The sequence below is a fragment of the Hymenobacter sp. YC55 genome (assembly GCF_029433095.1).
Lineage (GTDB): Bacteria > Bacteroidota > Bacteroidia > Cytophagales > Hymenobacteraceae > Hymenobacter.
The window spans coordinates 576,716-807,401 of sequence record NZ_JARNTX010000002.1 but is presented as its reverse complement, the minus strand read 5'-3'; the positions used below and the strand labels follow the sequence as shown (position 1 = coordinate 807,401).

Annotated in this window: 177 protein-coding genes, 4 tRNA genes and 1 riboswitch (2 of these 182 cut by a window edge); of the genes, 99 read left to right on the top strand and 82 right to left on the bottom strand. The window is 53.3% G+C overall.

The features are described from left to right. Together P1X16_RS16605 and P1X16_RS16600 are read right to left on the bottom strand one after the other, a co-directional pair. Positions 1-194 carry the start of a hypothetical protein gene (locus P1X16_RS16605; protein ID WP_277231222.1) on the bottom strand. It extends 454 nt beyond the left edge of the window, so the window shows 194 of its 648 coding nt (coding positions 1-194); the start codon lies at positions 192-194; its stop codon lies off the left edge, out of view. Between the two features lie 104 nt (positions 195-298). Next, positions 299-787: a GNAT family N-acetyltransferase gene (locus tag P1X16_RS16600; RefSeq protein ID WP_277231220.1), complete on the bottom strand. Its 489-nt coding sequence runs from the start codon at positions 785-787 to the stop codon at positions 299-301. A gap of 221 nt (positions 788-1,008) precedes the next feature. Here P1X16_RS16600 and P1X16_RS16595 point away from each other — a divergent pair, with 221 nt between their 5' ends. The 4 genes from P1X16_RS16595 (at position 1,009) to P1X16_RS16580 (ending at position 7,701) form a co-directional block, all read left to right on the top strand. After that, entirely contained in the window at positions 1,009-2,418 is a 1,410-nt protein-coding gene (locus P1X16_RS16595; RefSeq protein ID WP_277231217.1) for a PQQ-dependent sugar dehydrogenase, read from the top strand. Between the two features lie 381 nt (positions 2,419-2,799). Beyond that, entirely contained in the window at positions 2,800-4,173 is a 1,374-nt protein-coding gene (locus P1X16_RS16590; protein ID WP_277231215.1) for an Nramp family divalent metal transporter, read from the top strand. A gap of 130 nt (positions 4,174-4,303) precedes the next feature. Further along, positions 4,304-6,787: a TonB-dependent receptor gene (locus tag P1X16_RS16585; protein WP_277231214.1), complete on the top strand. Its 2,484-nt coding sequence runs from the start codon at positions 4,304-4,306 to the stop codon at positions 6,785-6,787. 56 nt (positions 6,788-6,843) lie between these two features. Further along, the gene (locus tag P1X16_RS16580; protein WP_277231212.1) at positions 6,844-7,701 is read left to right on the top strand and encodes a transporter; all 858 of its coding nucleotides are present in this window, start codon (positions 6,844-6,846) and stop codon (positions 7,699-7,701) included. A 114-nt stretch (positions 7,702-7,815) separates the two neighbouring features. Here P1X16_RS16580 and P1X16_RS16575 read toward each other — a convergent pair whose 3' ends face one another. From P1X16_RS16575 to P1X16_RS16560, 4 genes are all read right to left on the bottom strand, one after another. Beyond that, positions 7,816-8,187, bottom strand: coding sequence for a hypothetical protein (locus tag P1X16_RS16575; protein ID WP_277231210.1), 372 nt, complete (start codon positions 8,185-8,187; stop codon positions 7,816-7,818). 147 nt (positions 8,188-8,334) lie between these two features. Further along, positions 8,335-8,724 carry a hypothetical protein gene (locus P1X16_RS16570; RefSeq protein ID WP_277231208.1) on the bottom strand — a complete coding sequence of 130 codons (390 nt, stop codon included), beginning with the start codon at positions 8,722-8,724 and terminating at the stop codon, positions 8,335-8,337. 139 nt (positions 8,725-8,863) lie between these two features. Further along, positions 8,864-10,075, bottom strand: coding sequence for a DUF1501 domain-containing protein (locus tag P1X16_RS16565; RefSeq protein WP_277231206.1), 1,212 nt, complete (start codon positions 10,073-10,075; stop codon positions 8,864-8,866). A 98-nt stretch (positions 10,076-10,173) separates the two neighbouring features. Then, positions 10,174-11,739 (bottom strand): DUF1800 domain-containing protein, encoded by a 1,566-nt coding sequence (locus P1X16_RS16560; RefSeq protein ID WP_277231205.1) that lies wholly within the window; start codon positions 11,737-11,739, stop codon positions 10,174-10,176. 358 nt (positions 11,740-12,097) lie between these two features. On the opposite strand from P1X16_RS16560, the gene P1X16_RS16555 reads away from it, so the two are divergent. Continuing rightward, positions 12,098-12,877 carry a DUF5672 family protein gene (locus tag P1X16_RS16555; protein ID WP_277231203.1) on the top strand — a complete coding sequence of 260 codons (780 nt, stop codon included), beginning with the start codon at positions 12,098-12,100 and terminating at the stop codon, positions 12,875-12,877. An 82-nt stretch (positions 12,878-12,959) separates the two neighbouring features. Here the strand turns inward: P1X16_RS16555 and P1X16_RS16550 are convergent, their stop codons facing one another. Beyond that, positions 12,960-15,566, bottom strand: a complete 2,607-nt coding sequence (locus P1X16_RS16550; RefSeq protein WP_277231201.1) for a lamin tail domain-containing protein — start codon at positions 15,564-15,566, stop codon at positions 12,960-12,962. A 169-nt stretch (positions 15,567-15,735) separates the two neighbouring features. Between P1X16_RS16550 and P1X16_RS16545 the strand changes: the two genes are divergently transcribed. Then, positions 15,736-16,749: an aspartate-semialdehyde dehydrogenase gene (locus P1X16_RS16545; RefSeq protein ID WP_277231199.1), complete on the top strand. Its 1,014-nt coding sequence runs from the start codon at positions 15,736-15,738 to the stop codon at positions 16,747-16,749. A 172-nt stretch (positions 16,750-16,921) separates the two neighbouring features. Then, positions 16,922-18,052: a TonB family protein gene (locus P1X16_RS16540; protein ID WP_277231198.1), complete on the top strand. Its 1,131-nt coding sequence runs from the start codon at positions 16,922-16,924 to the stop codon at positions 18,050-18,052. 45 nt (positions 18,053-18,097) lie between these two features. On the opposite strand, the gene P1X16_RS16535 is transcribed toward P1X16_RS16540, so the two are convergent. Continuing rightward, positions 18,098-18,856, bottom strand: coding sequence for an alpha/beta hydrolase (locus tag P1X16_RS16535; protein ID WP_277231196.1), 759 nt, complete (start codon positions 18,854-18,856; stop codon positions 18,098-18,100). Positions 18,857-18,936: 80 nt separating this feature from the next. Beyond that, positions 18,937-19,716, bottom strand: a complete 780-nt coding sequence (locus P1X16_RS16530) for an alpha/beta hydrolase (RefSeq protein ID WP_277231195.1) — start codon at positions 19,714-19,716, stop codon at positions 18,937-18,939. A gap of 91 nt (positions 19,717-19,807) precedes the next feature. Here P1X16_RS16530 and P1X16_RS16525 point away from each other — a divergent pair, with 91 nt between their 5' ends. Further along, positions 19,808-20,833, top strand: coding sequence for a hypothetical protein (locus P1X16_RS16525; RefSeq protein ID WP_277231193.1), 1,026 nt, complete (start codon positions 19,808-19,810; stop codon positions 20,831-20,833). A 37-nt stretch (positions 20,834-20,870) separates the two neighbouring features. Here the strand turns inward: P1X16_RS16525 and P1X16_RS16520 are convergent, their stop codons facing one another. Both P1X16_RS16520 and dxs read right to left on the bottom strand, forming a co-directional pair. Beyond that, positions 20,871-21,416 (bottom strand): YceI family protein, encoded by a 546-nt coding sequence (locus P1X16_RS16520; protein ID WP_277231191.1) that lies wholly within the window; start codon positions 21,414-21,416, stop codon positions 20,871-20,873. A 224-nt stretch (positions 21,417-21,640) separates the two neighbouring features. Beyond that, positions 21,641-23,584 carry a 1-deoxy-D-xylulose-5-phosphate synthase gene (gene dxs / locus P1X16_RS16515; protein ID WP_277231189.1) on the bottom strand — a complete coding sequence of 648 codons (1,944 nt, stop codon included), beginning with the start codon at positions 23,582-23,584 and terminating at the stop codon, positions 21,641-21,643. Positions 23,585-23,874: 290 nt separating this feature from the next. On the opposite strand from dxs, the gene P1X16_RS16510 reads away from it, so the two are divergent. After that, positions 23,875-24,963: a lysylphosphatidylglycerol synthase transmembrane domain-containing protein gene (locus tag P1X16_RS16510; RefSeq protein WP_277231187.1), complete on the top strand. Its 1,089-nt coding sequence runs from the start codon at positions 23,875-23,877 to the stop codon at positions 24,961-24,963. Between the two features lie 120 nt (positions 24,964-25,083). On the opposite strand, the gene P1X16_RS16505 is transcribed toward P1X16_RS16510, so the two are convergent. After that, positions 25,084-26,541 carry an aldehyde dehydrogenase family protein gene (locus tag P1X16_RS16505; RefSeq protein WP_277231185.1) on the bottom strand — a complete coding sequence of 486 codons (1,458 nt, stop codon included), beginning with the start codon at positions 26,539-26,541 and terminating at the stop codon, positions 25,084-25,086. Positions 26,542-26,731: 190 nt separating this feature from the next. Further along, entirely contained in the window at positions 26,732-27,139 is a 408-nt protein-coding gene (locus tag P1X16_RS16500; protein WP_277231184.1) for a lipocalin family protein, read from the bottom strand. A gap of 239 nt (positions 27,140-27,378) precedes the next feature. Here P1X16_RS16500 and P1X16_RS16495 point away from each other — a divergent pair, with 239 nt between their 5' ends. From P1X16_RS16495 to P1X16_RS16455, 9 genes are all read left to right on the top strand, one after another. Further along, positions 27,379-27,681 (top strand): LysM peptidoglycan-binding domain-containing protein, encoded by a 303-nt coding sequence (locus P1X16_RS16495; RefSeq protein ID WP_277231182.1) that lies wholly within the window; start codon positions 27,379-27,381, stop codon positions 27,679-27,681. A gap of 326 nt (positions 27,682-28,007) precedes the next feature. Beyond that, positions 28,008-28,121: riboswitch (SAM riboswitch) on the top strand. A gap of 377 nt (positions 28,122-28,498) precedes the next feature. Next, the gene (locus P1X16_RS16490; protein ID WP_277231180.1) at positions 28,499-29,893 is read left to right on the top strand and encodes an O-acetylhomoserine aminocarboxypropyltransferase/cysteine synthase; all 1,395 of its coding nucleotides are present in this window, start codon (positions 28,499-28,501) and stop codon (positions 29,891-29,893) included. 276 nt (positions 29,894-30,169) lie between these two features. Continuing rightward, positions 30,170-31,201, top strand: a complete 1,032-nt coding sequence (gene metX / locus P1X16_RS16485; RefSeq protein WP_277231179.1) for a homoserine O-acetyltransferase — start codon at positions 30,170-30,172, stop codon at positions 31,199-31,201. Positions 31,202-31,256: 55 nt separating this feature from the next. Further along, entirely contained in the window at positions 31,257-32,300 is a 1,044-nt protein-coding gene (locus tag P1X16_RS16480) for an aliphatic sulfonate ABC transporter substrate-binding protein (RefSeq protein WP_277231177.1), read from the top strand. A gap of 100 nt (positions 32,301-32,400) precedes the next feature. Further along, a complete protein-coding gene (locus P1X16_RS16475; protein ID WP_277231175.1) occupies positions 32,401-33,264 on the top strand; it encodes an ABC transporter permease in 864 nt (287 codons plus the stop codon). A gap of 112 nt (positions 33,265-33,376) precedes the next feature. Further along, the gene (locus P1X16_RS16470; RefSeq protein ID WP_277231173.1) at positions 33,377-34,120 is read left to right on the top strand and encodes an ABC transporter ATP-binding protein; all 744 of its coding nucleotides are present in this window, start codon (positions 33,377-33,379) and stop codon (positions 34,118-34,120) included. A gap of 35 nt (positions 34,121-34,155) precedes the next feature. Continuing rightward, positions 34,156-35,394 carry a homoserine dehydrogenase gene (locus P1X16_RS16465; protein ID WP_277231170.1) on the top strand — a complete coding sequence of 413 codons (1,239 nt, stop codon included), beginning with the start codon at positions 34,156-34,158 and terminating at the stop codon, positions 35,392-35,394. 295 nt (positions 35,395-35,689) lie between these two features. Beyond that, positions 35,690-36,577, top strand: a complete 888-nt coding sequence (locus tag P1X16_RS16460) for a hypothetical protein (protein ID WP_277231168.1) — start codon at positions 35,690-35,692, stop codon at positions 36,575-36,577. A 182-nt stretch (positions 36,578-36,759) separates the two neighbouring features. After that, positions 36,760-37,665, top strand: a complete 906-nt coding sequence (locus P1X16_RS16455; RefSeq protein ID WP_277231167.1) for an LD-carboxypeptidase — start codon at positions 36,760-36,762, stop codon at positions 37,663-37,665. 66 nt (positions 37,666-37,731) lie between these two features. On the opposite strand, the gene P1X16_RS16450 is transcribed toward P1X16_RS16455, so the two are convergent. The 4 genes from P1X16_RS16450 to P1X16_RS16435 form a co-directional block, all read right to left on the bottom strand. Continuing rightward, positions 37,732-39,021, bottom strand: a complete 1,290-nt coding sequence (locus P1X16_RS16450) for a hypothetical protein (protein WP_277231164.1) — start codon at positions 39,019-39,021, stop codon at positions 37,732-37,734. Positions 39,022-39,110: 89 nt separating this feature from the next. Further along, complete coding sequence (locus P1X16_RS16445; protein WP_277231162.1) at positions 39,111-40,139, bottom strand: M28 family peptidase; 1,029 nt, start codon at positions 40,137-40,139, stop codon at positions 39,111-39,113. A 136-nt stretch (positions 40,140-40,275) separates the two neighbouring features. Beyond that, the gene (gene cysS, locus P1X16_RS16440) at positions 40,276-41,793 is read right to left on the bottom strand and encodes a cysteine--tRNA ligase (RefSeq protein WP_277231160.1); all 1,518 of its coding nucleotides are present in this window, start codon (positions 41,791-41,793) and stop codon (positions 40,276-40,278) included. Between the two features lie 271 nt (positions 41,794-42,064). Further along, positions 42,065-43,180, bottom strand: coding sequence for an endonuclease/exonuclease/phosphatase family protein (locus P1X16_RS16435; protein WP_277231158.1), 1,116 nt, complete (start codon positions 43,178-43,180; stop codon positions 42,065-42,067). Positions 43,181-43,417: 237 nt separating this feature from the next. Here P1X16_RS16435 and P1X16_RS16430 point away from each other — a divergent pair, with 237 nt between their 5' ends. The 5 genes from P1X16_RS16430 (at position 43,418) to infB (ending at position 56,468) form a co-directional block, all read left to right on the top strand. Next, on the top strand, positions 43,418-46,966 hold the full coding sequence (locus tag P1X16_RS16430; protein WP_277231156.1) for a gliding motility-associated C-terminal domain-containing protein: 3,549 nt from the start codon (positions 43,418-43,420) through the stop codon (positions 46,964-46,966). A gap of 327 nt (positions 46,967-47,293) precedes the next feature. Continuing rightward, on the top strand, positions 47,294-50,992 hold the full coding sequence (locus P1X16_RS16425; RefSeq protein ID WP_277231154.1) for a gliding motility-associated C-terminal domain-containing protein: 3,699 nt from the start codon (positions 47,294-47,296) through the stop codon (positions 50,990-50,992). Positions 50,993-51,233: 241 nt separating this feature from the next. Then, positions 51,234-51,704 carry a ribosome maturation factor gene (locus P1X16_RS16420; RefSeq protein WP_277231153.1) on the top strand — a complete coding sequence of 157 codons (471 nt, stop codon included), beginning with the start codon at positions 51,234-51,236 and terminating at the stop codon, positions 51,702-51,704. A gap of 112 nt (positions 51,705-51,816) precedes the next feature. Next, positions 51,817-53,112: a transcription termination factor NusA gene (gene nusA, locus P1X16_RS16415; protein ID WP_277231151.1), complete on the top strand. Its 1,296-nt coding sequence runs from the start codon at positions 51,817-51,819 to the stop codon at positions 53,110-53,112. Between the two features lie 122 nt (positions 53,113-53,234). Next, positions 53,235-56,468, top strand: a complete 3,234-nt coding sequence (gene infB, locus P1X16_RS16410; protein WP_277231149.1) for a translation initiation factor IF-2 — start codon at positions 53,235-53,237, stop codon at positions 56,466-56,468. Between the two features lie 340 nt (positions 56,469-56,808). Here infB and P1X16_RS16405 read toward each other — a convergent pair whose 3' ends face one another. After that, complete coding sequence (locus P1X16_RS16405; protein ID WP_277231148.1) at positions 56,809-57,075, bottom strand: hypothetical protein; 267 nt, start codon at positions 57,073-57,075, stop codon at positions 56,809-56,811. Positions 57,076-57,181: 106 nt separating this feature from the next. Between P1X16_RS16405 and P1X16_RS16400 the strand changes: the two genes are divergently transcribed. Continuing rightward, positions 57,182-57,571 carry a hypothetical protein gene (locus P1X16_RS16400; protein WP_277231146.1) on the top strand — a complete coding sequence of 130 codons (390 nt, stop codon included), beginning with the start codon at positions 57,182-57,184 and terminating at the stop codon, positions 57,569-57,571. A gap of 555 nt (positions 57,572-58,126) precedes the next feature. Here the strand turns inward: P1X16_RS16400 and P1X16_RS16395 are convergent. The 3 genes from P1X16_RS16395 to mscL all read right to left on the bottom strand — a co-directional run bounded on the left by P1X16_RS16395 (position 58,127) and on the right by mscL (position 60,242). Then, on the bottom strand, positions 58,127-58,573 hold the full coding sequence (locus P1X16_RS16395; RefSeq protein ID WP_277231144.1) for a hypothetical protein: 447 nt from the start codon (positions 58,571-58,573) through the stop codon (positions 58,127-58,129). Between the two features lie 95 nt (positions 58,574-58,668). After that, positions 58,669-59,628, bottom strand: a complete 960-nt coding sequence (locus P1X16_RS16390) for a DUF3078 domain-containing protein (protein WP_277231142.1) — start codon at positions 59,626-59,628, stop codon at positions 58,669-58,671. A gap of 164 nt (positions 59,629-59,792) precedes the next feature. Further along, positions 59,793-60,242, bottom strand: a complete 450-nt coding sequence (mscL, locus tag P1X16_RS16385; protein ID WP_277231140.1) for a large conductance mechanosensitive channel protein MscL — start codon at positions 60,240-60,242, stop codon at positions 59,793-59,795. A gap of 211 nt (positions 60,243-60,453) precedes the next feature. On the opposite strand from mscL, the gene P1X16_RS16380 reads away from it, so the two are divergent. The 7 genes from P1X16_RS16380 (at position 60,454) to P1X16_RS16350 (ending at position 68,704) form a co-directional block, all read left to right on the top strand. Continuing rightward, positions 60,454-61,242 (top strand): enoyl-CoA hydratase-related protein, encoded by a 789-nt coding sequence (locus tag P1X16_RS16380; RefSeq protein ID WP_277231138.1) that lies wholly within the window; start codon positions 60,454-60,456, stop codon positions 61,240-61,242. Positions 61,243-61,348: 106 nt separating this feature from the next. Further along, positions 61,349-62,854, top strand: coding sequence for an oligosaccharide flippase family protein (locus P1X16_RS16375; RefSeq protein ID WP_277231136.1), 1,506 nt, complete (start codon positions 61,349-61,351; stop codon positions 62,852-62,854). A 130-nt stretch (positions 62,855-62,984) separates the two neighbouring features. After that, positions 62,985-63,419 (top strand): dUTP diphosphatase, encoded by a 435-nt coding sequence (gene dut, locus P1X16_RS16370; protein WP_277231135.1) that lies wholly within the window; start codon positions 62,985-62,987, stop codon positions 63,417-63,419. A gap of 110 nt (positions 63,420-63,529) precedes the next feature. Then, the gene (locus P1X16_RS16365) at positions 63,530-64,540 is read left to right on the top strand and encodes a sugar phosphate nucleotidyltransferase (protein WP_277231133.1); all 1,011 of its coding nucleotides are present in this window, start codon (positions 63,530-63,532) and stop codon (positions 64,538-64,540) included. A gap of 196 nt (positions 64,541-64,736) precedes the next feature. Then, positions 64,737-66,566, top strand: a complete 1,830-nt coding sequence (locus P1X16_RS16360; RefSeq protein ID WP_277231132.1) for a tetratricopeptide repeat protein — start codon at positions 64,737-64,739, stop codon at positions 66,564-66,566. Continuing rightward, entirely contained in the window at positions 66,559-67,323 is a 765-nt protein-coding gene (locus P1X16_RS16355; protein WP_277231130.1) for a DUF4292 domain-containing protein, read from the top strand. Before P1X16_RS16360 ends, P1X16_RS16355 begins: the two co-directional genes overlap by 8 nt. Continuing rightward, positions 67,307-68,704 carry a peptidoglycan DD-metalloendopeptidase family protein gene (locus tag P1X16_RS16350; RefSeq protein ID WP_277231128.1) on the top strand — a complete coding sequence of 466 codons (1,398 nt, stop codon included), beginning with the start codon at positions 67,307-67,309 and terminating at the stop codon, positions 68,702-68,704. The genes P1X16_RS16355 and P1X16_RS16350 overlap by 17 nt, the downstream gene beginning before the upstream one ends. Before the next feature lie 382 nt (positions 68,705-69,086). Here P1X16_RS16350 and P1X16_RS16345 read toward each other — a convergent pair whose 3' ends face one another. Continuing rightward, the gene (locus tag P1X16_RS16345) at positions 69,087-70,037 is read right to left on the bottom strand and encodes a GAF domain-containing DNA-binding protein (RefSeq protein WP_277231126.1); all 951 of its coding nucleotides are present in this window, start codon (positions 70,035-70,037) and stop codon (positions 69,087-69,089) included. A 346-nt stretch (positions 70,038-70,383) separates the two neighbouring features. Between P1X16_RS16345 and P1X16_RS16340 the strand changes: the two genes are divergently transcribed. From P1X16_RS16340 to P1X16_RS16315, 6 genes are all read left to right on the top strand, one after another. Continuing rightward, positions 70,384-70,611 (top strand): twin-arginine translocase TatA/TatE family subunit, encoded by a 228-nt coding sequence (locus P1X16_RS16340; protein ID WP_277231124.1) that lies wholly within the window; start codon positions 70,384-70,386, stop codon positions 70,609-70,611. A 13-nt stretch (positions 70,612-70,624) separates the two neighbouring features. Beyond that, positions 70,625-71,047, top strand: a complete 423-nt coding sequence (locus P1X16_RS31330) for a twin-arginine translocase TatA/TatE family subunit (RefSeq protein ID WP_346771252.1) — start codon at positions 70,625-70,627, stop codon at positions 71,045-71,047. Positions 71,048-71,061: 14 nt separating this feature from the next. Continuing rightward, a complete protein-coding gene (gene gatA / locus P1X16_RS16330; protein WP_277231122.1) occupies positions 71,062-72,504 on the top strand; it encodes an Asp-tRNA(Asn)/Glu-tRNA(Gln) amidotransferase subunit GatA in 1,443 nt (480 codons plus the stop codon). Positions 72,505-72,575: 71 nt separating this feature from the next. Further along, entirely contained in the window at positions 72,576-74,582 is a 2,007-nt protein-coding gene (locus tag P1X16_RS16325) for a LysM peptidoglycan-binding domain-containing protein (RefSeq protein WP_277231120.1), read from the top strand. 227 nt (positions 74,583-74,809) lie between these two features. Next, a complete protein-coding gene (locus P1X16_RS16320) occupies positions 74,810-75,823 on the top strand; it encodes a fatty acid desaturase (RefSeq protein WP_277231118.1) in 1,014 nt (337 codons plus the stop codon). A gap of 178 nt (positions 75,824-76,001) precedes the next feature. Then, complete coding sequence (locus tag P1X16_RS16315) at positions 76,002-76,709, top strand: DsbA family oxidoreductase (RefSeq protein ID WP_277231116.1); 708 nt, start codon at positions 76,002-76,004, stop codon at positions 76,707-76,709. A gap of 73 nt (positions 76,710-76,782) precedes the next feature. Here P1X16_RS16315 and P1X16_RS16310 read toward each other — a convergent pair whose 3' ends face one another. Further along, complete coding sequence (locus P1X16_RS16310) at positions 76,783-77,229, bottom strand: META domain-containing protein (RefSeq protein WP_277231114.1); 447 nt, start codon at positions 77,227-77,229, stop codon at positions 76,783-76,785. Positions 77,230-77,467: 238 nt separating this feature from the next. On the opposite strand from P1X16_RS16310, the gene P1X16_RS16305 reads away from it, so the two are divergent. After that, on the top strand, positions 77,468-77,947 hold the full coding sequence (locus tag P1X16_RS16305; protein ID WP_277231112.1) for a ferritin-like domain-containing protein: 480 nt from the start codon (positions 77,468-77,470) through the stop codon (positions 77,945-77,947). Positions 77,948-77,974: 27 nt separating this feature from the next. On the opposite strand, the gene P1X16_RS16300 is transcribed toward P1X16_RS16305, so the two are convergent. Then, positions 77,975-79,249 carry a DUF2268 domain-containing putative Zn-dependent protease gene (locus tag P1X16_RS16300; RefSeq protein ID WP_277231110.1) on the bottom strand — a complete coding sequence of 425 codons (1,275 nt, stop codon included), beginning with the start codon at positions 79,247-79,249 and terminating at the stop codon, positions 77,975-77,977. Positions 79,250-79,369: 120 nt separating this feature from the next. Beyond that, the gene (locus P1X16_RS16295; RefSeq protein WP_277231109.1) at positions 79,370-80,368 is read right to left on the bottom strand and encodes an aldo/keto reductase; all 999 of its coding nucleotides are present in this window, start codon (positions 80,366-80,368) and stop codon (positions 79,370-79,372) included. Between the two features lie 330 nt (positions 80,369-80,698). Here P1X16_RS16295 and P1X16_RS16290 point away from each other — a divergent pair, with 330 nt between their 5' ends. Then, entirely contained in the window at positions 80,699-83,161 is a 2,463-nt protein-coding gene (locus tag P1X16_RS16290) for a TonB-dependent receptor plug domain-containing protein (RefSeq protein WP_277231107.1), read from the top strand. Between the two features lie 213 nt (positions 83,162-83,374). Here P1X16_RS16290 and P1X16_RS16285 read toward each other — a convergent pair whose 3' ends face one another. Beyond that, positions 83,375-83,998 carry an HAD family phosphatase gene (locus tag P1X16_RS16285; protein ID WP_277231105.1) on the bottom strand — a complete coding sequence of 208 codons (624 nt, stop codon included), beginning with the start codon at positions 83,996-83,998 and terminating at the stop codon, positions 83,375-83,377. A 141-nt stretch (positions 83,999-84,139) separates the two neighbouring features. On the opposite strand from P1X16_RS16285, the gene P1X16_RS16280 reads away from it, so the two are divergent. Next, positions 84,140-84,589, top strand: coding sequence for a hypothetical protein (locus P1X16_RS16280; protein WP_277231103.1), 450 nt, complete (start codon positions 84,140-84,142; stop codon positions 84,587-84,589). 141 nt (positions 84,590-84,730) lie between these two features. Here the strand turns inward: P1X16_RS16280 and P1X16_RS16275 are convergent, their stop codons facing one another. Continuing rightward, positions 84,731-85,441 (bottom strand): hypothetical protein, encoded by a 711-nt coding sequence (locus P1X16_RS16275; RefSeq protein WP_277231101.1) that lies wholly within the window; start codon positions 85,439-85,441, stop codon positions 84,731-84,733. Between the two features lie 336 nt (positions 85,442-85,777). On the opposite strand from P1X16_RS16275, the gene P1X16_RS16270 reads away from it, so the two are divergent. The 3 genes from P1X16_RS16270 (at position 85,778) to P1X16_RS16260 (ending at position 88,408) form a co-directional block, all read left to right on the top strand. Next, on the top strand, positions 85,778-86,383 hold the full coding sequence (locus tag P1X16_RS16270; RefSeq protein ID WP_277231099.1) for a DUF4136 domain-containing protein: 606 nt from the start codon (positions 85,778-85,780) through the stop codon (positions 86,381-86,383). 245 nt (positions 86,384-86,628) lie between these two features. Next, a complete protein-coding gene (locus tag P1X16_RS16265; protein WP_277231097.1) occupies positions 86,629-87,615 on the top strand; it encodes an ABC transporter ATP-binding protein in 987 nt (328 codons plus the stop codon). A 238-nt stretch (positions 87,616-87,853) separates the two neighbouring features. Next, the gene (locus P1X16_RS16260; protein WP_277231095.1) at positions 87,854-88,408 is read left to right on the top strand and encodes a fasciclin domain-containing protein; all 555 of its coding nucleotides are present in this window, start codon (positions 87,854-87,856) and stop codon (positions 88,406-88,408) included. Between the two features lie 193 nt (positions 88,409-88,601). On the opposite strand, the gene P1X16_RS16255 is transcribed toward P1X16_RS16260, so the two are convergent. After that, a complete protein-coding gene (locus P1X16_RS16255; RefSeq protein WP_277231093.1) occupies positions 88,602-89,162 on the bottom strand; it encodes a dihydrofolate reductase family protein in 561 nt (186 codons plus the stop codon). Between the two features lie 78 nt (positions 89,163-89,240). Next, positions 89,241-89,666, bottom strand: coding sequence for a VOC family protein (locus tag P1X16_RS16250; protein ID WP_277231091.1), 426 nt, complete (start codon positions 89,664-89,666; stop codon positions 89,241-89,243). A gap of 184 nt (positions 89,667-89,850) precedes the next feature. Between P1X16_RS16250 and P1X16_RS16245 the strand changes: the two genes are divergently transcribed. Further along, entirely contained in the window at positions 89,851-90,831 is a 981-nt protein-coding gene (locus tag P1X16_RS16245) for a helix-turn-helix domain-containing protein (RefSeq protein ID WP_277231089.1), read from the top strand. 103 nt (positions 90,832-90,934) lie between these two features. Here P1X16_RS16245 and P1X16_RS16240 read toward each other — a convergent pair whose 3' ends face one another. Then, positions 90,935-91,231, bottom strand: a complete 297-nt coding sequence (locus P1X16_RS16240; RefSeq protein WP_277231087.1) for a hypothetical protein — start codon at positions 91,229-91,231, stop codon at positions 90,935-90,937. 343 nt (positions 91,232-91,574) lie between these two features. Here P1X16_RS16240 and P1X16_RS16235 point away from each other — a divergent pair, with 343 nt between their 5' ends. The 3 genes from P1X16_RS16235 (at position 91,575) to P1X16_RS16225 (ending at position 93,784) form a co-directional block, all read left to right on the top strand. Next, entirely contained in the window at positions 91,575-92,645 is a 1,071-nt protein-coding gene (locus P1X16_RS16235) for a chemotaxis protein CheB (protein ID WP_277231085.1), read from the top strand. A 209-nt stretch (positions 92,646-92,854) separates the two neighbouring features. After that, a complete protein-coding gene (locus tag P1X16_RS16230; RefSeq protein ID WP_277231083.1) occupies positions 92,855-93,268 on the top strand; it encodes a response regulator in 414 nt (137 codons plus the stop codon). A 243-nt stretch (positions 93,269-93,511) separates the two neighbouring features. Beyond that, entirely contained in the window at positions 93,512-93,784 is a 273-nt protein-coding gene (locus P1X16_RS16225; RefSeq protein WP_277231081.1) for a hypothetical protein, read from the top strand. Positions 93,785-93,847: 63 nt separating this feature from the next. On the opposite strand, the gene P1X16_RS16220 is transcribed toward P1X16_RS16225, so the two are convergent. Continuing rightward, positions 93,848-94,324, bottom strand: a complete 477-nt coding sequence (locus P1X16_RS16220) for a hypothetical protein (protein WP_277231079.1) — start codon at positions 94,322-94,324, stop codon at positions 93,848-93,850. 509 nt (positions 94,325-94,833) lie between these two features. Between P1X16_RS16220 and P1X16_RS16215 the strand changes: the two genes are divergently transcribed. Beyond that, positions 94,834-96,237 carry a S8 family peptidase gene (locus P1X16_RS16215; protein WP_277231077.1) on the top strand — a complete coding sequence of 468 codons (1,404 nt, stop codon included), beginning with the start codon at positions 94,834-94,836 and terminating at the stop codon, positions 96,235-96,237. A gap of 183 nt (positions 96,238-96,420) precedes the next feature. On the opposite strand, the gene P1X16_RS16210 is transcribed toward P1X16_RS16215, so the two are convergent. Both P1X16_RS16210 and P1X16_RS16205 read right to left on the bottom strand, forming a co-directional pair. Beyond that, entirely contained in the window at positions 96,421-96,849 is a 429-nt protein-coding gene (locus P1X16_RS16210) for a hypothetical protein (protein WP_277231075.1), read from the bottom strand. A 155-nt stretch (positions 96,850-97,004) separates the two neighbouring features. After that, complete coding sequence (locus P1X16_RS16205) at positions 97,005-97,709, bottom strand: DUF6624 domain-containing protein (RefSeq protein WP_277231073.1); 705 nt, start codon at positions 97,707-97,709, stop codon at positions 97,005-97,007. A 349-nt stretch (positions 97,710-98,058) separates the two neighbouring features. Here P1X16_RS16205 and P1X16_RS16200 point away from each other — a divergent pair, with 349 nt between their 5' ends. Continuing rightward, positions 98,059-99,690, top strand: coding sequence for an amidohydrolase (locus P1X16_RS16200; protein WP_277231071.1), 1,632 nt, complete (start codon positions 98,059-98,061; stop codon positions 99,688-99,690). Positions 99,691-99,795: 105 nt separating this feature from the next. On the opposite strand, the gene P1X16_RS16195 is transcribed toward P1X16_RS16200, so the two are convergent. Continuing rightward, positions 99,796-100,302, bottom strand: a complete 507-nt coding sequence (locus P1X16_RS16195; protein WP_277231069.1) for a hypothetical protein — start codon at positions 100,300-100,302, stop codon at positions 99,796-99,798. A gap of 214 nt (positions 100,303-100,516) precedes the next feature. Between P1X16_RS16195 and P1X16_RS16190 the strand changes: the two genes are divergently transcribed. Both P1X16_RS16190 and P1X16_RS16185 read left to right on the top strand, forming a co-directional pair. Next, positions 100,517-101,350: an alpha/beta fold hydrolase gene (locus P1X16_RS16190; protein WP_277231067.1), complete on the top strand. Its 834-nt coding sequence runs from the start codon at positions 100,517-100,519 to the stop codon at positions 101,348-101,350. 214 nt (positions 101,351-101,564) lie between these two features. After that, complete coding sequence (locus P1X16_RS16185; protein ID WP_277231065.1) at positions 101,565-102,731, top strand: esterase-like activity of phytase family protein; 1,167 nt, start codon at positions 101,565-101,567, stop codon at positions 102,729-102,731. A 136-nt stretch (positions 102,732-102,867) separates the two neighbouring features. On the opposite strand, the gene P1X16_RS16180 is transcribed toward P1X16_RS16185, so the two are convergent. Continuing rightward, positions 102,868-103,389 (bottom strand): GNAT family N-acetyltransferase, encoded by a 522-nt coding sequence (locus P1X16_RS16180; RefSeq protein ID WP_277231063.1) that lies wholly within the window; start codon positions 103,387-103,389, stop codon positions 102,868-102,870. A gap of 241 nt (positions 103,390-103,630) precedes the next feature. Between P1X16_RS16180 and P1X16_RS16175 the strand changes: the two genes are divergently transcribed. Continuing rightward, positions 103,631-104,377: an energy transducer TonB gene (locus P1X16_RS16175; protein ID WP_277231062.1), complete on the top strand. Its 747-nt coding sequence runs from the start codon at positions 103,631-103,633 to the stop codon at positions 104,375-104,377. 54 nt (positions 104,378-104,431) lie between these two features. Here the strand turns inward: P1X16_RS16175 and mfd are convergent, their stop codons facing one another. Beyond that, the gene (mfd, locus tag P1X16_RS16170; protein ID WP_277231060.1) at positions 104,432-107,983 is read right to left on the bottom strand and encodes a transcription-repair coupling factor; all 3,552 of its coding nucleotides are present in this window, start codon (positions 107,981-107,983) and stop codon (positions 104,432-104,434) included. Between the two features lie 197 nt (positions 107,984-108,180). Here mfd and P1X16_RS16165 point away from each other — a divergent pair, with 197 nt between their 5' ends. The 3 genes from P1X16_RS16165 (at position 108,181) to P1X16_RS16155 (ending at position 111,272) form a co-directional block, all read left to right on the top strand. Then, a complete protein-coding gene (locus tag P1X16_RS16165; protein ID WP_277231058.1) occupies positions 108,181-108,399 on the top strand; it encodes a hypothetical protein in 219 nt (72 codons plus the stop codon). Positions 108,400-108,803: 404 nt separating this feature from the next. Then, positions 108,804-109,544 carry a metal-dependent hydrolase gene (locus P1X16_RS16160; RefSeq protein WP_277231056.1) on the top strand — a complete coding sequence of 247 codons (741 nt, stop codon included), beginning with the start codon at positions 108,804-108,806 and terminating at the stop codon, positions 109,542-109,544. Positions 109,545-110,264: 720 nt separating this feature from the next. Beyond that, positions 110,265-111,272 (top strand): NYN domain-containing protein, encoded by a 1,008-nt coding sequence (locus P1X16_RS16155; protein ID WP_277231054.1) that lies wholly within the window; start codon positions 110,265-110,267, stop codon positions 111,270-111,272. Between the two features lie 194 nt (positions 111,273-111,466). Here P1X16_RS16155 and P1X16_RS16150 read toward each other — a convergent pair whose 3' ends face one another. Continuing rightward, on the bottom strand, positions 111,467-111,940 hold the full coding sequence (locus tag P1X16_RS16150; RefSeq protein ID WP_277231053.1) for a PaaI family thioesterase: 474 nt from the start codon (positions 111,938-111,940) through the stop codon (positions 111,467-111,469). Positions 111,941-112,113: 173 nt separating this feature from the next. On the opposite strand from P1X16_RS16150, the gene P1X16_RS16145 reads away from it, so the two are divergent. Beyond that, a complete protein-coding gene (locus P1X16_RS16145; RefSeq protein WP_277231052.1) occupies positions 112,114-112,419 on the top strand; it encodes a DUF962 domain-containing protein in 306 nt (101 codons plus the stop codon). 38 nt (positions 112,420-112,457) lie between these two features. Here the strand turns inward: P1X16_RS16145 and P1X16_RS16140 are convergent, their stop codons facing one another. Beyond that, positions 112,458-112,901 carry a GNAT family N-acetyltransferase gene (locus P1X16_RS16140; RefSeq protein ID WP_277231050.1) on the bottom strand — a complete coding sequence of 148 codons (444 nt, stop codon included), beginning with the start codon at positions 112,899-112,901 and terminating at the stop codon, positions 112,458-112,460. A 309-nt stretch (positions 112,902-113,210) separates the two neighbouring features. On the opposite strand from P1X16_RS16140, the gene P1X16_RS16135 reads away from it, so the two are divergent. Both P1X16_RS16135 and P1X16_RS16130 read left to right on the top strand, forming a co-directional pair. Then, positions 113,211-113,702 (top strand): YajQ family cyclic di-GMP-binding protein, encoded by a 492-nt coding sequence (locus P1X16_RS16135; RefSeq protein ID WP_277231049.1) that lies wholly within the window; start codon positions 113,211-113,213, stop codon positions 113,700-113,702. A gap of 102 nt (positions 113,703-113,804) precedes the next feature. Next, on the top strand, positions 113,805-114,578 hold the full coding sequence (locus tag P1X16_RS16130) for a TerC family protein (RefSeq protein WP_277231047.1): 774 nt from the start codon (positions 113,805-113,807) through the stop codon (positions 114,576-114,578). Between the two features lie 145 nt (positions 114,579-114,723). On the opposite strand, the gene P1X16_RS16125 is transcribed toward P1X16_RS16130, so the two are convergent. From P1X16_RS16125 to P1X16_RS16115, 3 genes are all read right to left on the bottom strand, one after another. After that, entirely contained in the window at positions 114,724-115,506 is a 783-nt protein-coding gene (locus P1X16_RS16125; protein WP_277231045.1) for a J domain-containing protein, read from the bottom strand. After that, a complete protein-coding gene (locus tag P1X16_RS16120) occupies positions 115,503-115,916 on the bottom strand; it encodes a hypothetical protein (RefSeq protein ID WP_277231043.1) in 414 nt (137 codons plus the stop codon). The genes P1X16_RS16125 and P1X16_RS16120 overlap by 4 nt, the downstream gene beginning before the upstream one ends. Positions 115,917-116,186: 270 nt before the next feature. After that, the gene (locus tag P1X16_RS16115) at positions 116,187-116,735 is read right to left on the bottom strand and encodes an RNA methyltransferase (protein ID WP_277231041.1); all 549 of its coding nucleotides are present in this window, start codon (positions 116,733-116,735) and stop codon (positions 116,187-116,189) included. A gap of 212 nt (positions 116,736-116,947) precedes the next feature. Between P1X16_RS16115 and mutS the strand changes: the two genes are divergently transcribed. From mutS to P1X16_RS16100, 3 genes are all read left to right on the top strand, one after another. Next, the gene (gene mutS, locus P1X16_RS16110) at positions 116,948-119,701 is read left to right on the top strand and encodes a DNA mismatch repair protein MutS (protein WP_277232963.1); all 2,754 of its coding nucleotides are present in this window, start codon (positions 116,948-116,950) and stop codon (positions 119,699-119,701) included. 251 nt (positions 119,702-119,952) lie between these two features. Next, positions 119,953-120,025, top strand: a tRNA-Gly gene (locus P1X16_RS16105). Between the two features lie 85 nt (positions 120,026-120,110). Beyond that, positions 120,111-120,194, top strand: a tRNA-Leu gene (locus P1X16_RS16100). 124 nt (positions 120,195-120,318) lie between these two features. On the opposite strand, the gene P1X16_RS16095 is transcribed toward P1X16_RS16100, so the two are convergent. Then, entirely contained in the window at positions 120,319-121,188 is an 870-nt protein-coding gene (locus P1X16_RS16095) for a methylated-DNA--[protein]-cysteine S-methyltransferase (protein ID WP_277231039.1), read from the bottom strand. A gap of 493 nt (positions 121,189-121,681) precedes the next feature. Here P1X16_RS16095 and P1X16_RS16090 point away from each other — a divergent pair, with 493 nt between their 5' ends. Then, positions 121,682-122,407, top strand: a complete 726-nt coding sequence (locus P1X16_RS16090) for a LytTR family DNA-binding domain-containing protein (RefSeq protein ID WP_277231037.1) — start codon at positions 121,682-121,684, stop codon at positions 122,405-122,407. A 55-nt stretch (positions 122,408-122,462) separates the two neighbouring features. Here the strand turns inward: P1X16_RS16090 and P1X16_RS16085 are convergent, their stop codons facing one another. From P1X16_RS16085 to P1X16_RS16075, 3 genes are all read right to left on the bottom strand, one after another. Beyond that, a complete protein-coding gene (locus tag P1X16_RS16085; protein WP_277231035.1) occupies positions 122,463-125,288 on the bottom strand; it encodes a PAS domain-containing hybrid sensor histidine kinase/response regulator in 2,826 nt (941 codons plus the stop codon). Between the two features lie 212 nt (positions 125,289-125,500). Continuing rightward, on the bottom strand, positions 125,501-125,938 hold the full coding sequence (locus P1X16_RS16080; protein ID WP_277231033.1) for a hypothetical protein: 438 nt from the start codon (positions 125,936-125,938) through the stop codon (positions 125,501-125,503). Positions 125,939-126,093: 155 nt separating this feature from the next. Next, positions 126,094-126,585: an archaeosortase/exosortase family protein gene (locus tag P1X16_RS16075; protein WP_277231031.1), complete on the bottom strand. Its 492-nt coding sequence runs from the start codon at positions 126,583-126,585 to the stop codon at positions 126,094-126,096. A gap of 219 nt (positions 126,586-126,804) precedes the next feature. Here P1X16_RS16075 and P1X16_RS16070 point away from each other — a divergent pair, with 219 nt between their 5' ends. Then, positions 126,805-127,788: a MoxR family ATPase gene (locus P1X16_RS16070; RefSeq protein ID WP_277231029.1), complete on the top strand. Its 984-nt coding sequence runs from the start codon at positions 126,805-126,807 to the stop codon at positions 127,786-127,788. A 538-nt stretch (positions 127,789-128,326) separates the two neighbouring features. On the opposite strand, the gene P1X16_RS16065 is transcribed toward P1X16_RS16070, so the two are convergent. The 3 genes from P1X16_RS16065 to P1X16_RS16055 form a co-directional block, all read right to left on the bottom strand. Continuing rightward, on the bottom strand, positions 128,327-129,166 hold the full coding sequence (locus P1X16_RS16065) for a hypothetical protein (protein WP_277231027.1): 840 nt from the start codon (positions 129,164-129,166) through the stop codon (positions 128,327-128,329). Continuing rightward, positions 129,163-129,762, bottom strand: a complete 600-nt coding sequence (locus tag P1X16_RS16060; protein ID WP_277231025.1) for a sigma-70 family RNA polymerase sigma factor — start codon at positions 129,760-129,762, stop codon at positions 129,163-129,165. Before P1X16_RS16060 ends, P1X16_RS16065 begins: the two co-directional genes overlap by 4 nt. Before the next feature lie 258 nt (positions 129,763-130,020). Further along, positions 130,021-132,651, bottom strand: a complete 2,631-nt coding sequence (locus P1X16_RS16055; RefSeq protein WP_277231024.1) for a PA14 domain-containing protein — start codon at positions 132,649-132,651, stop codon at positions 130,021-130,023. A gap of 925 nt (positions 132,652-133,576) precedes the next feature. Between P1X16_RS16055 and P1X16_RS16050 the strand changes: the two genes are divergently transcribed. After that, positions 133,577-134,407 carry a class I SAM-dependent methyltransferase gene (locus P1X16_RS16050; protein ID WP_277231023.1) on the top strand — a complete coding sequence of 277 codons (831 nt, stop codon included), beginning with the start codon at positions 133,577-133,579 and terminating at the stop codon, positions 134,405-134,407. A gap of 57 nt (positions 134,408-134,464) precedes the next feature. Here the strand turns inward: P1X16_RS16050 and P1X16_RS16045 are convergent, their stop codons facing one another. The 4 genes from P1X16_RS16045 to P1X16_RS16030 all read right to left on the bottom strand — a co-directional run bounded on the left by P1X16_RS16045 (position 134,465) and on the right by P1X16_RS16030 (position 141,851). Further along, entirely contained in the window at positions 134,465-135,724 is a 1,260-nt protein-coding gene (locus P1X16_RS16045; RefSeq protein WP_277231021.1) for a polysaccharide biosynthesis C-terminal domain-containing protein, read from the bottom strand. A gap of 131 nt (positions 135,725-135,855) precedes the next feature. After that, the gene (locus P1X16_RS16040; RefSeq protein ID WP_277231019.1) at positions 135,856-137,070 is read right to left on the bottom strand and encodes a glycosyltransferase; all 1,215 of its coding nucleotides are present in this window, start codon (positions 137,068-137,070) and stop codon (positions 135,856-135,858) included. 196 nt (positions 137,071-137,266) lie between these two features. After that, positions 137,267-138,922 (bottom strand): T9SS type A sorting domain-containing protein, encoded by a 1,656-nt coding sequence (locus P1X16_RS16035; protein WP_277231018.1) that lies wholly within the window; start codon positions 138,920-138,922, stop codon positions 137,267-137,269. Positions 138,923-139,037: 115 nt separating this feature from the next. Next, positions 139,038-141,851, bottom strand: a complete 2,814-nt coding sequence (locus P1X16_RS16030; protein WP_277231016.1) for a TonB-dependent receptor — start codon at positions 141,849-141,851, stop codon at positions 139,038-139,040. 146 nt (positions 141,852-141,997) lie between these two features. On the opposite strand from P1X16_RS16030, the gene P1X16_RS16025 reads away from it, so the two are divergent. Then, positions 141,998-142,894: a YicC/YloC family endoribonuclease gene (locus P1X16_RS16025; protein WP_277231015.1), complete on the top strand. Its 897-nt coding sequence runs from the start codon at positions 141,998-142,000 to the stop codon at positions 142,892-142,894. 321 nt (positions 142,895-143,215) lie between these two features. Next, the gene (locus P1X16_RS16020) at positions 143,216-143,761 is read left to right on the top strand and encodes a hypothetical protein (protein ID WP_277231014.1); all 546 of its coding nucleotides are present in this window, start codon (positions 143,216-143,218) and stop codon (positions 143,759-143,761) included. Between the two features lie 135 nt (positions 143,762-143,896). Here P1X16_RS16020 and P1X16_RS16015 read toward each other — a convergent pair whose 3' ends face one another. The 6 genes from P1X16_RS16015 to P1X16_RS15990 form a co-directional block, all read right to left on the bottom strand. After that, positions 143,897-145,237: a M28 family peptidase gene (locus P1X16_RS16015; protein WP_277231012.1), complete on the bottom strand. Its 1,341-nt coding sequence runs from the start codon at positions 145,235-145,237 to the stop codon at positions 143,897-143,899. Between the two features lie 219 nt (positions 145,238-145,456). Then, entirely contained in the window at positions 145,457-145,843 is a 387-nt protein-coding gene (locus P1X16_RS16010) for a VanZ family protein (protein WP_277231010.1), read from the bottom strand. 41 nt (positions 145,844-145,884) lie between these two features. Then, a complete protein-coding gene (gcvH, locus tag P1X16_RS16005) occupies positions 145,885-146,265 on the bottom strand; it encodes a glycine cleavage system protein GcvH (protein WP_277231008.1) in 381 nt (126 codons plus the stop codon). A gap of 176 nt (positions 146,266-146,441) precedes the next feature. Continuing rightward, positions 146,442-153,848 (bottom strand): cell surface protein SprA, encoded by a 7,407-nt coding sequence (gene sprA, locus P1X16_RS16000; protein WP_277231006.1) that lies wholly within the window; start codon positions 153,846-153,848, stop codon positions 146,442-146,444. Between the two features lie 119 nt (positions 153,849-153,967). Continuing rightward, positions 153,968-154,573 carry a Holliday junction branch migration protein RuvA gene (gene ruvA / locus P1X16_RS15995; protein ID WP_277231005.1) on the bottom strand — a complete coding sequence of 202 codons (606 nt, stop codon included), beginning with the start codon at positions 154,571-154,573 and terminating at the stop codon, positions 153,968-153,970. A gap of 546 nt (positions 154,574-155,119) precedes the next feature. Beyond that, on the bottom strand, positions 155,120-157,390 hold the full coding sequence (locus P1X16_RS15990) for an NADP-dependent malic enzyme (RefSeq protein ID WP_277231003.1): 2,271 nt from the start codon (positions 157,388-157,390) through the stop codon (positions 155,120-155,122). 871 nt (positions 157,391-158,261) lie between these two features. On the opposite strand from P1X16_RS15990, the gene P1X16_RS15985 reads away from it, so the two are divergent. The 8 genes from P1X16_RS15985 to P1X16_RS15950 all read left to right on the top strand — a co-directional run bounded on the left by P1X16_RS15985 (position 158,262) and on the right by P1X16_RS15950 (position 169,151). Next, positions 158,262-161,573, top strand: a complete 3,312-nt coding sequence (locus P1X16_RS15985; RefSeq protein WP_277231001.1) for a TonB-dependent receptor — start codon at positions 158,262-158,264, stop codon at positions 161,571-161,573. 20 nt (positions 161,574-161,593) lie between these two features. Next, complete coding sequence (locus P1X16_RS15980) at positions 161,594-163,363, top strand: RagB/SusD family nutrient uptake outer membrane protein (protein ID WP_277230999.1); 1,770 nt, start codon at positions 161,594-161,596, stop codon at positions 163,361-163,363. A gap of 333 nt (positions 163,364-163,696) precedes the next feature. Further along, a complete protein-coding gene (locus P1X16_RS15975) occupies positions 163,697-164,461 on the top strand; it encodes an SDR family oxidoreductase (protein ID WP_277230996.1) in 765 nt (254 codons plus the stop codon). 80 nt (positions 164,462-164,541) lie between these two features. Next, positions 164,542-165,399: a fumarylacetoacetate hydrolase family protein gene (locus tag P1X16_RS15970; RefSeq protein WP_277230994.1), complete on the top strand. Its 858-nt coding sequence runs from the start codon at positions 164,542-164,544 to the stop codon at positions 165,397-165,399. A gap of 256 nt (positions 165,400-165,655) precedes the next feature. Continuing rightward, positions 165,656-166,444: an SDR family oxidoreductase gene (locus P1X16_RS15965; protein WP_277230992.1), complete on the top strand. Its 789-nt coding sequence runs from the start codon at positions 165,656-165,658 to the stop codon at positions 166,442-166,444. Positions 166,445-166,597: 153 nt separating this feature from the next. Then, positions 166,598-167,083: a YdeI/OmpD-associated family protein gene (locus P1X16_RS15960; protein WP_277230990.1), complete on the top strand. Its 486-nt coding sequence runs from the start codon at positions 166,598-166,600 to the stop codon at positions 167,081-167,083. A gap of 179 nt (positions 167,084-167,262) precedes the next feature. Then, complete coding sequence (locus tag P1X16_RS15955) at positions 167,263-168,396, top strand: histidine kinase (protein ID WP_277230988.1); 1,134 nt, start codon at positions 167,263-167,265, stop codon at positions 168,394-168,396. Continuing rightward, the gene (locus P1X16_RS15950) at positions 168,393-169,151 is read left to right on the top strand and encodes a LytTR family DNA-binding domain-containing protein (RefSeq protein WP_277230987.1); all 759 of its coding nucleotides are present in this window, start codon (positions 168,393-168,395) and stop codon (positions 169,149-169,151) included. The genes P1X16_RS15955 and P1X16_RS15950 overlap by 4 nt, the downstream gene beginning before the upstream one ends. Before the next feature lie 113 nt (positions 169,152-169,264). Here P1X16_RS15950 and P1X16_RS15945 read toward each other — a convergent pair whose 3' ends face one another. The 5 genes from P1X16_RS15945 to P1X16_RS15925 all read right to left on the bottom strand — a co-directional run bounded on the left by P1X16_RS15945 (position 169,265) and on the right by P1X16_RS15925 (position 175,423). Further along, positions 169,265-169,999, bottom strand: coding sequence for a hypothetical protein (locus tag P1X16_RS15945; protein ID WP_277230985.1), 735 nt, complete (start codon positions 169,997-169,999; stop codon positions 169,265-169,267). A gap of 274 nt (positions 170,000-170,273) precedes the next feature. Next, the gene (locus tag P1X16_RS15940; protein WP_277230983.1) at positions 170,274-173,174 is read right to left on the bottom strand and encodes a hypothetical protein; all 2,901 of its coding nucleotides are present in this window, start codon (positions 173,172-173,174) and stop codon (positions 170,274-170,276) included. A 189-nt stretch (positions 173,175-173,363) separates the two neighbouring features. Next, the gene (locus P1X16_RS15935) at positions 173,364-173,789 is read right to left on the bottom strand and encodes a DUF2141 domain-containing protein (RefSeq protein ID WP_277230981.1); all 426 of its coding nucleotides are present in this window, start codon (positions 173,787-173,789) and stop codon (positions 173,364-173,366) included. An 881-nt stretch (positions 173,790-174,670) separates the two neighbouring features. Further along, positions 174,671-174,925 carry a hypothetical protein gene (locus tag P1X16_RS15930; RefSeq protein WP_277230979.1) on the bottom strand — a complete coding sequence of 85 codons (255 nt, stop codon included), beginning with the start codon at positions 174,923-174,925 and terminating at the stop codon, positions 174,671-174,673. Between the two features lie 102 nt (positions 174,926-175,027). After that, a complete protein-coding gene (locus P1X16_RS15925; RefSeq protein ID WP_277230977.1) occupies positions 175,028-175,423 on the bottom strand; it encodes a hypothetical protein in 396 nt (131 codons plus the stop codon). A 208-nt stretch (positions 175,424-175,631) separates the two neighbouring features. On the opposite strand from P1X16_RS15925, the gene msrA reads away from it, so the two are divergent. The 4 genes from msrA to P1X16_RS15905 all read left to right on the top strand — a co-directional run bounded on the left by msrA (position 175,632) and on the right by P1X16_RS15905 (position 181,965). Beyond that, positions 175,632-176,312: a peptide-methionine (S)-S-oxide reductase MsrA gene (msrA, locus tag P1X16_RS15920; protein WP_277230975.1), complete on the top strand. Its 681-nt coding sequence runs from the start codon at positions 175,632-175,634 to the stop codon at positions 176,310-176,312. A 299-nt stretch (positions 176,313-176,611) separates the two neighbouring features. Then, on the top strand, positions 176,612-179,710 hold the full coding sequence (locus tag P1X16_RS15915) for a PAS domain-containing protein (protein WP_277230973.1): 3,099 nt from the start codon (positions 176,612-176,614) through the stop codon (positions 179,708-179,710). Between the two features lie 93 nt (positions 179,711-179,803). Next, on the top strand, positions 179,804-180,967 hold the full coding sequence (locus P1X16_RS15910) for a methionine aminotransferase (RefSeq protein WP_277230971.1): 1,164 nt from the start codon (positions 179,804-179,806) through the stop codon (positions 180,965-180,967). A 203-nt stretch (positions 180,968-181,170) separates the two neighbouring features. Continuing rightward, complete coding sequence (locus P1X16_RS15905; protein WP_277230969.1) at positions 181,171-181,965, top strand: amidohydrolase; 795 nt, start codon at positions 181,171-181,173, stop codon at positions 181,963-181,965. Between the two features lie 144 nt (positions 181,966-182,109). Here P1X16_RS15905 and P1X16_RS15900 read toward each other — a convergent pair whose 3' ends face one another. Next, positions 182,110-184,383 carry an FG-GAP-like repeat-containing protein gene (locus tag P1X16_RS15900; RefSeq protein ID WP_277230967.1) on the bottom strand — a complete coding sequence of 758 codons (2,274 nt, stop codon included), beginning with the start codon at positions 184,381-184,383 and terminating at the stop codon, positions 182,110-182,112. A 60-nt stretch (positions 184,384-184,443) separates the two neighbouring features. On the opposite strand from P1X16_RS15900, the gene murF reads away from it, so the two are divergent. Continuing rightward, the gene (gene murF / locus P1X16_RS15895; protein WP_277230965.1) at positions 184,444-185,754 is read left to right on the top strand and encodes a UDP-N-acetylmuramoyl-tripeptide--D-alanyl-D-alanine ligase; all 1,311 of its coding nucleotides are present in this window, start codon (positions 184,444-184,446) and stop codon (positions 185,752-185,754) included. Between the two features lie 110 nt (positions 185,755-185,864). Here murF and rfbC read toward each other — a convergent pair whose 3' ends face one another. After that, positions 185,865-186,407, bottom strand: a complete 543-nt coding sequence (gene rfbC, locus P1X16_RS15890; RefSeq protein WP_277230963.1) for a dTDP-4-dehydrorhamnose 3,5-epimerase — start codon at positions 186,405-186,407, stop codon at positions 185,865-185,867. A 67-nt stretch (positions 186,408-186,474) separates the two neighbouring features. Further along, a complete protein-coding gene (locus P1X16_RS15885) occupies positions 186,475-187,596 on the bottom strand; it encodes a glycosyltransferase family 4 protein (RefSeq protein ID WP_277230961.1) in 1,122 nt (373 codons plus the stop codon). Positions 187,597-187,835: 239 nt separating this feature from the next. Between P1X16_RS15885 and P1X16_RS15880 the strand changes: the two genes are divergently transcribed. The 5 genes from P1X16_RS15880 to ppk1 all read left to right on the top strand — a co-directional run bounded on the left by P1X16_RS15880 (position 187,836) and on the right by ppk1 (position 195,039). Then, positions 187,836-188,630 carry a cytochrome c gene (locus tag P1X16_RS15880; protein ID WP_277230960.1) on the top strand — a complete coding sequence of 265 codons (795 nt, stop codon included), beginning with the start codon at positions 187,836-187,838 and terminating at the stop codon, positions 188,628-188,630. 258 nt (positions 188,631-188,888) lie between these two features. Next, a complete protein-coding gene (hflX, locus tag P1X16_RS15875) occupies positions 188,889-190,220 on the top strand; it encodes a GTPase HflX (protein ID WP_277230959.1) in 1,332 nt (443 codons plus the stop codon). A 309-nt stretch (positions 190,221-190,529) separates the two neighbouring features. Next, on the top strand, positions 190,530-191,801 hold the full coding sequence (locus tag P1X16_RS15870; RefSeq protein WP_277230957.1) for a M43 family zinc metalloprotease: 1,272 nt from the start codon (positions 190,530-190,532) through the stop codon (positions 191,799-191,801). A gap of 393 nt (positions 191,802-192,194) precedes the next feature. Continuing rightward, positions 192,195-192,704 (top strand): histidine phosphatase family protein, encoded by a 510-nt coding sequence (locus tag P1X16_RS15865; protein ID WP_277230955.1) that lies wholly within the window; start codon positions 192,195-192,197, stop codon positions 192,702-192,704. A 205-nt stretch (positions 192,705-192,909) separates the two neighbouring features. Then, positions 192,910-195,039 (top strand): polyphosphate kinase 1, encoded by a 2,130-nt coding sequence (gene ppk1 / locus P1X16_RS15860; protein WP_277230953.1) that lies wholly within the window; start codon positions 192,910-192,912, stop codon positions 195,037-195,039. 183 nt (positions 195,040-195,222) lie between these two features. Here ppk1 and P1X16_RS15855 read toward each other — a convergent pair whose 3' ends face one another. Both P1X16_RS15855 and P1X16_RS15850 read right to left on the bottom strand, forming a co-directional pair. Further along, complete coding sequence (locus tag P1X16_RS15855; protein WP_277230951.1) at positions 195,223-196,389, bottom strand: DUF6268 family outer membrane beta-barrel protein; 1,167 nt, start codon at positions 196,387-196,389, stop codon at positions 195,223-195,225. Between the two features lie 209 nt (positions 196,390-196,598). Beyond that, positions 196,599-200,495, bottom strand: coding sequence for a metallophosphoesterase (locus P1X16_RS15850; RefSeq protein WP_277230949.1), 3,897 nt, complete (start codon positions 200,493-200,495; stop codon positions 196,599-196,601). A 257-nt stretch (positions 200,496-200,752) separates the two neighbouring features. Between P1X16_RS15850 and P1X16_RS15845 the strand changes: the two genes are divergently transcribed. Together P1X16_RS15845 and P1X16_RS15840 are read left to right on the top strand one after the other, a co-directional pair. After that, entirely contained in the window at positions 200,753-202,000 is a 1,248-nt protein-coding gene (locus tag P1X16_RS15845; protein WP_277230947.1) for a Pycsar system effector family protein, read from the top strand. Between the two features lie 160 nt (positions 202,001-202,160). Continuing rightward, positions 202,161-202,232, top strand: a tRNA-Arg gene (locus P1X16_RS15840). Positions 202,233-202,456: 224 nt separating this feature from the next. On the opposite strand, the gene P1X16_RS15835 is transcribed toward P1X16_RS15840, so the two are convergent. Then, positions 202,457-202,792, bottom strand: a complete 336-nt coding sequence (locus tag P1X16_RS15835) for a hypothetical protein (protein ID WP_277230945.1) — start codon at positions 202,790-202,792, stop codon at positions 202,457-202,459. A 143-nt stretch (positions 202,793-202,935) separates the two neighbouring features. On the opposite strand from P1X16_RS15835, the gene P1X16_RS15830 reads away from it, so the two are divergent. Then, a complete protein-coding gene (locus tag P1X16_RS15830; protein ID WP_277230943.1) occupies positions 202,936-203,280 on the top strand; it encodes a hypothetical protein in 345 nt (114 codons plus the stop codon). A gap of 210 nt (positions 203,281-203,490) precedes the next feature. Here P1X16_RS15830 and P1X16_RS15825 read toward each other — a convergent pair whose 3' ends face one another. The 3 genes from P1X16_RS15825 to P1X16_RS15815 form a co-directional block, all read right to left on the bottom strand. Next, positions 203,491-204,426 (bottom strand): hypothetical protein, encoded by a 936-nt coding sequence (locus P1X16_RS15825; RefSeq protein ID WP_277230941.1) that lies wholly within the window; start codon positions 204,424-204,426, stop codon positions 203,491-203,493. A gap of 120 nt (positions 204,427-204,546) precedes the next feature. Next, complete coding sequence (locus P1X16_RS15820; protein WP_277230939.1) at positions 204,547-204,984, bottom strand: hypothetical protein; 438 nt, start codon at positions 204,982-204,984, stop codon at positions 204,547-204,549. Positions 204,985-205,210: 226 nt separating this feature from the next. After that, positions 205,211-205,810, bottom strand: coding sequence for a hypothetical protein (locus P1X16_RS15815; RefSeq protein ID WP_277230937.1), 600 nt, complete (start codon positions 205,808-205,810; stop codon positions 205,211-205,213). A 71-nt stretch (positions 205,811-205,881) separates the two neighbouring features. Here P1X16_RS15815 and P1X16_RS15810 point away from each other — a divergent pair, with 71 nt between their 5' ends. Continuing rightward, the gene (locus tag P1X16_RS15810; protein ID WP_277230935.1) at positions 205,882-206,013 is read left to right on the top strand and encodes a hypothetical protein; all 132 of its coding nucleotides are present in this window, start codon (positions 205,882-205,884) and stop codon (positions 206,011-206,013) included. Between the two features lie 255 nt (positions 206,014-206,268). Here P1X16_RS15810 and P1X16_RS15805 read toward each other — a convergent pair whose 3' ends face one another. Both P1X16_RS15805 and P1X16_RS15800 read right to left on the bottom strand, forming a co-directional pair. Further along, a complete protein-coding gene (locus tag P1X16_RS15805) occupies positions 206,269-206,877 on the bottom strand; it encodes a tyrosine-type recombinase/integrase (protein WP_277230933.1) in 609 nt (202 codons plus the stop codon). 236 nt (positions 206,878-207,113) lie between these two features. Continuing rightward, on the bottom strand, positions 207,114-208,760 hold the full coding sequence (locus tag P1X16_RS15800; protein WP_277230931.1) for a hypothetical protein: 1,647 nt from the start codon (positions 208,758-208,760) through the stop codon (positions 207,114-207,116). Between the two features lie 512 nt (positions 208,761-209,272). Between P1X16_RS15800 and P1X16_RS15795 the strand changes: the two genes are divergently transcribed. Both P1X16_RS15795 and P1X16_RS15790 read left to right on the top strand, forming a co-directional pair. Beyond that, entirely contained in the window at positions 209,273-209,548 is a 276-nt protein-coding gene (locus P1X16_RS15795) for a hypothetical protein (RefSeq protein ID WP_277230929.1), read from the top strand. 136 nt (positions 209,549-209,684) lie between these two features. Next, the gene (locus P1X16_RS15790) at positions 209,685-210,182 is read left to right on the top strand and encodes a hypothetical protein (protein WP_277230927.1); all 498 of its coding nucleotides are present in this window, start codon (positions 209,685-209,687) and stop codon (positions 210,180-210,182) included. A gap of 90 nt (positions 210,183-210,272) precedes the next feature. Here the strand turns inward: P1X16_RS15790 and P1X16_RS15785 are convergent, their stop codons facing one another. Genes P1X16_RS15785 through P1X16_RS15770 form a run of 4 tightly spaced genes read right to left on the bottom strand, consistent with a single transcriptional unit; the run spans position 210,273 to position 216,647 of the window. Next, positions 210,273-212,207, bottom strand: coding sequence for a hypothetical protein (locus P1X16_RS15785; protein ID WP_277230926.1), 1,935 nt, complete (start codon positions 212,205-212,207; stop codon positions 210,273-210,275). Between the two features lie 56 nt (positions 212,208-212,263). Then, positions 212,264-213,829: an ATP-binding protein gene (locus P1X16_RS15780; RefSeq protein WP_277230924.1), complete on the bottom strand. Its 1,566-nt coding sequence runs from the start codon at positions 213,827-213,829 to the stop codon at positions 212,264-212,266. Continuing rightward, entirely contained in the window at positions 213,822-215,474 is a 1,653-nt protein-coding gene (locus tag P1X16_RS15775; protein WP_277230922.1) for an ATP-binding protein, read from the bottom strand. Before P1X16_RS15775 ends, P1X16_RS15780 begins: the two co-directional genes overlap by 8 nt. A 6-nt stretch (positions 215,475-215,480) precedes the next feature. Continuing rightward, on the bottom strand, positions 215,481-216,647 hold the full coding sequence (locus P1X16_RS15770; protein WP_277230920.1) for a hypothetical protein: 1,167 nt from the start codon (positions 216,645-216,647) through the stop codon (positions 215,481-215,483). 394 nt (positions 216,648-217,041) lie between these two features. Between P1X16_RS15770 and P1X16_RS15765 the strand changes: the two genes are divergently transcribed. The 5 genes from P1X16_RS15765 to P1X16_RS15745 all read left to right on the top strand — a co-directional run bounded on the left by P1X16_RS15765 (position 217,042) and on the right by P1X16_RS15745 (position 223,797). Further along, positions 217,042-219,390: an AAA family ATPase gene (locus P1X16_RS15765; RefSeq protein WP_277230918.1), complete on the top strand. Its 2,349-nt coding sequence runs from the start codon at positions 217,042-217,044 to the stop codon at positions 219,388-219,390. Positions 219,391-219,414: 24 nt separating this feature from the next. Then, positions 219,415-220,716 carry a restriction endonuclease gene (locus tag P1X16_RS15760; protein ID WP_277230916.1) on the top strand — a complete coding sequence of 434 codons (1,302 nt, stop codon included), beginning with the start codon at positions 219,415-219,417 and terminating at the stop codon, positions 220,714-220,716. A 396-nt stretch (positions 220,717-221,112) separates the two neighbouring features. Beyond that, a complete protein-coding gene (locus tag P1X16_RS15755; protein ID WP_277230914.1) occupies positions 221,113-221,733 on the top strand; it encodes a cold shock domain-containing protein in 621 nt (206 codons plus the stop codon). A 211-nt stretch (positions 221,734-221,944) separates the two neighbouring features. Continuing rightward, positions 221,945-223,153 (top strand): AAA family ATPase, encoded by a 1,209-nt coding sequence (locus P1X16_RS15750; protein WP_277230912.1) that lies wholly within the window; start codon positions 221,945-221,947, stop codon positions 223,151-223,153. A 20-nt stretch (positions 223,154-223,173) separates the two neighbouring features. Next, a complete protein-coding gene (locus tag P1X16_RS15745) occupies positions 223,174-223,797 on the top strand; it encodes a hypothetical protein (RefSeq protein WP_277230910.1) in 624 nt (207 codons plus the stop codon). A gap of 85 nt (positions 223,798-223,882) precedes the next feature. Here the strand turns inward: P1X16_RS15745 and P1X16_RS15740 are convergent, their stop codons facing one another. After that, a complete protein-coding gene (locus P1X16_RS15740; RefSeq protein ID WP_277230908.1) occupies positions 223,883-225,073 on the bottom strand; it encodes a site-specific integrase in 1,191 nt (396 codons plus the stop codon). Between the two features lie 119 nt (positions 225,074-225,192). Here P1X16_RS15740 and P1X16_RS15735 point away from each other — a divergent pair. Together P1X16_RS15735 and P1X16_RS15730 are read left to right on the top strand one after the other, a co-directional pair. Continuing rightward, positions 225,193-225,265 (top strand) — tRNA-Arg (locus P1X16_RS15735). 193 nt (positions 225,266-225,458) lie between these two features. Further along, a complete protein-coding gene (locus P1X16_RS15730; protein WP_277230906.1) occupies positions 225,459-225,818 on the top strand; it encodes a hypothetical protein in 360 nt (119 codons plus the stop codon). A gap of 11 nt (positions 225,819-225,829) precedes the next feature. Here P1X16_RS15730 and P1X16_RS15725 read toward each other — a convergent pair whose 3' ends face one another. Further along, positions 225,830-226,483: a response regulator transcription factor gene (locus tag P1X16_RS15725; RefSeq protein WP_277230904.1), complete on the bottom strand. Its 654-nt coding sequence runs from the start codon at positions 226,481-226,483 to the stop codon at positions 225,830-225,832. Positions 226,484-226,909: 426 nt separating this feature from the next. Between P1X16_RS15725 and P1X16_RS15720 the strand changes: the two genes are divergently transcribed. After that, a complete protein-coding gene (locus tag P1X16_RS15720; protein WP_277230903.1) occupies positions 226,910-227,281 on the top strand; it encodes a hypothetical protein in 372 nt (123 codons plus the stop codon). Between the two features lie 259 nt (positions 227,282-227,540). Here the strand turns inward: P1X16_RS15720 and P1X16_RS15715 are convergent, their stop codons facing one another. Both P1X16_RS15715 and P1X16_RS15710 read right to left on the bottom strand, forming a co-directional pair. After that, positions 227,541-228,233 (bottom strand): DUF1345 domain-containing protein, encoded by a 693-nt coding sequence (locus P1X16_RS15715; protein WP_277230902.1) that lies wholly within the window; start codon positions 228,231-228,233, stop codon positions 227,541-227,543. A 74-nt stretch (positions 228,234-228,307) separates the two neighbouring features. Continuing rightward, entirely contained in the window at positions 228,308-229,639 is a 1,332-nt protein-coding gene (locus tag P1X16_RS15710; RefSeq protein WP_277230901.1) for a M28 family peptidase, read from the bottom strand. 157 nt (positions 229,640-229,796) lie between these two features. Between P1X16_RS15710 and P1X16_RS15705 the strand changes: the two genes are divergently transcribed. After that, positions 229,797-230,686, top strand: partial view of a nicotinate phosphoribosyltransferase gene (locus tag P1X16_RS15705; protein ID WP_277230899.1) — the 5' portion only. The gene runs 598 nt beyond the window's last position; 890 of the gene's 1,488 nt are visible here — the first part of the coding sequence; it begins with the start codon at positions 229,797-229,799; its stop codon lies off the right edge, out of view.

The window sequence follows — 230,686 nt, the reverse complement described above, 5'->3', positions numbered from 1 at the left end:
GTACTATCGTGAAGCGCGGCAGCCTCGGCTTGCACGGCATCAAGCAGTATTTGCACATGCCGTAGCGTGTGGTAGTGTCTACCGGAGGCGCTGTAGGCCGCAACCAACTGCTCGAAGGTTACTGTCCGCTGTTTTTCGTTGGGGAGTAATGGGGCCGTTAGCTGGTGCCATTGGGTGGCGAGGGCAGTGGTCATCCGAGAGAGTTGACTTACGAGGAGAAGATATCAGTTAGCTAAGGAGGTTAGAGTACACTAACACAGCTCAGAATCATGCGGCTTACTTGGCTTACCTTAGTTTGCTAATTCACAGCGTTACTACTTTCTGTGCTAGCTGTTTCCGCGCCGTAAGGGTTTGGGTGCTTTATTTCCAAGTAAAGCTCGGGAGCGGCCAATGGCTGAAAGTTGAACTGCTGATAGAGGCCGTGCGCATCGCGTGTAGCCAGCAGTTGGCGGCGCAGCCCCTGCAACTCGGGGTGTGCCCACACCACTTGCATCAGCCATTTTGAGAGGCTCTGTCCCCGATAGGCAGGCAACACAAACACGTCGCAGAGCCAGGCGAAGGTGGCCCGGTCCGTCACTACGCGGGCAAAACCAGCCAGCTGACCGTCGGGTGCATACAGTCCGAAGTTCAGGGAATTGGCTATGGCTCGCGTTACGGTTTCGAGGGGTATATTTTTAGCCCAGTACGACTCTTCCGTTAAGTATCGGTGAATAACGGCCATCTCTAAGCGGGCTGGATCGGTGCTGATAGAAAATTGGTCGTCGCGACGGTGCTCGGTGTGTGGCATTCTACTTTTCAGGAAATCCGCAGAAAAAGAAATCGTCAGGTAGTTAGCCAAAATTCTCGAAACACTTCACGTACATATTTGCAGCATTAGGGCGTACAATTCTCGGAATAACTAGCGGATAATTTCTTAGGTGTTACAGGGCATTAGCTCATCCATTCTACACTTTTTTGCGTTGATCAGGTTATTCTATATCCCATTCAACTCTAGTCATTTCACTGCCTATGAAATCTTTCGCTACTCTGCTTTTGCTTGGCACTTTGGCGGTTCCGGCCGTCGCTCAGCAAGGCCCAGTGCTGGCTACCTATACTGTTGGCAGCACCACCGTTTCAGCTTCCGCCCTCACCAGCAATCTTGATACGCCTTGGGAGCTACTCTGGGGGCCCGATAATTTTCTGTGGATGACGGAGCGAGGCGGCCGTATTAGTCGCATCGACCCCAACTCCGGCCAGCTACTTCCGCTGCACACCGTGGCCGACGTAACCGAGACGGGTGAGAGCGGCTTGCTTGGCATGGTGCTGCACCCCGATTTTGCTACTTCGCCCTACGTGTATGTGGTGTACAACTACACCGATGCGGGTACACTCAAGGAAAAGCTGGTGCGCTTCACGTATTCTGCCACGGCCAACACGCTCAGCAGCCCACTGGTGTTGCTCGGCAACATCACGGCCGTTACCACGCACAGCGGTTCGCGCCTCCTTATTCTGCCCGACCGCACGCTGCTCATGACCACCGGCGACGCACAACAGCGTTCTGATGCGCAGACGCCCGCTTCGCTGAACGGCAAAATCTTACGGATGAACCTCGATGGCACCGTCCCGAACGACAACCCCATAGCCGGCAGCATGCTGTATACGCTCGGTCACCGCAACCCCCAAGGCCTGACGCGGGCACCCTCGGGCCGCATCTACAGCTCGGAGCACGGCGAAAACATCGAAGATGAGGTGAACTTAATAGAGGTGAACCGCAACTATGGCTGGCCCACCGTGGAAGGCTTGTGCAGCACGCCTGCCGAGCAAACTTTCTGCACCGCCAACAACGTGCGGGAGCCGCTTGCCACCTACACGCCTACCCTAGCGGTAAGTGGCCTCACTTACTACAATCATCCGGCTATTCCGGGATGGAACAACTCCCTGCTGATGCTGAGCCTGAAAGCGGGCACCTTCAAGCAGTTACAGCTTAATACTGCTGGCGACCGAGTGGACAGCCAAAACGACCTGTGGGTTGGCACCTATGGTCGGCTGCGTGCCGTGTGCGTGTCGCCGCAAGGGCGGGTGTACGTGGGCACCAGCAACCGTGACGGCCGCGGCACCCCAGCGGCCACCGACGACCGAATTTTGGTGCTAGAAAACCGGGCCTATATACCAGCAGCCGTAAAAAACGGTGCGTCAAGCCTGCTACAACTGTGGCCTAATCCCGCTACCCAAACTGTTGCGGTGCGGTTGCCGGCCGCTGCCCGTGCTTCCAACACTATTCAATTGCGCGACGTGCTAGGCCGTACCACGCGTAGTATCCAACTGGCCACCGGTCAACAAGAGGTAAGCCTGGATTTGAACGGTCTGCGAAGCGGCATCTATATGGTACAAGCACAACTAGGCGATACGCGGTACACGCGCCGCTTAGTTGTAGAGTAAGCAGGACCTGTCTACTCGGGTAAGGATTGTCCGGCCTGTTAGCACCGAATCTTGCTAGTCCCCACGAAAAAGGGCCACGTTGAGCGTGGCCCTTTTTCGTGCGTGAGGTAAGGCCGTCAGTGTATTGGTAAGCCGTGATAAGGTCGAAGCTGATCTGGTATCAAGGCAACACTATTGCCCTGTGGCTCCAGTCTAACTCAAGCTTATAGCGTTGCTGGAAGCCTGCTGCAGAACCAATAAAGTAGATTTCAAGGGTTAGCTCTTAAATGAGGCGCGTAAACGAAAACTATTTTGCGAGCTAACAAGTATTTATACTGTCTTAAAAATAATTTTAGACACATCTAAAACTGCTATATTGTGTCTTCTTTAGTGCCTGATTCTATGCCCCTTGTTACTGAAACTCCACCGGCGCCACCACTAGCAGTACCCGCAGCAGAAACGGGATGGCGGCGGGCACGTAGTGGCAACTCCTTAAGCGAAGTATACGCCAGCATCCGAGTACCCGCTCAAAACGCCTCGTTTTGGCGTAAGCTATTAGCCTTCTGGGGGCCGGGCCTCATGGTAGCGGTAGGCTACATGGACCCCGGCAACTGGGCCACCGACCTGGCTGGTGGTTCCCAATTCGGCTATACGCTGCTATCCGTCATCTTGGTTTCCAATTTGTTTGCCATGCTGCTCCAGCACCTGGCGGCCAAGCTAGGCATTGTGACGGGGCGCGACTTGGCACAAGCTTGCCGCGACCATTACTCGAAGCCGGTGGCTATGGTGCTGTGGTTCCTGTGCGAAGTGGCCATTGCCGCCTGCGACTTGGCTGAGGTTATCGGTTCGGCCATTGCCCTGAACCTGCTGTTTGGGCTGCCTCTTACCTGGGGCGTGGTGCTTACCATCCTCGATGTGTTTGTGGTGCTGCTATTTCAGAGCCGCGGGTTCCGCGTGTTAGAAAGCATAGTGGCCGGCTTGATTGTGGTGATTTTCGGCTGTTTTCTCTACGAAATCATTGTGTCGCGACCCGACTGGTTTGGTATTGCGGCCGGACTCGTGCCGCAGCCACAGGTGGTCACCAACCCCAAGATGCTCTACATTGCCATCGGCATTCTGGGTGCTACCGTGATGCCGCACAACCTGTATCTGCACTCCAGCATCGTGCAGACGCGCGCCATTGAACAGACCGAGAGTGGCAAGCGCATGGCCATCAAGTTTGCTACCATTGACTCGACGGTGGCGCTGTTCATGGCCTTCTTTGTGAACGCTGCTATTCTGATTACGGCTGCGGCGGCCTTCCACCGCAATGGCCACCACGACGTAGCCGACATCAGCGACGCGCATAAGCTTCTGGCCCCGGTGCTCGGTGCCGGAGCGGCTAGTGCGGTGTTTGCAATAGCGCTGCTAGCCTCCGGTCAAAACTCAACGCTGACCGGCACGCTGGCTGGCCAAATTGTGATGGAAGGCTTCCTCAACCTTAAGCTGAAGCCTTGGCTGCGCCGCCTCATTACGCGCGGTATTGCAGTACTGCCCGCCCTGATTGTAACCATGAAATACGGCGAAAAAGGTACTGGTCAGTTGCTGGTGCTCAGCCAAGTAATCTTGAGTTTACAGTTAAGCTTCGCGGTGGTGCCGCTGGTACTATTCACGGGCAGCAAAGACAAAATGGGCGTTTTCGTAAACCGGCCGTGGGTCCAGATTACGGCATGGATTGTATCGGGTATCATCATTGCCCTGAACGCATACTTGCTGTACGAAACGTTCTTCGGATAACCTTGCAATGCGTGGAGCCTGACCGGCTACCACGCATTTTTTTGACTTTACTTTTAGGTTAGTCTAAATATTTTTTTCAACCCAGCTCAAAGACTGCATACGTCTGTTTTGCTATCACCCTTCCCTCGCTATGAAGCTTGCTTACTTCGCACAGATTCTTGCTGCTTTGCTGCTACTTAGCGAAGCTGCTTCGGCTCAAACGGCTACGGGCACTATTCAGGGCAGAGTGTTGGCAGGCCGCAAAGGATTGGAGCTAGCCACCGTAGCTATTCCGGGCACTACCCTGGGCACTTCTACCGATGCGCAAGGCCGGTACGAGCTACAGGAGGTGCCTGCCGGCACGCATACGGTGGTTTTTTCTAGCGTAGGCTATCAGCTTCAGCGGCGGCAGCTAACCATCACGGCCGGACAAGCCACCGAGACCACAGTTGAACTCACAGCTGTGCCTGCGGCGCTGGCGGAAGTGGTAGTGACGGGGGTGAGCCGGGCTACTGAAGTCCGCAAAAGCCCGGTGCCTATTGCGGTGCTTAGCAAGCGCGAGGTGAACCTCAACAGCAATGGCAACCTGATTGACGCGGCCGTGAAAGGAGTACCTGGGTTAAGCGCCGTGACAACCGGTCCCAACATCTCCAAGCCTTTCATTCGGGGCTTAGGCTACAACCGGGTGCTTACCCTTTACAATGGTCTGCGCCAAGAAGGCCAGCAGTGGGGCGACGAACACGGCATCGAAATCGACCAGTACGATATCGACCGGATAGAGGTGGTAAAGGGTCCGGCCAGCTTGATATATGGGTCCGATGCAGTGGCCGGCGTCATCAACATGTTGCCGCGTCTGCCCACTGGTTCGGCTGGCCAGCTGCACGGCGACGCCATAACCGAGTATCAAACCAACAACAACCTGCTGGGTACTTCCGTGGGGTTGAACTACAACAAAGACGGCTGGCAATACGCAACACGGGGTTCTTACCGCTTGGCAAAAGCCTACCGCAACGCCCTGGAAGGACGCGTGTATGGCACCGCTTTCCGGGAGCTAAACCTGACGGCCATGGCCGGGGTGGAAAAAACCTGGGGCTCCACGCACCTCTACGCCACGCTCTACGACAACCATCAGGAAATTCCGGATGGCAGCCGTGACTCGCTAAGCCGACAATTTACCCGGCAGGTAGCAGAAGGCGACCAAGACGACATCAAGAACCGACCCCTGGTGCCCACGGCCGACCTAAACACTTACCGCATCAACGCGCTGCACCAGCGCATTCAGCACTATCGGCTCTTGAACCGCACGCGGCTGAAACTAGGAGCCGGCGAACTACAGGCCCTGCTGGGCGCGCAGCAAAACGTGCGCCGCGAGTACAACCACCCAACGGCGCCCACACAAGCGGGTTTGGGCGTAGTCTTGAACACCTACAACTACGACTTGCGCTACGCCGCTCCTGCCTGGCAGGGCCTGGAAACAACCTTGGGCTTAAACGGCATGTACCAAACCAACCGCAACCGCGCCGCCACCGACTTCCCTATTCCCGACTACTCGCTAGCTGATGTCGGTGGCTACGTCTACGTAAAGAAAACCTTCGGTAAGCTCGACCTTTCCGGTGGTATTCGTTACGATACCCGCCTGCTGAAGTGGGCCGACTTTTATGTAGGCACCGACTCTGTTACTGGGTTCAGCCGGCAACTCCCCGCAGCCGAGGCCAACGGTACCGACCCGCAGTTTTCCGCTTTTCGGACGCGTTACCGAGGCATTTCGGCAAGTGTGGGCGCCACTTATACCCTCACCGAGCGGGTGTTGCTGCGGGCCAACGTAGCGCGGGGCTACCGGGCACCCAACATCACGGAAGTGGGCTCCAACGGCCTCGACCCCGGCGCGCACATTGTGTATCTGGGCAACCGCAGCTTTGGACCCGAGTTTAGCTTGCAGCAAGATTTGGGCGTAAGCGCTTACCTACCCGATGCGGAAGTAAGCGCCAGCGTGTTCAATAACGCCATCGACAACTACATCTACCAAGCCCGCCTCAACGACGCTGATGGGCAGCCGGTGGTTATTGTACCCGGCAACGCTACCTACCAATATCAGCAAGGTCGGGCCCGGCTCTACGGAGCTGAAATAACGGTAAATCTGCACCCGAAGGCGCTGCCTGCATTGGCTTTCAACAACAGCTTGGCTTATGTAACCGGGCTCAACAAAGAAGCTAGCTTGCTGGAAACCAACGGCGCAGCGGCCAAGTATCTGCCATTTATTCCGCCACTGCGCACCCGCTCTGAAGTGCGCCTAAGCAGCCAGCAAGCGTGGGGGCACCTGACGAATACCTACGTGCGGGCAGTGCTAGATTACAATGCCACCCAAAACCGCTTTTACGCCGTCGATAATACCGAAACCCGAACGGCTGGCTATGCTTTGGTGGGGCTAGGTGCAGGCACCAGCCTCACGGGTGGCCCCACCAAGCGCGAAATTGTGCAGCTGTTTGTGCAGCTCGACAACGTGTTCGATAAAGTATACCAGTCGCACCTTAACCGACTGAAATACTTCGAGTACTATGCGGCTTCTCCCACGGGTCGGCGGGGCATCTACAACCAAGGGCGCAACCTGAGCTTGAAAGTAATTGTCCCATTTTAATCGGTTTTAATGGTTCTTCGTAGAAGGCGCACTACTCTCTCCTACCACACTTAACCATGTCTTACCGTTACTTACTGTTAGGGCTGCTGCTCTTGGGCTTTCGGGCCGAAGCGCAGGAAGACCCCGAGAAGCCCAGCCCCTACGACTCGGCTCATTTCGACCTGTTTCATCCGGTGCCGCGCAACCGCCTGCGCCCCCTCCGTCCCGACCGACCCGGCGTTACGGAAAGCCCCTTCACCGTAGATGCTGGCCACTTTCAGGTGGAAATGGACGGCTTGCGGCTCATCAACAGCCGCGACGACGACCAGCGCAGCCGCGAATTCAAGGCGGCTTATAGCAATCTTAAGCTTGGCTTGAGCCGTCGCACAGACATTCAACTGGAAGTGCCACTCTACAAAATAAGCAAGGACCGCACCGTCGGCGAGTCGGATTGGGAGCGCCACACCGGCTTTGGCGATATGGCGCTACGCGTGAAGCACAACTTTCTCGGCGACGACCAAGACGGCCCAGTTGCCACGTCGATAGTAGGCTACGTGCGCTTTCCGACCGGTGGCCAAACCGGAAGCGGCGCGGCAGAATACGGCTTAATTGTGCCCGTCAATATCGAGCTGCCGCACAAGTTCAACCTCGACTTCCAGTTGGAATCAGACCTGGAATACGACCGGGAGATAAGCCGCCGTTATGTGCAGCTGATGCCTTCCATTGCCCTCGACCACGAATTCACCGATGTGTTTTCTTTCCTGGTGGAAGGCGTAACGCAGTGGGATACCAAGCACGACGGCTGGCGCACTTCGGTCAACGTGGCCCCCATCTTCACCATCAACGAAAACCTTCAACTCGACTTCGGAGCGCACTTCGCATTAAAACGCGAAACCGACCGGGAATTCTTTATAGGCTTCTCGTTTCGTCGCTGAAGTCAAGTGCCACCAAGTGGTTAGCTGAGGTAGCTACTACTTGCTTATAGCCCAAAAAAAGCCCGCAGTTGCTAGCAGCTGCGGGCTTTTTTTATGTATCTATGTTAGGCTTGGCTACCGGTCTGTCATCAGGGAGCGAGAATGAGCTTTCCAGTCGGTGATAAACCAGGTGATAACCGACACAGCCCCCAAAAGCCAGAACAGACCACGTTCGGCACCTGCCTGCGGAAACTTGAACAAGAACGGCGCTGCCAGCAGGAGTACCCCCGTCATTAAATCAAGCCAGCCATGAATTTGCAGCGGCACTATCCGGATCAGGCCGAGCTTGAAATCGGTTAGTAAGGTTAGAACTAGGTAGCCGCCCGCCATTACAAAACAGGCAGTATCAATGGCGGGCTCTAAATCAAGGACGATGGGCGCCATGGCCAGGACAGTAATAAACATTACATCCACAACGCCGTGGGCGGTAGGTGATAGGATTTTCATCGGGAACAGTGTAGGAAGGTAAAACCATGCTATTTCGTACGGCATGCGCTGCGCAAGGATATTGTCGACCTTCCGCTAAACAGTGCCTACAAAAAAGCCCGGCTGCTAATGAGCGCCAGGCTTTTGGGTGTGCTACTTATTCTAGCACTAGTGGTTCGGCATCATCGAGTTGTGCGCGCTAGCATGCGTGTTAGCCCGCCAGTCGGTAAGCATCCACGAACCTAGGAACAGGATGCCCATACCCATAAAGAAGTTGCGAGCCACTTGGCTATCGTCGCTGAAGCCAAACAGGAAAGGTGCGGCCAGCAACATCAGGCCGCTTACTAGCTCTAGGCCGCCGTGGATTGGGAACGGAATCATGCGGGCCACGCCCATTGGGAAGTCGGTCAGCAGCGTGATTACCAAGTAGCCAGCGGCCAAGATGTAACAGACGGTGGCGTAGGTTCCGTCGAAGTTGAAGATGGTGGGGGCCAGGGCAAACAAGGCAATGGTACCGTAGTCGAGCATGCCGTGCATGCGGGGTGATATTACTTTCATGGCGTAGTTTTAAAGTTAAAGTGGGGAAGGAAATGTTATGCCCTTTCTACGCCCGTCTTACACAAAGGATATTGTTGAGCTACTGATATTTAGGTTTAATTTTATGGTTTTTAAGTGAAACCTTTGCCTACCGTTCTGCTTACACCAAGCCTTGCAGCCGCTGAAATTCCTGGCCCAAAATTGCTTTGTCGTCGGCTTGCAGCCAGTCGTGCAAAATGGTAGCGTAGAGGCTGCGGAAGTCGAGTTGGTGGCGCAGGTCGCCGTCGAGTAGGTTCTCTAGGTCGGGGGCATTGTTGAGGACACCTTTTTGCTGCAAGCCTCCACCGAGCAGCAGCACGTTGTTGGCGGTGCCGTGGTCGGTGCCGTTGCTGGCGTTTTGGGTTACGCGCCGACCGAATTCCGAAAATACCAGTACCAGCGTGTCGTCGAAATTACCAGCCTTTTGTAGGTCTTCGGCAAATGAAGCCAACCCATCCGACAAGTCGCCGAGCAGTTTACCTTGCTGTTCCCGCTGCCGCACGTGCGTATCGAAGCCGGTCAGTGACACATAAAACACGCGCGTGTCAATGCCCGAGTTGATTAGCTCCGCCGTGGTTTTCAGGTTGCGGCCAAACTCGGTAGTAGGGTACGCAACGCTGGACTTATACACCTTGGCGGTCTGGTACAGATAATCGGCCGAGGACGCAGTTTCGGCCAGCGTCTTGTACAAGTAGTCTAGTTCTGACAAGGCCCCGACGGGCTTTTCGCCGCTCAGCTGCGCAATAAATCGGTTCTGCGTTATCTGATGAAATTTTTCGGGGTTCTTTAGCGCCAATCCTTTGCGTAGCTCGCCTTTCATAGCCAAGCTGAGGGTGTCGTCTACTTCCAGGCCGTTGTATGGCACCTGGCAAGCCGAGCAGTTCGAGTCGAGGTAGCGGCCGAGCCAGCCGGTGCTCAGGTACTGGTCGGAGGCCGAACCGCTCTGCCAGATGTCCATGGAGCGGAAGTGCGACCGGTCAGGGTTGGGGTAGCCCACGGAATTCAGCACAGCTACGTGGCCCTGGTCGTAAAGGCTCTTCAGGCGCGTCATGCTGGGGTTCAACCCAAGGTCTCTGTCCAAAGCCAGCACTCCACTCTGCTCCCGGATGCCAAGCGTGGGGCGGGCTTTGTAGTACAGGTCGTTGCGGTACGGGACAATGGTGTTCAGGCCATCATTGCCGCCGCCGAGCTGCACTACTACCAGCCGGCGGCCATTGGCATCGGCCAGTTTCTGCAGGCCCTGGCGGTCCAGTGCGTGCAGAAATTTCGGCACGAACAGCAAGCTGCTGGCCAGCACGGAAGTCTTTAGAAAGTCGCGGCGGGAGGTAAGCATAAAGTAGTTTGTCTTGTCATTCCGACGCAGGAGGAAGCTGAATTAGCTGGTTCAACTGTTTTATTCAGATTCCTTCTGCGTCGGGATGACACGTTGGTTTACATCAACTGATACTCAGGCAAACTCAGCAGGCTGGTAATCATAGCCCGCAAGCGTCCTTCGGCGGGCGCAGTATCAGCCGCTTTCTGAATCAGGACTAGATTATCGGGGCGGATGGGCGCTTGCAGCATAAACTCGCTAAGCTTGGCGGCATGCTGAGCGGGAGTTGTCTTGGCTAGCAGGGCTTGCACCGGGGCTAGCTGCACGGTGGCTTTCACTTGTTGCCGAAACGTGCGGTCTAGCTTGGAAACCTGCGGCGCAATGTCGTTTTCGTCTTCTTTCAGCGCCACATTAAACTCGGCATTGCGGAGCAGCACCGAGGGCAGTTGCAGCCGGTACAGCAACGACGACGAATCTATCCAGTTGCGGCCACCCGCCCAACCTGCCACATTCGGCGGCTCAAACAAGGTCTGGCCCAAAGCCTTTTGAAATACAACAAGCGGCTTGCTATCTACTAGTTGCAACCCCATCGTCCGCTTGATACCAGCCAGCAATTCAATAGGTGACTTGATGCGTGTACCAACGTTAGCTGCCGCGAAAAACCAATCGGCCGAAAACATCTGCTCCACCAAAGCGCTGATGTCGTAGTTGCTCTTGAAAAACGCCTGCGCCAGCGGCTGAATGTGGGCTAGGTTGGGCGTGTCGTTCACGAAGAAGCGGTACATCTTGGTGGCAATGAACTCGGCGGTGCGGGACTGCTCCAGTATGATGCTCAGCACTTGTTCGCCGTTGAAGTTGCCGGTGCGCCCAAGAAAAGTTTTAGCGCCTTCGTCGTGCTGATTTTCCCGAAACACAAATTCGCCGCGGGCATTATATCCCCACCCGGTAAAGGCGCGGGCCGCTTCCTTCACGTCCGTTTCGGTGTAGTTGCCGCGGCCCATGGTAAACAGCTCCATCACTTCGCGGGCGAAGTTTTCGTTGGGGCGCTGTTTGCGGTTTTGCTGGTTGTTAAGGAATTGCAGCATGGCGGGTTCCTTGCTCACGGCCAGCAGCAAATCACCGAACTTGCCAAGCGCCAACTGCCGGATGGTGTTGTTGAGGTGCAGCGCCGCATCGGGTCGGCGCACGCGGCACGCAAAGTGGCCGTGCCAAAAGAAAGTCATCTTCTCCCGCAGCTGCGCCGCCGAAGTAGCCATCTGGTTTATCCAACCCGTGTTCATAGCGTAAAACGACTGCCGGATGCCATCGTTCTGCATTTTGCGCTGCTGAGCCGTCATGTCCTGCCTGCGCAGCAGGGGCGGTTGATTCTTGCCGCGCCGCACCGCCGACCTATCCGCTAATGCCGCCACGGGAGCTGGCTGCTCCGTACCCGAACTTTTCGCTGTCTGATCGGGCGTCGTCACCATGGTAGTTTGGGGAGTACCCGCGCCCGGCGACACGGTCATGAACGAAGTGAAAGGCTCTCGGTAGTGCATTTCAGGGCTATCGAGCAACTCCACTTGCTCGGAGTCGCGCAGCAGCTGACGCAACGCTTTGCGCGGACTCAAGCCGCTGGCCACGTCTTCGGGCCGCGGCCCAAAACCAGCGCGCCAATACAAATGCTGAAGTTGCTGTTGCGTCGTCATGGCGCTTGGACGCCTGCAACAGGTGGGAGTTTAATGGAGTAGCCTACTCCGCAGACTCGCAAGTGCAACCATGCTAAACGATGAAAGCTGCAAAATACTTAACAACGACGTTGTTGCCCCGTTGCCTCTATTTGACTCCCTTAGCAGCAGCAAATTTTTACCTGGAAAAGCTGAACACTTTTCGCTGCATTACGTCTTAGGTCAGTCCTATAATGCATACTGCTACATGCCTCGGCAGTGATTATCATTCACTCTTTGACTGGAACATAAACAGGGCACCACATTAAAATTGAATTAAAGGATGTTGCTATAAATAGATTTATAGTGCATTTTTACAAATCAATCCAGGATTTCTTATATGAACAGACAACTTGTGACTGTTGTAATACCGGCTTATCTGACGGAACCAACTGAATTAGAGAAGGTTTCACTTACGCAGATTCTGGCTGTTCTGCACAAGCATCCTATCACGTTCATGGTACCTACCGACCTTGATACGACGTGGTACGAAGACTTCTGCCGAGGCAAAGCCGACGTTCATTTTGAAAGGTTCAATTGGAAAGGCCACGAAGCGTACGGTGAGCTATTGCTCAGCCCCGAGTATTACCAGCGCTTCGCTAAGTACGAGTACATGCTGGTGCACCACATGGACTCCTTTGTATTCCGGGATGAGTTAGAGAAGTGGTGTCGCATGGGCTACGACTTCCTGAGTGCGGTTATTTTCCATCCTCAATGGACGGCCATTGTGGATCAGCCTTTCCGGAAGGCCATCGGGTTTGGGGCCCCAGAGTACTTCGGCAACGGCGGTTTTGCCCTCAAGAAAATCGACACTTTCTACCGCATCACCTCGAAGTATAAGTTCTATATCAAGCTTTACAACTGGATCAGGAGGAAGCGTAAGAAGCAGTTGCTGGAAGATCTTTTCGTTATGCAGCACTTCCCTAAGCTTTCCAAGTTCAAGGTGCCGGCTAAGGAACTGGCCCAGAAGTTCGGGGCCGAGTATGTGGAGTGGGAAGAGCAAGATCTGCCATTCAGCAACCAAAACCTCAGCAGTCTTCCCTTCGGTGTCCACGGCTGGATTCAGTTCCACCCGGAATTCTGGAAGCCCAGCATCCGGCAGTTCGGCTACAGCGTTTAAGGCGGCAATAAAACTAGCGGCGTAGCATGAGGCCCTGAGCTTCGTGCTACGCCGCTGGTTTTACGCCAACCTCTTCCGCCGTTTAGAAGCGCGCCCCTAGCACTACCGTTTTCCGGTAGTCCCGCTTTTCGCCACTGTTCGGTTTCAGCAACTCAATCTGCAATACATAGTAGCCAATTGCCGCTTTCTGGCCTCGGTCATTGAGTCCATCCCACTGGAAAAAGCCAGTGGTTGCCAGGGTTTCATTACGCACCAAACGGCGCGTTAAACGGCCTTGGGCATCGTAGATGGTCACGCTGGCGGCGTAGCCGGGGCTGTCGAGGGTGTAGTTGAGAGTGGTAAAGTCCTGCTGGCCGTCTTCGTCGGGCGTGAATACTTCGGGCGCTAAACTGAATTGCTGCCCTCCGCTCGGGTCGGCTTGCAGTTGGGAGTTGCGGCGGCCGGGCGTGGCGTAGCCTACAGCACTAGCCGCCGAGTGAAAATTGCTTGCTACGCTCGGGGCATCCGCCCGAATGCGCTCCAACGATACACCGTTTACATCGTCCAGAAGCTTGAGGTGCTGCTCGGTGCTATAGGCGTAGCGGTCCAGGATATGGTTTTGAGCATCCCGAACCACCACAATACCCGCATCATCGGGGTACGTCGGGAAGCCAGCCATTTGTAGAAAGGCGGCCGGCTCGGCACTGGTTGGGTACTGGCTCTGGACGACGTCGGGGCGCGTGGTGAGTAGCAGGAACTGACCGGGTGCCAGCACGTAGGCACTGCCGCTCACGGGCTCCTGATCGATAGTGCCATCTGCTTTTTCGAGGCCTAACTGCCAGCCTTGCACATCGAGGTACTTGGCCGAGCGGTTGAAAAGCTCCACGAAGTCTACCGCATTAGTGCGCGGGTTGAATAGGATTTCATTTATCACTACATCACCAGCGGCTACAGCTGCGGGCAGTGCAAAGGTGGCCGACGTGGCCGGACCGGCCGCATTACCTACGCAGTCGGTGGCGCGCTGTACAGTTATGGATAAGGGCTGATTGGGCTGTAGGGAAGCACCTACTAGTAGGTCCACGGCCCGAAAATCGGGGGCTACGGGCGCTACTCGCGTAATAGCCATAGCGGGCGCAAGCGTATACAGCGCGGGGTTAGCAGCGGTGGTACTGTCTAGCTTTTCTCCAAAGAGCAACCGAACTGTAGTTGAGTTTAAGGCCAGGGCACGCAGCAAGACAGGTGCCGTGCGGTCGGCATTGGCGGCGCGCACAGCGTTAGCCCGGCCTGGCGTGCCACCGCTGGCATCGGTGCTGGCTGTCCAGTTTTCGATAGCGGCGCAAGGGTTGCTGGCATCTACCATTTCTAGGCTCCACCCCCCGTCTTTCTTGCGGCTGTCCTTGTACCAGGTATCGGAATAGTTGATTTCAAACAGCGTCTGACCGTTGCGGCCGCGTAGTAAAAGCTCGTCGCCAGCGTTGGTTAGGCTAGGGAAGTTGGTTAGGCCAAATACTTTTCCGAAAGCAGTGAAATGCGTAGCGCGCGTACTGCTGCATACTACAGCATATTCACCGGGCAGCAGGACCGCGCCGCTCGGAAATACTGCTGTGCTGGTAGTACTGCTTGACTTAAGCAGTCGAACGCCAGCCAAATCTATTACTGCAGTAGCCGAAGGGTTATGAATTTCTAGGTACTCTGACGCGGGCAACCCAACGACTGGAGTTTCGTCGGCAAATATTTCGGTAATAAGCACCTGATTCAGGCTTGGTGCTACCGCAAACCCATTGCTCCGGAAGCTAACGGTAAGGGGCCCAGCGGCAGTGTTGCCATACAAGTCGGCAACGTTGCGGACCTCTAAGGCGTTGGCGCCGGGCGCTAAGTCGGCGGCCATCGTCAAGTACACCAAGGCGGCATCAGCAGCATCGCGCTGCGCGGTGAGTACGGCGGGTGCCCCGGTAGCAGCCAAGCGGTAATTGGCGGCTGCTTGCATAGCTGCCACCGGTTCGTTGAAAGCTACATTAAGCTGCCGAGCGGCTACCACGGCCACGGAAATTGGTGCGGGTGGTGCCGTATCCGACACCCGAAAATCATCGAAGTAGAAGGCCCGACTGTTGGCTGATGAATACGTCAGAGCTACTCCCACATAAGCCCCGTGCCGTAGCGTGGCATCTGTGGCAGTGCCTTCTTTCACGTAAGCAGTACCACCTGTCAAGTCTCGTTCCAGGGTCCAAACATCTTGCGCCGAACGGGTTACCCGAACGCGCACCAAGTTGTTGGTTGCGGAGTTGAGCGTAGCGTCTGCGCCATTTATCACGTTAACCGGGCTTCCGGTGGCATCTTTGCGAAACAGGGATACTTCGTCGGTGGTGCCGCCGAGGCGCACGAAGTAGCCGCGGTTGCCGGTGGCTTTCAAGTCGGCTTGTTCGGAAAGCAGCCATACATCGGCATAGTTGCCGCTGCTGGTAGCCAGTCGCAGGTTCGCCCAGAACTCCCACGTGGTGGCACCAGCCACCTGCACGGGCGTTATGAGTTGCAAACTGGTGCCGGTGACAGCGGGGCCGTTGCTTTGGAGCTGCTGGTTTACTACTTGGAAACTAGCTGCATCACCTGTCCAAGCGGGGTTTTGTGTTAAGTTGCCGTCGGCAAAAGTATCGAGTAGCTGAGCCGCCGCCGTCAGTGGCGCCAGTAGCAATACGAGTAATAGTTTTTTCACGAATACAGATATAATTGCACGCCAAGCAGGCCGGAAATAGTTGCAGCAAATAGCCTTCTAATTTATTGAACAAACCCGGGACTTGCTGCACTTTTTCCCTATAAAGCACGGCCAGAAAGATAAAAGAAATAACTGGCCTTACCTTTACGGAATCCAAACCTTAACAACCATGAAAGTAGCCGTAGTAGGTGCCACCGGTTTGGTCGGTGGTGAGATGCTCAAAGTGTTGGCCGAACGTAACTTCCCGGTCACAGAACTCCTGCCCGTTGCCTCCGAAAAATCGGTGGGTCAGGAAATCGAGTACCAAGGCAAAAAGTACAAAGTGGTAAGCATGGACGACGCTATTGCGGCCCGTCCGGCGGTAGCCATTTTCTCGGCTGGTGGTTCGGTATCGAAAGAGCAGGCTCCGCGTTTCGCTGAAGTCGGCACCGTCGTTATCGACAACTCCTCGGCCTGGCGCATGGACCCTACCAAGAAATTGGTAGTGCCCGAAATCAACGCCAAGGAAATAACGGCCGACGACAAGATTATTGCCAACCCCAACTGCTCGACCATTCAGATGGTGGTAGCCCTCAATAAGTTACACGAGGCCTACAAAGTGCAGCGCATTGTAGTGAGCACCTATCAGAGCGTAACGGGCACCGGCAAAAAAGCTGTGGACCAGCTCATGCAAGAGCGCGCTGGCCAAGCCGCCAGCAACCCCGCCTACCCCCACCCCATCGACTTGAACGTGCTGCCTCACATCGACGTGTTCGAGGACAATGGCTACACCAAAGAGGAAATGAAGATGGTGAAGGAGACCAAGAAAATCATGGGCGACGACAACATCCGCGTAACGGCTACCACCGTGCGCATCCCGGTGATGGGCGGCCACTCCGAATCCGTGAACGTGGAGTTCGAGCAAGAGTTTGAGTTGGAAGACGTGTACCGCATCCTGCGCAACACCGAAGGCGTGGAAGTAGTGGACGACGTAGCCAACAACCGCTACCCCATGCCCAAGGATGCCCACGGCCGCGACGCCGTGCTCGTCGGCCGTTTGCGCCGCGACGAAACGCAGCCGCGCACCCTCAACATGTGGGTGGTAGCTGACAACCTGCGCAAGGGCGCCGCTACAAATGCCGTGCAAATTGCCGAGGCCATGATGAAGATGGGTTTGCTTCAGGAAGTTGCGGCTGCCGTATAATTTCAACTGCTGTTTATAGCTACTCAAAGCCTCTCAAACTATGTTTGGGAGGCTTTTTGCTTTGTACTTCTCACCAGCTCTATACCTCCGGCCCAGACCCACAACAACCGGAACATACTAGGTGAAAACGCCCTACCTTGACCATTCAACTTCCCACCCGTTCATATCCCCAATGAACCTCACCAAGAAAGCCCGCTATTGCAGTGCGCTGACAGGGCTACTGCTCGTTATTGCTACCCACTTGTTTGCTCAAACCACTTTGCCACCTGCCACGCAGGTCTACACGTTTGCAGAGCAAATGCCCAAGTACAATGGGGGCGGCAACGATTCGATTGTGGCGTATTTGCGGCGCAACACCCATTATCCTGCTGAGGCGGTTCAGGCGGGTGCCAGCGGCAAGGTGTTCGTCACCTTTGTGGTTAATGCGCAAGGGCAAGTAGAGCAGGCGCGGGTAGTGAGGTCTGTTCATCCAGCGCTAGACCAGGAAGCTTTACGCGTGGTAACGGCTATGTCGACCTGGCAGCCGGGGCAGCAGCAAGGCAAACCGGTGGCCGTGGCCATGACGGTGCCCATCAGCTTTGCTATTCAGCAGCCGGCCTTAGATCCTACGGCATATGTAGATGCCAAATATCCGGGCGGTCCGGAAGCATTGCTTGCCTACTTGCAGTCTATTCCGTATCCGGAGGCTGCTCAGGCCGCGGCACTGGATGCGCGGGTGTTCATTCAATTCAAGATCAGCAAAGAAGGTAAGGTACTAGAGGCGAAGCCCATAGGGCCCCTCATGCGCAAGCCGCAACAGACTCCGCCACCACGGGAAGTTATCGATGCTGCAAAGTTGGTACTAGAGAAAACCGCAACGCAGTGGATACAAGCCATGCCCGCTTGGACTCCGGCCACCCTGAAAGGTGAGCCCGTGGAAAGCGACGTGTTTGTACTGCCGCTCATCTTCAATCCTGCCCCATCAACTGCTCCAAAAGAAAAGGTTTATCCCTACGCCGACCAAATGCCAACGTTCAACACACCGGCCGACAAATATGACATTCAAACCAGAATTCAGCGTTCCTTGAAATACCCGGCTCAGGCCTTGCGCAACCGCCAGGAGGGCACTGTTTATCTGTACTTTGTAGTCAATGAAGCGGGCGCACTCGAACAAGCTCAAGTGGTCAGGTCAGCTGGCTCGGAGCTGAACCAAGCCGTTTTGGATGCCGCCCTCGCCCAACCAGCTGCCCTAACGCCAGCCCAATTGAAAGGCAAGCCAGTGAAGGTATTCTCCGTGATACCTTTTACGTTCAGAATCAAGTAGAGTGCGCCCTGTTAACTATCTTAAGTTGCACGTTTTATCTTATTGCTATAGCTGAAAGATCAGCTTCGCAAAGCCCTCTATAGCTCGCCGGGTGTCGGCGGGGCGCTCCAAAAATCCGACGTGTCCCACATTGGCCAGCCATACTACTGTGCTGTGGTCAGCCAGCAAGCTTTCTTCGTGCGTCTTCTCCAGGGGAACCGCTTTGTCGTCTTTGCCAGCAATGAAGAGGACGGGGTACGTAGCCTTGCGCAGCACATCATACCGCTCAGGGCGCCGTGACAGGGCATCAAGGCTGCCTAAGGCTATTTCGAGAGGTACGGCAGCGGCTATGTGCTGCAGCAGGGCTACTTGGTTGGTCATTGATTCACGGTGGCTCGGCGAGAACTGCGGCTTCAAAAACTCTTCGGCGTACGCCACCACCCCGTGTTGCTCCAGAAAGTCGCGGTTGCGCTGGTGCCGCTCGTGGTCTTCTTCTTTCTCGGCTGAGGCTGACGAGTGAAACAAGCACAGTCCGGCCACCTGCCCCGGGTACTTCTCGGCAAAGGCCAAAGCTACAAAGCCACCCATGCTGTGCCCTACCAACAGCACACGGTGCGCTTCTCTATCTGCCAAATAGTGTTGCACGTACTCCGCCGCTGCTTCCAGCGAATAGTCGGTGGGTGGAGTGGCATTGGGGCCGTAGCCAGGCAGGTCAGGGCAAAGGGTTCGGTACTCGGCAGGAAAGTCGCGCAGAAAGTCGTTCCAGATTTCGCTGCTTTCCAGGAAGCCATGCAAAAAAACAACGGTGGGTTTAAGATCAGCCATACAGAGCAGGGTCGGTAAAAAAAGCGGCCACTCAGCTAGCTGAGTGGCCGCTTGGGCGTACGCACAACACCTGTTCGGTGTTAACGCCGAGGTACTTCAATGGCTGTCTGGAACACTCTACCCGCAAAGTCTACCACGCTTCGCCGGGTCAACTCTGCCTCCTCGAAATAGCCAAGGTGGCCGACGTCACTGAGGAGTAGGGCATGGCTTTCGGTGGGCAGGGCCAGTTGCGGTAGCAGGCTTTCCACGGTTACGGCTACGTCGTCTTTGCCCCCGATAAAGAGAACTGGAAATTCGGCTTCCTTTAGCACCTTGGTACGGTCGGGGCGGTTGCGCATGGCTTCCAGCGCACCGAGTACGGTGGCTTCGGGGGTGGACCGGCCTATTTCTTCCAAAAACTCGCGCTGCTCGCGCATCTGCTCCCGGTTGGCTGGCGCAAACAGTGGCCTGATAAACGACTCCATAAACTTCTCGACGCCGTGGCGGCGCACGAAATCCATGTTCTTGTCGCGGTTGGCTTTTTTCTCGTCGGTGTCGGGCAGGGCCGTGGAGTGGAACAGCACCAGGCCCGCCACTTTCTCGGGGTAACGCTCGGCAAAGGCCAGCGCCACATAGCCGCCCATACTATGGCAGACTAGCAATGCATTTTCTACCCCTTTCTGGCGCAACTGCTCGGCCACGTAGCGCGCTTGTGCTTCCATGCTATAGTCGCGCACATCGTGTACATTGGTGCCATGCCCGAGCAGATTGAGTGTAAGCAGCCGATACCCAGCTGGAAACTCGCGGGTGAAGTCAGTCCATATCTCTCGGCTTTCGGCAAAGCCATGCAGGAAAAGGATAGTGGGGTGTTGAGAAGCCATAAAAAATGATGCCGCCACGCAAACGGCCGCGCTGATGAACCGCCACAATTACGCACATTTGCTTTGCTTGTTATCACACTATGCTATCCACATGCCTTCTATCGAACGCCATAATCTTCAGTATGTCATTGCTTTTGCAGCTGGTTTACTCGTTGCCTTGGTTGGCCGTTTTGCCTTCGCCAGCCGTTTGTTAAATGATGCGGGCGGGCTGCTCATGCTGTGCTTTCTGGTGCTTATTCCCATGGCTCTTGGCGCTACTACGGCGCATTTCACACCTCCTACAGCCAAATGGATGTGGCGCACGGTGTGGAGCCCGTTCCTAACAGTTGTGCTATTCTTATTCATGTCCTTGCTACTGCATTTAGAAGGCATGATTTGCGTGCTGATTATTTCGCCGCTATTTCTAGTTACCGCCTGCGTGGGTGCCAACCTTTACATACGTTTCACCGAGAACAGACCTGATAGAAAGAAGACTTATACGCTTACTGCTTTTGCCCTCCTGCCCTTCCTGATGGCCCCAGTCGAAAGCCAGTTCGCTGCACCCGACGATTTGCGACGCGTCGAAAACACAGTACTCATTGCCGCGCCTATCGATGTAGTATGGCAAAATATTATTCGTGTGCCACCTATTCCAGCAACCGACTTAGGCCCGAGTGTAATAGACAACATCGGCTTTCCGCGGCCCGTCGAAGCCACCCTCACGCACGAAGGCATTGGCGGTGTCCGTCACGCTACCTTTGAGCGCGGCGTCGAATTCATCGAGACGGTCGACGTTTGGGAGCCGCAACGCCGCTTGTCGTTTAGCATCGTACCCAACACTGCCACCATCCCTCCCACCACCTTTGATGAACACGTAACGGTAGGCGGACGATTCTTTGATGTGCTACGCGGCACCTACGAATTAGAAGCTGCCGGAGCCGGCCACACACAGCTCATTCTATATAGCCAACAGCGCCTGAGCACTCGCCTCAACCCCTACGCCGGACTCTGGACCGATTATGTGATGAGCGAAATTCAACGCCGCATCCTGACCGTTATTCAGAAACGCTGCGAAGCTGAAGGTAGTAAGGTCAGTATTAACAGCCACAAACAGAAAAGAGCAGGCCACTTTAGGTAGCCTGCTCTTTTCACTGCGATACTATTTTGAAACTCGATTAGGCGAGTACTTCTTCTTTTTGCTTAACGAACTGCACGTTGGCGAATAGCTTCACGTCGTCGCCGAGTACGATAGAGCCAGCTTCGGTTACGGCGTGGAAAGTCAAGCCGAACTCTTTGCGGTTGATTTTGCCGGTTACTTCAAAACCCGCTTTTTCGTTGCCATAGAAGTCGGTGGCGGTGCCGCCGAATTCTACGTCCAGCGTTACGGGCTTGGTTACGTCCTTCACGGTCAGGTTGCCAGCCAACTTATACTCGTCGCCGTTTTTGGTGAGCGAAGTTGAGGTGAAGGTGATTTGTGGGTACGTAGTAGCGTCGAAGAAGTCGTTGTTGCGCAGGTGCTCGTCACGCTGCTCCTGGTTGGTATCGATGCTGGCTACATCCAGCGAAAAAGTTACCTGAGCATTTTCGAAGGTGTCGTTTTCTGTTACGGCCTGGCCTTCAAACTTCTTGAAAGAACCAGTTACCGTCGAGATAACGAGGTGCTTGATCTTGAACTGTACTTCGGAGTGCATGGGGTCGAGGACCCACTTAGTAGCTGCCATGAGTGTAGGCGTTGCGAGGATAAGTTATAAAACATCTTATGGGCTTCCTGCCCTCTCAGATGACGTCACAAATGTATGTACATTATTTTAATTGATGTACATACATTAATAAATATTTTTTGATTGAATATTAGTCCCCCGAAAACTATTAGAAACACAAAAACCGAAGCAGCTGATGCTACCTCGGCTTTCAATAAAATACGCTTTGCTGCCGTGAGTTAAGTCTACAGCAACACCGTTTCGATAGCAGCTTTGGCTACTACTTTACCGCTTAATTCACGCATGGCGGCGGCAATACCGTCAGCGTCGAAGCCGCACTCTTTGTAGAGTTCGTCTTGGGTGCCGTGCTCTACTACCCGGTCGGGGATGCCGAGGCGGCGGACTGGGAGGTGGTAGCCATGGTCGGCCATGAACTCCAGCACCGCCGAGCCGAAACCGCCTTGCAGGCAGCCATCTTCTACGGTTACAAGAGCTTGGTATTGCTGGCAGATGGTATGGAGCAGGTCCTCATCCAGCGGCTTGCAGAAGCGCATGTCGTAGTGGCCGGGGTTGAGGCCTTCGGCAACTAACTTTTGAGTGGCCTTGGTGGCATAGTTGCCGATATGGCCAATGCTGAGCACCGCCACGCCTTCACCTGTACGCACTACGCGGCCCTTACCCACCGTGATTTTCTTGAGCGGCTTACGCCATTCCGGCATCACACCCTCGCCCCGTGGGTAGCGAATGCTGAACGGGCCAGCATTTTCGGGCAGGGTGGCCGTGTACATCAGGTTGCGCAATTCCTCCTCGTTCATGGGGGCCGACACTACCATGTTCGGGACGCAACGCATATAGGCTATATCGTAGCATCCGTGGTGGGTAGGGCCGTCAGCACCAGCAAAACCGGCCCGGTCGAGGCAGAAGACTACGTGCAAATTTTGCAAGGCCACGTCGTGCAGCACCTGGTCGTAGGCGCGCTGCATAAACGACGAGTAGATATTGCAGAACGGGATAAGACCCTGCGTAGCCATGCCGGCCGAGAACGTTACGGCATGCTGCTCGGCAATGCCTACGTCGAAGGCACGCTTGGGCATGGCAGCCATCATCAGGTTCAGCGACGAACCAGAAGGCATGGCCGGCGTCACGCCCATGATTTTATCGTTCTGCTCGGCCAGCTCAATCATGGTGTGGCCAAACACATCTTGATACTTGGGCGGCTGCGGCGTCGAGTAAGTTTTCTTGCTGATTTCGCCGGTTACCTTGTCGAACAGGCCTGGGGCGTGCCACAGCGTCTGGTCTTTTTCGGCCAGCGCATAGCCTTTGCCTTTAACCGTTACGCAGTGCAGGATTTTCGGGCCCGGAATGCTTTTCAGGTCGTTGAGGATGGTGGCAAGGTGCTGCACATCGTGCCCATCCACAGGTCCGAAATAACGGAATTTCAACGCCTCAAACAGGTTGCTTTGCTTGAGCAGCGTCGCCTTCATGGCCGACTCTACTTTGCGAGCAATCTGCTGCGGGTTGGGGCCGAATTTCGAGAGCTTGCCCAACACGTTCCATAACTCGTCGCGCACTTTGTTGTAGGTGCGGGAGGTGGTAATGTCGGTGAGGTATTCCTTGAGCGCGCCCACATTGGGGTCAATGCTCATGCAGTTATCGTTGAGAACAACCAGCAAATTGGAATTGGTAACGCCGGCGTGATTCAACGCCTCGAAAGCCATACCGGCCGTCATGGCACCATCGCCGATGACCGCAATGTGCTGCCGGTCGAATTCGCCTTTGTAGTCCGAGGCCACGGCCATGCCGAGCGCAGCGCCAATGCTGGTGCTGCTGTGACCTACCCCAAAGGCATCATACTCACTTTCCTTGCGCTTCGGAAAGCCCGACATGCCATTGTAGCGGCGGTTAGTCGGGAACCGGTCGCGGCGGCCAGTCAGGATTTTGTGGCCGTAGGCTTGGTGGCCCACATCCCATACCAACTGGTCGTAGGGTGTGTTGAACACATAGTGCAAGGCCACCGTCAGTTCCACTACGCCTAGCGAAGCCCCAAAGTGCCCCCCGTATATCGAAACCGTATCAATAATGAACTGACGTAGTTCCTGGCTCAGTTGAACCAACTGGTCTTGGCTGAGCTTTTTCAGGTCGTCGGGCGAGTCTATGGCCGCCAGCAATTCACCGGGTTCGACAATCATGTATAATAGAGGCAGATGGGGATAAGGCAACAGCCGACGTGCCCAAAAGGTTAATAGACTTCTGGCCGCCTGCTGCGTACGACACCCAAAGTTACGGGTTTTCTGTTCGGGCGGTTCAGCCGGAAGCGGTTTATGAGCTGGCGCCTCTCCACAATTAGCAAGCCAAAACAACAGTTATACTGGCGTGGACGACGAAAGCATGAGACTTAAATCGTTCTTAATTAACGCTTCTTTAACTACCTGCCCTGCCAGAATGCCTACTTTTGATTTACGTTACCTGCGCATCCCTCATGCCTCACACCTCAGCCGATCAACAAACTGAAGACCAGCAACTGCTGGACAAGCTCCGCCCCTCGCGCATTGTCTTGCCAGTGCTGATTGGGCTGAGTGTGGTCGGTTTTATGTTTTGGCGCAGCTACAAACCCGGCGACCTAGCCCCCCTAGCCAACGCCAAGCCGATCTGGCTTTTCGTGATGGTGGCCGTACTACTCGCCCGCGACGCTGGCTACGTGTACCGCATCCGCTACCTCACCCAAAAGGTGCTTACTTGGCGCGCTTCACTCGATGTCATCATGATTTGGGAGTTTTCGTCGTGCGTGTTGCCCTCGGCGGTTGGCGGTACGGCGGTAGCGCCGGTGCTCTTGCACAAAGAGGGAATTCCGCTTGGCAAATCAGTGGCGTACATTATGGCTACCGCCATGCTCGACAACCTGTACTATGTGTTGGCGGTACCGCTGGTAGTTCTAATTGGGGGTGATGCGCTGTATCCGCACGAAGCACTGCAAGGCGGCCTGGTAGCTACGTTGCGCATCGGCTTTATTGCTAGCTATGTGTTCGTGACCATCTACGCGCTGCTTATGCTCTACGCCATTTTCATCAACCCCCGGTCGGTGAAGCGGCTCCTGGTGCGGCTTTTCTCGATGCGTGGACTGCGGCGCCTGCGGGGCAAAGCCTACAAGATGGGCAATGAAATGGTGCTAGCTTCCGCCGAGCTGCGTGGCAACGGTTGGGGCTACTGGCTGCGCGCCTCGCTCAGCACCGCCTTCGTCTGGACGGCCCGCTACTTGGTTATCGGCTGCTTAATTTCGGCTTTCATCGACGTGACGTGGCCGGAATTCTGGCTGATTTTCGGCCGCAACCTGACCTATAAGGTCATCTTGCTGATTGCCATTACACCTGGTGGCGCCGGCATTGCGGAAGGCGCTTTCCCGACCTTCTTCGGCAAATTCATTGGCACTCCTACCATGACCAACTTCATGGTACTGCTTTACCGCCTCGTCACGTACTACCTGTACTTGGTGCTAGGGGCCGTATTCCTGCCCCGCTGGATAGCCCGGATTTTCGGCCCGCGCCGGCCCAAAGAAGTTATGGCTTCGTAGTGAACTTCCCTTCTTTATACCCGGCTTACCTCGCTTGATGCGCGACATTCTCTAAGAGAGGGGTGCGTCTATCGTGCGCTAACGTCTGGCACCTATCTACCGAAGGGGACGTGACGTGCATTAAATTGGGTATTCGCGTGGGGTGTGCTGCACGCTCACCCATTGCACGCGGGTCATTTCCTCCATCACCCACTCGCCCCCGAAGCGGCCCATGCCCGACTCTTTTTCGCCGCCGAAGGGCGCGTTGGGCTCGTCGTTTACGCTTTGGTCGTTTACGTGAATCATGCCGGTTTCCACTTCGCGGGCCAGCTGCACACCCCGCTCCACATTACGGGTGTGGAGGGCGCCGCTGAGGCCGAAATCCAGTTCATTGGCGAGTTGCAGCATTTCCGCATCGTCCTTGAAGGGCACCAGACAAGCCACCGGCCCGAAGATTTCGTTGTGAGCAATGGGCATGCTGTTGCGCACATTGGTCATTACCGTGGGGTAGAGCACGGCGCCATCTGCCTGACCACCAAACTCGATTTTGGCGCCTTGGGCTACGCTTTCTTCGATGTCTTTCTGGATGCGTTTCACCTGTTTTTCATCGATGAGCGGGCCGATGTCGGTTTCCCGGTCGAGCGGGTTGCCAACTTTCAGGGCCTTGGTGCGCTCTACCAGCTTGCCGCAAAACTCGTCGTACACCTTTTCGTGCACCAGAAACCGGTTGATGGCCATGCAAATCTGGCCCTGGTGCATAAACTTGCCCATCATGCCAGCGGCCACGGCGCGGTCGATATCGGCGTCTTCCATCACGATAAACACGTTGTTGCCGCCTAGCTCCAACGCCACCTTTTTCAGGTTTTCACCGGCTAGTTTTCCAATGCCTTTGCCCACTGGCGTGGAACCCGTGAAGGAAATCATCTTCGGAACGGGGTGGCTCACGAAAGCATCCCCAATCACCGAAGACTTGCCGATAACTATGTTGAACACGCCGGCCGGTAGCCCTGCTTCCTCGAATAGCTTGGCGAGCAGCGTGCCGCCGGTTGCGGGCGTTTGCGAGGCAGGCTTCACCACAATGGTGTTGCCGCACGCCAGGGCCGGCGCTATGGAGCGCATAGAAAGGTGCACCGGAAAATTCCAGGGGCTGATTATCCCGATAACACCCAAGGGCTTGCGGTACACGCGGCTTTCTTTGCCCGGCGTGCTGGAATTGAGGATGCTGCCGTGTAGCCGGTTAGGAAAAGAGGAGGCTTCCAGCAGCACTTCGTGGGCCAGCATCACTTCCACTTCTCCTTTGGCGTGGGCGCCGCCGGCTTCTTTGGCAATCCACTCGGCAAATTCGTCTTTGCGCTCCAGCAGCAGAGCGGCCGCTTTCAGCAAAATGTCCCGGCGTTCTTGGGGAAGCGTGGTGCCCCAGGTTTTAGCGGCTTGTTGCGCAGCAGCATACGCCTCGTTCAACTCGGCTAAGCCGCCGCACTTGATGTCGAGCAGCACCGAATTATCGAACGGGTTGATGTCCTGAATAGTGTCGTCTTCGCGGCCGTCTTGCCAGCGGCCGTTGATGTATTGTTTGTCGAGGTCTTGGTAGGGTGTCATGGTTGGGGAGGGTGTCAAGAGCAGCAGAACAGTAGCGCGCTAACTGCTTATAGGTGGAAGTATGGCTTCGTTTTACAACCGGTTTTGTTGCAAATCTTCCCTTCCTGCGGAGCTGTTCGGACATCAAAAAAGCCCTTCCACCGCAGTGGAAAGGCTTTTTTATTTTTCTAAAAAAGAGGTGTGCTCAGTGTTATTCTTTTTCGAGGCGCAGCTCAGCACCCTCGGGGCTCTTCAGCGTCAGCTTATCATCGGTCAGGGTTACCACGTCGAAGGTGTTGCTTTGGGGAGCACCGTCGGGGGTCATCGTGATTTTTTTGCCGGCTTGGTCGAAGGTGTATTTACCGTTTACGGCACCAGCGGCGGCCGTCATGTTGTACTGCCCGTTGGCAAAGAAAGTAATGCGCTCATCTTCTTGCGCGTCGGTCTGCTTCACTTTGTCGCCGGTGGAGCTTAGCTCTTTGTCTGTCTTCCAGACCTTGCTTTGAGCGCCGTACAGCATATTGACACCTTCTACTTTGCCTTCTTTGCTGCCACACGCAGCAGTGAATAATACCAGCAACATCAGCAGGCTGGCTACATAGCGAAAGGGAGAGGACATGGTTTTCATACGATGTGCAGATTGGTTGAAAGTGGGAGAGAGTACGTTACCACGAACTAGTAAGCCCAAGTGGTATTGCGCCTCTTACGACGGGCTTCCGCAAGATGTTCAGCTCACCTACTGTTGACTTACACAACCCGAACTTCTTACCTGTGTCAGCGTATGATGCCAAACACCGTGGCCATCAACCGCATGAAGATGAGCTGCGTTCTGCTTTCACCTTAAACCAACGCACGACCATGGGACTATTTGATTTTCTCTCGAACGAAGGCGAAAAAAAGCCAGTACAACCTGCCGCTAAGCCTGCTGCTGCCGGCGGAGCTACCGACTTTTTCGGCAATCCTGCTCAACCAACGCAGCCCGCGGCCGCACAAGGCCAGAGCTACACAGTGGTGAGTGGCGATTCGCTGTCCAAAATTGCCAAGAATCACTACGGCGACGCCTCCAAGTGGCACCAGATTTATGATGCCAACAAAGCCACTATCGGTTCAAACCCCGATCATATCGAAGTAGGTCAGGTCCTGACTTTGCCGACACTGTAAAAAGATTTCTTCTAGGAAATTTTATAAAAGCCACTCTGTTTCAGAGCGGCTTTTTTTATGCGCTAATTCTTTGGCGCTGGGTCAACAAAATAGTCGCTTAGCAGATAGCACAGCCGTTGCAACTACTAATACACACACCTCTTACTGTTTGTTACCTAGCTGATATACAGCCACATTTAGCATCCTCATCTTACAATTCGGACAGTTGAATTGAGGCAATAGAAAAACAAAAAATATTTCTTGCTTGTATTGCGTATATCAAATCCGGCTTTACATTTGCAACACCTAGCACGGTACTCCCCGCTTACGGTGGGACAGTTTTTACAGATTTATACAGAAGTGGCGAGAGAACAGGCTCCGTGACCCACTGGCAACCTTCGTTGACACGAAAGGTGCCAATTCCTGCCCGCTCCGACATTCATCGGCGGGAGAGATAAGTTGAGTACCATGAAAAATAGCCTAAATTCCGCTTTACTTCTCCTGTCCGCTCTAGTCGCTTCGCTGCGCACTGGTTTGCCGATGGGTTTTCGCTTGTCGCCTGTGGTTGCTCCGGCCACTCGAATGCGAATGCGCTGCTGTTGTAGCGCCTGTTGTTGGTGTTGTTAGCCCCTGACGGCTCCGGCACACTTCCCCCTCCCCTTTTTATTGCCTTCTTAACCAGCATCGCTACGCCCTAGGCTCCGGCGTTGAGTTCTGCCACACCTGCGCCGCTGCGTTTTGGGTGGCCAAAGGCAACCTGCCACAGCTTCTTGTGGCCTCGCTTACAGTGAAATACACTCTCTTTCTTCCTACATACATTCCTTAACTCAGCTGAACCATGTCTGCTTCAACCCATCACTTCGAGACGCTTCAACTCCACGCCGGCCAACAGCCTGATCCTACCACCGGCTCGCGTGCCGTCCCGATCCATCAGACCACTTCTTATGTGTTTAAGAATGCAGAGCACGGCGCCAACCTGTTTGCGCTGAAGGAGTTCGGCAACATCTATACTCGTTTGATGAACCCCACCACCGACGTATTCGAGCAGCGCATTGCGGCCCTCGAAGGTGGCGTAGCCGCGCTGGCGGTATCGTCGGGGCAGGCGGCGCAGTTCATTGCGCTCAACAATATTTTGCAGGCCGGCGACAACTTCGTGAGCACCTCGCACTTGTATGGCGGCACCTACAACCAGTTCAAGGTGGCCTTCAAGCGCTTGGGCATAGAAGTACGCTTTGCTGACGGCGATAAGCCCGAGAGCTTTGAGGCCCTCATCGACGATAACACCAAAGCTATTTACCTGGAAACCATTGGTAACCCAAGCTTCAGCATTCCAGATTTCGAGAAGATTGCCGCTATTGCCGATAAGCACGACTTACCGCTTATCGTTGACAACACGTTTGGCGCGGGTGGTTACCTGTTCCGCCCCCTGGAGCATGGCGCGCACATCGTGGTGGAGTCGGCTACCAAGTGGATTGGCGGCCACGGCACCAGCATCGGCGGTGTGATTGTAGACGGCGGCAAGTACGACTTCGGCAACGGCAAGTTCCCGCAGTTTACGGAGCCGAGCGAAGGCTACCACGGCTTGGTTTTCAACGACGTGTTTGGCAAAGGTGGCCCATTCGGCAACATCGCCTTTATCATCCGGGCTCGGGTAGAAGGCCTGCGCGACTTCGGTCCTTCGCAGAGCCCCTTCAACGCCTTCCTGCTGTTGCAGGGCCTCGAAACCTTGAGCTTGCGCGTAGAGCGCACCGTAGAAAATGCCTTGCGCATTGCCACTTGGCTGGAGCAGCACCCGCAGGTGGAAGCCGTAAACTATCCCGGTCTGAAGAGCAGCCCTTACAATGCGCTGGCGCAGAAATACCTGAAGCGCGGCTCGGGCGGCGTGCTCACCTTCGCCATCAAAGGCAGCAAGGACACCGCCACCCAGTTCATCGACAATCTGAAGCTGGTAAGCCACCTGGCCAACGTGGGTGATGCCAAAACGCTCATCATTCAGCCGTCGGCTACTACGCACCAGCAGCTTTCCGAAGAAGAGCAGCGTTCGGCTGGCGTAACGCCTACCCTGCTGCGCTTGTCGGTGGGTATCGAGCATTTCGAAGACATACAGGCCGACTTGCAGCAGGCGTTCGACGCCGTAAGCAACGCCGCGCCTTTGCAATCTGATTCTGAAGCTACGAGCGGCGACGCGCTGCCCGAGCAGGAAGTAGAACACGCTGCTGTGCTGGAAGTCTAGGGAGAGGGTCTGGCCCGGCCGGTCGGTGAGAGGGGCGGCCGGGCTACTTTCAGCAAGTGCAGCACGTGGGTGGGAAGGCGGTTTTTTTGTGAGAGAGGGAGCCGCTTTTCCCATCCCACAACTAGCACGGGTTGGGCTGGTTCGCTGGCTCAGCCCGTTGGCTGTTTGTGACGCAGCCACCAAATACAGAACCCAGAGTAAGTGCCTTAAAAACCGTTGTGCTACCCCAGGCGTCTCGGTTTCCTTCTCTCCTTTATCAATCATTACCCAAACGAAATGCCTGAGAATCAAAGCTTCTTGCTACCCAAACCTTTAGCCCTGGAAAGCGGCGAGGTGCTTACTGGTGTGGAAGTGGCTTACAGCACCTTTGGCACCCTGAATGCCGCCGCCGACAACGTAGTGTGGGTGTGCCATGCCCTCACCGCCAACGCCGATGTGCTTGGTTGGTGGCCGGGCCTGTTTGGGTCAGACTGCTACTTCGATCCGGCTGACTGGTTTATAGTATGCGCCAATGTGCTGGGCTCTTGCTATGGCTCTACCAATCCGCTTTCGCCGGCCCCGGAAACGGGCGCTCCGCGGTATCAGCAGTTTCCTTTGCTTACCATCCGTGACCTAGTGGCGGCGCATGAAGCGCTACGCCAGCACCTCGGGTTAACGCAGATTCACACGCTGATTGGCGGCTCTCTGGGCGGCCAACAGGCGTTGGAATGGGCTGTTCAGCAGCCAACTGTGTTTGAAAACCTGATCTTGTTGGCTACCAATGCCCAACATTCGCCGTGGGGCATTGCCTTCAACGAAGCGCAACGACTAGCCATTTTCGCCGATTCCACTTACCACCAAGCAACGCCTGAAGGTGGCGCAGCCGGTTTGCGGGCCGCCCGGGCCGTGGCGCTGCTGAGCTACCGCAGCTACGGAGCTTACAGCGAAACCCAGGCAGAAGCTACCGACGAAAAGATAGACGATTTCCGAGCCAGCGCTTATCAACAATATCAGGGCGACAAGCTGGTGGCCCGCTTCAACGCGCACACGTACGTGGCGCTATCAAGAGCCATGGACTCGCACAACGTTGGCCGCGGACGCGGGGGCGTAGCGGCGGCTTTGCGGCGGGTGCAGGCGCGGACCCTTATAATAGGTATCACCTCCGATGTGCTGTTTCCGCCGACCGAGCAGCAACTGTTGGCTCGCCACATTCCGGGCGCCATGTATGCCGAAATGGATTCCCGCTTCGGCCACGACGGCTTTCTGATTGAAACAGCACACATCACGCACTTCCTGGAACGCTTTCACGCCCAGGTTTTCGCTCATTAATCTCGCTCCGGTACGGAGGCGAGTAACGGCCCCAATAACCTTTCATCCGATTCTCATGAACTCAACCACTTCACATCCAGCTATATCTGACCGGCAGTTCTCTTTTATGGGGGCCCTGCTGATGACACTTTTGCTGCTGGCCGGATGTGGAGGGGCTGGCACTGCTACCAAAGGCACGCAGCCAGAGGTTGTGCGTCTGGATTATGCCTACTACAATCCGCTGAGCTTGGTGCTAAAGCAGCAGGGCTGGCTGGAGAAAGATTTAGCCAAGCAAAATATCAAGGTGGAATGGGTGCTCAGCCAGGGCAGCAACAAGGCCTTGGAATTCCTAAATGGCAGCAGCATTGATTTCGGCTCTACGGCTGGCGCCGCGGCCCTGATTGGCAAAGCCAACGGCAACCCTTTGAAATCTATTTACATCTACTCGAAGCCGGAGTGGACGGCGCTGTGCACTGGTCCGAAATCCACCATCAAAACGGTGGCCGACCTGAAGGGCAAGCGCGTGGCGGCTACCCGTGGCACTGACCCCTACATCTTTTTGCTGCGCGCCCTCGACCAAGCTGGTCTGAGCGAGAAAGACATCGAGCTAATTCCGTTGCAACACCCCGACGGCCGCGCCGCCCTCGAAAAAGGCGACGTCGATGCGTGGGCTGGCCTAGATCCGCACATGGCCAAAGCCGAACTGGAATCGGGCGCCCGACTGTTTTACCGCAACGCCGACTTCAATAGCTACGGCGTACTGAATGTGCGCGAAGAGTTTGCCAAGCAGAATCCGGCCTTGGTCGACCAAGTATTGGCTGGTTATGAAAAAGCTCGTCAGTGGGCTGTTGAGCACCCCGAAGAACTAAAAAAGACACTAGCTACTGAGGCGAAGCTAAACGAAGCCGTAGCGGCCAAGCAGCTAGAGCGCACCGACTTATCCAACATCACCTTTGGCCCGCAGCAGCGCAGCACCATTTCCGCAGCCGGCGACGTGCTCAAGAAAAGTGGCACCATCGACCAGAATGTGGACATCAACCAAACCGTCAGCAACCTGATTGACACGCAGTTCGCCGAAAAAATCACGCCGGCCAAGGTGAAAGCCACCGCGGCCAAGTAAGCCTTCCTGTCACTGCGGCGCAAGAGGAATCTGAGTGAAGACGCTGAACCGTTTATCCAGATTCCTCCGGCGTCGCAATGACAGTGCCTAACCACTGTTCATGTCCGAATCTTCATCTCTATACGTTTCGCCTGCTCCTGCTACCGCACCGGTTGCGGCTAGCACGCCGGCGGCAGAGCAAGTTGTATTGCGCACGCCGGGCCGATGGGGCTGGCTACGCGGAGCTGTGTTACCGGCGCTACTGCTCGTGGTGTGGGAAGTGCTGGCCCGCGTGGGGGTTTTGCCACCCAACCTGTTGCCCGCCCCTTCGCGCGTACTAGCTACGATTTGGCAGATGGCCTTAACCGGCGAACTGTGGGAGCATCTGGCCATTACGCTGTGGCGCGTGGCACTCGGGTTCTTGTTGGGCAGCGCCTTGGCCACTGTATTTGGGGCACTAACGGGATATTCCCGCACGCTGAATCAATTGCTTGATCCGCTGCTACAAGGTATTCGCAACATTCCGTCGTTGGCGTGGGTGCCGCTGTTCATTCTGTGGATGGGCATTTACGAAACCTCGAAAGTGGTGCTAATTGCGGTGGGTGTGTTTTTCCCGGTGTACCTCAACTTGATGAATGGTATTCAGGGCGTGGACCGCAAGCTGGTGGAAGTGGGCCGGGTGTATCGGCTGTCGGGGTTTCAGCTGGTTCGGCGCATTTTCATGCCGGCCACGCTACCCGCCTACTTTGTTGGTCTTCGGAGCGGATTGGGCCTCGGGTGGATGTTTGTGGTAGCCGCCGAAATCATGGGTGCCAACAAGGGCTTGGGCTTTCTACTGGTTGATGGCCAAATGACCGGCCGCCCCCAGACCATTCTAGCTAGCATCTTGCTCTTCGCCGTGCTCGGCCAGCTCACCGACGCCCTGCTTTCCCAACTCAGCCGCCGCCTGCTCCGCTGGCAAGACACGCATCGGGTGAGCAACTGAGCGGCGGAGTAACTGAGTGATTCAATGACTCTACCAGAACATCTCACTCTGCTGCTCTACCCCATCAGTACTCCCTAGTCCATACTCAGCTACTTAGTTACTCAGTTACTCTATGCTCCGCATCAACCACATCAGCAAGCAGTTTGGGCCCGTAGTGGCGCTCGACGACATCGATGTGCACGTGCGTTCGGGTGAAATCGTGACGCTTGTAGGAACGAGTGGCTGCGGCAAGAGCACGCTGCTGCGCATTGTGGCTGGGCTCGATACGCCTACTAAGGGCCGGGTACTTATTGATGAAGAACCAATTACGGCTCCGCATCCTGCGGTGGGGGTCATTTTCCAAGAGCCACGCCTGATGCCTTGGCTGACGGTGCGCCAAAACGTGCAGTTCGGTATTGCCGGGTTGTCAGCGGCCGAGCAGGCACAACGCACTTCGGCGGTGCTGGAACGGGTAGGCCTTACGGCGTTTGCCGAGGCGCTGCCCCGCCAACTTTCCGGGGGCATGGCGCAGCGGGTGGCTATTGCACGGGCCTTGGTGGCGCAGCCGTCGTTGCTGCTACTCGACGAGCCGTTTAGCGCCCTCGACCCCTTCACCAAAATGAAGCTTCAGGATCATCTGCTCGAAATCTGGTCGTACGATAAACCTACGTTGCTGCTGGTTACGCACGACATCGAGGAAGCCCTCGTGCTTTCCGACCGGGTGGTGGTGCTACGCGGGCACCCCGGCCGCATTCACCAAACGCTGACCGTGGATCTGCCCCGGCCCCGGCGTCGCACCGACCCCGATTTTCAGTTATGGAAACAACGCGTGCTGGACGCCCTCGATGTAACTACCGACGAGCCTCTGCTGGCTTGATTGTACCTCTTTCTTCTCTTGAAATCCTCTCTCAAATGGTAGCTGACAAACAAACCTTGCGCATTGGCCTCATTGGTTTTGGCTGCGTGGGGCAAGGCCTCTACGATATTCTTGAACAGCGGCCCGAAACGGGCTTCGAGGTGGCGCGCATTGCCGTGAAAAACCCCACGAAGTCCCGTAGCCTCCCCTTGAGCCGGTTCGACTTCAACGCCGACGAGTTGTTGCAAGACCCTACGCTTGATGTGCTGGTAGAAGTGATTGATGATGCTGCCGAGGCGTTTCGGTTGGTAAGTGAGGCGTTGCGCCAAGGCCGGCGCGTCGTGACGGCCAACAAGGCCATGCTGGCCCGCCACTTGCCGGAATTGGTGCAGTTGCAGCAGGAGGCGGGCGGAAAGCTGCTGTACGAAGCAGCCGTGTGCGGTAGCATTCCAGTCATCCGGACGCTGGATGCCTATTTCGGTGAGGAGCCACTACGAAGCGTGACGGGCATCCTGAACGGGTCGTCGAACTACGTGCTGACGCGCATGGGCGAAGAAGGCTCCGACTATGCCCCTGCTCTGGCGGAAGCGCAGGCCAAAGGCTTTGCCGAAACCGACCCCACCTTGGATATGGGCGCTTTCGACCCACGCTCTAAAGCAGTGATTCTGGCAGCGCACGCCTACGGGACTTTCCTTCAACCAGATGAAGTACTGAACCTAGGCATCGAAGATATAAACGCCGTTGATATTGCCTTTGCCGCAACATTAGGCCGCAAAATCAAGGTGGTAGCCGGTTTGCAGCGCCTACCCGATGGCCGCGTGACGGCCCTGGTGACGCCGCTGCTGGTTGCTCCGTCATCTCCTCTTTACTCGGTCGACCACGAATTCAACGGCGTCCTGATTGAAGCTGATTTTGCGGGTGAGCAGTTCCTCCGGGGCCGGGGCGCGGGTGGGCACCCTACCGGCTCGGCAGTTCTAGCCGATTTGGCTGCTATCCGGCAGGGCTACTCCTATCAGTATCCTAAGCTTACTGCTTCCTCCCCTACCTACGCCACCGACCTAGAGCTGGAAATCTACTTGCGTACCGATGAGGACCGACTGATTGATGCGCTTGACTTCAGTGAAATTTCGGAAGAAGCCGATGAAGATGGCTACGTAGTGGGTTTCGTGGCCCTTTCCAACTTGCTGCGGGTAAAGGAACTGATCCGCAAATTCGGAGCCTTTGTAGTACGAACCGGCGTGGTGCGCCCTTTGACTTCCACTCCCGCTACCCTGACGCAAGAAGTTAGTTTGTAACACCTCTTGGCTGCACAATAGCCAAGAGCTCATCAATAGAAGCACTACAAGTAAGCCGTTGGGACGATAGAGCATCGTTCCAACGGCTTACTTGTAGTGCTTCTGCTGTTTTACTCAGTGCGAGATGTACTCTATGGCAGAAAGCCAGTAACCCCGGGCCTGGAAGCTCGCAACAACTTGAATATATTCTTTAAGCAAGCCGAAAAGGGATTCACAGTTGAATCGTACGGCTATCCTTTTATGCCACCTGCTTTTTAAGTAATATTCAATCGACTTTCTATTTTCACATTTAACCATGTTGTCTTTTTCACGGTTTTCGCTCGTGTCGTGGTTGTCGGCTGCTTGTGGCATACTGCCGCTGGCCGGCTCCCAAACTGTTGATAAGGAAACCGTAGCAACCGATTATCACGCTCTTATAGAAGCGCAACGCATTTTTGCTGCATATGGCGGCAAGCACAGCGTCAAAGAATCTTTCAGCAAGTACCTAGCGGCTGCGTACCTGTTTCGCGACGACAAGTTCGTGCTAGGCGGCCCATTTTACGCAGCCCAATCTGAACGGCCCGGTCGCCTGACCTGGCGGCCAACCTACGCCCGCATAGCGGCTAGCGGCAGCTGGGGTATTACCACAGGCCCCGTCGAATTTCATCCCAACTCTGCCGCCGAGCCACCAGTGGGTTATGGCAACTTCGTGACGCTGTGGCAAAAGACCACAGCGGGCACTTGGCAAGCAACGTATGACGGGGGAATCAGCTATACTACCCCGGCTGTAGCCGTGGAAATTGTACATCCAAAAACTTTCCCCGCTAAGCTCCAGGCCGCGGCCGATACGGTTGCGCTACGCAACAGCCTGCAAGAAGCTGAAGCCGCTTTTGCAACACGGGCACAAACCAGCTTGCAGCAGGCGTACGTGCCGGTGCTACCCAAGGCAGGCAGTGAGTTGCGGTTGTTGCGCGAAGAGGCTGTTCCGTATGTGGGGGCCGCGGCGCAACGCTTAGCATCCGAATCAAGACAGGCAGTACTCTTCCGCCCTTTCCAGACGTCTGTTGCTCCTTCCGGTGAGCTTGGCTACACGTTGGGATACTTGGACTTTCAGCAGCAGCGGGGGCACTACTTGCGCGTGTGGCAGCGCGAAGGGCAACAGTGGAAACTGGCACTAGAACTGCTGGCAGCCAAGCTGAAGTAAAACCAAGGCTGGTTTTTCAAAGCTCAATTCACTCCTGAAACCGCCATTCTTAGTTGCGCTGGAATGGCGGTTTCAGTACCCACCCAATCTACATCGTACTGCTTGTTGCTTGCCGCGCACGATGCGAAAAGCACATATTGCTGCTACCGCTTAAGTTTGCGGCCTCTCGAACCAACTGTTGTATGCCAACCACTGCTCCCGCTCCGCTTCGTCCTGGCGACCAAGTTGCCATTGTATGCCCTGCCCGCAAAGCCTCGCACGAAGAACTCGCCGCCGCCGTAGCGGTACTCGAAAGCTGGGGCTTGCGCGTAGTGCTAGGTGAGAGCACCAACGTGGAGTACCACCAGTTCGGGGGCAACGATGAAGTGCGTCGCCGCGACGTGCAGCAGCAACTCGATAACCCTGACATACGCGCCATCCTGAGCGCCCGCGGCGGCTACGGCACTACCCGCATCATCGACTCGCTGGATTTCTCTCGCTTTGCGCAGCAACCGAAGTGGGTGGCCGGCTTTTCCGACATTACGGCTCTCAACTGCCATCTGCTAGCGCTTGGCCACCAGAGTATTCATGGCGTCATGCCACTGCTTTTCAACCAGCCGGGCGGGGAAGAGTCGTTGGAAAGTTTGCGCCGGGCGCTGTTCGGAGAGCCTGCTGTCTATACCACGGCCCCGCACCCACTCAACCGCCCCGGCACTGCCACCGGCGAGCTAGTAGGTGGCAATTTAAGCTTGTTGCAAACCCTTACCGGCACCGCTTCCGACGTACCAACCGCTGGCCGTATCCTCTTTATCGAGGACATTGACGAATACCTGTATGCTATCGACCGGATGATGGTGCACCTGGACCGCACCGGCAAATTGCGTCACTTGGCCGGCTTGCTGGTCGGCCATTTCACTAATCCACAGGATAACACAGTACCCTACGGCCAGACACCCAACGAAATCATTCAGCACTACGCCAGCAAGTACGATTTTCCGGTAGCGTACAATTTCCCCGTTGGCCACGAAGCCCAGAACATGGCGCTGATCTGTGGGCGAGAAGCCAGAATGACGGTAAATGAAACAGGGGCACGAGTGGAATATGTGTAGGCGCGGTAAGCTATTCGTCTACTAGCGCTTTTGCCGAATGCTTCAGCATAAGGCATTGGCAACGCCTCATTGCGGCTGTAGCAAGGCATTCAAGCCCTCCTTCTCGAAGAGTAGCTTTCCTATCTTCAAGCTCGACCATCCTCGTTTCAGTCGGTAAGAGAATACGGGGAGACCATCGCGCAGTACGCATTCAATACAATACGTACTGATGCCGGATTCTTTGGGAAGCTGGTTTTTCAGCTCAAGCAGGTGCGTGGATACCAGAAACGAGGAGCGTCGAAAGCTCGTCAGCCCCTGTACCGTGGCATGCGTGATTTCCAAGGCGTCGTCTACGTTGGTACCCCGAAACAACTCGTCGAAAATGGCGAACGTACGGCCGGCGCCGTGGGCAGCATGCAGAACTGATTTCAGGTTCTGAATTTCCGCCATGAAGTGGCTGTACCCGTCCCGCAGACTGTCGCGCAGATTGATGGCAATCAGGATGGACTGAAAATAAGGCAGTTCGCACCGCGCCGCTGGTACACCTATTCCGGCGTGAGCCAGGTATACGCAAACGCCTACGGCCTTCAACAAGGTGGATTTGCCAGACATATTCGGTCCGGTTAGCACTACCACGTTTTCGGCTGGTCCCATTACCAAGGTATTAGTAACCGGCTGCTTCAGTAAAGGATGATAAAACTTTTCTAAGCGCAGGCCTTCTTCTTGAAAAGTGGGAAACACCAACGCTTGGTTTTGCATGCCTTTGGCTATCGACCAATACGCTTCAAACAAATAGAAAGCGCTGAGAAAGGCTGCTACCTCTTCTTCCGTAAGAACTTGAAGCTGTTGGGCAAAGTGCACCATACGACCCACAGAAAACTGGTCTTCTTGGATGGCTTGGCTGTTGCTAACTAAACTGAAACGCTCCATAAACCGCACCAGCGTCAGTAGTTGCGCGCGGTAGCCAACCGGAAAACCTTGCAAGTCGAGGCGGTGTAGGTAGTGCTGCTGAAGCCGGTGCAGAAACTGAATTACCTGCACGTACCGGGAGCGACTTTGGTAGCGGGCTTCCTCGGAAAACAGCAGCTTCACGGATGCCTTAAGTTGGTTGACTTCCAGTGCCAGCCGACGGCTGCTCACATCTGTCAGAAATGCCCGCACTTCCTGAAACTGAAACTTTTGATAGGAAAAGCTTTCCAGCACCGACCAGCTTGCTAAAAAGCCTTGCAGTATGGCCTGCTTCTGAAGCACCTGCTCTAGAGTGGGTGGCAGCTCTTGCAGCAGATTCAGCAAAACTGCCTCCGCTTCTGCGTTGTGGGTGAAGTTGAACAGCGGCAGTAGCTCTGCCTCCACTTGTAAATCTTCGACGTGTAACATAAGCAGGTAGCCTAGCGAAATGCTAGAACGCAAAAAGCCCCGGCAACTTGCGTGGCCGGGGCTTTTTGCGTTTCAAGAGCTAGAAGCAACTACTCGCCGTAGAGGGTCTGCAACACCACTTGGCCCACGGCCTTCAATGTGCGCTTGTCGATGTTGGCTAGGTTGTCCTGCGTGGTGTGGTGGTAGGCGGGGAAGTAGTCGTCGCCGACGGGCAGGTGGTCGATGATGTCGATGGTGCGCACGCCGGCTTGGTTGGTGAAGACGTGGTCGTCGGTGATGCCGGGGCTATCCTGGAACAGGAAGTAGTCGGAGTAGCCAATTTGCGCGGCAATATTCCAGACTTTGTCTACTACGTCGCGGGCCTTTTGGCGGGAAGTGTCTTCGCGGCTGAACTTACCGTTTTTGGCCCCTACCATGTCCAGCAGAATGCCGTACTCAGATTTGTAGTTGGCAGGCATCAGGTTTTTGGCCCAATACTGTGAGCCTAGGCACCAGCTAGAACCGCCTTGCGCTTCTTGGTTGGCTAGCTTGTTGGTGAGCTCACTCTGGGTGCTGGAATCGTAGCCGTAGTCTTCGGAGTCAAACAAGACGAAATCTACGCCCACGGCCGGCGTGAGGCTATCGGGCTGGGCAGCCAGGATACGGGCCATTTCCAAGGCAATACCCACGCCGCTGGCCCCGTCGGAAGCACCGTCAAAAGGAGCGTTCTTTTTTTCCTTGTCTTTATCGGCAAAGGGGCGGGTATCCCAGTGCGTGAAAATCGTGACGCGGCGGGCGGCCTGGGGCTGAAACTGCGCAATGATGTTGCGGCTGCGCAGCATTTTACCGTCAAACGCCATAGCCTCGAAAGGCTGCTCGCGCACCGTCAGGCCATAGCTCTTGAACTTCCCGATAACCCAATCACCGGTCTTGACGTGGGCTGGCGTATTCGGCACCCGCGGCCCGAACGCCACTTGCTTGGCCACGTAGGCATACGCCGAATCGGCGTTGAAGGTGGGCGCCGCGGGTAGTTTCTGCTGCTCCGGGGAGGCCGTTTCGGTGGTGCTTTTCTTGTTGTCGAAGCAGCCGGTTAGCAGAAAGGCCGCCAGCATGACGGGAGCAAATCGGAATAGTTTCATGAGAAGGAAAGACGGGTAAGGCAGTAGCGCGAAGCTCCAGCTTCGCGCCTTTGTTGAACGAATCCGGTTTGCATCGTTGCAACGAAGACGTTCAACGATGCGCGAAGCTGGAGCTTCGCGCTACTGCTCTAACGCTTTACTCTTCACTGTACGCCCACTCGACGCCAGCCTTGGTATCCTTGATGACGATGCCCTGCCCCTTCAAGGCCGCCCGGATTTCGTCTACCTTGTCGTAGGCCTTAGCGGCTTTGGCTTCGGAATAGAAGTTCAAGGTCAGGTTTAGGAGTTGCTCGGCGTTGGCGCGGGGCTCATCTACGAGGCCTAGCACATCAATAACCAGCGTGCGGTAGGCAGTAGTGGCTTCGTTTAACGCGGCTTCACTCACCTGGGCCAGCGTAGCTAGGTTGGCGGTATAGCCATTGAACTTGCGCAACAGATTGAACAAACCAGCAATGGCGCGGGCCGTGTTCAGGTCGTCGTTCAAGCCGATGAATGTATCGGTAACGATTTTCCGCAGTTCCGCATCGGCCTTCTCGGTATCGGGGGCGCGTTCGGTGCCTTCGGGTAGCGTCAGCTTTTCCAGTTGACGCAGCCCGTTCATGAGCTTACGGTAGCCTTTGCGGGCTGCCTGCAGTGCCTCGTCGGTGATGTCGATGGTGCTGCGGTAGTGCGCTTGCAGCAGAAAGAAGCGCACCGTCATGGGTGAGTAGGCTTGCGGCAACGTGGGATTGCGCCCCTCAAACAAATCGGTGATGGTGATGAAGTTGCCGAGCGACTTACTCATCTTGGCTCCGTTCACCGTAATCATGTTGTTGTGCATCCACACCTGGGCCTCGTTGGTAGGATGGGCGCACGCCTGGCTTTGGGCTATTTCGCACTCGTGGTGCGGAAACATCAAATCCAGTCCACCGCCATGAATGTCGAACTCGGCGCCGAGGTACTTGCGGCTCATGGCCGAGCACTCCAGGTGCCAGCCTGGAAATCCTTCGCCGGGTGCTTCGCCGAACGGGGAAGGCCAGCGCATCAGGTGGCGCTCATCGGCGCGCTTCCAGAGGGCAAAATCTAGGGGGCTGCGCTTTTCTTGCTGCCCGGCCAGGTTGTCGCGCGAGCCAGCTAGCAGCTCTTCCACCACGCGGTTGGAAAGCTTGCCGTAGCCGCGGCCGGCGGCGTTGTAGGCGGGCACATCAAAGTACACCGACCCGTTCACCTCGTACGCAAACCCGTTGGCCAGGATTTCCTGAATCATCTGGATTTGCTCGGTGATGTGGCCGCTAGCGCGAGGCTCGATGTCGGGCGGCAAGCAGCCAAGCACCTCCATGTGGCGGTGATAAAGGTTGGCATATTGCTCGGCCACCTGCATAGGCTCCAGCTTCTGGGCGCGGGCTCTTCTCGAGATTTTATCTTCGCCTTCGTCGGCGTCGTTTTCAAGGTGCCCCACATCGGTGATGTTGCGGACGTAGCGCACCGTGTAGCCTAGGTGGCGTAGGTAGCGCGTTAGTACATCGAACACCACCGGGCCACGGGCATTCCCCACGTGCGCCTCACTATACACCGTTGGGCCGCAGAGGTAGACGCCCACGAAAGGTGCGTGCAGGGGTTCGAAAGTGGCTTTGCGACGAGTAAGCGTGTTATAAAGCGAGAGTGAAGGCAGCATTCGGCAAAAGTATCACGGATTTAAACGGATTTATCGGATTATGCGGATTTCGTGCGCTTCCGCATACATCGTTGGCTTTAACAGCCCAAGCTTGAAAAGGGCTCCAACAGCCCGAATTAGAAAGGAAATACCTGTTTTCACACACAACTAAGTCTATAACCCATCCTATAAAGCACAAAACTCTTTGACGAGAGTATATAAAGTTCATTTCACAGTTTAAGAAGCGCGCATTGCAGTATAAAATGTTAGGCAGGATTGGATGGTAAATACATCACTTAGGCAGCAAGCGGTAGGTGGCCGTGGTGGGGTAATGATCGGAATACGGAATCTCGTAGTGGACCCAGAAGTCATCAACTAGCCATTCGGGGCTGGCGAATTGGTTGTCGATGCGGATGAAGGGCAGCTGGCCGTGATAAGTCGGACCGACGCCATTGCCTACGGTAGCCCAGGCATTCTGAAAATGGTCGGCTATCTGATCGTAGCTGTAGCTGTAAGGCAGGTCGTTGAGGTCAGCGCAAAGCAGCAACGGATACGGGCTACGCTCGAAGCGGCGCGTGAGCGTATCGACCTGCCAACTGCGCGACACCATGCCCCGCTTGAAGCGACGCATCAGGCCCAGGGCTTTGTTGCGGAAGCCGGCTTTGCTGGAGTAGCTGTCCACGATGTCGCGCTCATCGAGGCTCATGCTCTGCAAGTGGAAATTGAACACCCGAATGGTGTCCTTGTTTGGCAGGCGCAGGTCGGCCCACATGGCGTGGTTTTGGGTGAGCTTACCGAAGTTGACGGTTCCGCGGCGCAGGATAGGATAACGCGAAAAAATGGCCATTCCGAATTCGGCCCCTACGCGGTTGGTGAGGCTGCGAGACACGAAGCTTTGTCGTCCGCTACGCTCCCCAATCCGCTCCACGCTGTTGAAAACATCCTTCTCCTTGCTGGTAGAACTCCGTGGCTCGTTGTAGAACTCTTGCAGGCAGATGATTTCGGCCGGATTATCGGCTACCCACTGAATCAGTTTTTTCGACGATGCCAGGTCCGGGTCGCGCAGCTGCGGATACACGTTGAAGATGCGCACGTTAGCCGAAAGCACTCGTACCCGTAGCCCAGGCGCATCGGCCGCGGGGGCCACGCGCAACGGGTGCAACGCCACGCCGCGTTGAAAATGCGGCCACGTCAGCACGGCTACTAGTAGCGGCACTGCTGCCACCCGCCAGTTGCGGAGCAGCCAGTAGGGCACAGCCAGCAAGTTCAGCGTTAGCGCAACGGGCAGCGTGAGAGCCGCAAAAGCCGCGGGCCAAAACGTGTAGGCGGGCACCTGCACGCAGGCAATGGCTGCGAGTAGCCACCCAATAACGAGCAAGGTGCAGGTGAAAGCAAACGAACGACGCACAGCAGAAAAACACGGCTCCAAGCCGCAGATGACGAGCAAAGGTAAGAGGTAACCACCCAAGGCACCGGACTTGCTTAGTGCGCAAGAAGTAAGCCCGAATTTCGTTGTACTTTCAGGTCCGTTTTTTCTTTAGGTAGCAAAAAGTGAGGTTGGACTTGTATTTATATCTAATTCTCTGACCTACAGATAGTATTACCCTGCCCTTACAGCTTGCTACGTTGTCTTAGTTTACATCCTATGCCCCTTTTTACAGTACGATTTTTCTTTTCCGGCTTCCTGCTGCTCCTGGCTCCGCGCCTGATAGCGGCAGCCCTTCCTGCTCTAAACGAAGCGCCGCGCGAGGGTGCCTCGCTGGAGTTTATTGAAAACAAGGGCCAATGGGATAATCCAGTGCGCTACGCGGCGGCCTTGCCGGCCGGGCGGTTGTTTGTTGGCACAACAGGTTTCACCTACAGCTTCCTCGACCCGGTAGCGTTACGCAGCCACTCGCACCAAGGCAGCGACGATGCACCTAAAGCGCCTGCTTCCGAAGTATTGCACGGCCATTCGTATTCGGTTACGTTCGAGGGAGCCAACCGCTCCCCGGTGTTGGCTGGGGAAGAAATAACCCCCGCGCCTTACAACTACTTTCGTGGCAATAACCCTAAGCGCTGGGCGAGTAATGCGCGCAGCTTCCGGCGCTTGCGTTACACCAACCTGTACCCGGGTATCGGCGCGGTTCTTTACGAAAACGCCGGCCAGCACCTAGAATACGACTTTCAGGTGAGCCCGGGGGCCAAGCCAGCGGCTATTCAGCTTCGCTACGCCGGCCCCAACCGTCTTACCCTCACACCGGATGGCAACCTACTGATTGAAACTTCGGTGGGAAAGGTCATCGAACAAGCTCCTAAAGCCTGGCAAGACATCAGAGGCATGCGCGTAGCAGTACCCTGTGCTTTCGAACTGAAAGGCAACACGGTTGGCTTCCGGCCCGGCAAATACGACCAGCGGTACGCTCTCACTATCGACCCGACGGTTATCTTCTCGTCGTTTACGGGTTCGGTGGCCGACAACTGGGGCTTTACGGCCACCTACGATGCGCAAGGCAATATGTACTCGGGCGGCATCGTGCTCGACGTAGGCTATCCGACCAGCCCCGGCGCGTTCGATACCTCGTTCAATGGCACCACCGACGTCGGTATTATCAAGTACAATACGGCCGTAACGGGCTCAGCGGCCCGGTTGTATGCCACGTACCTAGGGGGCCGGAGCATGGAGGCACCGCACAGCATGGTCGTGAATCCGCAGGGTGAGCTGGTGATAATGGGCTCTACTGGCTCAAACAACTTTCCTACCACCAACGGAGCGTACGATACGTCGCACAACGGCGGCCCCCGTATCACGCCCGATGATGGCTTCGACCCTTTTCTCTATGATAATGGCGCCGACATATTTATTGCCAAACTCTCGGCCAACGGCAGTACGCTCACGGGTAGCACGCTCGTAGGCGGCTCCGGCACCGACGGCGTAGTGGCCCGGCTCGGCGTTGACAGCAACGGGGCTCCCACCACATTCGATGGCCTGCCCGGCTCCCCCGTTATCAATTACGGTGACCAGTTTCGCGGCGACGTGGTAACCGATGGGGACGGTAACATATACATAGCATCCGTCACCAACAGCACCAACTTCCCCACGCCCAATGGCTTCCGCACTAGGTTTCAGGGTGGCCCCTTCGATGCAGTCGTTTTAAAGTTATCCGCTGACCTGCGCACCCTGCTGTGGTCTACGTATTTGGGTGGCAGTAATGCGGAGGCTGCCTATTCTTTGCAGGTAGATGCTACGCGGGGCATCTACGTGGCGGGGGGCACGCTAAGCAACAACTTCCCTACCACTTCCGGCAGCTTGCAAGCCACCTTCCAGGGTGCTGTAGATGGTTTTATTTCCCACTTAAGCAACACGGGCAGCGCGCTTTTAGAATCATCCTTTATTGGCACTTCAGCTTACGATCAAGCTTTTTTCGTGCAGCTTGATGCGGCCAGCAACGTGTACTTGCTGGGCCAAACGCAAGGTCAAATGCCGATTAGCGCGGGGTGCTACGGCGTGGCAAATGGACGGCAATTCATTCAGAAGCTGAACCCTACGCTCAGCACTCGTTTCTACGGCACTCGCATTGGGAGTGGCAACACGCTCTTCCCCGATATTTCCCTTACGGCCTTCCTCGTCGATGATTGTGAGCGAATCTATATCAGCGGCTGGGGTGGCCAAGTGAACGACCGAGGCCTGCCTCGCAACGGCAGTAGCACCCGGGGCTTGCCTATCACGGCCAATGCCATCCAGTCGGCTACCGACGGCTCCGACTTCTATCTGGCTCAGTTTCGGCCCGGCATGCAATCCTTGGAATACGGTACCTTCTACGGTGAGCAGGGCGGGCGCAGCGGCGAACATGTAGACGGTGGCACGTCGCGCTTCGATAAGAAAGGAGTGGTGTATCAGGCGGTGTGCGGTGGCTGCGGACGCACTTCTGGCTTTCCCGTGCCACCCGGCGCTAACACGTATTCCACCACCAACCGCAGTGACAACTGCAATAATGCCGCGTTCAAGATAGACTTTGGCATCATCACCGCCGACCCAGGCCCGAGTCGTTATGTGTGTATCAACAATGGCCCTATTCAACTAGGCGGCTCTCCAGCTGGTGGTATGTGGTCTGGGCCAGGCGTGTCGGCACTGCCCGGCGGCGGCTATCAGTTCACCCCTTCGCAGGCCCGTCTCGGAGCTAATATTCTTACGTATTCGGTGAATGCCACCGGCACCTGCGTCAGTTCCAGGCCCCTACGCATGACCGTGACGCCGGAAAGGCCGATAACTTTCGCGCCTGTAGCGGCCACTTGCCTGCCGGCCGGCAACGTAACCCTGACGGCAACTCCGGCCGGGGGCACATTTAGCGGTCCTGGCGTATCGGGCAGTACTTTCAGCCCCACCACCGCTGGTCCGGGCACGCACACTATTACGTACACCCTGGCCGACAGCCTGGGCTGCGGCTCTGCTGTCCAGACGGTACGGCTCACTGTAGCACCAACGGTACGAGCCGGCCGCGATACTACTATTTGCGCCGACCAGATTCAGGCGTTTCAAATGCGGGGCATGTCACCGGCTGGGGGCACTTGGAGCGGCACGGGTGTTACGTCGAATGGTATGTTCACCCCGCCCAACACCAACAACCGGGGGGGCATTTATCAACTGAGCTACACCTATACTTTAAACGGCTGCTCTACTACGGCCACCCGCACTGTGGTCGTATCACCCGCTTCGGCGGTCAACGTTGCGCTTAATCTGCCGGAGTGCTCCGCCAATCCGCAATTCACAGGCTTGGCCCCCTTTACTTGCCAGTTCGAGCCCGTATTAGCTGGCGGCACTTACGAATGGGACTTTGGTGACGGCAGCGAGATTTCCAAAGAAGCCAGTCCAACTCACGTGTACGCCAACCCTGGCTCCTACCGGGTGAAACTAGTAGCGCGCTACGCAGGCTGCGTAGTGGAAACGGCTTTTGCGCCGGTGGAAGTTGGCGACATGAAAGTCCCTAATATCATTACCCCCAACGGCGACTCTCTCAACGACGCTTTCAAGCCCCGCTTCAGCTGCAAGCCAACGCTCTTGCAGGTATTCAACCGTTGGGGTACCCTCGTCTTCGAAACGAAAGACTACCACAACGACTGGAGCGGCAAAAGCCTACCCGACGGGGTGTATTACTATCTGCTGCGCGACACCGACGAGCGGCGAGCCAAAGGTTGGCTGGAAATAAAACGTTAGCAGGTTTCTCAGTTAGCGCCCCGCTCCAAGTATTTCAGGAGCGGGGCGCTTTTGTTTTGCCCAAGCGCCTTGTGTTTATCCTATCTTGCGTGCTTATTCCTATCAACTATCTTATTGTGTATGCGGAAAACGCTACTGTTTCTGGCGGCCTTCAGCTGCTTTTTTACTTCTTCAGTTCAAGCCCAATCCCAAAGGTCCGCTTCCTTAAGCTTAGAGTTCATAGAAAACCGAGGTCAATGGCCTGATCCGGTCCGCTACACAGCTGATGTTCCGGGCGGACGGCTGTTTTTGGAGTCCCAAGGCTTGACGTATTCGTTGCTAGCAGGTGTGCCGCACCCCCACGAGGATCTTGAGCATACCACCGCAAACGCCGACATTAAGGCGCATGCCATACGGGTAACATTTGAAGGAGGCGCACCAAATCCGGCCTTGCGAACTGAAAACCAAACCAGTGAAGTTCGCAACTACCTACGCGGCAACGACCCCAAACACTGGGCGCACAACGTACCGGGCTTTCGGGAGTTGCGCTACGCCGAAATATGGCCCGGCATTGGGAGTCACTTCTACGAGAACCACCAGCAACAGCTGGAATACGACTTCGAGCTAGCTGCCAACGCTGATCCTCACGCCATTCAATTGCGCTACGATGGCGCCGAGGCCCTCGCCCTCACTGCCGAAGGCAACCTCGAAATCCGCACGTCGGTGGGTGTGCTACGCGAGCTAGCCCCCAAAGCGTGGCAGACCGATGCCGCTGGCCAGCGCCAGCCCGTAGCCTGCGCCTATGTACTAGAAGGCCACACAGTGCGCTTCCGGCTAGGCGCCTACAACCGGCACCGGCCGCTCACCATCGACCCCACCGTGGTATTCTCCACGTATACCGGCGCCACCTCCGACAACTGGGGTTTCACGGCTACTTATGACGCACAAGGCAATATGTACTCGGGCGGCATTGTATTCGGGGCAGGCTATCCAACCACGATAGGTGCCTTCCGCACTACGTTCAGCGGCATCATCGACATTGGCATTATCAAGTACAACACCGCTACTACCGGCCCCACTGCCCGGGTGTGGGCCACGTATTTGGGTGGCGCGCAAGCCGACTTCCCACACAGCCTAGTCGTGAGTAGCCAGGGCGAAGTAGCTATACTGGGCACCACAGCCTCTGCCGACTACCCTACCTCCACCACGGCCTACGACCGGAATTTCAATGGGGGCTCACCTGTTTCTCCGTCGGGGTTCGGCACTATTTTGGGCGGCTCCGACTTGGTGGTGACGCGCCTCAGTGCCGATGGCAGCACCCTGCGAGGCTCCACCTACCTGGGCGGCGCTGGCAATGATGGGTTGCTGGATATTGCGCTTACTCCGCTGGTACGCAATTATGGCGACTCTTTTCGGGGAGACATTCTACTCGATGCCAACGACAATATGTACCTGGCTTCTAGCACCACTTCCACCAACTTCCCTGTTGCCAATGGCCTGGGCGGCGCACACAGGGGCGGTACTTACGATGCCGTAGTATGCAAACTCGACCCCACGGCTAGCACCTTGCTCTGGAGCAGCTTTGTAGGCGGCGCCGGCACCGATGCGGCTTATTCTTTGCAGCTTGATGCTGCTGGTGGCCTCTATGTAAGCGGAGGAACCACTAGCACCAACTTCCCCACTACCGTCGGCGCGCTCAATCCTACGACCCGCGGCGGCGTGGATGGGTTCGTGGCGCGAATCAGCAGCACTGGCAATTCCATACAACACGCTACGTATCTCGGCACCAGTTCCTACGACCAAAGCTATTTCCTGCAGCTCGATGGCAGTGGCGCGGTGTATGTGTTAGGCCAAACTTTAGGCAGCTACCCCGTTACGAGCGGACGGTATCAGAATGCGGGCGGCAAGCAGTTCATCCACAAGCTTACTCCCGACCTCAGCACCACGGAATTCTCGACTGTGTTTGGGAGCGGACGCCCTACTATCGACATTTCGCCCACCGCTTTTCTGGTCGATCAATGCAACCGCATCTACGTGAGTGGCTGGGGCGGCAGCAACAACCAGAGTCTGCCCTTCGGCAACGGCAACACGTTCAACATGCCCGTCAGCTCTAACGCCGTGCAAAGCGTTACTGACGGCAGCGACTTTTACTTGATGCAGTTGTCCCCCGATGCTACCCGCCTTGACTACGCCACGTATTTCGGGCAGTCGGGTGGCAGCGGCGACCATGTCGACGGCGGCACTTCGCGCTTCGATCCGCGGGGCTTTGTGTACCAAGCGGTCTGCGCCTGCGGAAGAACTGGAGGCTTTCCGGTACCACCTGGGGCAGGTACCTATTCCAGCACTTCGGGTTACTCTAACTGCAACAATGCGGCCTTTAAATTCAACTTCGAGACCGTAAATGTGGTGGCTGGTATTGACCGCGACATATGCGTGGCCTCGGCTCCGCAGCCTTTAATTGGGTCTCCGGCCGGGGGCGTCTGGACGGGGCCCGGCGTGTCGGGCTCGGTGGCGGCCGGCTTTGTGTTCACGCCGACGTCTGCGCTGCTTGGCCAGCAGACTCTCACGTACACAGTTACTGGGTTTGGTCCTTGCGGGGGTGTCTCCACGCTGCGGCTGAGGGTGGTGCCTTCGCCCGTGCCAGCCTTTGCGGCTCCCGCCCAAACCACTTTTTGCCTGGGCTCAGCGGCGCCAGCTCCTACCATAACGCTAATGGCTACCCCACTCGGCGGCACCTTCTCGGGACCGGGCGTAACGGGCAACGTGTTTAACCCCAACATAGCTGGCCCTGGCTCCCACACCCTCATTTACAACGTGAATGCTGGCGGCTGCCTCCTTCAAACCACGCAAACCATGACGGTTATCCAAGCTAGTACCGGCCCGTCCTTCACCGTGTGTTCGAACGGCGGGGCTACGCCACTCGTAGGGTCGCCGGTGGGCGGCACTTGGAGTGGGCCGGGCGTATCAGGCTCTGTAGCGGCGGGTTTTGTGTTCACGCCTACATCAGCACTGGTTGGCTCGCGCGTGCTGACGTACACGGTTACCGGAAACGGGGGCTGCACCAGCACGGCTACCCTCACGGCTACTGTCCAACCATATCCTACTTTCACGCCCCCAACTTTACCCGCTTACTGCACTGCCAGCTCCACGCCTATACCGTTACCAAACGGCGTGTTGTGGAGTGGCCGGGGAGTGCGCGGGCCATCCAGCACTGGCTTCACGTTTACGCCCTCCTTGGCTGGGCCTGGCTCTTTCACCCTAAGCTACACTACCGGCTTTGGCCTTTGCGACATATCGGGCACCGTTCCTGTCACCGTAAGCAGCCCGGTTGCCGTTAGCATGCCGCCAGATACGGTTTTGTGTCCAGGCACTACGCAGCCCTTTAAGCTCAGGGCTATTCCGACCGGCGGCACTTGGTCGGGCACTAACGTAACTAGTGCAGGCATTTTCACTCCCCCAGCGGGTTTCAGTGGCTCTACTACCCTCACCTATACAGTTGCAACGGGTGCTTGCACCAACACGGCTACTCGGCGAGTAAGTGTAGCGGAAGTGCCCACCTACGCGGCTCGTTGGGACGCCGAATTGTGCGCCGAAACGCGTCAGGCCCCGCTAAGTGTGCGTTTCTCAGATCCGGTCAACAACTCGGTTACTGTGCGCTGGGACTTCGGCGACGGTACCCAGGGCACAGGCAATACAACCACGCACGTGTATGCGCAGCCTGGCCGCTACACGCCCCGCATTACCAGGACCTACAACAACGGCCGGTGTACCGTGCAGCTTGATCTACCGGTAATCGAAGTCACGAAGCCACACGAGATTCCCAATATTATCACGCCCAACGACGACGGCAAAAACGAATACTTTGTAGCCACCAATGGCTGTCCGGCTCGCCTGCAGGTTTTCTCGCGTTGGGGCAGTAAAGTGTACGAGACACCTTATTATCGCAACGACTGGAATGGTGGCAAACTTCCCAATGGCGTGTATTACTACCTCATCCAACCAGCCAAGGGAGAATCTGTTAAAGGCTGGGTGGAAATCAGTAGATAAAGTAGATTCATTGGACTCGCAGCACCCTTTATAAATAGATACATCTACTTGTTGCAGGCTTTGCGGCCATATACTCAACCCAGGAACTTAGCCTCTCAGTAGCCGCGCTGGCCACAGCTCCACCCCTGCTAGCTAGCCAACTTGCTTTCGGCGGTTTATCGCCGTATATTTGCACAGTATTCTGATTGTGAAGAGGGGACGTAGCGTCCCCTCTTTCTTTTATCACCCGGTCCAAGCCTAAATGAATTTCGATCAAACCCGCATTGCGGAAATGCTCCAGGATAGCCTCACCGGCAACAAGCTGTTTGTGGTGAACCTAAGTGTGTCCGACGCCGTTCGTCCTAAGATCACCGTCACGCTCGACAGTGAAGAAGGCCTCGGTATCGAAGAATGCGCGCAGGTGAGCCGTCGACTGGCCCGCCGCATCGATGAGGCCTACGGGGAGGATGCTACCTACTCACTGGAAGTAACCTCACCCGGCGCCGACCAGCCTCTTATTGATCCGCGCCAGTACACGCGTCACGTGGGCCGGAGCTTAAGCTTGAAGCTAACCGACGGCACCGAGAAAACTGGCAAACTGGAAGCCACCGAAGCCGAGGGCATACAGCTGGCGGAAGTAGTCAAGGAAAAAAGCAAGCAGAAAACACTACCCGCCGTGCTGGTACCGTTCACCGATATTCAGGAAGCGCGAGTAGTTATTTCGTTTAAGTAAATAGTCGATGGTTGATTGCTGAGTGTTACTTGCTGATTACCAGACCGCTGGTTTTCAACAATTATCAGTTAACAATCAACCGTCAACAACTAACAATTCAACAAGTAATCAGATGAACAGCAACGTTCTGATTGAATCGTTCGCCGAGTTTGCCCGGAGCAAGAACATCGACCGTCCCACGATGATGAGCATCTTGGAGGACGTGTTCCGCACCATGATTCGCAAGAAATACACGGACGACGCCAACTTCGACGTCATCCTGAACGTGGATAAGGGCGACTTGGAAATCTACCGCAACCGTGAGATTGTGGACGACAACTCCGAGGATATCTGGGACAACGACAAAATTCCGCTGGCAGAGGCCCAAAAGATCGAGCCTGATTTCGAGGTTGGCGAACAAGTAACCGAAGAAATCAAGCTGGAAGATTTTGGCCGCCGCGCTGTGCTTATGGCTCGTCAAACGCTGATTCAGCGGGTGAAAGACCTAGAGCGCGACAACCTTTACCAAACCTATAAAGACCAGGTAGGTGAAGTTATTACCGGTGAAGTATACCAGGTGTGGAGCCGCGAAGCCCTGATCCTTGATAAAGAGGAAAACGAGCTGGTACTACCGAAAGCCGAGCAAATCCCAAAGGACCGTTACCGCAAAGGTGACACCGTGCGTGCCGTAGTTCACCGCGTTGAAATCATTAATGGTACGCCCAAAATCATTCTCTCGCGCGCGGCACCCGCTTTCTTGGAGCGCTTGTTTGAGCAGGAAGTGCCGGAAATTTACGATGGCTTGATTACCATCAAAAACATCGTGCGCGAACCCGGTGAGCGGGCCAAGGTAGCCGTAGAAAGCTACGATGACCGTATCGACCCGGTAGGTGCTTGCGTGGGTATGAAAGGCTCCCGCATTCACGCCGTAGTGCGCGAATTGGAAAACGAAAACATCGACGTCATCAACTACACCGACAACCTAGAGCTATACATCGCTCGGGCCTTGTCGCCAGCTAAATTGACTTCGATGAAAATAAACGAACAAACTGGCCGGGTATCGGTGTTCTTAAAACCCGACCAAGTTTCATTGGCTATCGGACGCGGTGGTGCTAACATCAAATTAGCAAGCCGGCTGGTGGGCATGGAAATCGACGTATTCCGGGATGCCGGTGATTACGACGAGGATATTGCACTTGACGAATTCTCTGACGAAATTGAATCCTGGATTATCGCCGAGCTCAAGAAAATCGGCCTGGATACTGGTCGGGCCGTATTAGCTGTAAGTAAAGAAGATATCGTGCGCCGTACCGAATTAGAAGAAGAACACGTAGATGAGCTTTTCCGCGTTATCAAACAGGAATTTAACGAGGAAGAGGAAGAAAACGACCAAGCACATACTCCCACCGCCAGCGACGACGCGCAATGAGCGCGCGGGCTTCGGCCCGGCAAAGGCATTAAATCGGGCCGGTCGGCCGGATTTAACGCCGGCTGGCACCATTTAAAGTAGTACCTTTGCAATCAGATAAGAGTATCGTTCGCGAGCATAGAATGGCGGAAGCAGCAACCAAACGGCTTAGTCAGGCAGCCAAAGACCTGAACGTTGGGATGAACACCTTGGTGGAAACCCTAGCGAAAAAAGGATTTCAAATAGAAAATAAGCCTACGACCAAGCTGAGCTCAGATCAGGTTGCGTTGCTGGACAAGGAATTCGCGTCTTCAGCCCAAGACAAAGCCGAAGCCTTCAAGCTCAGCCAGGCCAAGCGCCAGAGCGAGCTAGATGCTGCTGCTCTTGCCCGGCCTGCCGAGCCGGTAGCGCCTAAGGCACCGGTGGCTCCTGCTCCTGCTCCTGCTCCCAAGCCAGTTGAGGCTCCCAAGCCTGCTCCTGCCCCCGTAGCCGCTCCGGTAGCTACGGCTCCTGTTGTTGCGCCTGCTCCAAGCAGACCAACTCCAGTAGAGGAAGCACCTAAGGTGCCCGGCTTGAAAGTATTGGGCAAAATTGAGTTGGACTCAAAAGGTCGGCCCGTTCCACCCCGGCCCACTCCGGCTCCGGCACCAGCCCCTACTCCTTCACCCGCACCAGCACCCGTTGCGGCGCCAGTGGCAGAAGTGAAAACGCCGCCAGCACCCGTTGTAGAAAGCAAGCCAGCGCCTGCACCAACTCCTGCTCCCGCTCCCACTCCGGCCCCTGCCACACCTGTAGCTTCGGCACCAGTAGCGCCTGCTGCTCCCGCCCCTGTAGCGCCAGTGCCAGCACCAAGCCGTCCGGTTGAGCCAGCTCCGGCAGTTGCACAGGCTCCGACCCCAACTCCACCGCCTGCTCCCGCGCCTAGACCTGCTCCTGCTCCTGCTCCTGCTCCAGTAGCACCCGTAGTGGCTGCTACGCCAGCACCTGCTCCACCTGCAGCTCCCGAAACGTCCGCTACTCCAGCTCCGGCTGAGGAAGCAGGTACTATCACGGCCAGAGCTGATCAGTTGAAAGGTCTGACTGTTTTAGGTAAAATTGAGCTGCCTGTTGACTCTTCACGTCGGGGCGGTGGCAATGCTGGTCGTGGACCACGGCCTGTTGCCTCATCCGACGTGCGTAAGAGTGGGCTGAACGCCGATGCGAAGAAGCGTCAGCGCCAGCGTATTCCGGGTCAGACTGGTGCTCCGCAAACCGGTCAAGGACAGGGCCAAGGTCAGGGACAAGGCGGCCAACGTCCGGAACAAGGGCAAAATCCCGGCTACCAAGGCAACCGGCCTACGGGCACTGGTCCACGTGGCAACAACAGCAACACTTCCAATCAGCGGCCACCTAACACTGCGCCGCGGGTTACGGGTACGGGCCAAGCAGCACAGCGTCAAGCTCCAGCTGTACCACTCACTCCCGAGCAAAACGAAAAGCAGATTCAGGAGCAGATCAAGGCTACGCTGGCTAAGCTCAGCGGCGGCCGTGGTGGCAACCAGAACAATCGGGCTAAGTATCGGCGCGACAAGCGTGCTGGCGTAGCAGAAGACCGCGAAGCGCAACGCGCCCAAAACGAACTCGATGCCAAGACGCTGAAAGTAACCGAGTTCATCTCGGCCAACGACTTGGCTTCGCTGATGGACGTGTCGGTGAACGAGGTTATCAAGGTGTGCTTGAACATGGGCATGTTCGTGTCCATCAACCAGCGCCTCGATGCGGAAGCTATTACGGTCATTGCCGACGAGTTTGGATACGACGTAGAGTTCCTGAGCGCCGAGGAAGAGGACACGGCTATCGAAATCGAAGACAACGACGAAGATCTGCAGCCCCGTGCTCCTATCGTTACCATCATGGGTCACGTTGACCACGGTAAAACATCGTTGCTTGACTACATCCGCAGTGCCAGCGTGGCTAAAGGTGAAGCCGGCGGTATCACGCAGCACATCGGTGCCTACGATGTAATGACCAAATCAGGCAAGCGGGTTACCTTCCTTGATACACCAGGTCACGAAGCGTTTACCGCCATGCGCGCCCGTGGTGCCAAGATTACCGACATTGCTATCATTGTGGTAGCGGCCGACGACTCGGTTATGCCGCAGACGAAGGAAGCTATCAACCACGCGCAGGCTGCTGGTGTACCGATTGTTATTGCTCTGAACAAGATCGATAAGCCGGGCGCTAACCCCGACAAAGTCCGCGAGGAGCTGTCAGCTATCAACGTTCTTGTAGAGGAATGGGGTGGTAAGTACCAGTCGCAGGAAGTATCGGCTAAGACAGGTCTTGGCATTGATGACCTGCTGGAAAAGGTTTTGCTGGAAGCTGAATTACTGGAGCTGAAGGCTAACCCGGATCGTAGCGCAGTGGGTGCCGTCATTGAAGCCTCGCTGGACAAAGGCCGTGGCTACGTAACTACCATTCTGGTGCAGACTGGTACCATGAAAGTGGGTGACGTGGTACTGGCAGGTCCGCACTACGGCCGCGTAAAGGCCATGACTGACCACCGCGGTAAGAAAATGAAGCAGGCCGGTCCGGCTACCCCGGTACAGGTGCTTGGTTTGACGGGCGCTCCTCAGGCAGGTGACAAGATTCAGGTGATGGAAACCGAGCGTGAAGCGCGGGAACTAGCCACCCAGCGTCAGCAACTGTCGCGTGAGCAAACGATGCGCACCAAGAAGCACATCACGCTCGATGAGATTGGTCGTCGTTTGGCACTGGCTTCGTTCAAAGAGCTTAACATCATTGTGAAAGGTGACGTGGACGGTTCGGTGGAAGCACTGGCCGACTCGCTGCTCAAACTGAGCACACCGGAAGTTTCGGTGAACATCCTCAGCAAAGGTGTGGGTGCCATTTCCGAATCCGATGTACTGCTGGCTTCGGCTTCCGACGCCATCATCATTGGTTTCCAGGTTCGTCCTTCACAAAGCGCCCGGAAGCTGGCCGAGCAAGAGCAGATTGACATCCGCCTCTACTCTATCATTTACAACGCTATCAATGAGGTGAAGGATGCTATGGAAGGCATGCTTGCCCCAACGGTGCAGGAAGTGGTAGTGGCCAACGCCGAAGTTCGTCAAGTGTTCAACATCACCAAAGTAGGCTCTATCGGTGGCTGCATGGTGACGGAGGGTACCTTTACTCGCAAAACCAAAGTGCGGCTCGTACGCGACGGTATTGTGGTGTACTCAGGCGAAATTCAAGACCTCAAGCGCTACAAAGACGATGTGTCGGAAGTACGCCAAGGCTACGAGTGCGGTATCTCTTTGAAAGGCTTCAACGACCTGCAAGAGGGAGACAACATCGAAGGCTTCGAAGAAAAAGAAGTGAAGCGTACTCTATAACGCAGACTTCAAGTATAGATAACTTTGTCAAACGCCTCAACTGTCAGCAGTTGAGGCGTTTTTCGTTTGTAAATGATTCTTAAGGTGCATAGTTAAGCTGACTGCTTATCATACCTAGTCATTACACTTGAGCTTTTGCCAGTAATTAGCTAGCGGACTATGTACTCCTACCCATGCTATGAACGTTGTCACATCATCATGTTATTGACACCAGTCGAGCACACGGCTAGTTTTGTATCACTTTAAGAAATAGTAGAATAAAATTCTCCCGGCTCTGCATGCGAAAAACCTTGACACTTCTGCTTCTAACCACAGGGCTGGCTACCACCACAGCCCTAGCTCAAAGCAAGACTCCTACCAAGACAACTACTAAATCCACTACAACTTCGTCAAAGGCCACTGCTACTAAGCCTGCTACTACGACATCTAGCACGGCCAAGCCTACAACACGCACTAGCTCCACCACAGCTCGTCCGGCTTCGAAGCCTGCTACACAGCCAGCTACTCCATCTCCGGCTACTACAGAATCGTCAACTTCGTCTAATTCCACTAATCCAGTGAAGCTAGAAATACCAGGAGTTGAGCCCCAAAAAGCTCCTTCATTCAACAAAGGATCAGTAGCAGTAAACTTAGGCTTAGGGTTAGGTATAGGCTATGGCTACACCAACGCCTTAAATTTTGGCGGAAGCTCTAAGTCTTCACCGGCACTTAGCTTGTCTGTAGAAAAGGGTCTCGTTGATGGAATTGGCCCTGGCGTTATCAGCGTAGGTGGTTTGCTTGGTTACAAGTCGTACTCCTACGAATGGTCTTCTTACAAAACCAAGTGGACCAACATATATGTAGCAGCCCGCGGAGCTTATCACTACAATTTCACGGCTAACCCCAAATTTGATACCTACGCAGGTTTGAGTTTGGCAGCTCGCATCGAGAATTACTCCACCGACTATGACGACGATGCGCTGAAAGATTCTTACGGCGGAGCCGATCTAGAAGTAGGAATTTTTGCGGGAGGGCGCTACCTACTAACCGACAAGGTTGGAGTATTCACTGAGCTAGGTTATGATATGAGTTACATGAAGTTGGGTGTCACTGCGAAGTTCTAACACTGGTCTTTACTCGACCTACTAGACTAGTTATTTGATACAATAGCACCTATACACGCTTACTTATGAAGTAGCCATCGGCTACTCTCCTTCTTAAAAACCAACGGGCACTGCAAGCTTTCCACTTTCTGTCCGTTAAGCGTCACGTCCTTCCACTAGTAACGCCTGTGACCCATGGCTCGCGCAACTGCTTCCACAGCTAAGAATCAAACTGCCTTTTACAATAGCTGCATGCCAGCTCCTGTGTGTTATTTGTCGCTCAGTAGTCCATTGTTGGTACCCGATAAAAGCACTATCGCGGTAGTACGAAGCCATGATGAGCACATGCCCCACAATGGATGGGTAGATGACGCTAACTATGGCAAACAAGAATATGGGGTAGCTTTTGGTTTCAACTAAGCTATCATCTGCGTCTTCTTTAGCTGGGCCGGGGGCGAACGGTGGCCTCGATTTCACTAAAGACGCAAAAAGCCCCGCTGCTGTGCAGTGGGGCTTTTTCCTTTATTGTATTGTAAAACGTTGGTAAGTAGGCGTTACGTATAGCTAAGCGCTACTTTAAAACGACAGGAAGTGTTTTTTCTTTTTGTGCTTTAAAGGCTTGCCTTTCGGATCGATGCCCATGGCTGGACGGCTTTGGCCTTTCTTCATCATGGCGTTTCTGGCATGCTTGCTAGCTTTGAACTTGCGCACCGTAAAGCCGCCTGATCCTTTCTCATACTGCCGGGCAGGCCCCGACGCACGGCCAAAGCTGGTGTTAGAGCTGCCGCCGGCCCGAGCCTGCAACAATTCCATTTGCTGGTCGCGCTTGGCATCCTCGGGGTTCATGTTCATGCGGCGCTGCATGTTGGCAATATCCGAAGAGGTAGCCTTACGCTTGCGCGGGCCTTGCTCACTGGTTTGGCTACCCGGCTCGGCGGGACCGATAATGGAAGACTGGGCGTGTACAGGGCGGCTTAGGAAGCTTGCGGCAACCAGAAGCGCGGCAGCTATAATTTTTTTCATGCTCAGGAAAGGGTAGATAAGCAACTGCTGCCTGCGGCAGGTAGAGTGGGGTTCTGGCGCGGCAACGGGTGGCATGCTAAGTTAGTTCAAATTCTTTAAAACTTGTAAGTCAGCCCGATACCTAGTGTTTCTTTGAACTGAATTCGTCGGCCCTGGGCATTGAAGTCTTTGTTTTGCTTGTCGGCGTTGAGTGGAACCAAGACGTCATCATCATACACCAATGCGGTAGCAACGCTGGCACTAAAGAATTTGTTGACTTTGAAATCCAGCAAATTTTCCCAGTTCACATCTATGTTCTGCGGGTTATGAAAGTAGTTGCTGAATAGCTCTAGCCGCGTCTGGTAAGTGATGTTGCTCATAAGCCCCCGCCGATAGCGCACGTTCAGGTAGGCACCCAACTCTTCACGCATCCGTTCGCCACTGCCAATTATTGGTAGCCCGTCGGCATCGAGCCGGGCTGCTTTCACGCCGAATGCACCTACGTCGGCCAACCGTTGGTCGTTTACTACCGTGAACTTGCCCGTTGCTGGCGACAAAAACAGCGAAAAATCATCGCTGGGTTTATATTCAAAGCCTATGGAAGCCAAAATGTAAGCTGGTGCGAAGAATTTCGACAACAACGAATCTGGTTTCGTGATATCGTTGGTGGGCGTGAGCTGCGTTTTCAGGTTCAACTGCGCAGCATAAGACCACTTATTGGCGTAGTTGCGGGCATAGCGGGCATTTAGCTCCAGCCGGTCATCGTTTTTGCGCACTTTGGATTTACCGGCTTTCAGCAAGCCGTATACCAAGTTGGTTGCCAAAGCAAACGTGTGGTTTTCGCCGCGGAAGTACACGTAGCCATTGCCTAACGCCAGCAACGAGAGGGAGCTTTGGCCGCCCGGTGCCCAGTTGCTTAAACTTACCTGACTGAAATTAAGAGTACCATCTCCCCCACGTCGCCAACCACGGATTGTGTCTTCATCGGCTGCAATTCGGAAAGCGGCTTGGGGAACTGGAGCCCGGTAGGGCGCGTAACTTTGCGCATGCGCACCACCATAAAGCCATAATAGCAAGCTAGTTAATAAGAACTTTCTGGTGACAGAGAGAATAGTTGTTCTCATAAAAGGAGAAAAACCAAACAACTAAAAGGTGAACAAAAAGCCGGTTTTCGCCCAGACTACATGCGGGCAAAAACCGGCTTTACAGACTTTACGGCAACAAATCAACTCTACAACAATTAGGTACGGCTACGCAACGCATCTCGGATTTCCATTAGCAGTACCTGGTCTTTGGTGGCCGCTGGTTCCGTTACCACCACTACTGCTGGCTTCTTGAATCGATTTGCAAGTTTGACCAGCCAAAAAATGGCAAATGCAATGAGAAGAAAATCAATGACAGCTGTCAAAAACAACCCAAAATTTACGGTAGCAGCACCTGCATCCTTCGCCGCCTTCAGCGTGTTATAGTTGCTGCCATCGAGGGCGATAAACCAATCAGTGAAATCTTTTCCGCCAGTTAAGAAGCTTAATATTGGCATCAAGATGTCGTCCGTAAGAGAAGTTACAATCTTACCGAATGACGCTCCAATGATAACACCAACTGCCAGATCGAGCACATTTCCTTTTGAAATAAACTCTTTGAATTCAGTAACAAACCCCATGTGCTTGTAAATTTTATGGTGAGACAAGACAACTGATTTGGGCTAATATACTTTATTCTTAATACCTCGGCCGTAGTTTATACAAAGGTAACGTACTCGCTTAAAGCGAAATTTGCTTTTCGCCGGATCAGACTTTCTTCCCGCTTAACACCTCATTCGAGCTAGCTGAATACCTGCTTCAGCCTCCCGATTTAGGCTATCTTTGCTGGCATCCTGCTACCGCCACCTCACTTTCTGCATGGCTTCTTTCGAAAATTTGCTCTATGACCTTGATGCCGAAAGCGGCATTCTGACCATCACGCTGAATCGGCCAACCAAGCTCAACGCCCTCAACAGTGCCACCATCACCGAAATCGGGAAGGCCATGCAGCAGGCCCTCGACGACCAGCAGGTACGGGGTATTATTTTAACGGGTAGCGGCGAAAAAGCCTTCGTGGCCGGTGCCGATATTGCCGAGCTAGCAGCCTTGAGCGAGCCGCTCGCTCGTCGGGCTTCCGAACATGGGCAAGAGGTATTTTGCATAATAGAGGAAAGTCCTAAGCCTGTGATAGCCGCCGTGAATGGCTTCGCGCTAGGCGGTGGCTGCGAGCTAGCTATGGCCTGCCACATGCGCATTGCCGCCGACAACGCCCGCTTCGGTCAGCCCGAGGTGAATTTGGGATTGATTCCGGGTTACGGTGGCACGCAACGCCTGACGCAGTTGATTGGCAAAGGCAAAGCGCTGGAGCTGATGATGACAGCGGACATGGTGAAGGCCGACGAAGCCTTGCGCCTCGGCTTGGTCAACCACGTGGTGCCCGCCGCCGACCTGCTTACGTTTACGCGTGAACTTCTTGGCCGCATCCTGACGAAAGCACCCCTAGCCATAGGGCTCGTTATCGACAGTGTGAATGCCTATTTCGCCGACGACCGGCACGGCTACCAAACCGAGGCTAATGCCTTTGCCCGCTGCTTTGTGTCGCAAGATTTCAAGGAAGGCACGCAGGCATTTTTGGAGAAGCGCCCAGCTGCTTTTATCGGTAAATAATATTCGCTTTACAGGAGCAATTCTCCTTTCAAGGTAGTAGGCCCCTTCTTTTACCTACTACCGCTCAAGATATTCCTGCTTAAGCAGGAAGACACTGACAGCTACTATGAGTTCAATTGCCAAGCGTCTTGCTTCGCAGACGGCCGTGTACGGCATCAGCAGCATTGTAGGGCGCGTGCTGACTTACTTGCTGGTGCCAGTGTACACTGGGCGGTTCGCCGCGGCCGAGTACGGCATTGTCACGGCCCTGTATGCCTGCGTTTCGTTTCTGAATGTGCTCTTCACGTACGGGCTCGAAACCACCTTTTTCCGCTTTGCCTCGCGGCCTGGTACCGACCGACAATTGCTATACAACCGGGTGCTCAGCTTGCTGATCGTGAGCAGCGTTGTGTTTTCGGGGGTACTGGCGTGGCAGGCAGGCACCTTGCTGCGGCTGCTCAAGTTGTCGTCAGGACAGGAGCGGTATGCGGTTTGGCTAGCACTTATTCTGGGTCTTGATGCAGTAGCAGCTATTCCATTTGCGCGGCTGCGGTTAGAGAACAAGGCCCGAAAGTTTGCGGCTATCCGCATGGCCAACATTGTGCTGAACGTGGCGCTGAACCTGTTCTTTATCATTGTGTGCCCTGATATTATGACGGGTAAGTACCTGACGGTGCTTCAGCCCCTGATAGCGCGCGTTTATGATCCTAGTATCGGGGTGGGCTACGTATTCTTGTCGAACCTGGCCGCTAGTGCTTTCACGCTGCTGCTCTTGGCGCGCGAGTTGGCCACCTTCCGCTTTCATATTGATGTGGCAAGCATCCGGCCGATGCTGGTGTATGCCTATCCTATTATGTTGATGGGACTGGCTGGCATGGTAAACGAAACGCTCGACCGGATCTTGCTGCCGGCCTGGCTACCAGAAGGCTTTTATCCGGGCAAGAGCAGCGAAACTGTGGCGGGCATCTACGGCGCTTGCTACAAGTTGAGCATTTTCATGAGCCTCGTTATCCAGGCCTTCCGATACTCTGCCGAGCCGTTCTTTTTCTCGCAGAGTACCGAAAAGAACTCCCCGGCTACGTTTGCCATGGTGTTGAAGTGGTTCACGCTCTGCTGCGCTTTTATTTTCGTCTTCATCAGCGTCAACCTCGAAGACTTCGCCAAGCAGTTTCTGCGCAGCGCCGAGTACCGCGAGGGCATAGCTGTGGTGCCCGTGCTGCTGCTCGCCAACTTGTTTCTGGGCGTGTACTGGAACCTGTCGGTGTGGTTTAAGCTCACCGACAAAACCTACTACGGCACGTACATTGGCGGGGCCGGCGCCGTACTCACCATCGTGCTTAACATCCTGCTGATTCCGGTGCTAGGCTACATGGGCTGCGCCCTGGCCACGCTAGCTTGCTACTTTATGATGGCAGCTATCTGTTGGTGGCTAGGCGAGCGGCACTTTCCCGTACCTTACCCGGTAGGTCGCCTACTCATGTGGCTGCTGGTAGCATCGGGGGTGGTGGCGCTGGGGTGGTTTGTTTCTTTCGATAATTATTGGGTACGTCACCTCTGGCACTTGGTGCTGTGCGCCGGCTTCCTGGGCTTGGTAGTGCTGGTTGAGAAACCCCAACGCTTGCTGGCCCGCTAAGACACTGAGTGTGCATCGGGAGTTGCTGGTTATCAATGCTGAATATCTTCGGAAAAGCAGTGGGCAACTCGTGATGCACCCCGGATTACTGGCGATCCGAATAATTGAAACCAGAAACTACCTTTGCCGCATGCAGATACCTGTTATCAACCGCTCCCGCCACCCCTTGCCCGAGTACCAGACGGCCCACGCCGCGGGCCTCGACGTTAGGGCCAACCTCCCGGAGCCCATTACGTTGAAGCCATTGCAACGCGCCCTTATTCCAACGGGCTTGTTTCTGGAAATTCCAGTTGGCTATGAGATGCAGGTGCGGCCCCGTAGCGGCTTGGCATACAAGCACGGTATTGGTATCGTGAATAGCCCAGGCACCATCGACGCTGATTATCGTGGCGAATTGAAGGTGCTATTGGTTAATCTGTCCGACACCGAGTTTGTGGTCCAGGATGGGGAGCGTATTGCGCAGCTAGTAGTAGCTCGCCACGAAACTATTGCTTGGCAGCCAACCGAGGCCCTGAGCGAAACTGCCCGCGGTGCGGGCGGTTATGGCAGCACGGGCGTGAGTTAGCAGTAGTATATAGTATAGCTAACTGGTTTTCGCTGGTGCCATTCCTACCTTGACATTCACCACCCTTCAATAAGTCATCCTTCCCCTCCAACCTTTCAACTATTCAACACATGAGAATCATCGTCCCGATGGCCGGCATGGGCAAGCGCATGCGCCCCCACACGCTTACTGTTCCAAAACCTCTTATTCCGGTTGCGGGCAAACCGATTGTGCAGCGTCTGGTAGAAGATATTGCGAAAGTGTGCGGTGAACCGGTGCAGGAAGTGGCCTTCATTATTGGCCGCTTTGGGGCGGAAGTAGAGAAAAGCCTGATAAAAATTGCGGAATCAGTAGGCGCCCAGGGCACCATTCATTACCAAGACGAGCCTCTGGGTACGGCGCACGCCATTCTGTGCGCACAGTCGGCACTGACTGGTCCCGTAGTAGTAGCTTTTGCCGACACCCTGTTCAAAGCCGACTTTACGCTCGACACCAATGTACCCGGTACCATTTGGGTGCAGAAAGTAGAAGACCCTAAGCCGTTTGGCGTAGTGAAGCTCAATGAGCAAGGCCAGATTACGGATTTCGTAGAGAAGCCTACCGAGTTTGTTTCCGACCTCGCCATCATCGGCATCTACTACTTCCAAGACGGCGAATACCTGCGCCAGGAGCTCCAGTATCTGCTCGACAATGACATCAAGGACAAAGGCGAGTTTCAGCTTACCAATGCCCTCGAAAACATGAAAAACAAAGGCACGACCTTCGTGCCTGGCCGCGTAACCGAATGGCTGGACTGCGGCAACAAAGACGCCACCGTCTACACCAACCAGCGGTACCTGGAATATTTGCAGGAGCGCGGCGAACCTTTGGTAGCTGAATCTGCGAAAGTGACAAACTCTGTGCTGATTCCGCCGGTTTATATCGGTGAGGGCGTTGTTATTACCGATTCGGTGGTAGGACCGCACGTATCTCTCGGTAGTCAAAGCAACGTTCGGAGCTCGGTGGTGTCCAATTCTATTGTGCAGCAGTCGGCAACCGTATTGCATGCCAACGTAACCAATTCCATGATTGGCAACTTTGCCACCGTGGCCAGTACCCCCCAAGACCTGAGCTTGGGCGACTACAATACGTTGCGCGTGTGAGGCAACTGCTGAATTGTTGGATGGCTAACTGTTGAGGTGTTTTGTTTTAGATCAGAACAAACAACAAGCAGCCATCCAACAATTCAGCACTCAGCCAATACGTTACGCAGAGGTGCGGGGCTGGCTCCATTGTTTTGGGTATCTTCACCTCGTTCTGTTTTCCTTGACCGGCGGCTTGTCCCGCACTCCTGCATTCATGCGTAGCGTTTTTATTTCTTTATCACTGGCTCTGAGCTTGTTGTTGCTGGCCGAGCCGGGCCAAGCTCAGCAGCGACCGGCTGCCCCTGCTCCCGCCGATAAGGTGCGGGAATCTAAGCCTGGCAAACCTGGTAAGCTCAGCCGCAAAGAGCGGAAAGAGCTGGCTCGCCGTGCGGAGTTAGAAGAGGCCAGCCAACAGCGCCAATTGTCTGACCGCGACAGGGGCATGAGCGAGTCGTTCTTCGTGGACGGCGTAAAATACGTGCTGCTTGAAGACTATAATAAGGCACTGGAGCGGCTGCTGAAAGCGTATGCGCTGAACCCGGCTAATGCTGCCATTAGCTACAAAATAGCAGAAACGAACCTGCTCAGCGGCAACCTCAAGGACGCCACCAATTTTGCGCAGGCAGCCGTAAAGCTCGACCCCAAGAACGCTTACTATTATTTGCTACTGGCCCAGATTTATGCTTCGCAGAAGCAGTACGATCAAGCCACCAAAGTATACGCCCAGCTGATACAAGACGTGCCCGACTCTGGGTACTATCTCTTCAACTTGGCCGACTTGTATTTGGCGCAGGGCAAGCTAACCGACGCCTTGGCAACGCTAGAGCGAGCCGAAAAACAATTTGGTGCGCTTGATGAGGTGTCATTCAAGAAGCAGCAGATCTATCTCAAGCAGAACAACCTAGATAAGGCTCTACAGGAAGGCGAAGTCCTGATTAAAGCCAACCCCGACGAAATTCGCTACGTGCTGGCGCAGGCCGAAATGTATGCCGCCAACAACCGCCTGCCCGATGCTATTCGCGTGGCCGAACAGGCACTACGCACCGACCCCGAAAATCCGCAGGCGCATATGATTATGGCCGACGTGTACCGCCAGCAAGGCAATGCGGCGGAGTCGGAAAAGCAAATCAAGCTCGCCTTTGAAAGCCCAGGCCTCGACATCGACGACAAAGTGCGGGTACTGGTGGATTTCATCAAGCAATTGCCCAACCCCAAGCTAGAGCAAACTGCGTTGGACTTGGCGGCCATTACCATCCGGGTGCATCCGAAAGACGCCAAAGCTTATTCCGTGGCTGGCGACATTCAGACGCTCACAAACCACAAAAAAGACGCTCGGGACAATTACTTAAAGGCTATCAAATACGATAACACTCGCTACCAGATTTGGCAGCAGGTGGTGCTCATTGATGCCGAACTCAACCAAACAGACTCTTTGCTTACTCACTCGGAACGGGCACTGGAGCTGTTTCCCAATCAAGCCCCGCTTTGGTTCTACAACGGCGTAGGCTACATGCTGAAAAAGCAGCCTACCAAAGGTGTAAAATCGCTGGAGTACGGCCGCAAGCTAGCCACCGACAACCCCGAGTTGCTGGCCCAGTTCGATACCCAGCTTGGCGATGCCTACCACGAACTGAAAGACTACAAGAAGTCGGATGCTGCCTACGAGGCGGCGCTGACGTTCGATGCCAACAACGCCCAGGCCCTCAACAACTATAGCTACTTTCTTTCCATAAGGGGTGAGAAGCTGGACCGGGCCAAAGAAATGGCGGGTAAACTAGTAAAGCAATTCCCCGAAAACGACACCTACCTCGACACTTACGCCTGGGTGCTTTACAAGCAAAAAGATTACGCGGGAGCCCGGCAAAGTCTGGAAAAAGCTTTGCAAACCAGTAAGGATGGCACCGTAATCGAGCACTACGGCGACGTGCTCTATCAGCTCGGTGAGAAAGACAAAGCACACGCAGAATGGCTACGCGCCAAGAAAACCGGCGGGACCTCAGAGCTGATTGACCGCAAGATCAAAGACAAGAAACTGTATGAGTAAACGCATTGCCCTAGGCTTGCTGATAGCCGCTACTGCCCTAAGTAGCTGTAACCGCAAAATATTTCCAACTACCTCCAAGCAGCCTTCTTCCGCCCGGCCAGTACCTGAAGCTATACGGGCTAAAAATGTAGACTTTCGTTTCCTGTCGGCGAAAGGCAAAGCCCAGTTCGAGCAGCAGGGTGGCAACCTCAACATCCGCATTCGCAAAGACAGTGTTATCTGGATTTCCGCCTCGCTGATAGGCTTTGAAGGATTTCGGGCCTATATCACCCAGGATTCCGTACAGGTGCTCGACAAACTGCACCGGGAGTATTACGCTGGCGACTACGCCTATCTTAGCAAGCGTCTCAATGTGCCCGTCAACTTCGAGATGCTGCAAGCCCTGCTACTCGGCAACTACTTGGCCCCCATCAGCGAGCAGACGGCGCCGAAGGTAACCACGGAAGGAAGCACCCAGAAAGTAAATTACGAGCAGGCCGGTTTGCTGGTGGAGCAACTGATTGAGCTTGGCCAGGGCCGCGTACAGCAGCTCGCCGTGCGCGATACCACCACAAAAAATACGGTAACTGTAAATTATTCTGACTTTCAGGTCTTGGAGCGCAACCCGAGCCCCTTTGCCCACACAGCCACTGTAACGCTCCAACAAGGACAAACTGCGCCGTCCAAGCTCACCATAACGTACCGCAATGTTGACGTGGATAAGGAACGTTTGTTGTTCCCCTTCTCCATTCCGAAAGGCTATGCCCGCAAAAAGTAAGCACTGGCTGCTGGTGGTGCTGGTCGCCGCTTGGCTTGGCGTGCCCGCGCCCAGCGGCGACGCCCAGGCCCAGCAGCGCCAACGTACCTCTAGCACTCGCCGGCGTGGTACGGCTCCCAAATCGAAGGCTCAGCTCGAGCGGGAACGGCGTGCTACCTTACGCCGCATCCGCGAAACCAGCCGCATTCTAGAGCAGACGCAGCGCCAGAAAGAGGCATCGTTGGGCCAATTGAATGCATTGAAGGAGAAACTGACGGTTCAGCAAGGCGTTATTCGCAATATTTCGTCGGAGCTGCGCTACATCGAAACCGATGTGCAGCAAACCGAGCAACAAGTACAGCAAACGCGCCAGAGCCTGGAGCAGCTCAAGGCAGAATATGGCCGTCTGATTTATTCGGCCTCGAAAACCGCCAACAGCTACAACCGCATCATGTTCTTGTTTGCGGCTAAGTCGTTCAACCAGTTTATGCTGCGGCTCCGCTACATTCGGCAGTATGCCGAAGTGCGCAAGGCGCAGGCCGCCCAGATTGCGGGCACTCAGCAGCGCCTCAGCCAACAGCTAACTGGCCTCCAAACCAAAAAGCAAGAAAAGGGGAGTTTGCTTAACACCCAAGTAGCCGAGAAAAACAACCTGCTGACCATGAAAACCCAGCAGGACCAAGTGGTAACCAAGCTCAGCCAGCAAGAACAAAACCTGCGCGAAGAGCTTGCCAAACGACAACTGGCTGTCAGCCGCCTCGACAACCTGATTGCAGAGCGGGTGCGGGAAGAAATTGCCCGGGCTGCGCGCGTGGCCGCCGCCAGAGCCGCCGCTCGCGCGGCCGCCCGGGAACGGGCCGCACGAGCGGCCGCAGCCGCGGGTCGTGCCTCCGATGCACCCTCGCGCACGTACTCGGACGCTTCTCCTGAAGAAGCGGCTCCCACTCGTACCGACCGGGTTACTTTAACACCCGAAACGGCCGAGTTATCGTCGTCGTTTGCTGATAACCGTGGCCGCCTACTGTGGCCGGTGTCGAAGGGCTTTATTTCCCAACGTTTCGGGCGGCACAACCACCCGGTGCTGAAGAACGTGGTAGTGGAAAACCGCGGCATCGATATCCAAACCAGTGCTGGCGAGCCAGTGCGCGCCATCTTCGATGGCAAGGTGCTCACAGTAGCCAATGTGCCCGGCATGAACAACATTGTCATGATTCAGCACGGCGAGTACTTTACAGTATATGCCAAGCTGCGCGGGGTAAGTGTGAGTGAGGGCCAGATTGTGAAGATGCGCCAGCCAATCGGCACAGTGTACACCGACCCCGATGGCACCTCAGAAGTCCAGTTTCAGGTATGGCGCAATAGCGCTAACCTAAACCCTGAAAACTGGATTGGGCGGCGCTAATCAATTAGAGCTTGCCTATTAGCTTTTTTGTGCTTTTCCAGCTTTTATTTCTATAAGCATTATCCAGTGTTATCGAATTGAATATTGGATAGCTTCAATTACAAGCGTATAGCAGTGAGTGTAAGTGTGTTCAGTAACAAGCAAAAAAAACACCGCACAAAGTGCGGTGTCTTTCTGAGCTATGAAAACAAACTTAGCTACCAGTATCTCCGGGCTGCACTAAACTCTATAACTAGAGGTCGTACAGCGGGGCTACTCCGATAACATGACGAAAGATAGAAGATTGGACGATTTTTATTGTTATGATTTCGCCGAAAGCCCTCTTTTTACCGGCGAATGAAGCGTTTTATTCGACTTTGTTTTCAACCGCTCCGGAAACTCCCTAAATAAGATTTAATCGGCTTAGCAGTGCTGCCTTGTACGAGTTACCAATCGGGACGGTCGTAGGATTGGCTTGGCGGTCGGAGCCACGTCCGTTGTCGACGAGCATGATGTCTCCTTCGATAGAAGTGATACGATCCAAGCAAACAATGTACTTGCGATGCACACGTGCAAACTCGCGAAGAGGAAGCTTAGCCTCCAATTCCTTCATGGTGCTGTATACGGTATACCGTTCCCGCGAAGTATAAATATTTACGTAGTCGCCTAGAGCCTCTACGTACCGGATATCATTGGTATGCACCCGTACCAACTTATGGTCTTGCTTGACAAAGATTTCGTTGCGGCTACCCACGAACATCGTTTCGGCCGCGTTGTTGGCCATGCGTAGTAAGCCTTCGAGCTTTTGCTGCTCCTGCTCGAGTTGCAGACGGGCTCGGCGCAATTCTAGGTGTGCTACTACTTCGCGGGCCAAAATACGCATGGCTTCGCGCTGCTGTTCGTTGAGAGAGCGGGGCTGCGTATCAAGCGCACAGATGGTTCCGAGAGGCAATCCTTCGGGTGAGACCAACGCTGCCCCTGCATAGAAGCGAATATTGGGGTTACTAACAACCAGCGGGTTCTGCTGAAACAGCGGATCCAGTGTAGTGTCGGACACCTCAAACACATCATCAGAAAGCATGGCGTACTGGCAGAAAGCAGCGTCGCGGTGCGTTTCCGAGAAGCGCTCCAGCCCCAAGTTAGCTTTGAACCATTGTCGCTCCGCATCTATTAAAGATACCAAGGAGATAGAAGTGCCACAGATATAAGCAGCTAGCCGAACCAGGTCATCGAAAGCCTTTTCGGGCGGTGAATCTAGAACTTGGTAGTTGCGCAGTACTTCAAGCCGTTCGTTTTCATCAGGTTGCTGCAGTGACGATACAGAGGGGCGGGTAATTTTAGCGGCTGTGTTCATGATGGGCGGCATTCGCGAAAAAGTCGGTCTTTGATTTTATACATCAAGCCGAGCAACATCTGTGGGGAAACAGAATTAGAAATTGTAAATAGAGTATGAAACAGATCAACCTGCAATTCGTGCCTATATACACATGAAATTACCCGATGAACTCTGCTCTTCTTAAGATGAACTGAACTTCATGTACGCATCACAATGATAACTTAGATTGCCTCCTCAATGATATAACGGAGCTACTCGGTGCTGCCCCATTTTAAAATTATGGGGTATCTTTACCAATCCTGCTTGGCATCCGTATGCGTATCTCAGGCTTTCCACTCCAAACCGGCTTATTCAGCCTTTTTCTATGCAGTTTTCCTCGCTTTTCCTGATTGGCAACTTCGGCACAACCGAAATTCTGCTGATCATTTTTGTTATTGTTTTGCTGTTTGGCGCTAAGCGCATTCCGGAGCTGTTCCGTGGTATGGGTCAGGGCATCCGGGAGTTCAAGGACGCTTCGAAAGAGGAAAAGCCAGAGTACCGCGACCAAAACACCACCCGCAACCCCAACGAGCCTAACCAGCCACGTTACTAACTAGCAGACCAGTATGCACACGCCACTATTGTTTCTCGGAGACATCGGGGGCAGCGAGATGCTGCTCATTATGGTTGTCATCCTCGTCTTCTTTGGTGCCAACAAGATACCAGAATTAGCCCGGGGATTAGGCAAAGGCATTCGGGAATTTAAGGATGCCTCGCGTGAAATTCGTAGCGAGTTCGAAAATCACGTGGAGTCGCAGCCGCAGCAGCCGTACCAGCAACAGTTCAATCAGAACTATATTGCGCCGTCAACTCCAACTCCTGCACCCGCCCCGGAGCACCTGCCCGACGACGCGTACACCCAAACGGAGCCGACTTATAGCTCGCCTGGCACCTCCTACACCCCACCCGTGACTCATACTTCGAGTGCGGACCTAACAGCTCCTGCTCCGACGAGCGCCGAACGGCCTCGTCTAGACCAAATGTCCTAACTGATTTCTAGAATTTGAGACGCTTTCATTCTCTCACGGAAGTTCGTAACGAGCTGACGGCAGGCAACACGACCTGCCGTCAGCTCGTGGAGTATTACCTAGATAACATCGAGCGGCGGAATGGCCGCTTGAATGCTTTTCTGGAAGTATGGCCCGAGGAAGCCCGTGCCCAGGCCGAAGCCGTAGACGCTAAGCTGGCGGCCGGAACGGCTGGCAAGTTGGCGGGTATGGTTATAGGCCTGAAAGATGTGCTAGCCTACAAAGACCATTCTTTGCAGAGTAGCAGCCACATCCTCGACGGTTTCAAGTCGTTGTTTACGGCCACAGCAGTCCAGCGGCTGCTCGATGAAGACGCTATTTTCATTGGCCGGCAGAACTGCGACGAGTTTGCTATGGGCGCCTCCAACGAGTCTTCGTACTTCGGGCCGGTGCGCAATGCCATCGACGAGGAGCGGGTTTCGGGTGGCTCTTCGGGTGGCTCGGCCGTAGCCGTGCAAGCCGATATGTGCCTGGCCTCGATTGGCTCCGATACGGGTGGCTCCGTGCGCCAACCCGCAGCTTTCTGCGGGGTTATTGGCCTCAAGCCTACGTACTCGCGCATTTCGCGTTACGGCTTGGTGGCGTATGCTTCCTCGTTCGACCAGATTGGCACGCTTACCCGCTCGGTAGACGACGCGGCCCTTCTTCTAGAAGTAATGGCAGGCGCCGACAATTTCGACAGTACAGCCAGCCAGCGTGAGGTACCTGCTTACAGCCAGTTGCTAGAGCCTGCTCCCCACTACCGCATTGGGTATATCCGCGACGCAGTAGAACGGCCGGGTCTGAACCCTGAGATTAAGGAAGCTCTAGAAGCAAGTCTGGAAGCTTTGCGCGGCCAGGGCCACGTGGTAGACGCGGTAGATTTCCCCTACCTCGACTACATGGTACCCACTTATTACATCCTGACTACGGCCGAAGCCAGCTCCAACCTCAGCCGCTTCGACGGCGTGAAGTATGGCTATCGTGCCCCGGATGCCACCGACCTCGAGTCGCTTTACAAAAAGACCCGCTCTCAGGGCTTTGGCCCGGAGGTACAGCGGCGCATTCTGCTGGGCACTTTTGTGTTGTCGGCAGATTATTACGACGCTTATTATACCAAAGCGCAGCAGGTGCGGCGTTTGATTAAAGAGAAGACCGATGAACTGCTCCGGCAGTACGACTTCCTGATCCTGCCTACCGCGCCGACCACTGCTTTCCGCATCGGCGAGAACACGAAAGATGCCTTGTCTATGTACTTGGCGGATATATTTACTGTACAGGCCTCTCTTGCTGGAGTGCCTGCGGTGTCGGTACCGGCCGGTCAGGATTCGGCAGGCTTGCCGATTGGCTTACAGGTGATAAGCGGCGCGTTCCGCGAAGAGCACCTGTTGGCATTTGCTAAATCGTTGACGGAGACTCTGATTCCTGCCATGCCCTAACCCCTGCTGTATTGATGAAAACGTTGTTGCGGCCGGTTCGCGTTGCCTCTACCCTCCTCTTGCTGACTGCTATGGCCCGCTCTGCTGCGGGTCAGACGCTCCCCCAACGGACGCCAGAAGTACCTCGTACCAGCCTCCCCGACGACACTACGCAGGTTATCGAATTGCCACTGCTGCTCCCCGATTCGCTGGTAGCAGCCCCTACCCCCATTGATTCGGCGCGGCTGGTTTGGCTGCAAACCCCACCCGAGTTGCAGGACCTAGTAGGTGACCGGGTGGGGTGCATTGAAACTGATGCGCCCCACGCCTTCAACCCTTCGGTCATGTCGTTCGTGACCTTGTTTACGGAGCGCAACCGCAAGTACATGCAGCGGGTCTTGGAGCGGGAAAACGTTTATTTCCCGCTCTTCGAAAAGTATTTGGCCAAGTACAACCTACCCGTCGACCTGAAATATTTGGCGGTAGTAGAATCAGCTTTAATTCCAACGGCCAAGTCGCACGTGGGTGCCACTGGCTTGTGGCAGTTCATGGGTCCGACGGCCAATGACTTGCGTCTGCGCCGCGACGAGTGGATAGACGAGCGAATGAATCCGGAAAAGTCGACGGAGGCAGCTTGCAAGCACCTGCGTTACTTGTACGGCGTTTTTCACGATTGGGAGCTGGTACTGGCTGCCTACAACTGGGGCGCAGGCAACATGCAGCGCGTGATGCGGCGCACCGGTAAAAAGAACTTTTGGGACCTGTACCCTAACCTGCCGAGGGAAACGCGCAATTACGTGCCCACCTTCACGGCCATCATGTACTCGATGAAGTACGCGCAGGCCCACCAGCTACATTCGCCGGAGCTGAAATACCGCTATGCCGAAGTGATGGACACGGTGCAAATCAACGGTAGAGCGGTAGACTTGCTACGCCTTAGCCAAGCCTGCGGCCTCGAAGACTCATCGGCTTTGCTGCATTACAACCCCGAGCTACGGCGTAATTTCTTGCCGGCTGGCTACCGCTCGTACGCTGTACAAGTGCCCGCCACGGCCAAGCCACAGCTCGCTGTAGTTGACCGCGCTACACTTTTCGACTACTGCCTGCCCCGCACTGAGCTGCCCCAACCTTTGCCGCCGATGATGGCGCGCCTAAACGGCGTGGAGCCATTCCCAACGCGTACACTGTTGGCAGCAAGCGGAGCCCCGCGCGAGGAAGTGGAGCCCACTCCTCGTTTTCGTCGGGTGCGGCACACGGTACGCCGGGGCGAAACCGTGTCTGCGCTGGCTGACCGGTACGATGTAAGTGTGGCGCAGCTAGCGCGCTGGAACGGCTTGCGCAAGGGCCGCCCCTTGGCGCCCGGTAAGCAACTGGTTGTATTTGTGCCCATGGCTACCCCAGCCTCGCAGCCAGCCCCAAGCACCGGAACCATTGCTAGTGCGCAAAAGTTGACGGTACCCGCTCGCCTGACCTCACCAGTGGCAAAACCTACCGTGAGCAGCCAAGTGGCCAGGGCAACTGCCCAACCCGCCATCGTAGCAGAAGCCGCGCCGGATGTAGCGCTTGCAAGCAAAGAAGTCCGGACCTCAGCCCGCACAAATCGTAATGCCGCTGCTGCTGCCGTGGCGCCGGCTATTGAGGCGGTAGAAGCAGTTGAAACCGCCGTGGCCGACGACAGCCTGCCAACCGAATACGTGGTGCGCAAGGGGGACTACCTCAGCCGCATTGCCGAGATTCGCGGCCTGAGTGTAAAGCAGGTAATGGAGTGGAATAAGCTAACCTCCATAAAAGTATCGCCGGGCCAAAAGCTGGTGTTTACGGCTCCTGCGGAGGAAGTAGACACTACCACGCAAGAGGAAGTAGTTGCGGCGGCACCAGCACCTGTTCAGTTGAAGCCAGCCCGCGCACCTAAAGTTGCAGCCGTTCAGAAGCTGGCCGTAAAGGAGCCCATCCGGAAAGTGCATCTGGTGCAAGCCGGTGATACGCTCTACAATATCTCACGCCGCTATCAGGGCGTGACGGTAGAACAGCTGAAGCGGCTCAACAACTTAACTACCGACGAGGTTAAACCAGGGCAAAAGCTGATTGTAGCCCGTTAGCTTTCCGTTAGCCTTATTGACCTAGTGAATAATTAGGTAAAATAGGATGCTACTGTGGCTAGCCCTCTGGCTATTTTCCGTGCTTGTTGTGGTAGAGGTTGTTATTATAGAGGTACTTTTGTTGAATGCGGGTTTTGTGTTGACCACTGAAAACAAGGTTATCATCTAGTAAACAGTAGCTCAACCCCGCATCTACCACTACAAAGCCTCACTTCTCAACCAACTTCATGCCTTCTACCACTAAGTCCTTTGTCCTGGTTGACACGCCAGAGCCACACCGGGTGCGCACCCGCCAGATTGTGAAAGCGCATCCGGAAGTAAAAGAACTGATGACACGCACGCCCGCTACTGCTCTTATTGGAGTGGCCTGTGTAGCGGCTCAAGTAGTGCTAGCGGCCCTGCTTCGCAACCAGCCTTGGTACGTGGTGGCGTTAGCGGCTTATCTGGTGGGCGCGTTTCTCTCGCATACCTTGTTCGTGGTTATTCACGAAGCCGCGCACAACCTGGTATTCAGTAAGGTGTGGCAGAATGTAGCAGTAGGCATCGTGGCCAACTTTGCTTCTGTTATCCCCACGGCCATTTCCTTTAAGAACTTCCACATCAAGCACCATGTGTTTCAGGGAGTGCACGAGCTGGACGCCGATTTGCCGGACTGGTACGAGGCTAAGCTGATCAAGAATTACTCGGTGGGTAAAGCTATTTGGCTGTTCTTTTTCCCGCTATTCCAGGTTATTCGCACGATTCGCTGCCGCGAGGTGGCGGTGTTCGACCGGTACGTGGTGGCCAATATTGTGGCGCAACTCGTTTTCGATGCGGCTATTGTGTACTTCTTCGGTTGGATGGCGCTAGGCTACCTGTTTCTGAGCTTTTGGTTCTCGGTTGGCCTGCATCCACTGGGCGCCCGCTGGATTCAGGAGCACTACCTTACGCTGGATGAAGGCCAGGAAACCTATAGCTACTACGGCCGCCTGAACGGGGTGAACCTGAACGTAGGCTACCACAACGAGCACCACGACATGCCGTCTATTCCCTGGAACCACTTGCCTCGCCTAAAGGCGCTGGCGCCCGAGTTCTACGAGCCTCTGCTCCACCACCGCTCCTACACCAAGCTGTTCTTCCAGTTCTTGTTCGATCAGGAAATCAGCCTCTTCTCGCGCATCACCCGCCGGAGCCGCGGCCGGGCCACGCTCCAAGACAACTCCATTCCTGATAAGCAGCTTATTGACGGCGTTTCGGCCTAAAGTACTTGCCCTCAGCATTACCGCTGAGGGCTTTTTTGTGCCTCACAATTCAGTTGCGCAGGATGCAACACGTCGGTTATTCAACGTTCTGTGAGGCGCTACTTCGCGTTGCCTTCTTGCAGAGAAACCTTTTCCCGAGTTTGTAGCTTATACTCGCCGAATTCCGACTCTTCGTCCCATGAAAAAGATACAAGTAGAAATCTGGTCTGATATCCTCTGCCCCTTTTGCTACATCGGCAAGCGGCGGCTGGAAAAGGCATTAGCCACCTTCGAGCACGCCAACGACCTAGAAGTGAAATGGCGTAGCTTCGAGCTAGACCCACAGGCCAATCCGACGCCCGGCGTCAACCAATATACCCGCTTGGCAAGCAAGTATGGCAAGTCGGAGGAATGGGCCCGGCAGATGAGCGCCAACATGACTGAAATGGCAGCGCAAGAAGGCTTAGCTTTCGATTTTGACCGGGTAGTACCCGCCAATTCGTTGCGGGCGCACCGTCTCGTGCACTTGGCCGCACAGTACGGCCAGCAGGATGCCGCCAAAGAGCGTTTGTTTAAAGCCTATCTGGAAGAAGGCCTCAATATCAACGATGTGCCTACCCTTGTGCGGCTCGGCGCCGAACTGAGCTTACCTGCCGCAGAAGTAGAGCAGCTTTTAAACTCCAATATTTTCGAGCAGGAAGTACGGCGCGACGAATATGAAGCGCAGCAGATCGGCGTACGCGGGGTACCCTACTTCGTCTTCGATGACAAGTACGCTGTATCGGGGGCACAGCCCACCGAACTGTTCAAGGAAGTACTAGAGAAGGTGTGGGAAGAAGCCCGTCCGCAGCCAGTAAGCATTGGCGGCCTTGAGGGCGCCGCCTGCGACATAGATGGCAATTGCTAATCGTATCTAGTGTACAATAAATCAAAAGGGCCACCTCAGTTGAGGTGGCCCTTTTGATTGGTAGACTGCTTATCTATTCTGCGCTGTCCTCGAAGACGAGCAGAGGGCGCAAGGAATTAGTGGCATCATAGAGGCGTAGTTCCTTGCCGGTAATTTCGTAGCGTACCGTGCGGGGCAAAGCGTCCAGGTACTTGTTTTCCAAATTTATAGCTCCGCAACTAGCTCTGGTTGATGCTTGCTGGCTGATGGTTAGCTGCCCGGCTGTGCTACCCTGTGAGAAGTTACCGCTAAATGTGTTGCAGGGGGCAAGCCCAATGGTAGTGTTCTGCTTAGTGAATTGGATGTAGGACTGGAAGGCAGCGGAGTAACTGGAAACGGCTACAGGCGTTTCTTCTACTTGCACCAGCATCCAGTGGGTGTTCAATAACTGAGATTTGGGAGTGGTTTCTTCTTTCTCTTGGCAGCCGCCTAGCCAAGCTAAGCCCGCAACGCAGAGAGAAAGATTAGCTAAATGACGCATAGTCAGGAATATGAAAAGATGATGGAATAATCATCAGCATGATTCCATCTATTCCTGAAAGGTTGCAGCCATAAAAAAGCCGACAAAGCGCGTGGTAGCTGCGGGTAAAGCAAGCTTGACAGTAGTGTTACGATAGTGTTAAAACTGCAAGCCCGACGATAACAAGCAAGTATTAAGGCCGTAGTACTTGATAACATTTCACCCTCATATTCAAATCCTTATGGCTCAGCTTCAAAGTTTGCAAGACCTTTTTGTCCACGGAATGCAGGCGCTCTACAGCGCCGAAACCTTATTGGTTGAAAGCATGCCCCGCATGGTAGAAAACACCCAAAACGAAGAATTAAGAACTGCCTTTACCGTTCACCTCGAAGAAACGCGTCAGCAGATTCAGCGCTTAGAGCAAGCCGCTCAAATGCTGGGCGTCGACCCAAATGGTGAAGAAAACGTAGCGCTGCAAGGCCTGATTGCCGAAGGCGAAAAGCTGATGCAGAAAGATGCCGCACCCGAGGTGCTGGACGCTGCCTTGATTGCAGCAGCTCAAAAAATCGAGCACTATGAAATTGCCGGCTATGGTACGGCCGTGTACTTAGCCGAAGAGTTAGGCCACAACGAGGTGGCGCAACTTCTACAGCAAACCCTCGACGAAGAAAAGAAAACCGATCAACTGCTCAACCAGATTGCCAAAAACAAGGTGAACCGCCAGGCCGAACAGGTGTAAGGCAACGCCGCGCCGCCAGAATCAGGGCTAGCGCTGCGCCACTATTTTCTCGTATCCACTCTGGGCCAGAAAGGCCTTGGGGTCTTGGATAGAGAGAATAGAGGCCAGCGCTTGCTTTTTGTCGGAGGTGCTGTTGTAATAGGCCTGCACAATGCGGTAGCCTACGTAGTAGCCTAAGTCGCAGGGCTTTTCGGGAGTTTCTTGGCGGCCGTTGGCAATCCAGTTGCGGGAGTCAGTACCAAGCATTTCCTGCTTGAAAGCCTGCCAAAGCTCTTTTTCGTGGGCGTTGCCGTAAGGGTGCAGGCGGGCATTGGTCAGTTGGCCGGTAACAAGTTCGGCCACAAAGTCGGCCATCCCTTCGTTGAGGGCATAGCCAAGCAACGTACCGTCCTGCTGACCTTGGTTGCTGTGTACTAGCTCGTGCACCATCAAAGAAGGCATCACGGTAACGGGCGCGCAGCGGTTGCGTTGCACTAAGCTTAGCTCGGAGGTATTCACGCCGGGCCCATTGGCTACTTGGTCGGCTCCAATCAGCAGGCCCGCTTCCGACACGGTGCCACCCGACACCCAGCCACCAATAACGAAGTAGATATTCTGGTACTTCAAGGCTGGATACAGTTCCTGAAACCGCCGGAATGCCGCCACTATCTTCGGCTTTTGGTCGGCAATGGCCAGCGTAGTGGCTTGGATGGATTGGTAATACTGCGGCCGACGCTGAATCCGCTTCGTGAATTCAACATCATTCTCAATTTTCGAATCGTAGTAGTCCTGCAAGCCTACGGAAGCCTTATCGAAGTACTCGCGCCGAAAAATAGCTTGCGCCTGCGCAGTATCGCGCTGCGCGGCAGCATAGGCCGTCCAGAAATGGTTAATATCCGTGGTGACCAGCTTCACGTCTTCGGGCCGCCGGATCACCTGCTTTTCTTCCAGCTTGCGCGCCTTCGCCAGTAGTTTAGGCCATTGCTTGTCGTTGTGAAGCAGGTTCAGGTCGGAGTCGATGGCAATGTGCTTGGCATCAGCATAGCCGGCATCAATGGCCTTGCTTAAGTAGGTTAGTGCATGCGGCGCGTCGTTGAGAAGCCCATAATAACAGGCCGTGTTGTAAAAGCTTACAGCTTTGTAGCGAGGCTTAGCGGTAGGCTCCTGCACTACCCGTTGGTACGCCTTAATGGCCTCCGGGTACTTTTTTTGTTTGCTGAGTTGCTGCGCCTCCATCATCAACGAGTCGGCACGGGTCATACGCTGGGCCGTGGCAGTGAGCGTTGCGCCCCATAGCAGCAAAAGCAACAGGAAAGCCTTCATGATACGCTTAGGTAAGGATGTAGCCGTAAGAGGCACTCCAGCAGACAGCCGCTGGTCGGCTACAAAAAAAGCACGATCTGGGACAGACCGTGCTTTTTTGTAAGAATAAACTGAAGCTATTTACGCAAGCTCCTGTTGCATTTGCTCGAGCCGTTCGGTGATAAAATCCACCTCGTGCGAAACCAGCTCTATGTCGGTGGTACGGGCATTCTGGATGGCTTGGTCGGCATTACGGGCACCTACTAGCGCTACCGAGAGGCCGGGCTGCGCCAGCGTCCAGCGAAGTACTAATTGGCCTAGCGTAGCATTTTTGCTTTCCGCCAAAGGCCGGAGCTTCTCCAAAAACTCGTTGACGCGGGTTACACTTTCCGGTTTGAAGAGGCGGTTAGTGGAACGCAGGTCGCTGGCATCGAAGTGCTGACCAGGCTTCATCTTGCCCGTTAGCAACCCGAGTTGCATCGGGCTATACGCCAGGATAGACATATCGTGTCGTTGGCAAAACGGCAGCACGTCTTTCTCAATATCACGGCGCAGCATGCTGTAAGGCACTTGGTTGGACACCACATTTACCGTTTTCAAGGCTTCCTCCATTTGCGCTACCGAATAGTTGCTGACCCCTATAGCACGAATTTTTCCTTGCTCAAGTAGGCGGGCGGCAGCGTCCATCGTCTCGTCGATGGGCGTGGTTACGTCGGGCCAGTGCTGCTGATAAAGGTCGATATAGTCGGTGCCGAGGCGGCGCAGGCTGTCTTCGCACTCCTTGATGATGCTGTCACGGCCCGCGTATTTGTACACGTCAAGGTCCTGGCCGTCGTTGTTCTTGGTTTTCATGGCGAAGTCACCTTTCGCCAAATCCCAGCGCATCCCAAATTTGGTTAGGATCTGCACTTTGTCGCGCGGCAAGGACTTGATGGCTTCGCCTACAATTTCCTCGCTCAACCCTTGGCCATAGATAGGCGCCGTGTCGATGCTGGTAACGCCTAAATTGTAGGAGGCATGAATTGCTCCCACGGCGTCGTTCTGCTCGGTTCCGCCCCACATCCAGCCCCCAGCAGCCCAGCTGCCAAACGTGATGCGCGAAACTTCAATGTCGCTGTTACCTAATTTTATGTATTCCATGAGAAGAAATGCTAGCATGAAAATGCCGGCTCCATTGCCGGCAGTCATTTCAATAGATACCCTCTCAGCCGGGCCAAGGTTACGGTGCAGCTTGCATCCTCTTTCGCTCAGGGGGCGCCTGGCGCTTCTTTAACCCCCGGAATTACACTATACTTACCACAATTTAATACTAAGCTTACGTTGCTGCTATAAACGGACTGGCTCTGAATCCAAGCTGGTGTGTTTCCCAACTATACTGTCGCGGTGAATAACCTATGCGTTGTGGGATCGGGCCCTGTCTATGCGAGGCCTGATTAAGCCTATCGTTGCTTGCTATGCTTACTCTTTTCTATGAAGCGTTACCTTTTTTCTATTCTGGTGCTAGTAAGCGCCTGCGTTTTATCAACAGCGTTTCAGGGGCCACCCGATGCTTTTATTGAGCTGATAATAAAGCAGCTCACTCGGTTCTATGCCAGCACCTATCCCGAGAAAAGCTACCTGCAGTTCGACAAAGACACGTACGCCGCCGGCGAGACCGTGTGGTTTAAGGCTTACTTGGTTGAGGGCTCCAGCCACATGCCCGACACGCTTAGCCGGGTGCTATACGTAGACTTGCTGGCGCCCAACCAGAAAGTGGTGCAGCAACGGGTGCTGTCCTTGAAAGGCGGCACGTCGCCGGGTGATTTTCAACTGGCTGATAGTTTGCAGCAGGGCACCTACACGGTGCGGGCCTATACCAGCTGGATGCGCAATGCTGGCACCGGCTACTTTTTCACGCGTCCGCTCACCGTCTGGTCGAACACAACGGAAGTTGCCAGCAGGCCCGGCCGACGACCAGCTACTACTCCAACTACCAACCCGCCTGCTTCTAGGTGGCTGGATGTGCAGTTTTTTCCCGAGGGCGGCCAGTTCGTAGCGGGCCTGACGAGTATAGTGGGAGTCAAAGCCACCGACTCCTACGGCATGGGAGTGGATATACAAGGCGTGATACAGGACGAAGCCGGACAGGTAGTAACCGAGTTTCGCAGCGAGCATCTTGGCATGGGACGATTTCAGCTCAAGCCCGAAGCAGGCAAGCGCTATGTAGCTGTGGTGCGCCAACCCGACGGGCAACGCGTGCGGCATGAGCTACCGGCAGCGCAGCCCACCGGCTTTACCATGCGCGTGCTACAGCTGTCGAGCAGCTACCAAGTGGCTATTCAGTGCAAACTACCACCCAACACCCCAGCCGAGCGTATTACGGTGGTGGGGCATGTGCGGGGCCAAGTGGTGTACGCGGGGCAAGGTGAAATCAGCGACGGCAACACCTTCTCGACCAACATTCCGAAAGACCGGTTTCCGGGCGGAGTGGTGCACTTCACGCTTTTCGACAGCAAGCAAATGGCCCGGTGCGAGCGGCTAGCTTTCACCAACTCTAGCCCTGGCCTGCGCATCAATTTGCAACCCGACAAACCTAGCTACGGCCCGCGCGAAAAGGTGACGGTGAACGTGGCCGTAACCGACGAAGCGGGCCGGCCGGCACCGGGTCAGTTCTCCTTGGCCGTCAACAGCACCGTCCTGGTGCCCCTCGACTCTAGCGCCACCGATATCCGCACGCATTTGCTGCTCACTTCCGACCTGCATGGCACTGTGGAGCAACCCGGCTACTACTTCCGCAATCAGAAGCCCGACACCCGGCAGGCCCTCGACAACCTGCTGCTCACGCAAGGCTGGCGGCGCTTTGTCTGGAAGCCGTTGCTAGCCAATAAACTCGGTTCGTTTCCGTACCCGCTGGAGCAGACGCTGGCCTTGAGTGGCCAAGTTTTTGGCAACAAACAAGTACCCGCAAAGGGCATTAACGTGTCGCTGTTCCGCTTTGGGTCGGCGCAGGACATTACGCAAGCACCGACCGATTCGGCAGGGCGCTTCTTGTTCATGGGCTTCACCGGCCGCGACACGGCCCGGCTGCTCGTGCAAGTGCCCTCGCAAAAAGGGTTGCGCAACCCCAACGTTAAGCTCGACAGACGCATAATAGAGCCCAGCAAAACGCCGACCCGCCCGCTCCCCGATGCCGCGCCGGTCCGGGAGACTTTCCTGACCAGCAGCAAACGGCAGCAAGTGGTAGAGCGGCAATACAGCCCCGATGCCAAAACCATCTTGCTCGGCAACGTGACGGTGAAAGGCAAGAAGCCCGTACAACCCGATTCGCGCCGCATCTATGGGCAGGCCGATGTAGTGCTGAAAACCAAGGATATTCCGGCAGCCAGCAGCTACACCAACGTGTTGCAGCTACTGCAAGGCCGAGTAGCGGGCGTTTCCGTTACGGGCAACCCGATGAATATGAATGTGCAGATCCGCGGGCTGGGCACCCCGCTGTTTCTGATTGACGGTATTCCGGTTGATGTTGACGCACTTAATTCCATCCCGGTAACCGATGTAGAAAGTGTGGAGGTGCTTAAAGGAGCTTCCGCCGCTATTTATGGCTCCCGGGGCGGAGGCGGCGTTATCGCCATCTTCACCAAGCGCGGCAGCCCCGACTACGACTTCTCTAATGATCCGGCCCGGCCGGGGATACAGCCCTATACCATGCCGCGGTTCTACCAGGCCCGCGAGTTCTACGCCCCCACCTACGCCAACACCAAAAACGCCTCCATACCTGACTTTCGCAGCGCCACCCTCTTCTGGAGCCCTACCGTCCGCACCGACGCCAACGGCCAGGCTACCCTCTCCTTCTACACTTCCGAAGAGGCGGGCCCTTTCCGCATGACGCTCGAAGGAATTTCCAATGCGGGCTCACCCGGCCACGGCACCGGTAGCTTCCAGGTAAACAAGTAAGCAGTGAGGCTAGCTGTGTAGTCAGCTAATCTCACTGCTCATTTGCTGGCGAGTGGATGCTTATGTAGAGACGCGACACTTCGTGTCTTGTCGTTGAACAACCAACCATGGGCAGTACCAACAACGTCAGCAACGACAAGACGCGAAGTGTCGCGTCTCTACATTACACGATGCCTTGGCAGCCCATAACACTGTTAAGCAAGTCTGTGTGTGCTACGGCAGCACTTGGTAGGTCTGGAGTTCGGTGCGCAGCTGCTCGGGCGAGTGAAAGTGCACGGTGTGCAGCCCCACGGCTTGCGCGGCCAGAATGTTGCGCTCGTTGTCGTCGATGAACACAGCTTGCTGGGGGTCGATGGCGTAGCGAGTCAGCAAGAGGTGGTAGAAATCGGGGAAGGGCTTGCGCGACTTTTCGGTGCCCGATACCACTATGCCTTCAAACCAATGCAAAAACTCGAACTGCTCTAGCGCAATGGGGAAAGTTTCGGCCGACCAGTTGGTGAGGGCATACAAGCGGTACCGGCCACTCGCCCGCAGCTCGGTCAGGATGTCGACTGTGCCTTGGATGGCGCCACCAAGCATTTCCGACCAGCGGCCGTAGAAGTGCTCGATCATCTCGCGGTGCTCGGGATGCTTGGCTACCAGAAACGCAGTAGCATCGGCCAGGCTGCGGCCGGCGTCTTGCTCCTCGTTCCAGTCGGGAGTGGTGACAGTTTCGAGAAACGTGTTCATTTCCTGCTCGTCGGTGAACAGCTTGCGGTACAGGTAGCGCGGGTTCCAATCGATGAGCACGCCGCCAAGGTCGAAGACGATAGTGGTAATCTGGGGAGAATCAGCCATGGATACAAAGTTTACAAGCAATGATAGGCAAGATTTGTCTACGTATGCCAGCAGAAGCTTACGATACGTTGTACAGTACAGCCGGCTGCTAGTCGTTCTTGTCACCACTATCGTACACAGCTTTTAGTTACTTTGCCCTTTATGAAACTACTCTCCACTGCACTTATCCTGTCCGCATCTGTACTCTTCGTTGGCTGCAAAGACGACGATTCTGAGTCGGGTTCAAGCGTAATACCCAACTACTCCACGGCTATTATGGTGAGTGAGGGAGGGGCGCCGCCTTACACGCTAGGAGAAGTGCAGATTGGAGCAACCCAATATCGAGGTACGCAGGCATCTTTCGATGTTAGTGGCAAGCTTCAGAGCGGGCCTATTATTTCCTTGTCTTTCTCTCAAACGTCGCGCACGACAACCGGCGCCGATATAACAGACGTAGTTTCGGCCCGGATAAATACGATTACCAACGCCACGCAGGCTACCGGCACCACCAAACGCGACCCTAAAACAAACATGGTTTCGGGTACCTTCTCGTGTGTTTTCCCAGATGGTCTAACCGTGGATGGCACTATCGACGGCCTGCAACTGCGCTAACAAAGCCATTCTCCACAACATCTACTTTGTCAGTTGTCAGGCATACCAAATAAAAATCTCGCCTTGCTTAGAGGCGAGTTTTTTATTTGGCAACATCTTTATAATCAAATGTTGAATCAGACGCACTTGCTGTACAACAGCCTACTTGCGACAGTACGGAAAATTAGGCACCGCGGCGCGCACTAAGCTTTGAGTTAGGCGGTCTGGCTTTAAGGCGGCGTTGCCGGTACCCTCAAAGTCGAGGCGCCACGCTAGCTGGTTGGCCCGGCAGTCGTAGAGCATTAGGCTGGTGGTGGCTTGACTGACCGGAATAACCGACTGCTGGTTGCCGATGAGGGGCTCGTTGAGCATCAGGCGCGCCGCCAGCCCTAGCACATTGGGGAGGGGCTGGTAAAGCACGGTTTGCCCCGATAACACTGCATCGACACCTAGCGCCTGCTCCACCTCCTTCAGGGTATGATCGGGAAAGTTCTCGTAGGTGATGCCGGCTTGCTGCAACAGGCGGTTGGTTTCGCGCACATCCTGAAACTGCACCGTATAGCCGCGAGCCGGCTTTTGCGCCTGCAACTGGGTATAGAGCAGCTCTTGTAGTTGAAAGGCCATCTGGCGACTTTCCTGTTGTTGCCGGACGGTCCACTCCTGCTTCATGCGCTGCTGGGTGGCCACGGTCGTGTCGGTGCCAGCATAGCGAATATCACTCAGACGGATCCGGTCCTGCTCTACTTCAAAAGGCAGAATGGCAACGGTGCGGTGCGTAGCCAACGCCACGTCGTTGAGGGTTTGGACGGTGGAGCGCGCAGGAGCGCAAGAGGCCAGCAGCCCGACGAGGAAAATCAGCAGAAAACGTATCATCTGCTCAAAGAGAATGAGGTGCTACAATAGGTTGTATGAAGCCCCAACTAGCAACAAAAATACCAAGCTCTTGGCGTGTGTTCAACGGCTGCGTTTATTGTCGATTTGCCGTGGCGCTTCAGCAAACCGGTGCCACCTAATTCGGCGGGTAAAAGCGCGCCAACGCCCGATGCCGCCGCAGTATGCAGCAGAGCGAAGCTCGACATGACCCATTGACTACAAGCTCATCCTTAGTGTTTTCTCGGAAGGATACAACCTGAACTCGGCTATAACTTCTACCCTCTTCAGCAGGTATAGCCTAAGAATTCACTCCTCATGCCACACTCCACAACCACTATGAAAACAACTTTGCACGCAGCCCTTTTGCTGCTACTTGGGCTGCTGAGCGCCTGTTCGTCGGGCGTCACGGTCCAACAAAAACCGGGCGTCGATTTCAGTCGCTACCGCACTTACGACTTCGCTAAAACCGAGGTGAAATCAGCTAATTCCCAGAACCCGATCTACCAAAGCAGCCTCAACGACGAAACTATCCAGAGTGCTATTAAATCGGAGCTAACCAAGCGCGGTATTCAGCAGGTGCAGGGCCGGGGGCGCCCAGATTTCTACGTGACGTATCACCTCTACATCGAGGAAGCCGAGCGGACGATTCCGAACCCACCAACGCCAGGCTATGCCTATCCTTATTCCATGGCGTATCGGGGCCGGTATTTGCCCATCAACTACGGCTATTTCTACACTTCCCCTTTCTACAACACTGGCTACAGCACCCAAACCTACAACGAAGGCACCCTTATTCTAGACTTCGTTGATGCCCGCACCCACAACATGGTGTGGCGCGGCTCAATGGCCGACCCTATTAGCAACCCTGCTAAAATAGGCCCCGAATTCGCCCGAGCTGCCAAGGAGATTCTAGAGAAATTTCCGGTAGGAGAGAAAAACTAACGCCTCGGAAAAGGTAAGTAGAAGCCCCGCTCAGACACTGAGCGGGGCTTTTAGTTGATATGCCTACCGGCGCCACTGGCTGTGTTCCGAGCCTTATGCCTAGCTTGCTGTCCCGCGCATACGCAAGCTAGGCTTGATTTTACCCGATGCCTCCACGGATTCTTGTCGGGCCCTGGCATTTGGGCTTCCACAATCCAGACTACTTGCGGTTATTCATTTTTGTCTACAGGCTTTCTTCTACCCGCATGAGTTGGTTAAGCGTATCGAATGTTTCATTGCAAGAGAAAGGAAACGTCGCCTTACAGGAAGTCAGCTTCACGCAGCAGCAGTTCCAGAAACTAGCCATTGCCGGGGAAACCGGAGCCGGCAAAAGCACCCTTCTGCAAATCATAGCCGGTCTGATTCAGCCCACCGCCGGTGAGGTTCGCTTCATTGGCGAGCGGGTGCGGGGCCCCGTCGAGAAGCTGGTACCAGGGCATCCGGGCATTGCGTATTTGTCGCAGCATTTCGAGCTGCCGAAGTTTTTGCGGGTCGAGCAAGTCTTGCGCTACGCCAATACGTTTCGGGTGGAAGACGCCAACACGCTGTATGACGTATGCCGCATCAGTCACTTAGCGGGGCGCCAAACCAACCAACTCTCGGGTGGCGAACGGCAGCGCATAGCCCTGGCCCGGCTGCTGCTGACCTCCCCCAAATTGCTGCTCCTCGACGAGCCTTTCTCCAACCTCGACCGGGTGCACAAGCACATCCTGAAATCGGTAATCGAAGACATCGGCAACCAGCTCGGCATTACTTGCCTGCTGATTTCGCACGACCCCACCGATACGTTGTCGTGGGCCGATACGATTTTGGTGCTCAAAGGCGGCCAGCTTGTCCAGCAAGGTTCCCCCGAGCAGATTTACCGCCAGCCCGTCGACGAGTACACGGCCTCCCTTTTCGGCGACTACAACCTGATAACTGGGACGTCGGTAACGGCCTTCGCCAAATTGGCAAACAGCAAGGGTAAGCCCAAAAGCAAGCAGCTACTAGTCCGGCCGGAAGCCTTTCAATTAAACGCCGCAACGGGTGGCCAAACTGGTTCCGTGCAAGCAGTTCGTTTCTACGGCAGTTACTCTGAGCTGGACGTGGACTTGTTGGGTACCAGTGTAACTATAAAGACCAGTGAAACTGGTTTCGAGCCCGGCAATGAGGTGCGCGTTTCACTGCCAACTGCCGGGGTCTGGTTCGTGTAGCCAAATAGGATGCTTCCGTAAGGCCTCTGCAAGTAAGCTGCGCTGCATTTCCCTAGTTCTATCTGTTATTCAACACCTTCTTTCGACTCGGATTCTAGGCGTGCTATCAAATTAATATAAGATTAAAAGGGTAGCCGAGGCCAACAACATTATGGCAATCGTAGAACCTTCTGATAGTCTACTGTTTAGGTTGGGTGTGTTTCGAACACGCGCTATGTTTCACCCCATCCCTACTTACATGAAAAAGCAAACTTTCTTTTCGCTTCTATTAGGTTGCGTTGTGTCCTTGGGCGGTGCCCAACTCGCTACGGCCCAAACCGCCGCTTCAGCGACGGCAGGCACATCAGCTTCGGGTGCCTCTACCGGCAAAGACTTGGCTGGTAGCGCCGCCTTGTCGCCCAATCACACCACGCTCCTGAAAGCCTTGCAAGCTGCTGGCTTGGCAGAGCAAGCAAAAGGCGCCGGCCCGTACACCGTATTCGCCCCCGACAACGCCGCCTTCGAGAAAATACCCGCCGAAACGATGGCCACGCTGCTGAAACCGGCCAGCAAAAAGCAGCTCGCCAAAATCCTGAGCTACCACGTAGTATCCGGCAACGTTATGGCAGCCGATCTGAAAGACGGCCAGGTACTTAAAACTGTACAAGGCGAGTCGTTGACGGTGGGCGTGCAGGGTGGTACGGTAACCATCAAAGATGCCAAAGGCGGCACTGCTACTGTCACCCAACCCGACATCAAAACCACCAACGGCGTGGTGCACTCCATTGACACCGTATTGATGCCTGCCAAGTAAGCGGCAGCCCATCCTAGCTTCCACACAAAAAGGTCGCTCCAAGTTGGAGCGACCTTTTTTACATTAGGTGCAGAAACCACCAATTTCAGCACCTGGCAACACACTACCTGATTAGCCCTCAACCCCTTAGGCAAAAGTGAAGTGCGAATAACTTCTAGCTGAAGGCCCTGCCATTCGCACTAAGCAAAACCCGCTATTCTCCTTGGCTGTCTGCCTCCGCGGGCGCCAACTGATACGTAAGGACCATGACACCTGTGCTGGTGGTTTGGGTGCCGAGCAACTGCATGTTGGCTTGGCTGCCTTCCTCGAAAAGCTTCTTGCCACTGCCCACTACCACCGGATGCACCATAAGCTGATACTCGTCGATGAGGTTGTGCTGCAGCAGGTAGCGCACCAACTCGGCGCTGCCATAGAGCAAGATGTTTGCACCGGGCTGCTGCTTGAGTTGTGCCACTTCCTGCGCCACGTCGCCTGGCAGGATGCTGGCATTCCACTCCGCGGTTTGCAGGGTTCGGGAAGCTACGTACTTGGGAAGGCTGTTCATGCGGTCGGCAAAGCCATCCTCGTCTTTCATACCCGGCCAGGCAGAGGCAAATCCCTCGTAGGTGACGCGGCCTAGCAGCAGGGCGTCGCTAGAGAAATTGAGGTTGCGCTGAAGCTTGGCGAGGTCTTCGTCCCAATAAGGCACCGTCCAAGCGGGGTTTTCCATCACGCCGTCGAGCGACAAGTAGATGGCTGCAATTACTTTTCTCATAAGTTGATGCGTAAGAATACTAGTGGTACAGTAGGCGGGCGCAGCACAGCCTATTGCTTTGCTTTAGTGGCTATTACGTTACTGCCCCGCCTCGTTTTTGTCGTAGTTGAGCATCCAGCTTATGCCGAACTGGTCGGTGAACATGGCAAACTTGGCGCTCCAGAACGTGTCGGCTAGCGGCATCGTCACGTTGCCGCCTTCGGTTAGCCTGGCATAGTAGCTTTCGATTTCCTCGTCGCTGCCACAGTTCAAGCTCAAGGCCACGTTGTTGCCTTCCATGACTGGCTGAGAACCGGCATCAGAGCCAAACAACACTATATTTTCATTTTCCAAGCGGGCGTGCAACACTCCATCTTGCGCATCGGCGGGCACGTGTTCGGCGGCAGGCGTACCGGTAAACGTCTGGATATCCAGCTGGCCGCCAAGGCATTGCTGATAAAACTGCATGGCTGCGCGGCAATTGTCTTTGAAGATGAGGTAAGGGGTTAGTTGAGGCGTTTTCATGGAAAAGGATGAAGTAGTAAAAGGAAAGTGTGGTCGGAATATCAACTAATCTTCTTAGCTTGACCAGCCGTTAACCCGGCCCCGTCTCCAACAAAATTAGCAAAGCCTAGCCCCGCCCGCCGGGGGCAAATGCGACTATCTGCGGGTTGATTACGACACTTCATCATCCTAGCTTTAGCCCACCATGAAGCGCATCTCTATTCTGGTTCCTAAGGGAGCTGTATTGGGCAGCATCGAAGGCCCACGCTTAGTGTTCACGGAGGTAAATGCCTTGCTCAAGCGCATGGGCAAGCAGCCCTTGTTTGAGGTTCAGCTAGTTGGCCTGGCAGTTGAAACGCCCGTGTGCGGCGGCATGTACACCATCAGCACGGCCACCCTAACCGCCGATATCACCAAAACCGACTTGGTGGTTATTCCGGCCCTCGACGGCGACTTGGGGCAGGCGCTAGAAGTCAACAAAGAGTTTATTCCCTGGATTATCAGCCAGTACAAACAGGGCGCGGAAGTAGCTAGCTTGTGCTTGGGCGCGTTTCTGCTGGCGTCCACTGGCCTCATCAAGGGCCGGCAGTGCACCACTCACTGGGCCGCCGTAGCAGATTTTCGGCGCATGTTTCCGGATGTGGAGCTCGTTGAAAACAAGCTTATCACCGACGAGCACGGCATTTATTCTAGCGGCGGAGCTTTCTCCTACCTCAATCTGGTGCTGTATCTGATTGAGAAGTACGCGGGCCGGGAAATGGCAGTCCTGTGCGCTAAGGTTTTCCAGATCGATATCGAGCGGGTCAGCCAGTCGGCCTTTATTGTGTTTCAGGGCCAGAAAGAGCACGGCGACGACCTAGTGAAAAAGGCGCAGACCTACATCGAGGACAACTACCAGGAAAAGATAACCATCGACCAGCTAGCCGATATGCTGGCCTTAGGGCGGCGCAACCTGGAGCGGCGCTTCAAGAAAGCCACCGCCAACTCGGTGGTCGAATACATTCAGCGGGTGAAAATTGAGGCTGCTAAAAACAGCCTGGAATCGTCGCGCGAGAACGTGAATGAGGTGATGTACAACGTGGGCTACACCGACCCCAAAGCCTTCCGCGTAACGTTCAAGCGTATCACGGGCCTTTCGCCCATGCAATACCGCAGCAAATACAACCGCGCGAAAGTGGAAGTCTAAACCAGACTTGACCATTGACCAACGTGCTGCCACTAGCAATGCAAACAAAAAGGCCGCCCTTATCGGGGCGGCCTTCTTAGCAGCTATACAAAGCGGCACTACACTACATCGAGCCACTCGTGGAAGTGGCCGATTTCGTTTTCGACTTCTTAACGCGGGCTTTTTTGGCAGCCTTGGTTTCCGTAGCAGAACCGCTAGTGGTGCTGGCTTCTTTGTCGCTGGCGGGTTGGGTGTTGCTGGAGGGCAGTGTGCCCGTTGAGCCTGGGGGTTGCGCCGGTGGCGACGACTGTGGGCTGGTCGTGCCATTGACAGTAGGCGTAGTGCTCGGTGTGGTAACTTGAGCGGAAGCGGCCGTGACGCTCAGCGCCAAGGCAGCAGCAAAAGCAAATGCAGTTTTCATAGCGGGTTGATTAGCAAGAACAATCCAGCGCCACAAGTTGGCGCTTCCTTAGCATACGGGCCCAAGCGAACCTTGTTTTGCTTTTAGCTTAGCTACCTTTTTCCAGATTCTAAAAGGGGCTTTTTGGTAGTAGAAAATCTACGTTTGGTCTCTTTTCGCTTGGCATACGTAAATAGGTAGTATCACTACCCGTGCTTGTTGACCGCGCCTTCGTCATCTCCGCAGCTTCGGGCAGTATTCCTAGAGCTTTTACCTTGCGCACGCGGTATAGGTATAGGTATAGGTATAGGTATAGGTATAGGTATAAGGTCTTCTTATACAATACGCTTTCAACTACACCCTCATGGCAACAGCGAAAAGGAAGACTCGTTCCCAACCGAAACGAGACATTGTAGTCATTGGTGCCTCCTCGGGCGGGATAACGGCGCTGCTAGAGCTTGTTAAAAACTTGCCTGCTGATTTTCCGGCTTCCGTTTTTGTGGTGCAGCACCTCGCTCCTTACGCGCACAGCGTGTTGCCGCAGCTCATGAGCCACGTATCAGCGCTGCCGGTGAAGCATCCGACCGATGGTGAAAAGGTGCAGCCGGGCACCATCTACGTAGCCCCTCCCGACCACCACCTGCTGATCGAAAACGACAAGGCCTTGGTGAAGCGTGGGCCCAAGGAAAATCGGTTTCGTCCTTCCGTAGATGCACTGTTTCGCTCGGCTGCTTACGGCTATGGTTCCCGCGTTATTGGGGTGGTCCTCACGGGGTACCTCGACGACGGCACTTCGGGTTTGTGGTGCGTGCAGCGCCTAGGCGGCGTAACGGTGGTGCAAGACCCGCAGGATGCCGCCTCTCCCGCCATGCCCACCAATGCCCTAGAATTTGTGGAAGCCGATCATATAGTGCCCTTGGCCGGGTTGGCGGCCTTGTTGGTGGAGCTTACCACTCAGCCCGCTTCGGCTCAACCTCGGGTTACGAAAACCGATTTAGACCGCATCGAAATCGAGCTAACCATTGCCAAGCAAGACGGCGCCTTCGAAATGGGCATCATCGACAAAGGAGAGCTTACGCCTTTCACCTGTCCTGATTGCCACGGCGCCCTCACCAAGCTCATCGAAGGCAAACTGATTCGCTTCCGCTGCCATACCGGGCACGCCTATACCATCAGCGCGTTGCTATCGGAGCTAACCGAGTCGGTGGAAAGCATGCTCTACCAGTCGATGCGGGGTCTGGAGGAAAGCAAAATGTTGTTGCAGAGCTTAGGCGACTATTTTGCCAAGGAAGGCCAGCAACAGGTAGCCAATATATTTCTTACCAAAGCCAAGCAAACGGGCCGCCAAGCCCGCGTCGTGCACGACTCTATTTTCGACCACGATATCCTCAGCGGCGATATAGCCCCTCACACTAAGAAGAGGAAGCAGCCCTAGCCCCCTGTACATTAACTAGTAAAGAGCAACTTTAACTCGCACGGGCCATACCAACTTTGGAAGGTTGGAGTTGAACCATGCTATAAAGAAAAATAGGCTTTAACTCTGTGCTTCGTGTATTTGCACCCTTGATGCCGTATCTCGCGTATCTTCTACCAACCTAAGTAGCCCTCTGCCGCGCCAGATGGTTGTATTCCTGCAGTGCCAGTATGCCTAAGATTTCCTCTGTTCTGTTAGTTGACGACGACTCAACCACGAACTTCTTGAATGAGTTGATGCTGCGCAAAATGGCAGTTGCCGACAAACTACTTATAGCCCGGAACGGGAAAGAGGCTCTGGATGTGCTGCTAGAGCACTGCGAGAACCCCGACTCAAGCTGTCCGATGCTTGTCTTTCTGGACATCAAAATGCCCGTCATGAATGGGTTCGAATTTTTGGAGGTTTATGCGCAGCTACCTTGGGCGCAACAACGGAACACAGTTATTGTGATACTTACCACCTCGCTCCACGACCGTGACACGGAACGGGCCCAACGGCTTCACGTGGCGGACTTTATCAGCAAACCTCTTACCTCCGAGAAGGTCACAACTATTCTGGAAAAGCACTTTTCGCAAATGCATTAGTCCTGCCTGTAGGAGCCCTAGGGCCGCAATAGCTCAACCGGCGGCCATAGAGTTGCCCCTGCTGTAAGCAAGAGCAATACTGCCAAACGTTGAGTTTGGTAGCGGCCGACGAGCTAATAAAGCAACCTAGAAAGCAGGCATTCAAGCTCGTGTGTAGGGATACGGCCTTGGCCTGGCAGCCAACAAGGGCTTTTCTTTCTGCGTAGGACAGGTATTTCACATACTACCCTAGCAAGCTGCACCATGGCCCAAGATCAAAACTCCAACGTTGATAGAAGCTGGGAAACACCCGGTGGCCTCTCGCCCATTCCCAAAGAAGAACTCCACCGCATGCTGGACGAGGAGAACGTCAACAACGATAACCTAGCCGAAAAGACGGCCGGCCTCGCCGACAAGCTCCGCGAAATCTACGAGCAGTCGTCGGGAATTACGCTAAGGCCCGAGGATATGGAAGGCTTTCGGGGTTTGGTAAGCCGCGAGGCCGTTAAATGGATATCAGGTAATCCCCACGTATAATCTAAGCTGCAGGAAGCGGGCCATCTTGGCCCGCTTTTTTAGTGGGCAGCCTCGGTTCTGCCCTTATAGCAAGTGCAATTGATACTCGGTGGCTAGCTCGGCAAAAGGGTCTTGCTGGTGCGGGTCAAGAAAATAAACGGCCACGTTCAAGTCGTAAGCACTTGCGAGCAGCACCCGGAAGCGGCGAAGGTAGAACACGAAATGTCCCTTTTCGCGCAACCCGGTAGTAGTTAGACTAATGAGCTGCCGCCAGCTTTCCAAAGGCAACACCGTAGCGCCAGGAAGCTCCAGATAGAAGGCCTCGCTGTTGCGAAACAGGGCAGCAAACAAGGCCACAAACTTCTCTTCTTCACGAAGGTAAAAACGGTACTCCTGAAGCGAGTTGAAGACACTGAAACTGATGGTATCGGTAGCAGCTTCTTCCACGCTTAACCAGTGGTCGTGGATAGATAGTATCCGTTTCTGAATGCCGTCTTCAGGTGTGAGGTCACCTTCTTCGGCAAGCTTCTCGAATAGCGCTGTTACGGCTGGTTCTAGCATAGGTCGTGATATAGCAAGCAGAAATTAGCTATGGCCATGAGTACGCAGTTACTCTAGTGCAGGCCGTTTAGGCGGGGTTTTCAGGCCGGGGTTTTGTGGCTAATTGCCGCCCCCTGAAGCGGGCCTTTTAAGCGGCTACAATTGCCTAAAAAACAAGTGCAAAAAGCTTTAGAGAAGCCCGCGCCGGGCTTTCTTGAAAGTACCGCATTTACGCTTGAAAAAGAAGGGCTTTTCTCGCCCTACTAAAGCAAAGAATTTTGAGCCCCGAGAAGAGCTCATTTTATATAGAATTATACCTATTTAATTAATATCAGCATAATAAATAACGAAAATATGCAAGTCACAAATACTGCCAATGTTTCTTATCCTTTCTTCATTTATCCTCCTAAACTTACAACCGGGCTAAACGGAAAATCCCTGTAGCATATAGAAATTGTTCTATGTACAGCAGCCTTTCTCCGCTTATCCACGCTTTCCTTTCCGTTCACTAACACCACTACCACTCAATCATGAAGTCAAACAACTCCTCGTTTACGCGCAAGTCTTGGCTGGCTGCCAGCCTCGTATCGGCTCTTGCTTTAGGAAGCTGCGAAACCAATCTGGAAGCTCCTGACTCCGACAGCGTAGCGCAAAGTGATACGTCTAATGCCTATGGCGAGTCGGGGAAAGATTTCGTTGCCAACGAAGTACTGGTTAAGTTCAAGCCGGGCCAGTCGGAAACAGCGAAAAGCAACGCACTGGCGCGCATCAGCGGCCGGGTTTCCGAGAAGATTCTCACTAAAGCCATGGAAAGACATGGCGACAAAGAAGGCTTGTTGGTAGTGCACACGCCTCTGGCGGCTATCGAAGCCCTATCCAAAATCAAAGACGGTGGCTCAGAAGTGGAGTTTGCCGAGCCTAACTACATCTACACCCACACCGCCGCTTCCACCGATCCTTACTTCACCAATGGTTCGCTGTGGGGCCTCGATGCCAAAAACGTGTATGGTAGCCAAGCCTCTACGGCCTGGGCGGCCGGCCACACCGGCTCGGCTGACGTATTCGTAGGCATCATCGACGAGGGAGTGCAGTTCGACCACCCCGATTTGGCCGGCCAGATCTGGACCAACCCCTACGACGCCGCCGACGGCGTCGACAACGATGGCAACGGCTACGTGGACGATATCCACGGCTGGGACTTCGACGGCAACAACAACTCTATCTACGACGGCACCACCCGCGGCTCTGCCGACGACCACGGCACCCACGTGGCTGGCACCATTGGCGCCAAAGCAAACAACGGCCAGGGAGTGGCCGGTGTGAACTGGAGCGTTACCATCATCTCCACCAAGTTCTTGGGCAAGCGGGGCGGCACCACTGCCAATGCCGTGAAAGCGGTTGACTACCTGAACGATCTGAAGTCGCGCCACGGCCTCAACATTATAGCCAGCAACAACTCCTGGGGTGGCGGTGGCTTCTCGCAGGCCCTCTCCGACGCCGTGAGCCGCGCCAACGACCGCAACATCCTGTTCATTGCAGCAGCCGGCAACGGCGGCAGCGACGGCGTAGGCGACGACAACGATGCGGTAGCTAGCTATCCTTCTAACCTGCCCCAGCCCAACGTAATTGCAGTAGCGGCCATCACTTCTTCGGGTGCCAAATCTAGCTTCTCCAACTACGGCGCTACCACGGTTGACATCGGTGCTCCGGGTTCGGGCATCTGGTCGAGCACTGCCTACAATATCTACGAGTCGTATAACGGTACGTCGATGGCTACGCCGCACGTAACGGGTGCCGCTGCACTGTACGCAGCTTCTCACCCCGGCTCGACTGCCGCTGCTATCAAAGCCGCCATTCTGAATAGCGCCACGCCTACGCCTTCTTTGGCTGGCAAATGCACAACTGGGGGCCGCTTGAACGTAAGCAGCTTCTAAACGAAAAAGAAAACGCTTAGCTTCCTGCTCCTCCTAACCGAAAGAGTCCCGACTTTGCAGTCGGGACTCTTTTTCTTGTGACCTCATCAGACTATGTACGCGCTGGTTTTCAAGCTACCCACCGGTCAAGTTGCAGCTTCATGTTGAGCTACAAGCCTGTGCCAACAGTCCAAGAAAGATATTTTAAACCGCTTGGCGCAGGTGCGTATCCAGCCAGAGCGCTCCACCGAGCACGAGCAAAATGATGATAGCAACTAAAAGCTGTGGGGCCACGGGCATAAACGGCGTTTCGCCATCATCCCAGGCCGAGGCACTGCGAAACAGCAGGGAAGGAAAGAAAGATAAGTAGAACAACCCGGGCAGAAAGGCGGCCATCCAGACGGCGAGCTGAGAATCCTGGCCGGGGTAGTGCCCCCACAGCAACCCCAACGATGCCACACACGCCAGTGTGATTGAAAACAACCACAAGGCGCTATGGTAGCGCGCATGCGGCAACCAGTGCGGATTGAACAAGTGGGTGTAGGGTTTCTTAACGGCGTCAAAGAACCACCCGCCAAGCGTGAGGGCGACGCCGGCAAAGGCAATCAAGACTTTTACAGTGAATACAGTCATAGGTACTGCAAGTTCGTCGGGCAAGATAGCTGCTCCGGGTCCTCCTGCTTCCACAACCATTACCTCTGCTATCGGTTCACGGCGCGTTCATATCTACTGCCTCTGCCACGCCGAAATCCATTCTCCAAGCGGTACCAGTCTCCGTGGCACCAACTCTAATGCTGGCGCATGCCCGCTGCCTGTTGTATGCGCTCCACTTCGGCCATTGTAATGGGCTTGTAGGGGATGCCTAAGCGGAGCGCGTTGGCTTCCACCGTGGAATCGAAGCCGGCTTTTTTGCGGCGCTCGTTTACGTGGGCGGCATCCTCGATGGGCCAGATAAACGAAACCTGCTCCATTTTGCCGGTGGCAGCATTGGGCACGTTGAGGCTGCGGCCCTGCGTGCCGTAGAGCTGCGGCTTCCCCTGCTGCATCAGATGCCGGTCGAGCATGCGGCCGTAGAGGGAAAAAGGCACTTCGCCTTGCTCGGCCATGCGCTTGATGAGGGGCAAGTACTGCGGAATGCGCGAGGAATGCTGAATCACGAGCAAGGCCACCTCGTTGGTGGGACTACCAACCAAGGTTTTGCCGGGGTAGCCGTACTGTTTGATGATCTGGTTGATGCGCTTAATGTTCACCGAATCGGATTCTATCATGCGCTTGGCCAAGTAGTCGGTGGCCTGCTCGGGTGGTACGCCTGCCGCCCGCACCAGCGAATCGAGGCGCGGCTTCATGGCGGGCCCACCCACAAACAACAGTCGATACCGCTGGTCTACCACTTCTATGCTGTCTAGCTCCCGTTTCAGGCGCAGGTTCAGTTTGGTTTGGCCGCTGGCCGATAAGGTCAACAGGAACAGGACTAGGAAAAACAGGTAACGCATAGCGTGCATGGTGTTGGACTAAAAAGAGCCACAGCAACTTACAACTAATTTCACCTTGACCACCAGCCGCCTTTCATGCAGCTCAAACGCTTCAGGCCGGCAGGCATTTTAAAATGTAAGGATGCTGCACCCTAAGCCGCTGCCAGGATGCGCTAGGAGAGCCCACACCTTAAGTTCTCAGCTCTGATTACTACTGCGGCCCTATATCTATTATTTACTGGAAACAACCCATGAGTAGGTTTTCAGTCGTGCTTTGACAGCATAACCGAAAGCATACGCTGCTTCATTGCCTTGCTTTACATATATTAATGTAACCTAATATTAAGACAAGGCTGAAAGCACAGGACGTATGAAAAAGTTACTGGTGGGGTTGTACGCTTTAGGACTACTCAGCACGGCGGCCCAGGGCCAACAGAAGCCCGCTGACATCGTTTTGCTGAACGGCAAGCTGTTTACTGCCGATGCCGCTCGGCCAACGGCCCAGGCGTTGGCTATTCAGGGAGACCGAATTGTGGCGGTGGGCAGCACGGCGGAAGTCAGCAAGCTGGCTGGGCCCAAGACCCGCCGCATCGACCTGCAAGGCCGCACGGTGACGCCGGGCTTCAACGATGCACACAACCATTTCTCCCCCCGGCCGCCAGGCCAGATGCTCTCCTTCAAAAGCATGGAGCCCAGTTGGGAAGAAACACGCCAAGCCCTGACCGCCGCGGCGCAACAAGCCCCCGCCGGCACCTGGATATTCGGCTCGGTGGGCGCGACAGTGATTCTCAACGAGCAAGTAAACCGCGCTACCCTCGATCAACTCGCACCGCACCATCCGGTGCTGCTGCAAGCCTACTACGGGCACGGCTACATTGCCAACTCGCTAGGCTTACAAAAGCTTGCCATTCAGGACCAGGAACCCGACCCGTTGGGCGGCTACTTCGAGCGCACCACCACGAGCCCGCACCAAGTCAACGGCCGGTTTTGGGAATACGCGCAGTGGGCACCCAGCCGCGTCCTGATGGCGCAGGTGTCGGACTCGGCGGCGCTGGCGGCGCTGCGGCAACTGTCGGATGAGGCCGTCCGGTTTGGCATCACCTCCATGCAGCTGTTTTCGTTTGTGCCCTTCAAGCGGTTTGTGCGCTTGCTCGGTCAGGCCCAGCTACCAATCCGGGTACGGGCCATTCCGTTTTCTACCACCACGCCCCAGCAGCGTGATCTGACGGAAGCGCGCCAGCTCTCGAAACTGGCTCCGCCCAACGCCAAGGTAAAAGTGAGTGGCATCAAATGGGTGCTCGATGGCACACCTTACGAGCGGGGCGCGGCGTTGCGCCAGCCCTACCAAGACCGTTCTAACTGGACCGGCAAGCTGAACTTCAGCGAAACCGAGGTGGCGCGCATGGTGCAGGAATCGTTGGACCTGAACCAGCAGCTACTCGTGCATTGCGCCGGGGGCCGCAGCGCCGAAGTGGTAATCAAAGCTCTGGAAAGCAACGGCCCGGCCGGGCGTTGGCCGGCCCGGCGCATGCGCATCGAGCACGGCGACGGCGTAGTGGCCGACCTGATACCGCGGGCCCAGGCGCTTGGGGTGATAGTGGTGCAAAACCCGATTCATTTCAGTGAGCCACAATTATTTCACCAACGTTGGGGCACGAGCATGCAGTCGCTTCGCTCGCTGGTAGCCGCCGGCATTCCGGTAGCACTTGGCTCCGATGGGCCGCTCAACCCTTTCCTGAATCTCATGCTGGCCAGCCTCACGCCGAGCAATCCGTCCGAAGCCTTGACCCGTCAGCAAGCGGTGCAGGCCTATACCTACGGTTCGGCCTTTGCCGAATTCGCTGAAACCAACAAAGGCCGGCTTGCCGTGGGCCAGTTGGCCGATGTAGTGGTCCTCTCGCAGGACATTTTCACGGTGCCGCCCCCGGAGCTCCCCAAAACCACTAGCCTCCTGACCTTCGTCGGCGGTCAGCTCGTGTATGATGCCAAGGTGCTGAAGTAGCCGCGCCGGGTTGAAGCCACGCAAGCCATACGCATCAGGCCAACAAAGACGAGCACAGAAACCCCGTGGCAGGCATACGAGCAGAGCAAGTGCTTCAGAACCCACCTATATTACTTGCCGACTAGCAGTAGTGCTAGTATTAACATGCCACCGAAGCTGCCACAGCAGCAAGCTTATTCCTATAGTTGTCAGCGCCGTGCCCACAATACCTAGCCGGACTGGCATCGGCAACGACTCGAAGGGCCACCGCAGGAAAGCCATGACTGTATTCATCAACTTGCTGTTGTAGTAATGAGTCCAGGAGCTGCTAATTGCTACCGCGAACAGCAGCAGAGGAATCAGCCAGCTTTCCCGCCGACGCCATACCACCAGCGCCGACCCGAAACAGGCAACTAGTACGGCCAAGGCCCAGGTGTATAAAGGACCGGTATAAACCCGCGTGATAAGTTCTGGTAATAGAAGTGGGTAATCCGATAAGGCCTTCATACCGCCTTGCTGATACACGTCAACCACGCCGGCCAATTGGACGGCTTGTAGCTGCTGCCCTCCAATAATCAGAAAGGGCACCGCCAACAGGTGCATGGTGAATAAGCGCCAATGGATAGGTTTCACGCGAATTGCTATGAGGTTGGTGTAAAGTAGCCCTAGAGCATGCCGTAGCACGCATCAAGATACAACCCAACACAACAGCTCATGAGTGCAGAGGCCCTGTGTGGCAGCTATTTATCTGGTTACCACGTACTACCAACTCAACCGTTGCCCATTGCCCAGCTGGTAGCAGCTCGCCGGGTGGTGGCAACGGCTCCACCCCTTACGCAACGCCCCTATGCACCTACACCACACCCGACACGGCTCTGGCAAACCACTGCTGCTTATTCACGGCATCGGCGGCAGCAGCCACTCCTGGAATACCATCCTCGACGAGCTGGCAACTCACCGCGAGGTAATCACTATCGACCTGCCCGGCCACGGCCAGACGCCCCCGTTGCCCGGTTCTAATTCCTTCTACGCTCTGGTCGATGCTGTGGCGGATTGGCTGCGCGCTCAGCACCTGGAAGGCATAGCCTGCGTGGGCTCCTCGATGGGCGCGCGGCTGGTGCTGGAACTGGCCCGGCGCGGCGTGGTGGGAGCGGTGGTGGCCCTCGACCCCGGCGGGTTTTGGCGGGGCTGGCAGATACCCGTCTTCTACTACTCGGTGGGCGGTTCGGTGCGCTTGCTACGGGCGGTGGAACCTATATTGCCGGCTCTTACGGCCAGTACCGTCGGGCGGACGCTGCTACTAGCGCAGTTTTCGGCACGGCCGTGGCGGGTGCCCGCTTCGGTGGCGCTGACGGAGCTGCGCAGCTTTGTGCACACTCCCATCTTCGATGAGTTGCTGCACGATCTGGCTTACGGCAAAAAGCAGGAAGGTGCTTCGCGTGGCAGCATCCGGCACCCCTTAGTAATTGGGTGGGGCCGACAAGACCGGGTGTGCTTCCCTAGCCAGGCCCGCCGCGCCGCCGCGGCCTTCCCCGATGCCACCCTGTACTGGTTCGACCATTGCGGCCACTTTCCGCATTGGGACCAACCCACCGAAACCGTGCAATTGATTCTGTCGGTAACCGGCCGCGAAACTGCTACCTCGGCCGCTAGTGTACCGGCTCACCATGCTGCCGAGTAGCCGCCGTTTCACGTAGCATCTAACCACAACGCCCCCGGCTATATAGTTAGGGGCGTTGCGGTCTTACGGTCTTCTGCTACACTGAATGAGCGGGAAAGCACAAGTAATTGTTCTTTTCCTAGTTAAAATATAATGGTAGCTTAACTACGGCGCCTGGAACAATGGCGTTATTTGCTGACTGCTTTTGTGTGTTCCTTCCCTCACCCCTTCCTCTATGAAACAGCACTTCCCACTTGCAACGCTTCTTCTCGCATGTACCGCCGTTCCGCTGCTTACCGGCTGCGCCGACGATGATTCCGACACGCCTACCACCCCTATTAGCGTGTCTTCGCTCCGCTTTATCGGCGAGAAGATTGTGCCCTTCAAACAGGACTACAATGGCACAACGCTCGGCGGCTTCTCGGGCATCGACTACCGCCCCGACAACAACTCGTACTACATCATGTGCGATGATGCGTCGGCGTTTCAGCCGGTGCGCTACTACACCGCCAACCTCGACTTCAACCAGACCACCTTCTCGGGCGTCACGTTTACGGGCGTAACCACCCTCAAGCGGCCCGATGGCACCAACTTCCCCAGCGCCGCCACTGACCCCTACAACACCGTAGACCCGGAAGGCATCCGCTACGACGCCGCCAAGAAACAAATCATCTGGTCGAGTGAGGGCGTGCGCAACGTGGCCCTTACCCCACCCGCGCTAATCAATCCGTTTCTGCGCACGGCCACTCCCGATGGGGCCTATGTTGCCGAATTTGCGCTGCCGCCGCTGTTTCGCGTGCAGGCTACTGAAAACGGCACTCGTTCCAACGGCTCGTTCGAGGGGCTATCCATCACGCCCGATGGCCGCTACCTGTTTACGGCGCAAGAAGAACCGATTTACGAAGACGGCCCCCGCGCCAGTGCGGGCGTGGCTGGCGCGGTTATCCGCATCGTCAAGTACGACAAAGACACGCGGCAGCCGATTGCGCAGTTTGCTTACAAACTGGATGCCGTGCACGCCGCCCCCATACCCGCCAATCAATTTCAGCTGAACGGGGTGGTGGAAGTGCTGGCTTTGTCGGGCAATAAGCTGCTGGCCATGGAACGCTCCTTTGCCGTAGGCGCCACCCCCGACTACGTGGTGAAGATCTATGAAATCGACCTGACGCGGGCCTCCGATGTATCGTCCGTGACTTCGCTGGTTGATGCCAGCTATACCCCCGTCACGAAGCGCTTGGTGCTGGACGTAGCCACTACGGGTATTCAGCGAGTTGACAACCTGGAGGGCATGACCTTTGGGCCCAAGTTGCCCAACGGCCACAATTCCCTGGTTCTGGTAGCCGATGATAACTTCGGTGCCACCCAGATTTCGCAGTTCCTAGCGTTTGAAGTACTACCCTAGCCTACCTAGTTTAAGTAGGCTAGCAGCACAGAAGCGGAAGCTCGGATACTACCGGGCTTCCGCTTCTGTGTTCGGGGTCACCCATAGCAAGGCTGTTTCTGAAGTCCGCTCTTATAATAGTATCCTGCATAGCATTTCAACCTAGCCAGCAGGCTACTGTGTTGGCTTGAGCACCTTTACATACTTGACAATGTCTTCGCCAAAGCCGGCGCGCTCGTACACACACGGTGCGGGCGTGGGTGTTTTGGGCAAACACGCTGAGCGTAAGCCACGCATAGCCACGCTCTAGAGCCCACGCTTCGGCGTAGTTGAGCAAGGCCCGGCCAATGCCCTGGCCTTCAGCTGTGCTAGCCACGGCCAAATCGGCAATGTGGGCATGCTCATGCTGGTAGAAGTCGGTGTTGATGGTAAGATGCAGCAAGCCAACGGGCCGCCCATCCAGTTCGGCTACTACCACGCTGCGCTGCGGCGTGGGCTGATACACTGCCTCCAACAGCACCGCTATATCGGTGGCATTGAGCTGCGCCGGGTCGCGCCAAGCAGGCGGCCCGAAAGCCACGAGCCGTGGCATCAGGCCACGAATAAACGCTTCATCGACCGGGGTAGCCGCACGAATTTGGAGGGAGGCATGAGAAGACGGGGCGAGACGAGAAGACATAACCAGTAGCAGATAAGGTCAGAGGTACGAGCCTATACGTTAGCACTACTATTCCTCGTTAAATTTTCGCTACCAACAACTGCGCGACGTCCCTCAACTGCTCATTCATCACCAAAGCAATAGATACTTACATCTAGCGCTACTTGATTCTACTAGTTAGTTATAGCCAAACGGTCACATCGAAAAAGATTACTCCTAACGTTGTTGACACATCAACCTCCCTCTTGACTATTACATTACTATGCAGAATCAGTTCTTTCTACTGTTCGCCTGTTTACTCGTTGCATTTCCGCTCATTTGCTCAGGCCAGGACACAAAGAAGGTTTTAGTTAAAAGCAAAAACTCTAATTACAGAGAAGAATACTCCGTTTTGAAAACAGCGCCAACCCTCAAACATGGCCGTTATATGAAGTATGAGGGAGGCTTTTTAAGAAAAACTATTGTAAGTGGCTATTACACGAATGGAAAAAAGGACAGCCTCTGGACGGAGTACAGCTGGAACCACAAATCATTGTGGTCTAAAGGCCGTTACCATAATGATCAAAAAGTCGGCATTTGGGAGTACTACAGCTTCACCGGCGAGCTTGAGCAGAAGTATGATTACACTCGCCACCAATTACTATTCAACAAGCCTAGCAGCTTGGAATTGAAAGTAACATTCAAGTCATTGATGGCAGGAGTTGCTTTAGATGCTAATCCAGTATACATCGGCGGCCTTAGTACAGCTTATGCCTTTATTACCAAAAATATCCGTTACCCTGCTATCTATCTACGAAGCCAAGTAGATGGTACCGTACGAATAGCTTTTACAATTACCTCCAACGGTGAAACCACCAATTATCGAGTAGCACGCCCTATTGCTTCAGGTCTAGATGAGGAAGCTATGCGCGTCGTAAAACTACTGCCAGCGACATGGTTACCAGCCTCAATAGGGGGCAAACCAGTTGCCGCCGAATGCGAGCTGCCTGTTACCTTCCGTATCAACTAATAGAGCATAAAAAAGCCTGTCCTTTTATGGAACAGGCTTTTTCTTAACCAACCTTTACACCCCTACCTTTTCCTCACTGCCTAACTCGCTGAGGATGCGCTTGGCGGTTTGCACGTTCTTCACTTCCTCGATGCTGACGATGAGCTGCTCTTTGCGCTCCTTCATGCTGGCCGTGCGGGTGTGGGTTTGCACGTAGCTCAGGATGTTGCCGAAGGTGTCGCTCTGGAAGTAGGGCTCGTTGTTGGTGGCCGAGATGTAGCCTTTGAGCAGGTTCTTCTTCAGCGTCAGCTTCTCGAAGCCCACCTGGCAGGCCTGCCAGCGCAGCCGCACGATGTCGGCCAGTTGCTCCACTTCCTGCGGCAGCGGCCCAAACCGGTCCACAATGCCGGCCACCAGCTTGCGCAGTTCCTCGGGGCTCTTCACCCGATCCAGCTTGCTGTACAGCTGCAAGCGCTCCGACACGTTGCTCACGTAGGAGTCGGGAATCAGGATTTGCAGGTCGGTTTCGATGTTGCACTCCTTGGGGCCGCTGGCTTTGGCGGCTTCCTGGAGGCGCTGCGTGGGGTCGCCGAGGAACAAGTCGCGGAACTCGGTTTCCTTGAGCTCCGTCACCGCCTCGTCCAGAATCTGGTGGTAGGTTTCAAAGCCCAGGTCGTTGATGAAGCCCGACTGCTCGCCGCCCAGCAGGTTGCCCGCCCCCCGGATATCCAGGTCGCGCATGGCCACCTTGAACCCGTCGCCGAGGTCCGAGAATTCTTCGAGCGTGCTCAGGCGTTTGCGGGCATCGGAAGGCAAACCGGCCACCGGCGGCGTGAGCAGGTAGCAGTAGGCTTTCTTGTTGGAGCGGCCCACGCGCCCGCGCATCTGGTGCAGGTCGCTCAACCCGAACAGGTGGGCGCGGTTGATGATGATGGTGTTGGCGTTCGGAATATCTAGGCCCGACTCAATCAGGTTGGTGCTCACCAGCACGTCGTAGTCGCCGTCCACAAACTTCATCATGCGCTTTTCCAGCAGGTCGCCCTCCATCTGCCCGTGGATGTAGGTCACGCGGGCATCGGGCACCAGGCGCAGCACCATGTTGGCTAGTTCCTCGATGTCTTTCACGCGGTTGTGCACGAAAAACACCTGCCCGCCGCGCTTGATTTCACGGGCCACCGCGTCGCGCACCAGCAGCTCGTCAAACACGTGCAGCTCGGTTTGCACCGGCTGGCGGTTGGGTGGCGGCGTGGCAATTACGCTCAGGTCGCGGGCGCCCATCAGCGAGAAGTGCAGCGTCCGCGGTATCGGCGTTGCCGACAGCGTGAGCGTGTCCACGTTCACCTTCAACTCCTTGAGCTTGTCCTTGGTTTTCACCCCGAACTTCTGCTCTTCGTCGATGATGAGCAAGCCCAGGTCCTTGAACTTGATGTCTTTGTTGGTGAGGCGGTGCGTGCCAATCAGAATGTCGGTTTTGCCCTCGGCCACCCGGCCCAGCGTTTCCTTGATCTGCTTGGTGCTCTTGAAGCGGTTCACGTACTCCACCGTCACGGGCAGGGCCGAGAGCCGCTCCCGGAACGTTTTGTAGTGCTGCATGGCCAGGATGGTGGTTGGCACCAGCACGGCCACCTGCTTGCCATCGGCCACCGACTTAAACGCCGCCCGAATAGCCACTTCCGTCTTGCCGAAGCCCACGTCGCCGCACACCAGCCGGTCCATGGGGTGGGGCACCTCCATGTCGCGCTTCACATCTTCGGTAGCCTTGGCCTGGTCGGGGGTGTCTTCGTAGATGAAGCTCGATTCCAGCTCGGCCTGCATAAACGAATCGGGCGCGAAGGGGTGGCCGGGCGCGGTTTTGCGCTTGGCGTACAACCGAATCAGTTCGGCCGCAATGTCCTTCACCTTCTTCTTTACCGACTTCTTCTTGTTTTCCCACTCCGGCGAGCCCAGCTTGCTCATGCTCGGCGGGGTGCCCTCGGCCCCCGAGTACTTGGCAATCTTGTGCAGGGCGTGGATGCTCACCGTCAGCACGTCGTCGTCGCGGTACACCAGCCGGATGGCTTCCTGCACCCGGTCGTTGATTTCCACCTGCGTGAGGCCGGCAAAGCGCGCAATGCCGTAGTCCTGGTGCACCACATAGTCGCCGGGGCTCAGGGTGCGCAGCTCTTTCAGGGTCAGGGCTTTCTTCTTCGAGAACTTGCGCCCTTCCTGTGCCCGATAGAATCGCTCAAACAGCTGGTGGTCGGTGTACACCACCAGTTTCAGCGTCTCGTCCACGTAGCCTTCGCGCAACCCCAGCAGCAGGTGCTGAAACTGCACGTTGTTGTCCAGCTCATCGAAGATGGTCCGCAGCCGGTCCGCCTGCCGCACCGACTCGGCCGCTATGATATTGGTGTAACCTTTCTCCTGGTTTTCGTGCAGGTTCTTCACCAGCCGGTTGAAGTCCTTGTTGAAGCTCGGCTGCGGCTTGGCCGTAAACTGAAACTCCTCGGCTCCCGCCTTGTAGTGAAACCGCTTGCCGAATTCCACTACCGCAAAGCCTTCCAGCAGTTTCTTAAACGACTTGCCCGTCTCAAACAAGTCCTCGGGCTTGCTCACGATTTGAGTGCCACCCGCCGTGAGTAGTAACTCCTGAAAGCCCTGCTCGGCCTTATCGAACGATTCTTCTACCACGTCCAGCGTCTGGCGCATGTCCTTGGCCCACACCGTGGTGTTCTTCGGAATGAAGTCCAGAAATGCCTCGCGGGTTTCTTGCAACAGCTTGGTTTGCACGTTCGGGATGATGCTCACCTGCTCGCGCTTCTCCACCGACAGCTGGCTTTCCGGGTCGAACGTCCGAATAGTCTCTACCTCGTCGCCGAACAACTCGATGCGGTACGGCAGCTCGTTGGCATACGAGAAGATGTCCACGATGCCGCCGCGCACCGCAAACTGCCCCGCCTCGTACACAAAATCGGTCCGCTCGAAGTCGTACTCCGCCAGCATCTCACTGATGAAGTTCACGTCCAGTTTGTCGCCGTTTTTCACAATAAACGTGTTGGCCACCAAGCTTTTCTTGTTGATTACCTTCTCGAACAACGCCTCCGGATAGGTAATGATGATGGCCCCAGCCGTGTCTTTCACGCTGGCCCGTGCGCCCTTCTTGCCCTTGGCTTTCGAGTCGCCTTCCGCAGCGTTATCATCGGCAGCATCTTCGGCGTCTTCCGTAGCTTTTTCGGCGGCGGTTTTGGGTCCACGGTGCGAGTTCAGCTTGTTTAGCACCTCGGCCCGCATCAGCACATTGGCGTTTTCCGTCTCGTCGAAAGCGTAGGGCCGCTTGTACGAGCTTGGAAACAGCAGCGGCTCTTCGTTAGGCAGCAGATGCTGAATATCAGCCAGGAAATACGCCGCTTCCTCCCGGTCGTGCAGAATGAACAGGTGGTGCTGATCCGGAAACGCCGTGTGCAAGGCCGCAGCCAGCACGGCATCTTGGCTCCCGACTAGGCCGCGCAGGTGCAAACGCGGATGCGCCCCGTCCTCGGCCGGCGCGGTCCCCCGTAGCGTGTTGCGCGTCGCCGGATTTAGGCGGGCCCCCACGGTCATCAGGGTGGGATCGAGAGAATAAAGCTGGAGAAAATCAGAAACCTTCAAAGCGGCGGATAGTCTAGAAGAGGAAGCAAAGGTAGAAGCCCGGCCGGAGTCATCTCCGGTCGGGCGAGGCTAAATAGGGCGCGCCAAGGCACACGCTATCCAATACCACAGCCCGCCCCCGAAAGTTTCCGCAACATTTTTGCTATGTGTGTTGTACCTTCCTACTTCACGCGCTAAACTGGCCTCCTGACCTCACTATGACAGAATCAAACAACGAGCCCGTCGGTCAGGATTGGGACCAACTCCTCGACCAGCTCCGTCAACTTCGCCAACAGGTTAAGGAGCACGGCCCCTTACCTCCCGAAGAGCAGGAAGAAGCCACCAACGCCTTTAAACAAGGACTCTCCTTGCTCGAAAATCAGGTGGAAGACATCCGCAACAACAGCAACCTGAAAGGCAGTTCTGGCGAGTGGTAAGGTGCATACTTTGCACGACACCCAAACGGTCACACGGTTTGGATTGCCGTTCAGGTCACTAACTATAACGATAGTTTTATTTTTATTGACTGAAGATCTTTTCTTTGCTCACGGCACTATTGAACTTCGAGCACACTATTTATAGCTAAGTGCCTTTCGTATAAGGGTATAGTCAGGCACCTTATAGCAATCAGTTGCTCGATAGTACTTTTATTATAGAAGCATAAGGATATAAAGTTTTACTGTTCGGCTTAATCGGTTAGATTTGGGCTTCTGTAGATGAAAGTTGCTTATACATCGAAAATCCCCTCTATACTGCACTTAAAAAAGCTATTATTGCACTCTCACTAGCAACACCATCTTTAGTGTTCTATTATTTATTACTCTATAAAGTATAAGTTCTTTTGCGCGGATCATCTCATCTAGCTATTGGTCTTATTACGGGCGTAGCCATTGGCGGCCTTGTCACGGGAGTTAAGTTTTCTCCGGCAGGTATTGCCCTGGCTGGTTTCTCTGCCCTTGCTCCCGACCTCGATCATCCAGAATCTCGTCTTAGCAAACGCCTTGGGTTCGCACAAAACTACGTGCGCTGGGCATTTGTGGTGGTAGCGGCTGGTCTGGCACTCTACACGCATTTTATGGAGCCTCCCGGCCCCGACCGACGCATGGGCTTCACGGCAGCGCTGGCCTTTGGGTTACTCGGGGCTGCCATGCAGGGCGGCTCGGCCCGCAAGCTGGCCCTATTGTTCACCGGGCTCTGCACCGTAGTGGCCGGTCTCTATACTGGCTACGTTTGGCTCAGTATGCTTGGCTTGTTTGTGGCGGTTGCGCCGTTCACCTCGCATCGGTCTTGGACCCACACCATCTGGGCCGCTGGCCTCTGGACCTACATCGGCCACTTAGCCAACCAGGGCCTCGGCTGGCACGGTGTAGCTCTTTTTGCAGGCGGTGGCTACGTCTCTCACCTGCTTGCCGATACCCTCACCAAAGCCGGCGTCAAATGGTTTATGCCCCTCACCGATACTTCATTAAAGATTCCACTTATTCGCACTGGCTCCACTAGTGGCAACTTGCTGGAAGTAGGTATCTGTAGCGGCTACGGCTTGCTAGTTCTAGGACTTGTAATAGGTAAAATGAGCTTTTAACTCTAAAAAGATTGCACACTGAACCCTGTTACTGCCAGACGGTGTTCTTTTTACAACCAACGATTATAGGTGAGACTCCGCAACTATGTAGCTACTTATGTCGTCATTCGTAAATTAGCGCTGGCTTTATGCCAGTGTGCGGGTGGTGCAAATAGGTGGTTGTTGACTTTTAACAGTTTTTGCTGGCATTACTTTGGTAGTAGCAACGCCAGATTGACATTCAAGATTTAGGGATTGTTTGTAGTAACCTTCTTACTCCAATAAATTCGCGTTCCAGCCCAACAACGCACGTAGCTTTCGAAGCTTCGTTTTTGCTCTTTAACCTATTGATTAACTGTATTCATTTGTACTATGTAGAATATATTTTTTATAATATTACACTTACCCCGAATGGCGGTATAACTATCTAGAGTTAGCGGGTCCATCAGTTGTAGGCCCTGGCTTTCAGGCATCGTTTCGCTCTATACTATTATCTCTATTCGGTAACAGCTTGTTTTACTCTTCTACTCCCTTCCGCCCCGATCATCTCCACACAGGATTTCCCTTCGCCTGTTACGCAAAAAGATGGTATTCATTACCTGCAGCCTTATGGGCTGTAAGCTAAGTTACTAAGCTTCGTACCTTTGGCCTGGTTTTGTAGAAATCCTAAATCCTATTGCACCAGATTACCCGCTCTTATATCTCCGCACCTCTTGCTTACTCTCAACCCTTTTTCACAGTATGAACCAGATAAATAGCCCTCTGATTAGGATCGGCGTCTTTTATGACGGCAATTATTTCCTAAAAATCAGTGATTACTACTACTTCCAGCATGACCGCAAGGCCCGCATTAGCTTGGAAGGACTACACGAGTTTATTCGTCATCAAGTTGCCGAAGAAGAAGACGTAGATCTTCGCTTAAGCCGAGTTATAGATGCTCATTTCTTCCGCGGCCGCCTCTCGGCTACGGAAGCCCGTGATAAAGACCGGTTGTTCCACGACCGTTTGCTCGACGATATCCTCATGAATATGGGTATCGCTACGCATTACATGCCCCTCAAAACGCGTGACGGCCGCTTGCAAGAAAAAGGCATCGACGTATGGCTGTCGTTGGAGGCTCTCGAGCTGACCCTGCACAAGAGCTACGACGTAGTAGTGCTCATCGCCGGCGACTCCGATTATGCTCCCCTGATCAAGAAGCTCAACACCATTGGTACCCGGGTGATGCTGCTGAACTGGGACTTCAAATACGTTGATTTCAAAGGCGAAGCCCGCGTGACCCGCGCCTCTCAGCACTTGCTCGAGCAAGCCACGTACCCTGTGCAAATGCACGAAATCATCGACCAGGGCCTCGCCGATGGCGACGAGCTGATCGAAACCATGTTCGTGAACACGCCAGAGCCTGTTGCTTTCCCTGCTCCCGCTAAGCCTGTACGCCCTACCGGCCCCACGGCTGCTGGTCCAGTAGGCACAGTAGGCATCAGCACCATCAAAAACTTGAAGAACGGCTTCGGTTTCGTGGTAATGCCACCAAACAACCTGTTCTTCAGCTACGCCGACATGTCGGAAGGCGACTTCAACGAACTGCGCGAAGGCGACTGGGTTGAGTTCACCGTGGGCCGCAACCACCGCGACGAAGATTGCGCCCGCAACGTACGCAAAGTTGATCCGCCCCATATGGAAGAAGGCGACGAGTACGACGAAGAGCACAGCCAAACCGAGTCAGCCGACTCGTCGGAGCGTCTCTAATCTTCGCCCTCAGTTGAGTTTGTTAAGCAAAAAGCCGCCGGTATCCCCGGCGGCTTTTTGCTTTTCTTTTGAAATAACGAGGCGACCTGTTTAGGCTACTGAAACCTGCTGTTGAAGATTCCAGACACTACTGCAGAGTTCTATACAAACTGCGGCAGATGTATAGAAGGCCAACTAGTTTGTTGTCTTTGCGCTTATTGGTCGCTTTCCGGAAAAAGCAGGCGATGGAAGTCTCGCTTATCGGCAGGGTAGCGGTTGAAGGTGCCCATACCACGCGCTACCACCATGTTGGCACGGGTGGGGCAGCTGATAGAAGCGCTACTCACTACCAGTGTCTTGCCGTGGTGCTCAACTGTAGCGCGAGCCACGAGGTGGTCGTGCAGGCGCACAGGATGTAAGTAGTTGATCTTGAACTCCACGGTCGATACCAACTCCCCGGTAGTGAAAGCTAGCGAAAGGGCAGCCGCTCCTAGTGCCGCATCCATCAAACCTGCTATTACTCCCCCATGGCAAGTCCCCGGCGACGACAAGTGCTCCTCGCCGATGGTCATGGTGTACAACACCTCGCCGGGCTTGGTCACGGTCAGTTCCATGCCGTTGGTGCGGCCGTAGTTGTTGATCTGATTGTAGATGGCCACTAGCGTAGCAACATCAGGAACCTGTTCCATAACACTAGAAAGTGGAAGCAGAGAAGAGAAAATAAAGCGTGGTGCAAAGCAAAGCCTGCACTTGCCCATCTGGTGGGTGCATGAGCCGAAGGTAGCGGCTAGCCACCAAACCCGTATCAACTTTTGCTGGCAATGAAGTATATTCAGCCACTGCCTCTGCTTATCCGTGCTCTATGCCTACCCCACCCCTCACCTTCTCTGAGTTCTACCCCCGCTATCTGCGCGACCACAGCCGCCGCGGCACCCGAATTCTGCATTTCATTGGCACCACGTTGTTTCTGCTCTGCTTGGCAATGGCTGTAGTCTGGCAGCAACCGTTATTGATACTGGCAGGCATAGTGGCGGCCTACGGCTTTGCATGGGTAGGCCACTTTTTCGTGGAGCACAATCGACCAGCCACCTTCCAATACCCCTGGCTTTCCCTCCGCGGCGACTTTCAGCTGTACTGGGATTTGCTCTGTGGCCGAGAATCATTTTAAGTGGCCAGCCGGTTCTCGACGCCGTTGAGTTCTGGCAACTATTCAGCCAGTTCTTTGGTCATCAGGAAGTGCGGAATGCTGCCAAACAACGTATGCGACGGTGCTTCCAGCACGTAGCCGAGCCGGGTGTAAAACGGTACGGCAGCTTCGCGGGCATGTAGCCGGATTTCAGTGTAGCCAAGCCGGCGCCCGGCTTCTTCCAGATACTCCAGCAGTTCGCGTCCAATTCCGTGGCCTTGCCAAGCCGGTGCTACAGCCATAAACCGTACCTGTCCCCGCGCCTGCTCTGCCGATTGCAGCATGGCTACGCCCACGGCCGTACCATCGGGCGTAAGCCGGAGAGCGTGCACGGTGGCTGGGTCTTCGTCCTCAGGCACCCGTTCCGAGCCTGCCGGCTGCTGCCAGGGCTGCCGCAATACCTCGTAGCGTAGCCGGTAATAAGCAGCCCATTCAGCGGGCGTGCGGGGAGAGCGAATCTTCATGAATGACAAAGCTAAACAAACACAAGGGCGGGCAAGCGCACCGCCTTGGCAACGCACTTCCTAGCGAGGTAATACTTATTATAAGAGAGGTTGTTTTCTTATTTTCAGAAAGAAGTACGCCCAATTCACGCGCTTCTGGTGCATCAATACGTGAAGCCCTAGCTTTACGCCGCAAGTCTGGTGGTGTGGCTGGCAAATCATGTGGCAGCCACTTCACGTATTCGCATGTCACCTTCCTACCTTTACCCCGTAGAAAATGGCGGGTTAGTGTACTCTACAGCCCTCCAATTTTCCTAAACTCCCTATTCCATGGCATCTTTTGATATCGTGAGCAAAGTGGACCCGCAAACGCTAGAAAATGCGGTGAACACTGCCAAAAAAGAACTTCAAACCCGCTACGACTTGCGCGACACCAAGGGCGGCATCGACCTCGATAAGAAAGCCAACACCATCTTGCTGAGCTCGGAAAACTCGATGCGCGTTAAGGCTCTGGAAGATATTTTGCTGGCCCGCGTAGTAAAGCAGGGCATTGACGGTACGGCACTGGATTTTACCGCCGAAGAACAGCCAAGCGGTAACTTGGTCAAGAAAACCATTAAAGTGCGGGCAGGCGTTGACAAAGAAGCAGGCCGCAAAATCGTCAAGGCCATCAAAGACGCCAAGCTGAAAGTGGAAGCCCAAATGCAGGATGACCAAGTGCGCGTCACGGCCAAGAAAATCGACGAGCTACAAGCCGTTATTGCGCTGCTGCGCCGCACCGACATCGGCCAGCCCCTGCAATTTGTGAACATGAAGAGTTGAATGGCTGAATTGCTGAATGGTTAAGTGGCTGGTCGTCTGGACAGCCTAGTGATAAACCAACCATTTACCAATCAATTCATTCAACCATTAACCAACCAATCAATGCAATTCGACTTTTCGGTATTCTCCAACCCACAGACCTGGGTGAGCCTGCTCACCCTGACCTTCATGGAAATTGTGTTGGGAATCGACAACATCATCTTCATTTCCATCATCGTCAACCGGCTGCCACGCGAGCGGCAGGGCCGCGGCCGAACCATCGGGCTATTGCTGGCGCTGGTTTTCCGCATCGGGCTGCTGCTCAGTATCTCCTGGATTGTGGGCCTGAAGTCGGCACTCTTTACCCTGAACCTGCCGTGGCTGGAAGAGCCGTTTGGCGTATCGGGCCGCGACTTGATTTTATTTGGCGGCGGCTTGTTCTTGATTGGTAAGAGCACCACCGAAATTCACACCAAGCTCCAAGGCGAGGAGGAAGAAACGCATGAAGACGGCAAAGCCAAGGTGTCGATGGGTGGTATTATCCTCCAGATTATCCTTATCGACATTGTTTTCAGCTTCGACTCCATTCTCACGGCGGTGGGCCTGGTCGATAACGTGCTGATTATGATTATGGCCGTCATCCTGTCAATGGGCGTAATGCTGGTTTTCTCGGGAGTGGTGGCCGATTTTGTGAACCGCAACCCAACCATCAAAATGCTGGCTCTCTCCTTCCTGATTATGATTGGGGTGATGCTGGTAATGGAATCTTTCCACAAGGAAATCGAGAAGGGCTACATCTACTTCGCCATGGCTTTCTCGCTGGTAGTCGAGCTGCTGAACATGCGCTTGCGCAAAAAAAGCCCACCCGTTGAGCTTCGCGAGTCCAAATACGACTAGGTCTAGCACTAGGCTAGTGCTTTATCATCAAAAAGGCCCACAACTTCCGTTGTGGGCCTTTTTGATGATGGTTAAATAGGGTGGTACGACGTAAATGAGTGGATTTCCTCGTGAAGCTTGTTACGCCAAAACCAAGGTATGGGGCCTACGTGCCACTTAGCGCCATTAGCAGCAGAATAATGCCTACTGCAGCACCCACAATTGCCACATTCACTCTGGCTGCATCGGACAGGTGCTTGGCTTGCGTAGCAGCAGCTAAAAGCAGCAGCAGCGTCGTGAAAGCCAGCAGGCTACCATGGGTGGCATGAATCGGCAACCACGTTCCGTCGGGCAGATAGGCTTCGTGAATAAACTTGAAAAGCCAGGAAGTTCGCACCCGGAAACCTGATGTGGAAAGAGGAATTTCTGCAAGTGTGTTGAACTCACCTTGCGAAGTAACCACCCAGTTGTACAGATTGCCGGCTCCGTCGCGCGAAGTACCAATGCTGATGAAATCGGCCGTTGCGTAGTGGCGCAGCACGAAAAAATCGAGCAGGATGAGCGCTGGTAGCACCGCCAGCCACTTTCCCCATCGCTTGGCAGTGCGAGCATACGCCGGGAAGTTCAGCCGCTTTGGCACGTAGCTACGGCGCCGCCAGATAGGCGGGGGCGGCGGCCGACGAGGCGCCCGAGCGGCAACTGGTGGCTGCCCCGGTTGTAACGGTCGCACCCGGTTTCGCATTTCGCGCAACTGCGAATCGTAGAAGTAGCGACGGGTGGGCTCGTTCAGTGCCTCGTACGCCTCGTTCACAGCGATGAAGCGTTGGTGAGCCGCAGGATCAGGCGTACGGTCGGGGTGCGTGAGCAGCGCCAAGCGCCGGTATGCCCGGCGAATATCATCGGGGGTGGCCTGCTCACTCACGCCTAATATGGCGTAGTAAGTCGTCATACCCCACTTGCTTTTACCACTGCTTCCACTTGGTCTTGCACGCGGCGCACGGCCAACTCCAGCAACCGGCGGTTTAGCTCGGAGCGGTGCTGCCGATAGAAATCAAGCTCGGCACTGGTAAAAAAGCCGCTCACCAGCCCTACCACCGTGTAGCGCAGCTTCACGTTGCGGGTCAGCAGTTCGATTAGCAGGCGCTGCTGGTCAGCGGCGGAAGCAGCTGCCAAGGGCACGTGATGGTCGCGCACGAAATCGGCCACTACGGCTAGTAACAAATCATTTTGCAGTTTAAGGATGGGTCGCAGGGTGTGGTGCAGGAAGTCGCCGGACGTAGCATCGCCACTGGCTGGCGCCGTATCCACGACTGGGCGCAGGGCCAGCAGCGCGGCATCGGGTCGGGTAATAGATGACATAAGGAAAGCAATAACGGACGAGCTAATACACTAAGTACGAGAAAACCTACCTAGCTTGGATGCCAGGTACGACCAGACTAGAAAATAAACTTTTAGAAGATAGATTGGAATCTATCCTGGCTGCTCTCCGTCCTTGTTCAGCTTCACCTCACTAGAGATTAGGCGGCATCTCACCTACTGGCGCTGCCACGCAAATCATCATTTAAGCGCAGCATAAGTCTGATACTGTTGACTGGAAAACGGTTATCTTCTGGTGTTATACACTTGTACTTACGCCTCGCGCCCCGTGGTCCAGCCTAGCTTGCTCAGGAAATCCCACAGCACCACCCCAGCCGCCACGCTTACATTCAACGAGTGCTTGGTACCAAACTGCGGTATCTCCACCGCCGCGTCGCAGAAAGCCAGCACCTCGTCTTCTACCCCAAACACCTCGTTGCCCATCACCAAGGCATAAGGTCGCGCTGGGTCCGGCTGAAAGGCGGGCAACAACTGACTACCTGTGGTTTGCTCGACGGCCACCAGCACGTAGCCAGCGGCCTTCAGTTGCTGAAGCGCCTCTAGCGTGGTAGCGGCGTACTCCCACACCACCGACTCGGTGGAACCCAAGGCTGTCTTGGTGATTTCGCGCTGCGGGGGGCGCCCCGTGATACCACAGAGCCAGATTTTTTCGATGGCAAATGCATCGGCGGTCCGAAAGGCGGCACCCACGTTATGTAGGCTACGCACGTTGTCGAGCACTAGGGTGAGGGGGAATTTTCGCGTATTTTTGAAGTCTGCCACCGTCAGTCGGTTCAGCTCTTCCATCGAGAGTTTGCGCATGCCTGCAAAGGTAGGAACGCGCCCGTAGGTGGCTGATGTTAGCCATCTATATTCCGGAATGCAGCGCGAAGCTCCAGCTTCGCGCGTCGTTGAACGTTTTCGTGCAACGATACTCGCCCCGTCTGCTCAACGATGCGCGAAGCTGGAGCTTCGCGCTACATGCTGCCCCAGTGAAAACAAGTACTGCCGCCCCCGACAAGAAGCCCATCCGCATGCACGGCTCGCTCGGCCCCGCTCCCGTGGCCGATACGCCGCTCATGAAGCAATACTACCAGCTCAAGCAGGCTCACCCCGGCGCGGTGCTCTTGTTCCGGGTCGGCGACTTCTACGAAACCTTCGGCGAAGATGCCGTGACGGCTTCCCGCATTCTAGATATTACGCTTACCAAACGAGGCGCGGGCACCTCTTCGGAAGTAGCCCTAGCCGGCTTTCCCCACCACGCCCTCGACAACTACCTGCCCAAGCTAGTGCGGGCGGGGCAGCGCGTTGCCATCTGCGACCAACTCGAAGATCCTAAGCAAGCCAAAGGTCTCGTCAAGCGCGGCATCACGGAGCTGGTTACGCCTGGCCTGAGCCTGCACGACAACGTACTGGAGCGCCGTTCCAACAACTACCTCTGCGCTATTCACTTCGGCAAGCAGGAAGCCGGCATCAGCTTCCTCGACATTAGTACGGGGGAGTTTTTGGTGGCGCAGGGGACGGTGGACTATCTCGGTAAGCTTCTTCAGAACTTCCAGCCCGCCGAGGTGCTGTTTTGCAAGAAAAGTCGGCAGGAATTCGAGGGCCATTTTGGTCCCGACTACTGCCACTACGCGCTGGACGAGTGGGTTTTCGGCTTCGATTACGGCTACGAAACGCTCACGCGCCATTTCAATACCACTTCGCTGAAAGGTTATGGCATCGACACGCTGCGCGAAGGCATTACGGCAGCAGGTTGCATCCTACATTATCTCGCCGAAACCAAACACACCGATGTGGGCCACATCGGCAGTATTGGCCGCCTCGAGGAAGACAAATACGTGTGGCTCGACCGGTTTACGGTGCGCAACTTGGAACTGGTGCAAGCTCAGCACCCCGGCGGCGTGCCCCTGATCGACATTCTCGACCAAACTGTTACGCCCATGGGCGCCCGCCTGCTACGCAAGTGGGTGGTGCTGCCGCTGAAAGAGCCAGCCCAGATTCAACGCCGCCTCGATACGGTAGAAGCGCTGCTTCAGACCCCTGAACTGCTGGAAAGCCTACTGCAGCACCTGCGCCAAATCAACGATTTGGAGCGGCTAATATCCAAAGTGGCCGTGCGCCGCATCAATCCGCGTGAACTGCTGCAACTCGCACGCGCCCTGGAAGCCATTGCGCCCATGCGGGAGCAACTGGCGGCATCTGGCATCAGAGCTTTGCTGAAGCTAGCCGACCAACTCAACCCATGCGCAGCACTCCGCGAAGAAATTCAGTCGAAAATTCGGGTTGATGCCCCCCTGCTCACCAACCAAGGCGGCGTCCTGAACGAAGGCGTCGACAAAGAGCTCGACGAGCTACGGGCCATTGCGTTTTCGGGCAAGGACTACTTGTTTCAGTTGCAGCAGCGCGCTGTGCAGGAAACTGGTATTTCAAGCTTGAAGGTGGCCTATAACAAGGTATTCGGCTACTACCTCGAAGTTACCAACGCTCACAAAGACAAAGTACCCGCCTCCTGGATCCGGAAGCAGACGTTGGTTAATGCCGAGCGCTACATCACGGAAGAGCTGAAAACCTACGAGGAAAAGATTCTGCACGCCGAAGAGCGGTTGTTCGTCATCGAGCAGAACATCTATAATGACCTCGTGCTGTCAGCAGCCGAATACGTCACTCAGATTCAGCAGAACGCCCGCGCTATTGGTATCACCGATTGCTTGGCCTCGTTTGCTGCCACGGCCCGGCAGTATCGCTACGTGAAGCCTACCGTCAACGACAGCACAGTGCTGGAAATTAAGTCTGGCCGCCACCCTGTTATCGAACGGCAACTCCCGCCCGGCGAGCAGTACATTCCCAACGACATCCACCTCGACCAGGAAGAGCAGCAGATTGTGGTAATTACGGGCCCGAATATGGCCGGCAAGTCAGCCTTGCTGCGCCAAACGGCCCTGATTGTGCTGCTGGCTCAAATCGGCTCCTTTGTGCCCGCCGACGCGGCCACCATCGGCATCATCGACAAGATTTTCACCCGCGTAGGCGCTTCCGACAACCTGAGCAAAGGCGAAAGCACGTTCATGGTGGAAATGACCGAAACGGCCAGCATCCTCAACAACCTATCAGACCGCAGTTTGGTGCTGATGGACGAAATCGGGCGCGGCACCAGCACCTACGACGGTATCAGCATAGCGTGGGCACTAGTCGAGCACTTGCACAACAACCCCAAGGCCCGCGCCAAAACTCTGTTTGCCACCCACTACCACGAGCTAAACCAACTAGCCGACGATTGTCCGCGCGTCCGCAACTACAATGTGGCAGTACGCGAAGCCGATGGTCGTATTCTGTTCTTGCGCAAGCTTCAAGAAGGCGGGTCTGAGCACAGCTTTGGCATTCACGTGGCCCGTATGGCCGGTATGCCCACTTCGGTGGTGCTGCGCGCCAACGAAATCATGCACCACTTAGAACAGGAGCGCGCCAGCGCCGGCCTCGATACCGACGCTCCCACCGAGTTCGACGAAGTACTATCCGGCCTTGATAACCAGCAGGAAGCGAAGGTAGTACACCTAAATGGAGCGGCTGGCGCAGCGGCCACTAGCCACCGGGGTCCTGTACTACAGCCCGCAGCGGCCGTTCACAATGCGCCCCGCCCGAGCCTACAGCTTAGTATGTTCGAGCCTGCTGACCCCGCTATCGAACGAGTACGAGAGTTACTTCAGGCCCTAGATGTAAACACGATGAGTCCCATCGAAGCACTCTTAAAACTAAACGAGCTAAAATTGGCGCTTGGCAGCAAATAAGCGCAACAGTGCCACCTTTGATATGAGGTGGCACTGTTGGTTTTTGCCGGTTATGGCCGCTAGTAGAAGCTATACTAATGCAAGGATTGCTACTTAAGCGGTAACTAAATCGAAAAAATTTCCGCCTGAAAATCAGTGAAAAACGCTCAAGCCGCAGTAGAAATCACACTTTTTTTGAGGCATACCCTTGACAAGCCGATTTCCTGTAGTACCTTTGTCACACCAAAACGCCACTACGGTGGCTGACTCAAGCGAGAGTAGCTCAGTTGGTAGAGCGCGACCTTGCCAAGGTCGAGGTCGCGAGTTCGAACCTCGTCTCCCGCTCGAAGAGGATGTTGCCCCGCAACATCCTCTTTTTGTTTTTGGCAGCTTAGGTTGGGTGATATACCTTTGCCGCAGCTACCAAAATGCCGGAGTGGTGGAACTGGTAGACACGAGGGACTTAAAATCCCTTGCTTTCACGAGCGTACGGGTTCGATTCCCGTCTCTGGTACTAAAAAGGGGCTTTCTACAGATGTAGAAAGCCCCTTTTGCTTTTGAAGCCCGTTACACTTCCTCTGCTTACCTGCATACAACTACTACATCCAAGCATAAGCGGAAGCACAATGTCTGCTGCACTAGCTCATTAATTGAAGTTTGGCTTGAGTTGCTTCCCACCCAAGCAAAGCCTGCTTGCGGGCACTTCCCCATCGGTAGCCTCCCGGCCCACCATGCTGTTGAATAACCCGGTGGCAGGGAATCAGGTAGCCAATAGCATTGGCTCCAATGGCCCCACCTACTGCCTGACTCGCATTGGGTTGTCCGAGGGCAACGGCCACGTCCCGGTACGAAACCATAGCTCCAGCCGGAATGCGTAGCAATGCCTCCCAAACCTTAATTTGAAAATTGGTGCCTTTCAGCAATAGGTTGAACGGCTTGGCTGCATCAGCGGCTCCAGCGAACAGCTGCGTAACAATGGCTCCAGTTTTAGTGGCATCGGGCAGTAGCGTTGCACCAGGCCAAGCGGCGCGCAATTGGCTGAGTGCCGGCTCTCGCTCACTAGCATCTTGAAAAGTAAGACCACAGATACCCCGCTCGGTGAGGCTAAGCAGGCATTCACCGAAAGGAGTAGCATGAAAGCCATAAACAAGCTGCATTCCTGCTGCCTGCTCTTTGTATTCAGCTGGTGTCATGGCTTCATATGTAACAAACAAGTCGTGCAGACGGCTCGCGCCCGATAGGCCCGCTTGGTAAGTAGCATCCAATACGCTTCCTGATTCGGCTAGTACCTGCTTGGCGTATTCTTTGGTCAGAAAACGCGTAAACCGCTGCGGGCTAATGCCAGCCCACCGAGTGAACAGCCTGTTAAAATGAAACGGGCTCACATGGACATGCGCCGCAATGTCTTCCAGCGTTGGATGCTGAGTGTAGTTGGCCGCAATAAATGCTATAGCCTGTTCTACTCGAGCGTAATCTAACTCTGCTTGTGAAGTGTGGGTGGATGCCATGGGGTAGTGTGTTTGTATAGCACCAAATGTATCCTCCGCCTTGCTGACCTTCAATCTGAATCTTGCGGTGTTGGCTGCTCTTTTCAGCATGCAGTATTAAAAGCCAGCACCTTCGCAAGGTCTATAAAAAGCGCTTCTGTAATTACTCTATGTTATTCGCAACATGAACTGCACGAAACTTATGCGCTATGCTTATAACATTATAAGTGAAAGTATGGTATCTATAACGTTACTGTAACTTAGTCGAAGCAGTTGGTAAAGTGTGCAGGATGAACATACAAGGCTCAAGGCCACTATACTCTAATAAGGTCGGGAGGAAGGATGCGGTGATTGATCGGTTAGCGAATACCTTACTTTGTACCTAAGGAAGAATGAACCTCTTAGTAGCTTTCCAGCACACCCTGACCACAATTGGCTACTTCATCAAATAAACAACGCTTATATTTCGCTAAATAAGCTATAAACTTCGGCGTTTTTTCACATCGTCTATCTTATGTCCAATCCGGGGGCACTTACTTGTTTGGTCATTGATGATGACACAATGAACCGGCTTACGCTGGAACATTATATTGGCTTGACGGAATCTTTGCAATTGGTGGGCTCTCTCAACGACGGCGCCCAAGGCCTAAATTTCTTTCGGGCCGGCAATAAGGTTGATTTATTGTTCCTCGACGTTGAAATGCCAAACCTTAGTGGCTTAGAACTTTTGCGGGTACTTACCGACCCGCCAGAAGTTATTCTAGCCACTTCATACGAGCATTTCGCCGTCGACGCTTTTGCACTGCGCGTAACCGATTATTTGGTGAAGCCCTTCGACTATGCAAGGTTCAGCCAGGCAGTACAGCGCGTATTAGAGCGGCGGCCTACCTCCACCATACAGCCTTCTGCTCCGTCGGCCCCGGTCTCTTCTGACCTATTTGTGAAGGTGAACAACCGGATGGTGCGCCTCAACTTCGATGAGGTACTCTACATTGAAGCGCTGTCCGATTACGTTACCATCGTAACGCTACGCCAAAAGCATATCGTGTACACCACGCTCAAGTCGTTTGCGGCGCGGCTCTCCTTCGACCACTTCGTGCGGGTGCACCGCTCCTACATTCTAAACATGAAGCACGTGGAGTCGATTGAGGATAACACGGCTCGGTTGGCAGGTGGTCATCAGATACCCATTGGCGTTTCGTATCAGGAAGCGTTTTTCAAAAACCTGAACCGTTTTTAGGCACCTATAGGAAACAGCAGTACTTCTCCCATCCGCACAAAATCCCAAGTGCAGTTTACCCCACGGCTAGCTGCAAAGCGGCACATACTCGCTCTAGCAACTCGCTGAGGCGGCGGGCTGCCACTTGGCGGGTTTCTAGGGAAGCGTGCTGCTCTTCCAGAATATGCAGATCGTCGAAAGCCGCCGTAACTTGAAATAGCTTCAGGGAGGATTTTAGTTTGTGCGCCAGCGTAGTCAAGCCTAGCCAGTCTTTGGCCGCAGCAGCGTCGGCAAGATCGGTAGCCACCACCGGTATTTCGGTTAGGAATACGTTGATCATGCGGCGCATAAAGTCTTGGTTGCCGTGGGCGTTTCGCTCTAGCTGACTTAGATCGAAGAGCGGGGCAGCTGCTGGGGCTTTGCTGATTGGTTCTGGCATAATGGCTGGTGTGGCGGGCGTAGATGTGCGGTTGTCGGCGGGAAAAAGCTGAGCCACTAACTTTTGGTAGAGGTCGGCTTCCTCGAAAGGCTTGGTAAGACAGTCATTCATACCCGCCTGCAGGTACCGCTCCCGGTCTGTGCGGAAAGCATTTGCCGTCAGGGCTATTATGGGAATATCGGCCCGCGCAGGGTCTTGGCTCTGGCGAATGGCTTCGGTCACTTCCAAGCCACTCATACCCGGCATCTGAATGTCCATCAATATCACGTCGTAGTCACGTGCCAGAAACAGGGCCAAAGCGTCGGGGCCGTTTACGGCACTATCAACGGCAATGCCCCAGTTTTTGAGGATGAGGGTCGTGAGCTGACGATTGGTTGCGCTATCCTCGGCCAGCAGCACGCGGGTACCACGAAGGCGGTTGTAATCGGGAGCAGCGGGCAGGGGCGGTGCTTGCTGATCGGGTGCTTTGGGCAGCGTGAGCGTAAAGGCAAACCACGTGCCCTGCCCCGGTGTGCTTGACAGTTCTAGCTCGCCGCCTAGCTGCTGCACCAGGCTCCGGCTAATGGTGAGGCCAAGCCCGGTACCGCCGAAGCGACGCGAAGTGTCGGCGTAGGCTTGCGTGAAATTTTCGAAAATCTGCTCTTGCTTCTCGGCTGGAATCCCGATGCCGGTATCGCGCACCCAGAAGCGAACGGTAACGGCAGTAGCGGTATCGCGGAGCACGTCGCTGCCTAGCGTGACGCTGCCTCGCTCCGTGAACTTGATGGCGTTACTAAGCAAGTTGAGCAACACTTGGTTGAGTCGATAAGGGTCGCTGAGCACCACAGGTTCGGAGAGGCTCAGCGGCTGAATATCGAAAATCAGGTTTTTCTCGGCGGCCCGGTATGCCAAGGTCTGAGCTGCCGTGCGAATAGATTTGCTGAGGTCGAAAGGTATATGCTCGAGTTCAAGCTTGCCCGCGGATATTTTAGCCATATCCAATACATCGTTGAGAACGGCCAACAGGTTGCGGCCCGATGTTAGAATGGTATCTAAATATTGGCGTTGCTGCGCATCGAGGGGAGTTTTGGCTAGCAATCCGGCCATTCCTAGCACACCGTTCATGGGAGTGCGAATTTCGTGGCTCATGTTGGCCAAGAAGTTTTCCTTGGCGCGTGCATTTGCTTCGGCTTCGCGCTTGGCCCGGCGTAGCTCCCGTTCGGCTTGTACCCGCTCTGTGATTACCTGCCCGTAAGCTACCACGTACGGCTCTTTCCCTGGATCATCCACTTTGAAATTGTTGAAAAGAATATAGTGCTGTTCGTCGTGCTGGTTGACAAGCTTCATCACCCCCTGACTGTGCTTGTTAACTTTGATTTCAGTTAGGTATTGCTGTACGCCCGCGTGTAGTTCGGGTGGCACGGCTTGGGTTAAGTGGCACCCAACAATAGTAGAAGCCGGCAGCCCCATTAACTCTTCCACGGCCGGATTCACCGATAGGAGGCGGCCCTGTAGGTCGTGGGTGCCGATGAGCGCCTGCGTATGGGCCAGCAGGTCGCGGTACTGGGTGGTACTGCGCTCTAGCGTTTGGCGCGCCTCTTTTATTTCGGTGATATCGGTAGCAATGGTCAGGACGTGCACGGTGCCATCGGGCTGGGGCAGCGGCAGCTTACTGATCTGAAACCACAGCACACTACCATCGGCTAGGGTGCAAGAGCTTTCCTGCATAACGGGCCGCTGGTGGTGCAACACTTCGCGATACGCTGCCTCCCACTGACGCAGCTCAACGACCTCGGCCAGATTTAGCTGCTGGGGTGCTGCATGGTGGCTGCGCGCCGCTAACTCATGAAAGGCCCGGTTACGGAAAATGAGCTCCCCCTGCGCATCGCGCACGTAGATGACCTGCGGGCTTGCGTCCGTTATCTGTTGAATCAGGGTTTGGCGCTCGTCGGCAATCGTTTTGTTGTGGCGGCTGCGCACTTCGGCCGCTAGTTGCTCGGTGATATCGAGGCCGTAACCTAGCACCAGCGGTGGCTCACCGGCAGGCCGAGCCATGGGCTTGAAGTGGCGCTGGTGGCTGCGCGGACCCTCCGGATAGGGCGTAACATCTTCCCAACTGACTTGCTGCTGCTCGTGCAAAACTTTATCGAACATGCGCCGCCGCTGCTGAGCTAATTCGACGGGAAAATGATACCGCTGGCAGTAGTCCAGCACTGTGTGCCCCAGTAGCCAGGTGCGAGCCTCCTCGTCGGGTACGGCCTGCGGATTGGCATATACATACCGGAAGTGTTGATCAAGAACGACCACCTCCACGGGCAATTCTTGCAAAATATTAGCGTAAAAGTCGCGCTGTGCACGCAACTGCTGTTCGCGTTGCCGGGCGGCTGCCAGCTCCCGCTTTAGCTCATCCACCTGCCCATCGGTAGCAGGTTGCCCTGGTTGTCCGGTGGTGAAAAGGGGGATAGAGGAAGCAGATGGTTTCATAAAGAAGCACAGCACGGTTTTTACAACTTCACTAAGGTAATGCCTGTAGAGCGGCTTCCCAGAGGGGCTGGCTGAACTATACAGCCTAGCCGCCAAGCAAGCCGCCTTACTCGGTCAGTACAACTGCCTTTCACGCAATTGCGCGCTTTGTATATTACTACAAAACACAATAAGTGCAATTGTTCTGTTATTGATAATACCACTATCCACGTTCACCTATCTTCCTTACTTTTCGGCGAAACGTACCAGCGCAACAGCGGCACCAACACGATAACAGGCAATGGCGAGACAATAAAGTCGATGAGACGACGGGCCAGACGGTAGGCCCACGGTACGTCGCCGGCTAATTTGGCTCCTGCTAGCAGCAGACCACATGCCCCAAATACAATCAGGTACAGCAACGCGGCCCAGCGCATGCGCCGACCGCCACGAGGCAGCAGTAGGCGCAGTAGCAGCAAGCAGGTGCCGGTGTAAAGCAACCCGTAGCTAAGCATAGTGGGCAGACTGCGCCAAGTTATTTGTCGGCTTACGCTGCGCTGCAGAGCAGCTAGCTCATCAGCTAAACCTATGCTGGTAAAGACCCTTTGCCAGCCTGCAGTTAGGGCGTCAAACACAACCCAATCGTAGGTACCCAGATAAAAGAGAATCAATACTAAACCAGCTATAGCCAGAACCCGCCCCAGACTACTTAGGAGCCGGGAGTAGCTAGTAGCTAGCGGGTAGAGTTTTACTGGTGCGGCCATACTCATACAACCGTGGGCCGCACTGCTGGTGTAGACATAGCTAAATGCCGCGCCCATAGCATCTAAAGCAAGAAGATACAGCCATACACGATAAACGTGAACGTGTAGTGGTGATTGAAATCCACTGTCTTGAAGGAATAAAGGAAATTCACGGCCAATGCCGCTACTCGCACCACGTTTAGGAGGTAGACAATAAAAATACCGGCGGGTATGAACCAGACTTTACGACGCAGTGGCCCGGGATAAGCCAGCACAAACCCAGTAAACAAAGCGTAGAGCACCAAGCCATTGCAATAGTCTCCGACGTACACAGCCTTTTGCTGGCCCATCATAATAAGGATAGAATCGTCGGGAGCAATACGGGCCGGAAAGCCGATTGCACGCAGTACCATAGCGGCCGTTGCGGCTATATTATTGGAAAGCAACGAATTGAGTCTACCGTCTGGTAATACCCAATACTCGTACCCGAAAAACCAGATCAGATAAAGAACAACTGCCAGCACTGCAAAGCGACGCAGAGAACGAGCAGGTAGCGGAGCGGTAGCAGTGGTCATACACAAGAAATAGTGTTTACAATGCGCCTAGATGCGTAGCTCTAAGATAACATCTACAGCGTACGGACGTAGCCAGACAGGCATAAAACACGTGGAGCCTTATTTCCGGGCAAGTCGCACGTTCTTTTATATTGGCTGTTACAATCTTAGCTTACCCTTGTTAGGCGAAGCCGCCTGATTCTTTACCTTTATTGCCACCCTCCTACTCAGCCATCCCCTATGCTTTCGCCCGAAACTGCCTCTATTCCCGACTATCAGCAGAAGATCAAGCAAGTATTTGCCGAAGTCGGAAAAGTAGTAGTAGGCCAGCATTACATGGTAGGGCGGTTGCTGATCGGCTTGTTTACGGGTGGGCATATCTTGTTGGAAGGCGTTCCTGGCCTAGCCAAAACCCTTACTATCAGCACACTATCCAAAGTACTACACTTAGATTTCCAGCGCGTGCAATTCACGCCCGACTTGTTGCCCTCCGACTTGGTGGGCACCATGATTTACAATCAGAACCAATCGGTATTTGAAGTAAAAAAGGGACCTATTTTCTCCAACCTAGTGCTGGCCGACGAAATTAACCGCTCTCCCGCCAAGGTGCAGAGCGCGCTGCTAGAAGCCATGCAGGAGAAGCAGGTGACCATTGGCGAAACCACTTATCCGCTGGACTTGCCGTTTTTAGTGCTGGCCACTCAGAACCCCGTTGAGCAGGAAGGTACCTACCCTTTGCCCGAAGCCCAAGTCGACCGGTTTATGATGAAGGTATTTGTGGACTACCTGAAAAAGACCGACGAGTTGGAGGTAATGCGCCGGATGGCCAACATGAGCTATGTGGGCGAGGTCAACCCAATTCTAACCAAGGAAGACATCTTTGGTATTCGGCAGCAAATCAACCAGGTCCAGATTTCTGAGACGCTCGAGAAATACATCATCGAGTTGGTATTCGCGACGCGTAAGCCCGCCGACTACGACCTTCCGCAGTTTCAGCAGTATGTGCAGTTTGGGGTAAGCCCGCGGGCCAGTATTGCGTTGCACCGAGCCGCCAAAGCCGTAGCCTATTTCGACGAGCGGGATTATGTGCTGCCGGAAGACATAAAAGACGTAGCTACCGATGTACTCAACCACCGCATTCTGCTAACCTACGAAGCCGAAGCCGATGGTATCCGTACCCAGGAATTCATCGAAGCTATTCTCGGCAAGGTGCCAATCAGTTAGGTTGATACGGCTTGCTAGTAAGTAACCATGCCTTACTGTGCGGCTGTGGCAAACGTAGATGCAGGCACTTTTACGGGCCCTGGAATACTACGTAATGCACTCTGAGCAGCAGGCACTTGAAAGCTATGCGGTGGCAATAGCAAGCTGCTTGTAGGGTGCTTTTTGGTGAGGTGCTTTACTGGAGTATAGCCTGCTACTCTTCCTACAATCAACAACAGAAACAAGGCAACAGTTAGCATCAACAGGCCCGAGGAATCGGGCCGGCTGGGTACACCAACACGAGAAGGTAAGGGCAAGCGGGTAGAGGACTGAATCAGAACGGCCATAAGCATACACTATCTAAACCCTCGAAGCGGATTGATTAGCAAGAGGAACTTGACTACACTATTTCCAACGAATTCAAGTTTGTTCCTCCCAAGACAGCACAACTCCAAGAAAGGCTGCCATTGCGTAGCCTTTTATTTTCAAAAAGTGCTCCTTAAGCCAGCAAAGCGTTGCTACCTAGGAATCTATCCTTCAACCGCGTTAACACCCTGTGCTAGAAATCAGGTTGGGCAGCTACCCGAGCCCGGCGCGGCCCAAAGAAATGCTGCCAATGCTTGACGAAATTTCTTTGAATGCGTCGTAGCCCACGTCCTCGCTCGGCTAACCGGTGGGTAGGAACCCGGTATTCAGGACGCCGTTCGCGCAACCCCTCCCCTTTTTGGTATGGTTCCAGCACTTCAGCTGCCTTGTACCCAACAGACGGCGTAGCCACTGTGCCTACATCCTGTGGCTGCTCTGCCAACGGCGCAACTTGAGAAACAACTGGTAACTCTGCTTGCACTGTGCTTTCTGTAGGCGCGGCTAGGGATTCAATAGAAGACACTGCACGCAAAGGCAGCGAATCGATAGGAGTACGTGTGTTTGCAGAGGCTACGAATTGGGGAGCCGAGGAAATGTTCCGGCTTTGGGCTTTAGGTACTGTTGCTTCCATTCGCTTGGTCACGGGCTTATCCATGACAGCGGCTACTTGCTTGGTAGTATGGGGGAAAGCTAGCGCGTTGGTAGATGAACGAGGTATCGTGTACGCCGTTTGTGCACTTGCAGGGAGTTGGGTATGGAGGCTGGCTAGGCGGGTTTTGGTAGTGGCTTCGTTGGTGGGTCGGGGTGCCGGACTTACGGTCGAAGGCCGGGGAAGCAGCCACCCAATGGTTACGCCAACCAACCCGACAATAGGCAACACCAGTAGGAGTGGTAACGGCCGCGGGGCGCCCGGCAGAGCCGACAAATGACTTTCTATTCCAGTCCACACATGGCCGGAGGGCGGCAGGTCGAAGTCACTAAACGTGTCGCGTAGCGACTGGTCTAGGCGGTCATCTTCAGTTTCCTGAATCATAGTCGGATGTAGTTATTCTGCCGGTGGTAGAGTTGGAGCAATTGTTTGCGGGCTTTGCTGAGTTGGGCTTTGGAGGTGCTCTCTTGTATGTTTAAAAGTTCACTGATTTCGCGGTGAGAATAGCCATCGACGGCATACAAGAGCAGCACCAGGCGGCACCCGTCGGGTAGTTGCTCCATCAGCGCCAACACCTCCGCTACATTTAACTGGTCGAGAGCGGAAGCGTCAGCTGCCGGCGGATCGGCTATGTCGTCGAGGGAGGCGCCTTGGGTTTGGCGGCGCATTCGGCCGCTTTGCCAATGGTTGATGGCTGTAGTCACAACGATGCGTCGGATCCAGCCTTCGAGCGTGCCTTCCGCCCGAAATTCGCTTAGGTAAGTGAAAACTTTAACGAAGGCGTCCTGCAGAATGTCTTCGGCCTCTGGCAAAGTGCGTGCGTAGCGACGAGCTACTCCCAGCATGCGGCCGGCATAACGAGCATACAACGCCCGTTGAGCGGCTGGTTCGCGGCGGGAGCAGCGGGCAAGCAGGGCGTCGAGGTCGGAAGAAGCCGGCATGCAGGAATATTTCGCCCCCGTGGTCGTGGTGGGGAACATCAGGGCAGACAAGCCAGCACGGAAAAAGGCTGCTGACTTGCCAAAGTTTATTTCTTAAGCTATGATTCGATACCTCTGGCACCTTCCACTTCAGGTAGCAGAGGGCCCAGACAAAGTACAGGTAATATTTGGCTATTAACTTCTTTACCAGCCTTCTGCTTGATAGCAAGGCAGAACGCTGGCTGTTACTACCGTATCATAAAAAAAGCCGCCTCCATACGGGAAGCGGCTTTTGTGAATTTGTTAAAGGATAATGGGTTAGTTCTGCTTAACAAACTTGCGTACAACACGGCCTTCTGGCGTGGTAACCTCCACGTGGTAGAGGCCAGCGGGCAGATTGGCTACGTCGATGATGGCAGTACCCGCTGCAGCAGTGCCTTGCAATACCGACCGGCCTAGCTGGTCGAGTACCCGATAGCTTGCGTTGCGGCTAGGCACTTCCAGAGTCAACTTAGACCGAGTTGGGTTAGGATACACGCTGATTTCCATATTGGCTGCTCCTTTTGCTGCCAGTGGGGCGTTCGGGTTGATGCGCGATAGAGCGCTGGCTGGGATGTTACCTCTTGTGCCATTGGGACTGCTATACCGGATGTTCATCACCTTGTCGCCGCCGCCATCGAAGTAGGCTACTGTGATGGCGTGCTTACCAGCCTTCAACCCGATGGTGCCGGTTTTCTCGTCTACACCATGCGACCCGTTGTTGTCAACTACTAGCTGCGAACCAATGTAGATTTGGGAGCCATCATCGGAGTTGGCTAGGAACTGGTACAAACCGTCGGTAGGCACCTCGATGTAGCCACGGAAGCGGAGCGCAAAGTTGCTCTGACGCAGAATGGGGGCGTAGCTAATCTCGGAAGCAACACCAGAACGAGTAGGCCGTAGGGCGTCGAAGTTCGGCAGGGTAGTGAAGTTGCCTTCGTAGTAGCCGTACTCCAGGCCGGAGAGCGTATGCGCTGGATTCTCGGGGGCACGCAAAACGGCCGAAGGAGCGCAGTTGTTTACTTTCAGCGAAGCCCAGTTGCCAGCGGGCCACATCACCTTGGCCCAATCAGCAATTTCGTTGAGCAAACCGCAGTCAACTCCGGCGCGGCGCATCTGCGGAATCATATACCACACTTTGTCGGCAGAGTTGCCACCGCCAGCAGGTGGAATTACGGGAACGTAGTTGGTTGGGGAGGCGTCGAAGGGGTCGAAGCCCCGTGCGTACTGCGAAGCAGGATACGAGCGGCTCTTCTTAAACCAAGTGCGCAGATAAGCTTCCAGAATATCTTTCTTCATGCCTGGGCTGACGTGCTCCCACAGGTTTTCCTGCAGATCTTCAATGAGCACCGAAGGAGCATGGTTGCGCATGATGTTCCAGCCTTCAAACGGCCGGTCCGGACCGTTTCCATTGTCGGCCTGCTGAGCAGCTTTCACCACAATCAGGAGCATCCGAGACAATTCCGACACTCGGTCGTTGCTGGCAAGGTTCAAGTCTTTTACCAAACCGTACAGGTAACCCCAGTCTACCGGATAAAAACCGTTGTTGTGGCGGTTGCCGCTGCTGAGTACCATTTGCGTATGATACCAGGCATTAGAAGCATACACGTTATTGACGGCCTTGTTGTTGTGCGACAAATCGTCACGGCCAAATGGAATGTTCAAACGCTGAGGCGACGTTTCGAATACGTGGCGCACGAGACCAGGCCACGTCCGGGCTTCGCTCTTGTTGCCGTACAGCGCTGGGCCCATACCTTCCAAGTTGAACTCCTGCATCAATTCCCAGAACTTAACCGTCTGCCACAGAGCAGTGGAGTACACTTTTATGGCGTGCTCGCGGTTCCAAGTTACACCACTGGCCACCTTTGGTACCAAGAACATATTCCGCTCGTGCTGCCAGTCCGACATATCGGTTTGCATACCGGGCATGTAGATGCCACCCATTCGGTAGCCTCGGTCTCCAGTAGCTAGGCTCCGGCGCAGGTTTATAGCGGTGTTGCCCGAACCCTGACCGTTGTACATCTTGTTGAGGTTGGAGTTGTTGAACTCGTCGCCCCAGGCATCCTTTGGGTGAATGATTGGCAACCAGTGCTTCCAGTCCAGAAACTGCATAGCCACCGGGATTTCGCGGATGTTGAGCGTAGCAGAAGTAGCAACGGCAGCTTCGTTAACACCGTTCGGGAAGATATAAGGCAAGCTTTCGGCGTCGCTGTCGAGTACGGCGTCGATGCCGGCACCAGCGGCCCATTCTACCAGTGGCCGGGAGTCTTGACCAGGACCTGGCTGATAAGGTGGGTTCCAAGGCCGAGCGGTAGCCGGAGCTGGAGCCGTGAGGGAACGGATGTAAGAAGCAATTTGCTCGGCTTGCGTTACAGACAGTCCGTGGTATTTCGCACGCTCAACGATAGAGCGGTTAGAGTAGTTGAAGTATTTCAGGTCGCGGCCATCTTGCGCGTGGCAGTCGGCGCACTTGGCTTGCAGGACGCGGGCATTTGGCAAATACGACTCGTTGAGCGAAGCATTTCTCCACAATTGCTGACCAGCAGCAACATCCGATGCGCCCGGACGAGGAGCTTGCCAAGTGGCTGGATTTTCGTCGGCAAAGGAGCTAGCAGGCATCAGACGCGTACCCCCGGCATTCAGGAAATTAAGTCTGATAACACGGTACCCGATTGTTACCCCATCAGACTGGTTGAAGCGGAAGCTGATTTGGTTAGCACCGTTTTGCACCAATCCTTCTGGCACGGCCAACTTAAGCTTGATGGTGTTATGCCCGCCGCCGATACCGCCGTAGCTTTTGCCAGGCTCCGCAACGTCGCAGGTAGTGTTATTGAGGTTAATCCAAGCGCCGTTGTTGATGCGGACGCTAGCCTTGTTATCGTAGGAGAGGTTGTTGGCTTGGAGCCACAAGTGAGTAGCCGTGTTGCCCGATGGTACCGTTACGCTTACAGTCTGGGTAACGCCTTGCGCACCTAGAACTTCAATGGGAAGAGTCAGAGTCTGAGCTCGAGTGACAACAGCGAGAACGAGTAAGCACGCTGTTAGCCATAGTTTTTTCTGGGAGTCCGCCACAGCGCGGAATTTGCTGTAGCACCGAGTACGTAAGTGAGTAGAAACTTGCATACAAAAGCTTAAAAGGCCTGAAAACAACTTTGATCCCTTGATACAGTGCTATTATTACTAACACCGTGAAAGGAAGGTATACAGGCTTTTGCACAAAAACTGCAAAATCAACTAAAATTGAACTAAACTTATCTTATAGTACAATAACAAAGCTAATTCTATATGATTTTACCGACCAAACTAGCCAGTCAATAAAAATCTTACATTTTGCTTGTCTTTATATAATACCATAAATGTGGCGTATTAACCCCTTATTAAGCATTAATACATAATTAAAGACAAACCTTATACATTGCTGATGATATAATGAATTCACCTAACACCTATCATTCGCAATTCACACTATTTATACTTATTACTTATCATGTAAATACACTTGTCTGCTTAACGAGCTTTGTTACACTGATAAATTATATTAATTAAGATGGATAGGCCAATCAACCCAATTCTGTTAATCACAATTAAGTAACAATTATAGGTTTTGCAGTAGCAGATGCATATGTCAGACAACTGCCTATTCAGCTAACTCGGATTAGTTCTAATATCTAGATATACTTCACATTAACGGCATTGAAGTCCGCTTCAACGTGCGTGCATGACGTCGATGCGAACTAGCTTTGCATAACACATTGAGAGGGGGCCATGAACACAAACTTGGTGTGCTTGCTTGCCACCTGCATAGGTTTGCCTGCTGCTACTATACTTTTGACCTGTGCTTACTACCCGTATTAAAAAAGCTCTGCAAGGCCTTACCCGTTTAGCCCGTAATCCGTGGCTACTCAACCATGTGCTAGCTGCCGACGAAACCACTTGGCAGCAGCAGGCCATGATGCATCGTACGCGCTGTCTTACTCCTACTGGTTTGCCAGCAGTGCCCCTCACCTATTTTCTATCGCCAGGCGGGCAAACTGTACGGCCGTTTGCTTTTCGTGAGGGAGGCTCGCTCCCTACTGATCTGCTCTTACTCCGCGCTGTAGCTAGCCGCGCAGCAGGCTGCCGCTACTTCGAAATTGGGACGTGGCGCGGCGAGAGTGCTGCCAACGTAGCCGAGGTGGCTGCCTCAGTACACACCCTCAACTTATCGGCAGTGGAAATGCGCAGTATGGGCCTGAGCGAACGATATATTGAATTGCACGGCTTTTTTTCGCGGCCCTTGCCGAACGTCACCCACTTACACGGCAACTCCGCCACCTTCGACTTAACTCCTTTGGGGCATTTTGATGTGGTATTTATAGATGGTGACCATCGCTACGAAGCCGTGCGGACTGATACCCACCGTGTGTTCGAGCATTTGGTCGGGCCGAATACAGTAGTGATATGGCACGATGCCAATCGCCAACCGGGCCAACCGCGCTGGGAGGTTCTAGCTGGCATTCTAGATGGGCTGCCGGCTACCGCTGCTGGCCACCTTGTCCAGGTCGAGAACACGCTGTGCGCCTTGTATTCGCCGGTGCCACTGCCGACGTACACGCTTGATCCGCTCGCTGATCCGGTTCCTTCCTTCGAGGTGACGATAAAGGTAGGGCCGCCATCAGCTTCCTGATTTCCTACTTAATGCTCGCCTTAGAGCAGAAATACACACAACGAATATGTCAGCCGCTTACATTTTACGCCGCGCCATACCCCAGAGGTAGGTTACATCAGTGAAACTCGGAAGAAAAGCCCAAGGTGTAGCGCCAGTAGCCCTATAGAAATGATACAGCAAAAAGGCTGTGGACGCCAAATAGGATAGCGTGCTAGCCAGTGCCGCGCCGCGGATACCAAACCAAGGAATTAATACTATACAAGCTGCCAGCGTTACCAGCAAACCGAGAACCGAGGCCGTGTTATTGATACGGTAACGGGCTAATCCTGCAAAATAGGAACTACACAGAATCTGGAGCGCCATTGCTATACCACCTGGCGCTAGGAACAGAATAACAGGGCGAGCCGCACCAAACTCTGGTCCGAACACTGCACTCAGCACAGCAGACGGCAGCAAGGCCAGCAGCCCGATGGCCCCGGCAGTACCCAGCACTGCTAGCCGTGAAACGCGCAAGGCTGCGGCGGGCACTGCCTCTTTGCCAGCATGCACCAAATCGACGTATTGCACCAAGGCGGTACTCCGCGGAATCAGCCAGATGGCCTCCGTTAGCGCCACTCCCACCGAAAGTATACCCACGGCCCGGGCATCGGCAAAATGGGCTACGAAGTAATAGCCGAGCCGGTAGTTGGCAAAGGCCAGAATGTTGGAAAAATGAGCTCCTCGGCTGTGGCGCCCTAGCTCGCGCACCGTAGCTCGTAGCCGCCGCTCGCCGACTAATCGGTCGGGAAACTTGCTTAATGCCCATAAGCTGGCTACGAGGGGCAATCCGTAAGCTAGGTAGGCCACATAGTAGTAAACCGGTACCACTCGCCAGCCCAGCCCCCAAAAAGCTACCAGCAGTCCGCCGGCTAGTAGGGCCACCTGCGCCACCAACAAACCGTTATAGGCAGCCTCCCGACGACGCCCGAGCAGCAAGGATGTATTAATTGAAAAGAAAGCTTGCAGCAGCGCTAGTGCCAGTAAGTGCCCAAGATACGCGGCTGGCACCTCCCGCACCAGTGCTACTACGCCTGTACCTATCAAGCAAACTACCAGGGCCCAACCGTACGCGGGCAACAGCAGATGCCACACGTTGCGCCGGGGCACCAAATAAATCAGAGACGACCCGCCTAGCAATCCGATGAACAGCAACAGCGCTGCACAGTCGGTAACAAATAGGCTTACTGCCCCCCTTCCGGCTGCTCCTAAGTAGCGGGCCGTCAGCCATACCACCCCAAAGCTCAGCAGAGCTGTACCTAGGCGAGTTGCAAAGTTTTGGATGACGCGTCGCAGCATTCAAGGAAACAAAACAAGTGTAGGATGCTGTAACGCGAAAGTAGCCTTGACTTTTAGCTACTATTTGCGGTTTCAGTCCTTTAAGGCCAAGGCAAGATAGGTGCGTAACAGCTAGGTATCCGCCGCCGGCGTTACTGCTCGTGCATGATCTGCTCATACACCCGACGGAAAGCCGCTCCAACGGCCGGATAGCTAAACCGCGCGACGGCAGCCGCCCGCAAAGCCGTCGCATCAAAACGGCCGTCGGACTCTTGCAAGACCGTTAGCAGTGCTTGCGCTAAGGCTTCTTCGTCTCCTGCCGGCACCAGCAGGCCTTTAGAGCCATCATGGGGTAATAGCTCGGGCACCCCATTTACAGCGGTAGCTACAGCTGGTAATCCACTGGCCTGCGCTTCGATGAGTACGCACGGCAAGTTTTCGTAATTGGAAAACAACACAAAAGCTTGAGCCCGACGCATTTCCTCGGCTACTTCAGAAGAGCTTAGCTTACCTAGGAACTCCACCGTGCCGTCAGCCAACAACCCTAAGTCGGTTGCTAATTGATGCATCTGCCTTTCGGCCGCTCCATAACCCGCAATGCGAAGATGAACATTTAAGGCCGGATGCGTAATGCGTAAGCGGGATACAGTGCGTAAGATACCGCTCAGGTTTTTGGCTTGCTCATTGAACGCCGCAACATTCAACAGCCCCCGCCGCGCTTCTGGCTTGGCCGGCAAATGAAACAAGTCGGTGTCCACCACATTCGGAATGATAACCGTGAGCGTGTTGACGCCCCCGAGTTGGATGAGTGCCTTGCGTAAGTCTTCTGATACGGGCGTGAAGGCAGCGGCTTGGCGTACTAATAGCGCTGCCACGCGCCCCCGTAGCCACCCCAACCGCCAAGCATTAGCGGGCAAAAAGATGGTCCAATTTTCAGTAATCAAATAGGGAATCCGCTGCCACCACTTCAACCACAACGCCACCACCCCGGTGCGCAGTAGAATGTGGGCATGCACCAAGTCTGGCTTTTGTCCGCTCCAATGCTGCTGCACTGCGCGCATTCCCTTCCTGATGCACATCAGCCATAACAACAGCTTCAGAACCTTATCAAGTCCTTCTAAACCCGTGAAGCGCGCACGGTAGTAATAGCGCCATGTAGGTACAACACCGTCCAGATCTACTTCTGCATCAATAAGCGAGGGCAGCGGACCACGCGCCACCGCAGCAAATACTACCGCAGTTTGCAGAGGCGCTTCATCGGTTGTGGCCCGTGCAATAGCTTCTATGTGCCGAGCCACAAAGTCACCGTCCTGATTATCGTAGCGGTTAGGGTACCACTTAGGCAAATGCAGAACACGAAGCCTCATGCAAGCAATAATAAAGTAGCTGATCTATTTTCTAACAAGCTCACGAGACTATTAGGGAGCGGCAGCACGCAAACACCGCAATCTAGGTATTCTGGGCAGTTGTCAGCTTGTACAGACACTGTGAAAATGCTTCAGGTACAAACATGAAAAAGCCTGCCTCTGTGGAGGCAGGCTTTTTACACTCCTATTTAAAAGATTACTTTGTTACTACAAAGCGCACAGCCTGTGTAGTTTCGCCAGTTGTAACCGAAGCAACATACAAGCCAGCCTGCAAAGAAGTAGGCAACTCGACGTTCTGCACGCCAGTGCTCAGCTTCTGCCCGTTGCGCACTACTGCTACAGTACGGCCCGTTACATCCAGTACACGTACAGTTACAACGTTAGCTTTCTTCAGTTCAAATGTGAGTTTGGCAGCACCTTCCGTTGGGTTCGGCGCTACGCTCAAACCTTGTACCTGCTCGTCTGCTTGCTTGTTAGCAAGCGTGAGGCCAGGACGGTTGTAGCACGTAGTTTGGGGGTTGAAGTTAGTCCAGCCCGCAGCCCAGTTAGCTGTCCCTGCCGGTCCGAAGGCGCCGCGGTATGCAACGTTATCAAAAAACCCACCCCCGAGTTTAGCATCCGAGAAAGCAGCTCCTCCTACCAAAGGCGAATTGGCGGGCAAATTAAAAGCGGGCACTCCGTTCGGGGTGCCGTTGGTATTAGCAAAGCTGAAATTATCGGCGTTAAGATTCAGCGCAGCAATAGTAGACAACGTCTGGTTGGCATTGGCCGCCGCTTCCCAGAAGCCCTGTACGTTATAGCTACCACCCGACTGTTGTGTGTAAGGGGACGCAATGCCAGCAAATACGTTGTTTTTCAGCACCAACGATCCGTTGGTAGCATTGGTTTGCGCTGGTCCGCCGTCGAGGGTCAGACCTTGGGGCCAGCCGGTAAATACCGAGTTGAAGATAGAGATTTGCGTGTTGCGGCGTAGGTGCAGTGCGCGGGTGAAGCGAGTAGTACTTGGTACGTTTTGCAGAAAGGCGCTCACGTTAGAGAACACAGGGGAAGTAATTGGCGTTAAGGTCGAGCCGTTAGCGTCGTTATCCGACTCGAAGGCAGTAGAACCTGAGACGTCGTCCACGGCAGGATTGCGCACCGACACGGCGTACTGCACTTTACCAGAGTAACCGAAGTCAGTATCGAAGTCGTCGTCTACGGCGGAAACGGCAACTAGGTGTTTGGCGTTCACGTTGCCGCCAAACCACTCAAAAGAATCGTCTCCCGACGCGTACACCTGGACGTAGTCGATGATGGTACCGGCACCAACACCACCCATTGTTAAACCATTGATTTCGTTATTGGGCGTTAGGGCAATGCCGCAGTACTCGATACGCACGTAGCGCAAAATACCAGAGTTGTCGTTGGGGTCCGTGCCACCGAAAGACCGGCCGGGAACGCCTTCGATAATGGGCGTGCCGGGTTGGTTGATCGGCGCCCGACCTAGAATCACAATTCCACCCCAGTCGCCAGTGTTACGCATGCCGGCAGGTTGGTTGGACGTGAAGACGATGGGTTGGGCAGCTGTGCCATCGGCAATCAGGCGGGCTCCCCGCTCAATGACGAGCGTACCTAAGCCCGTGCCTTTGATAATAGTACCAGGTTGGATAGTGAGTGTCGCGCCGCTGGTTACGTATACGCGGTCAGTAAGCAAGTACACGTTGTTGCTGGTCCAGGTAACATCCGAGCTGATGGTGCCTGGAACGGTGATTGGAGTTGGTGCTGCAGGGCATACTGCCTGAGCCAGAGCCAGCGGAGCAGTGGAAACAACAGCCGTCACAGCCAAAAGGATGGGGAGTACAAGCTTCTTCATGATGGGGAGATAGGTGATGAAGGAAAAGGGAATAAGAGGCCAGGGGCTGAAAACCAGTACGCCCATTGATTGAAAATGGGCGTATGGTTCAGGTTAGGTTTGTGTTACTTTATGATTAGAAATTGTAAGTCAAGCCAAGCGTCGAGTAACTGCCCCGACGATAGGTCCCGAAGGAACCCCGCTCATTAGAACTAATTTTGCTGTCGCGGTTGAAATCATAGTACTGCCGATAGGATTGGTTCAACAAGTCTTGAATACCGGCCCGGAGTTGCAGGTGCTGGCCAATGCCTTTGGTAACCGAGAGGTCGATGACGTGGCGGGGCATCTCAATCACCGAGTAGTTGAGGGTTTTGTCGCCAATGAAGGTGAAGCGTTGACCAATGACGTTGTACTGTGCCGACACCTGCCATTTAGCGTCATCATCCTGATAGAATGCACCCAAATTCACAACAAACGGCGACTGGCCTTGGAGTGGTCGGTTACTAAGCGCAAAGCCCTCATTTTCCTCGGTCACCTTCAACTTAACGCGGCTGTAGATAACAGAGGCATTGGCCACGAAAGACAAGCGTTGCAGAAATGAATTAGAGGCAACCTCGGCCAACCCCTTGCGCACTTCTAATTCAGCCCCTACATCGTAGGCTTGGTCGGCATTCTGAAAGGTGCGGTAGAGTTGCGTACCCGTAGAATTGAGCGTTATCTGCTCAATAGCATTGTTGAAGTACTTATAGAATGCGCCAATCGATATTAACTCCGACCGCGACGGATAAAATTCATACCGGAAGTCGCCGTTGTAAATAGTGGCGGTCTTTAAAGATGGACTACCAATGATGATAGAGTTGGTCGTGAAATCGTAATACTCGAAGGAAGCAATTTCGCGAAACTCGGGGCGGTTTACAGTAAGGCTGCCCGCTAGGCGCAACAACGAGCGCTCGTTGAAGTTGTAGGTAGCATTGAAAGAGGGCATAGGAATCGTCTTGATTTCCTTGTAGTCCTCCACTTGGTTGCTGAGTTTGCGGCGGTTATGCTCGATACGGATGCCGCCCGACACGCTAAATTTGTCGGAGATTGGGGCAACTACTCCGACATAACCCGCAACCAGGGTGTTTTCGGCGTTGTAGCGGTCTTGGGGCTTAGTTCCTTCATCAACAGTGAAGCCTGTAGTAGCGTCCAAGTTTTCAGGTGCGAAGATTTGATCGATTGGCAGCCCAATCAAGTCGCCCCGGTTGAAATTCTGTCCGCGGATAAACGAGAAATAGCGGTTACGCAAATCCCGCTCCCGCTGCTCGGTGTAGAAGCCGGCCCGGAGTTTAAATTGATTGGCTCGCGTTGTGTCACGGCCCGTAAAACGGCGCTCCCATTGGCCGCTGGCCATGTAAGTGTTTTCCTTCAGGGTAGAGAAGAACCGGCTGGTTTCCGTGATGTTGCCCTCGCGGGGGATGTTAACGGAAAAGGGCTGTTCGAACTCAGTACTGCGCGAATTCTGGTACCGGCTGTAGTCGGGCTCGTCGCGGAAAACATAGTTATAGCCTCCCGACCAAGTCAAAGTAGTGTGGTTGTTCTCCCCGAGGTCGTGCGAGCCCTGAAGCTGGCCAGAGTAGATTGTGCGGCTTTGGTAGTGAAGCGAGTAGTCGTCGCGCTCAATCTGGTCGGCGTTAGCGCCAACCCGGTGTACCACTTCGTCGGTGGCATACTGATTAAAGAAATTGCGAAACTCGAGGCGGTTACGGTCGCTGAGGCGCATTTGCCAGTTATGAATCAATCCGATCCGCAAACTGGTTAGCGCCCGCTCATCGTCGTACTCGTAATAAGCCCGGGGTTGCTGCGTGTTCTCGTCGAGTTCAATCAAATAGCGGTTGCGCTCGATGTGATATTGCTCACGGGCCTTAGAATACGAGAGCGACGTAACATTGCTAAGGGAAGTAGACCCTATATCAAATTTTCGAGTCAGACCTAGTGAAGCACGTAAATCAGGAAGGGCGCGCGTGATGGTAGGCAGCCACGTCGTGCTGCGGAACGAGCGGCTGAGATCCGTTAGTTGAGCGGCCGGTGTGATGCCGCGCTTAACGAGTTCATCTGGAACCTGCGCGGGTTGCTCGCGCTTGCCATCATCGAAGCCAAGCCAATCGGTACTGCTTCTGTCGTTGGTCAGGTAGTTGTTCTTGAAGGTCGTTCCGCTACGAACCCAACCCGAAACGGTTAAGCTAGTAGTGTTTTCCAGCACTGAATTCTTGGTGTACACTTTCACCACGCCTCCCCCCATTTCGCCGGGCAGTTCTGGCGAGCCAGATTTAAAAATCAGCAGCCTATCAATAACCGAACTAGGCAAAATGTCAAATGAAAACGACCGGGTATCCACCTCGGCCGAAGGCGTCAGTGCGTCGTTCAGTAGCACCGTATTATAGCGTTCTGCTAAGCCGCGGATTACGATGTAATTGTTGCTTTGAATGGTAACGCCTGGAATACGTTTCACGACTTCGGCCGCGTCGCGGTCCAGCGACTTCACAATCTGGTCGTTACTCATACCGCTCACCACCACCTCACTCTTCTTGAGGTCTTGGATGAGAGCCACTTCTGTTCCGGTCTGCTTTTGGCCCGTTACAGTCACTTCTTTTAGAGAAGTGGCGCTTTCTTCCATCGACCCATTCAGGGTGGTTTTGTTACCGGCTGTTACTGCAATGCCCGTAAAAGTCAGCGGCTTATAGCCGATGTAGGTCATTGTAATATTGTAGGTACCCGGATCAAGCTTTAATTCGTAGTTACCCTCAACATCAACTGGCGCGGCCTGCACCGTGCCTGTCACAATAACGGTAGCTCCAATTACACCATCACCGGTTTTTTTATCGGTAACCTTGCCGACGATAGAGCCTTGCTGGGCCATTGTTAGCGTACTGAACAACAAGCCTATAAACAGGAGAAAAAGATGACGCATACAGTAAATTTTCGTTGGCGCCACAAAACTACCGGGCTCCTATTACGCCAAGATTGCCTCCATATTACCCTTGTGTTACGCGCCCTTTAAGCGCATTTGAACCTGAAAGAAACTACTACTTTTGCGCCCCTTTTACCATTTCGACCATGCTTCAATCCATGACCGGCTACGGTGTTGCTCACCGCGACACTGACTCTTACTCTGCTACTGTTGAGATTAAATCCTTGAATTCAAAGTCCCTGGATTTAACACTTCGCCTACCCCGCTTCTTGCAAGATCGAGAACTAGAAATTCGAAACTTGGTTACTAGAAGCTTAGTGCGTGGGAAAGTGAATTTGAACCTTGACTTCACCCGAGTACGGGCTGCCAACAATCAGACGGGTATAGTCAACCAAGCTGCTTTGACGGCCGCTTACCAAGAGTTGGTGGAGCTAAGCAGCCGGATAGGGGTATCGGTCGAAGTATTAGCGAGTATTGCCAAGGCATTACCAGGAAGCTTGCGCCTGCCTGCTGAAGGAGTATCGCTCCCCGAACAGGAGGAAGAAGTAGCGTGGGAAGAGCTACAGCCTTTATTACAAGAAGCTCTCGACCGGACTCATGAGTTTCGCCGCACAGAAGGACAGACTCTCACCACCGAGATTCTAGGCTACTTAGATAGTATACGCATTCAACTAGCAGAGATAGAGCGCCACGATCCTAACCGGGTAGAGCAAGTGCGCGAACGACTTCGCGCACACCTCGCCGACCTTGCTAGCAGCGAGCAGTTCAACCAGAGCCGATTCGAACAGGAACTTATATATTATATAGAGAAGCTAGATATCGCTGAGGAAAAAGTACGGTTAGTCAGCCATTTGCACTATTTCACTGAAACTGTGTATTTGCCAGAGCCAACGGGGAAAAAACTGGCCTTTATTTCGCAAGAAATGGGACGCGAAATCAACACAATTGGCTCAAAGGCCAACGACTCTATTGTACAACACTTAGTAGTTGGCATGAAAGAAGAACTTGAAAAAATAAAGGAACAGATCAATAATATTCTTTAAGTGCAAATTAACTGAATTGACAACAATCTTGCACTTTTCCTGTAAAATGTATCATGTAATTTTTCTCATATGATTTTGATTTATTGCAACCACGTATAACGAAAAGCTCTTAAGTATATAAAAGGTTGATTTTTTATTTATCCGGTTTAAAGCCTGTTTAGGGCGTTTTTAGCTTGTTCCAGGTTATTTACAAGAAACTATTTTTAAGCACCCTATTGCAAGTCCATAAATCGTTCGTAAATTGTGTTATCCAAACAGATAAAACGTTTGGTATTCGAGATAACCATCAAGCCGATTTTCATCTTTTTTCAATCATTTATTATGAAAAAAGTAGTACTCTTCCCAGCTACGCTTTGCTTGCTTCTTCTTTTGGCGGCTTTCCGTCCTTATGCTGAAGTAGAACTTATCAAAAAGCGTGTACTAAGTGAGCGAGTAGAGATTCTAATCCCTAAAGGATTTGAAGTCATGAGCGAGCAGCAAATGGATTTCAACTATGCTCGTGCGCAAAGCCGTCCAAGTGTAATCTATACTAACAGCAAAGAGGCTAGCCTAGCCTTTACTTACACGGACAATACTGCCGATCAGGATATGATCGACATTTATGCTGCTAACTTCTATAAGACCTACACTAAGCAGTTCAAAGAAGCTAAGTGGTTTGGTAACGGCATTAAAGAAGTGAGCGGTCGTAAAGTGGGTTACCTCGAATTGATGAAGCCTGAGCTTGGCCACGAAGTATATCAGCTTATCTTCTTCACCGACGTAGAAGGCAAACTTCTCATGTGCACTTTCACTTGTGCCGACCGTCAAAAGCCGGAGTGGGAAACGGTAGCCAAGCAGATCATGAGTTCTTTCAGAACAAACGAATAGCCTACAGTCGTACTGCTCTATCTCTTATAAAAAGAACGCCCGGAATCACAGCCTGATTCCGGGCGTTCTTTTTATACATCTAACAAGGCTCAAAGTGGGTTCGCCTCCTACAACCCACTTAGACTATCTGCCACGCTATTTCGAGATTGGATGAGCGCCAAGTGCGTTGAGGAAATCACTGATGAGGACAAAGACACTAGCGAAAGCAGTTAGAGGGAGCGTTTCGGCACGGTCTTGCACATCGTGATAGGCTGCAATGCCACCGCGTGTATACAAGAAAAACGCCGGCACTCCGCGCTCTGAAAAAGGAAAGTGGTCGGAGTTGGCCGCTCGTCCCCGAGCAGCTAAGCTAGGCACCGCCTGACGAGCTTCATTGAGGCGCTGGAGCAATTGAAATTGGCCAGGCAGTTCGCGACCATTCACAACGGTTACTCCCTCCGAGCCAGTACCAAGCAGATCTAGGTTCACTAGAAACCGAATTCGATCGAGAGGTACTAAGGGATGATTTACAAAGAAGCTAGAACCTATTAAACCGGCTTCCTCTGCCCCAAAGGCAATAAACACAACCGAATAAGCAGGCTTGTTTTCAGCACGGGCATAAAAAGCAGCAAGCTCTAACAACATTGCTGTACCACTAGCATTGTCGTTGGCGCCAGGAAAATAGGCGTGCTTGCCCATAGTCCCCAAATGGTCGTAGTGGGCAGTAACAACCAGAAAGGAATCGGGACGGATCTGGCCAGGTATGTAAGCTACCAGGTTTTGGGCTTGGTAATTTTGCTTCAGCTCTGCATCAACACGTAACGCAACGGAAGGCGACTCTTTGCCGTGAGTGGCAGTTGTAGCCTTAGTCCAAGCCGATTCTAGTACATCCAGCCTCGGCTGTTGACTCTGAGTGGGCGCTAAAGACGCTGTGAGCTTGGGCACGATAGTCAGCATGAAAGCAGCCGATTCCAGATGCTGACGCAAAGCAATAGGTAGCGTACTAATTTGCCGCGTATAGCGAGCACTGATTGCGATACCGTTTCTATGCAAGGGTTTCTGCAAGAAGCGCTGCTGGGCAGCTAGATCCGAAAAAACAGTGGTATCAAGCTGTGTCACAACCGCAGCTGAACAGAAACCGCCAACACGGCCACTGCCTGAGTTGGGTGATGCAATAAAATCAACTCCGGGGCGCAGGTGATGGTAGCCACCAAACAACGGAAAAGCAAAATGCCCCGTCTTTGAGCGAAGCTTGAGCTTCAGCTGCCCAGGAAAAGTATTGACATCGAGTAGGAAAGCTTGGGTGTAGTTAGGAGTTAGTGGCTGGAGGTTGAGCTGGCGAAAACGGCTGCGTATATAGTCGGCCGCTTTCAGGTCGCCGTTGCGAACGTAGCCACGGCCCTGCATGTCTGGCGCCGTTAGGTCCTGAATGGTGCGGCGCACGCGCGGCATATCCTGTGCTAGTACCGGCGCAAATGGCCTTATGGTGCTAAGCACAAGGAAGGCTGCAGCCGTTGTAAGCACCTGATTGCAAAGGTGAGCTACTGAGAACCCACCCTTTTGCGTAGAAGCACGGATGCGGTAAAGAAAGCCGCTGGAATACCTATTACCTATTGAATTTGAGTTGCTCATCGGCCAATAACATAAGCCTTACGCAAGCTCATAGCAGTTACGCAGGCAACTTACTTGAAAATTGAGCTCGAAGTGCAGCTGCCTTTATTCCCACCAACGACGCGTAGCGTAGGCAAACAATAGCCCCACCCCAACTCCAATAGAATCACTTAGCGCATCGGACCATTCGCCGTGCCGGCCCATATGCATAACTGTTTGTAGCAACTCGATCAACAAACCGTAAGCTATACTTCCCCAGAAAACCGTCAAATAAGCCCAACGGCGCAGCCACGGCCAAACCTGTTGCCGACGTGCCGAGAAAATTGCTAGAACAGCCAGGACCACAAAAACGAAAGCATGCGCGGCTGTATCAAACGATATGAGCTCCCAGGGCGGCAGCTCCGGCATGTCCTCGGCTGGCGTGAGGGTCAGTACCAAAACAAACGCCGCCCACGCCAGCGGCAAGCCCACAAGGGGGCGTCCACGGGGCACAGGCGGCGCAGTTACTACCCTATTTGACACGAATAGCTTGCTTATGCACCTACTAGTTCGCCGTAGGCTTCAGCCGACAGTAACCCATCCAGCTCGGCAGGGTTGGCTACTGCAATTTTCACCATCCAACCATCGCCGTAAGGGTCAGAGTTTACGGCTTCGGGGTTTCCTTCAAGATGGCTGTTTACCTCCAGCACAGTACCCGAAATAGGGCTAAATAAATCGGACACTGTTTTTACAGCTTCTACCGTGCCGAACACCTCATCCTGAGCAACTTCTTTGTCGAGCGTGTCAATGTCAACGTATACAATATCTCCGAGCTCTTTCTGGGCATGGTCGGTGATGCCGATGTAGGCAACGTCACCTTCTACGCGGATCCATTCGTGCTCTTTGGTGTATTTCAGGTTGGCAGGCAGATTCATGAGGGCTGATTTGAGGGAAAAGATAGCCGCTTCTAATGCGGTACCTCAAAAGTACGGTGAAGTGGTGAAATTGCGAGGTCTGAAATCAAGAAGTGGCCGGTTTGCTGGTAGGTTAATGCGAAACGCTTCAACAACACAGCAGATCGGCCACTTCTTGATTTAAACAACTAAATTATTTATTGCGACAAACTGTAGCGCAACTGGAGGCCACCTTCGGTAGTGGCGTTCCGATAGGAATTCTGAACGCGCGGGTCTGTAACCGTACGCGTGAAGAAGAACTGCAAGTTCAGACGCTGGTTCAGCACATAATCGATTGTAGGCCGGAGCTGAAGCTGCTTAGTACCATTGGTAGGCAAGCTAACCGTATTGCCAACGTAGGCAGGCAGAGTTGCGGTAGCGTTTGCCGGATCCACTACGTCTTCAATTGTGCGTTGAATAGTGACGTTGTCACGAATACTTAGGTCGAGACGGGCAGTCAGCTCGTTCTTCAACACGCGCTGCTCCCCTCCCACTCGGAATGGTAGCCGAAGCCGGTTGGTAGCGTAGCCAAAGCCAATTACCAATTCCTGTGTGCGCAGCTCGGTTACCTGGGCATTAGTGGTATTGAGGGCTACTGCCCGCTCCGTTCTAAATTCTAAACGGCCGGTAATCTTCTCCAACGTTTGGAAATTGACCCCAATAAGTGGCGTGAGACGCTCAGCAATGCTTACCTGCCCGAGCACATAATATGGTATGTACTGGCCCGAAGCATTCGTCAGCGAGCTAAGACCTAATGGATTCAGCTCATTCTCTCCTGGTACAGATGTGTATCCGGTAGCTGTAGTGTAGCTCCCCACACTGTACACCGAAGAATAGGCGTGCGTAAGAGAAATAGAGCGGAAGTAGCGCTTCATGAAGGGCAACTCTGCTAAGCCATTATAATCGATACGCCAGTTGGGAATAGGTATCTGAGCGAACGGGTTGAATTTCTTGGCCTTGTACCCATCCGACGACTTGCCGCGGTAAGCATCCAAGAAAGCTGGTATCAGCACATCTTGCGAGTTATAACCATAGTTGCCGAGTTGCCCTGTATTTGGATCAAGTACGCGGTTATTCTGCAACTGCTCTTGCACAAACTGCCGGTTGCGCACAAACCGGTCGAAGGACTTGGATATGGTTCCTTCCTTCGACAAGTCACCAAACAAGGTTTGGATGGTAACAACGGATACGCTGAACGAGCCCGAACCAAGCGGATTACTAGCTGTGGGGATAGCACCAGGTACTGGCAGCAAAGTAGAATCGTTTACCAATGTCCGGTAGAACACTTCCCGGTTTCTTACCTTCTGTGTGCGGCCTTCCACTTGAATATTGAAGTCACGGAAGGGCTCCAGTGCGGTACGGTAAACTAGGTTATCGGTATAAAGCGAACTGAGAGGGGTATTAAGCAAGTCGCTCCGGTCGGTGTACCAGCCGCGAGAGTAGGTACGATTAAAAAGATCTTCTAAATCATACTGCTTTCCTACGAGGAAAGGCACACCTGGGGCATCCCAGTCGCTGTTGAGGCCGAAGAACCTGGTGCGCGGCAGATAGCCCGGCAATAATGTGCCGTTGCTCCGGGAATACGTGAAGTTTATGGAGCGCGCCGTCATCAGGGAGCGGAGCACCGCCTTGAGGAAACGTAACTCCGGACCCTTAGCAGTATCGGTAGGGGCAGCCTGCGGATCGCCGGGGCGCCGCACTACACCAGGAGCAAGCGGGCCTGTTTTGTTGGCGGAGCCAGGTGGTGGAGCGTTGTTGATGATGTTGAGGAAGCGCACCTTGTTGTAGAGCTTCACCAGATCAATCTTACCATTGGCACTCAACTCACCGTTATTTTGAATGGTGTTACCTAAGTTCAACGGGACAGTAGTTGTATCGTTAGGGTCAGGTATACCATTAATCAACTGCGGATTAGGTGCCCGTAGCGCCGTGGAAGCCGCCTGCCACGTGTAGTTGGCCGCGTAACGCGTATCGGCCGACAGCCAGTCGGTAAGCGGGAACTTGTCGAGCGGTAACCGGTAGGTTAGGGCTACGGTTTGGTTGAAATTGGTGGTGCGCCCGCCGCGGCGGAACAGGTTGTCGCGAAGCTGTTCGCGGTTGCGCCTGGCAATGTCCGACCCATCGATGGTACTACCCACGCCTTCGTCTACTACGGCGCGGTTGTTGGCCGTGTAGTCCAATGTCAAGCCCTTGGTGAGGGCCCATTGCAGATCGTAGATGCGGTTGAAGTAGAACGATTTCTGGAAGATACCAGGGCCGGACTGCACCGGTACGGAGCCAGGCTCAAGAGCCCGCTGTAAGAACCGCTCGTTATAGCGCCGGTCGATATCTGCGCGGAATGAGAAGCGGCTTGGCAATGGTGTGAAGTTCACTTCCTGCAGGAACTTCAGGTACGGCGAATCCAGCGCTTTCACTCTGGCCAGCGGCGTATAGATCTTCGGCGTAGCCTGGTAAATGTAGGCCAAAGCCCCGTTGTAGGTGCGCGTGTAGTCCCGGTCGGTATTGATGTCGGTGTGCGTGCGCTCGGTGTAGGAATAGCTGAGCGCTATGTTTTCGATATCGTAGGGCTTCGGTTTTCGCTCGGAGTTGGTGCGCTCCTTGCGCACATTGAGCACACTAATACTTCGACTGTTGGTTTGGTCGATAACCTCTTTTCGGTACTCAGCTCGTTCCTCGTTGGTCTTAAACTTGCGCAATGACTGATCAAGTTTAGTATCGGGGTCAAGGGGGTCATACTGAGGGGCTCGGCTTTCGTGGCCGGCTTGCATCAGTACGGGTACTCGCAGACCGAGCTTTTCCGGGAAGAACTTTTCAACTGCTACTGTTGCATTCACGTCACCCCGGGTAACCTCCTCCAACGACCGTTGCTGCAGTTTGTCTTGCAAGCCGCCAAAACCAACCGACGTGTAGCTACCCGTAGCCGTGATGTTAGCGAGGTCAGCCAGCTTGGTATTGAAGCGCGCCGTAGCAGCCCAGCCATTCTCCCGATCGAAGTCGAACACCCGCAGTTCATCGGCCCACAAACACACCGATTTAGGACGGTCGTCGCTGGCCGGATTGAAAATACCAATCATAGCCCCCTGCACCGAACTGATATCAGGGTTACCAACTACTGTAATAGTAGAACCGTCGGGATTGTTTACTGTATAGGTGCCATTGTAAGGTAACTTGAGTCGGTTACGCTCAGCCTTGACGTCAATAAACTGCTGTAGATCAATGTCGACTTGGTTTTCATCTGGCCAAATAAGCTTAGTGTCTCCTGTACCATTTGGCGTAATGACCAGAGGCTTGCGGTACTCGTAGTAGTTCTGGTTGTAATCGGTACCGAGGCGAATAAATGCCTGAACTTCCCCATCGCGCACGGAGCTATTCTCGCTTTGTGCATGCAGGAACATGCGAAGCTTTTTATAACGCACTAGGTTCAGGCTCAAGTTTTTATACGCAGCCTCTCCATATCCATCCCGCAGGTCTTCCACGCACAGGCGTAAGCTCTGTTCGTTTTGTTGGCGGTTGACAGTGCTAGAGCCATATTCCTTGTCGCGCACAATACCTGGTGGCAGTACGTACGGCACTGTTCCTTGCGCACTGCTACCCCCGTTCTCTTCTAAACTTACTGTACTGATATTGAAGCCAGCGGAGGCCGTTTGCTTCGGGTCTATGGTTGGCACATTAGGATCCGCAATAGGACCAAGGTAGCGGCGCCATTGGTTGGCAATGAACTGAGGCTGCACTAGACGTAGCACCACCGGATTCTGCCAGCCCGTCATTACCATGCGCAAGAACCGAATGGATTTGAAGTTAGGCTGAACTCCATTGGCGGCGCTTTGTACCCGGTAATTAGAGCGAAGCGGAATTCGAACCTGATACCACGATATCTCCTCTTTGGCAGGATTATCACTGGTTGTGACTTTATCTACGATGTAGTTGCTGCCAACTGCCAGTTGTCCGTTTTGCAAATCCAGTTCGTACTCGAAGTAGCTTTCGGTATCGGAAATTACGTTGTCGCGGTTGAGGTCTTCTTTATCTGGAAAAGCAGTGGAGCTAAGCTGGCTATTTTCCCGCGAGTTTCCATCCAAGCCATTGTATTGCTTGTAACGACCTAGAATAGTTACACCATTTTGATCATAGACAGGGTCGAGGTGATGACGGAAGTTATCGCCAGATGGGTCTTCACCAAAAGCAGTTCCAAAAAACCTTGTTTCTTCTGTGTCATCTAAACCTTCGAGACCAACGTCCTGCAGGTTTCGACCGGCACTACTAAAAGCATCAGTTAGAAATTGCTGCCGTGTAACTCGGCCCCAGTCAGTAGGACGAGTAGGATTGTTGGGATCATTCGGATCGGTAGGTAATCCATTTTCGAATTCGTATTGTCCGTCGCGTATTACGTCTTCCGATATTGAGCCTAGGTTGATTAGCAACTTGCCACCGGGGTTGGCGCGTGCGTAGGAAGGATCGTTTACACCGTCATCTATTATTCCATTATCAGTATTGATGAATGGATCCATCATCCAGAACTCTAGATATTCGACGTTGGCGTTATCAAAGTCAGTATCAAAAGTGATTTCGCGGGAAATAGCGCCGAAGTTGTTTTCAGCTCGGCCAGGAAGACGACCATTAGCCGCAGCTGGGTTATAGTTATAAGGTCCTCGTTCGGATGGATAATACGCTAGGTCGAACGAGTACTCGTAAGCGTTGTTAATAGCTCCGGCATCCCGATTAGGAAAAATTTCGGTACGTTGAATACCCCGGACATAATGGTTCTTGTTGATATCACCACGAATGTTATTAGGACGGTTGGCGCCACCGGTGTAATAAGTTTGGTCGATGGTGTACCATGCTAGTTTAGCGCGCTGATAGCTAGCAGCTCTGGTGCTAGCGTCGAAGTTAGAGAAGGTACGAGGCGTAGCACCGAGGCGCCATGCCACGGCCGACGTCAAGCCGCCCAACGTGTAAGGCGTCCGAGCATTCTCGAAATCGTCGAGATAGGACACACCATTTTCACCTCTGCCTAGCTTGGACTTGCCGGGCAGCAGTTGCGCAAACTCACCACTGAGAGCCACCGACGAAGGCTCCTTGGTAGAAATCAGCGGCAACATGTCCAAATACTTGGTAATGGCCCGCGACTCGCGGCGCATATTCACATCGAACCCGTAAATGGTGTTGTTGCCGGGCTCGTCACCGATGTTCACGCGGTTGATGCCGGGGGCCTGGTTTTCGCGCAGTTGCAGTACGGTAGCCCCGAAGTTAATGTCCGGGTTAAGCCGATAGTCGAGTCGGAGGCCGAGCAAGCGGCGGGGCTGCACTTGCACCAAGGCATTCTTCTCGAATTCAACTCGCAACTCGTTGGCCGAATTCAGGTAGGCCGGGTTCAGAATCTTGACCATAGCCTGGTCATAGAACACTTGGTAGTCGGTTCCTTCTGCTAGCAGTATAGATCCCGCATATACCCGTACCGAGCCCTGCGCAATACCGATGCCCGGCAAGCTAATTTCGTTGGTGGCCGTGGCCTGAAACCGGCCGCGTATTACAAACTTGTCTTTGTCTTGTCGCTGCTGCGCGTCGCTCTGTACCTGCCGATACAGTTCTTGGTACACATACCGCTGAATGAGCGGCCGCTCATTCACCGTTACCGTGTCGAACTGGTTGCGTAAGTAGCTACCGAACGGCTCAACCACCGGGAAGATAATTTTGCCTAGCTCAGGGTCGATGGTGATACCCGGGAAATAGTCGAAGTTACCATCGGGGTTACGGTCATTATTGGGGTTTACGTTGTCGAGGTTCAGCACCTCAATCAGCGGTCGATTGGCAATCTTGATGCCTTCCTTCAGCGAAATCAAGTCTACCCCCGTCTCATCGTCTTTGTAGATGAGTTGCAGTTGAAAGTTGTCCCGGTTGAGCTGCGAAGCGTTCAACGAGTACACGTTCTTCATCATCAAGTCCCAAGTCGGCAGGTTGCGCGTCTTTAGGTTCTCGTTGAGCGGATTTTGGTTAGGGTCAGCCAGTCCAACAGATGGATTAGTTGACTTCAGCATCTTCATGAAGATAACTTGGTCCTGTCCCACGTTGGAATAGTCGTCAACCAACTCCCCTACCTTATACGTCTTGCCGTTGTAGAGGTACTCGTAGCTCACGCTCAACACCTGCTCGGGTAGCAGCTGTGTGTTAAGGGAAATGTAACCGAGCTGCGCGTTGAACGTGTACTCGCGCGCGTCGAGCTTGCGGGCCCGCACGTGCTCATAGTCCACGTTTTTGAGCAGGGCGGGCTTGTTCGCGGCTGCCGTATTCAGGAAGTTGTCTACTGTTAATTCACCACGGGCAGTGGCGCCACCAGCTAGGAGGGCAGCAAACTCGCCGTTGTTTGTGTTGCTGGCCGTGGCAGGAAAAGGAACGCTAGGCAGTAAAAAGCCCTGGCGGTAAACACGCTGAGGCTCGCCTAAGTCCATCAAGGCCACCACATTCCGCAGGTTGTCACTCTGGCGGTTGTCGTTGGTGATGTACACCTCTAAGCGCCGAATTTCAACACCGCTCTGAACCGTGGGTAGGTTTTTAAGTGCTTGGTCGTACCGGTCGCGGAAAAACTGGCTTAGGAAGAAGTGCCGGTCCCGCTCGTACTGGCTGGCTTTCAACTCGAACTGTCGGCTCTGGCCCCCGTTTTGCACCCGCACCTCGTCAGCCTGGCCGCGCAGGTTGCTAGCTACGGCCGTTACGGCTAGGCGCCCAAACTGGAGCTGCGTTTTCACCCCAAACAGGTTTTGCCCGCCCTGAATCAAGGAGTTATTAAGCGGCAAACTCACGTTGCCGAGCTCTATTTTCCTGATGATGTCGGTGTCGAAGCCCGTGTAGTCGAGCTTCATGTTGTTTTCGAAGTCGAATGCTGCCTTGGTATCGTAGTTGAAGGTCAGGCGTAGCTTCTCCCCTATCTGCCCGGTTAGGTTCAGGTTTAGGTTTTGGTCGTACTGAAAATCGCCGACGCGCTGCTGACGCAACGTGAGCGTCGGGTTTTCGTTGCGGTTGAAGCGGGCGCCCATACGCAAGGTCACGGCACCAGCTGGCCGGATATCCACGTAGCTACCCCCAAATATGCGGTCGGCCATTGGGCCGAGGTAGATTTTGGGAATAAGACGCCGCACGTTGGCCGTGCTGGAGTCGCCGGTTACGCCACCTGCCGAACGATTTCGGAAGTAGTCTCGTATAGCCTGACGTTGCTGCCACTCCGAGTATTCTTTGAAGCTGAGTCGGCTAGGTTCACGGAAATCAACATCCTGACCTACCTGCTCTTCAACATCGAAATACTCGAGGCTATCGTCGGGGGTTATCTGTTGCTTGATGTTGGAAGGCAAACCCAAAATCAGCGGCGACTGGCGGCGTTGGGGCGAAAATGGCGTACCCGCACGGTCGGCAGGCGCCACTTTGGGCCGGCGGCTGGGGCGGTAGCGACTGGTGTCGGGCAAGACGACGCGCGGGGTATCCGGCGTCGGCATCAGCCATGGCATTGCGCCTTGTGATACAGCACCTGGTAGCCAGGAAGTCCACAATTGCTGCATGGCAAAGGTGGAATCTCCCATCGACTCAGCTTGCGACCACCAGGCCAACAACGACACTACAACAACCAAAGAGGCGGTGAGGGACTTCTTACCGGAGTTCAAGTGTTACAAATGAAAATAGATACTGGCAGCCTAAAACGCTAATTCGACTTAAGAGCAAACTTAATCAATTCCTCCACGCTCAGGTCGTTACCGTGTTTATTCTGAATCTGATCCAGGTTCTTTTCGGCGGCCGACCGGGCAAAGCCTAACGTGACTAAAGCTGACAACGCTTCACTGCGGTTGGTATTGTGCGTGCGGGCTAAGGGTACCGTATCTACCCCGGCTTTGGCTAATAATTCATCTTTGCGTAATCTGTCGCGCAAATCGATAATAACGCGTTGTGCCGTTTTGGGCCCCACGCCTTTGATGCTCTGAATTGCGCGTACGTCCTCGTTGATGATGGCATGCCGGATTTCACCTACACTCATGCTGCTCACCATCACGATACCCGTGCCCGGTCCAATGCCCGACACCGAAATCAGGTGCAAGAACAACGCCCGCTCGTTGGGGTCTAAGAATCCGTAAAGCGTGTGCGCGTCTTCTTTGATGTGCTGGAAGGTGTAAAGCTTGGCTTTCTCGCCTTCGGCCGGCAGCTTACCGTAAGTAGCCAGCGAGATTTTGATTTCGTAGCCGATACCATTCACATCAAGGATGGCTTGTGCAGGATCTTTGTATGCGAGTTGGCCTTCGATATAAGCAATCATAGGAGAGGTTTTGGTAGTAGGGTCAGGCAAAACACCAACAGCCGAGTTTTCTATCCCAAATCGGCAGGCATTATTGGCTAAAATTATTGGATTTTACCGACGAACACTAGTAGCCGGTCAGTTTGTTGAACCAATGATCAGCCACGTAGTACCGTTATCGTCTGTTGTGCTACCAAGGAAAGGCAGCAGTTGGCGCTCCTGGCAATGTCGAGAGCATGGCGTTTTTGGGCGCTATTTCGGGGCAGTTGCCTAAGTTGAACCGAGGATTTAGTTCTTACTTAGCCTACTCTAGAGTTTCTGAATTTAACAGATGTCTGGCTTGGAAAGCATACTACTGGAACACGCTTGCCCCAAGTTTCATCATACCGGTTGTGTATACGTGTGCCCATTAAGCCTGTAATGCCGAGTAACTTGGCCGGCCGCCAACCCACATTGCTTTCCTTCATGTACAACAACTAACGTGAACAGAATGAGAAGCTACAGGTGGGTAGGCGGCCGGACCAGCGTCACGACGATGAACGTGTTACGCTACACGTTACACGAAGCTTATGCTCCGCTGGCTTGCTGAGCGTCCACAACGGCAATAGCGGCCATATTCACAATTTCGCGTACCGACGCGCCAAGCTGCAGGATGTGCACGGGTTTGCGCATACCCATCAGCACTGGTCCTATTACTTCGGCGCCACCTATTTCCTGTAGCACCTTATAGGCAATGTTGCCGGAAATAACGTTCGGGAAAATCAACGTATTGGCGCCTCCCTTTTCGGCCAGAATCGAGAACGGGTATTGCTCTTGTAGCAATTGCGGGTTGAGGGCCGTGTTGGCTTGCATCTCGCCGTCCAGAATCAGGTCGGGGTAGCGGGCTTTGGCTAGTTCGGTGGCCCGCCGAGCCTTGTCGGGCAGCGTGCCAGGGTTGGAGCCGAAGTTGGAATAGCTGATAACGCCCACCCGCGGTTCGGTTCCGAAGAAGCGTACCGCTTGCGCCGTAAGGCCAATAATGTCCACCATTTCCTCGGCCGTTGGGTCGATGTTGACAGTGGTATCGGCGAAGAAGTACGGGCCTTTCTTGTGCTGAATGATGTACATCGAAGCCACCCGCTTTACGCCGTCTTCTACGCCTATTACTTGCAGCGCGGGCACAATGCTTTTGCTGTAATCTTTGGTAAGACCCGTAATAAAGGCGTCGGCGGCACCGGTTTCTAGCATCATTGAGCCGTAGTAGTTCCGCTCGCGCATCAGGCGGCGACTTTCGTAGAGCGTAATGCCACGGCGCTGGCGCTTCTGGTACAGGAGCACGGCATACTCTTCGCGTTGCGCATCTTCTTCCAGAATATCGATAATCTCGCAGCCGCTCAAGTCCAGGTTGTTGGCTTGCGCAATGGACGCAAGTTTTTCACGCGCCCCCAACAGAATTGGGCGGGCAATGCCTTCGTCGTGCAGGATAGTAGCGGCCTTCAGAATCTTATAGGTATCGGCTTCTGCAAATACCACGCGCTTGGGGTTGGTACGGGCCGACGACGTAATCCGGTTCATCAGCTTCTGGTTCACGCCCAACCGCCCGCGCAATTCGTCTTCGTAGGCAGCCCAATCCTCCACGTCGCGCCGGGCCACACCGCTTTCCATGGCCGCCCGCGCAACGGCGGGGCTCACGGCTGTAATCAGGCGCGGGTCCAGGGGCTTCGGAATCAGATAGGTACGTCCGAAAGCCAGCGTGTTGTCGCCGTAGGCCCGGTTTACCATATCGGGCACGGGCTCTTTGGCTAGTTCGGCCAAAGCTTGCACGGCGGCCAGCTTCATAGCTTCGTTGATTTCGGTGGCCCGCACATCCAGCGCGCCACGGAAGATATATGGGAAGCCAAGCACGTTATTTACTTGGTTGGGGTGGTCGGAGCGCCCCGTAGCCATAATGATGTCGGGCCGCGTAGCCATGGCCAGATCGTAGGCGATTTCCGGGTTGGGGTTTGCCAGCGCAAACACAATGGGGTTGTCGGCCATGCGCAGCAGCAGGTCAGCAGGCAGCACGTTAGCCGCCGATAGCCCTAAAAATACATCAGCCCCTTCCATAGCCTCCGCCATGGTGCTGATGGAGCGCGTGGTAGCAAAGTGCATTTGCAGCGGGGCCAAATCGGTGCGGGCCTCGTTGATGATGCCATCCTTGTCGAACACCACCACATTTTTCAGTTGCAGGCCCAATGCCAGGTACAGCCGCAAACACGACACCGCCGCCGCGCCCGCGCCACTAACCACTACTTTGATTTTCTTGATGTCTTTCCCGACTATATCCAGCGCGTTCAGCAGTGCTGCAGAGGTAATGATGGCCGTTCCGTGCTGGTCGTCGTGCATGAGCGGGATGTTCATCTTCTCGCGCAGCTCGGTTTCGATGCGGAAGCACTCCGGGGCTTTAATATCTTCTAAGTTGATACCGCCAAACGTAGGCTCCAAGGCCTTTACGATGCGGATAAACTCGTCGGGGTCGGTTGCGTCAATCTCGATATCGAAGCAGTCGATACCCGCAAATTTCTTGAACAGTACGCCCTTGCCTTCCATCACCGGCTTCGACGCTTCGGGCCCGATATTGCCCAGCCCGAGCACGGCGGTACCGTTGCTGATAACGGCTACCAGGTTGCCCTTGGCGGTGTATTTATATACGTCGTCTTTGTTGGCAGCAATAGCTAGGCAGGGCTCTGCTACACCTGGTGAATAGGCCAAGGCCAAGTCGAGCTGGGTGCTGACGGGCTTGGTAGGAACCACTTCAATTTTGCCGGCGGGATTTTGGGCGTGGTAATCGAGGGCGTCCTGTTTGTTGATTTTGAGCATGAGAATTTCTTGGGTGAGAAAGCCGCATCTGGGGCTACGGCTCAGGCAAGTTGGGGCGAAATCAGCCGGAATCAAAGTTTAAGCAGCTTGCTACACCTAAAGCAAGGGGGTGCGCAGTAAGCAATTCAGACCTTGCTAAAGCTAAATCAAAAGGCGAAAGCAAGGTGAGCAAGTTGCTGCCTAGGCCCCTACCCCTCCCTTTGCCCTTGCTTTCGCCCTTCGAACCCTAGCAACACCTCATTAACAAGTTAGCATTACCTAGGCTTGCCGGCACCTATCGTATAGGCTGCTTGCAAGCCGAACTTTCAAGTGCTGCTTTTTATTCTGCTGAACTACTTGCGCACTTAGCATATCCTGCTTCGCATTCCAACTTCTTCAACTTAAGAAAACAGCAATGGTTTGTTGCCGCTATGTCCGTCTAGAGCAACAGCAGCTTTCAAGACTCTCGTGGTTCACCTAGCGGCAATTGCTTCTAGCAGAGCACAAGCTTTTTATTGAACAGAAGGTAGCTTATATTGTAATAGTTATATTTCACAACAAGCTGCACACTATCCTAAATCATCAATTCTATATTTATAGACAAGAAAATATAAGGTACAGGCAGCTAGAGAAAAGCGTATTTGGCAGTATAGTGAGAACGTTCCCGGCAACGATTGCATAAATAAAGAAATGCGCTATCTTCTTAATGCAGTAGCATTCAGTTAAAATTAGTAAACCAAATAATAAGCTGACAATCCAAATTGTGCTGCTGGTTTAATCTTGAAATGTGCGGGGTTATTGAATTCAACGGAAAACCCTAAACCAAGACCAACAGTCCAATTGCCGAAAGGCCTTTAAGCTTGTTTTCAAATTTCCCACGGTTACTTCTAAAATGATGAAAAAACAACTACTGCTGTGGCCGCTAATGATCTGTGCGGCATCGACAGCGTGGGCTCAGCAGCAACGGCGCATTTCCGGCGTTGTGAAATCCGAAAAAGGTGAAGGGCTTCCCGGGGTAACCGTGGTAGTAAAGGGTTCAACTGCTGGCGCTTCCACTAACAGTGATGGCACCTTCTTGATAACACTGCCCGCTACCGAAACCAACCCGACCATTCGTGTGAGCTACATCGGCTACGTATCCCAGGATATACCAGTGGGCGGCAAGGAGCAAGTAAACGTGACCTTGTTGGAGGATACGCAAACCTTGAAGGACGTTGTAGTAATCGGCTACCAGGAAGTACCCCGGAGCGAAGTGACTGGGGCAGTATCTTCCGTTGGGGCTGCTCAAATCAAAGATATCCCTGTAAACTCGGCCGCAGAAGCACTAACTGGGCGTTTGGCGGGGGTGCAGCTTACTCCTTCCGAAGGCCAGCCTGGCTCCGACGTGCAGATTCGGGTGCGGGGTGGTGGCTCGATAACGCAAGACAACTCGCCACTCTATGTGGTAGATGGGGTGCAAGTAGAGAATGCCTTGCAGGTTATTTCTCCACAGGACATTCAGTCAGTTGACGTGCTGAAAGACGCTGCAGCTACAGCTATCTACGGAGCCCGCGGCGCCAACGGGGTTGTTATCATTACGACGAAAGGTGGAAGGGAGGGGAAAACAACTGTTACCTACAACGGCTTTGCTGGCTTTCGCCGCATCACTAAAACATTAGATGTACTGCAGCCTGCTGATTATGTGGATTACGCGTACGAAAAAGCTACTATCTCAGGCGGCTCAGCACTACAGTCCTTTAAGAGCCGGTTTGGTAGCACCACGTTCCGAGACGTACGAGACTACTCCCAAGTACAAGGCTATGACACGCTCGGACTTGCCCGTAGTGCTGACTTTATCGATTGGCAAGACAAAGTATTTGGCCGCGATGCTTTCCAGCAAACTCACAACCTAACAGTGGCTGGAGGCTCTAAAGGGACCACGTACTCATTGAGCTTAACCCGCAACGACGAAGACGGTATCCAAATCAATTCCGGCTTCACACGTAACCTGCTCAACTTCCGTTTTGACAATAAGGCTAGTGACAAGTTCCACTTCGGTTTCGGCACCCGACTTACCGACCAAGTGAATATTGGCGCGGGCACTTCGAACCAAGGCAATGGCTCAACCACAAACACACGCCTACGCAATACCATCGTATACCAGCCACTGCTCACTGCCAATCAAGCAGCATCTGGTATTAATATTGACGAAAATCCTGACGACGAGTTCTTTAGCTCATCTGGCTCACTATCGAACCCGGTACTAACCATCAACAACGAATACCGCCGCGACCGGCGCCGAGTGTTCAACTTGAGCGGCAACGCTACTTATAACTTCACGAAGGACTTCGCCTTTCGAACAACTATTGGTTTCGACAACACTAATGGCCGCGTTGAGAATTTCAATGGTCAATACTCGCCTACTATCCGGCAGTTCTCCAACCTACCTTTCGTGTCAATTAACACGGGGCAGTCGGTAACTTTTAATAACTCTAACGTTCTGACTTATAGCTTCAAGAAAGAGAAGCACTCCCTGGATGCGTTGTTAGGACAAGAGATATATTACCGCCGGAACGCATTCCTGAACGTCAACAGTTACTACTTGCCGTTGACTGTATCAGTGGAACGGGCTCTCGACAACATTGCTCAACGCGACCCTAGTGCCCCTAGTACACCCCAGCCAGCACCTGTTACTGGTGTAGGCGAAAACTCGCGCTTGCTTTCGGGCTTCGGTCGTCTGAACTACTCGTTCGACGACAAATACCTGTTCACATTTACGTTCCGTGCTGACGGCTCTTCCAAGTTCAAGGGTGACAACCGAGTTGGCTATTTCCCCGCCGCCTCAGCCGCTTGGCGCATCTCACGTGAGTCATTTATGCAACCATTTGAGTCGCTGGTTTCAGATTTAAAGCTCCGCTTAAGCCATGGTCTATCGGGTAATAACCGAATCAACGACTTCCTCTATGACCCATTGTTTGGTATCTTATCCGGCACGGTAGGTGGCAACCCAGTAAATACTTACTACGCGCTGAATAATGTACTGACGCCAGGTGTAGCAGCCACTTCATTGGCTAACCCTGGTTTGAAGTGGGAAACAACTACGTCGAGCAACGTGGGCTTGGATATAAGCTTACTCAACAACCGAGTGCAGTTTACCGCCGACGTATACTACAACAAAACCAAGGATCTGCTACTCGACTTGGCTATTCCAGCCACAACGGGTTATGCTACGCAGCAAATCAACCGCGGCTCCACTTCTAACCGCGGCTTAGAATTACAAGCTACGGGTACGGTAATTCAGGGAACAAATTTCTCGTGGACAGCCAATGCCAACATGTCGTTCAACCGAGGCCGAGTGGAAAGCTTAGGTGGCGTAGACGCTTTGCCGCCGCAGTATTCGGGTTGGGCTAGTACGGCCATCACAGCTGATTATCTGGTACAGGTAGGCCAGCCAGTGGGCCAGATGTACGGGTACGTAACTGATGGTTTCTATACGGCCGATGATTTCACTGGCTATGTCAATGGGCAATGGGTACTTAAGTCAGATATACCCTCTGACCGCGGTGTAACGGGTTTCAGCGGTGCTGGCCAGCAAGTAACGCCAGGCACTATCAAGCTGAAAGACATTAACGGCGACGGTGAGGTAACGGCTGCTGACCGCACTGTTATTGGCAATGCCAACCCCAAATTCACTGGCGGCCTGAACCAGCAGTTCACATATAAGAGCTTCGATGCCAGTATATTCCTGAACTGGGTGTATGGCAACGACATCTACAACGCTAACAAGATTGAGCTGACCTCTTACACTGCTAATACTCAGCTTAGCAATGGGCTGAGCATCATGAAGGACCGTTACCGTACTATCGATGAAAATGGAGTAATTATTACAGATCTGGAAACTACACGCCGGGTCAATCAGAACGCCAAAATTTGGTCGCCGCAACGCACTCTGTTCCCGCACTCTTGGGCCATTGAAGATGGTTCATTCCTGCGTGTAAACAACATTACGATTGGCTACACATTACCCAAGAAGTTCACAATGCGCGCTAAAGTGCAGCAGTTGCGCTTCTACGTGACGCTGAACAATATTTACACCTTCACTAACTACAGCGGCTTCGACCCAGAGGTTAATACTCGCCGCTCGTCACCGTTAACTCCTGGTGTTGATTATGCTGCTTATCCGCGCAGCAAGGCCTTCCTAGCAGGCTTGAACCTCACTCTCTAGTGCTCCATTCAGACCTTCACATGAAACGTATAATTCGCTCCACCTTTGCTGCCCTCTGTATTGCCTGCTTGGCAAGCGTAACATCGTGCAACTACCTGGATGTTGAGCCTACATCAATTGAAACTTCCGAATCCGTATTTAGTACGGTAAGCGGCGCTTATAATGCGGTTATTGGGGCCTACGCTCCAATGGCTGGCGATGTGGCTTACGGTAACCGCATCAGCGGCTATTTTCCTTACGACTCCGAAGATTTCCTGAACTCGCCAACTGGCGATGATGCTGGTGAAGGACGGCGTGGTATTGCGCGCTACAATGCCAGCGTAACCAATACTGATGTGCGCAATGCCTGGAACGCTATGTATCGGGGTATTGAGCGGTGCAACATTTGCATTAAATACATTCCAAGTATGGAACAGTACCAGGCCGGTACCGATCAGCTTGTTATACAGCGACTGTATGGCGAAGCCCTTACACTACGCGCGCAATATTATTTCGAATTGATCCGCAACTGGGGCGATGTGCCAGCTCCCTACGAGCCAACCGTAACGGGCCAAGATTTTAATATACCGCGCACCGACCGTAATGCTATTCTCGATAAGATGCTTTCAGATTTGGACTTGGCTGAGAAGCTAGTACCATGGCGCTCGACAGTAGCCGCCGATGAGCGCATTACGAAAGGGGCTGTTAAAGCTCTGCGCGCACGCCTCGCGCTATACCGCGCTAGCTACTACTTCGATCCCAAAACCTCACGTATGGAGCGCGCTCCTGACTACAAACAGTTCTACGATACGGTGCGTACAGAGTGCCGAGAGTTAATGGCTCAACGTAGTGAGCATTCCCTGAACACTAGTTTTGAAGAGTCCTTCCGTGCAATTGCCGAATACCGACGCGATGCTGCCAACGAAATACTATTTCAGGTGGCCATGGGCGGTACTGTCAATGGCTCAACTACTGATAGCAAGTTAGGATATTTCAATGGCCCGCGGGTAACAGCTACTTCCTCAGCCTATGGCACGACCACGCAAGGAGCCATCGTGGTACAACCCACTTACTTCTACGCCTTCGCGCCAAACGATCTGCGCCGCGACGTAACTATTGCGCCCTACTCTATCGATGCTACGCCCAAGCGGGTTCCTACTACGCTGATTAGTGCCTATGACGGTAAGTTTCGTCGGGAATGGAGCAATAATACTTCGCTGAAAGCAGGTGCATCTCAAAGCTTGCAATATAATTGGCCTCTGATTCGCTTCTCAGATGTGTTGTTGATGTTCGCTGAGGCCGAAAATGAATCATTAGGAGCTCCTTCAACTGCTGCACAAACTGCTTTGCAAGAAGTTCGCCGCCGTGCTTACACTGGCAACGCACCAGCCGCACCTGCTAGCTATGGAGCCTTTCGCACTGCCGTTATGGATGAGCGCAATTTCGAATTTGGTGGTGAGGGTATCCGCAAATATGACCTGATTCGCTGGAACATGTTAGGCACTAAGTTTCAGCAAATTAAGACTACATTACGTGATTGGATTGATAGCACTCCTAACGATAACATTCCCCAGTATGTCTACTACACTACAACTGGTCCCACATTCCCGCCCGTAAACTCCTATTATGGCCCCTCACCAACGACCACGCCAACAGGTACTACCCGCGTTAACTGGCGACTAAGCATTGTTGAGGCTCGTATTCTTGACATTGCCTCAAGTTTCACAGAAGCACGCCAATTGCTGCCTATCCCAGCCGAAGCACGCAACACTAACTCACTTCTGACGCAGAATCCAGGTTATCCACAGTAAAAATTTGCTTCAGGCTTTACGACCATACGGTCTATAATTAGCTATCTAGCTAAAGGATTTAGAAACACAAAGGCCCCAACCTTCTAGAGATTGGGGCCTTTGTGTTTCTACCCCATTTCTGTTTTCCTGCTTCGGAAGCCCTGACACTACAGGAGAGTGCCCTCAATCTGGCTGCTCATTTTTACTGGCACCCTTTGGTCACGGCACCGAATGAGTTAATACAAAGCTTGAAAGTGGTTCATTTAGAGTTTCCAATAACTTCGGGCGCAGCTAAAGGCCAAATGACTGCACGCATAGTTCATTCTTTCACGTAGCAAACCGAATCCATCCGTTATGTTCAGTTTATCTGGGAAGAAGGCAGTTATTACAGGCGGTGGCAGCGGCATTGGTAAAGCCATTGCGCTGATGTTTGCCGCGCAGGGAGCCGAGGTGCATATTATAGAGCTAAATGCAACTGCCGGCGAGCAAGTGGTAGCCGAAATACAGGAAGCAGGCGGCCGTGCCACTGTACACAGTGCCGACATCAGCCAGCAAGCTCAGGTCTTGCCCATCTTCAGCCATATTGGCCCGCTCGATATTTTGGTCAACAACGCGGGTATCGCGCACGTGGGCAACTTGGAAAACACGACGGAAGCGGACTTCGACCGAATCTACAATGTGAATGTGAAGGGCGCCTACAACTGCTTGTATACTGCCGTTCCGCAACTGAAAGCCAACGGCGGGGGCGCCATTGTGAACTTGGCTTCTATTGCCGCCTTGGTAGGCATCAGCGACCGGTTTGCGTACTCGATGAGCAAGGGCGCCATCTTCGCCATGACCTTGTCGGTGGCCCGCGACTATTTGGCGCACAACATCCGGTGCAACAGTATCTCGCCGGCGCGCGTGCATACCCCTTTCGTCGATGGGTTTATTGCCAAAAACTATGCGGGGAAAGAGCAGGAAATGTTCGACAAGCTTTCGCGCAGCCAGCCCATCGGGCGCATGGGCACCCCCGACGAAGTAGCGGCCTTGGCCCTCTACCTCTGCTCCGACGAAGCTGGTTTTGTAACCGGCTGCGACTACCCCTTGGACGGCGGCTTCACCAAACTCAATAACTGACTGTGGCTTGCTAGCTTTCAGCGGCTAGCCTCTGCCTAGCAGGCAGCTCAACCCTTACCCTCCATCACCAACCAAACCTCATGAAACTAATTCGCTACGGCCAGCCAGGCCAAGAGAAGCCAGGTGTGATACTGCAAGACCAACTAGTTGACGTATCCGCTTTCGGGGAAGATTATACCGAGGCTTTCTTTGCCACCGATGGCTTAAGCCGACTGGCAGATTTCGTGCAGGCCAATGCCGGTCAGTTGCCTGCTGTTGCGGCGAGTGAGCGGTTAGGGTCGCCCGTGGCACGGCCTTCCAAAATCGTGTGCGTGGGGCTGAACTATGCCGACCACGCCCGGGAAACCGGCGCTACGCCACCAGCCGAACCGGTGCTGTTTTTCAAATCAACTACAGCGCTTGTTGGTCCAAACGATAATATCATGATTCCCAAAAACTCAACTAAAACCGACTGGGAAGTGGAGTTGGCGGTGGTGATAGGCAAGCGCGCTTCTTACGTGGAAGAAGTTGATGCGCTCGACTATGTTGCGGGCTACACGCTGCACAACGACGTGTCGGAGCGGGAGTTTCAACTGGAGCGCAGCGGCACCTGGGACAAGGGCAAAGGTTGCGACACGTTTGCGCCTGTTGGGCCATTTCTGGCCACGCCCGACGAAGTGGGTGACGTAGACAATCTGCGCCTGTGGCTGAGCGTAAACGGCGAGATGATGCAGGATGGCACCACGGCCAACCTCATTTTCCGCATTCCATTTCTGGTTTCTTACATCAGCCAGTTTATGACCTTGCTGCCCGGCGACATTATCTCAACGGGGACGCCAGCTGGAGTAGGCCTGGGCTTTAAGCCGCCCGTGTACCTGAAGCCAGGCGACGTAGTAGAACTCGGCATTGATGGGCTTGGCACCTCGCGTCAAGAATTGGTAGCTTATACTAAGAGCTAGGTTTCAAGCATCTGTTTTCATGCGGCAGCCACTCAACTTATTGAAGGCTTAGTGGCTGCTTCAGCAAGAAACATTGTGCTGCGTATCGACTGGCGCCGTTTTTCGCGTTGACTTGAAAGCTGCTCCTCGCATTTGGAAGCGTTATGTTTGGCCGTAATCAAGTCGGACTGATGGCCAAAGCCTCGCGAGGGCACAGCTATGGAGGTTTGCCCCGCATCTGTGGTTATTTAGTACTCATCTGCTTGGTCTTGGAAGTATGGACTTACAATTGCGCAACAAAGTCATCATCGTAACAGGTGGCGCCAAGGGTATTGGCGAAGGTATTTCGCGGGTACTGGCTGCCGAGGGAGCTATTCCGGTGGTAATAGGCCGCAATGCCAACGACAACGAGACACTGGTAGCATCGGTGGTTGCGGCCGGGGGACAAGCCGGCTACGTGACGGCTGAGCTGTCCGACCCGGCGGAGTGCGAGCGGGCGGTGCAGGCCGTGGTTGCGCAGTTTGGCCGCATCGATGGGCTCGTCAACAACGCGGGGGTGAATGATGGAGTAGGATTAGAAAACGGTAATTACCAAGCCTTCATGCAGAGCTTGCACCGCAACGTAGTGCATTATTATCTGATGGCTCACTACGCTTTACTGGAGTTAAAAAAGTCGCGCGGCGCTATTCTTAATATTACCTCGAAGACGGCCGAAACTGGCCAGGGTAACACGTCGGCTTACGCGGCTGCCAACGGCGGGCGCAATGCCCTCACGCGCGAGTGGGCCGTAGAACTACTTAAATATGGTATTCGAGTGAATGCCGTGGTGGTTGCCGAATGCTGGACGCCCGCCTACGAAACCTGGATTAAGACCCTACCCGACTCGGAGGGAAAACTGCGCGAAATCACGGCCAAGATTCCACTGGAAAATCGCATGACTACGGCCGAGGAAATTGCTAACACCACTGCCTTCCTGTTGTCGGCCTGCTCTAGTCATACCACAGGCCAAATCATCCACGTCGATGGGGGCTACGTACACCTCGACCGGGCTTTGGCTAATGCTTAGTTGAAAGAACTTCAGCAATAAGGTCAAGTGGAGTGGTAAGCTGGAGCCACCAAGCGAGGGGCACTAGTTTTCGCAGGAGTAGTAAGCTTCGTGGGAAGCACGCCTTGCTTATTGAATAGCGCAACGACCAACAAGCTTTGCTACTTTCAACGCATGGAAACTTCTCACACGTTTCAGGCCCTGCTGGAGCCCGGCGGGCCGAGCTTCATGCCGACGCAAATTGTGGTTGTGCCACCGCTGGTGGTGGAAGCATTGGGTGGTAAGACAATAAAGCGAGTGGTAGGCACCATCAACAATTATCCGGTGCGGCGTGGGCTGCTGCCGCTACCGGGCGGTGGGCGCTACCTGATGATCAACAAAGACATGTGTCAGGCAGCCGGGGTGCAACTTGGCCAGCACGTCACGCTTTGTCTGGCGCCCGATCCGAATCCGGAGGCAGTTGATTTGCCCGAGGAGCTACTGGAAGCTTTAGCGACTTGGCCCGAGGCTGAAACGGGGTTCAATACCTACTCAGCCAGCCACCGCCGCGCTATGGCGCAACACATAGCTACTGCCAAGCAGGCCGAGACTCGAGCGCGGCGGGCAGTGGAACTGGCCGAGCGCCTAGCCAATGGTCGGCATCCTTTCCGGAAGTCGTAGGCACTGGAGCGCGGGAAAGCACGCTACCAAAGCTCAGCTCTACGTACTGATACCCTGGCCGCGCGAAACCAACGGTTCGGGGTGGCTATCGGTATAGACTTATGCGACGCTGGCCGATTACCGGCTGACGGCCGGAGCATGAGCCGCTACCTTTAAAGTACGTATTTACCATCCGCTCCATGCCCCTGTTTACTTTTCGTCAGGCTCAAACCTTTCTGCTTCATGCCCTTGCCTGGATGCTGCTCGGGATGCTGCTCGTGTTGCAGCCGCCGGGGCGGCTTCCTCAAACGCAATTTTACCTGCTGCAAGCGGCGCTTTTTGTTGTGTCGCTGGGCGTGTTTTACCTCAACGTTTATTGGGCCGTGCCACGGCTGCTATACGGGCGGCGGCTACTTAGCTACGGAGCATTTTTGGTAATAGTGGTGCTAGGCGTGGCGCTGCCCTACCGCCAATTGCAGAACGAACTGGAAAAACGCTACCGTACGCAACGTCTTAACGCAAACTTTGCCCCGCCCAACTCGGATTTTCATCGGCCCGGGCCACCACCTAATGGAAGAGGCCGCCGTCCGGGCGACTTGCGGCGCTGGGGCTGGCGGCAAGACTGGGTGAACCCGGCGGTGATGCTTTCCACGCTCCTGGTACTGGGCTTGGGCACCAGTGTAGCGGCCGTGCAACGCGGGCAGCGAGAAGCACAGATCCGGCAGGCTCTGGAGCAGGAAAAACTCTCAACCGAGTTGGCGTGGCTGAAAGCACAAATCAACCCGCATTTCTTCTTCAACACGCTCAACAACATCTACGCCCTCACGCTACTCGACGGCGACCAGGCCCGAGACGCCATCCACCGGCTTTCGCGCATGATGCGCTACGTGCTCTACGACACGCAGAACGGCACAGCCCCTCTCAGCCAGGAACTGCTCTTCGTGCGCGACTACATCGACCTAATGCAGTTGCGCCTTACCGACAATGTGCAGGTGGCGTATGAAACGCCGGACATAGTCCACGAGGCCCCCATTGCACCTATGCTCTTGCTCACGTTCATAGAAAATGCGTTTAAGCACGGCGTTAGTGCCTTGGCGCCTAGCCACATCCGCATTGTGGTACGGCAGCCAACTCCCCAAACGCTCGACGTGGAGGTGCGCAACTCGGTTTTCGATGACCGCCCGTTGGCACTCGATGAAAACCAGGGCATCGGGCTGGCCAACACGCGCCGCCGCTTGGCGCTGCTTTACCCCGACCGGCACACCCTGACCGTAACCCCACGCACGCCCGAGCACGAATACTATGTGCACCTCACCCTCTCTCTGCAGCCATGAAACTCAATTGCATTGCCGTTGACGACGAACCGTTAGCGCTTAAGTTGGTAGGCCATTTTATTGAACAAACGCCCTTTCTTAACTTGGTTGGCAGCTACGGCAGCGCGGTAGCTGCCCTGCGGGGCTTGCAGCAGCAAACCACGCCGGTCGATTTGCTGTTCCTTGATATTCAGATGCCTGACCTGAACGGTTTGGAACTGGCCCGGGTGCTGGTCCGGGAACCGGGCCAGCCCGGCCCGCGGGTGGTATTCACCACGGCATTCAACCAATATGCAGTGGAAGGCTACAAAGTAGATGCGCTGGATTATTTGCTTAAGCCGTTCACCTACGAAGAGTTCTTGCGGGTAGCCAACAAAGCCAAATCGTACGCGGAATTGAGCCAGCCTGTGAGCCAACCCGCTGCCCCGGCTCCCGCCGCACCCCCCGATGCCCCCGACGACTACCTCTACCTGAAGGTGGAATACCAGCTAGTGCGCGTGCCCTTCCACGATATTCTATACATCGAGGGGCTCAAGGATTACGTGAAAGTGTACCGGCAGAGCGAGCCAAAACCATTGCTTTCCCTGACTAGCTTAAAAACACTGGAAGAGCGCCTACCGCCGCGGCAGTTCATGCGCATTCACCGCTCCTATATTGTAGGGCTCAACCACATTGCGTCAATCGGCCGGGGCACGGTGCATATCGGCACCGAAACCATTCCCGTCAGCGACAGTTACCGCGAAGCCTTCGACCAATTCGTCAGTCGCTGGAAGTAATATCCTTAATGCAAAGCATCCGCTTCGCTTTGGCATGAAACCAGCGCGGAGCGGATGGTTTTTGTTACTTCTCTAAAGGAAAGGATAGAGCAGCCTGCTTTTTAAAGTACGCTTTAGGCTAAGCTGGCGTGCGGGGTCATTAACTGCTTTTGCAACTCGACGACTACCAGTAAGGCGTTGTTGCTGAGTGCTTCGACCTCCACTTCTTCGGTATCCCACAAAGCCAAGCCATCTTTTTCGTGCAGCAGCCGGCCTTGCACTTCGAAGGCACCAGCCAGCACAAATGCAAAGAACGACGCTTGGTTTTCAAGACGATACACCACTTCCTGACGTCCCGCAAAGCGGCCTATATGCACGGCAAAAGGAAGCGTCAAGCCAGCTTCGCTGCCGGGCACAATCGGGATTAGCTGGTTTTCAACGGCCGACAACTGAAATGCAAACACCTGGCTACCAACTTGCTCTATAGGTCGCTCGGCTTTCACCCACAACTGCAGAAAAGTAACCAGTTCCGTTTCGTACGGATTGGTTAGCTGCACCGTGGTATTGGCAGGCACTGTTAGCAGCTGGAGTTGCTCTACTCCTACGGTGGCGCTACCGGCCGTAGTAGTTGCCACCAGTTCACCAATTACCGGAAGCAGCAGGATATAAGAAGCTTGCTCGGCAGTGTATTCGAGGTGCCGCCCACCGCCTAGCGTTTCCTCGTTTACAACGTACAGATTTTCAAAAGGCTCCTTATGCTTGTGCACATACGCCTTGAAGTTGAACGTGCTGTAGCAGCGAAACTCACTGCTTTCAACAAGCCCCCGCTGGTCTGCTACAAAGATCTTACCCGGTGTCTGCTGGATCATACTGATGCTGGCGTGGCTGTGCGAGAAGCCAATTTCTACCAGTAGCCTCTTGCAGAAGTACTTACCTCCTTCGGATATACTACCGGCCTAGCTGATTGGATAGGTGAATTTCGCCCGCTCCTTTCACTGCACTCTGCTTCAATCGACAGCTAACAGCTCTGAATCGACGGATTGGCTACCGCAGCAATAGTGCCGCCTTTGGAGTTACACTTTGCCTTAGCCGTCGAACAACTAGATGGTAAATAACTCACCTCACAGCTTCGGAGCACCGACATTATAGCCGAATGCTGAACGCCAAGGGCTCCACTATCAATTCCTGCGTGTAGGTATTCACTACCACGCGCACGCCGGCTTCTAGGGGTGTGCGTAGCCGCAGCACGTTGAACAGCACCGATGTATCGAGGCCCACGTTGCGGTAGTCCCGCTCACCGGAAATACCTACGCTTCGGCCCTGAGCTACATCCAGGAACCCATTGGCTCGTATGCGCTGCACGTACAGCCAGCGTCCCACCGACCAGTGCATGTAAGCCACAGGCAGGTAATAGTCCACAGAAGCGGCGCGCATCCTATCGAAGCTCACGTAGCCTTCGCCCCGCGGGAATGAAACGGCCGCTGCAAACTGGTATTGGCGCTGCTGCTGCCATTGGTAGCCGGCCCGTAGCCGCAGCGCGTGGTGTTTGGCCAACCCCGGCAGATACACACTGGCTTGCCCCGCCCACTGCCGGGCATCCAGGCCGGTGCCGAAGGGCGTTAGGCGGGACGTAAGTAGCAACGAGCCGCCCCACCGCGGCGCTACGTCACGGGCGCTAAGCCGCAGTTGGCGCGCATAGCTAAGCGTGGTTTGCACGGCGTGTACGGGTCGGTTAGGACCAGGCTCACTGCGCGAGCGGACCGGCAAGTCGTAGTCGCTCACCCGCTCGTGCAGGTAGTAGCTACTGAGCGTCAGGGCTTCCAGGTATTTCGAGCGGGTGAGCGTGAGGGGCAAGCGCAAACCAGCCGTTAGGCGGGTGTAGCGCCATTGGTCGCGCCGAAGGCTATCGAGGGGCTGACCCGGCCCCCGGGCTCGGTCGATGTACCGGGCCGCATTGCGGCCACCGTACGTGACATCGGCATCTAGCACCGGGTATTGCCCTTGGTAGCTCAAGCCGCCAAAGACGGCGCCAGTACGCTCGGTTTGGTCGTAGGTCAGACCCGCAATGGCTTGCGTAGTACTGAGCACATCCTGCGAACGAACGCCTAGGCTAACGCTATTGCCAGACGGATTTTGCACCACGCCCCAGCCAAACACATTGAAGGCATTGCGGAGCACCGAGTATGGCCGCGTGGGGTAGTTGCGCGCTGTATCGGCGGGGGCGGTACCGGCGAGCAACGGCAGCAAAGTAGTTGCACCCGGCTCCTGCGCAGTCAAGGCTGTGGCATAGGGGCCAGGCACGGCGGTAGTAGCCGTTGGGACCAGGAGCCAAGCGCCGGGGTTGAGCGTCATTTCCACCACCCGGGCCCCGGTGGCACGGTAGTCGTGGAAGGCCAAGTGGCTTCCATCTGGCGCGGGTGCCGCATGGTAGGCCCCCAACGGCCGGGAAGTTACCTGATAGGTTTGGCCGGTGCCGGTATGCACGGCGTACACATTGTCGATGCCCGACTGCGGCGAGTTGTAAAGCACGTATTCGCCCCAGGGCTGCGGATTGCTGACATTCACGTTGGCCACGGGCAGCAAGGCGCGGGCCGCCCCGGTAGCCGGGTCGAGCAGTTCCAAGGTTTTGCCAGCGGGCTTCAGCGTCACGGCCACTATACGCTGGCCGTCGGGCGTCCAGTGGGGCTGTTGGTAGAAGTCGTTCTGCGGGTTGGGCAAGATGTTCAGCACGGCGCCGGTGCGGGCATCAAGCACCGACAGCGAATGGTGGTAACTGGAATCGGTTTCGACGGCAACCAGCCGCGTACCGTCCGGCGACAACGATGCGGCGGTGTAGCGGTGGTGCCGGCCCACCCGTGCTACTTGCCCAGTGGCTAAGTCCAGCACTTTTAGCTCGGAGTAGATGCGCTGCCTCCAACGCGCATCAAATCGATATTCTGGCCACACCACTTTTCCCCCACCCACCGACAACATTTCCGGCAGATTCAGAGGTCCCAGCACGTACAGCTTCCGCTCCTTCCCGGTTTTCGTTGAAAGCAGCACCAATTGCGCGATATCGCCGAGCCCGGTCTTCAGAGCTACTACGGTGCTGTCGTTAACGTACTGCGGGTATTGATACTGCGTAAACACCCGGCCTTGGTATTGCCCAGCCAAGTCTCGTGCCTCGGTGAGCTTCAAGTCCTGCTGCTGCGCTTGCCACGTCGAATCGAGGTTGGCCATGGTGCGGGTGTAGAGCTGCTCTACCCGCAGGCCGGTGGTGCGACGCAAACTGTTGGAAAACGAGAACGGGTAGAATGGAAACCGGTTGTAGCGCGTTAGCACCCGCTCCCACACATCGGCCCCGTAGCGAGTCTTGGCGTACGAAGTCAGATAATACCCTAGCACGTACCAGTCGGGCACGTAGTCGCGCAACGAGCCGTTGGCGGCTTTCTGATAGTTATAGCGCAGCCCGGCCAGCCGGTTGGCGCGCATTCCTACTCCGAATTCCGGGATGCGTCCGCGGCCACTGCGCGTCAGGGCGGTTTCGGTGCCCACGGCATCGCCCTCGAAAAACCACTGCGGCAACCCCACGGCCGCTACGCCAAGCGCGCCATCACCGAGGAGCGGACCCAGCAGCCGGCCAATGCCTTGCCGGCCTTTCTCGAATTGCCCAACGTGCCGGTACTCGTGCACCACCAGCTGGTCGAGCCAGTCGTTGGTGCCCAAGCCCATACCCTGCTCGGGCGTGGCGTAGAACTCGGCGTGGCGCGGCAGAAAAGTTACAAACCCGTTACTCACACTGGTGCGCGTTTGCAGCACCACCGAAATGGGCCGCGGATTCACGCCGAGCGTGGCGGCGCCGGGGCCGTGCACCTGCTCTAGCCGTTGCGCCGTGCGTTGGGCGGCCGCTTCAAAGCCCACTGGATACAACACCCGAAAGTGTGGCGTCTGGATTTGCTGCCAGTGCAAGGAGGGTGGGTTTTGGTCGAGAACCGGCAAGCTTTGGGCGCGGCCCGCCAAGGAAGAAGCCAGAGTTGCCAGAGCAGCTAGCAGAAAGGTGCGCATTGGGTTATAACGGGGGTATAAAGGCGAGAAGTTAGGCTACAATCCGCTAACTGCAGTCCGGGAGGCCTACATTTATTGCGGGTGTCTTCCTTGCCTTTCAAAGCAGAAGCCCACCCCACTAACGCGGGCCGGGCTTCTAGCGAGTGTCTTCCACAAGACGATAACCAACTTGTTGGTCTTGACGCAGCTTTACTTGTTGAGGACGATGTTTACCACCTTGGGGCCGCTCACCACAAATTTGCAGTCATTGAAATCTGGGGCGGCCAACTTGGGGCGAACGTTGTTGGAAAAGGCGTAAGGCTCTGTTGGAATACCTACAAAGTTCTTGTCCAGTTTGTCGTTGTTGTTGGTGTCTTGGGTGATGGCCACGGCCCATTCGCCGTTGGGCAAGTTGATGGGCAGCGTTACTTGCTGCTGGCCCCCAGGCTGAATAGCCCGCATGAAGGCATAGCCACCGTGCTGCAGAAACTTGTCTCGCACATTATAGAAATACAGCTTCACCACCGATTTAGTGGATGCTAACGCCGACACGATTACAGTAACGGACGAGGTACCAGCCGGATTGTCTCCGGCAATAGACGGCGTAGCTACAAGTGGGCTGCTAACAGCTAGCAAAAGAGCAAGGTGGTGTACTCGCATGGGCAAGGTGCGGTTGTGGAAATAGAAGACAGTGCAAGGCCAACTTGCGGTAACCGCAAAAAGTGCCAATTCTGATGAACTGTCAAGATAGCCTTATTGCCGGACACTTGCACTGTAGACCTCGGTTTTTTCCTGAAACCGCCCCAAAGCACTAGCATTCTCCCTGTATATCTATCATTTTACGCTTAACGCTGAATTTTTTTACGACATAATACAGATTATCGAATTACTTATCATTCTGACGTTTAGCTATAAAATCCTGTTTATTATTACCTAATTCATACTCATCAATGAGTAACTTCCTTGCTCAGCGCTTGCGTATATGAGTATAAATGTGTTTGTTAAATAGCCATTTCGGCATTCCACTAATGTTTTAGTATGCAAATCAGACGCGCGTCGGGCCGCTTGGCTCGTGGGTGGTACTACTGCCGCAAGTAAGCTTGCCTATTTTCTGCCTTACCGTCTCCGTCCTGTTCTACAGGGTGCAAGGCTTTGTCTCCCCTCGTGATTTGTAAAGTTCATTTTCACTCAAGCATTCTGCTAGAGTGCAAAGGCCTGCATGCACGATGGCTAAGTGCAAATAGTAGGCAGATAATGCAACTCGCTTATAGCCTACAACAACTGCTTGTGGTCAAACCAGCGGTGAGGGTGTGCGATTATGAGCGAAACTGTACCCGAGTAAGACAGCAGTTCCTGCAAACTACATGCTCGTCACCTACAACTAGGCTTAGAAAAAGGCAGTTGTAGGTAGCTGATAGCAGCCAGCGTTTTGTTTTCTATCCTGCCTCAGGATAAGGTGATAAAAAGGCAAGCGGAATGCAGGCAAGCTTATGCGCTTCATCCTAACACTCCGCTTTTTAGCTGTCTGAGTCCTCTAAACTTGCTGTGTGGCAGATTTCGTCAACTAACAGCTCGATGTCGTGTGAGTTGGTAGTGGGGTTCAAGACCCAATTGTTGAGTGCTTGGCAGTATACCCGGAGCAACTCATTGCCCCCAATAGCTGTCATCTGCTCATGATGGAATTCCTTCATCCAAGCGGCCATCTTCTCCCGGACCCGAGGGTCGGCATACGATGCGCCTGCCGGAAATGGCGGAGGCTTGAACTTTGACATATTCAATATTTTTTAGAATATATACAAGATACGAAAATAAGTTAGAAAGAGTTCATATCCTTTTTTGCTAGGTTATTGATCGAGCTTGTGCAATAGCAGTTGCTACATCTGTTCTAGCCAAGCTGAAGCGGTTTCTAGGCTATCGAAAGTCAGAATCAAGGGGCGGGCAGTATGCTGCAACGTCAGATCGGTGGACAAGCGGCTATATAGATTCGGTGAATACACCCACGCGAAGTACTCCAACCCGGCATCGGCCATGGCTGGAAACCAGACGTGGCCACCCCACTCCGCTGCATCCGACCACATGCTGGTCACGCGGGTGTTGTCGTTGAGAACTTTGTGACATCGTTCGTCGCGCATGCACTCCAGCATTTGCATACAGCCCGTCTGAACAGTTTCCAGCGTTTGGTCGCCGGTCCAGTCCACGTAAAGCCAATCGTGGTTGTAATCGTAGAAAATCGAGATATAAGAAGTTTGAAAGAGTAGATGTTGCGCCATAATCGGGGACGTGCAAGTGGGTGCGCTAGCGGGCTAAAGGGGTGCAAATGTAGACAGAATCCTATGTTCCGAGGTTGGACCAAAACTTATGGGGTGGAACGCGACTTTAGCATGCTACTGTTCTAAAGCAGAGTACTTGCCCAACGTCCAAGTAGCGCTGATTTGCGTACATCTGCCGTCGAGTTCCACACGCTTTTTTATTGTTCCAATGTCTTTGTTGAAACTGAAGTCTTGTTTGATTTGCTTGCTGCTCTTTACCATGGCATGCGGGCAGCAACAGTCTGCTGATGCGCAGACTCTTACGCGTTCGACGGCAGGCGGTTTGCCCACCGCTACGCAAGCCAAAGGGTTGGGCATCGCAACCTTTGCCGGAGGGTGCTTTTGGTGTACCGAGGAAATATTCGAGGAGTTGCGCGGCGTGAAATATGTGGTGTCGGGTTACGCAGGTGGCAAAGAGCAGAATCCTACGTACGAGCAAGTAGGCAGCGGCCAAACCGACCATGCCGAGAGCTTCGAAGTATATTACGACCCCAAGCAAATCAGCTACCAGCAGTTGCTTGACGTGTTTTTCTTGGCCGGCCACGATCCGACAACCCTTAACCGCCAAGGTCCCGATGCGGGCAAGCAGTACCGGTCGGTAGCCTTCTACCGCACGCCGCAGGAAAAGCAACTCATCGAAGCTACTATCAAGCGCGTCAACGCGTCCAAACACTATTCCAACCCTATCGTGACGCAGGTAGCACCGCTCACCAAGTTCTGGCCCGCCGAAGAGTACCACCAAGGGTACTTCCGCCTCCACCCCGACAATCCTTACATTCAGTCGGTATCGGTACCGAAGGTGATGAAGTTCCGGAAGGCCTACCCGCAGTTGCTCAAAAATCCGCTTTAAGCTAGGCTGCCTCTCCCTCTTTTCGAGTGATTTTTCCAGTAAAGCACAGCATGAAAGAGCCGGCTCCCTAAGGGGCCGGCTCTTTGTTTATAAGTATTTTCGCCGCCCGGAAGTAGGCAGCTGCATGTAATGCTCGTTTCGCAGCCCCGGATTGCAGCAACCGCAGCTACTATTTGCAGTTAATCTTTACAAGCTGTGTACGTGCGGTTTCCTGTGTTTTACTAGCAGTAGCGAAGTTCCAACCAGAACCTTACCTTGGACTACCGAAGGGGACTGGTACTGTCCGCTCTGGTAATCCCATGGCCGATATACCAGACTTCCAATTGCTGTTCGATGCAGTGCCAACTCCCTGTTTGGCCTTGCACCCCCACGACTTTACGGTGGTGGCAGCTAATGCAGCAAGTCGGGCGGTTGTTGGGCTACCGGCGCCACTAATTGGCCGGGAGGCGCCTGCGTTGTTTGGATACGAGACCAAGCTGGCGGCTTGGGAAGCTGCCGTAGGAGCGGTGCAGGTTTCTGCTACGCCTTATCAGTTGCCGGTAGTGTTGCCGTTTTCAGAAGCACCCGAAGCTGAATTTGGGGGAAAATGGCATCTACTACTGACGGCGGTGCGGTCGGGGCCGGAGGTCCCGGTGCGCTACCTGCTCTGCCAATTGCAGCAAGCCGCCCCGGCTACTGCCGTTGCGCAGCCAGTGACCGTCGAGCTGGAGCTGCCTCAGGAGTATTTCCGCTTTTTGTCTGACTCTATTCCCCAGCTAGTTTGGATTACGGATGCGGCCGGGCAGTACGAATACTTCAATGCCCGCTGGATAAGTTACACCGGCTACACTGTTGCCGACGGCATTGCACGGGACTTGCTGGCCATGATCCATCCCGATGACCAACAGCCGATACAAGAGCAGTGGCGCCACTCTCTCGACACCGGCCAAGCCTACGAAGCCGAGTTTCGATTTCGGGGCAAAGACGGGACGTACCGCTGGTTTTCATGCAAGGCCCTGCCACAGCGCGACGCATCTGGTACCATCGTCCGCTGGTTTGGCACCAGTACCGACATCGATAATCAGAAACGGACGCACCAGTTGCTGGAAGAGAAAGATCAGCAGCTCCAACTAATTCTAAGTCAAGTACCTGCCTACATTGCTACCCTCACCGGGCCCGACCACGTGTACCGCTACGTGAACGAGCGGTTTCAGCAGCTTTTCAGCGGGCAAATTGAATTAGGAAAGCCCGCTGCTCAGGTAGCGCCTGAGTTGGTAGAGCAGGGCATTATGGCGCTGATTGATGGAGTGTACACCACGGGCGAACCATACGTGCTACACGAAGCGCCGTTCCAGCATCAAACGCCACTCAACAACTCGGAAGAGTGGTTTTTCAACGGCGTGTTTCAACCGCTAACCGATGGAAAAAACCGCATTCAGGGCGTTCTAGTGTTTGCTATTGACGTAACCGAGCAAGTGCGCGCCAAGCAACGAGCCGCAAAACTGCTGGAAGAGGCTCGCCACCAGGACCGAGAATTCCGGCAGGCCCTGGAAGCGCTGCCGCAAATGGCCTGGCTTTCGCGGCCCCAGGGTGGAGTTTTCTACTACAACCAAAGTTGGTTCGACTACACGGGCGCCACATTCGAGGAACTACGCAACATCGGTTGGCAAAAGTATCTTCACCCCGACGATTTGGCCGCTACGGTGCAGGGCTGGCGGGTGGCCATCGAGCAGGGAGCCACCTTCGAAGCCGAGCACCGCTGGCGCAGCCACGATGGGCAGTACCGCTGGTTTCTAGCCCGAAGCGTACCTATTCGGCGCTCCGATGGTAGCATCCAGCGCTGGGTAGGCACCAATACCGACATTGATGATCAGCGGCGCATTCGGGAGCGGCTCGAAGAGAAAGACCGACAATTGCTGGAAATTCTTAGTCAGGCGCCCGCCTGCATTGCCACGCTGGAAGGACCTGAACACCGCTTCACCTTCTTCAACGACAGTTATACTGCCTTTGTAGGTGGCCGCGCCACGGTGGGGGGCCGAATTGCAGAGTTGCTACCCGAACTAGAAGAACAGGGCTTTGTAGCGCTGCTCGACAGCGTATACCAGACTGGCCAGCCACACATGGCTTTTGAAACGCTCATTGCTCTGCAAGACTCAACTAACACTGATTTTCGGCGGCGCTACGTTACGTTCACCTACCAGCCTCTATTCGACGATAAGCTCCAGATCAAGGGAGTATTGGCTTTCATACTGGATGTAACCGAGCAGGTCCGCAACCGCCGCAAGTCAGAGGTTTTGCAAGCCCAAATCAGACGCCGCGACGAGCAAGTGCGCCTCATGACCGAGTCGTTGCCGGCTATCATGTTTATCAACGACTCTGCCGGGCACGCACTGTACGTGAGTCCGCAGTGGTACACCTTCACCGGCTACGACCCAGCTACCACGTCCGTCGATGACACCTGGCCCAGCTTGCTGCACCCCGAAGACTTGCCAATAATTCACCCGATATACCAAGCTGCTCTGGCCGCAGGGCAGAGTTGGAGCTACGAATTTCGGTTGCGGCGCTACGATGGGCAGTACCGCTGGCAGCTAAGCCGGGGCGTGCCCGAGTTTGATGCGGCGGGCCGTGTGGTGTGTTGGTACGGCACCAACACCGACATTCACGAGGAACGGGAGCTGCGAGAGTTGCTGCAAGCCCAAAACGCCGAGCTGATCCGCACCAACGCCAGCCTCGACAACTTTGTGTACACCACCTCGCACGACCTGAAGCAGCCTATCAACAATATGGCGGGCATCTTCCAGGAACTGACGCGCACTGCCTATTTCCGCGACCCTGATGCCGTGAAGCTGATTGGCATGTTCGAGCAGGCACTTCAACAGATCGACGATACAATTCGTGATTTATCGGAGTTGGTGCAGGTACAGAAGCAGCGGCAATATCTGCCCACCGAGTCAATTGCGCTGGCGCCTCTCGTAACGGAGGTGCTGGCCAGCATACAGTATCAGCTACTTGCTGCTGGCGCCGAGGTTACTACCAATTTCGAGGCGATGCCCGTAGTGGAATTTGTGCGCCCCAATCTGCAGAGCATACTCTACAATTTGGTTAGCAATGCCCTGAAGTACGCAGCGCCTGGCCGCCCGCCCCGTATCCAGATCAGCAGTGGCCTCCACGAAGGACAGGTAGTACTGGTTGTGACCGACAATGGCATCGGCATTGACTTGGTACGGTTCAGAGGCCAGCTGTTTCAACTGTTCCGCCGCTTTCACGACCATGTAGAGGGTTCTGGCATGGGGCTTTACCTCGTCAACCGCTTGGTGCAACAGGCTGGCGGCCGGGTGGAAGTGGAAAGCACCGTAGACGAAGGTACCACCTTTCGGGTGTACTTGCCCACGCTACCACTACTCCCAGCCGCCTCATAAACGCTTGGGAGCAGCCGTAGCTCGAGCAGCACTTGCGGGTTCTCCACTGCCAGTCTGTATTTTGGGCTTCCTAATTCTCACTTGCTCCCCCTTATGGCATTGCCCACCATTCAGTCTAAACTGCCCGATGTGGGCACCAGCATCTTTTCCGTGATGACGCAGCTCGCGCAGGAGTGCGGTGCCATCAACTTGGCGCAAGGCTTTCCCGACTACGACCCACCACTGGAACTGCAAGAGGCGCTGGCCCGCCATGCCGGCACCCCCGGCCACCACCAATACGCCCCTATGCCCGGCTTGCCCCGTCTGCGCGAAGCCATTGCCCACAAAACTGCGCGCGTTTACCAAGTACCGGCCCCTGATGCCGCCACCGAAATTACCGTAACCTGCGGCGCCACCGAAGCCTTATACGCCGTACTGGCCGCTGTTGTGCACCCCGGCGACGAGGTGCTGGTGCTCGAGCCCGCATATGACCTTTACGGTCCTGCTATTCGGCTGCAGGGGGGCGTACCGGTGTATGTTCCGCTTGAGGCCCCCACGTTTCAGCCCGACTGGGACCGGGTGAAAGCGGCACTTACGCCCCGCACGCGCTTGGTCATGCTCAACTCGCCCCACAACCCCAGCGGCGCCGTGCTGACTGCCGAAGATTTAGAGGCGCTGACTGCTTTACTGGCCGATACTAACATCTTGGTGCTCAGCGATGAAGTGTACGAGCACATGGTATTCGATGGCATGCCGCACCGTAGCGTGCTCCAGCACCCGGCATTGCGCGAGCGGGCGTTTGTGCTGTCTTCGTTCGGCAAAACCTACCACGCTACCGGCTGGAAAGTGGGCTATTGCGTAGCGCCACCCGCCCTCACCACCGAGTTGCGCCGGGTACACCAGTTCCTAACCTTCGCTGTAAGCACCCCCACCCAGCATGCCCTCGCCGACGTGCTCGAAGCCAACCCGACGCACGACCAGGAATTGCCCGCCTTCTATCAGCCCAAGCGCGACTTATTCCGCGAATTGCTGGCGGAGTCGCGCTTCGATTTGCTGCCTGCTTCGGGTGGCTACTTCCAGCTTGCTCGCTACGCCCGCATCTCCCCAACCGAATCCGATGTAGCCTTTGCGCAGCGCTTAACCCGCGAAGCTGGGGTAGCGGTAGTGCCCGTTTCGGCGTTCTACCACAACAGCCACGACGACGGGCTGATCCGGTTTTGTTTTGCCAAGCAAGAGCAAACCCTACGGGCCGCTGCTGCCCGGTTGCGCGAGCTGTAAAACGGACTTTTCGAGAGCCAGACAATTAATGCCCCTTCCGCACGTTACGTGCCTATGGTCTACCGAATAGCGTAGCCCAGCTACATAGTTATGTTCTAATGAGCCGGAATTTATTTTCTAAAGTATACTATATCTGCTTTTAGCAACCTTATATTTCTTAATAGTTATGCCGCTCCCTCTCACCTACCTATTGCCCTACTACCGTGTCTGATTTAACTGTTTCCTTCGTGCAGGCTTCCTTGCAGTGGCACGATCCTGCGGCAAACCGCGCCGAGTTGCATCGGCATATCGACGAGATATCCATTGCAACCGACCTCATTGTATTGCCGGAAATGTTTACTACCGGCTTCAGCATGGAAGCAGCCACCCTGGCAGAAACCATGGAAGGCCCCACACTGGCCTGGCTGCGCGATATAGCGGCCGCCCGCAATGCCGTTGTTACGGGCAGCATCATTATCAAAGAGCAAGGCAACTATTACAATCGTTTGCTTTGGGTGCGCCCCGATGGCAGTACAAGCTACTACAACAAGCGCCACCTGTTCACGATGGCCAACGAGCACCACACCTACACGCCTGGCACCGAGCGGCTAGTAGAAGAGTGGCGCGGCTGGCGCATCTGCCCCCTAGTGTGCTACGACTTGCGCTTCCCAGTGTGGAGCCGCAACTCCAACACGCAGCCCTACGATCTGCTGCTCTACGTAGCCAACTGGCCCGCCGCACGCCGTACTGCCTGGATGACCTTGCTCCGCGCCCGGGCCATTGAGAACCTGGCGTACACCATGGGGGTGAATTGCGTCGGCATCGACGGCAACAGCCTCGCCTACGCCGGCGACTCGGCCCTGCTCGACATGCGTGGCGAATACCTGGTGGAAGTAGGCAATCAGGAAACGGGCATCACCCGCGCCCTCCGCCGCGCCGATTTAGAAGCCTTTCGTGAGCGGTTCCCCGCCCTTCAAGATGCTGATACTTTCGAGCTTACGCAGCTGGTAGCTCGATAGGTAGCACCGTAAAGAGTATTGAGACGACGCTACTATTTTCTTTCGGTTAAATTCAGTATTCTATACAAACAAGCCCTTGGTGCTTCACGAGCATCAAGGGCTTGTTTGCTTGGTAAGCTTGTCGCTTCTGGGTTAATCAGCCTGTTACTTCACTACCAGCCGCTGCATACCCAGTTGGCCGTCAGTAGTTTCGCAGCGCACCATGTAGAGGCCAGCAGCTAGGCCGCGCAAGTCGAGTTCGTGACGACGAGCAGGAGTAGCAATAGTGCGCACCGTGCGGCCCGTTAGGTCGAGTAAGGTCAAGCGAACGGGACGGACGGCTTCCACGGCAGTGCTACCCGACGCGGGGTTTGGATAAAGCGTAAGCGGCAAGCTTTGAGCTGCCGCTCCGTGGGTGCTCAGCACTTGGTTGCGCGGAGCAGCAGCCAACACCCCGCCACTCTCCATACCGATGAACAGCTCCAAACCACCGTCTCCATCCACATCGTTGGTAGCCAGGGTGAAGTGGTTTTGGTCCCGGACTCCGAGCTGGGCATTGTCGTAGGTGCCGCGAGCTGGGTTGTAAAACAGGTTGGTCCGGTCGAGGAACACGCTGCTTTGGTTGCGCAGGTTGCTGAACAGCCGGATAACTCCCGACGCATCTACGGTAAGCAAATCAGAAGTACCGTCCCTATCGAAGTCGGCTACCAGCGGGTACAGATTGACGGGGCGAGAATTGCCGGTCGAGCGAATTTGGCCGTAGTCGGCGTTGGCCATAGTGAATGCCGTTTCGAGCGTGCTGCTGCCGTTGTTGCGGTAGTAGCGCAAACTCTGGCCCGTTGAGGTGGAATTGGTACCGTAGAGCAGATCCACGTACCCATCATTGTCTACATCAAAGAAAGCAGCTGCGTCGTCCTGGCTGTTGGGCACATTGCTGATGGAGCGCAGCGTGGCCGTATCGAAGCTAGGTGCTTGGCTTGCGCTGGCTTGGTTGAGGTAGAAGCCAAGGAAACTGCGCCGCCCAACAGCATAATAGCCAGTGCAAGCAAAATCCAGCGCTCCGTCGCGGTTCAGGTCAACGATGATGGGGCGCAGCAACCCAAACTTCTTGGTCGAGAGGTTCAGATAGTCGGTGGTAACGAGCTTGTAGATAGCACGGGAGGTCGTGCCCACGTTGCGGTAGTAGGCCACAGTAGCCACAAAGAAATTGCCGGGTGCGTCGCGGCGGGTGCCCGCCACCAGCATATCCTTCAGCCCATCGGCATCCACATCCAAGAACGCCGGGGCGGCTTGCGAGCTAGCCTCTATCATGTCGCGCTGCAAGAAGTCCTGCTGCCGAAACTGAAAGTTAGGAGCGGCTCCGGTTCCGGCATTCTCGTAGTACCACACCGAACGGCGAGTTTCGACGGTATCCAAGTTATCGAACAGGTTGGGCGCAGCCAACAAGTCGGGTCGGCCATCGAAGTTCACATCTAAGCTATAACCCGCCGGAAAGTTGGTGATGCGCACGGGGGTAGTGCCCGTTGGGAAACTGCTATTGAGGCTGCTATTGGTCATAACCTCCTGCTGCGGTGTGCCTTGGTTAGTAATGGCTACCAACTCCGGGCAATAGTCGCGGCCGATCAGCACGTCTTTGTCACCGTCTGCATCCAGGTCAATAGCCAATATATTACTGCCCGATGAATGCTGAACGCCCCCGGGCCGGCACGGGGTAGTAGTCGAGAAGCTGTACGAACCGCAGGTGATTAGACAAGATTGAATATTGCCCCAAAAGTCGGTTATCTGTCGAAACTGCAGCCCACCACACCCACCCGTGCTTATATTTTGATAATAGGTGATGGATTTATCGGTAGCCCAATCGTATATCAGCATGTCAAGCCGACCGTCGCCATTGATGTCTTCAATGGTGGGCATATTTACGCCCGTGTTGATATTGATAGGCGTATTGCCAAAAAGAGCAGTTAGCAGCGAGGTGGTAAGCTGAAACGTAGGCAGGCCACCGGTACCGGCCACGTTCCGGTAAACCTGAATATCCACTTCGCTTTCGCCATTGGTAAACAAGTCGGGCCGACCGTCACAATCATAGTCGCGCAACATGGCCCAGTTGTGCATCCCCACCGGAAAGAGAGTTTCGTAATTGGGGGCGTACTGCCACTGTCGGCCACCGCCAGCGGCGGCTACGTTCAAGTAAGTAAGTACCCGGCGCAGACGTCGATCGAAGATGAAAAGGTCCTGCTGCCCGTCGGCGTTCAAGTCGATACTCGAGAACTGGGGCGAGTCGAGGCCGCCGGCCCAGGCGTTGCGCAGGGTATCGGTGCCTTGCACTACTTTTGCCACTGACCGCAGTTCGAAACCAAACGCAGTAGATTGCGCCACCGCCGAACGACTGGTTAGCCAACTGCACAGCACAAAAAGCAAAAAAGTAAGGCGTAAGGACATAAGCGGGCAGGATATTTTCAGAACAACACTCCAATTCAGCTTTAAGTTACTACAACAATCATGCAGGACATAGCGGCCCTCTACGACCATTTCCGCGCTTGTGCTTCGGTCAGCACCGATTCGCGGCAGGCCCAGACCGACACGCTGTTCTTCGCTTTGAACGGCCCCACCTTCCGCGGGGCCGACTTCGCCCCGCAGGCGCTGGAACGGGGTGCCCGCCACGCCGTCGTCGTCGATGCCGCTCTGGCAGCTCAGCACCCCGACCGGTACACCTACTCGCCTGACCCACTGCGCACCCTCCAGGACCTGGCCCGCCATCATCGGCGGCAGCTAACTATTCCGGTGTTGGGCATCACGGGCTCGAACGGTAAAACCACAACGAAAGAACTGGTGTACGCCGTATTGAGCCGGCGCCTGCGCGTGCAATACACCCGCGGCAACCTCAACAACCATATTGGCGTGCCACTCACCTTGCTCAGCATCCGGCCCGACGAGCATGAGCTGGCTATAGTGGAAATGGGCGCCAACCACCGGGGAGAAATAGAATTACTTAGCAACATTGCCGAACCAACGCACGGCTTGATTACCAACATCGGCAAAGCTCACTTGGAGGGATTTGGCGGCCAGGAAGGTATTGCGCAAGGCAAATCCGAGTTATTCCGCTTTCTAACCGCCACCAACGGCACCGCCTTCGTCAACACCCTGGATGCCCGATTGATAGAGCTGGGTGCCATGGTACCGAACCGCGTCACCTACCCCGGCCCCACCGATACGTACCCGATTACTCTAGTCAGTCCCATCCCCAACGTAACGCTCCGCCTCCCCGACGGCACCCAAGTTGAAGCGCGCATTACCGGCGACTACAATTTCCCGAATCTAGCAGCCGCTGCTGCGGTTGGGCAGTTCTTCGGAGTGCCAACTCCCGATATTGCGGCCGCCTTGGCTTCGTATTCTCCCACCAACAATCGTTCGCAACTCATCCAAACAGGCCGCAACGAGGTACTGCTCGATGCCTACAATGCAAACCCCAGCAGCATGAGTGCCGCTTTACGCAGCTTTGCCGCCCGCCCTTCCACCGACAAAACTGCCAAGGTGGTTGTCTTGGGCGACATGTTCGAGCTTGGCGAGGAAAGCGCAGCCGAGCACACCGCGCTAGGCAACTTACTGGCCGAGCTTTCTTTCAACGAAACAGTGTTGATAGGCCCCGAAATGGCACACGCACACAACACCTGCGCGGGCAGCCACAACCACTATTTTGCGACCAAAGCTGAGGCGGCTACTTGGCTACAAAGCCAGGCTCTGCAAAACCGTCAAATCCTCATTAAAGGCTCCCGCGGTATGGGTTTGGAAACCCTGCTAGAGTTCGTTTAAACTGCAGCTAGCGTAGCACTCAATCACTATTCACTTCTTTCCTACACACGAAAGGCTTACCGTTTGGCAAGCCTTTCGTGTGTAGGTATGTCCAGGCAACGCGCTATAGTCTAAAAAGGGCTATCAAAGCCTTGTAGCACAGGGAGTACCTGGTCTTTGTCTGATACATTAGGTGAATCTATTCCCCAGTTGATATTGAGGGTAGGATCGTTCCAGAGAAGTCCACCTTCGGCGCTTGGCTGATAATAGTCAGAGCACTTATAAAGAAACAGGGTATGATCTTCGAGGGCTATAAAACCGTGGGCAAAACCGACGGGCACATAAAGCATATTGTAGCGCTGCGCATCCAGTTCCACCGCCAAATGCTGTCCGTACGTAGCCGAGTCGCGGCGCAAATCCACGATGACGTCGAGGGCACGTCCCTGCGCAACGCGCACTAGCTTAGCTTGCGCATGCGGCGGGCGCTGAAAGTGCAGCCCACGGAGGACGCCACGCGTCGAACTCGACTGGTTATCCTGCACCCACTCGTGACTGACACCGGCCTGTTCGAAAACCCGGGCGCTAAACGATTCGAAGAAAGCCCCACGAGCGTCACCAAAGACGCGGGGAATAAATTCAACGACACCAGCCAGGGCGTGCTGCTTGATTTCCATATGAAAAGGTTACTAATTCTGATCTATCAAATTGTAGTGGGGAGCAAGTTAACTGGTTTGCTTGATCCTAGCGGCGTTTAGTTGCTATCGAAGCCACTTCCGTTAGGTACTTGTCGAGCACAATCTGTTCATCGAACTTGGACTCGGCAAGGTGACGGCCAGCGCGGCCCATAGCTTCTAGCTCGGCATTGGGCAGCTCCAGAATGCGCAGCATTTTAGCGGCCAAATCGGGGGCATTGCGCACTTCGCAGAGCAAACCGTTCTGGCCATCTTCCACGGTTTCGCGGCAGCCCGGCACGTTAGTCGTGACAATGGGCTTGCCCATGGCGGCGGCTTCAAGCAAGGTTTTGGGCGTGCCTTCGCGGTACGAGGGAAGCACCACGCAGTCGGCTTGGCGGATATAGGCAGCTACGTCGTCGGTAGTGCCGAGGTACTCGATATTGCCGGCCGTGAGCCACTGCTCGAATACGGCCCGCTTCACCCCCACTCCTCCCGACTCGTCGATGCCACCTAGCAGTTGCACCCGCGTGCCCGGCACCACTTCCCGCACCAGCCGGGCGGCTTCGAAATATTCTTCCACCCCTTTCTCATACAGCACCCGCGCTATCATAAGGAACACGAACGGCTGCTGGCGCTGGAACTCGGCGGCCGGCCGGAAACGCTTGGTATCGACCCCGGAACCAGGCAGCACGTCGGTTATTTCTTTGCGTACCAGCTTATGCTGCAGAAACAGCGCTTGGTCGTCGCCGTTCTGGAAAAACACTTTGCGCGGAAACCGGAAGGCGTAGCGGTAGAGCTGCAAGGCCACCTTACTCACAAAGTTGGGCACCAGAAACACCGTTCCTAAACCCGACACGTTGTTGATGCTTGGAATGCCTGCCAACCGGGCGGCTAAGGCACCGTAGATGTTGGGCTTGATGGTGTAATGGAGTACCACGTCGGGCTGTTCGCGCCGGTAAATGCCATAGAAGCGGCGGGTTAGCTGGGCATCCTTTACGGGGTTAGTGCCCTTGTTTTCCATCAGGATGGGAACGTAGCGGCAGCCAAGTTCGGTTTGTAAACGTTCGGAATACGCATCAGGGGGCGCAATAGCTATTACCTCGTGGCCAGCCGCCTGTAAGGCTTTCACTAAGCTGCGCCGAAAATTCCAGATATTCCAAGAGGTATTGATAACAATGGCAACGCGCACGGACAGTAAAACAGTGAGATGGAGAGGTAATGAAGTAGGATGCTGAAAAGCAAAGATACGGGCATTAGAAAGCAAGAGCCGCTACGCAGACCCAAGTGCTTCGGCAGGTTGCTGCGTAAAGGTGGTGCCAGAGCCCATACCGCCGCAGATAAATTCGGTCCGCGGCACGCTTTTTCGGGCCTTACCTTTGTTGAGTACTTCAGAGACTTTGTATTTCACCACTCACCACCTCATTGCGCGTGTCATTTTCCGTTTTGCTTTTACGCTTGCACCTGCTGGTATTACTTGCTTTTCTACTTTTCTACGCCACCAAAGCGGCGCTGCTATTTCTGGGCCGCCAGGAAGACTTGCGCAACCTGCGCGCCCGTACCCGCATTGTCGACTCCCTGTTAGGACTGCTGGTTTTGGGGTCGGGGCTCTGGCTGGTGGCCTTGTACCCGGGAGCGGCACCCCGCTGGCTGTGGGTGGAACTCGGTTTGGTAGTGGTGTTGGTACCGCTGGCCATTGCAGCCATGCGTCGGCAGTACAAGCCGGGCATAGCCTGCATGCTACTTGGCCTTCTGTATCTGTACGGCGTGGCACAAGCCGGCAGCCTTACCTTGCGGCGCCCGACCCGCACTGCCGCTAGCACGGCCGCACTTGGCCGCCCCGAAACCACGCCCACACCTGACGCCGCGCCGCCCGTCGATACGCTCGTTGACGACGAACCTGGCCTTTCGGAAGCTGAAGCCGACGCGCTGCAAGCGGCCACCGCTAGCGCCGCCATTGCATCGCCTCCGGCCGAGCCCGAAACCGACGGAGAAGGTATCCTGGCGAATGGCAAAGTCTTGTTCAATAAAAATTGCGCGGTGTGCCACGGACCCGACGGGCGCCTAGGCCTGAACGGAGCCTACGACCTCACTAAAAGCAACCTCAACACCATGGGCCGCGTGTACAAGGTGACGCAAGGCCTCGGCAAGATGCCTGCGTTCAAAGACAAACTAACGACGGCCCAGATACAGCAAGTAGTAGCTTACTCGCTGACTCTGAAGTAAGCCCCTGAACGAAGCAAGCTAATAGGGCGAGCCAATGTGCCGCCCTACTTCGGTTTCACGTCCCATGTTCAGCTTTCGTTGGCACGTGAATCAGGTTTATAGCGAAGCTAGACCGCAACTCGCGTTATTTACAACAGTATAAGTGCAGATAGTGCATCCTACCCCTTTCTTACGCTAATGCAATAGTTAGGCTTCCGTGTTTATAGAAAGTTGCGTTATTGATTACCTATTCCATCCTACCCCTTCCTTTCTCTCTACATGGCAAAGAAATCTAACTCCGGTGGGCGCCAGCAAACCAACAGCACCCGCCACCCCGGCGCTACCGATGCCCCCAGAGGCAATCAACCTACACGTAACCCGAATACCGGCACCTATGAAACGGCTCAGCAACGGGAAACCGCCGTGCTGATAGCCGTTCCCGACAAACGGCAGTCGGATACTCGCACCCAAGAGTACCTAGATGAGTTGGAGTTTCTGGCCGAAACGGCCGGAGTAGAAGTGAAGAAACGCTTCGTACAACGCCTCGACAAACCCGACATCCGCACCTTTGTGGGGGAAGGCAAACTAGCCGAAATCAAAGCCTATGTCACCCACAACGGTATCAGCGTCGTTATTTTCGACGACGACCTGTCGCCTTCGCAGCTGCGCAACTTGGAAGCAGAGCTGATGGTCAAGATTGTGGACCGCTCACTGCTCATCATCGACATCTTTGCTACGCGGGCCAAAACAGCCACTGCTCGGGCCCAGGTGGAGTTGGCGCAATACCAATATTTGCTGCCCCGCCTGACGGGTTTGTGGAGTCACTTGAGCCGGCAGCGTGGTGGTGGCGTGAGTATGCGCGGACCAGGTGAAACGGAAATCGAGACCGACCGACGCGTGGTGCGCGACCGGATATCGCTGCTGAAAGAGAAACTCAAGGACTTCGACAAGCAAAGCCACACCCAGCGCAAGTCGCGGGGCGGGGTGGTGCGGGTGGCGCTGGTAGGATATACCAACGTGGGTAAAAGCACGATCATGAATCTGCTGAGCCGCTCCGACGTGTTTGCCGAAAACAAACTGTTTGCTACCGTCGATTCCACGGTGCGCAAGATTTCTTTCGACAACATTCCGTTCCTGCTCTCCGACACAGTTGGGTTTATCCGCAAGCTTCCAACGCGCCTCATCGAGAGTTTTAAGAGCACGCTCGACGAAATCAGGGAGGCCGACTTACTAGTGCACGTTGTGGACATCTCGCACCCTTCGTTTGAAGAGCAGATCGAGGTAGTCAACGAAACGCTCAAGGATATTGAAGCCGCCGATAAGCCGATGCTACTGGTCTTCAATAAGATTGACCAATACCGGAACGATACTGAAACCGAACGTCAGGCAGGCTTCGAGGGCATGAACGAAGATGAAGATGCGCCCAGCCGCCCCACGCTCGCGCAGCTACAGGACACGTACATGGCCAAAATGCACGACCCAGTCATCTTTATTTCAGCCAAGGACCGGGAGAATATCGAAGAGCTACGTGCTTTGTTGACGCGCCATGTAGCCAAGATTCACTACCAGCGCTACCCCAATACCGTGATAGACCACGTAGACGGCGAATAGCTCACCTCACTACAAACAGAAGCCTTGGCAACTTGCCAGGGCTTTTTTGTGTGCTATCTGTCCGCATCAGCTGGTCTTGGGTGAGGCAAATGGCCGACTAACTGATTGTCTCTTGCACAACGACTGGAATGCGCTAGGGTCTTGGTTAGCGGTTTTCAATCTTTCCATAATATAGCTTTCTATGGTGGCTTAGATGGGGGCGGCTGGTTTCTAAAAATATCTTATTTGATCTGCCTTAAATCAGCCTATTATTACTATATTTCATCCTATTCTCTCCGCACAATCATACTCAACTCCAAAACCATTCGCATGAAGGCAAAATTTTACGCGTTAGCTCTTTCTTTCTTGGGCTTAACATCTTCAACTCTTGCGCAAGAGTTTCGCTTGGCGCTTGATAACGGCAAGGCAACACCGGGCCGGCAGTGCGCCACTATGGACGTGCTGAAAGCGCAAATGGCGGCCGATCCTACGCTGGCAAAGCGCATGGCCGCAGTGGAAGACCAAACCAAAAAGTTTGAAGCTACTTCAACTTCCAGACGCTCGACAACGGGCGTAATTACGATTCCGGTAGTCGTGCACGTGCTCTACAACACGGCGGCCGAGAACGTAAAGGATGCGCAGGTTGAATCGCAAATAGCAGTACTGAACCAGGACTTCGCTAAGGCTAACTCGGATGCTAGGCTGGTACCAGACGTTTTCAAGCCGTTAGCGGCCAACACCAACATCCAGTTTGTGCTGGCGCAACAAGACCCGAACGGTGCTCCAACCACGGGCATCATTCACAAGCAAACCAAAGTCACTTCGTTTGGCACCAACGACGTAGTGAAGAACTCGAAGCGCGGTGGTGATGATGCCTGGCCCGCTAGCAACTATCTCAACATATGGGTGTGCAACCTAGGTGGTGGACTGCTCGGTTACGCGCAATTTCCGGGAGGTAAAGCCAGCACCGACGGGGTTGTGGTCTTGTATTCGTCGTTGCCGGGCGGTTCGGCGGTTCCCTACAACAAAGGTCGGACGGCTACCCACGAAGTAGGACACTGGTTGAACCTGCGCCACATTTGGGGCGACGCTAGCTGCGGCAACGACTTGGTGGCCGACACGCCGACCCAGCAAACCAGCAACTACGGCTGCCCCGACTACCCGCACGTAACCTGCAACAACAAGGGGGACATGTCGATGAACTACATGGACTACACCGACGATGCGTGCATGTATATGTTTTCGGCTGGTCAGTCTGCCCGGATGAACGCCCTGTTCGATGCCGGCGGAAGCCGTGCTTCGCTGCTCAATTCGCCGGGTGCCAAGGCAGGACGCCAACTGGCTGTTGCCAGCGAGCTAGCCGGTAAGGCAGCCGTTCGCTTGTACCCTAATCCGGCCACTCAAACCTTGAACGTATCGGTACCGGAAAAGCAAGCAGCAACCTGGACGGTGAAAGTATACGACCTGAGTGGCTACGAAATGAAGCAAGCCCGCTACGATGGCCAAGGTCGCGTAGCTGTTGCTAGCCTGCCCCAGGGCCTCTACCAAGTGGTGATGTCGGACGGTGCCCAAACAATCCGGCAGCGTTTCCAGAAAGAATAGCTTACTTGCTTTCGGAGCTAGCGGTGTTGCAGCATTGCTAGCTTTTCACACCTAACATTTTCCCTCATTCACCCGCATGAAAAGCCCGCCACTCGGTGGGCTTTTCTAGTATTGGCCTACCTGCAGTGCCCCGAAGCTCTTCCTGCAATACGGAAACGTAGCTTGTGAAGCGCGTCTATCTCTAAACGGGGCAGGATCTTTGAGAGTAGCCGAAGCCTAGCGTCTTGCCCTGCCTGTGGTTCGTAAATATTGGCTAAATGGGTAGCGCTTTTTTAATCCTCTGAAAAGCACACAGATATCCTTGTTTTCCTGTGGCGCTTCATTTCTAGAATAACCATTTTGCGAGCCTCGTAGTAAAGAGGCGTGCTTTTAATTGTACCTCACCCTGCCCGCATGAAAAGCCTATATCTGATGCGCCACGCCAAATCCAGCTGGAGCTTCGAAGACTTAACGGATGAGCAGCGCCCGCTCAATGGCCGGGGCCGCGACGATGCGCCCCGTATGGGCCAAGCTTTGGTTAAGCGCAACATCAAGATAGATTTGCTGCTTTCTTCTGCGGCAGTGCGCGCCCTCACGACGGCCGCGCTGGTAGCCAAGGAATTAGACTACCCCCACGAGCGAATTGTGGTGCGGCCCGAAATCTACCACGCTGATGTACAGGTGCTGCTAGACGTTGTGCGCTCCTGCCCCGACGAGGCCGATTCGGTGCTGCTTGTGGGGCACAACAACACTATTTCCGAGTTTGCCAATCTACTCTCGCCGGGGGCGCTGCACGAAGAGATGCCCACAGCGGGTATCGTGTGCCTGCACACCCAGGCCGAGCGGTGGGCCGACGTAGATCAGGCAAACACCGAGTTTTACTTTTTCGACCGGCCGCGCGACAAGCCGCGGGATATCGAGTAGAAACGGCAGACGAAGCAGATAACTTCATGTAAGAAGCTGTTGGAAGTTGCCTTTTTTCCGTAAAGTGCATAGTTGATAATCGCTTTCTGATGCGCATGTCACCGCCTACTAGCTAATGCTAGGCGAACTGCAATTAGTAAGGAGGCTTTCCTTGGGGATGCCAGGTAAAGGAGGACGCTCTTGTACGTGACGCTTTTTCTTAATCATGGAAAAAATCGAAAAGAAAGCCGCTGAAAAACCAGTGTTGCTAAACCGGGAGCTAAGCTGGCTGGCGTTTAACCGGCGCGTGCTTCAGGAAGCCCAAAACCCCGAGGTACCGCTGCTCGAGCGCCTCAAGTTTATGGCCATCTTCTCCAGCAACCTCGACGAGTACTTCAAGGTGCGCGTGGCTACGCTGCGGCGGCTGGTGAAGCTGAAAAAGAAAACCCGCGCCAAACTGACCGACGACCCTACCGCCCAACTCAAAGAGCTACTGGAAGAGGTGCGTCGCCAGCAGCAAGAATTCGGCGACACCTTTCGCAACAGTTTACAGCCGGCCTTGCGCGAGCAACACATCCATCTTGTGTCGGAGCATGACCTCACCGACGAGCAGCGGCAGTGGGTGCATCAGTACTTCGAGCAGCACGTGCAGGATTTACTCTCGCCCGTCATCCTCGACGAAAACCTGCACCATCTTTTCCTGAAAGATCAAACGGTATACCTCACGTTTTACCTGACAGAACCCACCGAAGGCAGTTCGAAAAAGAAGAAGCACCACGTCGACGATGAGCGGGTACTGGTAATGGAACTACCCGTAAAGCGCCACGGCGGCCGGTTTGTGGTGCTGCCCAATCAAGGCGACGAACGATACGTGATGTTTCTGGACGACGTAGTGCGGTGCTGCGCCCACACGTTGTTTCCGAAGTTCAACAAGGTGCAAGTGCATTCCGTTAAGATTTCCCGCGACGCCGAACTAGACATTCAGGAGGAAGTATCGGGCAACCTGATGGCGAAGATCAAGAGCAGTTTGCAGAAGCGCGAAACCGGCTATCCGGCTCGCCTGCTCTACGACCCGGCCATGCCCAAAGAAGTGATGAGGGCGCTGATGCAGAAAACGGGCATTGGCACCGACGAGTTGGTAGATGGCAGCCGCTACCACAACTTCCGCGACTTTTTCGGCTTCCCCGATTTAGGATTGAACCATCTGGTGTACGAGGCGCACCCGCCCCTGCCCCACCCAACCCTACCCCGCACCGGCCCCATGATTCCGGCCATTGCCGAGCGCGACCACCTTCTGAGCTTACCGTATCAGTCCTTCGACTACGTTACGCGCTTTCTGCTCGAAGCCGCCAACGACCCGTTGGTAAGCGCCATCAGCATCACGCTTTATCGGGTTTCCAGCAAGAGCGAAGTGGCAAAAGCCCTGCTCAAGGCCGTGAAGCACGGCAAACAGGTGACGGTAGTAGTGGAGCTGAAAGCCCGCTTCGACGAGGAAAGCAACATGTACTGGGCCGAAAAGCTACAGAAGGCGGGTGCCAACGTTATATATGGCATTCCGGAGCTGAAGGTGCATAGCAAGCTGGCCCTGGTAACCCGCGCCGAGGAAGGCCACAACCGCCTCTATGCCTACTTAAGCACCGGCAACTTCAACGAGAATACCAGCAAAATTTACGCCGACCACGGCCTGTTCACCGCCGACCTCCGCCTGACCGGCGAGGTAGCCGAGGTGTTCCGTTACTTCTACGACCGGCAAAACAAGGCGGGCAGCTTCAAGCAGTTGCTGGTAGCGCCGTTCGAGCTTAGGGAGCGGCTGAATGCCCTAATCGACCACGAAATAGAGTTGGCCAAACACGGCAAGGACGCCTACATCATCTTGAAGCTAAACGCTTTGCAAGATGAACGTATGATTCTGAAGCTATACGAAGCCAGCGAAGCCGGCGTGCGGGTGGAACTATTAATTCGGGGTATTTCCTGCCTCATTCCCAACCTTGAAGGCCAGAGCCTCAACATCAGTCAGCGGGGTATAGTGGACCGGTACCTAGAGCATGCCCGCATCTACGTATTCGGCAACAGTGGCAAAGAGAAGATCTACGTAGCCTCTTCCGACTGGATGGCCCGCAACCTGGACCGGCGCGTAGAAGTTGCATTCCCTATTCTACAGGAAGATTTGCGCGCCGAAATCCGCCACCTGCTCGACCTTCAGCGCCACGACAACGTAAAGTCCAGAGACTGGCAGAACAACTTCGTGGGCTCGGAAGACCCCAAAGCGCCCCGCGTCAGAGCCCAAGACGACACGTATGCGTATCTGAAGAAGCTTAGCCGCAAACGCAGCAAGCCCAAACCAGAAAAAAGCTGAGGCGTTACTCTCAAGGCTTGAATTGAGGAGATAAAACGGTCATGCTGAGCGCAGCCGAATCATCTCGCTAGTGTGGTAAATGATATTACTCCAGCGAGATGCTTCGGCTGCGCTCAGCATGACCGTTCTTTGTTTGCCTGCTCTTGGTATGGTCGCGCCCTTCAGAAATTGCTAGAACTCCTTTTATCGGCCTACTCCGAACAGGCCCAGCAACCCTTTGGTAGGCACAATAAAGATTTCGAGGCTGGCATACGGAGCCCAATCGAACTTGCTGTCGATTATTTTTTCCCGGTCGTCGTTGGTGCGGTCGAAGGCGTCGAAGGCGTAGTTGTAGCGGTAGCCACCTTCTACGCCCAGCCAGATGAAATCGTACAGCTCACGCTCCCAACGGCCCCGGAATTTCACTTCGGTTTCGCGCAGCTCCAAGGTGCGCAGAGGGTCGATACCGGGCTCAGGCTGGCCATTGTCTAGGCGGCGCACCAAGGGGTTGTTGAGCTTGATAATGTAGTTGAAGCCGTCGACGGTATATCCAGCCGTGAAGATGGAGCGGGGCGACACGTTGTAGCGAACTGCCACACGAGCCGGGAAGATGGCCTCTACGCCCCAATGTGAGTTGAAGGTACGGTTGTAGAGTACCGCCGGATAGGGACTAAACCGACCGAACGTATAGCCTAGTTGCACCCCTATACCCCACGAAAACTCTGGACTCCGCTTCCAGCCGTAGAGAAACTCCGACGACACGCGCAGGTAGTCTTTCACGTTTAACTCGCTCGATGTGTAGTCGCCGCTCAGCTCGCCTTTCACTCGGAAGATGTACCAGTTTACCGCATTCACCGGCCGAATAACGGCTAGCTGTGCCCCTAAGCTTTTGAGCGCTTTGTTCTCTATGTTGTCGTAGAACTCATAGGTGGTGGGAGTATTGCGAAATTGAAACTCCTCCCGGTCGTAGTTGATGCCTAGTATCAGCTTTAAGTGCGGATGGTTGAGCATCGGGATGTACCCCTTGAAAATAAGTCGAGCGTTTTTCCTGGCGTCGGCCGAGTAGTTCGGTAAGTTTTCCACCTTGGCTGTCGACGTCACGCCAAAGCGCGGCATTCGCTCATAGTGGAAAACTATGCCCTTCGTTGGCCCCTGGTTTACCACCGAAGGCGTAGCAAATTCCTGGTCGCGCCCTACCTGGTTGGAAGGCAAAGTATCGGTGGGGGAAGGAGCCGGTGCCGGAAATACCGGCGTAGGCGACGCTGGAGGCGTCACCTGCGCTAGTGCGGCCCCACTGAGCAGTAGGCAACCAAGCCCGGTGAAGGCAACTTTGCGCACCATCCGCGCCCGAAATATTAGAGTAGAGGACATACGCTACAAGTGTGGAATAGAAACTAAGCTCGGTCAATCTTAACGCATGATGCAGCAAAAAGGCTACTGCCAATCAGTTCTTATTGCGCTCCACAATGCTGCCTTTACTATAGAAAAAAGCCGGCCGGATTAGGCCAGCTTTTTTCTTGTTTTCTGTTTGTCAACAAATCAGCGTTTTTGCGCTTATCAAGCGTCGCTGGCACTTGCTCTTAGAACAAGAAGTCAAAGCCTAAGAACACTAAATTTTCTTCGCCCTTCGAGTACGTTACGTTGATAACTGCTTGTTTCAGAATGTCGACCCACACGCCACCGCCTATGGCAGTGTGGTAGGCATCGAGGCCCGATTTCACGTCATAGCGTGTGTACACCCGCGCCGCATCGGCTAGGCCCATGATACCGAACTTACCCGGCAGCAGGTAGGCGTTGAACTCAAAGAGCTGAATCCGCACCTCGGCATTGGCGTACGTGCTGGAACGGCCCGAGTAGCGCGTCCGGCGGTAGCCGCGCAAGTTGGTGGTGCCGCCCAAGGTGTTGGCCTGGAAGAAACGGTAGTCGCCAAGGTTGCGGTTGGCGCCAATGCGGCCAGCCCAGGTTAGCTGGAACGGGAAGTTGGGGCTCAGATAGAAGCGGAATTCCGAAGCCAACCGCCCGTAGCTTAGCTTCTCGGAGTTGAGCTGCTTGTTGTACTCCACCGAGTTGTACCAGCGCAAACCAATACGCGGGTTTTTCGGCGACGACGCGGCATCAATATTCAGATACGCTCGACCACCTAAGTAGCGGTTAAGTTGGAAGTCGGAAGAGCGGATACCAACCGCGCTTGTGCCTTCTATGCCATTACCGTCCTCATCGAGGTTATTAGCTATTTCGCGGCCCAACCGGTCACTGCTTACGCGGAACTGGTCGTACTGCGGACCGATACCGAATTTCAGGAAGCTAAAAATATCCTTTTCCAACACCGGCGAAATGTACAAGCGCGAGAAGCGCACCCGATAGGTGTCGTTGATGTCGCGGGCGCGGGTGCTGTTGTCGTCCGCCAGGATGTTGCGCGTGTCGTTGCCGAGGCCAAAGTAGTTGTAAAGCAACTGGGGGCCATACAACTGCGCATTTACCCGCAGATCGTACTTGCCAATCACATCCACAAAATGCCCGGCATACCGCACATTGTAGGCTTTTTGCGAAGGCGAATAGTTGGCGGCCAAGCTTTGCTCGCTGGCGTACGGCTCTTTCCGGAACCCATAGGTGCGGTACACGGCCCCGCCTCCTACAAACAGGCGGTCGTCGATGTTGTAGCCGAAATACGCCGTTGGACCGAAGTAGTTGAGCGTGTAGTCTTTGCGGTCGGAGCGGTTGCGAACATCGTAGCGGCTCACATCAATGCCTGGCTCGGTGCGCAGACGCGTGTCTTTGCCTGGCGTAATCACGTTGCCGGTATCGGCGTCGTAGATGTGCGTGTAGTGCCGGAGGCCCGCCACATTCGAGCGGTCCGTAATAGAGTCTTTGTCGGTGCCGGCAATAATGCGCAGCTTGGTGCCACGCTTTACGTCGCCTTTCACGTCGTACACGTCGTTGCCTTCAAACCCATACAGGCGCAGCTCCTTGGTGACCTTGTTGTCGAAGGTGCGGTCGAAGAGCGTTTTGCCGAGGGCACCTTCCTTGGTGATTTTGCGTACCGTCACGCGGGTTTTGTCGTCGGGCAGGCGCTCCACCTCAAACTTCTCGCGCTTGCTGGAGCCTTTCACCTCCGTCACCTTGCTCAGCATTTCGTAGTAATCGGCCGCTACCTCAGGCAGCAGCTCGCGGCGGCTTTTCAGCTTGGCCACGATTTCAGGGCCGTGCAGGTCGTAGATCTGCTTGGGCCACCGTTGCTTGAACGCCTTCTCGATAACGTCGTCGGTGAGGGCTGCCTTCAACTCTTCGGCCTGCTTCACCCACTGCTCTTTCGTGACGGAAGCTAGGTACACCCGGTCGTTGCTGAGAGCCGTCAGGTTGAGGCCTTTCCAGTCGGCGTAGTCGGCCCCGAAGTTCTGGAAGTTGCGGATGGCCCACTTGCGCGAAGCGAGGTACGGAAACAGACCGTCGCCCTTGAAGAAGGCAATGTCTCGGTCTTCGGGTACGGCCGTGAACTTCCGGTCGCCGTCCTTGTCTTTTTTCTCGGCCCACCGCCACTGGTCTTCGTGCCGGTCCCAGTCGCCAATCCACATATCGAAGAGGCGCGAGCGGGCAAAGGCCTTTTCATCAACGCGGTTGTCGTTGTCTTCTACCAGGCGCTCGAACACCTTGTCGGTGCCTACCAAGTTTTCGGCATTGCCGAGCGAGGCTACGTTGCTTTGGTCGTCTTTGGCATCTTCTTCAATAGCGCCCGGCGTGTTGGAAAAACGCTCGAGGTATTGCCCAAGCAACGGATCTTGCGGAATGTAGCGAAGCTCGGGATTGGTGTGCAGAATGCCCGCGGCCGTAGCCAACGGTGGTATTACGATGGAGCCGTACGGGTGCTGAGCCGAAATCTGGTCTTGCAGAATGTCGGCGGCGGCTCCGCTGCGCAGGGCTTCGGGTAGTACGGCACCGGGGTCTTTGTTGAGGCTGCGAATGGTGAAGTTGCGGCCTTCCTCGTTGCGCACTTTCAGCGAGGCCGTTTGCTTGCCACCCCCAATCTTGTAGGGCGTAAGGCCGCCTTGCTCGGTGGCAAGATCCAACACCGGAAACTTCACGGGCGTGGCCCACTCCTGGCGGTAGTGCTGCCCAAACAACGACTTATGGAATCTGCTGCGGTCGGCGTAGCGCTTGTTGACGGCCAGCGTAATGGTGCTGTCCTTGAAATTAGGCCGGGGCCCAGTGGGCACTACTGGCGCCACTTCGGTGGCAGCAGCTACGGGCTGCGCGTACAGGGGCGTGCGGTATACAAGCCGGGCAGTTTCGCCCCGGCCGTTCGGAATCCAATATTCCACCCACACCTGGCCGTCGTCGTAGTAGTTTACACGAGCCAAGCCTTTCTCTTTGTCCGAGAAGTTGGCTTTGGCGCCGCTGCCGCTACGGGTGTGCTGCGTTTTGCAACCCGAACCACTCACAATCTGGTGGTAGGTTGGCATCCGGAAATACTGCAGGTTGTGCTCGTGCCCCGAAGCGTACACGATGTTTGGGTGCTTGGCGAAAATGTCTTCCAGTCCCTTCTTATACGCTTGGTAGAGTGGGTGCGGGATGTCCTGGCTAACGCCGCCGTACTTACGCGCAAACGGATATACCGACCCCACCACGGGCAGCGGAATAAACGCGTACTTCGCCACAATCGAGAGCGGAAACAAGTGGTCGGCCAGGGTAAAGTAGCCGCCATGAATACCATCGGACTGGATGGGATGGTGCCCAATGACCATGATATTCTTGTCCTTGTTGCGCTCGATGATGTCTTCTAGCTGCGTGAAGAAGTCGGTTTCGTTGGCTACGCCGCAGCCGCTATTAGACCCGTATGGCCGCTCGCCTTCGCCTTGCAAAAACCACTGCGAGTTGATGGCAATCATCACCAAGTTGTCTTGCAGGCGCACCTCAAATGGTCCGGGGCACGCGTCGCGCGGAATGAAGAAGTCGCCGGTGTACGAGAAAGCCGCCGAATCTTTGGACATGAAGTTCTCCACAAAACGCTGCTCGCGGTTCACTTGCTCTACGCCCCCATTCTTGCCTTGCTTCCAGTCGTGGTTGCCCGGAATCATGTATTTCTCGCCGGGGTAGTTGCGCAGCACGTTCAGCTGATCAACAATGCGGCGCTCCGATTCTTCGCGGTCGGAGGCACCCTCCTCGGGCATCCCGTTTTCGTAAATGTTGTCGCCGAGGTAGATGGCGGTGCTTTTGGTGCCGGCGGCCAAAAGCTGCTTGCGCATAAAGTTAAGAGAAGGCTCACCGCCCTTCTCCGAGGATTCTGGCTTGCCAACGTCGCCGATTAGGAAGACAGAATAATTGATTCGGGAACTGTCGGGGGGTGTTTTTGATTTCCAATTTTCACCACCCCTGGTATAGTTCGGCCGGATGGGGTGCGGAGTTTGCGTAGGTTTTTGTGCCCATGCAGTGGCGCCGCCTAACAGCCAGACTAAACCACAAGACAAGAAAAGACGCTTCATATAGAGGCAATAGAGAGAGAAAGCAAGCTTGGTGCCTAACGCATAAACCAAGCATTAGTGGGCGCAGTTATCAGAATTACGAGTAACTTACTGAAACGGCTGCATGAGGTCAAGCCTCAGTAAGCCGGGAATGCCTGCCCTACGCAAACCTATGATTCACGGTTGAGATAAGCGTGTAAAAACCTCAACTTGCAATTCGCGTTCAAAGTCGGTTAGGGGTGCTGCCCCGCTACCGCCGCTCACACCCCGCCCTTCAAATGGAACCTACCGTAACGCTCCAACCGGCTAAAGCCGACCGATCTGAAATTCTGAAACAGGCGAAAGCCTTTGTTACGAAGCTGATGGAAGAAAAGCTTCCGCCGCAGCTTGTTTATCACTCCCTGAAGCACACTATTTCGGTGGTAAAGGAAGCGCGCACCTTGGGCGAGGATTCCGGCCTAGATGCGCCCGACCAAGAGGCCCTGTTGTTGGCCGCCTGGTTTCATGATACCGGCTACATCGAAGCTAACGACGGCCACGAATACCGCAGTATGGTAATGGCCGAAAACTGGCTGCGCCAGCAGGGCTACCCCGAACCGCGCATCCAGATAGTGAAGGACATCATCCGGGGTACGCACCGCGACGAGCCTTGTGACACGGAATTGCAGAAGCTGCTCAAGGATGCCGACATGAGCGGCATGGGCCGCGAAGACTTTTTTGCCAACGCCGAGCTGCTCCGGGCCGAATGGGAAACCACCCTGGGCAAAACCTACTCCAACGTAGAGTGGGCCGAGTCGCAGCTCGACTTCCTAACCTCGGCTAAGTTTCTGACGCCCGCTGCCAAAGCGCGTTACCAAGACCAGTTCAAGGCCAACGTGAAAGAGCAGCGCGACCTGCTCAAGAAAACCGAGAAGAAAAAGAAAAAGAAAGAGGAAGAAGCCACCGGCACGTTTGCCGAGCCCAAGCGTGGCGTCGAAACCATGTTCCGGACCATGTACAGCAACCACATGAAGCTCTCGGACATGGCCGACAAGAAAGCCAACATGATGATTAGCTTGAACGCGGTGCTGCTTTCGGTAATCATCACCTACCTGGGGGCCAAGGCCGGCACCAAGTCGGGGGTGCTCAGCCCCACCATCGTCAACAACCCGGTGCTGACCATTCCTATTGGTTTGCTGCTCGCTACGGCTTTAGGCTCAGTCGTGACGGCCATTTTGTGTGCCCAACCTGATGTTACGAGCTTCAAGTGGCTGAAAAAGAGCCCTCAGATTGCCACTAACCGCCGCGTGAACTTGCTCTTCTTCGGCAACTTCAGCAAGCTCAGCCTCGATTCTTTTCACTCGGGCATGAACCAAATCATGAGCGACAAAGATGCCTTGTACACCAACATGGTAACCGATATTTACTACCTCGGCGATGTACTGACCCGCAAATACCGGCTGCTGCGCATTAGCTACACCATCTTCATGGTCGGTTTGATTCTGACCTCGCTTTCCTTCGGTATTGCGCTGCTTTACAAAATGTAATTTTTCTCTATAAGTATCTGAACAGCATAGGGAGTAAAGTAAGTGGATCTATCTGTATCTGCGGGCTTTACTCCCCTTTTATTTCACTTGGTTTAGTATCTTACTTGCTTCTGGCTTGGGCTATCTTCCGATTCGGATTACCTTTGCCGGCACATATACTGGCCCCGTAGTTCAACGGATAGAATAAGGGTTTCCTAAACTTTAGATGTGAGTTCGATTCTCGCCGGGGCTACTATAACCCCTTCCATCTGTTTTGGAAGGGGTTTTTTGTTGGTTTTACTGGTTCCAGCTATTCTAACTTTTTGAGTGGAATGCGAGATGGTAAAACAAATGGTAAAACATTTTTGAAGGCGCCCTCTCTCTTTGAGAGCTATCAACCAGCTTTATGCCTCTCCGCAATTCCATGCGTAGCACCTAAGATTTAGTCTTTCTTGTGCAGCCATAGAAGTATGGACTTCAATTATTCACTTGTTCTGATTGCTGCGCCACGTATGCTTGGTATAGCAACATTCCACTACGGGTAGAAAAGATGTGACAAAATCTTCGACTACGCTGCTCATCGTACAGTTCAATCATGTATTCTGGCTCCCCAACACTTTTGGGCAACAGGCGCTCGGCAATGTCCACCTTCAAGCCTCGGCGTAGGTGATAAGTAGCAAACTGCCATGTTGCTTGATATAAGGTGGCAGGTGGCAGGTCAACAAACAGCATCAAGTCATCTTCGAAATCAAGAAAAACTTTTGAAGCTAACTGGTTGGCATCTTGAGAACTTGGGCACGGGTCTGTGTTCATTTTAGAGAATTTATTTATGATTTGATTCGGCTTTATAGGCTAGGTATATCTGATAGTTTTAAACTTTTAGCAAGAGCTATCCTATCACGGCTAAATCAGGAAATAATTACCTCCTGAAATTCTCAACTAGCCTGCTTTTGCACATGCAAGATTCCGTCTACATCAACCGTAAAGCACTGATGGTCTGTCTCAAACGCCATTACGCAAACAATAAATATTTTATAGAGGTAGATAGAGGTCCTCAAGTAATTATTGATTTTCCTGACAAGAGTGTTTACTCCGAATCCAACATCAGCATTGTGCAAAGTGTAGGATTAAATCGCTACAGATTAAAGCGCAGCTATGCCATAACGCCGGAACAGTATGAGGAGTTGAACCAAGCGTTAAACCTTGATAATGACCATTATTTCGCGCCTGTGAAGAAGTTCTTGATTGATGCCGAGACCTTTAAGGATAAGCTTCAGGTGTTATGTGACCTTCTTGATTGAAGATTAACTAACTAGTGTTCCGCACCGCAGCAGATGTTTCTAAGTAACCAGCCGCTGCGGTGCGTAGGAGGCAGTGACCATCAGGTCACGGGGAAGTATGCTGTGAGAAGGATGGGACTAGGCAACGGCATTCCATCTCTGCTAATGTTCCCGGACTAAGAGCCATCTCAACTGGTAGCCCTTGGCTAGGAACGATTGTTTGAAGTTGACTTACAAGTCGGCGAGATGGCGCAGAAGTTCGTGTTTCATAAAACGCACTGACAGACACGTTCTCAGATGCTCTACAAAGGCATCATCAATCGTCCGACTGCCTGTGTAATACCGGGACAAGAAATACAGGTACATGACTTCTCCCTTAGTCATTTCCCCTGCTTTTTGGGGCACTGTTTCTAGCTCCATTACTTCAAACCGCTCATACAGCCCCCGTTCCCACTCGGAACCCTGCACCAGAAGGTGAAATCCTTCTAACAGGCGCAGATATGAGGCGTTTAATGGTTTGAGTTGCTTGCGCAGTGGAAAGTCCGGGAAACGAAGCCCGTATGGAACCTGCACCAGCTCCTCTTCATCGAACCCGCTCAGGAAGGTTTTCTCAGTCGCCGAGCTTACGCTACCGGCATCTGTGGCAGGCTGAGGAACCGGTAACTCTGCCAGCAGCAGGTCAGCCTCAGTTACGGCTGCACGTAGCTTGCTGACCCAATGGACAACCTCTTGGACCATTACTTGAAACAGCGGCGGTCCTACCTGCTGAATGTGTTGCTGCACAATTTCTAAGACCTCCAAAGCTCGTAGACACGTACGCGCCCGGCTGACGTATTCGTCTCCCTGTGACAGGGATATGTACGGCGTATTCTGCACGTACTTTACATTCTGCGTTAACTGCCCGCGCTGCTTCTCCGCCTGTTGAAGGAACTGGCGGGCATCCCGCTTTAGTGCCAGCAGTTGTACTCCGTCTTCGTAGCCGATACCGGGTGTATGGGAAACTCGTACTATATCTGGCGAGTCGTGCAGAATGCGCCTCAGTGCGGTATATGTCTGCGCCGTGATAGGTATATGTTCAAGTTCATTACCTGTCATGTCCACTACAACCACAGCGAAATGACGGGTTAATGGTGTCGAGCTGCGAAGCTGCTGGGTCCATGTGGTCATGTGCCACGTAGCCTCTGTTTTTTTGTAACCCGAAAGCCTGCCAAGAACGTGAGACCGGTTATATACTTTTGCCACTATTGTGCAGCTTGTGCAAATAGCCTCTCAGCTCAATAAATATCTTCAGTACTGAGTCCCATCAACGAAATAACGAGCAATACCCAGCTTGTTCTGCGTTTGTACCCGCTCACGAGCCCGAATGAATGCTTCGCGCCGACATTTAGCAACTACAAAAAAGTAGTCCGTTCGCTTTTTCACTCGTGCCACCACTTCGCCCGTCATCGTGGAGGGTATAAAGCCCGCGTGTTTCACTGCTATGTGGAAAAGCCGGTAGGATTCTGGTAAACCAGAAACTCGCACCACAGGCAGTGTCAGTCCATGTATCGGACACTCCAAGAACACTTCGATAGTTTTATATTTTCGGGGAAATACCAGTTTCGGCACCCCTAGAGTTAAATCGCCACACGCGTCGCAAAAAACTGGTAGCTGCAATTCCTCCTTGTTACTTAGAAGGAGTTCGCCGACTGCATCCCGGCTCCATCGCATCGCCAGCGTGGTCATAGCAAAGTGTAGAAATAAGTTTTTACACTTTGCCGGTATTTACCCCTATTTGATGTCGTGGTGAACGGCATTAATTATTTTACTTTTTGTGATTGTGAAAACCTGTCGCCCACTGTGTAGCGTGTGTAGGGTATTATTTCGACATATTTCACTCATAAATGGTCCGTTTTGAGCTAGCCCAGAACTAAATTTTCCGGGTTTCAACTCCTTGGGAGCCGATACTCCATTAATAGTTCCAGCTACAGTAGGCTGTGAAAGGCGTGGGCTTCAGCGTATGGGTAGCAGCGTCAAGCAGGAGAATACTGCCCAAGCCGTACTCGAGGCGAGTGTAGGTGCGATTTTCGTGAGCAAATACAATGCGCTGCCAGATTACCACGCGGTCTTTTTCCTTGCGTAGATTCAGTGGATTTAGGGCACAAGCAAGGCGATAATCCGCCGCCATCTTGAAGCTTACCCGCCGGACTTCTCCTACTTTCATGGTGGCTAACTGCTCGGTAATAACGGGTGACGTTCGGATATACGTGTTGGTGAGGTATAGGTCCTTGCCCTTGCCTTCCCAGAGAAAGTGGCTTATAACGGCGGAACCCTCCGGCGACACAACATAGCCCGCGTAGGCGATGAGCTTGTACAAGGCAATGAACTGTACCCGTTCTCCCCAACTAAGCTTTCCGTCGCGCAGGTAGCGAACGGTCATTCCATTGTAGTGACCGCTGATGGCTCGGTCGAATACCCGCCCCAGCGGCGTGGCGAGCATGGCAATAAACAGCCCAATGCAAACCAAGCTTCCCAGCATTAGATTGCGCAACCAGCGGCGGGACTTGTTCATGGGCATTGGTGGTACTGCGCGTATTCGCAGGGGTTACAGGGTTCTGGGGAGCTACTGACCCTCATTGTAAAATGCTAGTTCTCGGCGCACACGCCGATGTAGGCGTAGGAGCTGGTCAACTGAACGGCGTAGTGGGGCGGCGATTCGCTGAGCTGCTGGACGATGTGGCGAACCAGTTTCTTCGGCTGCCAGCTTCGACGTAGTACAACGTTCCGAACAGCTCGGCATTGTGCTGTTCGGGGTCATGGTAGAGCAAATCCTGCGCGCTCATGCGTCAATTGCGCACGACAGCACCTTCCATCAGGTTGGGGTCGAACTAAGCAGTAGCCGCGTGCGGCTGTACTTCGCACCGGTACTCGTTGAGAATAACATGTCTTAGTCTGAATCTCGGCGACATTCGCCGAATATCGGAACCGAAGCCACGCTATAATTTCTTACACTTCCCGCCATCTCCCGTTTTAAATAGAGAGATAGATATCTGCTATGCGCTCCTGTTGAATCCCTATGTAGCGTCTTGAAATTGAGATAGATGTATGCCCGAAAATCTGACTCAATACAATCAAGGCTTCTTCACTCCGGTTGTTCAATTCGAACACCCTGCGCCCAAACGTCTTCCTGAAGGTATGCGAGGAAGGATTGAGAGTGTGAATCCCGTACTCGTGAAGTATCTGGCTTATCTCCCTATTCCAAAACTGAATGGATATGGGCTTTTTTCCCTCTGACCGCCCATTGCTCATGATGTAGGACTGCCCCTCAGGCTTACCTACTGCTTCGTAAGCAAATCCAACAAGCTCCTGAAGTCGGGGATTGAGAGTGATATTCCGCTGCTTACCGGTTTTCTGCTCTTGCAGTACGAGCGTGGCTCTTCCCACGAGGTCCTGCCAACGCAGCTTTAGTACATCCCCGGCGCGTAAGCCGCAAAATGTCCCGAGGGCAGCTCCCATCAACATCCGGGCGCGGTTTTTTTTCCTCCGTACCTGAATATCCGTGACCAGCTTGGCGATGAGTGTTTCAAACTCACCCCACGCTAAGGGCGCTGTTTCGGTTTTGCGGCTGGTGTATGACATGCTTTGGGTCTGGATGTAATTTCGTTTATATATGACCTGAACTGTTTTTGAAACAACATTATTGTTCAGGGCTCCCCACTTCACATAAAGCCCTAAAAAACAGATATTTGCAAAATAATGATTGTTTCATTTATAACATAAATGAAACAAGGTCCCATCAGCCACTCATATATTAATTGACCCCGGCTTTTCTCGATGATAATAATTAGGATGCTGAAAGGAAAATACCAGTCCTTCTAATCATCAAAGAAATTATTCCAGCTTGTTGAAATGTCGTTGACCAGCGAAGCGAGTGTATGGAGGTCAATAGTATCCTCCCTTACCGCCTCGTTGAGGAGCACTTCGCTTTGCTTCAGCAGTACCGCATCCGCCAATCCTTTTGCGCGGACAGGATTAACGTCCGCACTCAAGTACTCGGATTCTACAGTTGGGGCTACTCCCACCGCATTCTTGAAAGAGACCCGTACTAGTTCTTTTACCTGCTCCTCATGCTCTGGCATCACCACTACCGAATCATGAATGGTGGCAAACCAAATACCCCGCTTTTGTAATTCCGACCCAATAACCTTTAGAATAATACTTGCTTCCCGACGCTGCATGGTTATTGCCAATTGTTCGTGCGCTTTTCCTTTGTAAGCGTCGATGATGTCAGCTACTTCTCTAAAATGTTGGCGAAATGCCTTTCCCTCGGGAGTCCGCCGAGAATAATGGGTTGAGCAGAAGAATATCTTGGCAAAGAAGGTCTTCTTGAATTCCTTCCGGCTGCGCTTGGTGATGGCATCTGGATTCATTCCCACTAGCTCCATCATACGTTCGTAGAATTTACCCTCAGCCGTCAAGTTGATGTAGTTCGCCACCGTCGCCGGCAGGGAATGCCCAGCGTATTGGTCCGCGAGCAGTAGCGACAAGAGGTAAGGCTGGCTATTGCGGATGTCGAGATTCACCAGCGTTCCGGGAAGCCGCTTGTGAAAGAGGAACTGGCGTAGTTCCCCGCTCAGATTGCTCAGGTTGGTGAAAACGCGGCTGGTGAGGTCAGGCTGCTCGATGAAATACCCGTTTTCAGCAATAAGCCGGATACTCTGCTCGTCCGCGTTATACTTATTTAGCAATAAGCTCTCAAGATAGTTACGCAACGTAATCCCTTGATTGCTTTTAAGTTGTAGCTCCTTTTCTATTAACTGTACCGGAATAAGAGAGTAAACTGATGAAGAAGGAAAAGAGGAGGAAGATGTGGTGTGCTTTGCCTTAAACCTGTCCTCCTTTGCCGAATAGGAGTTATATACTTCCCGGTATACATCCCTGACCTGCGCGGTATTATTCCTATCAATTACCTGTGTCAGCGCCCTCTCGTATTCCAGCAACATCATCCGCGAGGTTTCCAATTTGGCGTCGATGAACGCGTAGGCTTCCTTGTCCCGAATGCCAAGCTGCGTAAGGTTCTTCCACAGAATGGTTTTGGACCACTTTTGCTTGTAGCGGTAGGCGGCGTCGCGGAGCTTTTTGTCGAAGACCTTTTTCGACACAGGCTGCAAGCTTGCTTTGGAAGCCAACGCGGGGTTGATGCGGTAGCCATAGGCTTTCTGCCCTTTCTCGCCATACAGCTTAATAAAGTCGCATTGGACAATGTCGAGCACCACCAACTCATTGAGAATGGCGTCCGCGTACCGGCGCCCAAGAAAGGTGCGGAGCGTATCCAGATGCAGGGGCGAATAGCCCTCTGCCTCAATGCTGGAATCGAATATCCGTTGCTCTAAAATTTTGTGCAGGATGTAGTGGTACTTGTCCTGATGGTCATTGATGTACCGCTGGTCGTAGCCGAGGGCGGCAAGGAGCTGAGGAATGTTGATGCGCGTGGGCACCAGCAGTTTGTGGTGAATAGCCATAAAGTGATTTTTTTACCGGCGTTCCACAGCCAGAAGTAATTTTTTGGCGGGTTGGAACGCAGCGGGAGAAAATCACTTGTAAAAACTCCCGCTGCCCCGGTCAGATAACCCCTGACGAGCTTGGCGAGAATTATAGTGGTTTGTAGAAAAAAGTTGGACCCCACGAATAAATATTTCGCGAAATAAAGCCCTGTACGCCAGCATGTTCTTACGTCACATAAATTAATTTTACCACCAAAGCAATGCAGTAAATAATTATTAAAAAAACACAGGCATAAATATTTACAGGCACATTTCTACATCATAATACTTTAAATATCAACGCTTTATACTCAAAACAAGCGATATATTTCTACATAAATAATTATTCGATTTAATTTTAATTGTATCGATAAAAATTATTTTCAACAAAATGCAGCGGCAGAATATAAGGGGTGAAATCGACGAACGGTTTCCTTATAACCCCTTACACAATGCTACGATTTGAAACTGGGTACCCGACCTACCCTCACATGGCAGACCCACAAGCCCACGCCTTAGGCTGTGAATTGCTCGACATGCAGGACCGCCTGCTCGTCTTCCAAAAAAACAGGAAAGTACGTCGCCTGCTGCAATTAGACTTACTCGTCCGGGCACGACAGCAAACCAAGCTCTTCTGGTTGAGCTTTGCCCTCAAGCGCGTCGTTTTAGGGCAAAGTGAACCCGGCGAAACGCCCCAGCAAGTCTTAAGAGAGGTGAAGTGTTGGATTCGCCGGATGAAAAAGTTGGCTAATGAAATTGGTGCCTAAGCCGAAAAGAAACCACAGCTAATGCTTCGCTATGGATGCTTATCCTAGACGACACCCTTCTCCACTTCTAAGCTTTCTCCTTATGACTTGTCCTAATTGCCTAACCAAAGATTTTTGCGAATGCGTTAAAGCCACCTTGAAAAAGGAACGCAAGCAGCGCCGTGACGCAGCCATTCGCGCCGTTGAAAATGCCCTACGAAAACATCGGGTCATGTACTACTATTCAGATGTAGAACACATGGTGCTTATCGTGCAACCCAATACACCGGAGATGTACTTGTCTCTCAAAAGCCAATCCGATAATTGGGGGTACACTTTGTATTCGTACCGATTTGCTGGTACGCCCCTCTGGTATACTGTCCGCCGAGATGATTTTTTCGACTGGTTGAAGAATCCCTGCACCCTCGTGGAGACTATGCCATTCGGCAAGTTCAAGGGCAAACCGCTAACAGACATGCTCGGGACAAATCGAGGGTACTTAGAGTGGTTGTACAAGCAGGAGAGCGTTGCTGCCCGCCTCCGCTATACATTGGCATTGCTACTAGGAGAAGATGTACTTCCCCTTTATGCCAGTAATTCTTCTCCCCTGCCCCTAACTCCGGTGGAGCTTACTACTGATGATGACCCTCTTTAATCAATGATGGGCTGAAAGTTTTCCAAACGGTCGTTTGGAAAACCTTCAGCCTGCAATTATTGAAGAGGGTCGCGTTAATAACTTCCGTATTTATTTGGAAACTTTTGCTACATCATCCTCAAAATCGTAAGTGAGAGTAAGATTTATAAACTGGTCCCCTTTTATAAGCTTGTCATACTGATTCTTCAATTTTTTGTAGCCAGTGTCGCCAGCTTCAATATTACCACGTTGAATCGTATAATGACGTAGGAAATGTCTTACCTCATCTGAAGGATAGTATGTATCTATTGCTTCAGGTGTAAAAATATTTTTCTGAATAATAGCTTGAGCAGTAGCAAGGTCATCTACATTTAGGCTCTTGTACTCTGACATCCATATAGGTGTGTATTGTAGGTCATTCTCAAAAACATACCGATAGACTATATAAGTCTCTGGCATATAAAGAATATCGAAGAAGTCTTCTAAAGACTCTCCAAAGGCTTTTTCGAAGAATGAGCGAGCCTCACCTTTTGAAGCAGGTGCGACTATTCCTTTTGTGACGTTCAAAATGGACTGGATAGCGCGAACAAACTTTTTATTCCAATGCTGCCCAGTAAAATCCCTATGCTTTGCCTCTTCACCAAATAAAGGGATATACTTCATTGGGAAGGAAAATATTGCTACATCAAGCTCCTTACACAAGTCAATATTGATTTTTAAACGCAGCCAAAGGTCTTCCGGCTTATCTTTAAAATTATATAGAATATAATTAGACAACTCTCGTATTCCGTACTTAGCAGCTAATCGAACAGCAGAAACATACTGTTTTTTCAAACCTATGTAATCGAAAGCTATTCGAAGTGGACGAATAGGGATTTCGCTTAGCTTCTCCATAATTTCCTCAGTCACGTAACGACAATCAGTGCCTTGATTAAAGTCAACGTAACGCATCTTTGGAGATTTGGACCTGTATTTCTCGTATGTATCCTTAATTAAGGGGTACAAAGTCAACAAGTTTTCAATTGTGGTAGATTCAAAATCTACCACATGGTATTCAGTAAGGAGATTGTAATAGTTTTGGGCAACATCTTTCTTTAGCCGCCCTACCAATGCATTAACAAGTCGATGTGTACGTCTTAAGGAACCACGATTATTGTAGCCATCAGCAAGGTTGCGTATCGCAATATCTAATTGATTAGGTTCAACATAAGTAGCTCCTTTATAGAAGCCCATACTTTTTATATCTTCTATAATTTCTAGAAACTTAGGTGAAGCCAGAACATTATTATCCATTAGCAATAAGTTTTGCTGGTCACCAAACCGAGATTTTATATCATTAAACTTGTCAATAGTTTCAATTTTAGGTTTATAAGTAGGCTCCAAAATTGGAACGGAACAAAAGGCACACTTACGAGTACACCCCTTTGTCATGAAGGTGAAGTACGCACTACGAGTTGGATATTCGTAGTCAATCTCATCTAAAATAGAATAATCAAGCGGCAAGTTATCAATAACCAAATTAGCTGCTATTGGATTATTGGGGTCGAGCATACCCGGCTGGTCAAGTAACCCTTGGGAGGGTTTTATTCCTGTTTCAGCTTCTAGTTCTTCGTGCAAGAGAGAAGCAAGAACTCCCCCAACATGAAGCTCATTAACATTTTTTACAAGCTTTTTACAAAAATGAATTGTTTCGACTGTTATTTTCCAGTAGAAAGTGAACAAAGTTGTAACGTATATACGGTCATATAGAGGTTTTTTTTCGTATCTCTTCTTTTTGAAAATATCGGCAAAATCCTCAAGCCTGTGTTGAAGTAAAAATTCAAACTTGCTATTTTGAGTACCTATATCGAAAAGCAGGTTTGATTTTTTAGTTTTAATATATTTTTTTATGTCAGCTTGCTTTAATTGCCAATTAATTTCACTGTCAATTTCTATCAAAGCATCCAAACACTCCTCGTAGAGTTGTTGAATAACTAAATCCTTCAAATCACCCTTAAAAAAGCGAACATTATCACCGAGCGCTCGATGATATGTTGCAATCTTCATAAGACCAATAGGCGGGTACTTGTTGGCGTAGTTCGGCTCTACTAGCAGTATCTTTCTCATTTGAACTTCTCCTCTATTTTCTGGATGAGGTTTTCTGCCAAGTCTTTTGCTAAAACTTTATTAACAACCTCGAAGACTTGACTAACAATTTTACGCTCTGATTTGTTTAGTTTACTGAGCCCATCGACTCTATAAATTGGCTTATCAGAAACCTTTTTTTCTATTTTAGCTACGCTAGAGGAATTTTTATCTTCACTATCCTTTGGAACAAGGATAGTGAACACCTTAGTCAAAGGCTCATCAGTATTAGCAGCAGCTATTTTTTCATATTTCTGAATTTCTTTTTTCGCACCTTCAGCAATTAACTTTTTAGTTTCCAGAGCTTTTACCTCAACTTCATCTTGCTCATCGCTAATTAAGCCTTTTAAACGCGTAAGTTCTAAATCTGCTTCTGCCTGTTTTGCATCCTCAATTTTACGCTTTGCATTAATAATATTTGATACATCATAGGAAAGCTTCTTGATAGTTGCACATACAGGCTTGAGTTTATTCTTAAACTCATTATATAACACACTATCTTCAAAATCATCTCGACGACCATTAGGAACAAGAGATGGATGTAAAGCATGGACTTCTCCAACTATATGTAAAGCAAAGCGGCTCTCAGGAAAAAGTTCTGCAAATATATATTCATCCCCAATTTGAATATTATTTTTTCGCAATCGCAACCCTCTTGAATAATTAACTGGCTTTAAATAAGCATTTTGAATATCGGAAATACTGCGCCACCCCCAGAAAAGAAGCTTACCCTTATTGTCATTTTGTTGAAAGAAATAAACATCTTTAATTTCACCTATTTTTGTTTTTTTCCCTTTATTCATGTCATAAATCATTGTAGTATAACCTTTATAAAGTTTATCATTGTTTAAAAAAATATTATATTCATCAAATAATATACCGTTAGCAGCGGCATCTTCTTTAATTTTAGTGCGGAAAATAAATCCATTATCAAAAGGCAATGGCGCAACCATTTTAAGATATTCTTCTACATCTGCAACTTCAAGCAGTTCATCTTTACGCACACCGTACATTATCACATTAAAATAATGCATGCCACTTTCCTCATATTGACTCAAGTCAAGTGTCGTTACTGCATCAATTACATCAGCCGCAGATTCTTTCTTGTCTCGGTCTTGTATTATTTCAGTTAACAGTTTCGAGTCCCAAGTGATAATTGACTTTGTTTCTTCCCCAGCAAATGAAGTTTCAAACACTAGCTTATCACAATACCCTAAGCCTCCTAATCGCCCAATTCCGCGAAACCCTTTATCCTTACCTATTACTTTTTCTGATTGAGCGATGTTCAAGAGCACATCCGCAACTTTTTCGCGTGATATACCTGTACCATTATCATGGAACGTAATCTTCCTTGATTCTTTTAGTACTTCAATAAATATATTTGCATCCTTCTCAACAAGTTGTTTAGAAGAAACTGCTTTATCTATTGCATCTGCTGAGTTTTGAATATATTCTCGGTAAACACAATAACTGTCCTTATACATTCCTGTTGTCAGGTTCTCTAGAACAAATTTTCCAATTACGGGTGTAGAATTTTTAACCATTTTTAAATTGCTTATAAACAGGCTTGGGGAATTTAATATTTAAGAGAGAACGGAAAACAGGGTTCTGGATAATATACTCTCCTTGCTCTAATCTTGTCATCATTGACTTGTACACAGGAGGAATATACTGGTAGTCACTCTTCGACACTTCAATAGCATTGGTACGACCATATGCGTGTGTGGAACAATTGCCTTTAACACGGTCGTGGATAGCGCTCTTAAACTGTTCTGCCCCAAATAAAATAATTCCTAATGAACGACCGCGTTCCGTAATTTCTAGCATCCTACGAAGGATTGGTGAGTTTTTCGGACTTTCCTTTGAAGCATATTTATTTAACTCGTCAATAAACACAATAATTTTAGAGGGCAAATCTTCCTCGCTTCTATCATTTAATTGACCTAACTTCAATTCATATATAGCATTAACTATATCGCCGAACACAAATCCTTGTGTTTCTTCATCAAGCTTAGCAATATCAATCACTAATACATCATTCTTAGAAATATTTTCTATCTCTTCTGTTAGGCGCACCTCTTTTTTATCTTTGACTACATTATCATTAAAAATAGTGCTTTTCTCCAACACACGATTAAAATGACGACTAAATTTCCTCCAACTTAGCACGGAAATCTCTTTATCCTTTCCAGTGTCGCCTTTTTGCTTGTACTCAGCTAATTTCTCTTTAAAATCAGTCCAAGTTTGCAAATTAGCAAACTCGCTGCTTTGAGAAGTTATGTGAGCTACAATACTCTCCATTGTACCATTAGGGTCATCAATATTAGAGAATAGCATATCTATCTTTTCCTTATCCTCTGCAAAAGTATACTTATATTTAAATGCTTTACCTAACTTCTTTTGACCTGCAAAATCTTTCCCATAAGTTGAATTACCTTGATTATTATCGAATGGGTAATAATATTTAACGTTATTAAATGGAGAACTGCCAACATTTAAAAGCTCATAGTCTGCTTTATCCTTTTCATCAAGTTCTTCATTAGGCTCGTCCAAAGCTAATAAATCGCGTCCTTTTACGTTGACAACAATAAATGCGACACTGTCCTTATTATTTCCTTTTTCATATTTATCCTGAATTGCTTTCAGTAGAAACATTGCATAAGATGTTTTCGAAGCAAGACCAGAGATACCCGATATATTTAAATGAGCACCTTCAGGACCAATTATGAAGTTCGCATCTAAATTGACAGGAATAGTCAATGTATCTTCCTCATACATTTTGATATAACCACAAGGAAGCGGATTTTTAGTATCTGACAATCCTAGTGCTTTTTTTACATCAGATGCATCGGCTAATGACACTGACGAACCATCTAGAACAGGAGTATATATACCTTTAGAATTCCCTACCACTCTAGTCTTTATGTAATTCATGCCAATACGTTCCGTATTAGGCTTTGCTGTTACGTCACCAAAATCACTTGATATAAATCCCGCAAGATAGCTAGCGCCATCGGTGATATGGGATATTTCCTCTACAACACCAAAAGTCGTTGAACCTTTGAGGTGGTTGATTTTAACTACATCAAAAGGATTAAGAATCAAATCCTTTACTGTCCAGAAATAAAATTCATCAACTGTAGATGGCGATTTTTCAGTTGCAATGATTTTACCAATTTGTTTAGTCATTTTTCCTTAAAAAAGATTTAGAAAATGCACGTCGCCGAGATACTGACTTTTGATATAACTCTCTGTTAGGTAAACCGGATAAAGGTGATTTGCCCAACGTTGGTCCTTACCGTAACACACAGGATTACGTTCATTTATAATATTAGCAGTAATTCTATCTATTTCACTAGACTGCAATCCATATTCAATCTCATCGTTTGACACGAGAACTTTTTCTAGTTTTAATATACCTGAAAAAGGGCTGTCTGTATACTTCTTTTCTCGAATCCTGACATACCAAATACAAAAATGCACATCACCTATTCTGCTGGTATAATATCTAATAGCAGGAGTTCTATGAAATAATGGCAACTGTGCAATCGCAGATGCATTACTTTTGCCTTTATGATTTTTCGAAAACTCAGGGTTAAATGACTTTGAAACGCCAACTACACATCTATAATTACTTTTATAAACAGCCAGTTCTTTAAAATTGCTATTGGTAGCAGTCCCGTATTGCAATGTGCCGTCCTTAATTAAATAATTATCTTCATTAAGGAAGTTTTTTTTAGCTAATTCATCGACAATCTGCTTTTCGCATTCAATCATTTTATCTTGAATCTTAGCAGTACCTCTGTCCATATAATCATCACCCTCCCCGTCCTTCAAATCAGATTTATATATTAACAAATCATGAATTCCCACGCCAAATCGCTTCATTTTATCAAGCTTATTGATTTTGTCAATCAAATGCCCGATGTACTGCTTTTCATGTTTTTGACCAGTTACTGCAATTGACGGCAGCGCCAAAACAGGAAAACACTTTAAGTTTACCTTTTTAAACTCTCCTGCAGATAGTCTTTGACAGCAAGCAACACCGACCTGCCCTGCCACGACTGGAAATAGCCGCTGAGAGTACTCAATATCATCTACTTTATAAATTCTGCGCGAGCCATCTAGAAAATAGGTAAATAAGGGCTTTTCTATAGAAAGTTGTTTTGCAAAGTTACTTAGGTCTTTTGTCGTTTTTAATTTATCGTCTGTCTCACCAAGTTTTTGCTTTTCGATTGTAAATTCCTTGGGGTCCTCATATGATAATGATGGTAGTTTCAGTTCGGCATCAAAGCAGAACTTATGTGATTTATAGGCTTTACCATTGGTTTCGTCAGCTATAAATTCTACTATCCTACTCATTATAATACAATTTAGATATAAAATAAAGAAACTAAGTTGAAGTTGGTTGTTTACTGTGCTAGTGTGTATTGAGTATACGAGTAAGCCTCCTATTTCTGGACAACCACAATAACAAACATACTTCATTTAAGGCTATTGAATGGAAAATTCTTCTATGTGTTCGTAGGATTGACTCATATAGATATACAACTATTAGTAGTAAGTACCAAGGTTCTATAACTTAGTGCCATAGCCTCCCGATAGGGGGTACCATAGCGGTAAACTTCTATTATTGACTTTTATATAGTTGATACCAAGTTGATAATGTAACGCGATGCATCTTGATACGCTCGCTGGGGTTTTGAATCCTGTACTACTTTAATGCGTCCTATTCAATCGGGATTACTTTTCAAGGATGACATATACTGAATTGCAACCAAGTTACACAGAGGTACAAATAGCTGTGTATAAAGCTCTGCTTTGCCGTCATAGTGATGACCCGAGCTTTACTTTCTCTGTAAGGCGAAGTGACTTTGCAGATGAAGTTAACAAAGGGCTTTTCATCGGCACTAAAAAGTCGCGCTACTTTGCTTTCACCTTATGGGGAATTCCTGTCAACGATGGCAGTGCAACAGGAGATTTACTAGACTATGTTGTAGGCTGGAATCGTGACGGAACTATGCGCACCTATCTACACTATCAACTCGCCAATACAGCAGTAGGCAAGCAGAACACCTCAAACTTAGTATTTGGAGCTGCTCTCCAACGACAGAATATTCAGTGGAACTCCTCTGCACCTCAAGCTCGGATACAGCGTCTCACATACATATCTGCTAGTACTCTCAATAGCACAGATGAAGTAGTAAACGAGTTGCTAGCGCTCATAGATACCACAGCGCCATTGGTCGATGCCGCTGTATCAGAAACGTATATTTCCGAGCTTGAATGGATTGCCGGGCGGCTCGCCCAAGACGAATTTGAAAATAATCTGATACGGCTTAAAGCAAAACGCGCTAACTGGCTGAATGGGTATGCTCCTAGCTCAGGAGCTACACCCCCCGTTACTACCGATACCATAACTACAGTAAAGCCAGTAATGCCCCAAACCCCACTCAACCAGATTCTATATGGTCCTCCCGGCACAGGGAAGACATACCACACGATGGTTCGTACCGTAGCAATTCTGGAAGGCATCAGCGACGCAGAACTTGAATTGCAATTTCCGCCTGAAAAGCGCGCTGAACTCCGGAAAAAGTTCGATGGATACCTGCACTCATCCCGTATCGCTTTCGTTACCTTTCACCAAGCGTTTACCTATGAGGACTTTGTAGAAGGAATTAAGCCTGTATTACCTATAAGCCATACAAACTCGTTGCAATTAGAGGAAGATTCAGGGGAATTTGAGCCACAACATATGGTTAAGGCTCCCGCAGAAGCGATGCAATACGCTGTGCGGAAAGGCATTTTTCGTCAGATGTGTGAAACTGCTCGAACATACGCATATGACAGAAGAAGGCAGCCTTCATCCATTCCATTTGATGATTTGTATGCTAGCTTCCTTGATTACCTTAATGAACGCACCAGCACAACCTCAGGACCCGTATTGCTTCCCACAAAAAGCCACTCTGAAGTTGAGCTAGCAGATATTGAGAAGCACACTGGTAGATTATCCTTCAGGTATCCTAAGGGTAAAGATGATGAAGGTCCTTATCACGTTGATAAATTTCGAATTCAAAAGCTTTACGAATTATATTCTTCGATAGGGGAAATTGGAAACCTGCAGCAAGATATTAGCGACAAAGTTGGTGGCTCTCATCAAACACTCCTTTGGGTGGCTTTTAATGCTTTAAAGGACTATGAGAACTATCAGTCCGCTAATTCCAATCATGGCTCATCATCTGACTCCGGTGCACCATTTGTCCTTATCATAGATGAAATAAATCGGGGTAACATCGCCAATATCTTCGGAGAACTCATTACTCTACTAGAGGACGACAAGCGGGCTGGACGTCCAGAAGGGCTCACAGTGGTATTACCATATTCTCAGGAACAATTCTCCGTACCAGCAAATCTTTACGTGCTTGGCACTATGAACACTGCCGACAGAAGCGTGGAGGCTTTAGATACAGCATTACGGCGTCGTTTCAGTTTCACTGAGATGCTTCCGCGTCCAGAATTGCTCAGTCCTCATCAGATAATCGTACGCTTATGGTGCCAGAAAAAGCACGAGAACTGCGGCTGGGACGAGGAACCTTATCTAAGTGCTGAGACAGAGCTTTACGAGCTGTTAGGCTGCCAGTCACTTGCGCAACAAAACCAAGAACTTTTCTGGCAGCAGGTCCAGCAGCATGGGGCAACTCCAGACATCACTGCAGAATTATTGCTTAATATTCCGCTAACGGGTATTGATTTGGAGAAATTATTACGGGCAATTAATGCACGATTAGAGCAGCTTCTAGACTTCGACCACATCATTGGTCACGCACTGCTTATACACGTATTCTCATTGGAAGAACTGCGAGAGGCATTCCAACAAAAAATCCTTCCTCTTCTGCAAGAGTATTTCTTCGGCGACTGGGGTAAAATTGGCTTGGTCCTCGGCAGCGCTTTCATTAGACAAGTAAACCAGAATCAAATAAACTCGGGTTATAAGCTAATGCCATTTGGTTCGTACAGCATCAGTGAGTTGAGCGAAAAGCCGGTCTATAAGTTGACTGACGTACGAACACTTGACGCACACGCATTCAAAAGTATTTACGCTTAATCTTACCTGCGTATGTCTAGGATTATGCAGGTACTAGAATACAGTACCCTGAGTATCGGTGACGAGCGCAAGGGCGTGACATTTGAACTTCGGCATTGGAAACAACTCTTCCGCTACCATGACGAGTATGCCGCGCACCGTTACTATGATATGCGTCACGACGGCGTCAAGTTTCGAAGTTATGTCGGCGTCATTCAAGCTGGCGACTTAACTCTCGAAATTCTTCCTAAGGTAGAAGATGTAGACACTGCCAGCGGTACGACCTTCCTAAAGTGGCGCGACATTTTGCTGCGGATGCTGCGCGAATCGGGTACGCTACCGATGGACTCGCTTAATAACGCTTTGTTAAGGGAGAAAGAGAACAGCTTACTCGACATCTACCTCGACCTCTTTCTAACTGAGATTGAAGCCTTACTACACCGAGGGCTGGTAAAGCGATACCGCCACACCGAAGGGCAGCAAACCGCGTTGCGAGGTGCTATTCAATTCGGTAGGCATCTCGCACAGAATCTGGTGCACCAAGAGCGATTTTATACTCGCCACCAGACATACGACCACTTGCATTTACACAATCAGCTCATCCGACAAGCCTTGCTACTATTGCCTCGGCTTACAAGTTCTACCACCTTGCGTGGTCGTACGGCACAGGCAATGTTGCAGTGGGCAGAAGCACCTACGCTAAAGGTTACAGCAACTACGTTCGCCCGACTTTCTTTTAATCGGAAAACGGAAGCGTATCGTCCCGCACTTGTCATAGCCCGGCTGCTGCTGCTGAACCACCGTCCTGACCTACGCGGCGGTACTAATGATTTGGTGGCATTACTGTTCAACATGAACCAGCTTTGGGAACGATACTTACTGCGAACCTTACAACGCTTGTACTCGCCCATGGGATGGACAGTGCATAAACCCGGCTACCAAGTTCTTTGGCAAGGCGAAGATGGCACTACGAGCCAGATGCAACCGGATATTCTCATCGAAGTACCTAATGAGGGAAATATTGTCCTCGATGCAAAATGGAAGCGCCCGCACGGTCGTCCAGCGGAATCGGACTTACGGCAGCTCTTCGCCTATGCTCATTACTATAACGCGAAACATACAGTACTGCTGTACCCGCATACAGTAACTGAGCAGGCGGTAAGAGGCACCTTCCAACACCCCAAACATCTACCGACTTGCGCAGACGAAGAATCGGTGCAGTGTAGCACCATCTTCGTGCAGGTAGGAAGCAGTCAGCAACCTATGGGCACCGACAACGTTGGCGCTGACGGATACCTGCGTTGTTCTTTATCACAAGAGTTAAGTCAATGGCTTACTCCGATATGAGTACGTCACCATTTTCATCCTCGGCATAAGTCACTTATCACAAGAGTGTGGCAAGAGCTAGAAGAGTTTTATCAATTCACGAACAACGGAGTCTTTCTTGAACGCATTCACATGAAAGGTAGAATATTGGATGATAGGATTGGGTCCTTCGCTCTGCCCGCGCTTTGAAGTGGGATGGAGCTCCACCTAGTCGACTACAATTAAGGCAACTGTTAAGACCATACATTTATATGAACTCCAGAGAATTATACACTTGATTATGACTACAAAAAACAGCTATAAAATCGTGTTATAAATAAGTCTGTATATAATCAAAAATATTTATATTAATGCTTTTCTAAACATGTTACACAAGTAAGATAGATGTTTTAAATAAATCTAATAACGACTGATAAAATGAAAGGAATTATAGTTAAGTACATTGAAGACAAAGGCTTCGGTTTTATAAAGGATGAAAATGAAGACACACGTTTTTTTCACATAAAAAACATAAAGGAAAGCAAGCTATTCTTAAACAATTTAACTGATTATTACTACACAGATTGGCTGGAAAGAAAATGCTATGTAGTGAGCTTTAAACCTAGCCAGACTGAGAAAGGCTTAAACGCTCTCGATATTTCCTTAACGCAACAAATTTTTAATAATCCCGAGGAAAAAGAATTTGAGGCAAAGATTATAGATATAAAATATAATACTGATTCTCTAACAAGAATTGTTTCAGGAATTAGCAAAGGTATGTCAGCCCCATTTGGTGCTACGGCAGGCGGAAATGGCACCTATAGGATTGATTATCCTGAAGTGCTAAGGGAACTAAATATCTATTTTCGCAGAGTCGATGACATTGGCTGGGGCACGATTGAAGTGCGAGAAATAGCTTTATCTATAAATAATAGAAGCAAAATTACTAGTAAGCTAATTGAAAATATTAGACATAAAATAATAGGAAAAAATATAACTGTTTACAACAAATCTAATAAGTTCGAGATTGATGATAATTATATTTTAATACTTCCTTAAATGTGAATCCGATTATACTTTATAAAGTTTAATATAAAATCATACATTCAAGCATTGCATTCGATATCATTTACCGAATAGTGAACGCGCTGTTATCTTATCAACTAATGTATCTTTTAGGCTGTCAACAAGTTCCGCAGAAAATATTCAGCAGCACAAATAATAATTACCCGTCTTCCTCTAATTTTTTTGCATTAAAGAGCATAGCTTCATGAAAAATATTGATTTAAGTGGTATTCCACAACGTATTTTACAAAACGCACCAACCATCGATGATGTTAGTATAATCGTTGGAGAGAATGGCAGTGGTAAGAGCACACTCTTAAATTCACTATCCAAACATTTTCTCCGCAATGGAAAGAACGTTATAGCTATTGCTAATTCAATATTCGACAAATTTGATTCAAGACATTTGCATTTCAATTGCTTGAGATGGCGTTCTGGTCGTACCCATTCACGTACAATTTTAAAAAACGCTATTATAAATATGGCTAAAGCAGATTTTTTTGTTTATAAAAATTCATTAATCACTTTAGAATATGTTGGTTTTGATGCAAAAATCGGAGTTTTTATTAATTCTTTATCAGACAATTACAACACATTGTTGATGGGCTCATCACTCTTTTCATCTGATATTGATAAAATTACATACACTATAGAGTCTTATTTACGTAGGAGCAATTCTAACGATTATTACACTACTAACAGAAATACAAGTCCAGTTTGGTTAGATATTGAAGATGGAGATTATTCTTATAGTAATAATTATTCTCTTACTGAATTGTTTGTATGGGAAGCAGAACTCAAAGCTATAGGGGCTATAGGCAGTATTGATGTTTTTTTAAGCAAGAATGGTGAAAGTATGTCAATGATGAGTGCCAGTTCGGGCGAACTATCTTTGATAACGTCTATAGTCTATGTATCTTCTACTATAACAAGAGATACTGTAATCATCGTAGACGAGCCTGAAAATAGCTTGCACCCCAAATGGCAAAAAGAGTACGTTAAAAAATTATTAGATTTATTCTATAGATATCAACCAAGAATAATTATAGCAACTCATTCACCCATTATTGTCAATGGTGCAGAACTTCTTATCAACGATTTATATGTCTACAAGATTGAAAATTCAAATCTTGAACTGCAAGATAAAAGAGTGGTTAATTTAGAGGAAACATTTTATAAATTTTTTGATTTAGCCACCCCTCAAAATAGATTTTTATCAGATAGGCTTGTCAGACTACTTAACGTTTTGAATAACGGCAAGATGAGTTTTTCAGAATTTGATGAAGAAATTAATAGAATTGAGCGCGACTCATACGATGAAAAGCAAAAGAATGTGTTAAAATCAGTTAGGAGAATGGCTCGACAAGTCAATACCAATTTTGACAACGATAACAACAATAAAATACGAGAATAAGGACATTAAATTATATTTCCATGAATTTAAATAGCCTTAGACATTTACTAGATGCAAACGACATTAAACAAATATTCAAAGCAATTAGAGAAGGAGGTGATATATGGGAAAATAAATTACTAGAAACATCAAAACGAAAGTTCAAAGATAACTATCGTGGTAGTAATAATGAACAGTGTTGCTATTGCAGAAGGGGTACTGACGGAGAATTCAGTATGGTCCTTGACATTGAGCACATTTTACCAAAAAGCAAGTTTAAAAAGTTGATATTTGATGAAATAAATCTCAGTGTATCTTGCAAGAGGTGCAATATGAATGTAAAAAGAGAGAGAACTGACTTTGTAGATGAGTCAACGATAATGTCTAATTATACAAATTCTAACGCGTACGAAATTGCACACCCTAACCTAGATAACTATTTCCATCATATAACATATAATGCCCAAGTCGTCAACAATATTAAGATTATAAAATACTTCATACGAGACGCCAAGGGACAATACACTTATGATTTTTTTAGATTAAATGAATTAGAAGTAGACTCACTAAACAAAGCTCAGGGAGTAATCGGATTAGACAACGATAGTGAAAACATTACATCACTAATGCAAAACATAAAGGACATTATAGAAAAAGGTTTATAACACATAAAACTCTGTTCGACTCAATTAAGAATGCTCAGTCAAGGTGAAAAGTTATCGCATACTAAGAATCACCAAAGTATAATCACTAACGAATTACACCAAGACTAAACCGGTCACTAATTTGTTTGCTAATGTGGTTTCCACGCTCGCGGTTGAACGTACTTATATATTTCTCGGTGACTTGCAAAGAGCTGTGTCCCAGACTCCTGCTAATATCGTAAACGTCGTAACTTCCTCGGTCGGTAAGCAGCAGGTTGGTATAGGTGTGACGAGGGATATGCGCCGTAAGGTTGGTTTTAATACCTGCCAACGCCTGAAGCTCCTTTAAGTGGCGGTTGTAAACTACTTTGGCGTGGTGCATAAGCTTATACTGCTCCTCACTCACTAAACTTGAGCTTATCGCCGCGGGAAACTTCTCGGCGTCGAGGAAATCAAATATGAAGCCTCTTGGCTCGCGCTTGCTGCCTGTATGTTCCGCTAAGAGAATTCTCATGTTCGAGTTGAGAAATACTTGCATGAACTTACCGGTCTTAAACATCCGGTAGCTCAGGTAATACCCCGATACATTACTCCACTGCAACAACAGTACGTCGCTTACCCGCATACCAGCTGCGAAGAGTTGGAATAGAAACACCCGGCGGGCATGGAGCAACCGTTGAGGCACTTCTACGCGCACCAGCGCGGCTAACTCGTCTTCGGTCATGCACTCAGTCTGCCGCCGTTCTTTCTTGTATTTGATAGTCAGGAAAGGGTGTACAGTGTAGCTGTACTGCTGCTCCCGGATTGCCATGTTCACCAGATGCTGGTACAGCTTCATGTAGTGGTTGGCGGTGTTCTGGCTGAGGGAATCCGCTAAATGAGCATGTAGCCTGCGGATGAAACTGGGGGTCAGGTCGGCGAACAACACCTGCGAGCGGTACTTCTTAAGCTTATTCAGCACCACCTCGTACTTCACCCGACTCCCGTAGGTGGTGATAGTGGTGATATAATGTTCGGCGTACTCTAAAAAGCTGTCCTTACTGCCAGACACCTTTGCCGCGACGTTATCTACTGTCCCCAGCTCCGCCAGCTTTTCTTCGATTCGCTGATTAATTTGCTCGTAATCCGTCCCTTCGATTTTGCGTACCCGCTGGCTCCGTTCATTCCAATGAGTAGTAAGAACCTTGATGCCCAATGATTTGTAACTAGCTTTTCGGTCATCAATGACCCGCAAGCGCAGCACACCATATCGGTCATTTTTATGACGTTTCCAAAGGACTACAGAGACAGATTTCATGGCTGAATCTACTCTTCACTTCTTAAAAAGAGTAAAACAATGGTAAAACAATGGCTCCAAAAATTCTAAAATAAGCTTTTACACTTCTTAATAAAAGCCTTAAAATCAGTTTTTTACCCATTCCCCGTAGTTCAACGGATAGAATAAGGGTTTCCTAAACTTTAGATGTGAGTTCGATTCTCGCCGGGGCTACTTACCACCCTCTTTGCTGTCAGCAGAGAGGGTATTTTTTTGCATTTATCCTATAGTCGAAATAATTAATTTGGTGAGTTGGAATATTAATATTCAATTCGTTTAATCAAAGAACCGGTTGCTTACGTCCCCTCGTAGCTGCCGTACGCCCTGAGTACCACACCAATACCTTTTGCAACATTAGTTTACCGTAATGGAATCCCTTTTCTTGTGCCCGACGCCGCAAGGTGGTCGGGTGTACTTGTATGCCGTGCCCGACGGTGTACCGCTTTACTTCAAGCAGAATGAACTCGCGCAGGAGCCAGGATATCGGCTTCTGTGGCGTGGCAGCCCTACCTCCATTCCCGAGCACGAAGCAGCCAGTTTAGTGGCAAAACTCGAAACGCCCGATGTAGTTTATCGGAACTACCACTACTCCCCCGAATCGTTGCAGGGCTTCGGCACAGCCAAAGAATCGTTTCAATCGGCGGTGGAGCGGCTCGGACAGCAACTTGAATACGCACCCGGCACGTATCCGACAGAGGTGCTCGTGGGTGAAATACCAGCTAGCTAACGGACAGAAACTTACTCACCCAGCAAGCCATTGGATACGGCGTACTTGATAAGTGCTGCCGTGTTCTTTGCCTGCGTCTTCTCGATAATGTTTTGGCGGTGCGTCTCGATGGTGCGCTTGCTGGTGAACAGCTTGTCGGCTATTTCGGCGTTGGTCATGCCCTCCGAGATAAGGCGGAGCACTTCCAATTCTCGCTTCGATAGGTCGCCGGATCTGGGGCGAACTGTGTCGGTTGGGGAGGTTGTGTTGCGCACTATCTTGAAGAGCATATCCATCCCAATCTCAGTACATAGAAAGGGCCTGCCACTTGCTACCGTCCGGATACCGTAGGTAATCTCGGCGATGTCGGCATTTTTCAGCACGTAACCAGTGGCGCCCGCTTCTATCATGCGGTGCACGTAGTTTTCGTGGTTGAGCATGGAGAGTACCAGCACTCGCACCTCGGGGTATTGCTCGCGCAAGTGCTCCATGGTAGCAAAACCGTCCATGACGGGCATGTTGATGTCCATCAAAACAACGTCGGTAGGGGTCACAGCCAACAAGTCGAGCAGCTCCTGACCGTTGCTGGCTTCGCCCACCACCTCTAAATCGGACTGCATACTAAGCAATGCCCGAATACCGTCGCGCAAGATAGTGTGGTCGTCAGTTAGCAAAACTCGGATCATAGCGGCAAGAACGTAGGAGAAAACAAAGTAACAGCAAGGAGGCAAGCGGTTGCAGCAGCAAACACTTTAGCTAAAGAAGTAGAGTTAACATTTCATATCAACCCTTAGCTAATAAGCCATGGGTATACGGTGCTTTCAGGCATATCGATATCACCCACTACCTTCGTCCCAGGTAAGCACAGTCAACTATACTGAAATAAGTATTAATCTCACCGATAGAATCAGTATTTAAACTTATAGCTTGCTATTTATGAATATTGTAGCTTTACAGTATTAGTGAAAGGTCTGTTGTAGAGGTGAGGATAGAAAATGGTAGTAATGACAGCGAAATAGGCAGCAGTCATCATAACACCTTCACTGATAGCACAAACCAAATTCTGCTTTAGTAAAGGCTTCGCCGAAACTTGGTTTATTAAGCTTCTAGCCATGATGAACGTATATCGGGAGATTCTGCCTGACAGCTATTTACTAATTCTGACTGACGAGCAGCATAGCATCGAGCCAGAAGCCTTGCAACGAGCTTTGCAGCGCGCCCGAGACAGTGGCAAAATCAACGTATGGGTGGACTGCAGCGAATTTCACCATCCATCGGAAGCTATTATCCAGCTCTTAGGAGATTTCTGCGTCCGGTTGCGCCACCAGCATATTCAGTTAATTCTGTGCCATTTAGAGCACGATACACAGCAAGCTGTGTTGCAACTACCAGCTTCAGCGCAGCCCACTATTCTAGCCACGCTGCTCGACGCCTCTTTGTATTGCCGCAACTTGCAGTCTACTCGTCAGCTCTTTGCCGCTTAACAGCAGGCATTCTGTAGTCCTTACCTACTCAGAACTCTCTTCGAGTTACTTCGAGGGCTTAACTGTTGCTAAACGTAGCACATCTACGTTTGTAATTTTTTAAGGTCACTCAAAATAAAAACCGCAGTTTTTAAGTGTGCTTTACGATTTAGCACCATCAAAATAATTATATTTATACAGGAATTATATTAGGCTCTCTAAAGTATCCGCAGGCCTCAGGTGGGCTGGTGTGTCGTATGCAAACTAGCGCTTCGCTCTATTAGATTAGCACGGCTAGACCACTGATAGAGAGGGCTACCACTACAGTGTTAAAGCCAAAGGAAAGCAACCCATGAAGTAAAGCAAGTCGTCTTAGCTTTTGGCTTGTGATACTGATGTCGGCCGTTTGGGCGGTCATGCCCACGACAAACGAGAAGTAAGCAAAGTCGAAGTAATCAGGCTCTTTTTCCTCCCCCGGAAACTGTAGTCCGCCTTCTCTCTTTCCGGCGCCCTCCCCATAAAAAATATGCGCGTAGCGAAGCGTAAACATCGTATGCACAAGTAGCCAACTCAGCATTACGCCCACAATTGCCAATCCGACGTGCAAATATTGTGTGTAGCCCTTGGTTATAACATGCACCGAGGAAAGCAGGTAGATGACCGCTAATAGGCTGCTGCTCGCAGCCACCAGTACCAGGACGAAGACAAGGTGGCGGCCAGGGTCTTCGCGCGCTACAATGCGCCGAATGTGGTTCACTTCCGCGCTTGCAATTATGCTCCAGGCTAGCCCCAAGTTTGTCAGCGAAAAGGCATCCCAGGCAGTGATCAGACGCGTCATGGAATGCCAGGAAACCGGGCTAAGCACGAACGCAGCTGCTGCCGGCACCAAGCCCAACGATAGACGCAACCAGGTAGGCAATAAGCCAAGGCGGTGCAACAGCGTTGGAGGGGTAGCGGGTGTGGAGCGAGGCATACGGCAACCAACCGAGTTGGAGAAGGTGAACTACGAACTTCCTAAGGCGAAGCCCGCTAAGGAGGCCTTGCCTGCTAGCGGGTGGCACTATCTTCTGCTGCTATACGCGTGGGTGTATCCTGACCGCTGATGATGCTACTGGCACTACGTGCTATAGCTTCAACAACTGTGCAGAGGTTAGCCAAGTCTAGGGTCTGAATTTCGTCATCAACCGAGTGGTAGAACTTATCAGTAGGCAGCTGCGCAGTACTGATGGTATGAGCCGGAATACCCACCCGGGCCAACGTGGCATTATCGGATTGGTAGAACAAGTTTAGTTCTGGGTACGGGTCGGGTTCGAGCCGAAACGGGGTGCCCCGCAAATTGCGCTGCAGAATAGCGCCAAAGTCGGACTTGTCGAAGCCGGTGATGAAAGCTGTGCCCGGCCCAAACTTAGACCGCTGGCCGAGCATTTCGAGGTTGAAAGCGGCTACTATCTGCTTGGCCTCCACTTGCTGGTTGAAGTACTGGGCTCCTAGACTTCCTACTTCCTCGCCAGTAAAAGCTACAAAAACCAGGGTGCGGGCATTGCTCTTTTGCTGTGCATAATACTCGGCTAGCGCCACCACGGCGGTGGTGCCGCTGGCATTGTCGTTGGCGCCATTGGCAATGGAGTCGCCGGCCACAGCGGGTTGGATGCCAATATGGTCGTAGTGTGCACAGAAAACCACTTGTTCGGGAGCCTTGGCTTTGTCTTGGCCTGGCAACATGCCCGCTACATTCTGCGCTTCCAACTCTTTGATGCGGGTGGTACCGTCCACCTGAAACGTGAGAGCCGCGGGCAGGGGCGCCGCTAGCAGCACAAGCACTACTGCTGTAGGATTCGGCTGGCTGAGGCTGAATCGTCCGTTTTGATTGAAGCGCAGGCGTTGCGCTTGAAAACGCTCGGCATGCGCTGGGTCGAGAAGCACCAGCAAGTTTTCTTTCGCTTCGAGCAGCGGCATGACCTCTTTCCGGAAATCGGCAGCAGGCCCCACCCGTACTACGCGGGGCGCATTGGACGGGCTATTGGTCCAGCGCAGTTGGGGCTGACCGGACAGGAGCAGCACGTTTTCTGCTGCTACCGGCACCTTGTTGAGCACCGCCCGCACCTGTACCGTGCGGGTTTCATACACCTTGAATGACTGCCCAAACGAAGTCTGGCCGGGCAACGGCTTCAGCCCGATTCGTTTGAATTCGGCGGCCAGGAAACGCGCTGCCTGCGGCGCCATGGTACCTAGCGCTCGACCCTGCATGGCATCGGCCGCTAAGGTTCTCTCCACCCGCTCAACGGTGGCTCCTGAGATGGTGACTTTGGCAAGTTGCCCTTGCCCGAAAGCCGCTGGCACCATACCGGCCCAGGCCAGAAGTGTTAAAACGTGTTTCATATTGCTAGACTCTCAAGCCTGAACTTCACCGGTAAATTTCCGCCTGTCAGGGGCCGACGCGGCGCTAAAGGTAGACCGGTGCAGCTTGCAGGCGAAACAGGTAGGCGCCAATATAGTTACTCCCCGTACCTTGGGGCACCACTTGTTGTTTATGCCGATGAATCCTGCTCCCCTATCGGGCCTCTACACGCCCTCGCTCAGCCTCCTTACCGACCTCTACCAACTGACCATGGCCTATGGCTACTGGCAGCAAGGCATGCAGGACCGGGAAGCCGTGTTTCACCTTTACTTCCGGAAAGCTCCGTTTGAGGGCGGCTACGCCGTAGCGGCTGGTTTGGCGCTGGCCGTCGATTGGCTGGAGAATTTTCGTTTCTCGGAAGATGATCTAGCTTACCTCGGTAGCTTGAAAGGCAGCCAAGGCGCGACCCTGTTCCCCACCGACTTTCTACAGTATCTGCGCGACTTGAAGTTTACCTGCGACGTGGAAGCCATTGCCGAAGGCACCGTAGTGTTCGGCAATGAGCCACTAATTCGGGTGCGCGGGCCTCTGTTGCAGGCGCAGCTGCTGGAAACGGCCTTGCTGACGCTGGTTAACTTCCAGACGTTGATTGCCACCAAAGCCGCCCGCATCCGCGAGGCCGCAGGCCCTACCGACCAGGTGCTGGAGTTTGGGTTGCGCCGGGCTCAAGGCTTTGATGGTGGCTTAGGCGCCAGCCGCGCCGCGTACCTGGGTGGCGTCGATGCCACGTCGAACGTGCTGGCTGGGCAGCGCTACGGCATTCCGGTGAAGGGCACCCACGCGCACAGCTGGGTAATGGCTTTCGAGGACGAGCCAACGGCCTTTGCCGCCTACGCCAATGCCTTCCCCGATGATTCGGTGTTTCTGGTGGATACCTACGACACGCTGGAAGGCGTGCGGCATGCCATCAGTGTGGCGCGTCAGATGCGGGCCAACGGCCACGAGCTAGGTGGTATCCGCCTCGACTCTGGCGACTTGGCTTACCTGAGCCGCGAAGCCCGTGCGCTGCTCGATGAAGCTGGCTTCCC

What these genes read in the sequence shown, in the direction of transcription:
- P1X16_RS16600 (WP_277231220.1), bottom strand. Translation starts at nt 787, where the DNA reads ATGCCACACACCGAGCACCGTCGCGACGACCAATTTTCTATCAGCACC.
- P1X16_RS16595 (WP_277231217.1), top strand. Translation starts at nt 1,009, where the DNA reads ATGAAATCTTTCGCTACTCTGCTTTTGCTTGGCACTTTGGCGGTTCCG.
- P1X16_RS16590 (WP_277231215.1), top strand. Translation starts at nt 2,800, where the DNA reads ATGCCCCTTGTTACTGAAACTCCACCGGCGCCACCACTAGCAGTACCC.
- P1X16_RS16585 (WP_277231214.1), top strand. Translation starts at nt 4,304, where the DNA reads ATGAAGCTTGCTTACTTCGCACAGATTCTTGCTGCTTTGCTGCTACTT.
- P1X16_RS16580 (WP_277231212.1), top strand. Translation starts at nt 6,844, where the DNA reads ATGTCTTACCGTTACTTACTGTTAGGGCTGCTGCTCTTGGGCTTTCGG.
- P1X16_RS16575 (WP_277231210.1), bottom strand. Translation starts at nt 8,187, where the DNA reads ATGAAAATCCTATCACCTACCGCCCACGGCGTTGTGGATGTAATGTTT.
- P1X16_RS16570 (WP_277231208.1), bottom strand. Translation starts at nt 8,724, where the DNA reads ATGAAAGTAATATCACCCCGCATGCACGGCATGCTCGACTACGGTACC.
- P1X16_RS16565 (WP_277231206.1), bottom strand. Translation starts at nt 10,075, where the DNA reads ATGCTTACCTCCCGCCGCGACTTTCTAAAGACTTCCGTGCTGGCCAGC.
- P1X16_RS16560 (WP_277231205.1), bottom strand. Translation starts at nt 11,739, where the DNA reads ATGACGACGCAACAGCAACTTCAGCATTTGTATTGGCGCGCTGGTTTT.
- P1X16_RS16555 (WP_277231203.1), top strand. Translation starts at nt 12,098, where the DNA reads ATGAACAGACAACTTGTGACTGTTGTAATACCGGCTTATCTGACGGAA.
- P1X16_RS16545 (WP_277231199.1), top strand. Translation starts at nt 15,736, where the DNA reads ATGAAAGTAGCCGTAGTAGGTGCCACCGGTTTGGTCGGTGGTGAGATG.
- P1X16_RS16540 (WP_277231198.1), top strand. Translation starts at nt 16,922, where the DNA reads ATGAACCTCACCAAGAAAGCCCGCTATTGCAGTGCGCTGACAGGGCTA.
- P1X16_RS16535 (WP_277231196.1), bottom strand. Translation starts at nt 18,856, where the DNA reads ATGGCTGATCTTAAACCCACCGTTGTTTTTTTGCATGGCTTCCTGGAA.
- P1X16_RS16530 (WP_277231195.1), bottom strand. Translation starts at nt 19,716, where the DNA reads ATGGCTTCTCAACACCCCACTATCCTTTTCCTGCATGGCTTTGCCGAA.
- P1X16_RS16525 (WP_277231193.1), top strand. Translation starts at nt 19,808, where the DNA reads ATGCCTTCTATCGAACGCCATAATCTTCAGTATGTCATTGCTTTTGCA.
- P1X16_RS16520 (WP_277231191.1), bottom strand. Translation starts at nt 21,416, where the DNA reads ATGGCAGCTACTAAGTGGGTCCTCGACCCCATGCACTCCGAAGTACAG.
- dxs (WP_277231189.1), bottom strand. Translation starts at nt 23,584, where the DNA reads ATGATTGTCGAACCCGGTGAATTGCTGGCGGCCATAGACTCGCCCGAC.
- P1X16_RS16510 (WP_277231187.1), top strand. Translation starts at nt 23,875, where the DNA reads ATGCCTCACACCTCAGCCGATCAACAAACTGAAGACCAGCAACTGCTG.
- P1X16_RS16505 (WP_277231185.1), bottom strand. Translation starts at nt 26,541, where the DNA reads ATGACACCCTACCAAGACCTCGACAAACAATACATCAACGGCCGCTGG.
- P1X16_RS16500 (WP_277231184.1), bottom strand. Translation starts at nt 27,139, where the DNA reads ATGTCCTCTCCCTTTCGCTATGTAGCCAGCCTGCTGATGTTGCTGGTA.
- P1X16_RS16495 (WP_277231182.1), top strand. Translation starts at nt 27,379, where the DNA reads ATGGGACTATTTGATTTTCTCTCGAACGAAGGCGAAAAAAAGCCAGTA.
- P1X16_RS16490 (WP_277231180.1), top strand. Translation starts at nt 28,499, where the DNA reads ATGTCTGCTTCAACCCATCACTTCGAGACGCTTCAACTCCACGCCGGC.
- metX (WP_277231179.1), top strand. Translation starts at nt 30,170, where the DNA reads ATGCCTGAGAATCAAAGCTTCTTGCTACCCAAACCTTTAGCCCTGGAA.
- P1X16_RS16480 (WP_277231177.1), top strand. Translation starts at nt 31,257, where the DNA reads ATGAACTCAACCACTTCACATCCAGCTATATCTGACCGGCAGTTCTCT.
- P1X16_RS16475 (WP_277231175.1), top strand. Translation starts at nt 32,401, where the DNA reads ATGTCCGAATCTTCATCTCTATACGTTTCGCCTGCTCCTGCTACCGCA.
- P1X16_RS16470 (WP_277231173.1), top strand. Translation starts at nt 33,377, where the DNA reads ATGCTCCGCATCAACCACATCAGCAAGCAGTTTGGGCCCGTAGTGGCG.
- P1X16_RS16465 (WP_277231170.1), top strand. Translation starts at nt 34,156, where the DNA reads ATGGTAGCTGACAAACAAACCTTGCGCATTGGCCTCATTGGTTTTGGC.
- P1X16_RS16460 (WP_277231168.1), top strand. Translation starts at nt 35,690, where the DNA reads ATGTTGTCTTTTTCACGGTTTTCGCTCGTGTCGTGGTTGTCGGCTGCT.
- P1X16_RS16455 (WP_277231167.1), top strand. Translation starts at nt 36,760, where the DNA reads ATGCCAACCACTGCTCCCGCTCCGCTTCGTCCTGGCGACCAAGTTGCC.
- P1X16_RS16450 (WP_277231164.1), bottom strand. Translation starts at nt 39,021, where the DNA reads ATGTTACACGTCGAAGATTTACAAGTGGAGGCAGAGCTACTGCCGCTG.
- P1X16_RS16445 (WP_277231162.1), bottom strand. Translation starts at nt 40,139, where the DNA reads ATGAAACTATTCCGATTTGCTCCCGTCATGCTGGCGGCCTTTCTGCTA.
- cysS (WP_277231160.1), bottom strand. Translation starts at nt 41,793, where the DNA reads ATGCTGCCTTCACTCTCGCTTTATAACACGCTTACTCGTCGCAAAGCC.
- P1X16_RS16430 (WP_277231156.1), top strand. Translation starts at nt 43,418, where the DNA reads ATGCCCCTTTTTACAGTACGATTTTTCTTTTCCGGCTTCCTGCTGCTC.
- P1X16_RS16420 (WP_277231153.1), top strand. Translation starts at nt 51,234, where the DNA reads ATGAATTTCGATCAAACCCGCATTGCGGAAATGCTCCAGGATAGCCTC.
- nusA (WP_277231151.1), top strand. Translation starts at nt 51,817, where the DNA reads ATGAACAGCAACGTTCTGATTGAATCGTTCGCCGAGTTTGCCCGGAGC.
- infB (WP_277231149.1), top strand. Translation starts at nt 53,235, where the DNA reads ATGGCGGAAGCAGCAACCAAACGGCTTAGTCAGGCAGCCAAAGACCTG.
- P1X16_RS16395 (WP_277231144.1), bottom strand. Translation starts at nt 58,573, where the DNA reads ATGAAAAAAATTATAGCTGCCGCGCTTCTGGTTGCCGCAAGCTTCCTA.
- P1X16_RS16380 (WP_277231138.1), top strand. Translation starts at nt 60,454, where the DNA reads ATGGCTTCTTTCGAAAATTTGCTCTATGACCTTGATGCCGAAAGCGGC.
- P1X16_RS16375 (WP_277231136.1), top strand. Translation starts at nt 61,349, where the DNA reads ATGAGTTCAATTGCCAAGCGTCTTGCTTCGCAGACGGCCGTGTACGGC.
- dut (WP_277231135.1), top strand. Translation starts at nt 62,985, where the DNA reads ATGCAGATACCTGTTATCAACCGCTCCCGCCACCCCTTGCCCGAGTAC.
- P1X16_RS16365 (WP_277231133.1), top strand. Translation starts at nt 63,530, where the DNA reads ATGAGAATCATCGTCCCGATGGCCGGCATGGGCAAGCGCATGCGCCCC.
- P1X16_RS16360 (WP_277231132.1), top strand. Translation starts at nt 64,737, where the DNA reads ATGCGTAGCGTTTTTATTTCTTTATCACTGGCTCTGAGCTTGTTGTTG.
- P1X16_RS16355 (WP_277231130.1), top strand. Translation starts at nt 66,559, where the DNA reads ATGAGTAAACGCATTGCCCTAGGCTTGCTGATAGCCGCTACTGCCCTA.
- P1X16_RS16350 (WP_277231128.1), top strand. Translation starts at nt 67,307, where the DNA reads ATGCCCGCAAAAAGTAAGCACTGGCTGCTGGTGGTGCTGGTCGCCGCT.
- P1X16_RS16345 (WP_277231126.1), bottom strand. Translation starts at nt 70,037, where the DNA reads ATGAACACAGCCGCTAAAATTACCCGCCCCTCTGTATCGTCACTGCAG.
- P1X16_RS16340 (WP_277231124.1), top strand. Translation starts at nt 70,384, where the DNA reads ATGCAGTTTTCCTCGCTTTTCCTGATTGGCAACTTCGGCACAACCGAA.
- P1X16_RS31330 (WP_346771252.1), top strand. Translation starts at nt 70,625, where the DNA reads ATGCACACGCCACTATTGTTTCTCGGAGACATCGGGGGCAGCGAGATG.
- P1X16_RS16325 (WP_277231120.1), top strand. Translation starts at nt 72,576, where the DNA reads ATGGCCCGCTCTGCTGCGGGTCAGACGCTCCCCCAACGGACGCCAGAA.
- P1X16_RS16320 (WP_277231118.1), top strand. Translation starts at nt 74,810, where the DNA reads ATGCCTTCTACCACTAAGTCCTTTGTCCTGGTTGACACGCCAGAGCCA.
- P1X16_RS16315 (WP_277231116.1), top strand. Translation starts at nt 76,002, where the DNA reads ATGAAAAAGATACAAGTAGAAATCTGGTCTGATATCCTCTGCCCCTTT.
- P1X16_RS16310 (WP_277231114.1), bottom strand. Translation starts at nt 77,229, where the DNA reads ATGCGTCATTTAGCTAATCTTTCTCTCTGCGTTGCGGGCTTAGCTTGG.
- P1X16_RS16300 (WP_277231110.1), bottom strand. Translation starts at nt 79,249, where the DNA reads ATGAAGGCTTTCCTGTTGCTTTTGCTGCTATGGGGCGCAACGCTCACT.
- P1X16_RS16295 (WP_277231109.1), bottom strand. Translation starts at nt 80,368, where the DNA reads ATGGAATACATAAAATTAGGTAACAGCGACATTGAAGTTTCGCGCATC.
- P1X16_RS16290 (WP_277231107.1), top strand. Translation starts at nt 80,699, where the DNA reads ATGAAGCGTTACCTTTTTTCTATTCTGGTGCTAGTAAGCGCCTGCGTT.
- P1X16_RS16285 (WP_277231105.1), bottom strand. Translation starts at nt 83,998, where the DNA reads ATGGCTGATTCTCCCCAGATTACCACTATCGTCTTCGACCTTGGCGGC.
- P1X16_RS16280 (WP_277231103.1), top strand. Translation starts at nt 84,140, where the DNA reads ATGAAACTACTCTCCACTGCACTTATCCTGTCCGCATCTGTACTCTTC.
- P1X16_RS16275 (WP_277231101.1), bottom strand. Translation starts at nt 85,441, where the DNA reads ATGATACGTTTTCTGCTGATTTTCCTCGTCGGGCTGCTGGCCTCTTGC.
- P1X16_RS16270 (WP_277231099.1), top strand. Translation starts at nt 85,778, where the DNA reads ATGAAAACAACTTTGCACGCAGCCCTTTTGCTGCTACTTGGGCTGCTG.
- P1X16_RS16265 (WP_277231097.1), top strand. Translation starts at nt 86,629, where the DNA reads ATGAGTTGGTTAAGCGTATCGAATGTTTCATTGCAAGAGAAAGGAAAC.
- P1X16_RS16260 (WP_277231095.1), top strand. Translation starts at nt 87,854, where the DNA reads ATGAAAAAGCAAACTTTCTTTTCGCTTCTATTAGGTTGCGTTGTGTCC.
- P1X16_RS16255 (WP_277231093.1), bottom strand. Translation starts at nt 89,162, where the DNA reads ATGAGAAAAGTAATTGCAGCCATCTACTTGTCGCTCGACGGCGTGATG.
- P1X16_RS16250 (WP_277231091.1), bottom strand. Translation starts at nt 89,666, where the DNA reads ATGAAAACGCCTCAACTAACCCCTTACCTCATCTTCAAAGACAATTGC.
- P1X16_RS16245 (WP_277231089.1), top strand. Translation starts at nt 89,851, where the DNA reads ATGAAGCGCATCTCTATTCTGGTTCCTAAGGGAGCTGTATTGGGCAGC.
- P1X16_RS16240 (WP_277231087.1), bottom strand. Translation starts at nt 91,231, where the DNA reads ATGAAAACTGCATTTGCTTTTGCTGCTGCCTTGGCGCTGAGCGTCACG.
- P1X16_RS16235 (WP_277231085.1), top strand. Translation starts at nt 91,575, where the DNA reads ATGGCAACAGCGAAAAGGAAGACTCGTTCCCAACCGAAACGAGACATT.
- P1X16_RS16230 (WP_277231083.1), top strand. Translation starts at nt 92,855, where the DNA reads ATGCCTAAGATTTCCTCTGTTCTGTTAGTTGACGACGACTCAACCACG.
- P1X16_RS16225 (WP_277231081.1), top strand. Translation starts at nt 93,512, where the DNA reads ATGGCCCAAGATCAAAACTCCAACGTTGATAGAAGCTGGGAAACACCC.
- P1X16_RS16220 (WP_277231079.1), bottom strand. Translation starts at nt 94,324, where the DNA reads ATGCTAGAACCAGCCGTAACAGCGCTATTCGAGAAGCTTGCCGAAGAA.
- P1X16_RS16215 (WP_277231077.1), top strand. Translation starts at nt 94,834, where the DNA reads ATGAAGTCAAACAACTCCTCGTTTACGCGCAAGTCTTGGCTGGCTGCC.
- P1X16_RS16210 (WP_277231075.1), bottom strand. Translation starts at nt 96,849, where the DNA reads ATGACTGTATTCACTGTAAAAGTCTTGATTGCCTTTGCCGGCGTCGCC.
- P1X16_RS16205 (WP_277231073.1), bottom strand. Translation starts at nt 97,709, where the DNA reads ATGCGTTACCTGTTTTTCCTAGTCCTGTTCCTGTTGACCTTATCGGCC.
- P1X16_RS16200 (WP_277231071.1), top strand. Translation starts at nt 98,059, where the DNA reads ATGAAAAAGTTACTGGTGGGGTTGTACGCTTTAGGACTACTCAGCACG.
- P1X16_RS16190 (WP_277231067.1), top strand. Translation starts at nt 100,517, where the DNA reads ATGCACCTACACCACACCCGACACGGCTCTGGCAAACCACTGCTGCTT.
- P1X16_RS16185 (WP_277231065.1), top strand. Translation starts at nt 101,565, where the DNA reads ATGAAACAGCACTTCCCACTTGCAACGCTTCTTCTCGCATGTACCGCC.
- P1X16_RS16180 (WP_277231063.1), bottom strand. Translation starts at nt 103,389, where the DNA reads ATGTCTTCTCGTCTCGCCCCGTCTTCTCATGCCTCCCTCCAAATTCGT.
- P1X16_RS16175 (WP_277231062.1), top strand. Translation starts at nt 103,631, where the DNA reads ATGCAGAATCAGTTCTTTCTACTGTTCGCCTGTTTACTCGTTGCATTT.
- P1X16_RS16165 (WP_277231058.1), top strand. Translation starts at nt 108,181, where the DNA reads ATGACAGAATCAAACAACGAGCCCGTCGGTCAGGATTGGGACCAACTC.
- P1X16_RS16155 (WP_277231054.1), top strand. Translation starts at nt 110,265, where the DNA reads ATGAACCAGATAAATAGCCCTCTGATTAGGATCGGCGTCTTTTATGAC.
- P1X16_RS16150 (WP_277231053.1), bottom strand. Translation starts at nt 111,940, where the DNA reads ATGGAACAGGTTCCTGATGTTGCTACGCTAGTGGCCATCTACAATCAG.
- P1X16_RS16145 (WP_277231052.1), top strand. Translation starts at nt 112,114, where the DNA reads ATGCCTACCCCACCCCTCACCTTCTCTGAGTTCTACCCCCGCTATCTG.
- P1X16_RS16140 (WP_277231050.1), bottom strand. Translation starts at nt 112,901, where the DNA reads ATGAAGATTCGCTCTCCCCGCACGCCCGCTGAATGGGCTGCTTATTAC.
- P1X16_RS16135 (WP_277231049.1), top strand. Translation starts at nt 113,211, where the DNA reads ATGGCATCTTTTGATATCGTGAGCAAAGTGGACCCGCAAACGCTAGAA.
- P1X16_RS16130 (WP_277231047.1), top strand. Translation starts at nt 113,805, where the DNA reads ATGCAATTCGACTTTTCGGTATTCTCCAACCCACAGACCTGGGTGAGC.
- P1X16_RS16125 (WP_277231045.1), bottom strand. Translation starts at nt 115,506, where the DNA reads ATGACGACTTACTACGCCATATTAGGCGTGAGTGAGCAGGCCACCCCC.
- P1X16_RS16120 (WP_277231043.1), bottom strand. Translation starts at nt 115,916, where the DNA reads ATGTCATCTATTACCCGACCCGATGCCGCGCTGCTGGCCCTGCGCCCA.
- P1X16_RS16115 (WP_277231041.1), bottom strand. Translation starts at nt 116,735, where the DNA reads ATGCGCAAACTCTCGATGGAAGAGCTGAACCGACTGACGGTGGCAGAC.
- mutS (WP_277232963.1), top strand. Translation starts at nt 116,948, where the DNA reads ATGCACGGCTCGCTCGGCCCCGCTCCCGTGGCCGATACGCCGCTCATG.
- P1X16_RS16095 (WP_277231039.1), bottom strand. Translation starts at nt 121,188, where the DNA reads ATGGCATCCACCCACACTTCACAAGCAGAGTTAGATTACGCTCGAGTA.
- P1X16_RS16090 (WP_277231037.1), top strand. Translation starts at nt 121,682, where the DNA reads ATGTCCAATCCGGGGGCACTTACTTGTTTGGTCATTGATGATGACACA.
- P1X16_RS16085 (WP_277231035.1), bottom strand. Translation starts at nt 125,288, where the DNA reads ATGAAACCATCTGCTTCCTCTATCCCCCTTTTCACCACCGGACAACCA.
- P1X16_RS16075 (WP_277231031.1), bottom strand. Translation starts at nt 126,585, where the DNA reads ATGACCACTGCTACCGCTCCGCTACCTGCTCGTTCTCTGCGTCGCTTT.
- P1X16_RS16070 (WP_277231029.1), top strand. Translation starts at nt 126,805, where the DNA reads ATGCTTTCGCCCGAAACTGCCTCTATTCCCGACTATCAGCAGAAGATC.
- P1X16_RS16065 (WP_277231027.1), bottom strand. Translation starts at nt 129,166, where the DNA reads ATGATTCAGGAAACTGAAGATGACCGCCTAGACCAGTCGCTACGCGAC.
- P1X16_RS16060 (WP_277231025.1), bottom strand. Translation starts at nt 129,762, where the DNA reads ATGTTCCCCACCACGACCACGGGGGCGAAATATTCCTGCATGCCGGCT.
- P1X16_RS16045 (WP_277231021.1), bottom strand. Translation starts at nt 135,724, where the DNA reads ATGCTGCGACGCGTCATCCAAAACTTTGCAACTCGCCTAGGTACAGCT.
- P1X16_RS16040 (WP_277231019.1), bottom strand. Translation starts at nt 137,070, where the DNA reads ATGAGGCTTCGTGTTCTGCATTTGCCTAAGTGGTACCCTAACCGCTAC.
- P1X16_RS16035 (WP_277231018.1), bottom strand. Translation starts at nt 138,922, where the DNA reads ATGAAGAAGCTTGTACTCCCCATCCTTTTGGCTGTGACGGCTGTTGTT.
- P1X16_RS16030 (WP_277231016.1), bottom strand. Translation starts at nt 141,851, where the DNA reads ATGCGTCATCTTTTTCTCCTGTTTATAGGCTTGTTGTTCAGTACGCTA.
- P1X16_RS16025 (WP_277231015.1), top strand. Translation starts at nt 141,998, where the DNA reads ATGCTTCAATCCATGACCGGCTACGGTGTTGCTCACCGCGACACTGAC.
- P1X16_RS16020 (WP_277231014.1), top strand. Translation starts at nt 143,216, where the DNA reads ATGAAAAAAGTAGTACTCTTCCCAGCTACGCTTTGCTTGCTTCTTCTT.
- gcvH (WP_277231008.1), bottom strand. Translation starts at nt 146,265, where the DNA reads ATGAATCTGCCTGCCAACCTGAAATACACCAAAGAGCACGAATGGATC.
- sprA (WP_277231006.1), bottom strand. Translation starts at nt 153,848, where the DNA reads ATGGGAGATTCCACCTTTGCCATGCAGCAATTGTGGACTTCCTGGCTA.
- ruvA (WP_277231005.1), bottom strand. Translation starts at nt 154,573, where the DNA reads ATGATTGCTTATATCGAAGGCCAACTCGCATACAAAGATCCTGCACAA.
- P1X16_RS15990 (WP_277231003.1), bottom strand. Translation starts at nt 157,390, where the DNA reads ATGCTCAAAATCAACAAACAGGACGCCCTCGATTACCACGCCCAAAAT.
- P1X16_RS15985 (WP_277231001.1), top strand. Translation starts at nt 158,262, where the DNA reads ATGATGAAAAAACAACTACTGCTGTGGCCGCTAATGATCTGTGCGGCA.
- P1X16_RS15980 (WP_277230999.1), top strand. Translation starts at nt 161,594, where the DNA reads ATGAAACGTATAATTCGCTCCACCTTTGCTGCCCTCTGTATTGCCTGC.
- P1X16_RS15975 (WP_277230996.1), top strand. Translation starts at nt 163,697, where the DNA reads ATGTTCAGTTTATCTGGGAAGAAGGCAGTTATTACAGGCGGTGGCAGC.
- P1X16_RS15970 (WP_277230994.1), top strand. Translation starts at nt 164,542, where the DNA reads ATGAAACTAATTCGCTACGGCCAGCCAGGCCAAGAGAAGCCAGGTGTG.
- P1X16_RS15965 (WP_277230992.1), top strand. Translation starts at nt 165,656, where the DNA reads ATGGACTTACAATTGCGCAACAAAGTCATCATCGTAACAGGTGGCGCC.
- P1X16_RS15960 (WP_277230990.1), top strand. Translation starts at nt 166,598, where the DNA reads ATGGAAACTTCTCACACGTTTCAGGCCCTGCTGGAGCCCGGCGGGCCG.
- P1X16_RS15955 (WP_277230988.1), top strand. Translation starts at nt 167,263, where the DNA reads ATGCCCCTGTTTACTTTTCGTCAGGCTCAAACCTTTCTGCTTCATGCC.
- P1X16_RS15950 (WP_277230987.1), top strand. Translation starts at nt 168,393, where the DNA reads ATGAAACTCAATTGCATTGCCGTTGACGACGAACCGTTAGCGCTTAAG.
- P1X16_RS15945 (WP_277230985.1), bottom strand. Translation starts at nt 169,999, where the DNA reads ATGATCCAGCAGACACCGGGTAAGATCTTTGTAGCAGACCAGCGGGGG.
- P1X16_RS15940 (WP_277230983.1), bottom strand. Translation starts at nt 173,174, where the DNA reads ATGCGCACCTTTCTGCTAGCTGCTCTGGCAACTCTGGCTTCTTCCTTG.
- P1X16_RS15930 (WP_277230979.1), bottom strand. Translation starts at nt 174,925, where the DNA reads ATGTCAAAGTTCAAGCCTCCGCCATTTCCGGCAGGCGCATCGTATGCC.
- P1X16_RS15925 (WP_277230977.1), bottom strand. Translation starts at nt 175,423, where the DNA reads ATGGCGCAACATCTACTCTTTCAAACTTCTTATATCTCGATTTTCTAC.
- msrA (WP_277230975.1), top strand. Translation starts at nt 175,632, where the DNA reads ATGTCTTTGTTGAAACTGAAGTCTTGTTTGATTTGCTTGCTGCTCTTT.
- P1X16_RS15915 (WP_277230973.1), top strand. Translation starts at nt 176,612, where the DNA reads ATGGCCGATATACCAGACTTCCAATTGCTGTTCGATGCAGTGCCAACT.
- P1X16_RS15910 (WP_277230971.1), top strand. Translation starts at nt 179,804, where the DNA reads ATGGCATTGCCCACCATTCAGTCTAAACTGCCCGATGTGGGCACCAGC.
- P1X16_RS15900 (WP_277230967.1), bottom strand. Translation starts at nt 184,383, where the DNA reads ATGTCCTTACGCCTTACTTTTTTGCTTTTTGTGCTGTGCAGTTGGCTA.
- murF (WP_277230965.1), top strand. Translation starts at nt 184,444, where the DNA reads ATGCAGGACATAGCGGCCCTCTACGACCATTTCCGCGCTTGTGCTTCG.
- rfbC (WP_277230963.1), bottom strand. Translation starts at nt 186,407, where the DNA reads ATGGAAATCAAGCAGCACGCCCTGGCTGGTGTCGTTGAATTTATTCCC.
- hflX (WP_277230959.1), top strand. Translation starts at nt 188,889, where the DNA reads ATGGCAAAGAAATCTAACTCCGGTGGGCGCCAGCAAACCAACAGCACC.
- P1X16_RS15870 (WP_277230957.1), top strand. Translation starts at nt 190,530, where the DNA reads ATGAAGGCAAAATTTTACGCGTTAGCTCTTTCTTTCTTGGGCTTAACA.
- P1X16_RS15865 (WP_277230955.1), top strand. Translation starts at nt 192,195, where the DNA reads ATGAAAAGCCTATATCTGATGCGCCACGCCAAATCCAGCTGGAGCTTC.
- ppk1 (WP_277230953.1), top strand. Translation starts at nt 192,910, where the DNA reads ATGGAAAAAATCGAAAAGAAAGCCGCTGAAAAACCAGTGTTGCTAAAC.
- P1X16_RS15855 (WP_277230951.1), bottom strand. Translation starts at nt 196,389, where the DNA reads ATGTCCTCTACTCTAATATTTCGGGCGCGGATGGTGCGCAAAGTTGCC.
- P1X16_RS15850 (WP_277230949.1), bottom strand. Translation starts at nt 200,495, where the DNA reads ATGAAGCGTCTTTTCTTGTCTTGTGGTTTAGTCTGGCTGTTAGGCGGC.
- P1X16_RS15845 (WP_277230947.1), top strand. Translation starts at nt 200,753, where the DNA reads ATGGAACCTACCGTAACGCTCCAACCGGCTAAAGCCGACCGATCTGAA.
- P1X16_RS15835 (WP_277230945.1), bottom strand. Translation starts at nt 202,792, where the DNA reads ATGAACACAGACCCGTGCCCAAGTTCTCAAGATGCCAACCAGTTAGCT.
- P1X16_RS15830 (WP_277230943.1), top strand. Translation starts at nt 202,936, where the DNA reads ATGCAAGATTCCGTCTACATCAACCGTAAAGCACTGATGGTCTGTCTC.
- P1X16_RS15825 (WP_277230941.1), bottom strand. Translation starts at nt 204,426, where the DNA reads ATGACCACATGGACCCAGCAGCTTCGCAGCTCGACACCATTAACCCGT.
- P1X16_RS15820 (WP_277230939.1), bottom strand. Translation starts at nt 204,984, where the DNA reads ATGACCACGCTGGCGATGCGATGGAGCCGGGATGCAGTCGGCGAACTC.
- P1X16_RS15815 (WP_277230937.1), bottom strand. Translation starts at nt 205,810, where the DNA reads ATGAACAAGTCCCGCCGCTGGTTGCGCAATCTAATGCTGGGAAGCTTG.
- P1X16_RS15810 (WP_277230935.1), top strand. Translation starts at nt 205,882, where the DNA reads ATGCTAGTTCTCGGCGCACACGCCGATGTAGGCGTAGGAGCTGGTCAA.
- P1X16_RS15805 (WP_277230933.1), bottom strand. Translation starts at nt 206,877, where the DNA reads ATGTCATACACCAGCCGCAAAACCGAAACAGCGCCCTTAGCGTGGGGT.
- P1X16_RS15800 (WP_277230931.1), bottom strand. Translation starts at nt 208,760, where the DNA reads ATGGCTATTCACCACAAACTGCTGGTGCCCACGCGCATCAACATTCCT.
- P1X16_RS15795 (WP_277230929.1), top strand. Translation starts at nt 209,273, where the DNA reads ATGGCAGACCCACAAGCCCACGCCTTAGGCTGTGAATTGCTCGACATG.
- P1X16_RS15785 (WP_277230926.1), bottom strand. Translation starts at nt 212,207, where the DNA reads ATGAAGATTGCAACATATCATCGAGCGCTCGGTGATAATGTTCGCTTT.
- P1X16_RS15780 (WP_277230924.1), bottom strand. Translation starts at nt 213,829, where the DNA reads ATGGTTAAAAATTCTACACCCGTAATTGGAAAATTTGTTCTAGAGAAC.
- P1X16_RS15775 (WP_277230922.1), bottom strand. Translation starts at nt 215,474, where the DNA reads ATGACTAAACAAATTGGTAAAATCATTGCAACTGAAAAATCGCCATCT.
- P1X16_RS15770 (WP_277230920.1), bottom strand. Translation starts at nt 216,647, where the DNA reads ATGAGTAGGATAGTAGAATTTATAGCTGACGAAACCAATGGTAAAGCC.
- P1X16_RS15765 (WP_277230918.1), top strand. Translation starts at nt 217,042, where the DNA reads ATGACATATACTGAATTGCAACCAAGTTACACAGAGGTACAAATAGCT.
- P1X16_RS15760 (WP_277230916.1), top strand. Translation starts at nt 219,415, where the DNA reads ATGCAGGTACTAGAATACAGTACCCTGAGTATCGGTGACGAGCGCAAG.
- P1X16_RS15755 (WP_277230914.1), top strand. Translation starts at nt 221,113, where the DNA reads ATGAAAGGAATTATAGTTAAGTACATTGAAGACAAAGGCTTCGGTTTT.
- P1X16_RS15750 (WP_277230912.1), top strand. Translation starts at nt 221,945, where the DNA reads ATGAAAAATATTGATTTAAGTGGTATTCCACAACGTATTTTACAAAAC.
- P1X16_RS15745 (WP_277230910.1), top strand. Translation starts at nt 223,174, where the DNA reads ATGAATTTAAATAGCCTTAGACATTTACTAGATGCAAACGACATTAAA.
- P1X16_RS15740 (WP_277230908.1), bottom strand. Translation starts at nt 225,073, where the DNA reads ATGAAATCTGTCTCTGTAGTCCTTTGGAAACGTCATAAAAATGACCGA.
- P1X16_RS15730 (WP_277230906.1), top strand. Translation starts at nt 225,459, where the DNA reads ATGGAATCCCTTTTCTTGTGCCCGACGCCGCAAGGTGGTCGGGTGTAC.
- P1X16_RS15725 (WP_277230904.1), bottom strand. Translation starts at nt 226,483, where the DNA reads ATGATCCGAGTTTTGCTAACTGACGACCACACTATCTTGCGCGACGGT.
- P1X16_RS15720 (WP_277230903.1), top strand. Translation starts at nt 226,910, where the DNA reads ATGATGAACGTATATCGGGAGATTCTGCCTGACAGCTATTTACTAATT.
- P1X16_RS15715 (WP_277230902.1), bottom strand. Translation starts at nt 228,233, where the DNA reads ATGCCTCGCTCCACACCCGCTACCCCTCCAACGCTGTTGCACCGCCTT.
- P1X16_RS15710 (WP_277230901.1), bottom strand. Translation starts at nt 229,639, where the DNA reads ATGAAACACGTTTTAACACTTCTGGCCTGGGCCGGTATGGTGCCAGCG.